This is a genomic window from Bradyrhizobium sp. BTAi1, assembly GCF_000015165.1.
Taxonomy (GTDB): Bacteria; Pseudomonadota; Alphaproteobacteria; order Rhizobiales; family Xanthobacteraceae; genus Bradyrhizobium; species Bradyrhizobium denitrificans.
This window is the reverse complement of record NC_009485.1, coordinates 3,480,396-3,709,994: the sequence shown is the minus strand read 5'-3', so window position 1 is coordinate 3,709,994 and position 229,599 is coordinate 3,480,396. Positions and strand designations below refer to the sequence as shown.

Here is a 229,599-nt window from a genome sequence, read left to right as displayed (position 1 = left end):
GTCGGCGACCGTCATGTGCGGATACAGCGCGTAGTTCTGGAACACCATCGCGATGTCGCGCTCTTTCGGCTGCACATTGTTGACGACGCGCTCGCCGATCGAGATCGTTCCGGAGGTGATGTTCTCGAGCCCTGCCAGCATGCGCAGCAGCGTCGACTTGCCGCAGCCGGACGGACCGACCAGCACGACGAACTCGCCATCCTCGATCGGAATCGTCACGCCGTGCAGGACTTCGAATCCGCCGAACGATTTGCGCACGTCGCGAATTTGCACCGACGACATCAATTTCCTCCTCATAGACCGACTGCATTGGCTGCAGATCGGCGGCATTCTGACCGTTGCTTGCGGCCGATTGATCTGACCGCTTATCGTTATGTAGTCTTTTGATCGTTCAAGCTGTGTGACGGGACGACAGCTCAGCACGCATTGTCCGCAGTTTAATTCTCTTTCGCAATGCTTCGCTTAGCAACCACGTGATAGCGCTGTCAATATCGCTTGTGTACCAGACCGCCTATGCTATGAGCGACGGATGGGACGGAAACATATCAAGCCGGGCAAAGTCCGGCTGACCGAGGTTGCGGCACTGGCGGGCGTCAGCCCGATCACGGTGTCGCGCTTCTTCCGTAATCCCGACACCGTCTCGCCCGGACGCCGATTGCGCATCGAGAGCGCCGCCAAGGATCTCGGCTACGTTCCCAACCTCGCCGCGCGCGCGCTCGCGTCGCAGCGCACCGAAGTGATCGGCGTGCTGATACCGTCGCTCACCAACAACGTGTTCTCCGACGTGCTGCGCGGCATCTACGACGCCTTCGAAGGCAGCCGCTACAGCATCCAGCTGGCCAACACCCGTTACAGCGTGCTGCAGGAGGAGCGCCTGCTGCGGCTGTTCCTGATGCAGAAGCCGGCGGGCATGATCGTCACTGGCGTCGACCAGACGGCCGAAGGCCGCGCCATCGTGCAGGCGGCCGACTGCCCGGTGGTGCAGATCATGGAGCTCGGCCCCGATCCGATCGACATGATGATCGGTTTCTCCCATGTGGACGCCTGTTTCGCCGCGATTTCCCACCTTCTCGCCCAGGGCTGCCGCCGCATCGGCTTTCTCGGCGCACGCATGGACCCAAGGGTGCAGCGCCGCCTGCAGGGCTATCAGAACGCGATGAAGATCGCTGGCCTGTTCGATCCGCGACTGATCGTCACAACGGCGGTGCCGACCTCGACGACCATGGGCGGCAGCCTGTTCTCGGATCTCATGCTGAGGGCACCGGACGTGGATGCCGTGTTCTGCGCTAATGACGATCTTGCGCTCGGCGTCCTTTTCGAATGCCAGCGCCGGCACATCGCGGTGCCCGAGCAGATCGCCATCGTCGGCTTCAACGACATGGAGTTCATGGCCTCGGCGGTTCCGTCGCTGACCAGCGTGAGGACCAATCGCTACGAGATGGGTCTGCGGGCCGCGACCATGATCATGGACGAGATCGAGGGCCGCCCGGTCACCGAGCGCGTCGTCGATCTCGGCTTCCAGGTCATGGAGCGGCAGAGCTCGCAGCAGCGCCACGCCGTCGCACCGGCGGCAGATCGCGTCTCAGGAACAAAATGGTAGCGCAACCAAAAAGGCTGAACTAGAACCACGACGAGCGACAACGACTTGAACGAAAGACGTAGGCGATCTCGACACCGGCCGATTGCACCCTGACCGGGGCGCGCGCTGAGCACCATCCATGCGACGGGGCGCACATGAGCCAAGCCGGCGTCGCCACGTTGCACTGCGGGAGGAAACGAATGACAAAATCCAACGGACATGCCGGCAACGGCGCTGACAAGGGCCGCAAGCTGCGCTCGCAGGCCTGGTTCAACGATCCGCACAATCCGGGCATGACGGCGCTGTATCTCGAGCGCTATCTCAATTTCGGCTTGACCCGTGCCGAGCTGCAATCGGGCAAGCCGATCATCGGCATTGCCCAGACGGGCAACGACCTGTCGCCCTGCAACCGCCACCACATCGAATTGGCGCATCGCGTGCGCGAAGGCATCCGCGAAGCCGGCGGCATCGCGATGGAGTTTCCGACACACCCGATCCAGGAGACCGGCAAGCGGCCGACCGCGGCACTCGACCGCAACCTCGCTTATCTCGGACTTGTGGAAATCCTGTTCGGCTATCCGCTCGATGGCGTGGTGCTGACCACCGGCTGCGACAAGACGACGCCCGCCTGCCTGATGGCGGCGGCGACCGTGAACATCCCCGCGATCGTGCTGTCGGGCGGGCCGATGCTGAATGGCTGGCACGAGGGCCAGCGCACCGGCTCCGGCACCGTGGTCTGGAAATCGCGCGAGCGGCTCGCCGCCGGCGAGATCGACTATGAGGAGTTCATGCAGATCGTGGCGTCGTCGGCGCCGTCGGTCGGCCACTGCAACACCATGGGCACCGCCTCGACCATGAACGCGCTCGCCGAGGCGCTCGGCATGTCCCTGCCCGGCTGCGCCGCGATCCCCGCGCCGTATCGCGAGCGCGGCCAGATCGCCTATGAGACGGGCAAGCGCATCGTCGACATGGTCTGGGAAGATCTGAAGCCGTCGGACATCCTCACCCGCAAGGCGTTCGAGAACTGCATCGTGGCGAACTCCGCGATCGGTGGCTCGACCAATGCGCCGATCCACATCAACGCGCTGGCGCGCCATGTCGGCGTCGAGCTCGATATCGACGACTGGCAGAAGGTCGGCCACGACGTGCCGCTGCTGGTCAACATGCAGCCGGCAGGCTTCTATCTCGGCGAGGAATTCCACCGCGCCGGCGGCGTGCCGGCCGTGATCGGCGAGTTGATGCGGCACAAGCGCATCCATGAGGACGTCATCACCGTCAACGGCCGCAGCATGGGCGACAATTGCCGCGCGGCGCCGAAGCCGGACAATGACGTGATCTGGTCCTACGACAAGCCGCTGGTGAAGGACGCCGGCTTCCTGGTGCTGCGCGGCAATCTGTTCGATTCCGCGATCATGAAGACCAGCGTGATCTCCAAGGAATTCCGCGACCGCTATCTCAGCAACCCGAAGGACCCGAATGCCTTCGAAGGCCGCGCCATCGTGTTCGAGGGGCCGGAGGACTACCACGACCGCATCGACGATCCCGCGCTCGCCATCGACGAGCACTGCGTTCTGTTCATCCGCGGCGCCGGCCCGATCGGCTATCCCGGCGGCGCCGAGGTGGTGAACATGCAGCCACCGGCCGCGCTGATCAAACGCGGGATCCTGTCCCTGCCCTGCATCGGCGACGGCCGGCAGTCCGGCACCTCGGGCTCGCCCTCGATCCTCAACGCCTCGCCGGAAGCAGCCGCCGATGGCGGGCTCGCCATCCTCAGGACCGGCGACAAGGTGCGCATCGACCTCAACAAGGGCTCGGCCAACATCCTGATCTCCGACGAGGAGGTTGCGAAGCGCCACGCCGAGTTGAAGGCCAAGGGCGGCTTCCCGTATCCCGCCAATCAGACGCCATGGCAGGAGCTCTATCGCAACACTGTGGGCCAGCAGGCCACCGGTGCCTGCATGGAGCTCGCCACGCGGTATCAGAATATCGCTGGCACTGTCGGCGTGGCACGGCATAATCATTGAACGAACCACACTCATTGCGAGCGGAGCGACGCAATCCAGGGCTTGCGTAAAAGACTCTGGATTGCTTCGTCGCTTCGCTCCTCGCAATGAAGCCGAGACACCAAGCCATCTCAGGGAGACCCCATGTCCGACCGCCTCAAGGGCAAACGCGCCTTCGTCACCGCCGCTGCTGCCGGCATCGGTCGCGCCTGCGCGATCGCCTTCGCGCGGCAAGGCGCGACCGTGTTCGCCACCGACATCGACGAGAAGGGTCTTGCGACGCTGAAGAGCGAGGGCATCGCCGAGGTGGCGACGCTCGACGTTCGCAGCACGGCGGCGGTCAATGCGATGGCCGATCGGGTCGGCAAGGTCGAGATCCTGCTCAATGCCGCCGGCTTCGTGCACAACGGCACCATTCTCGACTGCTCCGACGATGACTGGGACTTCTCCTTCGACCTGAACGTCAAGTCGATGCATCGCACCATCCGCGCCTTCCTGCCGAAGATGCTCGACCAGGGCGGCGGCGCCATCGTCAACATCGCCTCCGCCGCCGGTGTGTTCAAGGCGGCACCGAACCGCTACGTCTATGGCGCGACCAAGGCCGCCGTTGCGGCATTGACGCGCTCGGTCGCGGCGGATTTCGTGGCCAAGAAGATCCGCTGCAACTGCATCTGCCCGGGCACGATCGAAACGCCATCGATGCTCGGTCGCGCCGCGTCGGCCGGGCCGAACGGGCTCGATATGTTCATCTCGCGCCAGCCGATGGGCCGGCTCGGCACCGCCGAGGAGATCGCGCATCTCGCTGTCTATCTCGCCAGCGACGAGAGCGCGTTCACGACCGGCGTGGCGCATACGATCGACGGCGGCTGGACGTTGTAGCTTCTCCTCATCCTGAGGAGCCGCGCAGCGGCGTCTCGAAGGATGAGGCCCGGATGTCTCGGGGCCTTATGGTTCGAGACACGCTCACGCGCTCCTCACCATGAGGAGTAAAACGGGAGTCTAACGATGAACCACATCGACCTCGCCCATCGCTGCGCCGTGGTCACGGGTGGCGCGCAAGGATTCGGTCGCGCGATCACCGAGCGCTTCAAGGCGTCCGGCGCCAAGGTCGCGATCTGGGACCATGATATCGCGCTGGCCGAAAAGACGGCGAAGGAGATCGGCCCCGAGGTGCTGGCGCTGCAGGTCGACGTCACTGATCCAGCAGCGGTGGAGAAGGCCCGCGACGCCACGCTGGCCGCGTTCGGCACCATCGACATCCTGGTCAACAATGCCGGCATCGCCGGGGTCAACAAGACGGTATGGGAGACTGACCTCGAGGAATGGCGCAAGGTGCTGCGCATCAATCTCGACGGCCCCTTCATCTGCGCCAAGGCGATCGTGCCGGTCATGCTGAAGCAGGGCTATGGCCGCATCGTCAACATCGCCTCGATCGCCGGCAAGGAAGGCAACCCGAACGCCGCGCATTATTCGGCGTCGAAAGCGGGACTGATCGCGCTGACCAAGTCGCTCGGCAAGGAGCTGGCGCAGCAGAACATCACGGTGAACGCGGTGACGCCGGCCGCGGCGAAGACGGCGATCTTCGACCAGATGACCGAAGCGCACATCAATTTCATGCTGTCCAAGATTCCGAAGGGCCGGTTCGTCCTGGTCGAAGAGCTCGCGGCGCTGGTGGCGTGGCTCGCCTCGGACGAGTGCTCGTTCTCGACCGGCGCCGTGTTCGACATTTCCGGCGGGCGGGCGACGTATTAGAGCCACGGGCATGATCCGGATCCGTGGGAGGCGGCTTTCCGAAGATCGTGGTCCGAAGGCTCGTTCGCTGCGGCCGGCGCCCCGCCCTCGCGCGACGCGGTCGTCCAGGGACTGGTGTAAGAGGATGCTCTCACGATGATCCATTACGGCGGCTGCCTCTGCGGAGCGGTGCGCTTTGCCTGCGAGGGCGAGCCGATCAATGTGCGCGTCTGCCACTGCCGCAACTGCCAGAAGGCGATGGGATCGCCCTTCTTCGCCCGCGCACTGTTTGCCCACGATGCGCTGACGATCCAGGGTGAAGCCGCGCGCTTCCCCTCCTCCGACGCGCTCGACCGGATGTTCTGCCCGCGTTGCGGCACTCGGCTGTTCTCCTGGCGCAACACCCGCCCGGTGGTCGGGGTCGCGCTGGCCTGCTTCGACGATCCCAATGTCTTCGCGCCCACGGAGCACATCTGGGTATCGGCCAAGATCGGCTGGGTCTCGCTCAATGACGGCCTGCCGCAATTTCCGGAGAATCCTGCGTAGCATCGGGGAACCGCAATCCCTATTTAAGGGAAAAGTCCCTCCGGAACCCTCTCATTGAACATCTCCCTTTACGGCGTCTCCGTCTGGATCCTGCCGATCATCGTCGCCATCACCTTTCATGAGGCCGCCCACGCCTTCGTGGCCTGGCGCTTCGGCGACGAGACCGCATTGCGACTCGGTCGCGTCAGCTTCAACCCGCTGAAGCACATCGATCCGTTCGGGACGATCCTGCTGCCAGGGATGCTGTTGCTCTCCGGCTCCCCCTTCCTGTTCGGCTACGCCAAGCCGGTCCCGGTCAATTTCCGCAATCTTCAGCCGCTGCGCGCCGGCATGGTCATGGTCGCGCTGGCCGGCCCGGCGACCAATATCGCGCTGGCGCTGGCCGCGGCGCTGGCATTCCACGTGCTGCCACTGGTCCCGGCGGCTGGCGCGCAATGGGTTGCCCATAATCTGCTCAATGCCTTTTCGTTCAACATCCTGCTCGCGGTTTTCAATATGCTGCCGATACCGCCGCTCGACGGCGGCCGGGTGGCGGTCGGCCTGCTGCCAGCGGTGCTGGCGCGCCCGTTTGCCCGCCTGGAACCCTATGGCATGCTGATTCTGATCGGTTTTCTGATCCTGCTGCCGCTCGCGGGCTCCCAGTTCGGTCTTAATCTTGATCTTGTGTCAGGGCTGCTCCGCGCCACGACCGATTCTCTCAAGCAGCTGCTTCTGTTATTGACAGGCAATGCATAAGTCTCCGCATCAGGGATGGTAAACGAGCTCCGAGGCAGTCTTGGTCAAAGCCGCTGACATGATGATTGCGCGCCGTGCCGACACGCGCGCCCGCGCCGATTTCGCGACCTGGAAGATGATCGCCAAGCTGAACGGCGCCTCCGGCCTGCCGCCGGCCGCGCAGGAATTCCTGGCGAGCTACAAGACTCGCCTCAACGAGATGTCGGAGCACGAGGCGACCGAGGCCACCATCCGCGAGATGTACAAGGCCTATTATGCCGAGATGGGCGGCGGCGGCGCACCGCCGGAGGTGAAGCCGGTCAAGGCCGAGCCCGTCACCGACAATGTGACCGCCTTCCGCAGGCTCCCGCCCAAGCCAAAGACGGCGCAGACCGGTCGGTCCACGCCGCGAAAGATGCCGGTGGCGCTGATCTTCATCGCGCTCTGCGTGCTGTTTGTCGGGATCAAACTGTACTGGCCGTAGCAGCCGGCCGAGCCGGCCAGCTCATTTAGGCGGATTGAACTTCACCGGCAAGGTGAACGCAAATTCGTCGTCGGTCAGCCCGGCCGGCGGACGCGGCACGGGGTCGGACCGACGAACCATCGCGATGGCCGCCTGATCGAACTCGGCATCCCCGGACGATTCCTTCACATCGACGGTCACGACGCGACCCAGCCGATTGAGCAGGACCGAGAGCTTGAGCTGCGCCGCGCTCTTCCTTCCGGCAGGATACTTCTTGTGCAGCTCGAAATAGGCGCTGATCTTGCGGCCCCAATTCGCCGTCAGCTTGTCGCGGTCCTTGCCGATACCGACATTGGGCGCCTTGGTCTTCTCGGACTCCGGCGCCTTATCGTCGAGCGACTTGCGCGCACTTTCCTGCGAAGACTCCTGCGCTTCAGACGCTTGGGTCTGGACTGTCGCGACCTTCTGCTCCTCGGTCGGCTTCTTCACGTCGGAGGTTGTGACCTCGCGGTCCGCCTCCTCGGTCGTGGTCGGCACGTCCTTCGGCAGGTCGGTCTGCTCGACCTCGGCCTTCTGCTCCTGCATCTCCGGAGCGGCGTTCTGTAACGGAGCGTCCTGTCCGACCGGCACCTCGTCGTTGTCGACCTTCGGCGAGCCCATGTCGATGTCGATGACCTCCGCGCCCGCCGCGCCCAGGCCGCCCGCATCCTCGTCGTTCTTGAAACTGGTGAGCGCGAGCGCGGCTCCGCCGAGATGCAGCGCCACGGCGGCGACGGTCGCAAGCAGCCACAGGCGGCTCGAGCTGGCATGTCCGGTGTCGAGATCGCTCATGGCTGCCGTCTCGATCCTCACGGCTGGGCGGGCGGTGTCGCGGCCGGCAGTCCGGTCGCCGCGGCCGGCGGCGCTTCCAAGGCCACCAGCTTGATCTTGGTGTAGCCGCCGGCCCGCAGCAGCTCCAGCACCCCCATCAGCTCGCCATAGGGCACCTGCTTGTCGGCGCGCAGGAAGATCGGACGGTCCTTGCTCGCCTCCGGCATCGCATCGAGCTCACGCACGAGATCGACCCGCTTGACGAGATTTTCTCCGATCGCAAGGCCCAGATCCGGCTTGATCGACACATAAGTCGGCTTGTCCGGCTTCTTCTGCGGCTGCGCGCTCGACGACGGCAGGTCGATCGGCAGATCGACGGTCGACAGTGGCGCCGCCACCATGAAGATGATGAGCAGCACCAGGATGACGTCGATGAAGGGCGTCACGTTGATGTCGTGGGTCTCGTCGAAATCGTCGTCGAGATCGCCTTCGGAGAGCGAGACGGCCATCGCCTGCTACTCCGCCGCACGCGCGTGGACGCTGATGTGGCTGCGATCGAGATCGCGGGAGTCGCGATCGAGATCGCGCGACAGCAGCCGGCCGGCAGCGCCCGAGGCGCGGCTCACCAGCTCGAGATAGCCCTTCGTGACGCGCGAAAAGTGATTGTAGATGATGACGGCGGGGATCGCGGCGGCAAGGCCGATCGCGGTCGCCAGCAGCGCCTCGGCAATGCCCGGCGCGACCACCGCGAGATTGGTGGTCTGCGATTTGGAAATGCCGATGAAGCTGTTCATGATGCCCCAGACGGTGCCGAACAGACCGACGAAGGGCGAGATCGCACCGACCGTCGCGAGCAGACCCATGCCGGTGCGCACCCGCCGCCCCTCGGCGCGGACGATCTCGGCGAAGCTCGAGGCCGCCCGCTCCTTGATGCCCTCGTCGCTGCCGAGCCCGGCCGACAGACGCGCCTCGGTCAGTGCCGCCTGAAGCAGCACCGCGGCGACGTTCCTGCCATTGCCAAGCGCAAGCTGCGCCTCGGCCAGCGACTTCGCCGCCGTGAGCTTGCGCAGGGCGCCGCCGAGCTTGCGGCGCAAGATGGAGAACTCGATGCTTTTCGCGATCAGGATGGTCCAGCTCGCGACCGACGCCAGCGCCAGCGCGATCATGACCGCTTTGACGACAATGTCGGCCTTGAGGAACATGCCCCAGGGCGACAACTCGTCGAGACCGGTGGCAATCGCCTTACCACCCCGTGCGCCCTCGCCGGTCACCGCCGTGGCGGACGGCGCCGTGGCCGCCTGCATCGCGGCAGGCTGTGGCGTGGTCGGCGCCTGGACAGACACATCGGTCGATGCCGCCGGGGGCTGGGTGACCTGCTGGGCGCCCGCGGGCGCCACGGCTGACACAGTCAGAAATGACAGGACGATTGCAAACCTAACGAGGAACGATGTCATCATATCTCGGCCCGCTAAACCTCGGCCCATTGCCGGATCAGATTGTGGTAGATGCCGGTGAGCTTGACCGCATCGGGATCGTCCCTCCCGAGGCGTTCCGTCAAACTCTGGATCGCCGTGTCCAGATCGAAGATCATGCTCCGGACGTGGGCATCCCGTATCATGCTCTGCATCCAGAAAAAAGAGGCGACCCGGGCGCCGCGCGTCACCGGCGTGACCATGTGAAGGCTCGATGACGGATACAGCACCGCGTGCCCGGCCGGCAACTTGACTTCGTGCGAGCCGTAAGTGTCCTCGATCACGAGTTCGCCACCGTCATAGGTGTCGGGCTCGGCCAGGAACAAGGTCATTGACAGGTCGGTGCGGATGCGCAGCCCCGTCAACGGATCGCCGCGCACGGCATTGTCGACATGGATGCCGAAATGGTCGCCGCGCGAGGCGGTATAGCGATTGAACAAGGGCGGAAAGATCTGCAGCGGGACCGCCGCCGAGAGGAAGCGCGGATTCCTGGTCAGCGCCGTGATGATGCGCTGGCCCAGCATCCGCGCCGCCTCGCCGTCGGGTGGCAACTGCTCGTTGCGCTTGACCATGGCCGATTGCGCCCCGGCGGTCGACCGGCCGTCCTCCCACTCCGCCGCATCCATGATGCGGCGGAACTCGGCGACCTCGTCCTTGGACAGAACGTCGGGGATGCAGATCAGCATGATCAGAACTTCGCAGTCGTGATGATGTAGAAGGCGCGGCCCGGCGCGACGGCGACGAACGGCACCGCGCTCCGATACAGCGTGTCGTAATACAGCTTGTTGGTCAGGTTCTGCGCGTAGAGCTTCATCGTCCAGTTCTTGTCGATCTGCTTCTCGACGAAGGCGTCGAAGCGCCAGTAGCTCGGCAGCTCGTTGCCGGTGTTGGCCGCGAAGGTGCCGCCATAGACCTTGGAGCGGTAGACCGCCTGGCCGCCGATCTCCCAGCCGCTGTCGAGCTTGTATTTCGATAGCATGCTGAAGGACTGGTGCGCGATGTTGGCGAGTTGCAGGCCGATATTCGAGGCGACGCCGCTCTGCGTGACCTTCGACTGCATCAGCACCAGGCCGCCGAAGATGCTCCAGCGGTCGGTAAGCTTGCCTTCCGCCTCGATGTCGATGCCCTGGATGCGGTAGGCCGCGCCCGAGGTGAGCAGGCCGTTGACGGTCTCGCGGGCATTGTCCTTGGTGGTCTGGAACAGCGCCGCCGAGACCAGCAGATGACGATCGACGAGCTCCCATTTGGTGCCGAGCTCGGCCGCCTTGTTGCGCTCCGGCCCGAGCAGGATCGCGGTATTGGCCGGCACACCGCCATAATCGGTGCCGGTGGCGTCGAGCTCGGAGCCGAACGGATTGGCCGAGGTCGCATAGGCCGCATAGAGGCTGCCGATCGGCATCGGCTTGTAGACCAGGCCGACATTGTAGTTGACCAGATCGGCATTCATCTTGAGGTATTTCGGCGAATTGGTCGACGAGCTCATGTTGTAGCCGTCATAGCGTACGCCGCCGTTCAGGATGAGCGTGTCCCGCCAGTTCGCCGTGTCCATCACATAGACACTGTTGGTGTTGACCCCGTACCGGGTGGGATTGCCGACCAGCGACGGCGTGATGCTGAACGGGATGTTGGTGTACTGCGGCGAATAGACGTTGACGCCGGTGACCGCACCCGTGCTGGTCGAGCCGCCGCCGAACAATTCGGACGACAGGCCGGTGTAGCGATCAATCGAGATGTTCTCGTTGGAGAACTCGGTGCCGAGCACCGCGGTGTGCTTGATGCCGCCGGTATCGAGCTTGAACGTCGCGTCGTTCTGGTTGGCCCAGACGTCGACGGTCTGATAGCGGCTCTGCGCGCTCGCCGTCGTCGTCCAGAGCAGCGGGTTCGGGCTGGTCGTGTTCGGGTTCTGTGGCAGCGTACCGATATAGTTGAGCAGCGAGTGCTCGCCGCGGAACTTGCTCGTGAGAGTGATCGCCTCGTTGACCTTGTACTCAGCCGCGGCCGTGCCGAAATCCTGCCGGGCCGTCTGGAAGTCGCGGTTGAGGAAGCCGTACCATGTACCGCGCGGAATGCCGGCCGAGGTCACCGGCACATTGCCCTGCTTGTAATAGGGCACGCCGAAATCGGGATAACCGGAAAGATCGGTGTGGACGTAGTTCGTCGTGATCTTGAGATCGTCGATCGGGGTCCACTTGGTCGAGAGGAAGGCGCCCCAGCGATCATCGGTGACGTAGTTGCGGCCCGCGACGTTGGAGTCCTGGAACAGCCCGCCGGTGCGCACCGAGAAGGTCGGCGAGATCGTCTGGTTGACATCCAGCGTCACCCGCTTCTGCTGGTCGGTGCCGAACTCGGTATCCATCCGCTTGAAGTTGGTGTCGCCGGCCTGCTTGGTGACGATGTTGATGGCGCCGCCGGCGGTGCCGCGTCCGGCATAGGACGAGGCCGGGCCGCGCAGGATCTCGATCTGCTCGGTGAAGAAGTTCTCGCGGATCGACACTGCGGGATCGCGGATGCCGTCGATGAAGACGTCATTGCGGGCATCGAAACCACGGATGAAGAAGCGGTCGCCGAATGCGTTGCCGCCCTCGCCCGAGCCGAGCGTGACGCCGGCCGTCGAACGGCCGATCTCCTTCAGCGCGGTAACGTGCTTGTCCTGCAGAACTTCCTTGCTCATCACCGTGATGGTCTTCGGCGTGTTGAGGAGCGGTTCGGGAAACTTGCCCGACGCCTGGACGCGGTTGACCTTGTAGGGCTCGGCCGCGTCCGCATAGGGGTTGGCATCGGGCGCGGCGAGCCCGCCGGCGTTCGGGAACGCCACGGCCGCCTGCTGCGCGCCCTGCTGACGCGCCGCGCGGCGCAGGGCATTGCGCGCGCGGACCTGCTCGGCGGTCGGCTTGGAGGCGGTCGGCTTGGCGCGCGCGATCGGCGCATCGACATTGACCGGCGGCAGATCGGATGCGGGCTGCGCCTCGGCCGACGACACCGACGCCACCGCCATCAATCCAGCGACGGCCGATACTTTGGTGACGAACGGCCCCTCTCCCCGTCCGTCAATGAACTTCAACGCTGCGCCTGCCCGCAGCGAACGCGGTGCTCTCACCTGTCCCATGTTGTTTTCACGCGCCCCAAATTTCTTCATTCACATCGCGAACGCGGATCATTCGCGTTGCGACAATGTATCGTTGGTATCGGGCGCGTTTCAGAGGGTCAATTTGAGGAGCCCTAATCTGGCCTTGAATAGTTCCAGATCAAAACAATTCTAAAAAGCCAAACTAACAACAGGGCGTAACTTGAAATCGTTCTAAAACAGCGCGAGGGGACTCGCGCTGTCGGAGAATCTCTGATCGCGGATGTCCGCGCCTCAGATCGCAGGTCCCGCCGATTCGTCACTGCTCGGCGGCTTCATCAGCGAGAACAGCTCGTCGACGGTCTGCACCGCGATGTGGCGCACGCGCTCGGAATCATCGATGCCCGCGATCCGCACGCCCTTGACGACGGCCCTGATCTCGTCGCGGAAATCGGTGAGAAAGCGCAGGGGATCGCGCTGCTCGTTGGCAACCCGCGCGATCAGCCCGGTGACCAGGATCTGGCACGCGAGCATCTTCCCGTTCAACTCTTCCATCGTCAGCTCCACATCCGATTGTCGTTGCATGGTGCATCGTCGGATGTCCGGACGACGCAAGCCCTGCTCTGGTTGGTCCCCACGGCGCCGCGACGGCCGCCGGAGCGTTCCGCTTCTAATCAGCTCCCATCGGGCGGGACAAGACGGCGATAATAGGTCGGAGGCGCGCAAGGGCGACGGCAGACACAGCGCAAGACGGGCGGCCGGGTGCGGATCTCCGACGCCGGGCGTCCGCCGGGGATCAGCGATCGCATGGTGGCAGCTAGTCTGGCCCGAACGGAGGAGCGCGAGGCCGGTCGGATGCCGGCGCCTCATCAGGCCAAAGCGCGCTTCGCACACAGGATGTTTTTGCGGTACGCGGCAACTCAAGATCAGGAAGGCCGGCGCACCTCAGCTATTTGGCGGCGGCTCCCGCGCCGATGTCCGAGAGCAGTTTGATCCGCTCCTTGAGCTCTCGCAACGTGGCGAGGCTGGTCGCGACGGCCTCGTCGGGGATGCCGTGCAGCACGTCCGCCGCAATGGCATCGCGCAGACCGTCGAGATCGTCGACGAGCTTGCGGCCGGCCGCGGTCAGATAGACGCGATTCGCACGCCGATCCTTGGGATCGTGACGCCGTTCCAGGAGCCCCTGCTCGACCAGACGGTCCAAGAGGCGCACGAGCGAAATCGGCTGCAGCTCCAGCACATCCGCAAGATCGACCTGAGACAGCCCCTCTTGCGCGCGCAGCCGGAACAGCACCACCCATTGCGCGCGCGTCGTGCCGCGCTGCTTGGCACGATGATCAATATAGTTGCGCAGAATGCGCGAGCTTTCGACAAGCTGCGTAACGAGCTGACGTCTTTCGTCGAGCGGCATGGCCGTGCGGTCCTCGGGTCCCTCGAAAGCTTGCGAATTGTTTAGGTTTCTCCACGCCCTCGTGTGTTTACACATTAAGTGCGTGCATACTATATCTGGGCCGCTGGGATTGGTTTTAAAGACCGGTTATCATGTTCATCTCAGCATACGGGCCAGCATGAAGACATCACGAACCATCGTCTGGATCCTGCTGGTCGCGGCCGTCGGCGGCGCCGGCTATTATGGCTGGCAACGCTATCAGGATGCCGAGTCGGCGAAGAAGACATCGGCACAGAAATCGGCGCGACCGCCGGCCGTTCGGGTATCGACCGCGCCGGTCGAGAGGATCGATTTTCCAGTGTTCCTGACCGGCCTGGGCACCGTGCAGGGTTTCAATACCGTCCAGGTCCGCACCCGCGTCGACGGCCAGATCGACAAGATCGGGTTCACCGAGGGCCAGCTCGTCAAGGAAGGCGATCTGCTGGTCGAGATCGATCCGCGGCCGTTCCAGGCTGCATTGGACCAGGCCAAGGCCAAGCGAGCCCAGGACGAGGCCAATCTCAACAACGCCAATCTCGATCTGCAGCGCTACACCAAGCTCGGCGAGTTCGCGACGCGGCAGCAGACCGATACCCAGCGCGCCACCGTGGCGCAGCTCACCGCCCAGATCTCGGCTGACGAAGCTGCGATCGCCAATGCCCAGACCCAGCTCAGCTACACCCAGGTCAAGGCGCCGATCTCCGGCGTTGCCGGCCTGCGCCAGGTCGATATCGGCAACATCGTCAACGCCTCGAGCCAGACGGGGATCGTATCGATCGCGCAGATCGAGCCGATCGCGGTGATCTTCACGGCGCCCGAAGGGGAGCTGCCCTACATCAACGAGGCGCAGAAGGTCGCGCCCTTGAAGGTGATCGCGTTCACCACCGACGGCAAGAAGCAGCTCGCCGAGGGCAAGCTGATGGTCGTGAACAACCAGGTCGACACGTCAAGTGGAACGATCCGGCTCAAGGCGGTGTTCGACAACAAGGACCACGCGCTGTGGCCGGGTCAATCGGTCTCCACGCGACTGCTGGTGCGGACGCTCAAGGACGCGACGGTGGTCCCCGATGACGCGGTCCAGCATTCCACCAGCGGGCTGTATTCGTACACGGTGAGCCCGGACAACAAGGCCGAGCTGCGCAAGGTGAAGGTCGGCGCGTCGATCGATGGCCGCACGGTCATCGAGGAGGGGCTGACCCCCGGCCAGCAGGTGATCACCGGCGGTCAGTTCAAAGTGCAGCCAGGCTCGGTCGTGACCACTGCGGTGGCCAGCTCGGAGCAGGCACCAGCTAAGGTCCGGCAGGAATGAACGGCGGCGGCATTTCGGCACCCTTCATCAAATACCCCATCGGCACCTCGCTGCTGATGGCGGGCATCCTGTTCATTGGCCTCGTCGCCTATCCGCTGCTGCCGGTCGCGCCGCTGCCGCAGGTCGACTTCCCGACCATCCAGGTCACGGCCAATTTGCCCGGCGGCAGCCCCGAGACCATGGCGACCTCGGTCGCCCAGCCGCTGGAGCGGCAGTTCGCCCAGATCCCCGGCATCGCCCAGATGACCTCGACCAGCTACCTGGGCACCGCTGCGATCACGATCCAGTTCGACCTCAACCGCAACATCGACGGCGCCGCCAACGACGTCCAGGGCGCGATCAACGCCGCCTCAGGCCAGTTGCCGAAGAACCTGCCGTCGCCACCGACCTATCGCAAGGTCAATCCGGCTGATTCCCCGATCCTGCTCTTGTCGGCGACCTCGGAGACGCTGCCGCTGACCACCGTCAGCGACGCGGTCGACGCCGGCCTCGCCCAGCAGATCAGCCAGATTTCGGGCGTCGCCCAGGTCATCATCGGCGGTCAGCAGAAGCCCTCGATCCGCATCCAGATCGACCCGGCCAAGCTGGTCGCCAAGGGCCTGTCGCTCGAGGACGTGCGCAGCCAGATCGCGATCACCACGGTCGACGCCCCCAAGGGCAATATCGATGGAGAGCGGCGCGCCTACACCATCTACGCCAACGACCAGCTGACCGACTCGAAGGACTGGAACGACGTCATCATCGCCTACCGCAATGGCGGCCCGCTGCGGATCCGCGACATCGGACAGGCGGTGTCCGCGGCCGAGGATGCCAAGCAGGCGGCCTGGGCCAACGGCCAGCGCGGCGTGTTCCTGGTGATCTTCAAGCAACCCGGCGCGAACGTCATCGAGACCGTCGACCGCATCAAGGGGCTGCTGCCGCGGCTGGTCGCGGCAATCCCGCCGGCGATCAAGATCGATGTCATCTCCGACCGCACCACCACGATCCGCGCCGCGGTCGAGGACGTCCAGTTCACCTTGATCCTGACCATTTTCCTGGTCGTGATGGTGATCTTCATCTTCCTGCGCAGCTTCTGGGCCACCGTGATCCCGACCATCACGGTGCCGCTGGCGCTGCTCGGCGCCTGCGCCATGATGTGGGGCGTCGGCTATACGCTGGACAATCTCTCGCTGATGGCGCTGACCATTGCCGTCGGCTTCGTGGTCGACGACGCCATCGTGATGCTCGAGAACATCTCGCGCTATGTGGAGGAGGGCGAGACGCCGATGGCGGCCGCCTACAAGGGCGCCAAGGAGATCGGCTTCACCATTGTCTCGATCTCGATCTCGCTGGTAGCGGTGCTGATCCCGCTTTTGCTGATGGGCGGCATCATCGGCCGCCTGTTCCGTGAATTCGCGGTCGTGCTGGCCATGACCATCTTCGTCTCGATGTTCGTGTCGCTGACGCTCACGCCGATGATGGCCTCGCGCTTCCTGCGCAACGAGCACGCCGCGCAGCACGGCAAGTTCTATCAATGGAGCGAGGCCGCGTTCGACGCGATGCTGCGCGCCTATGAGAAGGGCCTCGACCTGGCACTGCGCTGGCGCTTTGCGACCTTGATGGTGTTCTTCGCCACGCTCGGGCTCTCGGTCTATCTGTTCATCCTGATCCCGAAGGGCTTCTTCCCGCAGCAGGACGTCGGCCTGATCACCGCGACCTCGGAAGCCTCGCAGGACATCTCGTTCAAGGCGATGCAGTCGCGCCAGGAGGCGCTCGCCAAGATCGTGATGGCCGATCATGACGTCGCCAGCCTCGCGATGAACATTGGCGGCTCCGGCCGCGCCGGCAACAACGGCAACATGTTCATCACCCTGAAGCCGCGTGAGGAGCGCGACGCGACGGCACAGCAGATCATCGCCCGCCTCCGGCCGCAGCTCGAGAAGGTCGAGGGCGCGCGGCTCTATATGCAGGCGGCACAGGACATCCGGCTCGGCGGCCGGCCGTCCCGGACCCAATTCGAGTTCACCTTGCAGGACCCGAACCTCGCTGAGCTCAACGAATGGGCGCCGAAGATCCTGGAGAAGATGCGCTCGCTGCCGCAACTGCGCGACGTCGCCACCGACCAGCAGGCCGACGGCACCACCGTGCAGCTCGCGATCAACCGCGACACCGCCTCACGCTACGGCATCACGCCGCAGCTGATCGACGATACGCTCTATGATGCGTTCGGGCAGCGTCAGGTGGCGCAGTACTTCACCCAGCTCAACTCCTACCGCGTGATCCTGGAGATCCTGCCGGAGCTGCAGGGCAGTCTCGACACTCTGAACAAGCTGTATGTGAAATCGCCGACCACCGGCGACCAGGTGCCGCTCTCGACCTTCGCCAGCTGGACCACCGCGCCGGTGAGGCCGCTGTCGATCAGCCATCAGGGCCAGTTCCCGTCGATCACGATCAGCTTCAATCTCGCCCAGGGCGTGGCGCTCGGCCAGGCAACGGACGCGGTGCAGCGCGCGATGGTCGAGCTCGGCGCGCCCTCGACACTGAACTCGAGCTTCCAGGGCACCGCGCAGGCCTTCCAGCAGTCGCTGTCGACCGTGCCGCTGCTGATCCTTGCAGCGCTCGTTGTCGTCTATCTGATCCTCGGCATCCTCTACGAGAGCTACATCCATCCGATCACGATCCTGTCGACCCTGCCCTCGGCCGGCGTCGGCGCGCTCGCGATCCTGATGGCGTTCGGCTACGATTTCAGCCTGATCGCCCTGATCGGCGTCATTCTGCTGATTGGCATCGTGAAGAAGAACGGCATCATGATGGTCGACTTCGCCATCGCCGCCGAGCGCGACCAGCATCTGCCACCGGAGCAGTCGATCCGCCAGGCCGCCCTGCTCCGCTTCCGCCCGATCATGATGACGACGATGGCCGCGCTGCTCGGCGGCGTGCCCTTGATGCTCGGCAACGGCACCGGCTCGGAGATCCGCCAACCGCTCGGCTATGCCATGGTCGGCGGCCTGATCGTCAGCCAGATGCTGACCCTGTTCACGACGCCGGTCGTCTATCTGTATCTCGACAAGGTCAACAACGCCTTCGCCCGCTGGGGCCGCACGCATATCGACCACGAGCCGGATGCTGCGGCGGCCGGCCCGGTCAAGGAAGCGGCGGAATAATCCGCCGCTCCGGTCCAGGGCTTATTGCCGCGCCATCTCGGCCCGCCCCACACTGTCGCCATCCAGGCTCTGCTCGTTCTGCATTGTAACGGTCACATGCGACAGCCGGCCGGTGAACGCGAACGGCGCCGTGTAGTCTGACACCGGGCTGCCGCGGTCATGGCCGATGTCGAGTCCCGACCATGAGATCAGCGTGTGAAAGGCGAGCTGCGTCGTCAGCGCGCCGACCTCTTCGCCGTCGATCAGCAAGGTGTATTGGCTGAAGCCGGTGCGCGCGCCCTTGGCAGGCTCGCTCTCGCGCCGGAGACGCTCGACCCGCAGGCCGAGGCGATGCGCTCCCGCCGGCACCGCGCGAGTCGAGCTGACGATCTCGTGCCGGCCACCGATGTTGAGATCGTGCACGAGATGGCCGTCCTTGACGTAGAGGCTGTAGCCCGATGTGGCATCGCCATGCGCGATCAGGACGCCCTCGGCGCCCTCCGGTCCGATCTCGACATGGGCCTCGATCAGGTAGTCGCGGCTGCGCACGTCGGGTGCGACGTCGGTCGGCACATGGCCCATGCCGGCGTGAAACACGAAGCGCGTGCGGGCGCCGTGGAAGCGTGCGGCGTTCTCGGCGAAACGCGGGCCGAAGCGGTCATCGAGCGGCAGCACCTGATGCGCCTCCGCCTGCTCCCACCACAGCTTGACCAGCGCCGCGAGCCGCTCCGGCTCGGCGGCGGCGAGATCATGCGTCTCGGAGAAATCCTCGGCGAGATGAAACAGCTCCCATTTGTCGTTGTCGAACGGCGTGCCCGGGGGATGAAAGGCGACCGCCTTCCAGCCGTCGTGCCAGAGGCCGCGATGCCCGAACATCTCGAAATATTGCGGCACCGGCTTCGATGGCGCCGTCGCATCCGCGATCGACGCCGCGAAGCTGACGCCCTCCAGCGGCATCTGCGGCACGCCTGCGATCGTGGCCGGCGCCGCGATGCCGATCAGGTCGAGCAGGGTCGGCACCAGGTCGCTGGCATGGACGAATTGGTGGCGCAATTCGCCCTGCGCGGCGATGCGTTGCGGCCATGACAGGATGAAGGGATCGCGGATGCCGCCGCCATGGGTGTTCTGCTTGTAGCGCCGGAGCGGCGTGTTGGACGCCATCGCCCAGCCATGCGGGAAATTCGAATGGGTGTCGGGGCCGCCGATGTCGTCGATGCGGGCGAGTTTCTCGGCGATCGGCTCCGGCTTGAAGTTGAACGGTCCCATGGCGTTGACGAAGCCGAGCGGTCCGCCCTCCTGGCTGGCGCCATTGTCGGACATCACGATCACCAGCGTGTTGTCACGTTGGCCGGTCCTGTCGAGGAACGCCAGCAACCGCGCCAGATGCTGGTCGGCATGATCGAGCATGCCGGCGAAGGCCGATTGCAGCCGGGTGAAGACGCGCCGCTCCTCGTCCGAATGCGTCTCCCAGGCCTTCACGCCGTCATTGCGCGGCGGCAGGTCCGTCGTCTCCGGCACCAGCCCCATCGCCTTCTGCCGCGCCAGGCGTTGCGCGCGCTCGACGTCCCAGCCATGCGCGAAGACCGCATCATAGCTCTCGATGATGTCGCGCGGCGCCTGGTGCGGCGCGTGGCAGGCGCCGAGGGCGAGCCAGGTCAGCCACGGCAGGTCAGGCCGATCGGCCGTGTGGTCGGCGATGAAGCGGATGGCCTGGTCGATGAGGTCGGCGGTCAGATGATAGCCGTCGGCGAAGCTGCCGGGCGGCGAGATATGCGTGTTGTCGAGCACGAGCTCCGGCGCATATTGATCGGTCTCGGCATCGAGGAAGCCGTAGAAGCGGTCGAAGCCACGGCCGAGCGGCCAGCCGTCGAACGGCCCGGTCGCGCCGCTCTCGGTCAACGGCGTCACATGCCACTTGCCGACCATGTAGTTGCGATAGGCATGCGCACGCAGCATCTCGGCGATGGTCCCCGCCTCGCGCGCGATCTTGCCGCGATAACCAGGATACCCAGAGTCGAAATTGGCGAGACAGCCGACGCCGACCGAATGATGATTGCGGCCTGTCAGGAGCGCCGCCCGCGTCGTTGAGCACATCGCCGTGGTGTGGAAGCCGGAATAACGCAGCCCCTGCGCGGCCAGCGCGTCGATCGCAGGGGTGCGGATCGGCGAGCCGTAGCAGCCGAAATCGGAGAATCCGACATCGTCGAACAGCACCACAAGGATGTTCGGCGCGCCCGCCGGCGGCCGCGGCGGCGCGGGCCACCAGGGTTTGGAGCTCGCGACGGTTCTGCCGATGGCGCCGGCGAATGCTGCCTCACTCATGCCACGTCCTCCCTCGCCCGCATCCGGCCGCAGCACGTCGCGGGCTGTGTTTCAGGTTTTCATCGGTCGGCAACGCCCGCACCGAGCGGCACGGACGCGCTTGCCTCAGATGATAACCATGATTATTATTTTTATTCCAGATGGAGAGAGGGGTATGCCCCGCCGCACCGCCCAGATCGAGCTGCCCGGCGTCACGCCGTCGCGGCAGCAGCGCAGCCGTGAGACAACGCAGGCCCTGCTCGCGGCCGGCGCGGAGCTGTTGTGCAGCCGCACCCTGGCGGAGTTGTCGATTAGCGAGCTTTGCGTGCAGATCGGCGCCACCGTCGGCGCCTTCTACAGCCGGTTCGACAGCAAGGAGGCCTATTTCAACGCGCTGCTCGCGCTCACCCTGCGCGACGGACGGGAGCAGTTGCTGAAGCTGCCGCCGGCCCCTCCCGGGCCCGGCGGGGCGGATGACCAATGCCTGCAGCTCGTCCGCGGCATCGTGGTGTGGATGCGCCGCCACAAGGGCGTGCTGCGCGCCGCCCTGATGCGCAGCGAGAGCGGCGCCAACAACTGGACCGGCTTCAAGGAGCTGGCGCAGGCGCTGTCGGAGCGGGCCGCCATGGTGCTGCTGCCCTTGCTGCATGGCGCGCGCGCCCCGGGCCGGCGCGCGGCGACCGCCCAGGAGCGGCGGACCGTCGCCTTCGGCATTCAGGTCGTGCTCGGCACCTTGGTGAATGCCATCCTCAACGACCCGGGCCCGCTGTCGATCGATGACGACGAGATCGCGGAGCGGCTCGGCGCCTGCCTGCTCCTTTTGCTGGGCGCCCCCGGGACCGCCGCGCCCCGGCGCCGCTGGCACAAGCCGCGCGGGACCGCAAGCGCTCGATAAGCGCGGTGTTTCACGCGGCGCGCCCAACGTCCCCACGGGCACAGGTGGCCGCCGCAGAAGCCATCCTGCCCCGCCCCCGCGGAGACACCGGCCCGCGCGCGGTCAAACGCGTTGGAAATCCGTCATCCAGCGGCTTGCCAAAGCCTGAGACATGCGGGTAGAAGGACGCGTCGCTGCCGCCGCGATGCTTCGCCGGTCGGCTCGCAGAACGGTGCCAGACAGTTCAGCAACTGCTTGAAACTCCTGGGCATTCCGTTGGGGAATGGTGTAACGGTAGCACAACAGACTCTGACTCTGTTTGTCTTGGTTCGAATCCAGGTTCCCCAGCCAGTTTGATGTCGGCCGCCCCGGGCTGAAGAGCGGCAGCTTTCTCGATACATGAAACGATCCGGGACGCGGGCGCGAGCACGTCCCTTCGCGCGCTTATTCGCTGGCGCATTCGCCGTTCAGCGCGCGTGTCCGCGCGTTAACGTCTGCTCATTGCGAATCGGCAAGAATGGAACAACCATTGCGAGCAATGGATCGCGTGTGTGGAGGACGGCACTTGCAAAGCAGCGTCGGGGCGCGGGCCTTTCAGAACGCACGGCTCCAAAAACGGGCCAAGAAGCAGGCGGACGCGCTGTTGCCGGCCGCCATCAAGGCCTATCGGGAAGGCCGACAGGCGGAAGCTCAGGCGCTGTGCCAGCAGATCCTGCAGGACCTGCCCTCTCATTTCGGCGCCCTGCATCTGCTCGGCGTGTCCGAACGCGACAGCGGCCGTTTCGACGAGGCGGTGCTCGTCCTGACGCGCGCAATCGAGAGCGATCCGCGGTCGGCCGAAGCCCAGTCGGATCTCGGCCTGGCGCTGTTCCGGCTCGGCCGCTACGAGGAGGCCCGCGCCCGATACGAGCGCGCCATCGCCCTCAGGCCGAACTTCCCGGCAGCGCTCACCCATCTCGGCAATACGCTGATGAACCTGTTCCGTTTCGAGGAGGCGATATCGGCGCATGACCGCGCCATTGCGCTAAAGCCCGATTATGGCGAGGCCCATGCCAATCGCGGCATGGCGCTGATGTTCACGAGCCGCAACGGTGAGGCCGCCGAGAGCTTCGATCGCGCGCTCTCGCTGCAGCCGCGGTTGCTGACGGCCCTGTTCGGCAAGGGCGTGGCCAGCATGTACCTGCGCGATTTCGACGCTGCGCTGGCAGCGCTGAATACGGCGCTGGCGATCAATCCGAACGCGGCCGCCGTGATCGCCCAGCGCGGGCGGGTGTATCAAGAGCTGGGCAGGTTCACCGAGGCGGAAGCCGAGTTCGACGCCGCACTCGCCCTCGAACCGCTGCTGGACGCCGCACTTTGCGGCAAGGCCACGGTGACCCTCGCCAATGGCAATCTCGCTTTGGCGATCTCCGTCATCAACAAGGTGCTGGCACAGAACCCGAATTCGGAAATCGCCTGGACTCTGCTCGGCGTCTGCTCTGCGATGCAGGGCGACATCGCCACGGCCATCGAACATTACGACCGCGCGCTCGCGATCCGACCGAACCATGAGGACGCGATCACCAAGAAGATCTTTGCGCTGGATTTCATGCCCGATATCGGGGTGGAACATCTCCAGGAAGTCCGGCGATACTGGTGGGAGGCGATCGGCTCGCGATTGGAACGCCGCTCGCTCGGCAAGCGAGATCTCGACCCGGACCGGCGGCTTGTCGTGGGGTACGTCTCGTCCGATTTCCGCGACCATTCGGCGGCGCTCGCCTTCCTGCCGATCCTGCAGCACCACGACCGCACGAAGTTCGAAATCCTGGCGTATTCCTGTTCGCCGATGAAGGACGCCAAGACCGAGCTATGCCGCTCGCTGGTCGATCGCTGGGTCGATGCCTCGCTGTGGAGCGACGACAGGCTCGCCGATCAGATCCAGGCCGACAAGGTCGACATCCTCGTCGACCTCTCGGGACATTCCGCCGGCCACCGGCTCACGATGTTTGCGCGCAAGCCCGCCCCCATCCAGGTCTCCGCCGTCGGCAGCGTCACCGGGACAGGCCTCCCCGTCATGGACTATCTGCTGGCCGATCCGGTGGTGATCCCGGCCACGGTCCGGCATCTGTTTGCCGAAAGGATCTACGACCTGCCGTCGCTCATCACGATCGAACCGCCGCCGCCAATTCCGCCGTCGCCGCTGCCCATGCTTCGGAACGGCCACGTCACCTTCGGCGCGTTCAATCGCATCGACAAGCTGTCTGAGCCTACGCTCAGACTCTGGTCGAAGCTGATGGCTGCAACGCCCGGCTCGATGATCGTCGTCAAGAACCATTCGATGGGCGATGCCCTGCTGCGCGACGGATTAATTGCTCGCTTCGTCGCTCACGGCATTGCCGCGGACCGGGTCATTTGTGCAGGAAAGACGACGCGCCTGGAGCACCTTGCGATGTTCGCCGAGATCGACATCTCGCTCGATCCGTTCCCGCAAAATGGCGGCATCTCGACCTGGGAGTCGCTGCAGATGGGCGTGCCCGTCGTCGCCAAGCTCGGCAGCGGCCCTGCCGCACGCGCCGGCGGCGCGATCCTCACGGCGATCGGCCTCGACGAATGGGTCGCCGACGATGATGAAGGCTATCTCGCAACCGCGCTGAACTTCTGCTCCCGTCCTGACGAGCTTGCGGCGCTCCGCGCCGCCCTGCCCGCAATCGTTTTGAATTCGGCCGCCGGCAACAGCGCGCTCTACACCGCGCATGTCGAGAAGGCCTATCGGACGTTCTGGCACGACCATTGTGCAAGGGCGCAGAGGCGCTAGCGTCTGCAGCCGCTGGCTGCGAAAGGCGACTGCGGAGCATCGCGACACGCAGACCCATACACGGCATAGCTGCAGACAACAAACACACGTGTAGCGTAAATATCCGACAGATTCGTCTTACACGCGTATTGCGTTCGCGGGCTGGACAGTCTGTGCGCGCAAGCCACGCCGGGTGAACGACCATCACCGTCGCAAATCCGCCCAGCCCGCGCCCGATTCAACCGATATGACTAAAGCCGAAGAACGATACTACTAAAAGTTATAAGAACGTGGCCAAGTCGCCACATAGTTCCCTTCAGTTAAGGACGCCAGCGGAAGTTGCTGGCAGCGATCAGCGCACCATGCCACCCACACAGGAGTGCTGAGGGAGTAAGGATTGCCGATCGTGCGTTGGGTGATTTTAGGTGGATTGCCCCTGCTCTGTTTGGGTGTCGCTGGACTGATCTGGACGGCGATCAACAAGGATGACGATCAGCGGGCTTGCCGGCAGGGATCGATCGTAACCTTGACGGCGGGCTGCCAGCCATCGCGGCCTGCTTTGTCAGCCGTCGACGTCATGACCTTTCAGAAACCTCCAACCGTTCAAAATCCTGGTCCAGCCGCGCCGGCCACGCGCACCGGCGGTGCCGTGGCCGAGATCGAGCAGAGGTGAGACTGGCAGCTCCGCGCCCGCGCCGCACCTGCAATTTACCTCCCATTCACCACGATCCTGCCCTCCCCGGAACGATGCAATTTGTATCAACTTGTTCATACGAGGAGACGGGACATGAGCAGGCAGCAGGATCTCGAGGACCAGATTGCGCGCGCCGAGCGGCTTGAGCGGAGCATCACCGACATGCTCACGATCGAGCGCCTGCGGCAGTTCGCGGCCGAGTGCCGGCGCGAGTTGGAGCGCCTGCAGCACCCGCGTTGTGCCGCCTGACAAGGGTCTTGGCCAACGCGGCAGCAACCGGCAAGCGCCGGTTCACGAGCATGTCGTGACCATGTTGGTGCAGAGCTGCCGGGTCCAGCCAATGCCTTTCTTGGCGCGGACCTTGGCGAACTCCCCAAAGCAGCCGAGCAGTTCGATCGTCTGATCACCATCGGCATGCGGATCGAGCTTCGCGCTCGATGCGGCATGATCGCGATAGATCGCCGTGCCGTTCTGCAGGCCGCCGGCGCCGACGACGCTCCGGTGCATGAAGCCCCTGCCGTGGAAGATCACTATCGGCTTGTCCTGGTCCGCCTCCACCAGGACCGCGCGGTCGATCTCGAACCAGTCACCCTGCTGGGCGGCGAGATGGACGAGGATCCAGCCGTCGCTGGTCGGGTTCTTCAGCGTCGCGACGATGCTGCCGCCAGGCTCCGCTCGCACGTTCGCGCCGCGGGGATCGGGATCGATGACCACGACCTCGACGTTACAGGCATTCCGGTCGGGAGCTTGGGCGGACGCAGCGCCTGAGGCCACAACGATCATGATCAGCAGCAGAACTCGCATCGTCGTCACCCGCGCCACCTCCTTGCCGTTTCAGCATGAGTCGTGGGCGCCGCCTTGAAGTTCAACCGGCGCGCCGCCAGGTTCCCGCACGGCCGGCATGGGCAGCCCACGGCAAGCGTATCGGGACACCTCCCCCAACAGTTGCAATCGAGCACAAACGCACTCAAGATCACCGCTGATACTTAGATCCTTTGCCAGGTTTGGAGAGCGTCATGGCGTTGGCTCCAGCTGCAATGGCCGCCGCGGCAAGGTCCGTCAACGATCTCGGTCCCTATCGCCCGGCCGGAGTCTTCATTTCCTATGCCTCGGAAGATCACGACGTCGCTCAGGCCGTGTATCAGAGCCTGCAGGCGCTGAGCGAGACGATCTTCGATCGGGTCAAGATCTTCCTCGACTCCAAATCGATCGAAGCCAGCGACGAAATCCGCCAGGACCTGCGCGCTGGCCTGCGCAAATCCGATTTCCTGGTGGTGCTCTATACCGGCCAGCTCAAGAAGAGCCATGGTTACACCGGCTGGGAGCTCGGCTTCTTTGAAGCCCTGATGGAAGAAGAAAAGAAGCAGGGCGATGGCGAGACCGCGCGCCGCATCATCTATCTGTATTGCGGCGAGACGCCGCCGACGGGCGAGGGCATTCTCGGCATCAACATGGAGGTCGATACCGACGACCTGTCGGGGCCGCGCGCCGACTATGTGCAGAAATCCACGCAATCGATCGACGATCCCGATCCGCTGGCGCGCGTGATGCTGGACATCGCCGCACGGGCCGAGGTTCGCCTGCCGCCGCCGCTGAACGAGGACCGCGACACCTTGGACCGGCTGCGCACCAAGCGCAAACGCCAGATCGCGACCGAGATCATCCCGACCTTGAAGGGCAAGCTGTTCGACAGCATGAGCATGCGCATCACGCGTCACTCGGTCGAACAGCGGCTCATCGAGTTCCTGCTGCCGAAGCCACCCAGCGATCAGCCGATCAGCACCATTCCGGACGACACCACCCTCACCCCGCATTCGCGCGCGCTGGAGATCTTCGGCATCGCCGAGCCGCGCGACACGCTCAAATGGGGCGAGTTTCGCAGAAAGATGCGGGTCCGCGACACGCTCGGCGCCTCCTCCATCCTCGTGGCGATCGAACAGGCCGTGATCAGCGCGATCTCGTCAGAGACGCCCACCGACAGCGACCAGATCCTGAAGTCCGTGGACGACCAGATCTACCGGGTCATCGTCACCCGGCAACTCGACTACTATAACGGCCAGAAGCTGGTGCACGTCTACTTCATCAAGCGGCTGTCGGCGCGGATGCTCGGCGACAACGCCACCTCCTGCATCCTCGGCTTCATCAACGTCGCGGCCAAATACCGCTTCATCTTCGTGGAGCCCGACAGCGCGCTCTCGGTGGACTCCTTCATCCTCGAACATGAGGCGGCCAAGACGCAGTACAAGGTGAGACAGCTGGTGCGCGAGCTGCTCCTGATCGAGGAGGAAGCGCGTGCGCTGAAGCTCGACCAGGTCGCGGCCATTCGCCAGTATTTCGGTGCCGACAGCGAACATTTGCAGCTTGCCAAGAAGCTTCAGGACCAATGGTTCGACGCCCGTTCGCAATTGATGGCTTCAGCCGAGAAGATCCTCGGCACCGATCTCGCGAGCCCGTCATTTCCGGCAGCCGCCGAGCAGTGGATCGCAACGCTGCGCGCGTTCCGCGAGACGTCGGGCCAGATCAACTCGACCGTCACTGTGAAAGCGCTGGAGAATCTCAAGGAGAGCTTCGCGATCTGACATCGGCCGGGAAGAACCGGTCCTGCGCCGGCCTCGCTCCACGATCGTCAGCGATGCGACGCGATTGACGACAAGGAGAGTTCATGACACCTGAAGGCAGCGGTCCAGGATCGACATGCAGCCGCTTGAGGGCGCAGGCGGGTGGATCTCTTGGCGCGGCTCGGGCCAGATGATCATGCGAGAGCGCATCAGCCGGCCGTAACGATGTCGACCGGAAAGCTTCGTCTGATGCGTGAACGCCCCTCCTCCCGCCTGCTGCTGCTCGACGCGCTCGACCGGCTCTTGCTGTTCAAATTCGTGCACCTCGCCGGCGCGCTGCAGGGAGAGATGTTCTGGGCGACGCCGGGCGGCGGGCTCGACCCCGGTGAGAGCTACGAGGCCGCCGCCTGCCGCGAGATGTTCGAGGAAACCGGGATCCGCATCGCCGATCCAGGCCGGCAGATCGCGCGGCGATCGGTCACGTTCACGATGGTGGACGGCGAACAGGTCTGCTCGGACGAGCGCTATTTCCTGATCAGGATCGGCAGCGCCGAGATTTCGTCGACACATTGGACCGCGCTGGAGCGCGCCGCCATCGCCGCCCAGCGCTGGTGGCGCCCGGCGGAGCTGGCAGCGACCACCGACCAGGTCTACCCCGAGGACATCGTGGCGATGCTGCACAAAGCGGGAGCCTGGTAGGCTCTCTCGCTCGCTCTACAGCCGTCCCCCCGCAAGCGCCGCGGCGCGCGGCCGGCCGATGTCCGCGAGCGCCTGCGGCATCGGCGACACCGGAAACACCGCGTTGATCTGACCGGTCCCCGACGAGGGAAAGAACGGCGTGACCACCTCGACGCCGCGGTCGTAATGGTTCCAGCCGAGCGCACCGAGCAGCATCGCGGTGTCGTGCATGAAGCCCTCGCCATGACCCTTGCTGGCATATTCCGGCAGCATGTCGCAGAAGTCGGGCCATTCACCCTGCTCCCACATCTGGATCACCTCGTGGTCGAGACGCTCGAGGAACGGGCTGAACATCTTGTCGCGATATTCGTCGGCGGTGCCGTTCTGCGCGAAGCGGTGGCTCAGGGAGCCCGACGCGAAGAAGGCCACCGTGCCATCGTAATGATCCTCGACCGCACGGCGGAATGCCCAGCCGAGCTTGGCGCTGTCGGCGAGGTAATGCGAGGTGCAGAGCGCCGATACCGACACCACCTTGAAATGGCGATCGGCATTCATGTAGCGCATCGGCACCAGGGTCCCGTATTCGAGCGCCAGCGACGTGGCCGCATGGGCCATGGTGGCGATGCCATGGGCATTGGCCCCCTCGGCCAGGATGCGGCCAAGCTCCGGGTTGCCGTCATACTCATAGGTCATGTTGGCAATGAAGTGCGGCAGCTCGTTGGAGGTGTAGAGTCCCTGGAAATGCGGCGCGCAGTTGATGTGGTAGCCCGCATTGACCAGCCAGTGGGTGTCGAACACGACGATCGTGTCGACGCCCGCCTCGCGGCAACGCCGGCCGATCTCGATATGGCCATCGATCGCCGACTGGCGCTTGCCCTTGGCCGGACCATCGAGCTCGCTGAGATACATCGACGGCACGTGTGTGATCTTCGCCGCCAGTGCGAGCTTGCCCATTGTCTCGTCTCCCTTCCCATCATTCACGATCCGGCATGGCGGACCGTCTGCTTGGCCGACAGACTAGCCGGGCCGCCTCTCGAAAAAAAGGGCCGCGACAGCGGCCCTTCCGGCATTCGAGCCATCTGCTGTCCCAAGATCATGGGACAAGATCATCGCGACAAGATCATGGGGACCGCGGCGTTCACGCCGCCTTGATGTCGATGGTCTTGGCGGCCTTCTGCACCTCCGGCTTCTTGGGCAGCGTGACCTTGAGCACGCCCTGCCTGAACACCGCCTCGATCTTGTCGGTATCCACGCCGTCCGGGATCTGGAAGGAGCGTTCAAATGAACCGAAGCTGCGCTCGCGGACGTAATAGTCCTTCTTCTTCTCTTCCTTGTCCTCCTGCTTCTCGCCCCTGATCGACAGCACGCCGTTCGTGACCTTCACCTCGACGTTCTTCTCGTCGAGCCCCGGCAGTTCCGCCGAGACCTCGTAGGCATTGTCGTGCTCGGCCACGTCGACGGCGGGCGCGACCGCAAAGGACCGCGTCCGGGGAAGACTCGGCAGTTGATCGAACAATGACGGCGTGCGCCAGATTCCGCTGTGGAAATCCTCGAACACGCGGTCGATCTCGCGGCGCAGGCTCTCGAACGGCCGCCATCCCTGCACGGACGGCGCAGTTGCTTTGTCAGTATTGACGGGCAGTTTGGTGGGTTCAGCCATGACTTCATCCTCCTGTTTCACGCGAGGATCATGTCGTTAGCGGCACGGGCGCGACCGTCGCGCTTGACGAGATCGGCCGGCATCCGCTCCCTCGCGCTTGACGGGAAACATATACCGAAGCTCTCAGCGGTTTAGATTGATCACGATCAAATGAGCCCACTCTCCGATGTCCCGAGATCCTTCAAACGGTGCGGGTGGAAGCGGCGCTGCACGGACCTCCTTGGCGTGACACGGGCCGCCATCGGCGCGCCGGTTCCAAGCGCTCCCCGCCTCTCAAGAGCGGGCAAGATGGTGAATGCATCGTAAACCGGCGCAGCTCGCATCCTGCTTTAGGGCAGGCAGAAGAAAGCTTTGCGCTCCAAGGCGTTAAGTGACGAAAATGGAGCAGTCTGGCAGCCCTGTGGCGGCCATTCCAGCGCCCCGATCATGGCGGAATGGCGCGCGAATTGTGGATCGCTTAACAGATTTTCCAGTTCCAGCGGTGAAGGTGTCGGCTCAACCATTCACCACAGGTTTCATGACCGTGACATCCTTCGGACGCGTAATCTCGGTGCGAGGCTCCCAGGCCCGCGTCGGCATTCTGTCGACCCAGCAGATGACCGTTTCCGAGATCCGCGCGACAGTCGGCCGCTTCATCAGCATCCGCTGCCCGAGCGCCACGATCATCGCGATCATCACCGAGGTCACCAGTGAGGACCTGTCGCAGGCCCACGACTATGTCGCGACCGCGTCGGTGGACCTGCTCGGCGAGATCCTCGGCCCCGCCGAGCGGCCGAAATTCCAGCGCGGCGTCACCCATTATCCGACCATCGGCGACGCCGTCGACATGATCACCAGCCAGGAGCTGCGCACGATCTACACGCCGACGGCAGGCGACCATATCGACATCGGCGCCCTGCAGCAGGACACCAGCGTGCGCGCCTGCGTCAATGTCGAGGAAATGCTGTCGAAGCATTTCGCGGTGCTCGGATCGACCGGCGTCGGCAAATCGACCGGCGTGTCGCTGCTGCTCAACGAGATCCTCAAAGCCCGGCCGAACCTGCGCATCTTCCTGCTCGACGTCCACAACGAATATGGCCGCTGCTTCGGCGAACGCGCGCTGGTGCTGAACCCGCGCAATCTGAAGCTGCCGTTCTGGCTGTTCAATTTCGAGGAGATTGTCGACGTCCTGTTCGGCGGCCGCCCCGGCGTGCCGGAGGAGCTCGATATTCTCGCCGAGGTGATCCCGCTGGCGAAGGGCATCTACACCCAGTACCAGAATACGGACCGCATCGGGCTGAAGCGGATCGATCCCAAGACCGTCGGCTACACCGTCGATACGCCGGTGCCGTATCGCCTCGTCGACCTGATCAGCCTGATCGACGAGCGCATGGGCAAGCTGGAGAACCGCTCCTCGCGCATCATCTATCACAAGCTGATCTCGCGCATCGAGACCGTGCGCAACGACCCGCGCTACGCCTTCATGTTCGACAACGCCAATGTCGGCGGCGACACCATGGCGGAGGTCATCAGCCATCTGTTCCGCCTGCCGGCGAACGGCCGGCCGATGACGGTGATGCAACTCGCCGGCTTCCCGGCCGAGGTGGTCGATTCCGTCGTCTCCGTGGTCTGCCGCATGGCGTTCGATTTCGGCCTGTGGAGCGACGGCGTCTCGCCGCTATTGTTCGTCTGCGAGGAGGCGCATCGCTATGCCTCCGCCGACCGCTCGATCGGGTTCGGCCCAACCCGCAAGGCGATCTCGCGCATCGCCAAGGAAGGCCGCAAATACGGTGTCTATCTCGGCCTGATCACCCAGCGCCCGGCCGAGCTCGACGCGACCATCATCTCCCAGTGCAATACGCTGTTCACGATGCGCCTCGCCAACGAGCGCGACCAGTCGCTGCTGCGCTCCGCGGTGTCCGATGCCGCCGCCAACCTGCTGTCCTTCGTGCCCTCGCTCGGCACCCGCGAGGTGCTGGCGTTCGGTGAGGGCGTGGCGCTGCCGACGCGGCTGCGCTTCAAGGAAGTGCCGCCGCATCAATTGCCGCGCAGCGAGGCAACGATCGCCACCGTGCGCTCCGTCAATGCCGGCCATGACATGCATTTCGTCGCGGCCGTTCTGGAACGCTGGCGCGGCGCCACGTCGAGCCGTGATGCGGCCGGCGACGGCGGCACGATCAGCAGCGGCGATCGCGGCGGTCTCGCGACCGCGCTCGATGCCCCCATGCTGCAGCCGTCCATGGGGCTCGACCCCGACCGCTTCTCCCTGCTGAAGAAGCCGCTGCGCTAAGCCCGCGGCCGCCTGCCCGGACCCCTGCCGTGCCTGTCGTGACAGCAACGGACGGAGGACCTTATCCAAAAGCATCGCCGCCGGCATCGAGGATCGCGAGCGCGCCGAGAGTGCGAGCCTGCTGGCCAACGTCAATCCGACCTTTCAACTGGGTGCGGCTGGCGCAGCGCGTCCCCGGTCCGCATCGCGCTCGATGCCGTGCCGGAGCGTCGGGACCTGGTCGCGGGACGCTCGGAGACGGTCGAGGTGATGAACTGAGCCGACGGCCATTGCGCCCGCGCCGTCATGGATTATGGTTCGCCGCCCGAACGCCAATCTGGACCCGTTGCCATGACGCAGCCTGCCATCAGCCGCTTCCCCGTCCCCGCGATCGATGCGCTGCCCGACGACATCCGCACCCGCCTCCTGGCGGTGCAGGAGAAGAGCGGCTTCGTGCCCAACGTCTTCCTGACGCTCGCGCACCGGCCGGACGAGTTCCGCGCCTTCTTCGCCTACCACGACGCTCTGATGGAGAAGGACGGCGGCCTGACCAAGGCCGAGCGCGAAATGATCGTGGTGGCAACCTCGAGCGCCAATCAGTGCCAATATTGCGTCATCGCCCACGGCGCGATCCTGCGCATCCGCGCCAAGAATCCCCTGATCGCCGATCAGATCGCGATCAACTACCGCAAGGCCGACATCACGCCGCGGCAGCGCGCAATGCTCGATTTCGCGATGAAGGTCGCGCTTGAGGCCCAGGCGGTGGACGACGCCGATTTCAAGACCCTGGCAAGCCACGGCTTCAGCGACGACGATATCTGGGACATCACGGCGATCGCCGCCTTCTTCGCGTTGTCAAACCGGATCGCCAATGTCACGGGCATGCGGCCCAATGACGAGTTCTATCTGATGGGCCGGTTGCCGAAGGCGAAGTAGGCCGAGACTTAAGCCGGTCAGTCGTCCGATGCCGGGCCGCACCAGCCGGGCAGATAGACGGCATCATGGCTCTTGGCGAGCGCCAGCGCATGCTCCATGGCCGCCGCGAAATGGCTCTCCACCGTCTTGCGCTTGACCCGGCGGCGCAGGAAGTCCGCCCACAGAAACTCGCTGAACGGTGTCGTGTCCTTGGCAAAGCCACCGGCGCGGCGCAGCTCGCCCGCGAGGCTGCGAAACGGATCGTCCTTCAGATCCGCCACCGTCTTCGGCAGATCCTTGAAATGCCGCCGCTCGCCCTTGGCGTCGTAAGGATACACCCAGCGCTTGTTGTCCATCACGTTCCAGAAGCCGTCGCGATCGACCATCGAGAGATCGCCGATCACGCTGACGAGGACATCCTTGACACCCTCATCGTGCAGCGCGCGGGCCAGATGATGATGGTCGACGACATAGTGCCGCTTGTCCGGACCGAGCACGACGGGGATCATGTGCTTGCCGAGCAGCTCGGCCTGCTTCTTCTGGGATTTGTGCTCGCGCCAGCGCTCCCGCTTGTCCTTCACCTCGCGCATGCCGACCGTCATCTGCGTCGGTCGCAACGACAGGATCGGCACGGGATGCAGCAGCGGCTCGCGGGTATTGGCCATGCGTGGGCTCCAACGGATTTCGCGGACGCCTCGGGCGCGATCAGCACCGCCGGCGCGTGGGTTCCACCGTTACACCAAACGGGGCGGACACGACACATCCGCAGGGCGACAGGCCCGTCTGATGCAGCTCAACCCCGGCAAAGTTTCTTTGTGAGAGGCTGCGCCTGCATGCTAAGAAAGCACATCGGAGTCGAGGCATGAAGACCCAGCGCCCCATCGCAGCGGAGGAAGAGCATCGCGTGGTGCCATTCCGGCCACGCAGCGGTCCGGCGCGGCGCGTGGTCGAGGGCGGCGGCCCGCCGGTTCCGCTGCATCGGCGCGAGATGCTCCAGCTCGATCTCTCCCGCTATGAGCAGCCGCGCGAGCAGCCCGATGATTTCCGTCACCGCATCCTGGCCAATATCGCTGCGATCGCCTTTACCATCGCGCTGACCGCGATCGGCATCTGGCTGGCCATGAGCATTGCGGATCTGCGCAAGACCCAGGACTGCCTGCTGACCGGACGGCGCGACTGCGCCCGCATCATCACGGAGACCTACACCCCGTGAGCTGCTGATCCCAGCGGCGGCGCCGCGGCCAGACAGGGCATCACAATCCCGCCACAACCGAGCGGCCCGGCTCCATTGAACTCACCGCGGCGCTCCGATATACGGGCACACGACTCCTGGGCGACGGGGGTAAAAGGGCTCGCATCAGACGCCCCGGGGGCGGTGTCCTCTCGTTGCCCTTCTCCGGATTAGCTCAAAAATATCAAAGGCTTAGTGATGTCCTCAACATTCGATCAGGTCGCCACGATCATCGCTGAAACCTGCGACATCCCGCGCGACACGATCACGCCGGATAGCCACGCCATCGACGATCTGGGCATCGACAGCCTCGATTTCCTCGACATCGCGTTCGCGATCGACAAGGCCTTCGGGATCAAGCTGCCGCTCGAGAAGTGGACGCAGGAAGTGAACGACGGCAAAGCCAGCACCGAACAGTATTTCGTGCTGAAGAACCTGTGCGCCCGCATCGACGAGCTGGTCGCCGCCAAGGGCGCGTGAGCGCCCGCCATGCAGATCGAGTACTTCCAGCTGATCGACCGCATTCTCGACCTCCGACTGGACGAGAAGACCATCACCGTCGAAGCCAAGGTTCCCACCGAAAGCACCATTTTCGAAGGACATTTTCCGGGCTACCCGATCATGCCCGGCGTTTTGTTGATCGAATCGATGGCGCAGACATCGGGATGGCTGTTGCTTGCGCTGATGAAGTTCGAGCGAATGCCGTTCCTGGCTGCCGTCAAGGAGGCCAAGATGCGCGGCTTCGTCTCGCCCGGCGAGGTGCTGAGCGTCGAGGCCAATGTGCTGCATGAGGGCTCCGGCTATGCCATCACCGAAGCCCGCGTGAAGGTCGACGGCAAGCTTCGCTCCAATGCGACAATCACGTTTAGCCATGTCCCCTTCCCCAACCCGGAATTGCGCGGACACATGGACGCCGTCGCCCAGCGCGTCGGCTTTCCGCAACAGGTCCTGCAGCGATGAATGAGACAGCCGTGACCGCCGAGCCCGTCGAAGTCTGGATCACCGGTATCGGGCTTGCGACCTCGCTTGGCGAGGGCCTCGATGCGAACTGGGACGCCCTCAACTCCGGCCGGATCAATGTCGACGAGCAGGGCTTCGCGCCCTACATCGTGCATCCCTGGGCCAAGGTGAATCTGGAAGCGCAGATCCCCAAGAAGGAACAGCGCCAGATGGAGGCGTGGCAGCGCATCGGCACCTATGCCGCCGGGCTGGCGCTGGATTCCGCCGGCCTCAAAGGCAATAAGGAGATCCTGTCCCGGATGGACATGATCGTCGCCGCCGGTGGCGGCGAGCGCGACATCTCGGTCGACACCAACATCCTCAACGCCGAGGCGCAGGGCAATTGTACGCCGGGCTTTCTCAACGACCGGCTGATGAGCGATTTGCGCCCCACCCTGTTCCTGGCGCAGCTCTCCAACCTGCTCGCCGGCAACATCGCAATCTCGCATGGCGTGTGCGGCACCTCGCGCACCTTCATGGGCGAAGAGGTCGCGGGCGTCGACGCGTTCAAGATCGCGCTGGCGCGCATTGCCGGCGGCCAGAGCGACATCGCGCTGGTCGGCGGCTCGCATAATGGCGAGCGCAAGGACCTGCTCGTTCTGTACGAGTTCGGCGACTACAATTTGAAGAACAAGTTCGCCCCGGTCTGGGACCGCAAGGAGCATCCCGGCTTTGCGCTCGGATCGGCCGGTGCATTCCTCGTGCTGGAATCCAGGCCCCATGCCGAGGCCCGCGGTGCCAGGCCGCTGGCGCGGCTCAGCAAGGTGGTCGCCGATCGCGCCCGCCGCAAGGAAGCCGGTGCCGTGACTGGCACGCTGGAGCGGCTGTGGTCCGCGCTGGACGTCCACGAAGCCCCCGGCGCCATCATCACCGGCGCAACAGGCGCCGAGCCCGTGACCTCGGAAGAGCGCGCCTTCCTCGGTCAACACAAGGCCTTCGCCGTGCGATCGAGCGGAACCCGCTTCGGCCATACGATGGAAGCCCATTTCGCCCTCGGCCTTGCGCTTGCGGCGCTGTCGATATCCCGTGGCGCGCTGTTTGCGCCGGGCGATTCCTCCGGCGTCGAGATCGAGATGAAGCAGGCTCCGGCCCAGATCGTCGTGGTCGGTGCCGGCCATTACCGCGGCGAAGGCATGGCCTTGGTCGAATCAGTCAAGTGAGCGCGGCGCGGCCGACGGATACGCGACGGGGGACAATATGAGTGTACGCGACAAGTTTGGACGCCCCATCGTGGTTGTGACCGGGATGGGCATCGTCACCTCGCTCGGCGCCGGCAAAGCAGAGAACTGGAGCAAGCTGGTCGCCGGCGAATCCGGCATCCGCACCATCACGCGCTTTCCGATCGACGGCCTGAAGACCACGATGGCCGGCACCGTCGATTTCGTCCCGGTCGCCCCTTTCACCTCGACAGGGCTCTCCGAACGACTCGGCCACATGGCGGTCGAAGAAGCGATCGCGCAATCCGGGATCGGCACCAAGGGTGACTTCCCGGGTCCGCTGTTTCTCGCGGTTGCGCCGGTCGAGATAGAATGGCCGCAGCGTCTGGAGCTCGCGCACGAGGTCGGCGGCACGCAATTCACCTATGACGACCTGCTGAGGGTCTGCGGCGGCGGCAAGTTCGTGAATTATCACCACCGCTTCCTGTTCGGCTCGGTCGCGGATTCGCTGTCGGATACGTTCGGCACCAAGGGGTCGCCGATCTCGCTGTCGACCGCCTGCGCCTCCGGCGCGACCGCGATCCAGCTCGGTGTCGAAGCCATCCGGCGCGGCGAGACCGATGTCGCGCTGTGCGCGGCCACCGAGGGCTCGGTGAATCCGGAGGGGCTGGTGCGCTTCTCGCTGCTGTCGGCGCTGTCGACGCAGAACGATCCGCCGCAGGCGGCCTCCAAGCCGTTCTCCAAGAACCGCGACGGTTTCGTGATGGCCGAGGGCGCCGGCGCGCTGGTACTGGAGAGCTACGATGCGGCAGTGGCGCGCGGCGCCAAGATCCTCGGCGTCGTCGCCGGCTGCGGCGAACTGACCGATTCCTTCCATCGCACCCGCTCCTCGCCGGACGGCAAGCCGATCATCGGCTGCATCCGCAAGGCGTTGGCCGATGCCGGCATGGCGCCGGAGCAGATCGACCACATCAACGCCCACGGCACCGCCACGCCCGAGAACGACAAGATGGAATATGTCGGCGTCTCCGCCGTGTTCGGCGATTACACCAGCAGGATTCCGGTCTCGTCCAACAAGTCGATGGTCGGGCACACCATCTCTGCGGCCGGCGCGGTGGAGGCGATCTTCTCGCTGCTCACGCTGGAGCATCAGCGGATTCCGCCGACCATCAATTTCGATGTTCCGGATCCCGCGATCCTGTTCGACGTGGTCGGCAACAAGGCGCGCGATGCGCGCGTCACCACCGTGATGTCGAACTCGTTCGGGTTTGGCGGCCAGAACGCCTCGCTGATCCTGACCCGCGAACCGGCCTGATCCGCCTGTCGCATCGATGAGTCTCATTCCCCTCCGGACCAAGCTCGTCATCCGCCAGGCCGTGAAGTCGCTCGGGGCCTCCGCCGTCGGCGGGCTGACGGTCGGCATGCTCAGAACGACGCGCTATTTCGACCCGCAGAAGACCGCCGACCGCTTCGCGCGCATCGCGCAGTGGATCGGCCCCAAGCTGCGCGAACAGCGCATTGGCCGCGACAATCTCACGAGAGCTTTCCCGGAGAAGTCGCCCGAGGAGATCGAGACGATCCTCGCCGGCGTATGGGACAATCTCGGCCGCGTCGGCGCCGAATTCGCCCATCTCGACAAGATCTGGGACTACGACGAGGCCCATCCCGAGCGCAGCCGGATCGAGCTGTCGCCGCGCACCCACGAGTTGTTTCATCAGCTCCGTCTCGACGGCAAGCCGGCGCTGATCTTCGCCAGTCATCTCGCCAATTGGGAGATGCCCGCGCTCGCCGCCGTCGCCCACAAGCTCGACACCGCGATCTTGTATCGCCGGCCCAACATCGCCGCGGCCGACCGCATCATCCAGGAGATGCGGCAGGTCAAGATGGGCACGCTCGTCCCCGCCGGCCGCGACGCCCCGCTGCGGCTCGGCGAGGCACTCAAGAACGGCCAGCATGTCGCGATGCTGGTCGACCAGTACCTGACCGGCGGCGTCGAGGTGACGTTCTTCGGCCGCAAGACCCGCGCCAACCCGATGCTCGCGCGCCTGCTGCGCCAGGTCGAATGCCCCGTGCATGGCGTCCGTATCATCCGCCTGCCCGGCAACCGCTTCCGCGCCGAACTGTCGGAGGAAGTGAAGCCGGTGCGGACGGCCGATGGCCAGATCGACATCCAGGGCACGACGCAGGCGGTCACCAACGTGGTCGAGAGCTGGATCCGCGAATATCCGGAGCAATGGCTCTGGCTGCACCGGCGCTGGCGCTGAGCGGCACACAGCCAAATTCCACCACGAGGAAGCAGACATCCAGTATCATTTGCTTCTCGTGGGCCTATTCAAAGAAAAACCTTACCTCCCCCGCCGTCGCTCGCTAGTTTGGCCTCCGATCCGACAGCTGTTCGGAAGCTTCAGGGAGGACAAGCACGCATGTTTTCGCACATCATGATCGGCACCAACGACCTCGACAAGGCCAAGGCCTTCTACGACAAGCTCTTGGGAACGTTGGGCGTGAGGCCGGCCAAGGTCGACGGCCACCGCATCTTCTATTTCACGCCGACCGGCGTCTTCTCGGTGTCCAAGCCGATCAATGGCCAGCCGGCGACCCCCGCCAATGGCGGCACGATCGGCTTTTCCTGCAGTTCGCCCGAGCAGGCCGACGCCTGGCATGCAGCAGGCCTCGAAGCCGGCGGCACGACCTGCGAAGAACCGCCCGGCATCCGCCAGGGCTCCGCCGGCAAGCTGTATCTCGCATACTTGCGCGATCTCGACGGCAACAAGCTCTGCGCGATGCACCGGATGGCGTGATTCTGCGCCGTCATTGCGAGGAGCAACGCGACGAAGCAATCCAGAATCTTCGTGCGAACCCTGGATTGCTTCGCTGGCGCTCGCAATGACGCCAGCCGAAGCTTCACCGCCCCGTCTTCACCTTCGTCCAGAGACGGTTGATGATCCGCTGCGTCGCCGGCTCGCGGGCAGTGATGACGAACAATTTTTTCAGCGTCGCGTCGTCCGGATAGATGTTCTTGTCGCCGAGGATCTTCGGGTCGATCAGCTTCTGGCTCGCCAGATTGCCATTGGCGTAGGACAGGAAGTCGGAGTTCTTGGCGGCGACCTCGGGCCGGTAGAGATAGTTGATCAGTGCATACGCCTCGGTGACGTGCTGCGCGTCGGCGGGGATTGCGAAATTGTCGAAGAACATCTGCGCGCCCTCTTTGGGGATCGCATAGCCGATCTCGATGCCGTTCTTGGCCTCCTCGGCGCGGCTCCTCGCCTGCATGATGTCGCCGGACCAGCCGACGACGAGGCAGATCTCGCCGGTGGCGAGCGCGCTCAAATATTCCGACGAATGAAACTTGCGCACTGATGGAGCGACCTTGCCGACCACCTCGGCGGCCTTCTCGAGGTCGGCCTGCTTGGTCGAGTTCGGATCGAGGCCGAGATAGTTCAGCGCTGCCGGGAAGATGTCGTCGGCGGAGTCCAGCATGTGGACGCCGCAATCCTTGAACTTGGCGAGGTTCTCCGGCTTGAACACCATGTCCCAGCTGTCGATCCGCGCACCAGCCCCTAAGATCTTCTCGATCGTCTTGACGTTATAGCCGATGCCGGTCGTGCCCCACATGTAGTTGGCGGCGAACTGATTGCCGGGATCGTAGGTGGCGAGACGCTCGGTCACGACCGGCCACGCATTGGCGAGATTGGGCAGCTTGGTCTTGTCGAGCGGCTGGAAGATCTTGGCCTTGATCTGGCGCTGCAGGAAATACGCCGTGGGCACCACCACGTCATAGCCGGACTTGCCGGCGAGCAGCCGCGTTTCCAACGTCTCGTTGGCGTCGAACGTGTCGTAGACGACCTTGATGCCGGTCTCCTTGGTGAAGTCGTCGAGGACCCCCGGCGCCATGTAGTTCGACCAGTTATAGAAGTTGACGACGCGCTCTTCGGCATGGCCGGCCGACGCCGAGAGCGTCAGCGTCACAACGGCCAGCGCCAGAGCCGAACGAATGCAGCCGCGCGTCATGAGCTTATCTCTTGTTTGAGCATGATCTTTGCGGAAAATCGGTGCCCACTTTTCCGGATCATGCTCGAGCTACCGTCGGTGAATGGCGTCGGACAGGCGCTCCAGCGCCGTATCGAGCGTCGCGTCCTTCTTGGCAAAGCAGAACCTGACGACCGAGGTCACGGCATCCTTCTCATAGAACGCCGACACCGGGATCGCCGCCACCTTGTAGTCGTGAACGATACGGCGGCAGAACTGCTCGTCGGTCTCGTTGAGGCCGAGCGGCGACAGGTCGACGGTGAGGAAATAGGTGCCCTGCGCCTTCAGCACGGGAAAACCGAGACGTTCGAGGCCTGCCGTGAGCCGGTCGCGGCTGCGCGCCAGCTCCGCGCGCATGTCGAGGAAGTAGTCGTCGGACTTCCCGAGCCCGTAGGCCACCGCCATCTGAAGGTTCGGCGCCGTCGTGAAGGTGAGGAACTGATGCACCTTGGCCGCGACACGCAGCAGCTGCGGCGCGGCGCAGACGAAGCCGATCTTCCAGCCAGTGAGCGAGAAGATCTTGCCGGCCGAGCCGACCTTGATGGTGCGGTCGCGCATGCCGGGGATGGTGATCAGCGGGATGTGCTCGCGGCCGTCGAAGACCACGTGCTCCCAGACCTCGTCGCAGATCGCGACCGCGTCGAACTCCTGGCAGAAGCGCGCCAAGAGCTCCAGGTCCTCGCGCGGATAGACCACGGCGGCCGGGTTCAGCGGATTGTTGAACAGCACGGCCTTGGTCTTCGGCGAGAATGCTTGCCGCAGCATCTCCTCGGACAGTCGCCAATGCGGCGGCTCGAGCCGCACCAGGCGCGGAATGCCGCCGGCCTGGCGGATGATCGGCAGGTAGGAATCGTAGACCGGCTGAAAGCAGATCACCTCGTCGCCCGGCTCGACCACCGACAGGATCGCCGAGGTCAGCGCCTCGGTGCCGCCGGAGGTCACCATGACCTCGCTCATCGGATCGAGGTCGAGCTTGTGCCAGTGCTTGTAGTGCGCCGCGATCGCCTGGCGCAGCTCGGGCAGCCCCATCATCGACGGGTACTGGTTGTAGCCGTTCAGGACGGCATCGGCCGCGGCGCGGCGGATGTCCTCCGGGCCGGGATCGTCGGGAAAGCCCTGGCCGAGATTGATGGCGTTGTTGTCGCGCGCGAGCTGCGACATCTGCTCGAAAATGGTGACGGGCAGATCAGCGAAGACCTTGTTCTGCGAGATCATGATGCGGTGTCAGCCGCCGGTCTTGATCGGCAGGCCGGCCGCCTTCCAGCCGAGCATCCCGCCCTGGAGGTGCTTGTCATAGGGCAGACCGGCCGCCTGCGCCGCCAGCGAGGCGGTCACCGAGCGCTTGCCGGAGCGGCAGGCAAACACGACGTCCTTGCCCTGGGGATCCGGGATCAGCTTCGGATCGAAACCCGACAGGGGAACAACAATGCCGTCCGGATAGGCTTCCGCAGCAACTTCGTTCGGCTCGCGCACGTCGACCAGAAGAATTCGCCCCTCGGCAATCCCCTGGGCCACGTCCTGCGGCGTCAAATCATGCACAACAGCCACGCCTATCCTCCAAGCCTGTAGCGGAGCCGCGTCAGGGCCCCCAACCGGGCGCCAAACTCACCCCAGACGCACCGAAAATCAAGCGGTTCGGCAACGGGCCGCGCGTCTCTCAGATCGTGACCTGGGTGCCGACCTCGACCACGCGCCCGCTCGGGATCTGAAAATAATCCGTGGCGTCGTTGGCCGACCGGCTCATGGTGATGAACAGGTGATCCTGCCAGCGCGGCATGCCGGAATGCGCCGCAGGCTTGAGGGCGCGCCGCGACAGGAAGAACGAGGTCGACATGATGTCGAACTGCCAGCCGAGCTTGCGCGCGATCGCCAGTGCCCGCGGCACGTTGGGCGATTCCATGAAGCCGAACCGCAAGGTGACCTTGGAGAAGGTCGGGCTGATCTGCTCCAGCCGCACCCGCTCCGACGGATCGATGCGCGGCGTCGGCGCGGTCTCGATGGTCAGGATCACGTTCTTCTCGTGCAGCACCTTGTAGTGCTTGAGGCTGTGCATCAGCGCCGTCGGCGCGCTCAAGGGATCTGACGTCAGGAACACGGCCGTGCCGGGAACGCGCTGCGGCGGGCGCTTCTCCAGCATCGCCACGAGGTCCGCGAGCGGGAATTCGAGCTTGCGCGATTTCTCGAACAGCAGCCGGCTGCCGCGCCGCCACGTATACATCAGCGTCATCACGAAGCCGCCCAGCGCCAGCGGCACCCAGCCGCCTTCGAGGACCTTCAGCAGGTTTGCCGACAGGAAGGTCAGATCCAGGAACAGGAACGGCGCGATCAGCGCTCCCGCCGCGAGCGGCGACCACCGCCAGACCTTCCAGATCACGACAAAGCCCATCATCGCCGTGACGACCATGGTGCCGGTGACCGAGATGCCATAGGCCGAGGCCAGCGCGCTGGACGATTTGAACAGCAGGACCAGCAGCACCACCGAAGCCAGCAGCAGCTTGTTGATCCGGGGAATATAGATCTGGCCCGAATGCGCCTCGGAGGTGTGACGGATCTCAAAGCGCGGCAGCAGGCCGAGCTGGATCGCCTGTCGGGTCAGCGAATAGGCGCCGGTGATGACGGCCTGGCTGGCGATGACCGTCGCCACGGTGGCGAGTGCGACCATCGGGATCAGCGCCCATTCCGGGAACATCAGAAAGAACGGGTTCTCGAGCGCCTTGGCGTCGGCGATGATCAGCGCCCCCTGCCCCAGATAGTTCAGCGCCAGCGACGGCAGCACGACAAACAGCCAGGCCGTCTGGATCGGCCGCTTGCCGAAATGGCCGAGATCCGCATACAGCGCCTCGGCACCGGTGACAGCGAGGAACACGGCGCCGAGCGTGATGAAGCCCACGATACCGTGGTGCAGCATGAAGGACACGGCGTTCACCGGGTTGATCGCCCACAGCACCTCCGGATGGCGAAGGATCGGCGGGAATGCCGCGATGCCGATGACCAGAAACCAGATTAGCATGATCGGGCCGAAAAAGGCCGCGACCTTGGCCGTGCCGCGCGCCTGGACGGCGAACAGCGCCGCGAGAATGATGACGGTCAGCGGGACGACGTAAGGATCGAACGCGGCTGTGACCAGCTTGGTGCCTTCGATCGCCGAGAGGACCGACAGGGCCGGCGTGATCACCGCATCGCCATAGAACAGCGCGCCCGAGATGATGCCGAGCAGGACGATGATGCTGGCGCCGCGGGTGACGCCGCGCTGCGCGAGCGCCATCAGCGCCAGAGTTCCGCCCTCGCCATGATTGTCGGCCCGCAGCAGGATGACGACGTATTTCAGCGTGACGACGACGATCAGGGCCCACAGGATGAGCGAGATCACCCCCATGACCGCATGGGGCGCCGCCTCGCCGCTGCTGCTGGCGGCCGTGACGGCCTCACGCAGCGCGTATAGCGGACTGGTGCCGATGTCGCCGTAGACGACGCCGATGCTCCCCAAGGTCAAGGCGGTAAAGCTGGCCGTCGAATGGGCGTCGCCATGCCCGTTTGTCGCCGGCGCTTCCGCGGGCGTGGCTGCGGCGTCAACTGTCATGGGGTAGCCCCCTCGAGGACTCGTTAATGCTTCACTGCACAATCGCAGGGCGCGCGGCTTATAGCTGCAGCGCTCCAAGGATGAGCCGGGGAGATTGCATACGTTCCATGCAAAATAACATGGATCAACCCTCCGGGCAATCGAGCCGATCAGATCGTCACCTGTGTCCCGACCTCGACGACCCGCCCGGTCGGAATTTGGAAGTAGTCGGTGGCGTCGTTGGCCGACCGGCTGAGCGCGATGAAGAGATGGTCTTGCCAGCTCGGCATGCCCGATTGGGATGACGGCTTCAAAGAGCGGCGAGAGACGAAGAACGACGTCGACATGATGTCGAACTGCCAGCCGAGCTTGCGGGCCACCGCGAGCGCCCGCGGCACGTTCGGCGATTCCATGAAGCCGAAGCGCAGCCGCACCTTGGAGAATTTTTCGCTGATCTTCTCCATGCGCACACGCTCCGACACATCGACCCGGGGCGTCTGCGCCGTCTCGATGGTCAGGATCACATTGTGCTCGTGCAGCACCTTGTTATGCTTGAGATTGTGCAGGAGCGCGGTCGGCACCGAGGTCGGATCGCTGGTGAGAAACACCGCCGTCCCTTTCACGATATGCGGTGGCCGCTTTTCCAGGCTCCCGATCAGGTCATCCAGCGGGACCTCGATCTTGCGCGTCTTCAGCACGAGAATCGCCGAGCCGCGCCGCCATGTCCAGATCGTGACTGCCATGGCCGCGCCGAACAGCAGCGGCACCCAGGCTCCTTCGAAAAGCTTGAGCAGGTTGGCACTGAAGAAGGACAGGTCGACAATGACGAAAGGAACGATGATGGCAGCGGCAACGGCGGCGCGCAGGTTCCAAAGCTTCCAGATCACCACGAAGCCCATGATGCCATCGGCGACCATGGTGGTGGACACGGCGATGCCATAGGCCGAGGCGAGATTGCTGGAGGTGCGGAACAGCAGCACCAGCAGCATCACGCCGATCAGGAGCAGGCGGTTGACCCGCGGCAGATAGATCTGCCCGGCGTGGCTCTCCGACGTATAGCGCACCTCGAAGCGCGGCAGCAGACCAAGCTGCACGGCCTGGCTGACCAGCGAATACGCCCCGGTGATCACGGCCTGGCTCGCGATCACGGTGGCGGCTGTCGCCAGCACCACGAGCGGCAGCAGCAACAGCTCCGGCACCATGCGATAGAACGAGTTCTCGATGGCCGCGGGATCGGACAGGACCAGCGCGCCCTGCCCGAAATAATTGATCAGCAGTGACGGAAGCACGAAGAACAGCCATGCCGACTGGATCGGCTTGCGGCCGAAATGGCCGAGATCGGCGTACAGTGCCTCGCCGCCGGTGACCGCGAGGAACACCGCTCCCAGCGTGACCAGTCCGATCGTCCCGTGCGAGAGCAGGAATTGGACAGCATAATAGGGATTGATCGCGGCAAGAACGGAGGGATCGTCAGTGATGTGCACGATCCCCATCACAGCCAGGCTGGCGAACCACAACACCATCACCGGACCGAAGGCGGTCGCCACCCGGGCCGTGCCCTTGCTCTGGACCGCGAACAACACCACCAGGATGAACACGGTGAGCGGCACGACATAATGCTCGAGCGCCGGCGCGGCGAGCTTAAGGCCTTCGACGGCCGATAGCACCGAGATCGCCGGCGTGATCATCGAATCGCCGATGAACATCGACGCACCGATGACGCCGAGCGACATCAGAAACATGCTGCGCCGGCCCAAAGCGCGCTGGCCGAGCGCCATCAGCGACAGCGTTCCCCCCTCACCGTTATTGTCGGCTCGCAGCAGCAGCAGCACATATTTGGCCGTCACCACGATGAACAGCGACCATAGGATCAGCGAGAGCACGCCGAGTACGATCATCCGCGACACCGGCTCGCCGTGAGCGGCGCCATGCGCCGCCTCGCGGAACGCGTAGAGTGGCGAGGTACCGATGTCTCCGAACACGACGCCGATGCTGCCGAGGGTCAGCCCCCAGAACCCCGATGTGCTCGCCGCTTCCTGTCCTTCGGTCGATGTTGCGCTGGCCGTCATGTCGCTCGGAACGCATCTTCCCTGTTTGGTTCGGGGCGTTTGGACGCAGACCCGCCGCCGATCAAGTCGCCACCGTAGCAGAGCTTGATTCCTCGGCTATGACCAAACAAGCACGGCGCTCACAGATCTCTCATCCCGCGTCGCGGCAAATTGCAGCGGCGGTCGCTCCGACGCCATGTCAGGTTGGCAAGCGCGCGAATCAAGGTGTGCTCGCACTCGGAGGCAGGAAATGACGGGCGACGCCCGCCCTTCTGGCCGACAATCCCGCTTTAGGGCTTCAGATCGGGGGGCAATGGCGGATCCTCGCGCATCAAGGTGATGGTCACGCGGCGATTGGCGGCGAGCGACGGATCGTCCGGGAACAGCGGCTGGGTATCCGCCTTGCCGGAAACCGCGAAGATGTGGCTCGGCGGCAGACCTTCCCGCTCCAGGATCTGACGCACGGCGTTGGCGCGGTCTGCCGACAGGTCGAACGCGCCGTAGTCGCTGCGCGCCGGAACGAAGCCGGCCGCGGTATGCCCGGTGATCTGCACCCGCAGCGGCGTCGCCTTGAGCGGCGCAGCCAGCTTCTCGATCAGGCGGCGGGTGCGATCATAGGGCACTTTCGAGCCATCGGCGAACATGGAACGGCCGTCCTGGTCGACGATCTCCAGGTTGAGCCCCTGCTTGGTCTCCTCGAACATGATGTGCTTGGAGATCTCGGTCATCTCCGGCATGTCCTGCAAGGCCTGACGCAGCGATGCGGAGGCCAGGGCGAACTGCCGGTCGGTCTTGAGCTTGGCGCCGTTGGTGTGCTGGCGCTCCTCCTGCTCGGGGCTCGGCTCGCGGGACGTCTCCTCCGGCGAGACATGGGCTGCGTTCTTGAGCTTCGGCCGGGTCGGCAGGCCGTCGGATTCGACGATGCCCGAATAACGCGACTCGGATTGCACGCCGAACGCATCGCGCATCGAGCCCGCGACGACCTTCAGCTTGTTGTTGTCCATGGTCGAGAAGGCGACCAGCATCACGAAGAAGCTGACCAGCAGCCCCATCAGGTCGGCGAAGGTCACGAACCAGCCGTGACCGCCGCCATGCGCATCGCCCCGCTTCTTCTTGGCCATCGCTCACCCCATCCCCGGATCGCCTGCCGCTGCCGATCAGGCAGGCACAGGCTCACCTTCGGCGTGGCGATGCTTCTCCGGCAGATAGGCCAGCAGCATCTCGCGCACGAGAGCCGGGCTCTTGGAGTCGCGGATCATCAGGATGCCGTCGATGATCAGCGTGCGATTGGTCTCCTCATCGAGCAGCTTGCCATGCAGCTTGTCGGCGATCGGCAGACAGATCAGGTTCGACACCAGCGCGCCGTAGAGCGTTGCCAGCAGCGCGGTGGCCATGAACGGACCGAGCTTCGACGGGTCGGTCATGTTGGCGAACATCTGCACCATGCCGATCAGCGTTCCGACCATGCCGAACGCTGGCGCGCAGTCGCCGATGGCGCGGTAGATCTTGCTGCCCTCGTCGAGGTGCATCAGGAAGTTGTCGCGGTCGCGCTCGAGATTGTCACGGATGAATTCGAGGTCGTAGCCGTCAGCCACATAGCGAATGCCCTTGGCCAGAAAGGGCTCATCGGTTTCGACCTTCTCCAGGCCGACCGGCCCCTGCTTGCGGGCGATCTCGGCGATGCGGGCGAGTTCGTCGACCAGCTCGCGGGCCGACAGGCGGCTCATGGTGAAGGCGAACTTCATGCCGAGCGGAATGCCGTGCAGCATGACTCCGAGCGGAAAGCGGATCATGGTCGCGGAGATCGAACCACCGAAAATGATGATCGCGGCGTGCTCGCTGACGAACATTTCGAGATCGCCGCCCAGCAGCATCATCGTCGCGATGACGATCACGCCAGCTACGAGCCCCGCAGTCGTCATAATATCCATGAGTCAACTCCACCGCCTACGCGCACCACCGACCCCGCCGGACCGACGCGGCTCTTCTGAGCCACGTGTTTCGAACCCTACGCGGCCGCCATTAAGGACGAGTTACTGAAATTGGTAGGCATAACACCGGGTAAAGAACGTCGCCGGCATCCTGTCGAAATGGACCACGGTCGCTTCTCAGGCGGCCGCTACGCCACGCTTGAGCAGGTTCGCCTCGGCGAACCGAACCGCCTGCTCGAACGACTGCTGCATCTTGTGGACCATCTCCAGCATTTGCGCCGGCTCCATCGTCGCCGAGCCGAGCTCGAGCTCGCGTGACAGCCTCGACAGCGCCGAGAAGCCGAACGTCGCCGACGAGCTCTTGATGGAATGCGCCTCGCGCTTCAGCTCCAGGCGATCCTCGAACTTGCTCGCAAGAGTGCCGAACTTCCCGGACGTATCGTCCAGGAACGTGCGCAGCACCTCCAGCGCGTCTTCCTCGCCGAGCTCGGACACCAGGATCTGGTAGACGGATTCATCGAATTGAACCAAGTCGGTCATGCCACAAGCCTTTCCTTGTGTTTGGCAGCTGTCGCCCGAAGCAGAGCAGCATTCAGTCGATCGCGTGTGACCGGCTTGGTCACGAAGTCGTTCATGCCGGCATCCGTGCACGCCAGATGATCCTGGCTGGTGGCGTTGGCCGTCAGAGCGATGATGTAGATGTCCCGCGCGGGCGGCGGCAGCGATCGGATCATCCGGGTCGCCGTCAGCCCGTCCATCTCGGGCATCATCATGTCCATGAGCACGAGATCGTAGGCATGCTTCTGCACGGCAGCGATGGCCTGGGTCCCGTTATCGACGATGTCATAGCCGTGACCAAGTTTGTCGAGGAGCTTCTTGATCACGAACTGATTGGTGAGATTGTCCTCGGCGACAAGAACCTTGAGCGGCTCGAAATTAGCCGGCCGCTCCTCGGAAACGCTCTCGCCGACCGGCACGATCGGCGCTTCGGGCACGCTGAGCTGCTCGACATCCGGCTGCGGTTGCGGCTGGACCTCGATGGAGAAAGTGAAGGTGCTGCCTTCGCCGATCTTGCTCTGCACCTTGATGTCGCCGCCCATGCAGGTGACGAGCCGTTTGCAGATCGCAAGGCCGAGACCGGTGCCGCCAAAGCGGCGAGAGATGGAGTTGTCGACCTGCGAGAACTGTCTGAACAGACGGCCGACAGCCTCGGCGGGAATGCCGACGCCGGTATCGGCGACCGAGAACACCAGGGTCAGGTTCGGTCCTGCCAGATTCTCGGCCCGCACATCGATATTGACGCTGCCCGCCTCGGTGAATTTGAGCGCATTGCCGACGAGATTGAACAGCACCTGGCGAAGCCGCGCGGGATCGCCCACCACGTAATTCGGCACGTCCGGCGCGATCGATGTCGTCAGTTGCAGGCCCTTCTCCTTGGCGCGCGAGACCAGCAGTTCGGCCGTCGCGGTCACCGACCGGTGCAGGTCGAACTCGATATGCTCGATTTCCAGGCGATCGGCATCGAGCTTCGAGAAATCGAGCACGTCGTTGAGCAGCTGCAGCAGATAGTCGGCAGATTCCCGCAATGTGGTCGCGATCTTGCGCTGCTCCGGCGCGAGATCGGCCGACAGCAGCAGGTCGGCAAGCCCGATGACGCCGTTCATGGGGGTCCGGATCTCGTGGCTCATCATGGCCAGAAATTCGGATCGCGCCCGCGTCCCGGCCTCGGCCGCGTCGCGTGAGGCGGCGAGGCCGGCCTGGTAGCGCGCGATCAGGATGGTGATGATGCCGATGATGACCGTCAGCAGCGTGCCGACCATCAGGCCGCGGTCGACCCTGATGGCGCTGAAGACCTCGTCGGTCGCCTGCCCGACAACGACCACCAGTGGCTGATCCTTGACACGCCGGAACGAATAGATCCGAGAGATGCCGTCGATCTGGCTCTTAGTGATGTAGGATCCACTGGTCTTTTGCTCGATGTTCGCCATGATGGGGCTGCCGGCCAACGAGGAGCCGACGGCACTCGGACCAGCCGAAGCACGCGCGCGAACAATGCCGTCGGTGCCGACCAGGGTCACATTGCCATTCTTGCCAATGTCCACCGAGTTGTAGAAGCTGGAGAGATATTCAGGATCGAGCGAGACCACCACGACACCGCCGAAGGAGCCGTCCTGCAGGATGATGCGGCGTGTCAGCTGGATCGACCATTTGTTCGAGACGCGGCCGAAGATCGGCTTGCTGATGAAGAGAAAATCGGCCGTGCCGTCGGCGTGGACACGGAAATGCTCGCGGTCGTGCAGGTCGAGGCCGCGCATTTTCGGATCGATATTGCTGGACAGCATGATGCCGTCCTTGCCGATCACGACGACCTGGAACGAGAAGTCGGACAGGAACTGGCTGTTCCTGGCCCACAGCGACATGTCGAAATTCTGCGGATCCTTGGCATAGGAGTCGCGGACATAGAGCAGCGTCTGATCCGCCGCGCGGATCGAGCGGATGATCTGCTCTTCGAAAGCCCGGGCGAGGTTGGCGCCGTTCTTCAACGCCGACTGCTCGGTGCGGGCGCGCTCCTCGGTGATCGTGTAGACAATTCCGACCCACACCAGCGCAATCGCCGACAGGCCGATCACGGCGCTGCCGAAATGCCCGATCAGCCGGACCAGTGCATCGACAGCCCGGTCGAGCCGGCCGAACAGCGGCATGGATTTGGATAACACCCTGAGCATGTCTTCTCGTCCTCGAAGACATGCAATAGCGATGCAGGCTCGCCATCAGGTAAAGCTTGATGGATAAAATCTTCCCAACGCGCGACGGCGCGTTAATTCTCGCCATGCCGCTCGTGGTTCGAGGTAATCCCTCACCTGAATTGGTGCGATTTCAGGGGCGCGGCACTCATCCCCGTAGTCATCCGGAGAGGCCCGCCGATGGCCCCGTCCGGCCTGGCGGATGCACGGACCGAGCGAGCCGCCCCTCGAACGAGGCGGCTCGCTCTGGAACGATGGCGCAAGCCGCGCTCAGTGGATCTCGGCGGATCGCTTCAGCGCCTCTTTGAGCTTGTCGAGCGAGAAATCAGCCGACCGTGCGATCTCCAGGATCGGGGTTTCGCGGCGGGCGCAGAGCTCGGCCGCATCGGGCAGGCTGGCGGCGATGTCGTGGGGGATCACGATGGCGCCATGGCGATCGGCATGGATCAGATCATCGGAGTGCACCGTCATGCCGGCGACGCGAACTTCGCCGCCGAAGCTCTCGGCATGCACCCAGGCGTGCGACGGCCCGATCGACCCCGCCAGCGCCTGAAAGCCGGGCGCCCATTGCGGGATGTCGCGAATGGAGCCATCGGTGATCACGCCGAGACAGCCAAGCGCCTTATGGACGTTGCTCTGCACCTCACCCCAGAAGGCGCCATAGCCGATATCCGGCCCGTCGATGTCCTGGATCACGGCAATCCGCGGACCGTGACCGGTGCCGACATACTCGTAATAGGCAATGCGCCGCCTCGCCTGCTCCTCGGCCGGGAGTGCGGACTTCACCACCGAGCGGATGGTCACCGTGCGCGCATATCCGACCATGGGAGGCAGATCGGGAAACGGACAGACCAGCGGTTTGGTGGTGTAGCCGATCAGGCGGCGCTCCGGCGCCACGATCTCCATCGCATTGCAGATGGTCGGCGTGTCGTAGCGCGCGAGCGCCTCGAGGATGGAGGGAGCGAGCGGCGCGGCGGCGGGACTTGTCACAGGCGTTGTCTCCGGATGATGCGGACGGCATTCACGAGCGTCCTTGGCCATCCGGTATAGACGAGGCGGCCCAGGCCGGCAAAGCTCCGGCCCGGACCTGGGGCCTTGCGCTCAGTGCAGACGTTCAGGCGGCCGCTGCTCCTGCTCGGGCGCAGGCACGCTCGGCTGGGAGAATGAAGCGGCGGACGGCGCCGACCCTTGCGACGCCGTGGCCGCGGCGCCGAGCGCGGCCGCATGGCGCGCCGCCTGCTGACGGTACAGCCGCCAGCCGAACGGCAGGCTCAGCATATAGAGGATCGAGCCGGCCGAGAGGATGTGCCAGGGATAGACCACGAGCAGCGCGACGAAGAACACCACCGCCGCAAATACTGGCAGCACGAGCTCAGGCGCGACGCGCATTCTTGCGGTCTTGCCCGAGAACACCGGAAGCCGCGACACCATGAGGAAAGCGATCAGCAGCGTGTAGGCCGCGGTCACCAGCGCCGGCGGCTTCGGCACATCGAGGAAGGCCAGATAGACAGGCAACAGCACGGTGATCGCTCCCAGGGGGGCCGGGACACCGGTGAAGAAATTCGCCGCGAACGGCGGCTTGTTGGGATCGTCGATGCTGGCATTGAAGCGCGCCAGCCGCAGTCCGCCGCTGATCGCGTACATCATGGCGGCAATCCAGCCGCCGTCGCGCAGCTCATGAAGCTGCCAGAAATAAAGGATCAGGCCGGGCGCCACGCCGAAATTGACGAAATCGGCGAGGCTGTCGAGCTCCGCGCCAAATTTCGACTGCCCCTTGATCATCCGGGCGATGCGGCCGTCGATGCCGTCCAGGAAGGCCGCAAAGACGATGGCGCCGACAGCGAGCTCCATCCGGCCTTCGGTCGACAGCCGGATCGCGGTCAGGCCGGCGCAGATCGCCAGCAGGGTGATCATGTTCGGCACGAGCAGCCGCACCGGAATCGGACGGAAACGGCGACGGCGCAGTTCGGGAGAGTTCGGATCGAAGCTCATGATCACACCGCAGAGTGGCTGGTCTGAACCTTGTGCCGGAGCGCGACCCAAGGTTCCCTTAATGAGTCATACTGGATTGGCCGCGGTTCACTGGCTCCGGAACGTCAGTCCAGGCGTGGCCACATCGAAATCGGCCAGGATGGTTTCGCCGGCAATGGCGGTCTGCCCCTCCGAAACCAGAACTTCCGTGCCATCAGGCAGATAGACGTCGAGCCGCGATCCGAACCGGATCAGGCCGAAGCGCTCGCCGGCACCGACCGTCTGGCCTTCGCGCACGAACGACACAATCCGGCGCGCCACGAGACCGGCGATCTGGACCACGCCGATCTTGCCGTGGGGCGTCGAGATTGCGAGCGAGTTGCGCTCATTGTCCTCGCTCGCTTTGTCGAGCTCTGCATTGATGAACGCGCCGGGGCGGTAGGAGATCTTCTCGATCCGACCGGCCACCGGGCTGCGGTTCACGTGAACATTGAAGACGCTCATGAAGATCGATACGCGCAGCAGTGGACGGTCCCCGAGGCCGAGCTCGGCCGGCGGCAGCGCCCGCGTAATCATCGAGATCCGCCCGTCGGCCGGTGCCACCACCAGCCCCTCCCGCTGCGGGGTGACGCGGATCGGATCGCGAAAGAACAGCGCGCACCAGACGGTGAGCAGCGTTCCGATCCAGCCAAGTGGGGTGAAGATCCAGAACAGGATCAGGCTGACGAGGGCAAATCCTCCGATGAAGGGATAGCCTTCGGGGTGAATCGGGGGAATCTGAGCACGAATGGAATTGCTGATCGACATGGCCTGCTTCGTTGAGATGGTGCCGCTCCGAGATCAGAGCTGAGCGCCGCCCTGACTAGGTCGCCGAGCGGCGAAGGTCAAAATGAATCCTTAACTGGGGATCGCGGCGGTTCGCGGGCTCATTCGGCAGCCGTCGCCACTGGACCGTCCAGATCGGGTCTGGTCACCTCCGGCTCGCTTCGACCGGGCGGATTGCGGTTCGGAGCCGAAACGTCGTCGCCGATCTGAGCCAGCTTCTCGCGCGCCGCCTCGGCCTCGCGCTGGCGGTTCCACATGCTGGCATAGAGACCGCCCTTTGCGAGCAACTCGGCATGGGTGCCCCGCTCCGCGATGCTACCCCGGTCCAGCACAATGATCTCGTCGGCAGCCACAATCGTCGAGAGCCGGTGCGCGATCACCACCGAGGTCCGGTTGCGCGACACCCGGTCGAGCGCCTCCTGAATCTCGTGCTCAGTATGGCTATCCAGTGCCGAGGTGGCCTCGTCCAGGACCAGGATCGGCGGACCCTTGAGGATCGTTCGGGCGATCGCGACGCGCTGCTTTTCACCGCCGGAGAGCTTCAGACCGCGCTCACCCACCTGCGTCTCGTAGCCCTTGGGGGCCATCCGGATCAGGCCGTCGATCTGGGCCAGCCGCGCGGCCTCCTCGACCGCGGCATCATCGGCATCCCATCGCCCATAGCGGATATTGTAGCGGATGGTGTCGTTGAACAGCACGGTATCCTGCGGCACCATGCCGATCTGGGCGCGCAGCGACACCTGGGTGACGTCGCGAATGTCCTGCCCATCGATCAGGATGCGGCCGCTGGACACGTCGTACAGCCGGAACAGCAGCCGCGAGATGGTCGACTTGCCAGCGCCCGACGGCCCCACGATCGCAACCGTCTTGCCGGCGGGCACCTCGAAGCTGAGCCCCTGCAGGATCGGCCGGTCCGGCTCATAGGCGAAGCGGACATCCTCGAAGCGGAGCTGGCCGCTCGTCACCACGAGCGGCTTCGCCCCCGGCGCATCCTTCACCTCTGCATCGCGCGTGAGCACGCCGAACATCTTCTCGATGTCGATGATCGCCTGCTTGATCTCGCGGTACACCATGCCCATAAAGTTCAGCGGCTGGTACAGCTGTATCATCATGCTGTTGATCATGACGAAGTCGCCGACCGTGTTATGGCCCTGACGCACGCCTTGGGCACACATCAGCATCGCCGCAGTCAGCCCGATGGTGAAGATCACCGCCTGCCCTGCGTTGAGCACCGCGAGCGAAGTATAGGTTTTGACGCTGGCGCGCTCATAGCGCTCCATCGAGCGGTCGTAGCGCTCGGCCTCGCGCGCCTCGGCGCCGAAATACTTCACCGTCTCATAGTTCAAAAGCGAGTCGATCGCTTTGGTATTGGCCTCGGTATCCGAGTCGTTCATGCGACGCCGGATCTCGATGCGCCATTCGGTCGCGATGTAGGTGTAGTAAAGATAGGCCGCCACCATGGCCAGAGTGACCAGCACGTAACGCCAGTCGAACTGCCACAGCAGCACCGCGGTCAGCAGTGAGACCTCGACGATCGTCGGGATCAGCTGCAGGATCACCATGCGCACGATCGTCTCGATAGCGTTGCGGCCGCGTTCGAGCACGCGGGTCAGACCGCCGGTCTTGCGCTCCAGATGAAAGCGCAGCGACAATTCGTGCATGTGGACGAAAGTGATGGTCGCGAGCTTGCGCACCGCATGCATGGCGACGCGGGCGAAGATGCCGTCGCGCCATTGCGTCAACACCGCCATCAGCACGCGTATCGCGCCGTAGCTCGCTGTCATCACGATGGGCGAGGCAACCAGCCAGAAGGCCCAGTTATCCGGTTGAATTGGCGCAGTGTTGGCGCCGGTCAGCGCGTCGGTGGTCCATTTGAAGGTGAAGGGCAGAACAAGCGTCGCGACCTTGGCCGCGAGCAGCAGCACGACCGACCACAACACGCGCATTTTGAGATCGGCCCGATCGCTCGGCCAGATGAAGGGCCAGAGACGCCGCAAGGTGCCGGCCAGCGTTCCCTGCTCGAGGGACGCTTGCGGCTGGTTGGCGGCAGGATCGGAGGCGGAATCAGGTGGCATCAAGCAATCTGGAACAGCAGGGGGCGCGGCATGTTGTGATGCCGAGGCGAGCCTGCGTCATATAGAGTGTCCCCGCGCCATATGCACGCGCGTGGCGACCAAAACCGTTGCCGCGGCGCAGTATTTGCATCCTCGATTGCGACAGATTTATCCGGATCGTGCGGGACTCTCCGTAAAAGCCCGCAGATCCAGCCCATCCGCCTTCGTCTTGACGCCTTTCAACTGCAGTGTCACATCCCTCCAATGACTGAAATCCGCACCGTCTGCGTCTATTGCGGCTCCGGCCCGGGGACGAATCCCAGCTTTATCGAATCAGCCAAGGCGCTCGGCAAGGCGTTTGCCGAGAGCGGCGTCAGGCTCGTCTATGGTGGCGGCTCCGTCGGCATGATGGGCGCCGTCGCCAAGGCCGTGCTGGATCATGGTGGCGAGGTGACCGGCATCATTCCGGACTTCCTAGTGAAGAAGGAAGTGATGATGCCGCTGAAGGATCTCATCATCACGCCCGACATGCACGAACGCAAGCGGCTGATGTTCGAGCACTCCGACGCGTTCGTCGCCCTGCCGGGCGGGATCGGCACGCTCGAGGAGCTGGTGGAGCAGCTGACCTGGAAGCAGCTGGGACGCCATGCGAAGCCGGTGCTGATGGCCAATATCGACGGCTTCTGGGAACCGCTGTTCGCGCTGCTCGCTCACATGCGCGAGACCGAGTTCATCCGCCCCGGCTTCCAGATCGAGCTGCTCAAGGCCGAACGCGTCGAGGACATCCTCCCCCGCTTGCGCGAAGCGGCCGCCCGCGTCGCCAAGGAAGAGACGGAAATGGCGCCGGAGATCGCCAAGCGGCTCTGACATCCCTACTCCGTCGGAAATGTCACCGCTTCGATCCGGTTGCCGTCGGGATCGAGCACGAAGGCCGCGTAATAGCGTACGCGGTCATGCGGCCGCAGCCCGGGCGGACCATCCGAGACCCCGCCGGCCTGCAGCGCCGCGGCGTGAAAGCCATCGACCTCCGCCGTGCTCTTGGCGCGGAAGCAGAGATGCGAGCCGGTGTCAGCCGGCACGCGGGCCATCCCAGGGCGCAGATTGATCCAGAACTCCGGATAGGCCTTGCCAAAGCCGATGGTCGTCGGCCGTTCGATCAGACGCGCCAAGCCAAGTGGCGCCAACGCCTGCTCATAGAAGCGCGTGCTGCGAGCGAGATCGCTGACACCGACGGAAATGTGGTCGATCATGCGTTTGCTCCTGGCCCCTCCGCGTCAATGCGAGGAGCACAGCGACGGAGCAGTCCAGAGTCGCGCGATCGCTCCTGCACTGCTTCGCTGTGCCGCTGCGCTCGCAATGACGGCCACCTATTTCACCCCGCCGCGCCAGACTTCACGAGCTTGTAGAATACCGAATCCATCAGCGCCTGGAACGAGGCGGCGATGATGTTGGGCGAAACACCGACCGTGGTCCAGCGCTCGCCTGTTTCGTCCTCGCTCTCGATCAGCACGCGCGTGACCGCCTCGGTGCCGCCGTTGAGGATACGCACGCGGTAGTCGATCAGCTTGAGGCCGTCGATATAGCCCTGATACTTGCCGAGGTCCTTGCGCAACGCGACGTCGAGCGCGTTGACGGGGCCGTTGCCTTCGGCCGCCGAGATCAGCCGCTCACCGGCAACGTCGACCTTGACGACCGCGAGCGCCACGGTGATGCGCTCGCCGACCGCGTTGTAGCGCTGCTCGACATTGACGTCGAACTGCTCGACACGGAAAAACTCCGGCACCGAGCCGAGGGTGCGCCGGGCCAAGAGCTCGAACGAGGCATTGGCGGATTCATAGGCGTAGCCGGCGGCCTCGCGCTCCTTCAGCTCCTCGACAAGGCGCGTCAGCTTCGGATCGTTCTTGCTGAACGGGATGCCGCCGCGCTCCAGCGCGGCGATGACGTTGGAGCGGCCAGCCTGATCGGAGACCAGCACCTTACGATGATTGCCGACGCTCTCGGGCGCGACGTGCTCATAGGTCTGAGGATCCTTGAGCACGGCCGATGCGTGGATGCCGGTCTTGGTGACGAAGGCGCTCTCGCCGACATAGGGCGCATGCCGGTTCGGCGCCCGGTTGAGCATGTCGTCGAGCGTGCGGGACACCTTCACCAGCGAGCCGAGCTGCTGATCCGAGACGCCGATCTCGAATCGGCTGGAAAATTCTCCCTTCAGCTTCAATGTGGGGATCAGCGAGCACAGATTGGCGTTGCCGCAGCGCTCGCCGAGACCGTTCAAGGTGCCCTGGATCTGGCGGACCCCGGCCCGCACCGCCGCAAGTGAATTCGCCACCGCCTGCTCAGTGTCATTATGGGCGTGGATACCGAGATGATCGCCGGGCACGTGCTTCGCGACCACACCGACGATCGTCTCGATCTCGTGCGGCATGGTGCCGCCATTGGTGTCGCACAGCACCACCCAGCGCGCCCCGGCCTCATAGGCGGTCCTGGCACAGGCGAGAGCGAACTCGGCATTCTCCTTGTAGCCGTCGAAGAAATGCTCGCAATCGAGCATGACCTCGCGCCCGGCGGCCCTGGCCGCCGTCACGCTGTCGCGGATCGACGCCAGATTCTCCTCGTTCGTCGTCTCGAGCGCGACCCGCACCTGATAGGCCGACGATTTGGCGACGAAGCAGATCGCATCCGCCTTGGCCTCAAGCAGGGCCGCCACGCCGGGATCGTTCGACACCGAGCGGCCGGCACGCCGCGTCATGCCAAACGCGGTGAAACGGGCCTGGCCGAGCCTCGGCTTCTCGGCGAAGAACTCGGTGTCGAGCGGATTGGCGCCGGGATAGCCGCCCTCGACATAATCGATGCCGAGCTCGTCGAGCATGCGCGCGATGACGCGCTTGTCGGCGAGCGTGAAATCGACGCCGTTGGTCTGCGCGCCGTCGCGCAGGGTCGTATCGAACAGATACAGCCGTTCCCGGCCTGTGCCCGTGCTGCTCATGCCTGGGCTCCTGCGCCGAGCGTCTTTTTCATCGTGGTGTTCGCGAGCCACTCGCCATTGATGGAGACGCTGTTGCGCTGCTGAGCGACGTAGCCACGCTTGCGAAAGAAATCCACCGCGCTGTCGCTGGCGTCGACCCGCAGGCCTGTGGTGCCACGCGCGCCCGCGAGCTTCTCCAGCGCGTCGCACAGCGTCGCTCCAACGCCCTGCCCGGCGGCGCTCGGATGCACATAGAGCATGTCGATCTGGTCGTTGCCCTTCAGGGAGGCAAAGCCGACGGGCGCCCCTTGCAGCGTCGCGATCAAGGTGAGCTCGGATGCCAGCCTCTTGCCGAAGCCGGCTTCATCATCGGCGGCGGACGCCCAAGCCTCCTGCTGCTCCTCGCTGTAATCGTCTGACGTCAGTTCGTGGATGCTGGCAACGAAGATCGCGGCCAGCAGCGGCGCATCTGCGGGGAGAAACGGCCGCAACGCGGCTTTCGGAAATGCCTGTCCCATGTCCTCACCACATGCCGTAGAGCTTCGTGACCAGCGCCACTGCGCCCGCGATCAGCACCAGTTTCAGTCCGATATAATACAGCCAGTGCCGCGGAAACGGCGTGTCGGGCTTCGTCATCGCGCCATCTCCCAGGTCGTGACCGGCTTGCCGTCGGCGCCCTTGCCGTCCTTCAGCACCACGCCCATGGCCGCGAGCTCGTCGCGCAGACGGTCGGATTCCTTGAAATCCTTGCGCGCCCGCGCCGCGGTGCGCTCGGCAATCAGGCCCTCGACCTTCGCCGCATCGACGCCGCTGGCCTGTTGCTTGCGCGCGCGCCATTGCGCGGCATCTTCGGCCAGGAAGCCCAACAATCGCAGCGACCCGACGAAGCGCGCCACATCGTCGACACCGCCAGAAGCTGCCTCATTGCGCAGACCATGAAGCACGGCGACCATCAACGGCGTGTTGATATCGTCACGCAGCGCTTCGATGACGGCGTCCGCAGGCCTGCCTTCGCGCAGATCGCCCGCCGTGCGGTACCAATCATCGACCGCCTTCGCGCTCTCCTCGAGCCCTCTCAAGGTCCAATCGATCGGCGAGCGATAATGCGTCTTGAGCATGTTCAGGCGTACGACCTCGCCCGGCCAATCCGCCAGGACCTCCCGAATGGTGACGAAGTTGCCGAGGCTCTTCGACATCTTCTCGCCCTCGACCTGCAGGAAGCCGTTGTGCATCCACACATTGGCCATGCGCGCGGTGTGGAAGGCGCAGCAGCTCTGCGCCACCTCGTTCTCGTGATGCGGAAATACGAGATCGATGCCGCCACCATGGATGTCGAAGGTCTCACCGAGGTGCTTCCAGGACATTGCAGAGCATTCGATGTGCCAGCCGGGACGGCCCTCGGCCGCGATGCCGGCCGGCGACGGCCAGGACGGCTCGCCGGGTTTCGACGGCTTCCACAGCACGAAATCGGTCGCATCCTTCTTGTAGGGCGCGACGTCCACGCGGGCCCCGGCGATCATCTCGTCGAGCGAGCGATTGGCGAGCGCGCCATAGCGCGGCAGCACCTTGTTGGCGGCATTCATGGCGGCTGGAGAGAACAGCACGTGGTCCTCTGCGACATAGGCGAAGCCGCCGGCCACCAGCCTTTCGATGATGTCGCGCATCTCGGCGATATGCTCGGTCGCGCGCGGCTCGATCGTCGGCCTGAGGCACCCGAGCGCGTCGACATCCTCATGGAACTGTCGCTCAGTCAGCTCCGTCACATTGCGGATGGCCTCGTTCAGCGGCAGTCCGGGAAAGTCGCGCGCCGCGCGCGCGTTGATCTTGTCGTCGACATCCGTGATGTTGCGGACATAGGTGACGTGCTCGGCGCCATAGAGATGGCGCAACAGCCGGAACAGGACGTCGAAGACAATGACCGGGCGCGCGTTGCCGATATGGGCGAAGTCATAGACGGTCGGTCCGCAGACATACATGCGGACATTGTTCCGATGGAGCGGCACGAAGGGGCGCTTCTCCCGCGTCGCGGTGTCGTACAAACGCAATTCCATGGTCCGTCCCCGAATGCCTGTGCGTTCCGCCTCGCCGGGCGAGACGTGACAGCTGTCCTCCGCCAGATGACGCCCGCAGGCGGGCGGCCACGGCAAAATCACGCTCCGACCTGCCGGCCGGGCGTCCTGATCATCTCGGGTGAGAAAAGACGGCCTCAGCCAGCGAATCGCTAGCGCGTAATCTCGCGGCAAATGCAGCAGATGGCGAGGAAACCGTTCATGGGTGTCACCATGATCCAGGCTGGTGTTGCCGTCAAGGGTCGCAAAACGGCCGTTTTCGCCGCCCAAATGCACCCGCCCTGCCGCGAGGTTAATCATTATTAACCTTTTTGGCCTAACCATGAGTTGTATCCCTCATCGTCCGGTGCACCATGCGATTCTCCTCGGCGCTGCTCGCCTGCTTCGTCCTTCTCGCCGCCGCAACGACCGCTTCGGCGGAGAGCCGCATCTTCATCATCGCCAACGAATCCGACGGCTATGGCGTCGACCAGTGCCTGGCCAGGGGTGACAAATGCGGTGCCTCGGCCGCGCGCTCCTACTGCCAATCACGGGATTTTGCTCAGGCCTCGTCCTACCGCCGGGTCGATCCCGATGAGATTACCGGATCGGTCTCGAAGGCCGGCGCAAGCTGCACGCACGGCAGCTGCAGCGATTTTGTCGCGATCACCTGCCAGCGCTGAGCCGTCCGGCACCGGCAGTTCCCGCCTTCCGGGCGCCCTGGAAACGACGTGACGCTGCCGAACAAAGCGGCTATTGGAAGCTCGCCGCTGCCGCGATTTTTCCGAATTCTGTGCTAGTCCCGCGGCTGCATCCATGGACCGGAATACCACATCTTGATCGCTTCCCTGTCTCCGCGCCTGTTGGCCCGTACCGCATTGCTCGGACTGATCCTGACCGGCTCGCACGCGCTCGCCCAATCCAGTTCCGACTCCTATGCGCAGATGCCGCCGGGCCCGCCGACGCCGCAGGCCGGGGTCAATCCGATCTGCCCGCGTCTCGAGGCGCAGCTTGCCTCGATCGACCGCGGCGGTGGCGGCGATCCCGCCCGTGAGGACCAGATCCGGCGCTATCAGGATGCGGCGGCCAAGCAGCAGAGCGAGCTCGATCGCGTCAGCATGCAGGCCAAGCGCATGGGCTGCGACAGTTCCGGCTTCTTCTCGCTGTTCAACGGCCGCTCGGCCGAATGCGCCCCCGTGAACAACCAGATCCAGCAGATGCGCGCCAATCTCGACCAGATCACCGGCAGCCTGGAGCGGCTGCGCGGCGGCGGCTTTGGCGGCGAGCGGGACAATCAGCGTCGTTCGGTGCTTGCGGCGCTCGGTCAGAACAATTGCGGCCCGCAATATCAGCAATATGCCAATGCCAACCGCGGCGGCGGCGGCGGCGGTGGCGGCGGCGGCAATTTCCTGACGAGCCTGTTCGGCGGCGGCCCCGACACCAACCCGGCCGCGTCGCTGCCACCGCCGAGCGCCGATCTCGCCGCGCCCCAGGGCACCTACCGCACCGTCTGCGTACGCAGCTGTGACGGCGCCTATTTCCCGATCTCGTTCGCCACCGTTCCCGGCCGCTTCGCCGATGACGAGCGGGCCTGCAAGGCGCAATGCCCGGCCGCCGACGCGACGCTGTTCACCTATCGCAATCCCGGCGAGGACATGAACCAGGCGGTGTCGGTCAACGGCCAGCCCTACAGCGCACTGCCGAATGCGTTCAAATATCGCACCGAGTTCAACCCATCCTGCTCTTGCAAGGCGCCGGGCCAGACCTGGGCCGATGCGCTGAAATCGATCGACGACCGGGCCAGCGCCGCCGAGCAAGGCGACATCATCGTCACGGAAGAGAGCGCCAAGCGGATGCAGCAGCGCCAGACCGGCAAGCCACCGGCGACGGCTGCCAAGAAGGGCGCAGCGCCCGCCGATGCGGCGCCGCCGGCCGCGACCGCCGACACCACCACCGGCGCCGGCGGCGACAAGCAGATCCGTACGGTCGGCCCGACCTTCATCCCGGCGCGCTGAGCAAGTCCGCCGGGTCATCCGCATCATCCCTCGCACGCGTCGGGCGCTGTCGCCTCGACCGCCCGGCCCCGCGCATCGCCAGGCGTCCAGCGCCCCCGCAAGGCGGCGAGGCGCATCACTTGCATCGTGCTGATGTCGGCGAGCGGAGCGAAGCCGCAGCTCACATCATCAGCGTGACGCGTGCCTCTCCCCGGCAGATCCGACGTGTTGCTGGCGGCAACGACCAGCAGGCCGGATGTGCGCGCCAGCGCCCGCAGCATGGTGCCGCGGATATGCGCCAGCAGGTCGTCCTGAACGCCGGTCGCAAGCGGCCGAGGCAGGATCTTTTCGAAGCCTTCGACGGCAGCCTCGATCGGCCATATGTCGAGGGTGATGCCGAGCCTCGCCGCGAGCGCCTTGGCGTCATCGTTTGCCCCCGGCGCGGTATCGCGCCCAGGCAGCAATACGCCGCGAACCTTGTCCGGCCCGAGCGCATCGACCGCGATCTCGGCTGATAAGACCGTCGAGATGCCGCCGGCCAAATCGAGCAGCACGCCAGAGAACCCGTTCTTGAGCGCGTGGTCGCGCAGGCCGAGCACGCACGCGGCGTAATCGGCCTCGTCACCGTCGATCGCGTTCGCCACCGGGCCGTGGCCGTGCCAGCCGTCGGCGCCCCTGCTCCAGGTCAAGGTCACGACCTCCGCCGCGAAGCCGCTCAACTGGGTGGCCACCGACAAATCGGCATTGAGCGCGAACGAGGCGCCGTCGAACACCACTCCATCCTGGCCGCCCACCTGGTTGAGCCAGACGAGCGGCAGGTCGCTCCCGGTGACAACCGCCACGGCGGCCGAGAGGCGCCGATCGCCGCCACCGCGGACATAGGCCGAACCGCTCGGGACCACGATGATCTCGGCTCCGGTTTCCGCCAAGGTCTCGACCACGCTCTCGTCGTCCGACGATGCTTCGACCCGGATGTCCTCGCCAATCGCAACGCCGATGCGAACCCCGCGCACGCTGACGGGCCCGGCGGCCGGACCACGGGCGAACAGGCGCCTCTGGTCGCCATCGGGCAGGTTGGCCTTGAAGCGCAGCGCGGCAATGCGGCCGCCGTCAAGCAGCGCGCAGGCATTGAAGAGCCTATCGTCCTCGGCCCAGGGCGTGCCGATCAGCACGGCCGGCCCGCCATCTGCGGTCTCACCCGCCAACGTCTCGATCGCGGCGCGGCAGGTGGACTGGAACGCGGGCTCGCGAACCAGATCGGTCGGCGGATAGCCGGCCATGAACAGCTCCGGCAGCGCCACCAGATCGGCACCATCGGCCGCCGCCTTGGCGCGCGCCTCGCGCGCCCTCGCGGCGTTGCCCGCGACATCGCCGACCGTGGGATTGAGTTGGGCCAGCGTGATCCGGAAGACGTCAGCGGCCATCGCTCAACCCGTTCACAACAGCCCGAGCCGCTCGGCGATCGCGAACAGCCAGAAGCTGCCGGACATCAGGAGCGCCACGCCAACCGCGGCCGAGCCGAGATCCTTGACCCGGCCAATCTGCAGATCGTGCTCGGTGGTCAGGCGATCGGCGAGCTTCTCGATCGCGGTGTTGAGCAGCTCGACCACCAGCACCAGCACGACGGCGCAGACCAGCTCGACGCTGCGCATCGGCGTCGCGCCGATCACATAAGCGAACGGCAGCGACAGCAGGAAGGCGACCACCTCCTCACGCACCGCCTGCTCGGAGCGAAGCGCGAAGGCCAGGCCATTGCGCGAGTTGACCGTCGCGCGCCACAGACGCAGCATCAGAAACCCGCGACGGCCGGCATCGGGGCGGACTTGCCGCCGCGCTGCTGCTTCAGCAGCTCGGCGATCAAAAACGCCATGTCGATCGACTGTTCGGCATTGAGCCGGGGATCACACACCGTGTGATAGCGGTCGTTGAGATCCTCATCGGTGATCGCCCGCGCGCCGCCGATGCATTCGGTGACGTCCTTGCCGGTCATCTCCAGATGGATGCCGCCGGCATGGGTGCCCTCGGCCGCATGCACGGCGAAGAAGGCACGCACTTCCGAAATGATGCGGTCGAACGGCCGGGTCTTGTAGCCCGAGGTCGAGGTGATGGTGTTGCCGTGCATCGGATCGCACGACCACACCACCTTGCGTCCTTCCCGCTGCACCGCGCGGATCAGGTGGGGCAAGTGATCGCCGACCTTGTCGGCGCCGAAGCGGCTGATCAGGGTCAGCCGGCCCGGCTCGTTGTCGGGGTTGAGGATGTCGATCAGCTTCAAGAGCTCATCCGGCTTCAGCGAGGGACCGCATTTCAGGCCGATCGGGTTCTTGATGCCGCGGAAATATTCGACATGGCCATGGTCGAGCTGCCTTGTGCGGTCGCCGATCCAGATGAAATGACCCGAGGTCGCGTACCAATCGCCCGTCGTCGAGTCGACGCGGGTGAAAGCCTGCTCATAGCCGAGCAGCAGCGCCTCGTGGCTGGTGTAGAAATCGGTGGCGCGCAGCTCGGGATGGCTTTCGAGATCGAGGCCGCAGGCGCGCATGAAATTGAGCGCCTCGGAGATGCGGTCGGCCAGTTCCTTGTAGCGCCGCGACTGCGGGCTATCCTTGACGAAGCCGAGCATCCATTGATGCACGCTGCCGAGATTGGCGAAGCCGCCGGTGGCAAACGCACGCAACAGGTTCAAGGTCGCCGCCGACTGCCGGTAGGCATCGAGCTGGCGCTGCGGATTGGGGATGCGCGCCTCGGGTGTGAAGGCGGTGTCGTTGACGATGTCACCGCGATAGCTCGGCAGCTCGACGCCATTGATCTTCTCGGTCGGCGACGAGCGCGGCTTGGCGAACTGGCCGGCGATGCGCCCGACCTTCACCACCGGCACCGCGCCGGCATAGGTCATGACGACCGCCATCTGCAGCAGCACGCGGAAGAAGTCGCGGATGTTGTTGGCGCCATGCTCGGCAAAGCTCTCGGCGCAGTCGCCGCCCTGCAGCAGGAAGGCCTCGCCGGCTGCCACCCGCGCCAGCGATTTCTTCAGGTTGCGGGCCTCGCCGGCGAACACCAGCGGCGGAAAGGTCGCGAGCTGCGCCTCGACCTCGGCCAGCGCCTTCGGGTCGGGATATTCAGGCACCTGCTGCACCGGCTTGGAACGCCAGCTCTCCGGGCTCCAGCGCTCGGTCATGGCTTCTACTCCCTTCGCGAAACACCGCGCGCTTGTTCCCCCGCCGCGGCGCGCGCGTTATACACAGCCTGTCTGCGAACCGCCATCCGGAATTTAAGTCGTCCCGCCAAGCCGTTGCAGCTGCGAAGGGATTCCGGCTCGTCCGAGATTCCGGAGATTGGCGGCGGGCCCACGCCCTGCGCCGTCCTTGCGAGCGCAAGCGAGGCTCGACAATGACCAGTGTCATCCCGGCCATCGCCGGAATCCATCATCACCGGCTGTCGTCGTGACGCCACGTGGATCAACTTGCGCAAACCAACCGCGCCTTGGGCGTATGGGTCCCGGGTCGGCGCCGCGCCGCCGCGGCTTGCCCGGGACGACAGCCGACGATGACCAGGGAGCACGGGATCAGTTGACACGTGGTCTCGTTCCCGCGGCACGGATGCCCGAGGTTGAAGCCGAATGGTTCACCCTCTCGACAGTTCGGAGGGCGCAGGGAATGCCGGGTGAAGGCCCCACCCATGGCCCGCCTGCGGAAAAAAAGTACAGGCGGCAGACACCACAGGCAAAGCCGATCAACCGGCATTCCCTGCGCGACAGTCTTAACGCTTATACGCAGTCTGCCTGGTGCGCCGGCGTGTTGGCCACCATGGCGACAATGCGCTTTCGCACATTGCGCTGGACACCAGCATCGGGGTGTCGGCACGCTGCGACTTCACGTCCGCAGCCTCGCCGTTCGTCCGCGCATCCCAAGGACACGCTGCGGCAAAACCACGGCCATCGCTCCCCGCCCCGCGTGTCGTGACGATCGCGCGCAACGCCCCTTCCGAATGAGGCGGGATGCGCGCAGTAGAGCATTATTTCTGGAAATCGTAAAGACAAATCTTGCAGCGATACCAACCGCGGTCCAGATCCGAGCGGTTCGAGGCCAATCCCCACCAACGGCGTTTCCAGCTTCCGCATTGTCCGCACCAAGGGCGGCATGCTAGCGTGAGGACCAAGCGCCGATTTGACCATCAGCTTGCGGGCGCGTTTCCAAATGCAGCTAAAGCGAACGGTTCATCGCATGGCCACGCCCTGCCCGCCGTTCCCCGAACGGAGGCTTTCATGCGTTTTGCGGCCATCGCCGACATTCATGGCAATTCAGACGCGCTCGCGGCCGTGTTGGCCGACATCGCTTCGCGCGGCATTGATGACGTGGTCAATCTCGGAGATCATCTGAGCGGCCCGCTCGAACCTGTCCGCACCGCCGAGATGCTGATGGCCTGCGGCTTCGCGTCGATCCGCGGCGACCAGGACCGGCACATGATCGACCTGCATCGCGCGGGAGACTCGTCGCGTCGCGATGTCCGAGCGCTCGAACAGGCGCATATCGACTGGCTCGCGGCCCAGCCAGCGACGCTGATCTATCGCGACGACGTCTTTCTTTGCCATGGGGCGCCGGACGATGATGCCGCATTCTGGCTCGAGGAGGTGATGGCAGACGGCACGGTGCGCCCGAACAGTCTTGCTCGCATCGCGGCGCGGGCTGACGGAATCGATGCCTCGCTGATCCTGTGCGGACACAGCCATGTTCCGCGCGTCGTTCGACTGCATGATGGTCGGCTGATCGTCAATCCCGGCAGCGTCGGACTGCCCGGCTATCGCGGCCGTCCGCCGAGCAGCTATCGGGTGGAGACCGGCACTCCCGATGCCTGCTACGCGGTTCTGGAGCGCGGGCTACGCCAGTGGTCGGTCACGCTGCACTACGTGCCCTATGATCCAGCGCCGATGGCGGCGTTGGCGCGCAGCGGGGGCATGCACGACTGGGCGAACGCCATCGCGACCGGCTGGGTGGCGTGAGCCGCTGACGCAGCTGTCCTGTTCGCCGCATGCGCAGGCATCACGCCCAGAAGGGCATGACCTTTCAGACGACCAGCAGCAGACCCGACAGCAGCAGGATGCCCAGGATGATCTTCCTGAACACCGCGTCCTTGATCCTGCGAAAAGCGAGGATGCCGAGGGCGGTGCCGGCAAGGAGAGCGGGAATGCTCATGGCGAGATCGACGAGCACCTTGGACGACAGTTCGTGGCGCGCCAGCATCATGGCCAGCGATGACACCTGCATCACCGCGATGAAGGGCTGCACCAGGCCGCGCTGATCGGCTTTCTGCAGGCCGTGCATCTCGCACCAGATCGTCGGCAGCGCACCGGGCATCGCCGTGAGGCCGCCGATCACACCGCCGCCGAATCCGACCATCGCCGTGCGGCTTCGGCTCATCTCCTGCAGGCGGCCGAGGCCGGGCTTGAACAGCATGTAGCCGGAATAGGCCGCAATCATCAGGCCGAACCCGCGCTGAAAGGCGCGGGCATCGGCATTATGCAGCAGCCAAAGCGCCAGGGGCACGCCGAGGATGCCGCCCAGGATCAGCACCGCGCTCTCCTTCCAGCGGATGCTGTTGCGCAGCGCCCACAAATTCGTCGCCTGCACGCCGATGCTGCAGGCCATCATCAAGGGGACAGCCTCCAACGGCTGCAGCACATGCAGCAGGATGGCGCCGGCCACGGCCGAAAAAGCGAATCCTGCCAGTCCGGAAACGAAAGCACCAAAGAAAACGGCGACGCTGAGCAGCAGGAATGAATCGAGCCCGGGCATGAAATATCTCCGGCTGAAGAATGAAAATGAACTGGGGTCAATCGTAGATCTGACGCATCGAAACAGAAGAAGGACCATCCACCGTGGCAGAGGCCCGCACGATGACGCCGGCAACAACGTGCAGCAGCAGGAACAGGATCGCGATGCCCACCGCCAGCGCCGCGCGTGGCGTGACCGAAAGTCTCTGCTGCGGCGGAACCCGATGGGCCTGCATATCCGTGATCTCCAGCAACTGATTTGATGGTTGCTAGCATCACAGCGTCCCCTGAGCGTCCCCCGATAGGAGTATGGCACGCGACGTTCGTTCCCCGGCGCGCGCAGCGTTGGCTGTCTCGCCTGGAGCCGGCTCATCCGCCATTGCACCGATGCATTGCTCATTCGGCGAGAGTTCCAGATTGACAAATCCATAACCATACGGTTATGCATATATCCATAACCAACGAGTTATATATTGAATGGCCCGCTCGCCCGACCTCCTGTTCCGAACGCTCGCCGATCCGACCCGGCGTGCGATCTTCGAAGGCCTGTGCCGCAACGGCGAGCAGACGGTCGGCGCGCTCACCGCCAAGGCCGGCGTGTCGCAGCCGGCGGTCTCGAAACATCTCGGACTGCTCAAGCAGGCCGGCCTGGTGCGCGAGCGCCACGAGGGTCGCCTGACGCATTATCGCGCGCAGCCCAAGGCGCTGGCGCCGCTGCTCGACTGGACCAGCCGCATGGCCGCGTTCTGGGAGAGCCGCTTCGACGATCTCGACAATCTGCTCAACAGGATGGATCAATGACCTCTGCTGCGCCTGAAACCCGCACCGTCGTCGTCGAACGCGAGTTCGCACATCCGCCGGAAAAGCTGTGGCGCGCGCTGACGCAGCCGCATCTGATCGCGGAATGGCTGATGGCGAATGATTTCATTCCGGAGCTCGAACATCGCTTCAAGCTGAAGGCCGACTGGGGCATCGTCGACTGCCAGGTCCTGGCCATCGAGCCGAACAGGACGCTGGCCTATAGCTGGGCCGCGCTCGGCCTCGACAGCGTGGTGACCTGGACGCTGACGCCGACGCGCCATGGCACGCATCTGCGCATGGAGCAGACCGGCTTCACCGCCGATCAGACCCGTGCCTATCAGGGCGCGCGCTACGGCTGGCCGAAATTCTTCGACGGCCTGGAGCAGACTCTGGCGCGGCTCGACTGAGCCGCACCGACCAAAAGCAACGTCGTCACCGGGAGGAACAGATGAACTGGAGCAACACGATCCGGCAGGTCCATCGCTGGGTGTCGATCGCCTTCACGGTCGCGGTCATCATCAACATCGCGGCGATGACGCAAACGCAACCGGCGTTCTGGGTCGGCCTGCTGGCGCTGGTCCCGCTCATCGCGCTGCTGGCGACGGGGCTCTATCTGTTCGCGCGGCCCTATCTGTCGGCGAGTTCGGCAAAGACTCAGCCCTGAGCGGGACGGGCGCGCGCCTGAGCCGAACGTCACAAACGCGCGCGATATTGTGCCTCGCTCACATGCTCGAACCAGTCGGCCGTCTTGCCGTTCAACGACTCCGTGATCGCGATGTGAGACATTGCGGTCGTGGCGGTCGCGCCATGCCAGTGCCGCTCGCCGGGCTCGAACCTCACGACGTCGCCGGGGCGGATCTCCTCGATCGCGCCGCCGTCGCGCTGCACCCAGCCGAGGCCGGAGGTCACGATCAGGACCTGCCCCAGCGGATGGCTGTGCCACGCCGTGCGCGCCCCCGGCTCGAAGGTGACCAGCCCGCCCCGCGCCCGCGCCGGCTCCACCACGTCGAACAGGGGATCGCTGCGCACCGCGCCGGTGAAATGATCGGGCGCTCCCACGCCGGAAGGCCGCGAACCGCTGCGCTTGATGTCCATGTCGTCTCTCGTCCTGCTGCTCATGCTCGCGATGACATGCCTCGTCATCGATCGTGCCCGCCAGTGTAGGACGCGCGCCGCCGCCCGATAAGATGGGACGCGGAGCATGGTTTTCTGAATGCAGCTCACACGGGAGAAGCAACGCCTCAGCCAGCACTGGGTGGCGCCAGTTCGGGTGCAATGTCAACGCATCCGGACATCGCCGCCTCGATCGCGCAAGGCGAGGCCGCTGCGGCCCCTACTCCGCGGCCTGCCGCACGTGGCGCTCGGTCACGGTGCGCATCGTCACCAGCTCCTCGGCCGCTGAAGGATGCAGCGCGACCGTAGCGTCGAAATCAGCCTTGGTCGCCTTCATCTTGATGGCGATGGCCACCGCCTGCGTGATCTCGGCGGCCATGTCGCCGACGATGTGGCAGCCGAGCACGCGGTCGGACGCGCCATCGACGACGAGCTTCATCAGCACGCGGGTGTCGCGGCCGGACATCGTCGCCTTGATCGGGCGGAAGCTCGTCTTGTAGATGTCGACGCGGTCGTAGAGTTCGCGCGCCTGGGTCTCGGTGAGGCCGACCGTGCCCACCTCAGGCTGGCTGAACACCGCGGTCGGGATATCGGCGTGGTCGACGCGCACGGTCTTGCCGCCGAACACTGTGTCGGCGAAGGCATGGCCCTCGCGGATCGCCACCGGCGTCAGATTGAAGCGATGGGTGACGTCGCCGATCGCATAGATGCTCGGCACCGAGCTCTGCGAGAACGCGTCCACCGCGATGCCGCCGTTGCGCGGATTGATCGCGACGCCGGCCTTCTCCAGGCCGAGATTGGCGACCGCAGGATGACGGCCGATCGCGAACATCACCTTGTCGGAGGCGATGCTGGAGCCGTTCGACAGATGCGTCGTGTAGTCCTTGCCGTGCTTGTCGACACTCGCCACCGTGCAGCCGGTCAGGATGGTGATGCCTTCCTTCTCCATCTCGGCGCGGACATGCTTTCGCACGTCCTCGTCGAAGCCGCGCAGGATATTGTCGCCGCGATAGACGACGGTGACGTCGGAGCCGAAATTGGCGAAGATGCAGGCGAATTCGAGCGCGATATAGCCACCGCCCTGGATCACGATCCGGCGCGGCAGCTCCTCCAGGTGAAACGCCTCGTTGGAGGAGATGACGTGCTCGATGCCCGGAATCGGCGTACCGTGATTGGGCGCGCCGCCGGTCGCGATCAGGATGTATTTGGCGCGGATCGTCTCGCCGGTGGCGAGCCGCACGGTGTGGGCGTCCTCCAGCACGGCGCGGGTCTTGACGATGCGCGCGCCCGACTTCTCGACATTGGCGGTGTAGGCCGCCTCAAGCCGCGCGATCTCCTTGTCCTTGTTGGCGATCAGCGTCTTCCAGTCGAAGGTCGCGGTCGGGATCGTCCAGCCGAAGCCGGCGGCATCGGCGATCTCCTGGCGGACATGCGAGCCGATCACGAACAGCTTCTTGGGCACGCAGCCGCGGATCACGCAGGTGCCGCCCATGCGGTATTCCTCGGCGACCATCACGCGGGCGCCATAGCCCGCGGCGATGCGGGCGGCGCGCACGCCACCCGAGCCGCCACCGATCACGAACAGGTCGACGTCGAATTCAGCCATTTCGTCCTCGACCTATCCTTTTGACAACCTGATCAGAGCTGCTTGCCGCGCTTGCGCATCTCGGCGCGGAACTGCGCGGCAACGGTGTCGGAGAACTCCGCCGCCCACTGATTCATTGCGCCCATGCTCATCTGGATCGCCTTCGGCTCGGCCGCAAGCAGCTTCTGGCCGATCGCCGACTTGTAGAATGTGACGAGGTTCGCGATCTCCTGGTCGGAGAACTCGTTGCAGTAGATCTGCGCCATCTTCTCGCCGATCTCCTTCTCCTTGCCGGCATAGGTCTGGGCGACCACCACGGCGACCTCGTCGAGATCCTTCTGGTAGTTGAGGTTGGACTGGAGCAGCGCCTGCTTGGTCTGCTGCACGATGCCGGGGACGGCATTGGCGTACATCGCAGCCGCATTCTTCATTCCCAGAATCTCGCGCGCACCGGCCATGCAGGCGGGCGAGGCCGGCTTCAAGGCCGGCGGCTGCGCTTGCGCCTGCGCGGCAGCGGGGCTCGCCGAGGCCAGGGCCAGCACAACGCCGGCGGCCGGCAAGATTCTGAACACGCTCTTCATTCCAAGTCTCCTGTGAGATTGCGGCGCTGGGCGCAGTTTCGGGCTGCGCTCAAGGCCGCTGGATAACGCGAATTCCCTGTGCGCCCGCCAGGATCGCCGTGCTGCCGAGGCCGATGAACAGCCCGTGCTCGACCACGCCCGGAATTGCGCTCAAAAGACCCGCCAGGCGCGGGGGATCCTCGATCTCCCCAAGGCGGACGTCGACAATCCAGTGGCCGCCATCGGTGACGAAAACGTGGCCATCTGCCGACTTGCGCAGGTCCATCTGTCCGGACACGCCCGCCTTCGCGAAGGCGGCAGCAATGGCATGCCGGGTCGCGGCCAGCCCGAACGGGATCACCTCGATCGGCAACGGGAAGCGGCCGAGCCGGGCCACCCATTTGCTCTCGTCGGCGATCACGATCATGCGATCTGAAGCGCTGGCGACGATCTTCTCGCGCAGCAGCGCCCCTCCCCCGCCCTTGATCAGATCGAGCGCCGGATTGATCTCGTCGGCGCCATCCACAGTCAGGTCAAGATGGTCGATCTCGTCGAGCGTGGTCAGCGGCACGCCGCAGGCCTCCGCCTGTGCCCGCGTCGCCTCCGACGTCGGCACGCCCACGACCTTGAGGCCGGCGCGGACCTTCTCGCCGAGCAGGTCGACGAAATGCTTGGCGGTCGAACCGGTGCCGAGCCCGAGCTTCATGCCGCTTTCGACCTCGCGCAGCGCGTGCGCCGCCGCCTGCCGCTTCAATGCATCCATGTCGACCAAGGAACCCGCCCCTCGCAACCCCTGAGGCTCCGCGCAAGCCGGAGCCGAAAACCGGCGCATATCTAGCGATGTTTTGCCGCGGGGCCTAGCTCTCCGCGGCCACGAAATCGGACAAAAAGCCGTCGCGAGCCCTTGCAAGGGCGCGAGCCTGCCGGTAGCGGATACCCATGCGCATCTCGAGCACCATCGTTTTCGATCTCGACGGCACCCTGGTCGACACGGCGCCGGACCTCATCAACGCGCTCAACCACATCCTGCAGCGCGAAGGTCTGCGGCCCGTGCCGCTGGCCTCGGCGCGCAAGATGATCGGGCATGGCGCGCGCAAGCTGCTCGAGCGCGGCCTCGAGGCTGAGGGCCGCTTCGCCAGCACCGAGGATATCGAGCGCCTGACCGTCGACTTCATCGACTTCTACGCCGAGAATATCGCGGTCGAATCGCGCCCCTTCGACGGGCTCGAGGCCGCGCTGGACGAACTCGCCGGCCGCGGCTGCCAATTCGCGGTGTGCACCAACAAGCTGGAATGGCTGTCGAAGCGGCTGCTCGACCAGCTTGGCCTCTCCGCGCGCTTTGCGGCGATCTGCGGCGCGGACACGTTCGGGGTGGCCAAGCCGGACCCGGCGATCCTGCGCCAGACCATTGCCCGCGCCGGCGGCGAGCTCGGCGCCGCGATCATGGTCGGCGATGCCGGAACCGATGTCGGCGCGGCGCGCCGTGCCGGCGTCCCCGTGATTGGCTGCACCTTCGGCTATACGGATGTGCCGATCGCGGAGCTGAATCCGGACCACCTGATCGACCATATGCGCGAGCTGCCGGCCGCCGTTGCCGCGCTCGGGCCGTCGCTCAAGGTCGGCTGACGGGCACTCAGCCGGGCGCCTCGCAGAGCGCGGTTGCATCTCTTCTCGTTCAAAAGTGCGCAGCCTCGCCCCCGGCCCGGCTGCTCTCCAAAATTGCGAATCTCCCGCAGCACCACACGTAAGACGCTGGCCAATCTCCGGAATTCGTGGCGGTTCCAGGTTTAACCTTCTGTTGAGAATAAGGTTGACCGCAGTTGCGCCGCTGTTCTGACGCTCCTATGGTCGCCCTGGGATTGCGGCGGATGGCCGCAGGGTTGTGGGGCGGACATCATGATGTGGCGTGTCATCGCAATTGCGATCGCGGGAGCTGGGTTGGCCGGCTGCTCGTCCTTCTCCATGGACAGTTTCAAGATGGCGGCGCCGGAGGTGCCGGTGCAACTCGATTCCGTGCCGCAAGGGGCCGAGGCCAAGACCTCGCTCGGACCGGGCTGCAAGACGCCCTGCACCGTCTCGGTGCCGGCACCGGATGCGGGCTTCAGCGTCACTTTCACCATGGACAAATATCAGCCGGCGACGATCCCCGTGCAGGTCATCCGCAACAGCGGCGATTTCAACAGTTCACCGCCTGTTGTGATGGATCCGAGCCCTGTCGTGGCCGAATTGCAGCCGGCCGCGCCCGCGCCCAAGGCCGTCAAGCATATGCGGCCGAAGAAGCCGAAGCCGCAGAAATCCGCCGCTGCGCCGGCCGCAGCAGCCCCTGCTCCGGCGGCCACCGGTTCCGCATTCCCGGCGCCGACCGCGGCACGCCAATAGCAGCTCGCCCGCGATATCGCTGCTTCGGCGGCGCTGCATCGCAGCATCGAAGGCGCGCATCTCGACGATTGTGAGCCGCGCTGATCATGATTAGATTGCTTGGTAATTGATGTTCGGCCGCGCCACGCGGCCGCCTCGTGGCATCGGCGCCACCTGCCAAGGCTTTCCATGACCGCTGAGACGACGTTGAGTGACACCGCCCTGACGCGCCCGATGACCGACCCCTTCGGACGCCGGATCAGCTATCTGCGCGTTTCGGTCACCGACCGCTGCGACCTCAGATGCTTCTATTGCATGGCGGAGGACATGACGTTCCTGCCGAAGGCCGACCTCCTGACTTTGGAGGAGCTCGACCGCCTCTGCTCCGCCTTCATCCACAAGGGCGTGAAGAAGCTGCGCCTCACGGGCGGCGAGCCGCTGGTCCGGCGCAACGTCATGAGCCTGGTGCGCTCGCTGTCGCGGCATCTGAAGAGCGGCGCGCTCAACGAGCTGACGATGACGACCAATGCGACCCAGCTCGCGAAATACGCCGCCGAGCTCGCCGATTGCGGCGTTCGCCGCATCAACGTCTCGCTCGACACGCTCGATCCTGAGAAGTTCCGCACCATCACCCGCTGGGGCGATCTCGACCGCGTGCTGGCCGGCATCGAGGCCGCGCGCGCCGCTGGCCTTGCGGTGAAGATCAATGCGGTCGCGCTGAAGAACATGAACGAGGACGAGATCCCCAGCCTGATCGACTGGGCGCATGGCAAGGGCATGGCGCTGACGCTCATCGAGGTGATGCCGATGGGCGAGATCGGCGAAGGCCGTATCGACCAATATCTGCCGCTCTCGCTGCTGCGCGGCCGTCTCGCGCAGAAATACACGATGACCGATCTCGACGAGACCACCGGTGGCCCTGCCCGCTATGTGCGCGTCGCCGAGACCGGCGGCACAATCGGCTTTATCACGCCGATGACGCATAATTTCTGCGAGAGCTGCAACCGCGTGCGCGTCACCTGCACCGGCACATTGCACACCTGCCTCGGCCACGAGGACGCCTCGGATCTGCGCAAGCCGCTGCGGGCCTCCGCCAGCGACGAGGAGCTCAGCGCCGCGATCGACCGCGCCATCGGCCTGAAGCCGAAAGGTCACGACTTCATCATCGACCGCCGCCACAACCGCCCGAGCGTCAGCCGGCATATGAGCGTGACGGGCGGGTGAACCACCCGTGATCCCCTGGAAGCTGATCGACACCGCAGACGTCCCGGGCGGCGGCGAGCCGCTGCGGCTGATGCAGCGCGGCAAGGAGTTCACCATCAAGCTCGGCCAGAACGAGCTGATGAGCAGCCGCCTCTACGGATCCGAGGAGGCGCTGGCGACCCTGAGCTGCGCCCGTCTCAAGGCCCGGCTCGATCCGCATCTTTTGATCGGCGGCCTCGGCATGGGCTTCACGCTGCGCGCGGCCTTGAAGGTGCTGGGGCCGCAGGCCCGGATCACCGTGGCAGAGCTGGTGCCCGCGGTGATCGCCTGGGCACGCGGCCCGATGGCCGAATTGTCGGGCGAAAGCCTGCTCGATCCGCGCGTCGACATCCGCGAAGCCGACGTGGTGCGACTGATCGCGGGCGGACGCGGCACGTATGATGCCATCCTGCTCGACGTCGACAACGGTCCGCAGGGCCTGACCCGGCAATCGAACGACGCGCTTTATGACTCGTCCGGCCTGCGGACGGCGTTCGCCGCGTTGCGCCCCGGCGGGGTGCTGGCGGTGTGGTCGTCGCACCCCGACGATCGCTTCGCCCCGCGCTTGCGCAAGGCCGGCTTCGACACCGAGGAGATCAAGATCCGCGCCACCGGTCGCGGCGGTGGCGGTGGCGCCCGCCATGTCATCTGGATCGCGACGCGACCGGCGCGATGACGCCTGGCGCAGCGACGGCCGACCACATCGATCCTGCTCAGGCGCTGGCGAAGGTGCGCTGCTGACGGAACGCCGAATAGATCGAAGCGGCGTGCGCCTCGGACAGGCGTTTTTCCGGAGCGGCAGCGATCTCCCGGAGGTTCTTCAGGTTCGTGGTTCCGAAAATGCAGGCCGACACCTGCGGAAGCCCGAGAATATAGGACATTGCGGCCTGGGCCGCCGAGAGACCCTCGACTGCCGCGAGCGCGGGCCGGACATCACGCGCGGCCAAGGCCAGGCGGCGGGCGTCCGGCTTCAGCAGCGCGCGGGCCAGATACCACAGATCGGCCGCGCTGCGGATGTGACCGATCTTGCCACGGATCAGGTGCCCCTGCGCCAGCACCGTGCCCGCCACGACGGCAATGCCCGCTTTGTGCAGTTGCTCGACCACCGGCAGCCGGTCCAGTTGCGCGACGTTCAGATCGATCAGGGCCACGTCGAACACGCCCTTCAGCTGCGCGACATATTGCATATGCGCCTCGGAATGCGTGTTGATGCCAAGCAACCGGAACATGCCATTGCGGCGCATCGCGGCGAGCTTCGTCAACAGCTCATCGGTGATCGAGGCCGGCGAGAAATTATGCAGATAGAAAATATCGATGAAGCCGGCGTTCAAATTCTTGATCGCCTGCGCGCAGGCGCGCTCAATATAATCGGGGCTGTGATCCTGCGTCTTGACCTCACGGAGCGACAGCAAAGGCCGCGGACGCAACGTGCCGGCCTTGGTCGAGACCACGATCTTCGAGCGATCTGAGCGCTTCAATATCTCTGCCAGCGCGCGGCCCAACCGCGGCTCGGCATTATAGTTGCAATAGTTGTGTCCAGTATCGAACAGATTGATTCCGAGATCGAACGCTTCATGCACGATCCGGATGGCCTGCCGGTCGTCGAATTGCCGATGCCCCCAGAATCCGGAGCAGCCGAGACCGATTTCGGAGACGGTCAGAGAACCAAGTTGTCGATACTTCATGGACAAACGCAAAGGTTGAACGCTACCGTCAGCCAATCATATCCGGCAATCATTGGCAATATTTGGATACCGACCGACACATTTTTGTCGGCCCACACAGGCGCGCGATGTCGAGTGGTTCGTTCCGGTCGTCCGGTCTCTTATGGCTCGGCCGCCCGTGCGCGACCCGGCCGCTCGGGCTGGGATCGACCCGACACGTCAGACCGTGGCGACACAGCGGCCGCTGCAGCCGCTTCGTCCACGCCGCCGATCAAGGGTGTCCGCCACATGTCGCCGGAACGGCTGCCTTGCGCGCGAGTTGCACAGGCGCGGAGAGGATCGAGCGACGACCAGCAAGGCTGTCGGGCGCATCCGTCCTGCATTGGCAGTAACTGGAAAGAGAGGCGACAATGAAAGCACCCCTTCTTCTTGCTGGCGCGGTGATCATCGGATCCATGGCCCCGTCATTCGCTGACGAATACTATGTCGTGCAGGGCCCGAGCCATCGCTGCACCATCACCACCACGCGTCCCGCCGACCGGGAGGTCGTGACCCAGATCGGACCGATGGCGTTCACGAGCCGCGTCGAAGCCGCGGACCGTATCAAGCAGACCAAGGTCTGCGAGGACGAAGGCACCGTCGGCAGTTCCACCAGCACCACCACGGTCATCAAAGAGAAGTAGTCGGCCGTCCCTCGACGGGCTATGGCGACGTCAGGAGGTCGTGCTCATCCCCGGGCGCGACCTTTCTGTTTGCTGGGGTCAGCAAGATCATGCGACATCGCTCCGCCAGCTGCAGGCAGCAACAAGCTCTCCCGAAACTCAGTCGCAGCAACGGACATTGCGTTCCCTCGCGCCCTTGAGTACCCAGCTTCGGTCGGGATCAGGACATCATGCATTCGCAGTCGCTCAAGCTCGCCGTCGGCAGCCTCGTGGTCGGGATGATCGTCCTCGCCCTGAAATATGCCGCCTATTGGATCACGGGATCGGTCGCGCTCTACTCCGACGCGGTTGAGAGCATCGTCAACGTGGTCACGGCGGGCGTGGCGCTGCTCGCGGTGCGCATCGCCGCCAAGCCGGCCGACGCCAACCATCCGTTCGGTCACCACAAGGTCGAGTATTTCAGCGCGGTGATCGAAGGCGTCATGATCGTGGTCGCCGCGCTGCTGATCGTCCACGAGGCCTATGGCAATCTGTTCGCGCCGCGGCCGTTCTCGGCTCCCATTGAGGGTCTCGCCGTGAATGGGCTCGCAAGCGTGATCAACGGCATCTGGTGCTGGCTATTGATCACGCGCGGTAAGCGGCTACGGTCGCCGGCCCTGGTGGCCGACGGGCGACATCTGCTGACGGACGTGGTCTCCTCGGGCGGCGTTGTGATCGGCCTTGGCCTCGCGGTGATGCTGCAGCTGCCGATCCTCGACCCGGCCCTGGCTCTGCTGGTCGCCGTCAACATCCTTTGGTCGGGATGGCAGGTGCTGAAGGAATCGACCGGCGGTCTGATGGATGAAGCGGTGCCGGACGCCACGCTCGCCCGTATCCGCCAGATCATCAGCGGCCATGCCGACGGCGCGCTCGAGGCGCACGACGTCCGCACACGGCACGCCGGCAAGATGACCTTCATCGAGTTCCACCTCGTCGTTCCCGGCGAGATGTCGGTCAACCAGGCCCACGCCATCTGCGACCGGATCGAAGAAGCCTTGCGTGAGGACGACGAGCATAGCTCGATTACCATTCACATCGAGCCCGAAAACAAGGCCAAGCACTCCGGCGTCGTCGTGCTCTGAGTGAAGCGCGGCACCCATGTCGGTTGCCGTTCGGCCGCAATGCCGCGAAGGCTTGCCGACCGCCAAGCGAACGTCCCTGATCCGACGCTCACATTCGGACCGCGTCCCGCGCGAAGCGCGTCACTCCTGAAGCGCGTACTGCTTCGACAAATGATCGCCGATCTGGACCAGCATGGCGACCCATTCGGGATAGCCGGGCTTGCTGATCGTTTCCTGATCTGCGCTGGCGCGAAACTCCCAGGAATGTCCGTCCCGCACGACGGAAATGCGAAGGCCCTCAGCATAATCCGTATGAACCTTCAGCTCGGTCACCGCCATCGCGATCAGTTCGGCCTCGGTCTTGCTCGGCTTGCTCATCCGGTTGATCCCTGGGTCAGACGTTCATGATGACGTTCTATCCAGCTTGTGGCCCCGCGCCAACATTCCCATGGGCGATCTCGAGACAGGTTGGGGATCGCTGTTTGGAACGCTCCGGCGTGGTCGAGCTGTAGGGTCTCTGCTGAACGACGATCCATCCATGGCCATGGACGCCCCGGCTCCGCGCCTGCGGCGGCGGCCGCGATCGCGTCGCGAACCGAATTGGCACCAGCCCGTTCTGATCCGCCGCTGTGGCGGCTGCGAACCGCCTCCAGCCGACTGCCTGATCCTTCGGCAACAAAGACTGCGCGTTCGCCGTGAGCTGTCGGATCCGAGTTTACCGAACAGCGCCAGACTGTTGCCGGGGCGTCAATGTGTCCATTTTCCGATTGACGGCAGGATGACACGCTGAAATGGTGCCCTCGCTTTCGGGCCCGCGCGGCCGACGGGCGTTCGCCCTCACACAAGCGCCGAACAAGAGCCGGAAGCATCGAGGGGGAGGACGTTTCGTTGCATTCGCTCCAAGCGCGTCGTCGACAAGACCCGCACGCTCAGCGTGATCGCGAAACCATGCCTCCCGTGAGCTCAGGCGCGCTGTTCTGACCAGCGCCCGCAGCGGAGACCATGATGCGCCCCTTGTTGGCAATCAGTAATGCCATCGATCAGCTCAACGAAAAGATCGGTTACATCTGCAATCTGCTGGTGCTGCTGGCCTGCCTGGTCAGCGCGATCAACGCCATGATCCGCTACGCCTTCAGCTATTCGTCGAATGGATGGCTGGAGCTGCAGTGGTACATGTTCGCATTGCTGGTGATGTTCGGCGCCTCCTATACATTCCGGCGCAACGAGCACGTCCGGGTCGAGCTGCTCTATCTGTATCTGTCCGAGCGCGGCCAGCTCTGGCTCGATCTGATCGGCACCCTGTTCTTCCTGATCCCCACCTGCCTGCTGCTGGCCTATCTGTCCTGGCCGTTCTTCATGCAGTCCTATTCGGTCAACGAGATGTCGGCCAATGCGGGCGGCCTGCTGCGCTGGCCGGTCAAGTTCGCCATCCCAGCGGGCTTCGTGATGTTGGCCCTGCAGGGCCTCTCCGAGGTGATCAAGCGTGCGGCGGCGCTGCAGGGCTACGTGACGATCGACGCGAAATACGAGAGGCCGACGCAATGATTACGCTGGAGATGATGCCGCCGCTGATGTTCGGCGGCCTGGTCCTGGCGATGCTGATCGGCTTCCCGGTGGCGTTCACGCTCGCCGCCGTCGGCCTGTCGTTCGGCTTTCTCGCCATCCATCTGGGCTTCTTCGACCTGAACTTCCTGCAGGCGATCCCGGGGCGCATCTTCGGCAGCGTGCTCGCCAACGACCTGCTGCTCGCGATCCCCTTCTTCACCTTCATGGGCGCAATCCTGGAAAGATGCGGGCTCGCCGAGGACATGCTGGATTCGATGGGCCAGCTGTTCGGGCCGATCCGCGGCGGCCTCGGCTATTCGGTCATCATCGTCGGCTTCATCCTCGGCGCCATCACCGGCACGGTGGCGGCGCAGGTGATCGCGATGGCGATGATCTCGATGCCGGTCATGATGCGCTATGGCTACAACATGCGCTACATCACCGGCGTGCTGGCGGCCTCCGGCACCATCACTCAGCTGGTGCCGCCGTCGCTGGTGCTGATCGTGCTCGCCGACCAACTCGGCAAGTCGGTCGGTGACATGTATCTCGGCGCCTGGGGCCCGTCGATCTTCCAGGTCATCCTGTTCGCCGGCTACACCTTCGTGCTCGGCCTGATCAAGCCGAGCCATGTACCGCCGGTGCCAAAGGAGGCGCGCACGCTGACCGGCTGGGCGCTGTGGAAGAAGTGCCTGATGGGCATCATTCCCTCGGCGGTGCTGATCTTCGTCGTGCTCGGCACCATGATGATGGGCCTGGCCACCCCGACGGAGGCCGGCGCCATGGGCGCGGTCGGCGCCATCGTTCTGGCGGTGATCCACCATAAGGAGTTCACCAAGAAGGATCGCAGCATCCTGATCGTCGGCGTGGTGGCGGCGGGCATCGGCACCATCGTGGCGATGCTGTTCACCGAGAACCTGGTGTTCAAGCTGTCGTTCGCGATCACCTATCTCGCAGTGGCCTGGCTCGGCATCCGTGCGGTGGCTATCCCGGACCTGCGCGACCTGATCAAGCAGGGCTACGAGACCACCATGCGCATCACCTGCATGGTCACGTTCATCCTGATCGGCTCGACCTGCTTTTCGGTGGTGTTCCAGGGCGTGTCCGGCGGCGAGTGGCTGGAGCACCTGCTGACGTCCCTGCCCGGCGGCGTCTGGGGCTTCCTGATCTTCATCAACGTCTTCATCTTCTTCCTGGCCTTCTTCCTCGACTTCTTCGAGATCGCCTTCATCATCCTGCCGATGATCGCGCCGATCGCGCAGAAGATCCTGGCCCCCGTGGTGGGCCCGGAGGCCGCGCTGATCTGGTTCGGCGTGATGCTGTGCGTGAACATGCAGACCTCGTTCCTGCATCCGCCGTTCGGCTTCGCGCTGTTCTACCTGCGCGGCGTCGCGCCGAAGGAAGTAAAGAGCTCGGACATCTATTGGGGCGCGATGCCCTGGATCGGCCTGCAGGCGATCATGGTGCTGCTGGTGATCGCTTTCCCGATCACCGTTACCGGCCTGCTGGACAAGCCGGTCCAGGTCGACCTCGACAAGGTCAAGATCGAGGTGCCGCAGATCGACCTGCCGCCGCTCGATTTCGGCCAGCCGAAGCAGTAGCCGCGGCCGCTAATTAGGCCGCGGCCGAGGGTGCCGGAGCGGGCCGGAAGCGCAGCGAGAACTCGGTGCCGCCGGCTGCAAGGTCTCCGACCATGATGATGGCGCCGTGATCCTCGATCACGGCGCGCACGATCGACAGACCAAGCCCGGCGCCCTCGGTGTCGCGGTTGTCGCCGCGCCAGAACCGCTGGAAGATGAACCCGCGCTCCGACGGCCGGATGCCGGGCCCGCGATCGCGGACCCAAACTGCGCCGCCTGAGCCGATCTCGACCTCGACCGACGTCCGCGGCGCGGTGTATTTGATCGCGTTCTCGGCCAGATTGAAGATCGCCCGCTCCAGCATGCCGGCATTGCCATAGATGTAGACCGGCGTATCGGGGCCCTTCAGTGCGATGTCCTTGCCGTGCGCCAGCGCGAACGGCGCGATGGCGGCGACGACCTCGGCACAGACCGCCTGGAGGTCGGCGATCTCCTCGGGATCGAGCGCCAGCGTGTCGAGCTCGGCGATCTCGAGCAGTTGGTGTACGATCCGGCTCATCCGCGCGATGTCGTCGAGCAGTTCGGCGCTCCCCGCGGACGGGCCGGTGGTCTCGATCCGGGTGCGCAGCACGGCGAGCGGCGTGCGCAGCTGATGGGCGGCATCCGCCGTGAACTGGCGCTGCATGCGAAAGCCGTCCTCCAGACGGTCCAACGCCTGGTTCACCGCGAGCACCAGGGGGCGGATCTCGGCCGGCATCCCGTCCCCCGGCAGACGGATGTCGGTCCGCGCCGGACCGATGCGGCTCGCCTCCTCCGACGCGCGCAAGAGCGGCGCGAGGGCACGGCGGAAGATCATGATATCGATGGCCAGCAGGACCAGCAGAATCGGGATCGTGATCCAGCCGACCCGGCGGAAGAAATTGGCGGCGATGTCGTCGGTGATGACGTCACGATGGGCGAGATCCTCGGCAACCTCGATGCGCAGCACCCGATCGCCCACCGTCCGGGTGACGCGCGCGCCCGAGATGCTTCCGGAGGATGATGCGCCGGCGGGCAGTATGGCCCGGCCGTCCGCGCGCGAGGAGAACAGCACCTGTCCCTCAGGATCGCGAACGTCGTAGGTGTAGCGGCCATAGGCTGCCGAGTAGAGATCACGCTGGCTCTGGGTGAGGTTGAGCTGCAGCGTGCCGTCGGCCGCCTGCACGAGGCGATCGCCTAGCGCATCGGCCTGCTCCTGCATCGACTCGCGATGCAGATGGTCGATCTCGGAGGTGAGCAGCCAGAACAGCACCAGCGGCAGGAAGACTGCGGCGATCGCCACCGCCACGATGTGCAGCAGCACGATCCGCGAGAGCAGCGATCTGAAGCGCACGCTATTTCTCCGCCGCCATCATGTAGCCGACCCCGCGGATGGTGTGGATCACGACGGTCGCCCCGTATTCCGAAAGCTGCTTGCGCAGCCGCGACACATAGACCTCGACGGCGTTCGAGCCGACCTCGCCGGTCAGGCCGAAGATGTGATCCTCGACGGCCTTCTTCGGCACCACCCGGCCCTGCCGCCGCAACAGAATCTCCAGCACCGAGAGCTCACGGGCCGAGAAGGTGCGAGGCGTGCCGGCGACGAAGGTCTGCCGGCTCTCGGTGTCGTAGACCAGATTGCCGAGTTCGAGCGACCGGCCGAGCAGCTGTCCCGGACGGCGCAGGATGGCCTCCAACCGCGCCACGAGTTCTTCGAGCGCGAACGGCTTGACGAGGTAATCGTCGGCACCGCTGCGCAGGCCGCCGACGCGGTCCTGCAATCCGCCCCGCGCCGTGAGCACGATGACCGGCAGCGGATCAGAGCCGCGGCGCAGCGCCGTCAGCACCGCCAAGCCATCCTCATCAGGCAATCCGAGATCGAGAATCATGGCAGCGTATCTGATGCCGCTGAGCGCATCGCGGGCATCGGCCGCGGAGCTCACCGCATCCACCTCATAGCCGGCCCTGCCGAGCCCTTGGGACAACAGCTTGGACAGTTCGACATTGTCTTCGACGATCAAAAGACGCATGCGGGCTCACGCAGGCAATGCTCGGCTGGAGCAAGCTCGATAGACCAGGGCTCGGATGAACCAGGGCGCGATGAGGCGCCATCGCGCGCGCACGATGCCCGACCGCCCCGGTGCATGGCAAGCCCGACGGAATGACCAAAACGGCGGGCCTGTAAGGCCAGTGTCAGCCTGCTCTGCTATTGCCCGCTCAGGCGCGGACCGCCTCCAGGACTTCACTCCGTCAGTTGCTAATCAGTTTCGGACATGGCCGTGACTTCGTCTCCCTTCAAATTCGCGGTGCTCATTGCGGCCGCGGGCGCTCTCCTCGGTGGCGCGTGGATGGCAATGCGCCCCGAAGTGGCGACCGCGACCAAAGCCGCTGAGTCCTCCGCCTCGCCCGCGATCAACGCCGCCGAGCAATGGATCGAACTGACCGAGCGGCAGGCCGAAGCCTTTGAGGTTCGTCCGGTCGAAACGCGCGCGTTTCGGGTGACCCGGAATGCCGTCGGATCGATCGACTTCAATCAGAACATGCTGGTGCAGGCCTTCACGTCGAATTCCGGCAGGATCGTCGATACGTTCTTCAACATCGGCGACGAGGTCAGGAAGGGCGAAGCGCTGTTCACCATCGACAGCCCCGATCTGCTGCAGGCGGAATCCAGCCTGCTCGCGGCCGCGGGCGTGCTGGAGCTGCAGACGCGCACACTGGCGCGCGTGCAACAGCTGTTGAAGGCAGGCGGCGGCGCGCAGAAGGACGTCGATCAGGCGACGTCCGATCAGCAGACGGCCGAGGGCAACTACAAGGCGGCCCATGACGCCGTACGGATTTTCGGCAAGACCGACGCGGAGATCGAGCGCATCCTGGCTCAGCGCAAGGTCGACTCGATCCTGATCGTGCGCTCGCCGATCTCGGGCCGCATCATCGCCCGCAACGCCGCGCCCGGCATCTACACCCAGCCCGGCGCGTCGCCCGCACCCTACACGCTCGCCGATCTCTCGACCATGTGGATGGTTGCCAATGTGATCGAGACCGACGCGCCAGCCTACCGGCTGGGCCAGCCGGTCGAGGTCTCGGTGCCGGCCTATCCGGGCGAGATCTTTCGCGGGCGGATCACGACGCTCGGCCTCAACATCGATCCGACGAGCCATCGCCAACTCGTCCGCTCGGTGATCGACGACCCCGAGCACAAGCTGCGCGCCGGCATGCTGGCAAGCTTCACCATCGAGACCGAGCCTCCGCGCGACTCGCCGGCCGTTCCGGCCGAGGCCATCGTCCGCGAGGGCGACGGCACGATGACGGTCTGGGTCACCACCGACCGCAAACGCTTCGTCCGCCGCACCGTGACGACCGGCCTGATGCAGGACGGCTGGCGGCAGATCGTCGGCGGGCTCGCCGCCGGCGAGCAGGTTGCGACAACCGGCGCGATCTTCCTCAGCAACAGCTTCGCCAATGCGGTCTCGGGTGGGTCGTGAACTCCTCTCCACAGCAGGGCCCTCCCGCGTCGCTGCGAGTTCGGTAGAATCGCCTTGGTCAAAAGCCTCATCCAGTTCGGCCTCACCCGCAGCGCCATCGTCGTGCTGGGCCTGCTCGTGTTCTGCGCAGCCGGCATCGCCGCGTTCCTCAGATTGAACATCGAAGCCTACCCCAATCCTGCACCGGTGATCCTGGAGATCACGGCGCAGGCGTCGGGCCTGTCGGCAGAGGAGATGGAGAAGTACTATACGATCCCGATGGAGGTCGGGCTCTATCCGACCCCGGGCGTCGTCAACATCCGCTCGACCTCGTTCTACGGCCTCGCTTTCGTTCGCGTCACGTTCAAATACGGTGTCGACTATTATTTCGCTCTGACGCAGGCCGCCAACAGCATCCAGCAGAATATCCAGCTGCCCGGCAATCTCGTCCCCACCATTCAGCAATCGAGCCTGGTCGGCGAGATCTACCGTTATCGGCTGGTCGGGCCGCCCAATTTCGGGCTGACCAATCTGCGCACGCTGCAGGACTATGTCGTGACGCGGCGGCTGATGACCATTCCCGGCGTGGTGCAGGTCAACGCCTGGGGCGGCACCACCAAGCAATTCAATGTCGACGCCGATCTGCAGAAGCTCGAATCCTACAACATCACAGTGCCGCAGCTGGTGGCTGCGCTCGGCAACGCCAACGTCAATGTCGGCGGCCGCGAGATCACCATCGGCCAGCAATCGGTCAATATTCGCGGCATCGGGCTGATCGATTCGGGCGGCACCGACGACATCACCAAGGGGAATCGCGTCGCGGATATCGAGAACATCGTGCTGACGCAGTCCGCGGGACTGCCGATCCAGATCAAGGACGTGGCCAGGGTCTCGGTCGGCTACGTTACCCGACTCGGCATCGCCGGCAAGGACAAGGATGACGATATCGCGGCCGCCATCGTCGTGATGGGGCGCACCCAGCACACCAACGACATCATCCCGAAAGTGCAGGCCGAGGTCGCCCGGATCAATTCCGACGGCACGCTGCCGGCCGGCGTGCACATCGTGCCGTATTACGACCGCAGCGCGCTGGTCGGCGTCACCACGCATACGGTGCTGCACAATCTCGTGTTCGGCTGCCTGCTGGTGTTTGCGATCCAATGGATCTTCCTCGGCGATCTCCGCAGCGCGCTGATCGTCAGCGCCAACATTCCGTTCGCGCTGTTCTTCGCCATCATCATCCTGGTGCTGCGCGACGAGGATGCCAACCTGCTCTCGCTCGGCGCGGTCGATTTCGGCATCATCGTCGACTCCGCGGTCATCATGATGGAGAACGTGTTCCGCAATCTGCAGTCGCCACCGGAGGCGCGGCAGCTGACGCTGCAGAGGCTGTCCGAGGGTTATTGGGGTGTCGATCCCACCGTCCCCACGCATGGTCATCCGGCGGCGGTCCGTTGGAGCGAGCGGCTGCGCATGATCTATGTCAGCGCGCTGCAGGTCGACAAGGCCGTGTTCTTCACCGCAGCGATCACGGTGACCGCGTTCGTGCCGCTGTTCACGATGCAGGGTGTCGAGGGCCAGATTTTCGGCCCGATGGCGCGGACCTATGGCTATGCGCTGGCCGGCGCGCTGCTCGCAACCTTTACCGTCACGCCTGTTCTCGCCGCGCTGCTGTTGCCGCGGCACGTCGAGGAGGTCGAGACGGTGATCGTGCGTGCCCTCCGCCGCGTCTACACGCCTGTGCTCGCCTGGTCGCAGGCGCATGTCAGGCTCGCGGTCGCGGCCGGCTTGGCCTTCCTCATGCTCAGCCTGCTGGCCGCAAGCCAGCTGGGCAGCGAATTCCTGCCAGCGCTCGAAGAGGGCAATTTCTGGATCCGCGCGTCCATGCCGCCGACCATCTCGCTCGATGCCGGCACCGCCGCCACCCGTAAAATGCGCGAGATTCTGCTGCGCCACCCCGAGATCATCACCGTGGTGTCGCAGCACGGCCGTCCCGACAATGGCAGCGACGCCTCGCCCTTCTCCAATGTCGAACTGTTCGCCCCGATCAAGCCGTTCGACGAATGGCCGGCCGGCCTGACCAAGGAGAAGCTGACCGAACAGTTGCAGCAGGAATTCGCAGCCGAGCTGCCCGGCATCAGCTTCAACTTCTCGCAATACATCCAGGACAATGTCGAAGAGGCGCTCTCCGGCGTGAAGGGCGCCAATTCGGTCAAGGTGATCGGTCCCAATCTCGAGGTGCTGGAGCAGATTGCGACCCACGTGATGGAGGAAATGGCGAAGGTGAACGGCGTCGCCGATCTCGGCGTCTTCCACCTGGTGGGGCAGCCCAACCTCGACATCAAGGTCAACCGCGAGAAGGCGGCGCGCTACGGGCTGAATACCGGAGATGTCACCACGGTGATCCAGGCCGCGCTCGGCGGCACCAACGCGACGACCGTGCTCGAAGGTGACCGAAGCTTCGCCGTCGCCGTCCGGCTCGATGCGCGCTTCCGCAGCAGCATCGATGCGGTGAAGGACATCAAGGTCGCCTATGTGACACCATCCGGCACCAACGCCTATATTCCGTTGTCGGAGCTTGCAGACATCTCGCTCGATACCGGCGCACTTTTCATCTATCGCGAACTCAGCCAGCGCTACATCCCGATCAAGTTCTCGGTGCGCGGCCGCGATCTCGGCGGCACGGTCAAGGAGGCGCAGGAGCGGATCGCGCGGGCCGTCCCGCTGCCGGCCGGCTACCGCATCGTCTGGTCGGGGGAGTTCGACAATCTCGAAGCTGCGAAGGCGCGCCTTCTGGTCGTGGTACCTATCACGCTGCTGCTGATCTTCGTGCTGCTCTACAGCCTGTTCAACTCGCTGCGCGACAGCCTGCTGGCGCTGGCCGGCATTCCCTTCGCGATCGGCGGCGGCCTGATCGCGCTGTGGATCGCCGGGCTCGCCTTCTCGATCTCGGCTGCGATCGGATTCATCTCGCTGTTCGGCGTGGCCGTCATGGACGGCATTCTGAACATCACCTATTTCCGCGAGCTCCGCGCCACCGGCCGCAGTGTCGCCGAGGCCGTGTTCCACAGCTCCGAGCAACGCATGCGGCCGATGCTGATGACCGCGCTGTCCGCGGGCGTCGGTCTGTTTCCGGCCGCCCTCTCCCATGGCATCGGCAGCCAGGTCCAGCGGCCGCTCGCCACCGTCGTCGTCGGCGGCATGTTCATCGGCCCGCTGCTGCTGCTGATCGTCGCGCCGGCGCTGCGCCGCATCTTCCTGGCGCACGATCCCACGACGGCCCCGATCGACGACGGCACCGCGGCCTCTCCAGAACCTGCTGAATAGGAGCCGGCCCGATGCGTCAGCTTCATCCACTCTCGCGGTCTGTCCGGCGTGCCTCAAGGGCTTGGCTTGCCCTGGCGCTCTTGATCGCGACAAGCGGCTGCGCCGTCGGTCCTGATTTCGATAGGCCCGAGCCGCCTGCGGTCGCAGGCTATACACGAAAGCCATTGGCCTCGCCTGCGGCGGACCGCACCGGTCCGCAGGTTGCGCCGCAACAATTCCAGATTGACGCTGACGTGCCGGCGCGCTGGTGGGCGGCGTTCCGCTCGTTCCCGCTGAACGAGTTGATCCGCAGATCAGTCGCGCGCAACCCGACTCTCGACGCCGCCGACGCCGCGATCCGCATCGCCAACGAGAATGCGCAGGCACAGCGCGGGCTGTTCTATCCGCAGCTCGGCGCGAACTATACGGCCGCGGACCAGCAGAGCTCGAACATGGCGAGGCAGCAGGGGCCGGGTGATCCGCCACAGTCGCGCTACTCTCTCCACACGGCGCAGCTGACCATCAGCTTCGTGCCGGACCTTTGGGGACAGAACGCGCGCAGCGTCGAAAGCCTGGAGGCGCAGACCGAGCAGGCGCGCTTCCAGCTCGAGGCGGCCTATCTGACGCTGACGACGAACGTCGTCACGGCCGCCATCCAGGAGGCCTCGCTGCGCGGCCAGATCGCAGCGACCGAGCGCATCATCAAGATCGAGCGTGACATTCTCGGCATTCTCAACAGCCAATTGCAGGCCGGTCAGGCCGCGCAGGTCGACGTGCTGACGCAACAGACCGCGCTGGCCCAAGTCGAGCAGACGCTGCCGCCACTGCAGAAGCAGATCGCGATCCAGCGCGACCTGCTGACCGCGCTCGCCGGTCAATTCTCGGCTGACGAGATCACTGAGACATTCGACCTGCAGCATCTCGCTTTGCCGCGCAACCTGCCGATCAGCCTGCCGGCTGCGCTGGTGGCGCAGCGGCCCGACATCCGCGCCGCCCAAGCTAATTTGCATGCGGCCAGCGCGCTGGTTGGCGTGGCCATCGCCGCCCGGCTGCCCAACATCACGCTCTCAGCCAATCCCGGCAGCAGCGCCTTCAGGCCCGCCGAGTTGCTCACGCCGGGCACGCTGTTCTACACCGTCGCCGGCAGCGCCACCGCGACCGTGTTCGACGGCCTCACGCTCTATCACCGGCAGAAATCCGCGGAGGCAGCCCTCGACCAGGCCGGCGCGCTGTACCGCCAGGCCGTGATCACCGCGCTGCAGAACGTCGCCGACAGCCTGCGCAGCCTGCAGGCCGACGCCCGCGCGGTGCAGGCGGCGATCAAGGCCGAAGACAGCGCCCGCGCGACCCTCGACATCATTCAGAAGCAGCTGACCCTGGGCCAGATCAGCCAGGTCACCGTCCTCAACGCCCAGCAGGCCTACCTCAACACGGCCATCGCACGCGTCCAGGCGGAGGCGACCCGGCTTGCTGATACCGCCGCCTTGTTCATGGCGCTCGGCGGCGGCTGGCCTGCCGCCTGCACCACGCATGTGTGGCGCGACTGCATCATGAGCGAGGGCCGGGTCGATGTCCTGCGAACGGCCGACGCCGCACCGAAGTGATTGGCCGGCCTGCTTCGCACGCCGGCCGTTGTGTCAGCTCTGGGAACGCCGGGCCATGAAGTTGTCGTAGCCGACCTCGGCGACCTGGAACCAGGAATAGCCGGCGCCCGAATAGGCCGTCAGCGACTCCAGCGCCTTCTTGAAGTTGGGATTGCTGGCTGCGACCTCGGCATGCAGCTCCTTGGCGGCCTTGAACGAGGCTTCCATGACCGGCGCCGGGAAAGGATGCAGCTTGGCGCCGCCGGCGATCAGCTTGCGCAGCGCCAGCGGATTGGCGGAATCGTATTTCGCCATCATCCAGTTGTTGGCGAAGTGGCCGGCCTGCTCCAGGAGCTTCTGATAATGCTTGGGCAGCGCATTCCACTTCTCGAGGTTGATCATCGCGAGCAGCATCGGCCCGCCCTCCCACCAGCCGGGGAAGTAGTAATGCGGCGCGACCTTGAACAGGCCGAGCTTCTCGTCGTCATAGGGACCGACCCATTCAGCGGCATCGATCGTGCCCTTCTCCAGCGCCGGATAGATGTCGCCGCCGGCGAGCTGCTGCGGCACGCAGCCGAGCTTCTGCATGACCCGGCCGGCAAAGCCGCCGATGCGGAATTTCAGGCCGTTGAGATCGTCGACCGAGTTGATCTCCTTGCGGAACCAGCCGCCCATCTGGCAGCCGGTGTTGCCGGCAAGCAGCGAGGTGACGTTGTAGCTCTTGTAGAACTCGTTGAGGATCTCCTTGCCCCCGCCCATCAGGTACCAGGCCTGGTTGATGCGCATGTTCGGGCCGAACGGCACCGAGGAGCCGAAGGTGAAGGTCGGGTCCTTGCCGAAGTAGTAGTACGACGCCGTGTGCCCCATCTCGACCGTGCCGTTCTGCACGGCGTCGAGCACCTGCAGGCCGGGCACGATTTCGCCGGCGGCGAAAGTCTGGATCTGGAATTTGTTGTCGGTGGCCTCGCTGACCATCTTGGCCATCATCTCGGCGCCACCATGCAGGGTGTCGAGCGATTTCGGCCAGCTCGTGGTCATGCGCCATTTGATCTCGGGCAATGATTGCGCGATCGCGGGCGATGCGATTGCGGCGGCGCCGGCCGCGCCGAGCCCCGTGACCTTGATGAAATCTCTCCGCTTCATAGTCTTTCCCTCCCTCATGATGATGATGTGCTTGGTGTTGGGCGGCCTTCTTACGAGGCCTTTGCAACCACTCTGGATCAAACCGCGACGGAGTGCCATTGCGAAACGTTGTCGCAACGCAGCGCAAAAAGCCCGGCCTCTTACGAGGCCGGGCTCAATTGTCCGCCGATCGAATATTTGAGATCAGCCGCGGGTGCGCGAGCGGATCATGAAGCTGTCATAGGTGTATTCAGCGACCTGCCACCACAGATACTCATCCGAGCGGTAGGCCTGCATGGCGTCGATCGACTTCTTGAAGTCGGGGTTCTTCGCCGAGATCTCGCCCCACAGCTCGTTGGTGGCCTTGAGGCAGGCTTCCAGCACCTCGTTGGTGAACGGGCGCAGCTGCGTGCCGCCGGCGACCAGGCGCTTCAGCGCCGAGGGGTTCTGCATGTCGTAGCGCGCCGCCATCCAGGTGTTCGCCGCCATCGTCGCGTTGGTCAGAATGGCCTGGTAGTTCTTCGGCAGCGAATTCCACTTCTCCAGGTTGGTGTAGGCGTGGACGGTCGGACCACCCTCCCAGAAGCCCGGATAATAGTAGTACTTGGCCACCTTCTGGAAGCCGAGCTTCTCGTCGTCATAGGGGCCGACCCACTCGGCGGCGTCGATGGTGCCCTTCTCCAGCGCCGGGTAGATGTCGCCGCCCGCGAGCTGCTGCGGCACGACGCCGAGCTTCTGCAGCACCTGGCCGGCGATGCCGCCGATGCGGAATTTGAGGCCCGAGAGGTCGGCGACCGTCTTGATCTCCTTGCGGAACCAGCCGCCCATCTGGGTGCCGGTGTTGCCGCAGGGGAAGCCGATCACGCCGAACTTCTTGTAGAATTCGTTGGCGAGCTCATTGCCGCCGCCCTGATACAGCCAGGAGTTCTGCTGCCGGGCATTGAGGCCGAACGGCACCGAGGCGAAGATCGCAAACGTCGGGTCCTTGCCGACATAATAATAAGACACCGTGTGGCACATCTCGACGGTGCCGTTGGCGGTCGCGTCCAGCGCCTGCAGGCCGGGGACGATTTCGCCGGCCGCGAACACCTGGATCTGGAACTTGTTGTCGGTCATCTCGGCGACGTATTTCGCCAGTTCGGTCGCGCCGCCATAGATCGTATCGAGCGACTTCGGGAAGCTGGAGGTCAACCGCCACTTGATCTCGGGCGAGGACTGCGCAATCGCCGGCGAGGCAATGGCGCCCGTCGCCGCGGCACCAGCGGCCGAAACCTTCAGAAAATCACGACGCTTCATATTAAGGCATCTCCTTGTTGGGGGCGTTTCCCGTGAAAACTATTTGTCCGCCGATGCGATTGGCCGCATCGAGTCGAGTACGATCCGGCCGGGGCTTTAGCACGGAACCGGGTCAGCGAAAACGCGACGTTGGAATGACAGGCCGTCCAATAGTCGCACGCAAATTGCTGCAGCGCGTCACGCCGCAGCGATGGCGCCCTTGAGCTGATCCCGAACCGACGCAGCGATGGTCCGGTAGATCGCCGCATGCGGCCCGCTGGGGTCGCTCTCCACCACCGGCGTGCCGGCGTCGGAGGTCGAGCGGATGTCCATGTGCAGCGGGATCTCGCCAAGGAAGGGCACGCCGAGCCGCTCGGCCTCGTGGCGGGCGCCGCCATGGCCGAAAATGTCCGAGCGCGTGCCGCATTGCGGGCACTGGAAGTAGCTCATGTTCTCGATGATCCCGAGCACGGGCACGTTGACCTTGCGGAACATCGCAAGACCCCGGCGGGCGTCGATCAGCGACAGATCCTGCGGCGTCGACACGATCACCGCGCCCTTCAACGGCACGTTCTGCGCCAGGGTCAGCTGAGCATCGCCGGTGCCCGGCGGCATGTCGACCACCAGAACGTCGAGCGTGCCCCAGGCGACCTCGCGCAGCATCTGGTTGATCGCCGACATCACCATCGGGCCGCGCCAGATCATCGGGCTGTCCTCCTCGACCAGGAAGCCGATCGACATGATCGCAAGGCCGAAGCGCGACAGCGGGATCATCTTCTTGTCCGGCGTGAGCTGCGGCTTCTCGTGCAGGCCGGTCAGCTTGGGCACCGACGGTCCGTAGATGTCGGCATCGAGCAGCCCGACCTTGAGCCCAAGGTCGCGCAGACCGAGCGCAAGGTTGATCGCGGTGGTCGACTTGCCGACGCCGCCCTTGCCCGAGGCAACCGCGATCACCGCGCCGATGCCGGGGATCGCAGCCTGCCGCGACATCGGCGAGTCCGCCGGATGCTGATGCTGGTGGGGACGATGCGCCGAGACCGGCTGCACGCCGGAGCTCCGTGGCGGCGGCGGCGCGGCGCCCGGCTTGCGCTCGGCGGTCAGGGCGATCATGGCCATGGTCACGCCGGGAATGGCGCGCACGGCCGCCTCCGCCTGGGCGCGGGTGTCCTCCCAGCCGCGTGCCTCGCTGGCCTCGACATTGATGGAGAAGAACACCTTGCCCTCATTGGCCGTGATCGGCGACAGCACCCCGGCGTCGGTCAGCGCCACGCCGCGTGGCGAGCGGACCCGCTTGAGTGCCTCGAGAACCTGCTGCTGCGTCACGCTCACGGCGCGTCTCCTGAAGAAGTTCAGAACGCGCCACATCGTCGCGCCCTATCGTCTTGGCCGGACATGATCTTCCGTCGTTGCCGACAGCATCCGCCCGGCCTCCTGTTGGGCTGCTTCATAATGCCGGTCAGCTCAAAACGCCACCATGGTTCCGATGTCGGATGCGGTCTCCACCGGCGCATCCCCGGCCTGTTCCTTGGCTGCCTCGTAATTGAGCTCGATCATCACGCCGTTCGGATCGCGCACGAAGATCTGCCACAGCTCACCCCCCGGAACCTGGCGGGCTTCGAACGGCATGCCCTTGGCCGCGAGCCGCGCCTTCATGGCGGCGAAGCCACGGCTGACGAAGGCGACGTGATGGACGACGCCGGAATCAGGCTTTTGTGCCTCTGACGTCGGCGAGATATCGACCAGATGCACCACCGCCCGGCCCTCGCTGTACATCCAGGCGCCGGGAAACGCGAAGTTTGGCCGGGCGCCGTTTTCCAGCCCGAGCACGTCCTCATAGAAGCGGACCGTCTCGGCAAGGTTGCGGGTCCGGATGTTGAAATGATCGAGCACGCCGACGCTGACGCCCATGCGGGACACTCCCTGGCTGGTTCGTTGGTTATTCGGATTTCGTAGCCGGATGACGACTTTGCAAGCCATCATGATCAGGCCTGTTTAGCACACAGTCCCGCTTTCGCATCCGTCACGAAGCCGTTGCCCCCGCCTCGCAAGCCGTTATGGTGCGGCGTCCAGCACGCCGCCGCGAGCCGCGCGGGGTGCTGATGTGTTCCTTCCAAGAACAGCCCGGCCCTCTCAAGGCTGTCGGCAGAACCCAAGGTCAAGGTAGCTCATATGGCTAAAGTCGCTTTCATCGGTCTCGGCGTCATGGGTTTCCCCATGGCAGGACATCTCGTGAAGAAGGGTGGTCACGAGGTCACGGTCTATAACCGCACCGCGGCCAAGGCGAAGGAATGGGCCGACAAGTTCGGCGGCAAGACCGCCGCAACGCCGAAGCAGGCCGCCGAGGGCCAGGACTTCGTGATGTGCTGCGTCGGCAACGACAACGACCTGCGCTCGGTGACGATCGGCGCCGACGGCGCCTTCGCCGGCATGAGCAAGGGCGCGACCTTCGTCGACCACACCACCGCCTCGGCTGAAGTGGCACGTGAGCTGGACGCGGCAGCAACCAAGGCCGGCTTCAAATTCATCGACGCGCCGGTGTCCGGCGGCCAGGCCGGCGCCGAGAACGGCGTTCTCACCGTGATGTGCGGCGGCACCGCGGAGGCCTATGCCGGCGCTGAGCCGGTCATCGCGGCCTATGCAAGGATGTGCAAGCTGCTCGGACCGGCCGGCAGCGGCCAACTGACCAAGATGGTCAACCAAATCTGCATCGCCGGCCTCGTTCAGGGCCTGTCCGAAGGCATCCATTTCGCGAAGAAGTCGGGCCTCGACGTCGCAGCCGTGATCGAGACCATCTCCAAGGGCGCTGCCCAGTCCTGGCAGATGGAGAACCGCTACAAGACCATGAACGACGGCAAATATGATTTTGGTTTTGCAGTGGAATGGATGCGCAAGGACCTGTCGATCTGCCTCAACGAAGCGCGCCGCAACGGCGCCCATCTGCCGGTGACCGCGCTGGTCGACCAGTTCTACTCCGAGGTCGAGAAGCTTGGCGGCAAGCGTTGGGATACGTCCAGTCTGCTGGCCCGGCTGGAGAAGTAACAAGACGAATATCGATCCGGCTCTGCCGCCGCCTTGCGTGCGCGGCAGAGCGCTCGCCTCGCTCAATGGCGAGCCCCCTCTCTCCCTCGCTCCCCCCAGTGCGCCGAGCCACGCGCGATGGCAGGTCGCATCGCCATTGTGCGCATCACGACTCGCTGTTACCGATTGCAATCGCTAGTCGTTCGCAACTGTTGCCGAAACGAGACAGCCCGTGGCGGAAAGAAGGAAATGTAATGTTATAACATTACATTCTTCCGATTTTCGGCTAACTCGTCTCCGTCATCATGAACGCATGGCTTGGGGACGCGGGACGCCGGCACAGCCGACCCGCGGTGAGGATTGGAATGAGCGCGCGGGACGTCTGGGGTTCGATATCGCTGGCGGGGCTGGTTGCGGCAGGCTGGGCGCCGGCGCCCATGGCACATGCGCAGCAGGCCGCCAATTCGTCGGGAAAGCCGGCGGCGGAAACCGTTCTGCCCGGCGTCACGGTCGATGCACCACGCCCGCGACCGGTCGACGGCCGCGCTCCCTCCGCGCGGCCGACCTCCGCGCAGACCGCGCGTTCTGCGCCGCGACGTCCGCCAGCGTCCTCCCCGGCAGCAGCCTTGTCGTCCGCCACCACCGGCCCCACGGCCACCACCCCGCTCAATGGCAATGCGACGCCGGCCAGCGGCAGCCGGCTCGGACTGACGGCGCGGGAGATCCCGGCAACAGTTGAAGTGATCGGCGCCGAGACGCTGCGCGAGCGGGGCTATCACACGACTGTCGATGCCGTGAAGGGTGCCACCGGCGTCAGCGCGGGCGATGCGCCGAACGATGTCGGCTTCGCGATGCGCGGCTTCCAGGGCAACCAGATCAATGTGCTCTACAACGGCATCAACATCGGGCCGACCGGATTCACCGCGCTGACGATGGAGACCTTCAACCTCGATCGCGTCGAGTTTCTGAAAGGCCCCTCCTCGCTGAGCTCGGGCCAGGGCGCGGTCGGCGGCACCATCAACTTCGTGACCAAGGCGCCGCACACCGGCCCGGTCGAGAGCGAGACCTTCATCGGCTTCGACCAGCGCGGCACCTTCCGCAGCGGCTTCGGCTCGGGCGGCAGCACGACCGTCCGGGGGCTCGACTACCGCTTCGACATCAGCCGCACCAGGGAAGTCGGCTTCATCGACGACACCGAGTTCAAGAACGTCCACGTCTCGGGCCAATTGAACTATCGCCTGTCCGACAGCTTCAGGACCTTCGTCGCGGCCGAGTTCAAAGACTACAAGGCCAAGCCCTATGAAGGCACACCGCTGGTGCCGGTGGCCTTCAGTGGCGCGAATGCGACCAGCGGCATCGTTTCGGGCACCAAGGTCTCCGACTACAACGGCACCAATCTCGGCGCCGTCACGATCGATGGCCGCACGCTGTCGACCAACTACAATGTGATCGACGGCCACAAAACCATCAAGGAGTCATGGGTGCGCAGCGGCTTCGAATGGGACCTCAACAACGCCGTCACGCTGCGGAGCCAGATCTACAACTACAATGCCAGCCGCGACTGGTACAACAACGAGGTGTCGGCGTTCAACGCCGGGACCAACCTGGTCGACCGCGAGCGCTTCTTCGTCCACCACAACCACAACATCGTCGGCAACGTTACCGACGTCACCTGGAACGGCAGTATCTTCGGCCTGTCCAATCGCATGGTCGCGTCGGTCGAGAGCTCGCACACCGACTTCACGCGGCCCGGCGCGGCGAACTTTCCCGGCGAGTCGGTCCCGCTGGTCGGCTTCGATCGTGGTACCTATGGCCTGCTGACGACACAATTACAGACTGCCACCATCGACAGCGTCGCGATCAATCTCGAGGACCGGCTGAAGCTGACGGACAGCTTCGCGCTGGTCGGCGGCCTGCGCTACAATCCGTTCACGCTCGACCGCAACTGGATCCGGAATGGCGCCGAGCGGCCGGGCTTCCCCTATTCCAAGAGCTGGCAGCCGGTCACCGGCCGCATCGGCTATACGTGGGAAGCGCTGCCGGGGACGACCTTCTACAGCCAATATGCGACCGCGAGCGACATCTCGGCCGACAGCATCTTCCTGCTCAGCCCGACGCAGAACCTTACGCTGTCGGACTCCCGCAGCTACGAGACCGGCGTCAAGCAGCTCGTGTGGAACGGCCGCGCAGAGTGGACCTTCTCGGCGTTCGACATCGAGCGCAACAATGTCTACAGCGCCCAGGCCGGCCAGCAGCTCAACCTCGCCGGCAAGGTGAAGTCCCAGGGCATCGAGCTGGCCGCCGCCGTGCGGCCGACGACGGAGACCAGGCTCTGGGGCAACGTCGCCTATGTGCGCGCACGCTACGCCGACTACGATCTTGCCAATGGCGGCTCGTTCTCCGGCAACACGCCGCCGAACATTCCGGCTGTCATCGTCAATGGCGGCGGCTCCTACCGCTTCCTCAATCCGGGCTGGTGGCCGGTCGAACTCGGTTTCTCCGTGCGCCATGTCGGCGACCGCTGGAGCACCGATGCCAACACGGTGAAGCTGCTCGCCTATACCACGGCCGACCTGTTCGCCTTCATCGACCTGCCGAAGGTGCCGCTGTTCGCCACCGCGACCAGCACGCGCCTCGCCTTCCGCGTCCGCAACGTCACCGACAAGCGCTATGCGGCCTGGAGCGATCCGTTCTATCCCGACCAGATCTTCCTCGGCGCGCCCCGCACCTACGAGGTCGAAGCCTCGTTCAAGTTCTAGGGCCGCATGATCCGGGCGCTGATCCTCACGCATCGCTGGCTCAGCATCCTGCTCGGTCCGCTGTTCATGCTGTGGTTCGCGACCGGCATCGTGATGCACTTCGTGCCGTTCCCCGCACAGACGGAGGGCGAGCGCTTCGCAGGACTGGCGCCGCTCGATCTCGCTGTGCCGCTGCACGCCCCGGCAGAGGCGCTCGCCAGCCTGGGCGGCCAACCTGCCCGCCGCATGCGGCTGATGCAGCGCGTCGATGGCGCGGTCTACGTCATTGCCACGCCGGGCCGCCATGTGGCGATCCATGCCGACAGCCTTGCCGCGGCCGACGTCACCGATCCCGGCCTCGCTTTGGCGATCGCCCGCGCCGCGGCACAGCGGCGCGGGCTCGACGCCGCGGGCGCCGCGATCGCGGCGCTCGGCGATTACGATCAATGGACGGTGCCGAACCGGTTCGATACGCACCGCCCGCTGCATCGCATCGCGCTGAACGATGCCGACGGCACCGAGCTCTACGTCTCCTCGCGCACCGGGGAGGTCGTGCTCGACACGACACGCTTCGAACGCGGCTGGAATTATGTCGGCAGCGTCGTGCACTGGATCTACCCGACTGTGCTGCGCAGAGATTGGGCGGCCTGGAACGTCACGGTCTGGTGGCTCTCGCTCGCGGCGGCGATTGCCGCCGTCACCGGCGCCCTGCTCGGTCCGCTCCGGCTGCGGTTGCGCAAAGCACGCCTGTCGTCGCGCTACCGCAGCTGGCACCTGTGGCATCACTGGGCCGGCCTGATCTGCATGCAGTTCGTCCTGACCTGGATCGTCAGCGGCTGGCTGTCGATGGACCATGACCGATTGTTCGCGACCGGCCAGCTCACGGCTTCGGAGGACGCCGTCCTCATCGGCGTCCCCGACTGGAGCGCCCTGACCACCATCCCTCCGACGGGCCTGTCTGGCGACGTCCGCGAGATCGAATGGTTTGCGTTCGGCGGCCGCCTGTATCAGCGCGCACGGCGGGCCCTCGGCCAGCAGCAGATCTCGGTGCGCGACCGCGCGACCTGGCGACCGGTCGGCCGCTTCCTGCAGCCCGCCGATATCAATGCCACGGCGGATCACCTGGGCGGCCATTGCGGGCGCGCGACCGAGGTCGAAGCGGGCGACGATTATCCTTTCGTCTCCGACGTCCCGGGAGCGCCGGTCTATCGCATCGTCTGCGGTGACGCCTGGTATCATGTCGACGCCGCCTCGGGCGCCCTGCTCGAGAAGCTCGACTCCTCCCGGCGCGCTTATCGCTGGCTTTATCAGGCGCTGCACACGCTGGACTTCCCCAGCCTGCTGGCCCACCCGACGCTGCGCACGCTTGTCATCGTCGGCCTCTGCGCCTGCGGCTTCGCCTTCAGCATCACCGGCGTCGTGATCGGCTGGCGGAGGCTGCGTTTTCTCGGCATCGCCGCGCGGCGGAAGCCGGCCTCTTAACGCGGCGTTAACGCAAATTTTTCGTTGTCTATAATCCGTCTTAAGGATTTAGAGCCAGTTATAGAAGATGCAGAAAGCAGCCCGTATGGCCACGGGCAGGATTCGTGTTGTTGATGAGTAGACCCGCTGAAAAGCCCGAAGTCGTCGAGCTTCCGGCCGATACGCCGGCGCTTGCACCGGCAAGCCAGCGTCGGGCCGCGCAGCAGCGGGTGCGCGAGGCGCGCGATCGATTGACATCGACATCGGGAACGCGGCCAGCCTTCGATCGCGAATTGCTGCGCCAATATGCGCAGACCCGCATCTCCGCATCCTACATCGTGATGCTGCTGGTCGTGGCGACCGGGCTGATGCTCAGCGTCTGGCTGCATGCGCTGGCGGCCGGCGCCTGGACCTGCGGCGTGCTCTGCATCCACGCCGCGATCGTGCGCAACTGCTCGAACTTCCTCGCCGACCAGCCGTCGATGGCGGCGACCCGGCGCTGGCGCACACGCTTCGTGCTGCTCGACCTGCTCTACGGCGTGTGCTGGATGGCGATCCTGATCCATCCCGCGCTCGCGGAGGTGTCGGGCACGCTGATGATGTTCCTGATGCTGCTGGTGATCGCCGTCTCCAGCATGCTCGCCGCCAACCTGCCCGTCGCCGCCGTCGCCGTCACCGCGCCGGTGACGGTCGCGATCACGCTGAGCCTGGCGCTGTCGGGCACGTTCGACAATTACCTGCTCGCCGCGTTCGCGGTCGCGGCCGAAGGCTATTTCGTTCTGCTCGCCCATCAGCTGCACTCGACCACGCTCGCGACCCTCGAGGCGCGCGCCGAGAAGGATGCGCTGATCGGCGAGCTCGAACAGGCCAAGGCGATCTCCGACGAGGCGCGCTATCGCGCCGAAGCCGCCAACGTGGCGAAGTCGCGCTTTCTCGCCCAGATGAGCCATGAGCTGCGCACGCCGCTGAACGCCATTCTCGGCTTCTCCGAGGTCATGAAGAGCGAGATCTTCGGCGCGCATGCGGTGCCGGTGTACAAGGAATATTCCGCCGACATCCACAATTCCGGCGTCCACCTGCTGAACCTGATCAACGAGATCCTCGACCTTTCGCGCATCGAGGCCGGCCGCTACGAGCTCAATGAGGAAGCCGTGGCTCTGGTGCATGTGGTGGCCGACTGCCATCATCTGTTGAAGCTGCGGGCGTCCAGCCGTGGCCTGACCATCCATGAAGTGTTCGAGCAGAACATGCCGCGCTTGTGGGCCGACGAGCGGGCAATCCGCCAGGTCGTGCTCAACCTGCTCTCCAACGCCATCAAGTTCACGCCGCAAGGTGGCGAGATCTGGCTGAAGGCCGGATGGACCGCATCGGGCGGCCAGTATCTCAGCGTCAAGGACACCGGCTCCGGCATTCCTGAGAACGAGATCCCGATCGTGCTCGCCTCATTCGGCCAGGGCTCGAACTCGATCAAATCGGCCGAACAGGGCGCGGGCCTCGGCCTCCCCATCGCCAAGAACCTCATCGAGATGCATGGCGGCACCTTCACGTTAAAGTCGAAGGTCCGCATCGGCACCGAGGTGATCGTCACATTCCCGCCCGAGCGGGTAATGTCGGCGCTCGCCCCGTTGTCGGACGAGGCGCCGCCGCTGCAGCCCGAGACGGTCGCCGCACCTGCCCAGGAGAAACGCCGGCTGCTCCGCAAACCGATCATGAATGCCGGAACGGGACTGTGAGATGATTGCACTTGCAAAACAGTGCCAGAAGCTTTCACACTCGCATGATGAGCCAAGATACACCATGCATCGCTGTCTGCATGATCGATCCCAAGACCAAGCTCTGCTTCGGCTGCGGCCGCACCTTGCCGGAGATCGCCCGCTGGGGGCGCATGTCAGCCGACGAGCGTCTGGCCCTGATGGACGGGCTGGCCGCGCGGATGCACGACGCCGGCCTCGCCGCGATGGGACGCCGGCGCGACTGAGCGCGGCGGCATCGACGGGAGGCCTGGCATGAACAAGGTCGTGCTCGTCCTGGTCACCATGGTGACCACCGCAAGTGCCGTGATCGTCTACAAGGATCCCGAACAGGCTGCGCTGGCGAGCGACACCGTTTCGGAGATGCTGCGCAGCCGCGCCTTCCGCGCCAAGGCAAGCCCACCGACCAACGCGGTCGAGATCGAGCGCACCCGCGGCGGCGAGTTTGCGCTGCGCGCCAAGATCAACGGCGTCACCGCGCCGATGGTCGTCGACACCGGCGCGACATCGGTGGTGCTGACCTATGAGACCGCCAAGGCGGCAGGCCTGCCGCTCGAGCTGCTCAACTACGATGTCGATGTCGAGACCGCCGGCGGCCACACCAAGGCGGCGCGGCTGACGCTCGATCGGCTCGCGATCGGCCGGCTGGTGGAGCGCTCCGTGCCGGCGCTGGTGGTGCCGCACGGCCAGATGAAAACGAATCTGCTCGGCATGAGCTTCCTCGACCGGCTCGAACGCTGGGAGGTGCGCTCCGACCGGCTGATGCTGCACGGCTATCCAGAGCGCAGCTGAGGCCGCCGCGGCGGCGGTTCGTTCGCTTGCGCGGGCGGCAGGTCCCGGCCTAGATTCCAGCCATGACCGATGCCCTGCCCCCACCATCGATCCGACTGGCCCTCAACGAGACTCCGCTCGGGCCATCGCCTGCGGCCATCGACGCCATCAAAGCGGATCTCGCCGGCCTCGCCCGCTACACCGGCCGGGAGCTCGACGATCTCACGGCGGCGATTGCCGCGCGCGAAAACATCGCGCCGGAGCAGATCGTGCTCGGCGAGAACCTCAACGTGCTCGGACTATATCTGTCCGCGCGCGGCGGACGCGGCGGCACCTTCGTCTACTCCGAGCCGGGCTACACGGCGCTGGTCGATGCGGTGACACCGGCCGGCGGCCGCGTGGTCGGCGTGCCGCTGAATGCCGCGCTGGAGAACGACCTGCCGGCCATCGCGGCGGCGGTCGACGGCACCACGCGCGCGGTGTATCTCGTCAATCCGCACAACCCCTCGGGCACGGTCAGCGACACCGCCGCCTTCATCGCGGCGGTGCGCGACTTGTCGGCACGCACGCTCGTGATCGTCGACGAGGCCTATCTCGAATTCATGCCGAACTTTGCCGCCCGCAGCGTTGCGCCGCTGGTGCGCGAGGGCGGCAATGTCGCCGTGTTCCGGACATTCTCCAAGATCTTCGGACTCGCAAGTCTCGCGATCGGCTACACGCTGGCTCCGAAGCCGCTGGCCGCTGCGCTGAAGCAGATGGGCATCGGCGCGTTTTTCGGACTGAGCCGGCTGAGCCTGGTCGCCGCCACCGCGAGCCTCGGTGATCACGACTACGTCGCTTCGGTTCGTACCAAGGTCGCGGCCGAGCGCGAGGCCTGGCATGCGCTGCTGCGCGCTCGCGGGCGCCGCTTCAGCGCCTCACAGGCCAACTTCGTGTTCTTCGATTGCGGCCGGCCGCATGCCGAGGCTGCGGCGGCGCTCGCCGCCCGCGGCATCATCATCGGCCGTGCACAGCCACAATTTGACAATTGGCTGCGCATCTCGATCGGACTGCCGGACGAAAACAGGATCGCGCGGCAGGCCGTGGCGGAGCTGCTGCCGGCCCGCGAATGAGTCAGGCGAACGCGGCCGCCGGCGCACGCTCCTCGACCATCGCCACCGCCTCGCGCAGCACCTCGATCCCGGCATCCGGCTTGACGCCGCGCTCGGCGAGATGACGGCGAAAGGCGCGCGCCCCCGGGACCGCGTGATAGGCGCCGACCAGATGCCGCGTGATCGCGTGCAGCCGCGAGCCCTCCCGGAGTTGGCGTTCAATATAGGGCTCGAGCGCCGCCAACGCGTCTTTCATGCTCCGATGCGGCGCGGCGTCGCCGAACAGCATGGGATCGACGTCGAGCAACTGCCACGGTTCCTGATAGGCGGCGCGCCCGAGCATCACGCCATCGACGTGAGCCAGATGCGCTTGCGCCGCCGCGATGCTGGTGATGCCGCCATTGATGATGACCGGCACGTTCGGCAGCCTCGCCTTCAGCCGATAGACCCGGTCGTAATCGAGCGGCGGGATCTCGCGGTTCTCCTTGGGCGACAGGCCGTTCAGCCAGGCCTTGCGCGCATGCACGATCAGCGCGTCGGCGCCCGCATCGACCACCGCATCCGCCAGCGTATCGAGCGCGAGCTCCGGATCCTGGTCATCGATCCCGATGCGGCATTTCACCGTGACGGGAATGCGCACCGCGCGCTTCATCGCCGCGACGCAGGCGGCGACGAGCTCAGGCTCCGCCATCAGGCAGGCGCCGAAGCGGCCATCCTTGACCCGGTCGGAAGGACAGCCGACATTGAGATTGATTTCGTCATAACCGAAGTCTTCGCCGATCCGCGCCGAGGTCGCGAGATCGGCCGGATCGGACCCGCCAAGCTGCAGCGCCACCGGATGCTCGCTCGCATCGAAGCCGAGCAGCCGCTTCCGATCGCCATGAATGACGGCGCCGGTGGTGACCATCTCGGTATAGAGCAGCGCCCGCCGCGACAGCAGGCGGTGAAACACCCGGCAGTGCCGGTCGGTCCAATCCATCATCGGCGCCACGGAAAAGCGCCAACGCATTGATATCTGTGATTTATTTGAGATTTCAGTCATTTACAAGTCGTACCGAAAGTATCCGATATTCGCCTATTGACGCCGATTTCCACCGATTTTCACCCATTTTTCGCCCCTCGGTACAACAATGTTGTACCGGAGAGATCGATGTTGTACCGGAATCCGGCAACCCTAGAGGCACCTAATGGGAACGATCACCGCTCGCAAGCGCAAAGACGGGACCACCGCCCATCTGGCCCAGGTCCTCATCAAGCGCGGCGGGGCCATTCTGCACCGGGAGGCTCGAACATTCGACCGGAAGCAGGCGGCCGCAGCCTGGCTGGAGAGACGGGAAAAGGAGTTGGCGGCACCAGGAGGGCTCGAACAGGAAAAAGGTCTCGACCCCGTCCTCTCCGACGTCATCGAGCGCTACGTTTCCGAGTCCAAGAAGGAGATCGGGCGCACCAAGGCGCAGGTCCTGAACGCAATCAAAGGCTATGAGATTGCCCAGCGAAGGTGCTCAACGATCGGTAGCACCGATCTCGTGGAATTCGCCAACCAGCTGGTAAGCAAAGTCCAACCCCAGACCGTCAGCAACTATCTCTCACACCTCGCGGCCATCTTCGCGATCGCACGCCCGGCTTGGGGATATCCGCTCGACCAGGCTGCCATGAAGGACGCCTTCGTCGTCGCCAAGAGACTGGGGATCACGAGCAAGAGCCGTACACGGGAGCGGCGCCCGAGCTTGGCGGAGCTCGATCTGCTGATGCAGCATTTCGGCGAACGGCAGCAAAGGCGGCCCTCGTCTGTGCCGATGCAGAAGGTCATTGCATTCGCAATCTTCTCAACGCGACGTCTTGAGGAAATCACGCGGCTGAGGCGAGCCGACCTCGATGAGGTCGGAAGCAAGATTTTGGTGCGTGACATGAAAAACCCTGGCGAGAAGCTCGGGAACGACGTCTGGTGCGATCTCCCTGCTGAGGCTCTCCACGTCGCGCAATCCATGCCTTCGGATACCGATGAGATCTTTCCCTATACGACCGACGCAATCGGCATGGGATTTACGCGCGCGTGCCAACTGCTCGGCATCGTGGATCTGCATTTCCACGATCTCCGCCACGACGGCGTTTCCAGGCTATTTGAAATGGGCCACAACGTTCCCCAAGTCGCAGCCGTCTCAGGCCATCGTTCCTGGTCGAGCCTGAAGCGATACACGCATCTCCGGCAGACAGGGAACAAGTATGAAGGCTGGAAGTGGCTGGAGGTCGTTACAGTGAAGACGGCTCCCGGATGAAGCAACCGCCCGAACGAACTGAGACCTGGATAAAACTCCGGGGCAAGGTCAGGAAGCTCGGATGTTGCAAATTGGAAAGCGAGGCGGACAATTTCGATAGCGTCGCTGTTAGCCGATGGCCGGTACAACGTGGAACTCATGAACACGGCAACCGTTACGCGTTCACCGAGGCGGTGCATTTCGCAGTCGCCGCTCCGTGGACGGCAGCCGCACCGGACCCGTTCGATCCATAAAACTACGCTCCGAGCCGTCGAAGGACTCAGGCAAGCCCCCGCCCGGTCAGATCTCCACCTGTCCGCCCAGCTCGATGACCCGGTTCGGAGGGATGCGGAAGAATTCGGTGGCCGCCATGGCGTTGCGATGCATGATCTCGAACAAATGGGCCTGGAAGGCAGCAAATCGCGACCGCCGCTCGGCGACGATCTTGACCCGTCCGACGAAGAACGACGTCTCCATCATGTTGAAGATCAGCCCGCGCTGGCGGCACTGATCGAGAGCTTCAGGGACATCCGGCTGCTCCATGAAGCCGTAGCGCACCGTCATCGTGTGAAAATTGCTCCCGACGTGCTCGACGTCGATGCGCAGATCTGGCGCGACGCGCGGCGTGCTCGCGGTGACCACGCGCAGGAGCACGATGCGATCGTGCAGCACCTTGTTGTGCTTGAGATTGTGGAGCAGCGGTACGGGGACGACATCGAGCCGGCTGGTCATGTAGACCGCGGTGCCGGGGACCCGCGTCTTGGCGCCGACCTGCGCGATGAAGGTCGCGAGCGGAAGGGTGTCGCGCTCCAGCTTCTTGACCAGGAGATCACGGCCCTGATGCCATGTCATCATCAGGAAGAAGATGACGGCGGCGACGACCAGGGGGAACCAGCCCCCTTCCAGCACCTTCATCAAATTGGCGCTGACGAAGCTCATGTCGACCACGACAAACAGGCCCGCGGTCAGAAGACTCGCCGCCAGATTCCACTTCCAGATCTCGCGCATGGTCAGAAACATCAGAATCGAAGTCAGCAGCATGGTCAGAGACACCGCGATGCCGAACGCTGCCGCCAGATTGTCGGACGAGCGGAAGCCGAGGGTCAGCCCCAGAGTCAGCGCCATCAACGTCCAATTGACGAAACCGATATAGATCTGGCCGTAGCCGGTGGCCGATGTCTGCGCGATGTTCAGGCGCGGACACAGGCCAAGCTGTATCGCCTGCCGGGTCATCGAGAACGCGCCACTGATGATCGCCTGGCTGGCGATGATGGTCGCGACCGTGGCCAGCGCAACGAGCGGCAGCTGGAGCGCGGCCGGGCACAGGGCGAAGAAGGGATTTGGCTCCTGGCCCAGCGCAGCATCGACCACGACAGCGGTCTGGCCGGCGTAGTTCAGGATCAGGCAGGGCAACACCAGCCCATACCAGGCGAAGCGGATCGGGCGGGCGCCGAAATGCCCCATGTCGGCATAGAGCGCCTCGGCTCCGGTGGCGCACAGGAACACGGCGCCGAGCACCAGGAAGCCGGTCATGCCATGACTGAACAGATAGGACAGCCCATGGCGCGGATCGAGCGCCGCCAGCACCGAGGGGTGACGCAGGATACCAAACAAACCGAGGATACCGATGACGATGAACCAGGCGATCATCACAGGGCCGAACAGTTTGCCAATCCGGTCGGTGCCCTGGGCCTGTAACGCAAACAGACCAACCAGGATGATCGCGGACAGCGTCACGATATAGGGGCTGATCTGCGGCAGCGGGCTTTTCAGTCCTTCCAACGCGCTCAGCACCGAGATCGCAGGCGTGATGGCGCCGTCGCCATAGAGCAAGGCTGCACCGATCAAGCCCATCGCGATCACCCCGAGCCGCTCGCCGTGCTTGATCCCCAGCAGCGACATCAACGCCAGAATGCCGCCTTCGCCGTCATTGTCGGCCCGCATCACGACGGCGACGTATTTGATCGAGGTGGTGATCAGGAGCGTCCAGACGATCAGCGACAGCATGCCGAGCGCGGTCTCGGCGTCGGCGCCTCCCGCCCATTCCAACGCCGTCTTCATCGTGTAGAGCGGGCTGGTGCCGATGTCGCCATAGACGACGCCCAGCGCGCCAACCATCAGCGGCCGGAGCCCCACTCCGGACGGGCCTAAGGCAGCGTGACCTGCTTCCGACTGTTCTGTATCAGCTGTGGACATCACGTTCGTCGGGTTCGATGGATCAGGGGCCGCAAGGAGCGGACCAGGCTCGTGGCAGATTACGGTTGATAGTGTTTCTTTTAGGTTTCGACCCTTCCCGCGAAGGGGATGCTGCTGGCGAGGCACCTACCTGCGTGCGTGCCCGTCCTCGGCCAGCGCGCAGCGCTATTGACCTGACGGCGTGCGCAGACCGTGCCAAGCATCACGAACCTGATGGTAGTGCAATTCGGGCAGATAGTCCGGCGTGTTCAGGCCGAGAGTGTGGACATCGAGGCGACCGACGGCACTGAGCAGGGTGTAGGATGCGATCACGCGGTCGCGCTGGGCCGCGATCTGCCGTGAGCGAGCATTGGTGAGCTCCTGCTGCGCGTTCAGCACATCGATTGTCGTGCGCTGCCCCCCGGCGGCTTCGCGCCGGACGCCCTGCAGGGCGATCTCCGCCGCCTTCACCTCCGATTCGGCCGCGCTCAGCGCGACCTTGGCGCCTTCGTTCGAGACCCAGGCACCGACCACCGCCGTACGCGATTGATTCCTGACCTGCTCGAGCACCAGCCGGCTTTGCGAGGCCATCTCCTTGGCCTGGCGGGTCTGGGACGCCGCAGTGCCGCCGTCGTAGATCGGCACATTGATTTGACCCACGATCGAAGCCTGGTCAGTGCCTGACGTGCCGAGCGTCGTGTCTGAATCCCTGGATCGGCTGACATTCGCCTGTACCGCCACAGTGGGCAGCAAGCTGCCCTCGGCGACCCTGATGGTCGTCTGAGCAGTATCGACGTCATAAGCCGCTCCGAGCACGGCGGGATGCTCATGCCTTGCGGTCTCGACCGAGGCCTGCATCGTCAGCGGAGAAAACCGGTCCACGGGTGTAGCCGGAGCGAGCGGGCCCGGCGCCTCCCCGGTCACCTGGGCATAAGTGGCCTTGCTGATCGCGAGGGTCACCTCGGCTGCGTTAAGGTCGGCAAGCCCGCGGCTCAGCCGCGCCTCGGCCTGCGCCGTATCGGTCGGCGTGACGTCGCCTGCGTCCAGGCGCCTGCGCGTCGTCTCCTGTATCTCCCGGAGAACGGTCACATTGGTCCGCTGCGCTTCGACGAGCGCCTGATTGGCCAGCACGTTCATGTAGACGGTGACGGCGTCGAGCAGCACACCCTGCCCCGTGTTGCGCAGGGCTTCGCGACCCGACAGAACCTGGAATTCGGCGACGCGGACGCTATTGGCGGTCTTGAAACCGTTGAACAGAACCTGGTTGACGGTCAATCCGATCGTCCAGGGGCGGAGCGTCGTGCCCTGCACCGTATTGTCAGGCAGCGTATTCCTGACCGCCTGCAGGCCCGCGCTGAGGCTAGCGATGATCTGAGGACGATAGCCGGCGAGCGCCTGTGGTACGTTTTCGTCCGTGCCGCGCTGGCGGGCACGGTCGGCGTTGAGCTGCGGACTCGACTGATAGGCTCTGACCAGGGCTTCCGGCAGCGTCTCCGCCGACAAGGCTCCGAGGCTCATGAGCGTCGCGGCGGTTGTGATCACTGCCGCGCGGAGCGGACGCGACATCGGGTTCCGGACGCGCTGCTGCACAGGCCACCTCATTCCGCTGGCGCCAGCCGTGGCTGCCCAACGAGATCCGACCGGGTCCGCCGCGAGAATAGCGAGATCAGTGCAGGCAGCGTAATCAGGATGACGATCGGCGCCAGCATCATGCCGGCCACCACGACGACCGCGAGCGGCTTCTGGACTTGCGAGCCGATGCCGGACGACAGCGCTGCCGGGAGCAGCCCGACGCCGGCGACCACGCACGTCATCAGCACCGGGCGAAGCTGAAGCTCGCCGGTCCGCAGGATCGCAGCGCGGCGCTCCATCCCCTCGTCGATCAGAGCGTTGTACTGCGACAGGATGATGATGCCGTCCATCACGGAGATGCCGAACAGGGCAATGAAGCCGATCGCCGCCGACACGCTGAAGGGAATGCCCGACACGAGCAGGCCGAGGATGCCGCCGAGCACCGCCATCGGAATCACGCTCATGGTGAGTACGGTGTCGACGATCGAGCCGAAATTGAACCAGATCAGCATCGCGATCAGCGCCAGGCTGATCGGCACCACGATCGACAGCCGCTTGATCGCATCTTGGAGATTGCCGAACTCACCGACCCATTCGAGGTGCGAGCCGGGTGGCAACTGAACGTTCTGGGCGACCTTGTCCTGCGCCTCCTGGATGGCGCTGCCAAGATCGCGCTCGCGCACCGAGAACTTGATCGGCAGATAGCGTTCCTGCTGCTCGCGATAGATATAGGCCGCGCCCGAGACGAGCTTCACCGTCGCAACCTCGCTCAGCGGCACCTGACTGATGCCGTTTGGCCCTTGCGCGCCGATCCGCAGATTCTGGATGGCTTCTGCGCTGCGCCGATACTGCGGGGCGAGCCTGATGATGATAGGGAAATGGCGATCGCTGCCGGGCTCGTAGAGATCGCCGGCGCTGTAGCCACCGATCGCGGTCTTGATCGTAGTGTTGATGTCGCCGGGCGACAGACCATAGCGCGCGGCCCGAGCACGATCGACGTCGATCTGGATTGTCGGCTGTCCGAGCGAGGTGAAGACGGCAAGGTCCGTGATCCCCTGCACGGTCGCCAGCTGTGCCTTGATCTTGTTGGCGGTGTCGGTCAGCGCTTGGAGATCGTTGCCATAGAGCTTGATCGAATTCTCGCCCTTCACGCCCGAGACCGCCTCGGAGACGTTGTCCTGAAGATATTGCGAGAAGTTGAACTCGACGCCCGGAAACTTCTCCTGCAATTGAGCGAGCAGTCTTGCAGTCAGCTCGTCCTTGTCCTCCCGGTCCGGCCACTGCTTGGCCGGCTTGAGCGGCGCGAAAAATTCGGCATTGAAGAACCCGGCAGCGTCGGTTCCTTCGTCGGGCCGGCCGTGCTGAGACACCACGGACTCGACCTCCGGCCGCTCTGCGATCAGCCTGCGCATCTCGTTGACGCAGGTATTTCCCTCCTGCAGCGAGATCGTGGGTGGCAACGTCGCCCTGATCCAGAGATTGCCCTCCTCCAGCTTGGGCAGGAACTCGAGCCCAAGCAGCCGAACACAGACGGCCGTGACCAGGATCAGACCTGCGCCAGCGATGAGCACTAGGGCGTGGACTCATAAACCCTGGTCCAGAGGCGGGTTGAGCCGAGTGCGACTGCCGCGAGAAAGTTGCGAGCGAGCTTGTCGAAGCGGGTCGCGATGCGCCTGAAATGCTTGAGCTTGCAGAAGAAGCGCTCAACAAGATTGCGCTTGCGGTAGATGCGGCGGCTGACGGAGCGTTGGACCACTCGCTGGCTGGTGGAAGGAATATGAGCCCTAGCTCCGCGGGCTCTGATCATGTGCAGGAGGGCATCGGCGTCGTAACCACGGTCGGCCACAACATCACGGCATTTGAGCCCTTGGAGCAGAAATGGCGCGGCACGCAGATCGTGGGCCTGCCCCGGGGTTAGCATCAGCCGGACCGGCAGTCCGTTCTCGTCGACGACCGCATTGATCTTGGTGCTCAGTCCTCCACGAGAACGGCCAATGGCGTGATCCTCGCCCCCTTTTTACCCCCAGCGGCGTGCTGATGGGCGCGGACGATAGAACTGTCGATCAGCGCCATCGACTGCGGCGAGCGTGCTGCCAACACCTCGAAAATTTGGACCCAAACACCTGCCTTGGCCCAGCGGTTAAAGCGATTATAGACCGTCGTGTAAGGGCCATAGCGTTCCGGAAGATCTCGCCAGGGCGAGCCTGTCCGCAGCACATAGAAGATGCCGTTGAGAACCCGCCGGTCGTCGACCCGACCGACACCGCGTGGCTTATTCGGCAGCAAGGGCTTGATCAAAGCCCATTCTCGATCGCTCAGGTCAAACCGCGCCATGTCTACCCCCAAATCACCTAAGGGGAGTGAATCACTGTTCGTCAGCTAACGGAATCCATTTATGAGTACAGAACCTAATCGACGGTGCGCGAGTGACCGTGCAAGCACGGGCATGTACAGCCGGTGCATCCAGCGCATCAGGAACGTTTCTGTCTCCTCGACATGGGCCGGCAGGATGATCGCACTCAGCGCTGGCGTGACGGTAAAGGTCGCCAGCAGACCGCCGGCCAACGCATAAGCATAGGTCCGGGCCATTGGACCGAAGATGTTGCCCTCGACGCCGGACAACGTGAACAGCGGCAGGAAAGCCGCAATGATGATCGCGGCCGCGAAGAAGATCGAGCGCGACACATCCGAGGCTGCCGTGAGGATTGCATGGTGCTTCATCCCCATGCTCGTCCGTGCCGAGATAGCCGCCTGCTCCGTGTGAGTCAGCCGCTCCGTATGCGACAGCCGACGGAAAATGGATTCCACCATGATCACGGTCGCATCGACGATCAGGCCGAAATCGATCGCGCCGACTGAAAGCAGGTTGGCCGACTCCCCGCGTAGCACGAGGATGCTGACGGCGAAGAACAGCGCGAATGGAATGGTTGCGCCAACGATCAGCGCGCTTCTGAGGTCGCCGAGAAAGATCCATTGCAGGAGCACGATCAATCCGATGCCCACAACCATGTTCTCGAGAACGGTATCTGTCGTCGTCTCGATCAGATCCTTGCGATCATAGATGCGCTCGATCCGGACGCCCGGCGGCAGGATGGTTGAATTGTTTATCGAGGCGACGAGCTCCTCGACGCGGGCGATGGTCGGCGAGCTCTGCTCGCCGCGCCGCATCAGCACGATGCCCAGGACAATGTCGTCGTCCTGATCCTCACCGGCGATGCCGAGGCGTGGCTGCTCGCCAACGGTCACGGTTGCGACGTCGCCGACCAGCACCGGCGTCCCGCCGTTTGATGCCACCATCGTGCTAGCAAGCGCATTGATCGAACGGATCAAGCCGACGCCGCGCACCACGGCCGACTGCGAACCGATGTTGACCGTGTTGCCGCCGACATTGACGTTGGCGTTGCTGATCGCCTGCATCAATTGAGGCAAGGTCAGGCCGTTGGCCACGAGCCTGTTGAAATCGACCTGGACCTCGAAGGTCTTGGTCTTGCCGCCCCAGCCGGTGACGTCGATGACGCCGGGCACGGTACGAAACCGCCGTTGCAGCACCCAGTCCTGCAACGTCTTGAGGTCCAGCACCGAATAGTTCGGCGGGCCGACGAGCCGGTACCGGTAGATCTCCCCGATCGGGCTGAGCGGCGAGATCTGCGGCTGGGCATTGTTGGGGAGCGGCGGCAGCTGCGACAGGCGGTTCAACACCTGCTGCAGCGCCTGGTCGTAGGTGTAATCGAACGAGAACTGCAGCTTGACGTCGGACAGCCCGTACAAGGAGATTGTCCGGATCACCTTCATGTTCTTGATGCCGGCGACCTGCGTCTCCAGGGGAATCGTAATGTAGCGCTCGATCTCCTCGGCCGACAATCCAGGGCTCTGGGTCACGATGTCGACCATCGGTGGCGTCGGGTCCGGATAGGCCTCGATGTTGAGCTGCTGAAACGCGACGAGGCCGCCGATGATCATGGCCGCGAACAGGCCGACCATCAGGAAGCGCCGGTTGACCGCAAAGGCGACAAGACGATCCATTTGATCTGCCTTTCCCGATCAGCTGCCGGACGTGGCCGCGCGATCGATGAACAGGCTTCCCCGGGTGACGATCTTCTCGCCCGCCCTGAGATTGCCCCGGAGCGCGCAGTGTTCAGCGCGCTCATGGCGGCAACGAAGTCGTTGAGACCCTGGACAGTATCGGTCGCTTCAACCACGAACAGGGGCTGGCCGCGCTCGACCATGTCGCTGGGCTTGGCCAGCAGCTTCACGACTCGACCGGCGTAGGGCGAAAACACTGGCGTGGAGCTGTCCTCGTTGACCGCAATCTTCCCCTCGGTGATGTGCTCGGCGCGGAAGATGCGATCCGTCACCTCATCGATCGAAAGGGTGGCGCGTTCAGCGGCTGTGGGGACATAGCGGGGCAGCTTCGCCTTGGACTGGCTCGAATGCTCGGTCGGCGCGATATACATGAGTCCGGCATGGCCGAGCTCACACCTGAAGTCGCCCTCAAACGGCTCGATACGACGCCGCGCCCTGTTTGCATGAAGACGTCAGTCTTTTGGCGTGTTCAATACTCGTGATTGCTGATGTCGCAACTGGCGAGGGGCGAGAAGAAGTCTCTTGGCGCCAATTGACGGCACCGTCATCACTCCGGAGTAACGCGGGAACGCGCTACCGGCTGCGTGGAGGCGACGGATTCACCCACATGCTTGGCGCTCCATTTAGGACCAGGACCGCGCATGTGGTCGTTCTCGGGCCGATGCGTGGCATTTGGCCCGTACCAGACAGGAAACAATAACGTCAGCAAAGCCTTAACGGAGCAACGACAGACGCTCCCGAACTTGACGACGGTATCTCATTTTGGCATCCAATGCCTGCCTAAGCGCCGCGGGTGCGGGGACGCTGTGAGCCCGTGTCCCACGCTTCGTTCTCCCGATCGTAGTGGATGCCGCGTAGCTCGAACTCACGGAGCATACGGCGCATCTTCGCGTCCGCGATGCGGCCGACCAGGCGTTTGAGATAGCTGTTGACGCGATTCCAAGCAGCACGATCGGTATCATACCTCGCTGCAGCGCGGCCAAATCTGTACCGAATATGCCGGCTCGCAACGGCTTGGCTCGAGTAGCATTCGACATCGAAGTAATCGGCCATCTCGACCTCCATGAAGATCATCATCTCTCGCCCAAGATGTGACCTATTTCCTAGGAAATCGAGAGGGATTTCGGCCGACTGGAATAAACGCGGCATAACCGCACTCGTCCGCGGGAGTACCTATACCTTTCCTATGCGACGCTAGGAGCGAGAGCTCTCGCATTCCTATGGGGTTTTCTTCATATGATTGCAATCGAGGCTTCTTGACTATCGAGGGCCGTGATGGCCGCAATCAAATTCGATGACGCCGATCGGCCGCCTCTGCCGGTGCAAGCAGATTCGACTGAGCCGGCACGTACTTGCGCGGGGACAGAGACCCAATCAAATGCGCCTTTCCAACCGCTCGATCCCGACGTCCTTAGCGAATCGATTCCGGCGTTCTTCATCGGTCGCAACGAGTTCGGGTTGTGGGTGGCGCGCGAGGCACATGGCCGCACCGGCGGACTCTTTCTGTTCAAGAGCTCGGCGGAGGAATTCGCCAGGATGGCGAGCAGGCCGTCACCCTGCGCTCTGATCTTCCGGTCCGAGACGTTCGAGCTCGATACTGAGAACCGCGGCAATCCCCTGATCCCGCAGCTTGCAAGCTGGATCGGCCGCGCTAAGTGTTACTTCGCGCGGTTGGCTCGATGACGACGCAACCTGGAGTATACGAGCATGATCGAAGCGAAACTCACCATCTTAATTTTGCTCGTCAGCGTCTTGCTTCTCGCGCTGCGCATCGCCGCTCCGTCGGCGCGCACAAGAGGTAGCTGAGGGCGGTCTCGAGCAGGTCGTCACCACGACCATGTTGCCCCTGACGCTGAGCCCGCTCTGGGGCGGCATTTTGACCCTCCTGATCACTTTGTTCGCTCACGGGCTCGGACCTTAGAGCCAACTCAGAAAAGCTCTGGCGCAAGGTCTAGAGGCAGCCTTTCCTCTGCGACCAATGGCTGCGGCTTCCCAACACTCCGCCCCGTCAACCAACGTGCTCTTTCCCGAAATGGCCGCCACAGTCACGAGTGCCTGCTCACCGAAGCCTCCTGGCTTCCGAGATGAGGGCAAAATCCGCCAAAGGCATGCGGCCAAAGAGGATCGGCAAACTGCAGCGGCAGCGTCCTATTCTCGTTTCATCGGTGATTATGGAACTCCTATATCATTGGGATCCCTACACTATCGATTCTATATGCCGACAGATCAAAATCTTACCGAAAGGCCAGAGCTTTTGACCGCCATCAACATCACGGCCGACGACGGGCAATAAATCCGTTTGCGCCGGCAAGATTAATACCACTGGTAGTGGGAGTCGAAACCATGGTTGATTTTGATTCCAAGCCGCAGTCGGACATTCATGAGGCAACCGATGCCGATCCAATGGAATCGGAGTGGGTGCGCTATCTTGCTTCAATTGTAATGACGGCGGTGGCGACCGCCGTGGCTGTCGGTGTCGACAGCCACGTGTCCATCCCGAACCTCTCCTTGGTATTTGTGATCCCGGTGATCATCGCGGGTCTTAGTCTAGGTTTGGGTCCTTCACTCTGCTCGGCAGTTCTCGGTCCTCTGGCCTACAATTTCTTCCTTACAGAACCTCGATACTCGCTAGCGGTCGACGACCCGGCAAACATCTGGGCAATTGGGCTACTGTTTGTTGTAGGCATAATAACAAGCGGTGTTGCCTTCACTTCCGCGCGAAGAGCGAGCGAAGCCGCGCTATTGAAGAGGCAGATGACTACCCTGCAAGGATTCTGTCGGGAAGCTATGGCGTCCGACAATCTGGACGCGATCCTATCGGTCACGTCGCAGACTCTCGCGACATTCTTCCGAGTTCCCGCGGTGGCAATGTTCGTCAATCAGGATAAAGTCGTTTCCATGAAGCGAGTTGGCGATATTGAGCCCCAACAGTCCGAGTTGGAAACAGCACTGTCGTCCTTAGCAACCGATTCCGTGGTGCGTAGCGGCGTCTATCCGGATTTGACCTCCCGATTTGATTTCTGGCCCGTAAAGACCGCCGAAGGTCAAGGCGCTATCATCGGACTCGCATTCGATCCTGATGAACGTCCTTCGACACCCGATGTGCCGGTCAAGATCCTAACGAGTGTCTTAAGCTTGATCATTGATCGTCAACATAGCAAAGCTAGAACCGCCTTAAATTAGTTTCGCCGCTTACCGAAAACTTGTGCGCAGTCGAGGTTTCGACGTTGAGCGTAACGGCTGCTTTCGTCTGCTCAGGCTTCACCGGCCCGAAGTCGCGCGACCTCAGACCGGGACTGGTCGATGTCGAGGCCTGCTCCAGAATTTCAAGTTACCGGTCGGCAACTTCAGTGAATTTGCCGAGCACTTCCGAGGGCAGCTAACCGCTAGGCGGAATTCCTGCACCAGCCCGCAACCGACTATTAAATGGGCCCCGATTCGGGACTTATGCTCCGCAGCCATGATTGAAAGGTCGCAGCCTCAAGCGACCATTCAACCAATCTTCTTCAGCATCTACGGTCGCGGTAAGCCCCCGGTGACGTCCGGTGACGGCTACCTTGCGTCGGCAGTGAGGCTTCGCAAAGCCATAAGACTAGTCCTGTAGCTAGTCCTATGGCCAAAGCGGAAGTGGAAGTGATCACGTCGGAGCGGCGACGGCGGCATTGGTCGCGGGCTGACAAGGAGAGCAGCGTCGCTGCAGCGATGCAGCCAGGTGCGACGATCCTCAGCGTGGCGCGCGCGTTACGTGCCGTGCAACGATTAAATGAGCTCGGCTTTCCGCTATCCGGGCCAATAGTCTCGGGCTCCCTCTACGAGGCCTTGGCATCAGTTTGGCTAAGCCGCAGCTTGAGCCGCGACAGACTCGTAGATGTCTTCTTCCTGAGCCGTGTGCATACGTACCAATGTTTCGATTGCCTCGATCACTCGCTGCGCATCTCGAACAAGATAGCGGTCGACGTTCTCCGACGGCAAATCGGCTACAATCCTGTCAAGTAGCCGAGACAGGTGCAAGATCTCCCTATGCGCGCGGCTCATGGCGGAGAGGCCGTGGCGTTCGCGCAGCACCTGCGCAAGCTTCGGATAAACGCTGTCCTCATCATCGCGCTCATGTTTCACCACGCTACCCTGAACAACGCGCTGGGCTTCCGCAATCGATGCGGCGGCCGACTCCGGCGTCGCATCGTCCAACGCATCGACGATCTTGCGCAGGCGGTCGAGGTCCTTGAAAAGGGTCTGATGATCGTGATGCAAGGCAAGCCCCTGCTCCGCGGTGATGAGCGCACCGCCCTTACCGAAGTCCGGGGTGAGCGCCCGTAGCGCATTCAGGATGACAGTAACATCGATCACCTCCTGCACAACTGCCGCAGGGACGGGATCGAGCCAACCAAGGGTGGCGGCTGCCATCGCCACCAAAGATAACCCCATGCCGATCATGATGCTCTGCAAGGCGATCCTTCGCGCTCGCTGAGCGATGATGATCGCCTCACCGACCCTATCGAGCCGGTCGGCCAAAATCACCACATCGGCCGCCTCGGACGATGCGCTCGCCCCCCGCGCGCCCAGCGCAATGCCGATATCAGCCACTGCGAGCGCCGGCGCATCATTAATTCCATCGCCGACCATGATGGTCGGGTGCAGCCGCTGTTCGCTACGCACCGCCTCGACCTTGTCCGACGGAACGCGATCGGCCAACACGGCGTCGAGGTCAAGCGCTGCACCGATAGCCTGCGCGGCGGCCGCGCGATCGCCCGTCACCATGACCATTCGCGCGATTCCAGCCTCGCGCAATAGCCGTATTGCGCGTGGCGTATCAGCTCGCAACTCATCGGCGAGCAGCAGCGCGCCGATTGGACGCCTGTTGACTGCGACAAAGACGACAAGCGCAGAACGCCACGACGCGCGGCGGATTGCCCGCAGTTCCCAAGGCGCAAGTTCAGCGCTTGAGAGAAGCATTTCTCGCGAGCCTGCAGTGATCCAGCGATCCTCGATCAGGCCGCTCAGCCCGGACCCCATCATCTCCTTGACCTGCTCGGGCACCCTCAGCTTCAGGCCGCGATCGAGAGCCGCAGCCACAACTGTCTTGGCAAGCACGTGCTGGGAGGCTTGCTCAAGAGATGCCCCCAGCCTCAGGACCTCGTCGGGGTCCTCTCCCGGAGCAACCTCAATCGAAAGCAAGCGCGCCCCTCCCACGGTCAGGGTGCCCGTCTTGTCGAACAGCACCGTATGCGCGCGAGCCAGGGCCTCGAGCGCCGCCCCGCCCTTTGCGAGGATGCCACGGCGGGCCGCACGCGCCACGCCGGCTATGAAGGCGACCGGTGCCGCTAAAATCAAAGGGCAAGGAGTCGCTGCCACCAGCACAGCAAGGCTGCGCGTCAGATCTCCGGAGATCCACCACGCAAGGAAGGACAGCGCGAGCGTCAACGGCAAAAGGATCAGTGCAAAGCGATCAGCCATCCGGACGAACGGAGCCTTTGCCGTTTGCGCGGCCGTCACCATGCGCACGATCCCGGCGTAGGTGCTCTCACCGGCCGGCGCGGTGACTGTCAACTCAAAGGTCTCGCCCGCATTCAGCGACCCGGAAAGTACCGCAAAACCGCGCGTTTTTTCGACTGGAATAGGTTCGCCGGTAACCGCCGACTCGTCAATGGTGGCCAATGCCGAGCTGACGATGCCGTCAACAGGCACAATCTCTCCAGCACGGACCAAGAGGCCTTCCCCGACAGTGACCGCTTCTACAGGAACTTCCTCGATCCGCTCGCCGACCTTGCGATGTGCCCGGCGAGGCGCCCGATCGACCAGTGAGCGGAGGTCGGCCTCTGCCCGCGCGATCGCAACATCCTCCAACACATTGCCGCCGGAGTACATCAGAGCGACTACGGCTCCAGCGAGCGGCTGGCCCAAGGCCAATGCCGCGCTCATCGATAGCAGCGCAATCGCGTCCACTCCGAAGCGCCCGCTCAGAAGATCCTTGACGATCGAGATCGCCAGTCCGCCGATCACCGGCACGGTGCCGAGTTCCCACGCAAGGTCCGCCAGATCGAGCCGGCCCAGCGCTCGCGCGACTATACCCGAGGTCAACCCGGTGACTGCGATCGTAATAAGGGCCCAGCGCAGCGCCCGCTCAAGCGACATGGCTTCATTCCGCAGTGGTAGAGACGTCACTCTGCTCCGACACCAGCCACGTCCGTTGAGCAAAATCAACCGCCGAGACGAGAAATGCTATCCACAGATCAACTTAAGCGGCAGCCATGACCTGGATCAACATCTGTCCAATAGCCAGGACGATACTTTCTAGGAGGAGGCCATCATGCGCAATCTTGCTCAAGCTCTGGCGGTCATCTCGCTACTGTCATCTAGCGTAGCGTGTCTCGCCGACGAGATCGGAAAGACTGGACGTTCCACCCCAGCGCAGACAAATGGCGAAGGCCCGCCTAAGGCGACGGACCAAAAGCAAACTGATACGTATCGACTGAAGCGAATGATGGACGAGAGAGATTGGGATCACCGCAAAGCCGGCCGAGAATGGAGGCAGCGCGACCAGAGCCCATCCCACTGACGGTCACCTTCCCACGACCCGTATCAGCCCGGTGCAGTGGTTGGCATCGTCACGCGGACTCGCTGTCGCCAAGCCGGGACGGCTTTCGCTCGACGATTGCGCCGGAAAGCTGATGGTAGAGATCACGCCGTCTCGCAAGAGGCCACCAGTCGTAAAGAAAGATCTCGAGCGGACGCCAGTTTGCCACCCAGCCAAGGATTAGGAAGCTCTCCTCGACGAGCCTTCGGAAAGGCGCTTCACTGAGATATCCGGCAGCAAGATGTGCCAATAGGAGGCACGCGATCAGAATTGTCACGCCGACTGATAAAGATCTCCGGCCGATCCGAAACAGCTCATTCAGATCCCCTTGAATGGCACCAGCCCGGCCTGCGAAATACCGACCAAAGGCTTCCGGAAGATCGCGAGCCAGTCGCGCCTGCGCTTGATTGTCCGGAAAATGGACGATGATCCTGAAAGAACGATTTCGTGGCAATTCCCTTGCCCATCCAACGATATATTCCTCTACTTCGCGATCGAGATCCTTGTCGCGAAAGGGATACGGATCAAGCGTATGAAAAAGCCGCTCGATCGAGCTGACGCGCAGTTCGATCACATTGGCTGTGCTTTGGTCTTCGCCGCGCATTTGCTCACCTAGGAGCAGGAATAAGACGGATACGAAGGCATCGAAGCATCGATCGCGTGGCTGTGCCTCTCAAGACTTAGAGGGCCAGACACGAGTCTCGCCCAGCATCCCCTCGATATAGAGGGTATTGACAGCCAGGAGCACAACCACCGCGAGGGGCGCCGCCAGCAGGACTCCGATTGGACCAAGCAGCAAGCCAAATATGAGCGTGGCAAACAGCGTCAGGACTGGCGGCAGTTCGACGGCTTCCGCTTGCACCAATGGGGTAACGAGATTGCCTTCGACAAAATGGATTGCCGCGTAAAGCGCAATGACATAGAGCGCGATCGTTGGCCCTTGCATTGCAGCCATCAGGATCCCCAGTAGCGATGCGAGAACCGGACCGACGTAGGGAACGAAAGCAAAGATCGCCGAAATTAGGCCGAGTGCGATCGGCGCAGCAACTCCAAGCAGCAACAATCCGATTGCTGTCAGTGTACCCACCACCGCCATCGTAATCGACTGACCAATGAGCCAGCGCCTCAGCGTTGACCCGAGAAGCTCAATCACCTCTTCCGCTCGCGGACGGCGGTCCGCAGGAACCATCCGCAGCAGGCCGTCGACATATCGTGCCGGCTGTACCGCGAAATACCCCGAGGCAAATAGCAAAACCGCAACATAGGCGGAGGTATGGAAAACAGAGCCAAAGAATGCGGCGATATAGCGTGCCAGCGGCCCGGTCGCGCTACCAATGTTCACGTCTTGCGCGCGACCGACTACCCATACCCCCCAGGGAGTTTCCACGAATTCCTGGACGACCTGGGTCAGGCTCTGAGGGAGATCCTTCGCCAGTATATTGAATTGGTTCGCAATCTGCGATCCGAACAACCAAGTAACGGATACGACCAGGCCTAGCAGCGCGAGTATCGTCAGCAGCACTGCCCAGGGCTCCGGCAATCGCGTGTTTCGGCTCACCTCGTGGACCACCCCGCGCAACAAAAGAGCCAGAAGCGCTGCGCCGAAGGCAAGCACCACCAGATCGGCAAGCTTCCAGACGGCAAGCATCATTGCGCCGACCAGACACACGATGAGCAGCCGGCGGGTAAACGAACGGGTGCTGACCTGCTCCAAGCTTCCCCGTGAGCCCTTCGCGTCTTCCATAGGATCCTGACAAGCCGACATTGCTAGAAAGACGTCAAGCATAGATCGGGAATATTCCGTTGATATGAATCACGCTTGGCGCCTTTTGTTGTCCGAAGAATGGAGAACGATCTCCATACCGATTACAGCCATTACACTACTCCGGTTGCCGTACCCACAATCCGCCAAGCGTGGGTCGCGAACACGCAGAGGAAGGAATGGTAAACTTCGAGAATTGCGTGCGCCGTCATCGCAGTCCTCAAGAATGATGGCTGGCCGCTTGCGATCCATGGCGGTCTGGAACCGGCAAAGGAGACGGGCGGTTTCTTCAGCGCGGTCGTGATGCGACGCGTATACCCGGTACAACTCGGTCGCTGGGATAGACAATCACCTCTTCCCCGGGACTAAGGCCGGATGCAACGGCCGCAAATCGACCGGAACGGCGCAGGAGCTCGATCTCGCACAATTCGGCGCGTCCATCCTTCGATACATAGACGTTCCAGCCTTCCCCGCGACGAAACAGCGCGCCAGCCGGAATGATCGTGGCTTCGTCCCGTGCAAAGACAGCGATCTGAACGTCCACCTGATAGGCATCACCCAGCCGCGCCCACTGCTCCGAAGGCGAGAGGATGTCGACGAGAACATTCACCCTTTGCTCCTCGACGCCCAGCGTCGAGATCTTGGTAAAAGCTGCCGGCTCGACCCGTCGAACCCGGCCCTTCAGCTTTCCTTCCCCGCCCCAATTATCGATGGTGACGTCGGCGCCGGCACGGATCTCCACCGCATTGGTGCTCAAGACATCGACGACAACTTCGATATCACTGGCGTCACCTATATCCAGCAACGGCGTCCCCGGCTGGACGATCGTTTCGCTTTCCTGCGCGACCTTCAGCACCACGCCGGCGACCGGCGATGCCACGTTCCAGGCTTCTGGCTGCCCGCCCCCGTCGTTACTATATCGTGCCAGTAGTGCGCGCAGTTGGCTGATTTCATGCTCAGCGGCATGATCCTGAAACTCCGCCGCGCGCAAATCTCGTTCGGCGAGGCGCGCCGCAAGTTCTGCACGTTCGAATGCCTGCGCCGTTGCCGCCCCTTGCTGCGCCAAGGTTCGCGTCCGCGCCAAGTCGGTGTTGGCCTGATCGCTCAGAGCCCGGGCCCGCTCGACCACCGCCTTGGCGCGCTCCAGATTGGCTTCGCCCGTTCCTAGCATTTCCTCGACTTCGCGGCGGGTTCGGGGGTCCATCAACGGTGCCGGAGATGGGGTAATCGTAGCTATGGCATCGTCGACCTGGACCGGGTCGCCAACCTTGAAACGAACGCGGCTGAGCCTCCCCGCCAGCGGCGCGGCGACCACGTATCGCTCACGCACGCGGGTCTTGCCGTCTTCATCTACGGTGGCGACGAATTTTCCCTTCATCACGGCGGCCGTCTCGACCGGCACCGGTGCCGGGATCAAGAGCCAAGCCGTGATTCCGACGGCGGCCAGAAGCCCGGCAGCAATGGCAATATGGCGACCCTTGATATGCATGCTTATTCCCTGGTCTTGAGAGCTGCGACCAGATCGAGCTTATCGACTCGGCCCTTGACGATGTAGGCGCTGACGGCCGCCGCAGTCAGCACGACAGCGGCTGCGATGAAGTAGGTCTGGGGCGCGATCACCGCGGGTATTTGAAAGCTTTCGTTCGAATGAAACCTGGCGATCAACCCGATGACGGCGTGAGAGAGCGGCAGGCCGATCAAAATCCCTAGCACGATCTCGATGGCGAACTCGCCAAAAAGGATGCCCGCCACTTCACCGCGGGTGAAGCCTAGCACCCGCAAGCTGGCCAATTCCCAGGCACGCTCCTGCAAGCTGATGCGCGCGCTGTTGTAAACCACACCTACGGTGATGATCGTAGCGAACGCTGCAAGGATGCCGGCCGTGACAAAGACGAGGCCGGCGATCTTCTCCATGAAGGACGAAAGCGTGTACGCCTTCATCGAGACCGACTCGATTGTCGGAAGGTTCTTGAACTTCCGAACTAATGCTGACGTCATGGTCTGGTCGACATACAGGCTCGCAGCCGAGACTACATCCCCCTCGTCGGTGAAGCGGTTCAGAGTCTCGATCTCCATGTAGGATGCCATTCCGATCGACTCGTCGACGATGGCGCTGACCGGGAGATCGCGCTTGCGTCGCCGGCCCTCCATCGCCTCGACCGCAATGACATCGCCGGCTTTCACATCGAGCCGTTCGGCAAGCCGCCGGGTGAGCGTAATCCCGTCGGGCGTGGCCGCGATTGGGCGCAGCATGGTGTCATGCGGTCGGCGCAGTTGGTCCCCTGCAGACAGGCCAATCACCGAAGTCAAATAGCTACGCTGCCCGGCGCGCAGACGCACCGGCACGATGCGCTGCCCTTCCACCACGAGAACGCCGGGCTCGCGTGCCAGATCGCGCATGATCGAACGATCCATCGGGTGCGGAAACGTCACCATCGTGTTGCCGCGTTCGACCAGGTTGAACTGGAGGGCGATCATCTCGTTGATGGCGTCGCGCCAAAAGATACCTAGCACCATCATCGGGATCGCAAAGGCCACTCCAGCCACGGTCAGCAGCGAACGGAATGGACGCCCCGCAGTGTTCCGCAGGATCATCAGACGGCGCGATCTGGCCACAGTGCGCGGCAGAAGCGCTTCGACCCAGGACCTCCGGAAGCCGAGCGGCGCCGCTGGGCGCATTGCGACGGCGGGCGCAAGGCCAACGACCTGCCGGAGTGCGGTCAAGACGCCAAGAGAAGCCGCCGTCAGGCTGATCGCAGTTCCCAGCATTGCCGACCAAGGCGTGAGCCCGAAGTGCAGCTCCGGCAGACGAAAGAACCCCTGATAACTCGCGATCATCGCTGTTCCAAAGCCCCAGCCTGCTGCAATTCCCAGCGCAGATCCGATCAGCACGATGACGAGGACGAGCTTAAGATAATGCAGGATCAGCGCGGAGGTCGGAAAGCCTAGCGCCTTCAACGCGGCGATCTGCTCACGCTGAGCTGACACCAGCCGACCCAGTGCGCTATTGAGCAAGAACGCCGCGACGCCGAAGAAGATGAACGGAATCGTGGTCGACATCACCTTCTGCTGATTCAGTTCGTCTTCGAGAAATCGGTTGGACGGCTGATCCCGCTGCGCGACAGCGCCGATCGATCCATACGGTTCGAGCAGCCGATCCAACTCGTCGATCACAGGCTTCGGGTCGGCCCCAGGCGCCAAGGAAACGACGGCATCATTGAAGGCTGCCTTCATATCGAATGCGGCTTCCGCAGCGCTGCGATCAACCCAGAGAATGGCGTAGAGCCGATCGTCCGGAATGGGCAGGCCAGGCTTGACCGCGTAGACATATTCCGGTGAGAGCGCGACTCCGGACACGTGGTAGGCTTCCACCTTGCCGTTGAGTAGCACGCGGATCTCGTGGCCGAGATTCACGCCATTGGCTTCGACAAATGCTTCATTCACAGCCGCGCTCCTTGCGGAGCCGGGCTCGGGCGCCGTGCCGCGGCGTAAATGCAATCGCGCAAGCCTTTCGTCGCCAGCATGGTTCAGCGACACCATGCGGGCCGATACCGGCTGCGAAGTAGCTGGCCAGTCCACGATGACTTCTCGGACGATGCGCGGCTCGATGGTGGCAACTCCAGGAATCGTGTTGAGCTGCGGAACGATCGACAGCGGCGCGCGCTTGAGCGTCACAAAAAGCTGCGGAAATCGCGCGGTCTCGTAGAAGCGGCTAACGGCCGAACTGAGCGACTCGTAAGTCGAGACCGAGCCGACGAAGACGGCAACGCCGGAAGCGACGAGCAAGGCGATGGAGAGCACCTGACCCCGCATGGCCCCGATGTCCCGCAGCAGTTTTCGATCTAGCATGCTCACCAGTGCACCTCGTTTGCCGACAATCGGTGCGAATTGCATTCTTCACTGACGATCCGCCCGCCGCCGAGCCGCAACACACGGTCTGCCATGCCCGCGATCGCGGCATTGTGCGTGATGATGATCGTCGTGGTGCCGAGACGCTCATTGGCTCGCGCGATCGCCGCCAGCACCACCTTGCCGGTCTCGTAATCCAACGCCCCCGTGGGCTCGTCGCACAGCAGCACGTCCGGCGACTTGACGATGGCGCGGGCGACCGCGACGCGCTGCTGCTCGCCGCCGGACAGTTGCGCCGGAAAGTGATCGATCCGATTCTCGAGCCCGACGAGTTCGAGCACCTCGAGCGGATCCAGCGGCTTGTCCGCAATCTCGTTCACCAATGCGACGTTTTCCAGCACCGTGAGGCTGGGGATGAGATTGTAGAATTGAAAGACAAAGCCGACATGCTCGCGCCGGTAGCGGGTCAATTCCGCATCAGTCGCGCCGACAAGGTTATGGTCGCGCCAGTGAGCTTCACCTGAGGTCGGGCTGTCCAGACCGCCCAGAATGTTCAGCAGGGTCGATTTGCCTGAGCCGGACGGCCCAAGAAGTACAACAAACTCGCCTTCGAAAATGTCGAGATCGACGTCGCGCAGAGCATGCACCTCGATCTCTCCCATTCGATAGGTCTTCGAAAGCCCCCGGGCGTGAAACACCGGCAGTCCTTCGCTATTCTGTTTGGGAGGATAGGCGTCCATGGGCGTACTGCGCTTGCGGCCGGCTTTCCCCTGTACCGGGGTCTCGCTGCTCAGTGGGAAAACAGAACGGGAATCGGCGGCTTTGTCAGAATGCTCCGGGTTGCGCCTCCCAAGATGAACTCGCGGAAACGCGAATGGCCATAGGCGCCCATGACCAGGATGTCCGGTCTACGTGACTCGATCTGCGCGGCGAGTACGTCGCCGATTCCCCGTCCGGCCGCATCCACCTCGTCGACGATCACATTGATCCCGTGCCGTGACAGGTTCTTGGCGAGTTCGGAAGGTGAGCGTCGGCTTGAAATCGCCTTTTCTTTGGTGATCGTGAGGATACACACTTCACGCGCCTTCTCCAGGATCGGAACGGCATCGGAGACCGCGCGTGCAGCGCCGCGGCTGAAATCCCATGCGACGAGCACCCTGTTCAGGTCGCCCTCTCTAGGCAACGGGGCTTCCGGGACCGCCAAAGTCGGTCGTCCCGACCCGCAGATGACGGCTTCAGCATACCATTGGTCGTAGGATTGTGGCACCGGCACAATGGTCAGGTCGCGCAGCCGCGCATATTCCACCAGCAGGCCCGGAACTTCGGACGTCAGGCAGCGCTCGAGTATGACCTCATGCAGCACGCCCGACTTCTGGGCGGCCGCCTCAAACGCAGCCAGCAGGTCCTGGGCATTCTTTCTGCTTCTGTGCGCCTCGCTGGCCACGATGGACCCTAGATTGCCGGCGCGCCCCAAGAAGGTGCCGGGGACCTGTACATGAGTTTCACATGAGATCGCCGCGATGTGAGCGCCGAGCGTTGAGGCCAGCGACACCGCGCGATCAATTACTGAAACCAGCGTCGGATCCGGATAGCTGATGAGGGTTAGCAAAATGTCCTTGATGGCCACGACTATCTCCGGGCGACCTAGTGCGACATCATCAGGCAGACCGGCGCCTCATTCAGTAGGCTGCGAGTCACGCCCCCGAACATCCACTCGCCAAGCCGGCTGTGGCCGTAGCCTCCGGTCACGATCAGATCGGCACTCTCATCCTTTGCCGCGCGAAGAAGCTGGTGCCCATCGGCTTCGGCCATGTGCACGCGCACATCGACCTGGGAATTGACGGCATGCGCCTGCAGATATTTCGCCACATCGCGGACGCGCCGCCGAGCCGCATCCTGTTCACTTGACGTGCAGATCTCGACAATCGTGACCTGCGAAGCGCTCGAGAAGAACGGCAGCGCATCTCGCATCGCGATTCGGGCCTCACGAGTGTCTTTCCAACCGACCAAGACGCGGTCGGCACTCAACGTCGGAACATGGTCAGGCACAAGTAGCGTCGGCCTTCCCATCCGCATCATCGCCTCGGCTGGATCAATGAAATGGAATTGATCCATTTTTTCCTGCGTGCGCCTGATCACTACCAGGTCGGCCGATCTCGCTTCATTGGTCAGAAATGCGGTAGGATATTCGACACTCCAGCGCCACTCGACCCGTTCTTTTGGCAGTCCGGCCACGCTGCGAAACCATTGCTCCTTGTCGGAGAGCGCCGATTTCATCCGCTTCAGGTCGTCCGGGGTGGTTTCCTTTATGATGACGCCCTCCGCCACAAACGGTGGCTCGACCGCGAACGCGGAAACGCCGATCAGCGATGCTCCAAATCTGTCTGCAACGTCCCGAGCGATGCGGACTTGACCTTCCGCCTGCTGATCGGGATCAACGTAGACCATCACAGTCGCGATCGTCATCGGCATAGCTCCGAGCGTTGATGCGCCTCAGCTTTTTTGGCACCTCTGGCACGCGTCCACTTGACTCAGATCAATAGGCTGCGCGTCGGGGCACGCCGACATAATTCTCCAGGTATTCGGCGCTCCCCCGAAATGATGAGAATGGAACAGTGCCGCTAGATGCGGATGGATCAGCGCTGCCGCTGCGTGCATCGCAGCCGCGAAAACGAGAGCATGCGCCAGAGCCTCATGCACCTCCGTTACGCTACGTGCGAAGGCACGGTCCTCAAGCCAGGGTGACGCAATTTCGACAATACCGAATATCGGTAAGGCATCGCCGCGCGAAAATTGCAGTAAGATTCCCACGGCAGGAGCCGCAAAGAGAAGAGCATAGAGAATGAACTGCGCAAAGCGCGCAGCTGGATCCTGCAACTTTCCCATCCATGTGGAGAATTCTGACGCTTCCGCCGGCGGAGAAGGATCGGCGTCTTCATCGAGGTCAGGAGATGCCCCAAGAAGCGTTGCTTGGCCGACTCGAAGGCCGAGCGCGCGGCTGACTTGGCCTGGGCATTCAGCGAGCCGGTTGCGCGCCGGTGATGTTGGCGGCGCGCATCGCGGCCTCGAGGTTGTTGTGAATGACCGCGAATGCCTCGGCATACATTACCCAACAGATAACTCTCGGGAAGCCGTCAACCATATATCCCAGCGACGCATCAGGTTTGCGTTGGTGCGAAAGACACAATTGTCCGATTACGTTTGGCCGTAGAAAGCCAATTTTGCTGACCGGTTTAGTGTCTGCTGCAATTCCGCTCTGGTTGATCCGGATCAATTCTGCTTCCTTAACATCGTCGATGATTGGCCCGCTCGCTGAGCTGGTAGGCAAAGTCATGCCCGACGCCAGACATTTCTTCGCGCACCTACGCCTCGGTCAGCCTCTCGCAGCGTGGCTAATCTCCCCGCTCGCCATATCTGCGGCGCATGCGAAGGCGCTGCGGGCCGATGCTCATGCGTCCGGAAGTCACTGATCGCCTGACGGTGGCGATCGAGTGCGGCAATGAACCGCTGCTGCAGGAATTCCGTGAAAATCCAGGCAGCGAAAGATTCGCAATCGTCAGAGCTCGCGTTGATCCAGTGTTCCGCGGGCCTCAAGACCTAGCCCGACGGCGAAGCGTCCTCTTTCGGGCCGGTCGCTACGATCCGCAGCGAGCCGTCTGGCAAGGGCCGCTGCAGCACCTTGGCCTCGTCCCAGGGGGCCCGTAGCCAGGCGTCGAATTCCTCAGGGGTGGTCAGGATCACCGGCATCGCCTTCGGGTGCACGGCGCCGACCTCGGCGTTCGGCTCACAGGTCAGGAAGCCGTATACGTCGGTCGTGACCTCGCCCTCTTTGGCTTTGCGGACCGACGTCCAGGTCGTCCAGAGGCCGGCGAACGCCAGGAGAGGCCGGCTCTCGTCGAGGGCGAACCAGACCGGCACCTTCTTGCCGTTAATGGTGTCGTATTCGGAGAACGAGGTGAACGGGACCAGGCAGCGGTGGTCGGGCCCGAGCCAGCGCTTCCAATGCGCACTGGTGACGTTCCTGATGTTGGTCGTCCCGCTGTCCGGCTCAAGACGCAGCAGTTCCTTGAAATCGACTGTCTTGCCCCTGGCTTCAAGCTTCTCGGCCCGCTTCTTGGTCGCATCCATCAGGGCCTTCGCTGATGACGGCATGCCCCACCTTGCCATCGCAAGCTCCAGGCCCGCGGCCGAGTTGCGGATGATCGGCGCTGGGTAGTCGGGGAAGATGCCCGGCATAGACGGCAGGTTGCCGGTGCGGTCGTTGCCGGGCTGCACTCCGAACAGACGTCGGATCGCGTCGGCGCTCTTGGTCATTGAGTAGAGATTGCACATCGTCAGGTCCCCGGAGCGGCCTGGCGAGGGCGCTGCGCCAGTTGTAGCAGCGTCGCTGGCGGCCGGCGATTTGTCCCCGCGCACCGGCTGCAGCGGAGCCGGCCAGCCAGGTCATGGACAAAGGTGGTCGGCGGATGGCGCAGCGTGCCCAAGTCGACATCCCGCCGAGCCTTGCAGCGGGAGCACTCGATCTCGAGCCAAGGATAGCCGCCGTTGATCGCCTGGTCGATCGCTGGCGATGGATCGACCGGGCCGCCGTTGGCCCACATGCGCTCGTTCCAGCTTTCGCAGAGAAGCTTATCGGCCTTGCGGATCAGCGCCTCGCCTTCGGCCCGTGCTTCGGCGGCCTGCTCGGCGAGGATGGTTGTCATCGCCCGAGCCCGGCCGAGCTCCTTCGCCAATGCCTTGCGGTCGCCTCCGCTGAGCGGCGTCGGGTGACGCTTGGGCGCCATCCAGCCGGCTCAGTCGAACGACGGCCAGCAGCCGTCCTCTTCGTAGCGTCCCGTCCTCTGCGTGCAGGTGTCGTCGAGCAGGCGCCGGCCCACATCCCGCCAGACGGACTCTGGACCGTAGAGCCGGGCGGCATCGGCCTTCTGGATCTCGACGGTTCGACCGCAGCGCCGACAGCCGACGCGCAGCACGTGATCGGGCACCTGACTGAGCCGAAGCAGCCGTCGGGACGCATCGAGTCCCACGTGGTCGCCGTCGGCGCCTGCGGCCTCGAGGAGCGCCTCCCAGTATTCCGGCGGCAGGTCGGCATTTGGGGCAAGCCCGCGCGCGTTAGGGTCCTTCCCGCCGACGCGGCGGGCCAGCTGGTCCATCTGTCTCCGTGTCGGCATGCGCCAGCTCGCGGGGCGGTCATTCATGACCGCAATGAGAACATATAGCGAACATAGAGTCGAGTCGGTTCTGGGCCTCCGACGAGAAAGATCAAGTCGACTCGACGGCGCCGCGTCGGGAAGAGTTCCTTAAGAGATCACGAGGCCCTCAACGGGGAACGTGCGATCTGTTCCGCCGCAGCGCGCGTGGCGCCGCAAGATCGCCATTGATCGATGGTGTCGTCAGAGGTATCAGGCGATGGTCACGCAGGGTTGAGTAGGATCAACGACTGCGTCCGTCTTCTGCTTATGATAACGACGTCCCCTAGTGCGGCTCGAAAGGGAACTCAGATCTCGATGCGGCTCGTCCGTACCATCCTGGCGTTTGCGATCGCCTTGTCGCTGGCGGTGCTGCCGATCGGCGCATCGGCGGCCGGGATTGCGATATCGTCGGACGACATGCAGACGAGCATGCACATGCAGATGGATGACGGCGCTGGCATGTCGATGGACGACTGCTGTCCGGACGACATGAAGGGACCGGGCTCCCCTTCGCACAACTATAAATGCGGCATGGGCTTCTGCTGCGCCGGCGGCACGGTTGCGCTCGGCGATGTCAGGCCGGTGACGTTCAGTCCTCTCGCCGTGACTGCGACCACGATCGCCATTCCCGCCGATCAGGTCGCCTCTCTCCACAGCGGCAGCCCCCCGTTCCGACCTCCTCGTATCTGAATCTCGTCCAAGCCTAAGCGTGCGCTTGCCCGCGCGCGCCGATGACTGACGTGCGCACCGCTGGCGCCACGGCTGAGATCCATTCACGAGGACAAACCATGCTTTCCAAGATCATCACCGCGGCGCTTGCCGCCACCCTCTCGCTTGCCGCATCGGCCGCCCTCGCCGGCGCCGCTGATTACAGCTTCGAGCCCGTCACGCCGGAGATGAAGAAAGGCGACGACGTGACCGTCGCCGTTCGTCTCACCAACAAGCAGACTGGCAAGCCCGTCGCCGACGCCGTGATCTTCAAGACGCGCGTCGACATGGGCCCCGACGGAATGGCCGACATGGTCTCGGAGGTGGCGCCGCTGCCGTCCAAGGAGCCGGGCGTCTACGCCTTCAAGACCGATCTGCCGATGGCCGGACGCTACCAGGTCACGCTCTCCGCCAAGGTGCAGGGCGAGCCGGACACAGTGACCGGCAAGGTCATCGTCAAGGCGACCAAGTGAGCTCGCGGGGCGCTCCCGGCGAGCGCCCCGACCTCCCCAACGGATAGCGCGTCCAGCGCGCCTCACGGTGATGCCATGAACATCTCGCGTCTGCTCGCGACCGTCACGGTCGGCGCCGGCCTCGTCTTGAGTGGACTCATGTCCATCCAGACCTCGCCTTCGTCGCTCCACGCCCAAGCCGCCGGCGCGGTGGCCGAGCGCGTGCCGCTGTATTATCGCGATCCAAGCGGCGCTCCTGCATGGTCGGCAAGCCCGAAGAGGGACGACCGCGGGCGGGACTATGTGCCGGTCTACGACGACGATCAGGCCGCGCCGGAGCCGGCCAAGCCGAAGCCGCAGGCGGACTCCTCGCGCAGGATCCTCTACTACCGCAATCCGATGGGCCTGCCGGATACGTCGCCGACGCCGAAGAAGGACCCGATGGGAATGGATTACGTTCCCGTCTACGAGGGCGACGATACCGACGATGGCACTGTGAAGCTGTCGCCCGGCAAGATCCAGCGCACCGGCGTGAAGTCGACGACGGTCGAGCGGCGCACGCTCCATGTCGCGGTCAAGGCGCCAGGCACCATCCAGCTCGACGAACGTCGCGTGTCCGTGATCGCCATGCGGGCGGAAAGCTTCGTCCAGAAGGTCGCTGACGTGACCACCGGCACGCGCGTCAAGGCGGGGCAGCCGCTGATGGAGATCTACAGCTCGGCCATCGCTGCGGCCGCGGCCGAATATCTCTCGACCATCAACTCCAACATCGTCGGCAGCAACGCCGCCTATGGGCGCGGCTCGCGGCAACGCCTGACCAATCTCGACGTGCCGGAGCCGGTCATCACCGCGATGGAGAAGTCGCGCATTGCTCCCGTCACAGTGCAATGGTCAGCACCACGCGACGGCATCGTGCTGGAGCGCAACGCAGTCGAAGGCATGCGCGCCAATCCCGGCGACGTGCTGTTCCGCATTGCAGACATCTCTCTGGTCTGGGCCTTGGTCGACGTCGCCGAGCGCGACCTCGGCAGCATCGCCGTCGGACAACCCGTGACGATCCGCGCGCGCAGCTTCCCGGGCCGCACGTTCACCGGCTCGATCGCGGTAATCTATCCCCAGGTGAACAAGGACACGCGTACGGCGCGGGTGCGGATCGAGCTCGCCAATTCCGACCTCGCACTGCTCCCGGATATGTATGTCGATGCTGAGATCGACACGGCCGCCCCGGCGCCGGTACTGGCCGTGCCGACTGACGCCGTACTCGATACTGGCAGCCGCCAGGCTGTGCTGATCGACAAAGGCGACGGCCGCTACGAGCCGCGCGCCGTCAAGCTCGGCCGGCGGGGCGCAGGCTATGTCGAGGTCCGAGACGGCGTAGCGGATGGCGATGCAGTCGTCACCTCGGCCAACTTCCTGATCGACGCGGAAAGCAACCTCAAGGCTGCGCTGAAGAGCTTCGCGGAAGCCGGCGAGCCGCAACCCGCCGGGAACGATCACGCCGGGATGGGAGAGCACAAATGATCGCCCGCATCATCGCGTGGTCGGCGCGCAACCTGCTGCTGGTGCTGTTCGGCACCGGCTTCGCCGCCGCGGCTGGATTCTACGCGCTCATCCATCTGCCGCTCGACGCCATCCCCGATCTGTCGGACACCCAGGTCATCGTCTACACCGAATATTCCGGCCAGGCGCCGCAGGTGATCGAGGACCAGGTCACCTATCCCCTGACCACGGCGATGCTGACCGTGCCGAAATCGAAGGTCGTGCGCGGCTTCTCGTTCTTCGGGGTGTCGTTCGTCTATGTGATCTTCGAGGACGGTACCGACATCTACTGGGCACGCTCGCGCGTGATGGAGTTCCTGAACAGTGCTGCCTCCCGCCTGCCCGCGGGCGTCACACCCACGATCGGGCCTGACGCAACGGGCGTGGGCTGGGTCTATCAATATGCCGTCATGTCGAAGGAACTGAACCTCGCCGACACCCGCACGCTGCAGGACTGGAACCTGAAATTCGCGCTCGCCAAGGCCGAGGGCGTCGCCGAGGTCGCGAGCATCGGCGGCTTCGTCAAGCAGTACAATGTGGTGCTCGATCCGCAGCGGATGCGCGATCGCGGCATCAGCATGCAGAAGATCCGCGACGCGATTCGCGCCAGCAACGCCGATGTCGGCGGGCGCACGGTCGAGCTCTCCGAGTTCGAATACGTCATCCGCGGCAAGGGCTACATCAAGAGCATCGACGACCTCGGCAACATCGTGCTCAAGAACTCCGGCGGCACGCCGGTGCTGCTGCGCGACGTCGCTCATGTGGAGCTCGGGCCCGACGAGCGGCGCGGCATCGCCGAGCTCAATGGCGAGGGCGAGGTTGCCAGCGGCATCGTGCTGCAGCGCTTCGGCGTCAACGCGCTCGACGTGATCGAGAACGTGAAGAAGCGCTTCAAGGATATCGCGAGCAGCCTGCCCAAATCGGTCGAGATCGTTCCGGTCTATGATCGCTCGAACCTGATCTATGCCGCCATCGACACGCTCAAGCACACGCTGCTCGAGGAGAGCCTCGTCGTCGCCTTCGTCTGCATCGTATTCCTGCTGCACGTCCGCAGCGCCCTGGTCGCGATCCTCATGCTTCCCGTTGGCGTGCTGATGGCGTTCGGCGCGATGAAGCTGCTCGGGCTCGGCTCGAACATCATGAGCCTGGGCGGCATCGCGATCGCGATCGGCGCCATGGTGGATGCTGCAATCGTCATGATCGAGAACGCCCACAAGCACCTCGAGCGGGCCAAGCCCGACCAGTCGCGCGTCCAAATCTTAATCGATGCCGCGGCGGAGGTCGGCCCTGCCCTGTTCTTTAGCCTGCTGATCATCACCGTGTCGTTCATGCCGATCTTCACGCTGGAGTCGCAGGAGGGACGGCTGTTCAGCCCGCTCGCCTTCACCAAGACGTTCTCGATGGCGGCGGCCGCGCTGCTGTCGGTGACACTGGTGCCGGCGCTGATGGTGATCTTCGTCCGCGGCAGGATCGTCCCCGAGCAACGCAATCCCATCAATCGCTTCCTGATCTGGATCTACCGGCCCGTCATCAAGAGCGTGCTGCGGGCCAAGATGCTCGTCATTCTCGCCGCCGTCGCGGTGCTCGCCATCAGCGTCTGGCCGGCGCGCCAGCTCGGCACCGAGTTCATGCCCAGCCTGAACGAGGGCACGCTGCTCTACATGCCAACCACCCTCCCCGGCATCTCCGTAACCAAGGCGGCCGAGCTGATGCAGATGCAGGACCGCATCATCAAGTCCTTCCCGGAGGTCGCCTCGGTCTACGGCAAGGCGGGCCGTGCGGCGACCGCAACCGATCCTGCGCCGACCGAGATGTTCGAAACGGTCGTCAATCTCAAGCCGAAGGAGCAATGGCGCGCCGGCGTCACCATCGACAGCCTGATCGCGGAGATGGACAAGGCGCTGCAATTCCCGGGCGTCTCCAACGCCTGGACCATGCCGATCAAGGCCCGCATCGACATGCTGTCGACCGGCATCCGGACGCCGATCGGCGTCAAGGTGATGGGTACGGACCTCACCGAGATCGATCGCTTGGCCAAGCAGATCGAGCGAGTGATCAAGACCGTGCCGGGGACCTCCTCCGCCTATGCCGAGCGCGGCATCGGCGGCTACTACCTCGAGATCACGCCCGACCGCGAGGCGCTGGCCCGTTACGGCCTCCTGATCCAGGACGTCCAGGACACGATCGCCGCCGCACTCGGCGGCCAGACCGTCACGACCACCGTGGAGGGCCGGCAGCGCTTCACGGTGAACATGCGCTATCCGCGTGATCTGCGCGACAATCCGAAGGCCATCGCCAGCGATGTTCTGGTGCCGATGCCATCAGGCGGCGCCGTGCCGCTCGGCGAAGTCGCCAAGATCGAGCCGGCGCGCGGCCCGACCTCGATCCGCACCGAGAATGGCCAGCTTGCGACCTACATTTATGTCGACATCCGCGACCGCGACATCGGCAGCTACGTCGGAGATGCGCAGCGCGCAGTCACAGAGAGCATCCAGTTCCCGGCCGGGTACTATGTGGTCTGGAGCGGCCAATATGAGTATCTGCAGCGCGCAGCCGCCAGGCTCAAGATCGTCATCCCGGTGACGCTTACGATCATCTTCCTGCTGCTCTATCTGAACTTCAGGGCCATGACCGAGACCCTGATCGTGATGCTGTCGCTGCCGTTCGCCTTGGTCGGCGGCATCTGGATGATGTGGTGGCTCGGATTCAACCTCTCGGTTGCGGTGGCCGTCGGCTTCATCGCGCTCGCCGGCGTCGCCGCCGAGACCGGCGTGGTGATGTTGATCTATCTGGATCACGCGCTGGCCGAGATGAGGGCCAGGCACGCGGCAGAAAACCGCACGCTGACCCGCCAGGATCTGCAGGACGCGATCATGGAGGGCGCGGTCGAGCGCGTCCGACCAAAGATGATGACCGTGGTCGCCATCATGGCCGGCCTGCTGCCGATCATATGGAGCACCGGCACGGGCTCCGAGATCATGCAGCGGATTGCGGTGCCGATGATCGGAGGCATGATCTCGTCGACGCTGCTCACCCTGATCGTGATCCCGGCCATCTTCGGCCTGGTCAAGGGACGGGGTCTGTCAGCCACAGGCGGGGTGACGGCAGGAGCCTCGGAAAGCGGCTCGCAAGATGTGCCGAAGGCGGCGTAGATGACATCGACAAAGAAGGAGAGACGATGAGCAACCTTACAAAACTTGCTCTGGCCCTGGCCCTGACCGCGGCCGCACCGGCCATGGCGCACGATCACGGGCAACACTCATCCTACTCGGCGGGAGAGCCGGGCGACCCGACAAAGCCGTCCCGGACGATCGAGATCGAGATGAGCGAAATGACCTATGAGCCGATCCGCATCGAGGTGAAACGGGGCGAGCAGATCCGCTTCATCATCCGCAATGCGGGTAGGGAGGATCACGAATTCCAGCTGGCGACCACCAAGGAAAACCTCAAGCACGGCGCGGTCATGAGGAAGCACCCGCACATGGAGCACGATGAGCCGAATGGCGTTCGCGTGGCACCGAAGAAGACTGCCGAGATCGTCTGGAAGTTCACCAAGCCCGGAACGTTCGAATATTCCTGCCTGATCCCGGACCACCGCGAATACGGCATGACCGGCCACGTGACCGTGAAATGAGAAGCTGACCATGAGCCAGCGTCTTGAACTGGCGTCCTTCCGGTCGTTCCTGATGCCTGCGGCAGCGACTGTGCTGATCGGGACCGCAAACGCGGCCATATCCGCCGGAACGAGGTCACCAACAAGATCGTGGTCCGATCCGAGGCCGAGCAGCGGTGGTTTCGACGATTTTGTCGCTGTCGATCAGCGACAACTGAGTCGATAGCTGGATCAACCGGCGGCGGGGACATCCTGACCAAGCTGGGTGCATTCTCAAGCTCATCTCACAATGCGCGGTTGACATGGATCAACTCGGGCGTGCAGTCGCGCGGCATTGTCGAGGGCTGATAGTCGGAGACCTGAGCCATGCAGAGATCAGCCGTCGCTTCGGTATTCTTGCTCGCCGCCCTCGTCCAGCCCGTCCTCGCGCAATCCGCCACGGATCATTCGGCTCATCATCCGGATCAGAACGAGGCGCCGGCAAGCGGGGCCGGCAAAGCAACAGGTGCCGCAACCCCGTCCGAGAGCATGATGGGTGAGCGCAGGATGAAGATGATGGGCAGCATGCCGATGTCCGACATGATGCAGATGATGTCGGGCATGGGCCGGCCATCGGACGACGGCATGGACGGCCTCGAAATGCTCGATCACGTGGAAGGGAGGATCGCGTTTCTCCGAGCGGAGCTGAAGATCACCGACGCGCAGACATCGGCCTGGAGCGGCTTCGCCGACGCATTGCGCGCGCGCGCCAAGATGCTGGGCGAGCTTCGCAGCACGATGATGGGCAACACCGGCTCCGAGACGCTGCTCGACCGTCTCACTGCGCAGGAAAAATGGCTGTCGGCCCGGCTCGACGCAACACGGTCGCTCAGGACCACCCTCGGCAACCTCGTCGCGACCTTTTCTGACGAGCAAAAGACAGCGGCCGACGAGCTGCTCGCGCCGAATCTCGGCATCATGCCGATGGCAAAGCAGGGCAGCCGAATGAGCTCCATGCGGATGCAGCGCGGGAACTAAACGAGCGGACTGACGCGGGCATCTCAACGACCGGCAACTCGTTGCGCGGATTGATCGCCTGCTGGTCATTCGGAGCCATCGAGATGGAAGCCATGTCCCGCCGTTGGCCGGTCTCGTCGCTGCTGCTTATAGCTTCGGGCATTCTCCTGATTGGCGTCGGCCTCTACTTTCTTGTTCTTCGACCGCCGCTGCTGCCGGAGGATATTCGTTACATGGGCCTCACGACCGCCGAGTTGCAGGTCATCGGACCGCGGCTCACCTCCTGGCTCAGCCATGTATTCCGGGTGCTGGGCGGTTACATCGCAGCAACCGGAGTGCTTGCCGTTGCTCTTGCAGTCACGTCGTTCCGCGACCATCGACCTGCCGCGGCGATCGGCGCCGCCATTGCCGGCACAACATCGATCGGGCTGATGGCCGCCGTCAACTTCATGATCCATTCCGACTTCAGATGGGTTCTGCTCGGCATGGCATTCGTCTGGGCAGCGAGCCTCGCGCTCCATGCGCGTGAACTCGCCCGCTCGTCCGCAGGGGAGGTTCAGGCTGGGTGCAGCCCGTGACATCCGCTGAAATCGCCGATTTCGACGAGTGCGGGCTCTTTCACCATGGCCGCCCAATACCGTAAGAAACGGGCTCTATTGACGCCTATAGGGTACCCCCCTATACTATTTTAATGTCGCATACGATCAAGCAGAAGTCGAAGCTCCTGGCCCGGGTCCGGCGCATCAAGGGCCAGATTGACGCCGTGGAGCGCGCACTCGAAGCAGAACTCGGTTGTGCCGACGTGCTGATGCTGGTCGCGTCGGTTCGCGGCGCCATCGGAGGACTGACGACCGAGTTGCTCGAGGATCATATTCGACACCACGTCGTCGATCCCGCGCGCGAATCCGACCCGGACAAGGCGAAGGGCGCCGCGGACCTCATCGAAGTGGTCCGCACCTATCTGAAGTGAGATCCGTATGACCGATCTGTCCCAACTGCTCCAGCAAGGCAGCGCGCATGCCTGGCTGTTCGTACCCAGCGCCATCCTGCTTGGCGCCCTGCACGGCCTGGAGCCCGGTCATTCCAAGACCATGATGGCCGCGTTCATCGTCGCGATCCGGGGCACCGTGTTGCAGGCGGTGCTGCTCGGCCTGTCGGCGACCATCTCGCATACGGCGATCGTATGGGTGATTGCGCTGGCCGGCCTTCACTTCGGCCAGGAGCTGTCGGGCGAGCGCAGCGAAGCCTACCTTCAGCTGATCTCGGCGATCGTCATCATCGGCATTGCCATCTGGATGATCTGGCGCACATGGCGAGAGCAGAATGGAGCGCATCACCATCATCATAACGATGAGCCGCAGTCGGTCGTGGTCGGCGGTCGGTCGCTCTCCGTCGAGATCTTCGAGGACGGCGTTCCGCCGCGCTGGCGCATCCGCGCCGAGACGGGAGCTCTGCCGGCCGCCGAAGCGCTTCATCTGACGACGGTGCGTCCGGACGGCGCCGAGCAGGGCTTCAGCTTCCGCCTCGGGAGCGGCCATCTGGAGAGCATCGAGGAGATCCCGGAACCACATGCATTCAAGGCGCGCATCGGCCTTGCCGGCGAGACCGCGGAGATCCTGTTCGAGGAACATGCTCACGATCACATGAACCTCGGCGATGAGGACGATGCCCACGCGCGCGCTCATGCCGCCGACATTCGCAAGCGTTTTGCCGGCCGCACCGTGACAACGGCCCAGATCGTTCTGTTCGGCCTGACCGGCGGCTTGATCCCCTGCCCGGCCGCCATCACTGTCCTGCTGTTGTGCATTCAGCTGAAGCAGTTCAGCCTGGGCTTCGTGCTGGTTCTCTGCTTCGGCATCGGCTTGGCCATCACCATGGTATCTGCCGGAGTGCTGGCTGCCCTCAGCCTGCGGCATGTCGAGCGCCACTGGTCCGGCTTCAGCCGCTTCGCCCACCGCGCGCCCTACGTCTCGGCCGCGCTGATCGTGCTGGTCGGGCTGTATACGGGTTGGCTGGGCCTGCACGAGGTCATGACGTGACGATCAGTCCCTCCGCGGCTTGCGACTGCTGGATTGTCCGAAGCGGATCCTGAGCGCCCTCAAAGGCGCGGCCGCAGACTAGACGTTGCCGCTCATTCCCCTGCACCAGGCGTGCTCGACGGCTTCCAGAAGTGCGGCAGCATTCGAAGCAAGGTACGATCGCGGAAGATCCAATGATGGATCAGGGCCGCGGCCGCATGCATCGCGGCAACGACAACGAGGGCATGAGCAAGGATCTCATGCACCTCCTTCACATTGTGGGCGAAGGCGCGATCCCTGGGCCAGGGCGATGCAATCTCCGTCATTCCAAAGACCGGCAGCGCGTCACCGCGCGCAAATTGCAGGACGATCCCAGCGACGGGCACGGCGAAGAGGAGGGCGTACAGGAGATAGTGCGCGAACCGGGCGGCCGGATCCTGCCATTTTCCCATCCATGTGGCGAATTCGGTCTCTTCGGTCGGTGGCGCCGGGTCGACCAACCGCCACGTCAACCGCACTGCGAGCATCGCCAGGATTGCGATGCCCGCCGCAATATGAATGAACAGGGCGGACGCGCGCGCTCCGCCACTCGGCAGATCCTCGCCGAGAACGCCGAGCGCCCAGGTGATTGCAACAAGGAGCGCCGTCAGCCAATGCAACGCCTGAGGAACCGCGCCGTAGCCTTTTGCCGAGTTGATCAGCTGCATCTCGAAAACCCTCTGGATGATGATGCGCGTCGCCCAATTTCACTCCGTTGATCTGGATCAAGATACGCTCGATCTGCGTCCATTCGTCGCCGGCGAATGTTCTGGAATTCGGGGGACGTCGCATGGCGGACAGCGGAAACGGCATCATCACTGACGGCTCGTCCAGCCGGTGGACGAACGGCGATTGCGCGTTCCGCATTCCCTGAACATACTGCGCGATAGGCCGGTCGCATCAGGCGCCGCTTTGATTCCACCGACAGCTGGATGCCGTGCGGGATGGAAGCACTCGCATCCAGGAGATTCGAATGACCGCTCAGTCCGTAGCAGCTCCAGCAGACGAGCCGCGCCTGGTTCGCAGCTTGACCCTCACCCATGCCGTTCTCTACGGGATGGGTGTGACGATCGGCGCCGGCATTTATGTTCTCGTCGGCATCGCTGCAGGCCGGAGCGGCATGCACGCGCCACTGGCGTTCATCGGCGCTGCGCTGGTCATGTCATTCAGCGCGGCTTCGTTCGCAGAACTCGGGACACGCATGCCGGTGAGCGCCAGCGAGGCTGCGTATGTCCAGGCCGCATTCCAGCGCAAGTGGCTCAGCCTTGGGACGGGGCTACTCGTCGTCCTCACTGCGACCGTATCGGCCGCGACCGTAAGCCGGGGAAGCGCTGGCTATGTTGCGGTGTTCGTTTCCGCACCGGCCCCTTTGATCGTTTGCGGTGTTGTGCTCGCGATGGGCGCGGTCGCGTGCCTTGCCACGGTGCAGTCGGTGACTCTCGCCGGCATCATGACGCTCGTCGAAGTGAGCGGCCTTGTGCTCATCATCGTTGCGGGCCTGCTGTACGGAAACGGCGTGATAACGCGCCTGCCAGAGGTCTGGCCCGCAACTTCAGACGTCGGCGCCTGGATCGGAATTGCAGGAACGACACTCATTGCTGTCTTTGCCTTCATCGGCTTTGAGCACCTCGTCAACGTTGCCGAGGAGCTCAAGAATCCATCTCGCACCCTGCCCTGGGCGCTGTTTCTCACGCTTGGTCTGACTGCGCTGATCTACGCCCTGGTCGTGTGGATCGCCGTGACCGCGGTGCCGCCACCGGAGCTCGCGAACTCCCCAGCCCCCCTGGCGCTCGTCTTCAAGAACCTGACAGGGCTGCCGCTCCCGACAATGAGCGCGATCGCAGTCACGGCGACGCTGAACGGCATCATCGTCCACATGATCATGATTGGCCGCGTCATTTATGGCTTGGCCGACCAAGGCGCCTTGCCCAAAGTTCTCGCGAGGGTGAACTCGAGGACGAAGACGCCCGTGTTGGCGACGGCAATCGGCATTGGAGCGATCTTGCTGCTGGCCTTGGCGGTTCCTCTCGCAGGACTTGCCGATCTCACGGCCAGATTGACCCTTGTCGTTTTCGCATTGGTGAATATTGCGCTCATCAGGATCAAGAGCGCCGGCGAACCTCCGCCTGCCGGAGCCTTCGTCTGTCCGAAGTGGGTGCCGTTTGCCGGTCTGTTGTCGAGCGCTCTCCTCATTGTGCTCGACTCGATCTCCTAGCTGATCGACCGGCATCTGTGTTCGAGACGCAGATGCAAATCAATAGCGAGACATCCTTCGGCAAACTGCCTGTTTTGCGGCTATTGATAAAACCATCGGCATCCTTGTTATCTTGTCGTCATCGATCTTGGCCCCTCTGGCGCAGACGGACTGCTGGAGGCAGTTCTGATTGAAGCCAACCCAGCCACCAGGAGCGACCCGTGCCTGCCACTCCTCACATCGAAAAGCATTTTACTGCCTCAGAGAGCGTCCGTGACGTCGTGATCGGGATGGCAGACGGCTTGACGGTCCCGTTCGCGCTGGCGGCAGGCCTTTCTGCAGCGGTTACCAATACGGACGTGATCGTCACTGCCGGATTGGCAGAAGTCGTCGCTGGGGCCATCGCGATGGGGCTCGGCGGGTATCTCGCCGCTCGCACCGACGCGGAGCATTACGCCGCGGAAGAGCAGAGGGAGCATCATGAAATCAAGGTGCTGCACGAGCGTGAGATCGAGGAAGTCGAGCACATCTTCCGCCAATACGGCCTGGACGCTGATACGCTTCAATCCGTAGTCGGCGCGATCGCCTCGCATCCGCAGCGTTGGGTCGACTTCATGATGCGCTTCGAATTGGGATTGGAGCGCCCGGACCCAAAGCGCGCTCCGATCAGCGCCGCCACAATTGGCGGCTCCTATGTGGTCGGCGGCTTGATTCCACTCGTGCCCTATATATTCACGCAGAATATCGGAACCGCACTGCAAATCTCGGTCGCGGCCACCGGCGTTGCCCTCCTATGCTTCGGAGCCGTCAAAGGACACTTCACCGGAGTGAACAAGAGCAAGTCTGCGATCCAGACGTTGCTCGTAGGAGGATTGGCCGCTGGAGCGGCATATTGGCTCGCGCACCTCTTCGGATAGACCCGCGGCTCTCCGCACTCGGATTGAGACGGAGCATGGATCAAGTCGATGGTGGTAGATCGTTCATCATTGACTTGCGCATCCTGTCTCCGATCCCATTTGCGATTTCTGCTTGACAGTCTCCTGGTACGGGAGCATTGGGCCGCTATGACCTCGGTCGTCCGAGCTCATTCCCAACTGATCGAACGGACAAATGGACAGCTACCCTAGTCGCTGTCCGGCGATGCCGCGCTGGTGCCGCCGGACACCCATCCAAACAACTGGGACTGTTCCCGGCGAAGCCCGCCGGGCGAGCATGCGCCGGGCCTAGCGTCCCGTTGCTCGCCTTCCGGGCCGTCGGGCGGTCTGGAGGTGAGTCATGAACACCAACACCATCATTGTGTTTCGCGGAATTGTCGCTGCCCCAGCTTCCCGCAGCAATCCAGGACACATCAACAAGCGGGATTGCCGAGCCGAACTCCGGCGGCAAACGGGGCGGACGTGTGCGATCGGCCGCGTCGTGCCGATCATGGTTTGGCACGTCGATCCGGTAAGCGGACGCCCGGAATGTCGGTGGGTGCTGCAGGGCAGCGAGGCGACGGACGAAGGCGGCAGTCGCGGCCGATGTCTGCGTCACGCCGCGTAGCATCAGTCGTTCTTCCCACACCCGAGATCCAGCCCGTGCCGCCAAGCCTGGTGCAAACGGCAGGGCCGGATGGGCTTCGACAAGTATGCTCTGGATTGTCGACGCATCTGAATTGATCCGACTCCTGCCGCGTCATAGAAGGCAATACTTGGCCTGATATTTCGGTGTTCACGCCCTATGTGATCTTGCTCGCGAAGTCCCGTCATGCAGCGCAATTCAAGCACCGCGAACGTCCCGGGTTCGAACCGCTCGGTGAGCGCTCGGTTCGAAATCGGATCGATCCTTGTGCTGCTTCTGACGCTGCTCACGAGTCCACTCACGCATGCGTCCGAGGTCGACAGCGAGCACCTCTTCGGCTTCACTGAGGGGGCGGATATCGGCAAGGCCGGTGAGCGGGAAGCGGAAAGTGAGAACATCGGCCACCTCGGCAAGGCGGCCGGTCGGTACACCGCGCTGATGCAGAACGACTCGGTCAAGACGCTGCTGACCGACAATCTGCGGTTCTCCGCCAATCTGATGCTGGCTCATTTCGGGATTTCGGGTGTGCCCGGTCTTCCCGATCGCCAGCTCACGGCCTTGCAGGGCGCCTCGTTCGAAGCCCGCTACATGGTGCTCAATCGGCGCAACGGGCCGTTCGGGTTGACCGCCATCGCAGAACCGCGCTGGAGCCAGATCGACGCCAACAGCGGCGAAAAGCTGACCGCCTATGGCGGCCTGTTCACGCTCGTCGCCGACAAGGAGCTGATCGACGACTGTCTGCTCGGAACGCTGAACCTGCTCTACGATGTGCAGACCACACGCCTTGCCGTCGTCGACACATGGTCCGGCGATTCGAAGCTCGGCGTTTCGGCCGCGCTGTCCACGCGGATCTCGGCTGCCGCCTTCGTCGGCGGCGAGTTGCGGTACTTGCGTGCCTATGATGGACTTGGCCTCGACGTGTATTCTGGCCAAGCGCTGTTCGCCGGCCCGACCTTCTACGTGCAGCTCGGGCACGGCGTGGCGATGTCCGGCGCGTGGAATATCCAGCTCACCGGCCGGAGCACGACAGGTGGTCCGCTCGATCTGACCCATTTTGAGCGGCAGCAGGTGAAACTACGCTTCAACTCCAATTTCTGACTGCCGCCGGTAATGGCGGTCGGCTGCCGGCCCCGCCACGCCGTGTTGCAAGTCTGTCATACGCGAGTGAGAGAAGCGGCAAGCCATCGCTCGCTCGCCATGCGAGCGAAGGTTTCGAACGGACGTTGGATGAAATGAAGCGGATTGGTCTCACGAGCGCGGTTCTGAGCCTTGCCCTCGCCATACCCGGCCCAACGGATGCGGCCCCGATCAGGTCTGCAGAGGCAGACATCCAGGCGTGGACCGGACCGTTCCTCGGGGGTCATTTCGGATATGTCGGCGGCGCCTCCAGCTGGAGCGCGAGCAACGCCGTGACCACCGTCAGCGGCTCGACCGGCGTGTTCAATTCCTACGACGTCTTCAAGGGTACCGGCAGCTACCTCTTCGGTCTTCAGGCCGGCTATAATTGGACCCTGCCGTCCCGCCTGGTACTCGGGGTCGAGGCCGATGTGTCGACTCCCAATACCGTTGCGGGCGAGCGGACGGTGACGTCGGCGTCCGCAGGCACGGCCAGCTATCGCGAGACCGTGCTTGCCATGGGAACCGCGCGCGCCAGGCTCGGCTACGCCTTCGATCATTGGCTGCTCTACGCGACCGGCGGCTTTGCCTGGTCCTACGACAGGTTGGAACGCACGCAACTCGCAGGCCTGCCGCTGGTCGGCAGCGCCGTCGCCGGCACAGTCGATACGGCGCTGACATGGCGCCTCGGCTGGGTTGCCGGCCTGGGCGCCGAGCTGCCGATCGCGCCGCACTGGACAGCCAAGGCTGAATTCCTCGCCTCCGAGTTCGGCAGCCATCGCAAGGCTCTCGCCGCGTCGGCGGAGTCCCTGAGCTCGAACCTCTCGGTCCAGCGGCTCCAGCTCGGGCTGAACTATCAGCTCGGCGCCGATGCCAGGGCGGCCGATCTCGCCCTCAAGGGCATTGCGCCCGCGGAAGCGGACAACATCGCGGTGCACGGGCAGACCACCATCGTCACCCAATATGCGCTGCCGTTTCGCGCGCCCTATGCCGGGCAGAACAGCCTCTCTCCCAACCAGGTGCGCGAGACCTTCGACGCGGATCTCTTCGTCGGCGTGCGCCCTTGGGAGGGCGGCGAGATCTGGATCAACCCGGAGATCGACCAGGGCTTCGGCCTCAACGGCACGTTCGGCGTCGCGGGCTTCCCGAGCGCCGAGGCCTACAAGGTCGGCGCCACCTATCCCTATGCCCGCGTCCCGCGCGCCTTCCTGCGCCAGACCATCGATCTCGGCGGCGAGGTCCAGAAGGTCGAGTCCGGGCCGATGCAGTTCGCTGGCTCGCAGACCTCCGATCGGCTGGTGCTCACGGTCGGCAAGTTCAGCGTCGTCGATATCTTCGACTCCAACAAATACGCGCACGACCCGCGCGGTGACTTCCTCAACTGGACCCTGGTCAACACCGGCGCGTTCGACTATGCGGCCGATGCCTGGGCCTTCACCTATGGGGCCGCGGCCGAGTGGTACACCGGACCGTGGACATTGCGCGCCGGCGTCTTCGATGGCCCCGTCGTTCCGAACAGCAGCAATCTCGATCCGACCTTCGGCCAGTTCCAGATGGTCGGCGAGGTCGAGCGCCGCTATCAGCTGTTCGGCCAGCCCGGCAAGATCGCCATGACCGGGTATCTCACACGCGCGCGCATGGGCAATTTCCAGACCGCCGTCGATCTCGCCAATCTCACGGGGGCTGCGCCGGATCTCTCGCTGGTCCGGTCCTACACGAGCAAGCTCGGACTGGCCGGCAATATCGAGCAGCAGATCGTCCCCGGCGTCGGCCTGTTCGCGCGCGCCGGCTATACGCCGGGGCGGCTCGAGGCGTACGCATTTACCGATGCCGACGCCACGCTTGCGGGCGGCGCATCGATCTCGGGAAAATTCTGGAACCGGCCGAACGACACGCTCGGAATAGCCGGCATCCGCAACATGATTTCTGCAACGCACCAGGCCTATTTCGCCGCGGGCGGATACAGCGCGTTGATCGGCGACGGGCAGCTCCCCCACCCCGGCGCGGAGAAGATCCTCGAGGTCTACTACACGCTTCCGATCGCGACCTGGGCACTCAGTGTCGACTACCAGTTCATTGCCAATCCCGCCTACAACCGCGATCGCGGTCCGATTTCTATCGTCGCGACTCGCTTGCACACGCAATTCTGATTATTTCGCGCGATCGCACCATTGTCTGGTAGGCTTCGTCGCGTTGAATCAGTCGCGCCGGGATGTTGCAATGCGCAAACAACGTTCTCACCTCGTGTTGTTGTTGGCCGTTTGCCTGGGGATCCCCCTCGCGCTCCCTGCAGGAGCCGCATTCGCGCGCGCAAGCTCAGGATCGCATGACGGTCCTTGGAACCCTGATCATATCGATCAGCTGCCCCCCGACGTGCAGGACGAGGTGCTGCATCGTTGTCGCGGACACATCCAGGCCGCGCACTACTTCGCCACCTATCTCGACCGTCCGCGAAGGATCAAGCTTCACTACGAGAATTTGCGTTGCGAGACGGAACAGAGCTTCAAACACGGAGATGGCTGCCTTCACGAGGAGTTTGTCTCACTCGGTGCGCGTCATCGGCTGATGAAGAGCTACTACGCGCCATGCAGCGACTAGCCTAGTCGCCATTACAACTTCTTGACCTATTGTTTCCAGCCACGATGAGTTATGACCCAGTCGGGCTAAGCTGCGGCTTGAGCCCCGACTGCTTCGCAGACATCCTCTTCCAGCGCGTAGCGCACCTGCAAGCATAAGACGAACGTTCTCCAAGCGATCAACTGCCCGGCCAACGGGCGCTACTCTGCCGCGCGGTCGTGAATGAGCGCGGGCCTCGCTTGGTCACTCCGTTGGCGATGGCGCGGGACGGCAAAGCGCGCATACAGCGCGGGCAGGACCACGAGCGTGAGAAGGGTCGCCGATAAGAGGCCACCGATCACGACTGTAGCGAGCGGCTTCTGCACCTCGGCGCCGGTGCCGGTGGCAAGCGCCATCGGAACAAACCCGAACGAAGCCACCAGCGCGGTCATTGCAACAGGACGGAAACGGGTCAATGCCCCCTCGATGATGCCGGCCCGTTCCTGCGCGCCGTCAGCGATCAGCTTGCGAATCTGCGTCAGCATCACGAGACCGTTCAGCACCGCGACACCTGACAAGGCAATGAAGCCGACCGCGGCCGAGATCGAGAACGGCATGCCCCGGAGCCAGAGCGCCGCGATACCGCCGGTCAATGCCAGTGGCACGGCACTGAACACGAGCAACGCATCCCGCGCAGAGCCGAGCGCGCCGAACAGCAGCAAATAGATTAGAACGAACACGGCCGGCACGACGAACGCCAGGCGCTGGCGGGCCACTGCGAAATTCTCGAACTGCCCACCCCATGCCAGATAGCTGCCGGGCGGAAGCCGCACCTGGTCGCCCACCTTGGCCTGCGCTTCCGCCACCAGCGATCCGATGTCACGGCCGCGGACTTCCGCTGTGGTCACGACCCGCCGTTTACCGTTCTCTCGGCTGATCTGATTGTAGCCAGTGGTCTGCTCGAACGTCGCGATCGTCCGCAGAGGGACCGAGGCGGTCGGTGCGTCAGAATTGACTCGCGGCAGCGGCACCGGCAGCTCTTCCAGCGTCGGAATGTCATTGCGTGCAGCATCCGAAAGCCGCACGACGATCCGGAAGCGGCGATCGCCCTCGAACACCAGGCCGGCATCCGTACCACCGATCGCGGTCTGCACGAGATCCTGAACGGCTCCGAGACTGAGCCCGCGCCGGGCGATCTCGGCCTTGTCGATCTTGATGTCGAGAAAGGGCAGACCTGAGGTCTCTTCGACCTTGACACTCTCCGCGCCGTCGATCTTCCGGATGACGTCGGAGATCTGAGCCGCGGTTCTCTGCATCTCGGAGAAGTCGTCGCCGAACACTTTGACCGCGAGATCCTCGCGGACACCGGCGATCAGCTCGTTGAAGCGCATCTCGATCGGCTGCGAGAAGCCGACCTTGTTGCCTGGAAGCTTGACGGCCTCGGCCTCGATCTTCTTGATCAGGTCCTCCTTGGTCGCCGACGGATCGGGCCACTCATCCTGCGCCTTGACGATGATGTATGTATCGGATGCGCTGGGCGGCATCGGATCGGCGGCGAGATCCGGTGTTCCCGTCCGCGAGAACACGAACGCGACCTCAGGCAATTTGCTGATCTGCCGTTCGATGAGAAGCTGCATCGCCTGCGATTGTGCCAGCGCCGTGCTAGGCACGCGCTTGACCTCCATCACGATGTTCTTTTCGTCCAGCGTGGGCGTGAACTCCTGTCCCAGCCGCATGAACAGCAGCGCGGCGCCGGCGAACAGCAGCGCAGCCGCTGCGATCACCGGCAGAGGTCTTGCGACCGCGCCAGAGAGCACGGGCGCGTAGAGACGCTTGAGCGAGCGGACGATGACGTTCTCACCTTCCTTGACCGCACCGCTGATCGTGATCGCCACAGCCGCCGGGACGAAGGTCAGCGAGACGATGAAAGCGAAAGCCAGAGCAATCATGACGGTGAGGGCCATCGGCTCGAACGTCTTGCCTTCGACGCCCGTGAACGCGAGCAAGGGCGTATAGACCAGGATGATGATGATCTGGCCGTAGACCGAAGGCCGGATCATCTCCGACGTCGAGGTCTTGACGGTCTCCAGGCGCTCTTGCAGCGACAACACACGGCCGACCTCGCGTTGGCGCTCCGCGAGATGCCGCAGGCTGTTCTCCGCGATGATCACCGCTCCATCGACAATGAGGCCGAAATCGAGGGCGCCCAGGCTCATCAGGTTCGCACTGAGGCGCCCCTGCAGCATCCCGGTGGCGGTCATCAACATCGTGATCGGGATGACGCACGCGGTCACGAGCGCCGCCCGGAAGTTGCCGAGCAGCAGGAAGAGCACGGCGATCACCAGCAGCGCGCCCTCGGCCAGATTCTTGCTGACCGTATAGATCGTCGCATCGACCAGCTCGGTGCGGTTGAGAACGGTCCGGGCAAAGATGCCGGGTGGCAGCGTCTTGCTGATCGGCTTGATCTTCGCATCGGCCGCCGCGGCAACGGTGCGGCTGTTGCCGCCGATCAGCATCAAGGCCGTTCCGAGCACGACCTCGCGTCCGTTGATGCTCGCACTGCCGGTCCGCAATTCCTTTCCGATCGAGACCTCCGCCAGATCCCTGACTCGCACGGGAACGCCGCCGCGCGTCGTGACCACAACTTGTTCGATGTCTTCGAGATTCTCGACCCGGCCGGCCGCGCGGACGACATAGCCTTCGCCGTTCTGCTCGATGTAATTGGCGCCGCGGCTGGCATTGTTCGCCTCGATCGCGTCGACGACCTGCTTGAACGACAGCCCGTAGCCGATCAGCTTCGCCGGATCCGGCTGCACCTGAAACTGTTTGACGAAGCCGCCGATGGCATCCGCTCCGGCGACGCCGGGAACGGTCTTCATCTGCGGGCGCACGATCCAGTCCTGCACGGTCCGCAGGTAGACCGTGCGCTGGAAATCGTCCGTCAGCCGCTCGCCTTCCGGCGTGATATAGCTGCCGTCGGTCTGCCAACCGGGCGCTCCGTCCCGGACCGGCGCAGACGCGCCGGGCTTCTCGTACTCGACCGACCACCAGTAGATCTCGCCGAGCCCGGTCGAGACCGGCCCCATTCGGACGTCGACTCCGGGCGGCAGACTCGCTTTCGCCTCGTTGATGCGCTCGGTCACCAGCTGTCGCGCGAAATAGATGTTAGTGCGATCAGCAAAGACGGCGGTGATCTGCGCGAAACCGTTTCGGGAGAACGATCGTGTCCCCTCGAGCCCGGGCATGCCTGCCAGGGCCGTCTCCAACGCGACCGTCACCTGCTTCTCGATCTCGACCGGCGTCAGCGCCGGCGCGACAGCGTTGATCTGGACCTGCACGTTGGTGACGTCAGGCACGGCGTCGATCGGCAGCCGTGTCAGCGACCAGAATCCGGTCGCTGCGGCGACGAGCGTCGCGAACAGCACCAGCCATCGGCGATCAACGGAGAACGCGACGATACGTTCGATCATGCTCAGTCATCGTCGCTGGGCTTGGCGAGCTCGGCCTTCAGCGAGAAGGTATTCGTCGCGGCGATCGTCTCGCTTGCCGCTAGCCCGGAGATGATCTCGACGATCGCGCCATCTCGTGTTCCGAGCACGACTTCGCGCTTTTCGAACCCCTGGGGCGTCCGGACGAAGACCGCTTTGCGGCCGTCGACCGTCTGTACGGCCGACACCGGAACGGTGACGGGCACATCGCGACGGTCGACAGCGATCGCAGCAGTGACGAACGACCCGGGGCGCCATCGGCCGTCCGGATTGGGGAGCGACGCCACCACCCTTGCGGCCCGCGTCTCTCTGTCGAGCAGCGGACTGACGAAAACGATCTTCGCCTCGCCGGCTTCCGGGATACCCCGCAGGGTGATCGCGACCGGCTGGCCTTCCCGCACCATGGGCAGATCTGTCGATGAGACGGACAGTTCGACCCAGACCTGGCTCAGATCGACGATGACGAACAGCTCGGTCTCGAGACTATCTCGCCCGACCGCGGCGCCGGCTTCGACCTTCCTCTCGGCGATCCGCCCGGAGATTGGCGCGCGGATGTTTTGGCTGCGCATCGTTCCGTCAGGGGCCTGTGGCAACGATGCGATCTCGGAATCATTGACGCCGAGTGCCATCAGCTTCTGGCGCGCGATGGCAAAACGCATTTCGCTCTGGGCGGCGGCATTGCGCGACTTGACATACTGCTGCTCGGGGAGCGCCCGTCCCTCCCAGAGCGATTTGTCACGCGCGGTCAGATCCTGCTGCAGTTCGTTCGAAAGCCGCGCCGCCAGATACTCGCTCTTGGCATCAGCGACTTCCCGGCTTTCCAGGACGGCATTCGATGTCATCTTTCGCAACGTCGTCACCGATGTTCTTGCGCAGTTCGGACACGGTGCCGGCCAGCTTGACCGAGACGTGGGCGACGCGTCCGGAGTCCGGAACGATCGTGCCGGGGACGATCAACCGCCTCGCCACAGCGGCTGGAACGGCCCGGGCGAGGTCAATCTCGGCAAGCTTGATGCGCTCGTCGTCCATGACGATCACTGCCGATTTCGGCTCCGGCTTGGCTGGCGTTGACTGCGCAAGGAGCGGCGAAGCCAGCGTGGCTGCAGCGAGCGAAGCGGCGAGACATGCGCCGGCGGACCGGGTGGCCAAACCCATGCGATTTCTCCGCATCAAAGGTATCGCGATATCGCCTTGAACTCGGCGAGCACGCTCTTGGTCGTCTTCCCGGGGGCGCCACCGTTGGCGGCCGCATCCAGGCAATGATCGACGTGGTCGTGAATCAAAGCCCTTTTGGCCTCGGCAATCGCCTTCTCAACCGCGTGAAGCTGCTGAGCAAGGTCAAGGCAGGAACGGCCGTCGTCGAACATCGCCATGACCCTGCGAAGATGTCCCTCGGCGCGCTTCAGCCGCTTGACGATATCCGGGTGACTGCCGTGAACATGCTGCTTCATTTTTGATCCTATCCCCCAGGAGGGGATAGTCCATGACGGCAACCTGGCCAAGCCCCCGTTTCGGCCAAATTGCCGCAGCGGCTTGCCGAAAAATGGCGTAGATCAGGGGCCTCAGCCGCACGGCTGCATGAAAGGACCCCCAATGACCCGTCTCCAGATCCCTGCCACCATCGCCGACGCTCCCGAAGCCTCGCGTTCCCAGCTTGAAGCTGTCGCCAAGCAACTCGGCCGGACGCCCAACATTTTCCGCGCGATCGCGCTCAGCCCGCAGGCGCTGGCATGCTATCTCGCTTTGTCCGGCGCACTCGGCAAGGGATCTCTGCCCGCCGCCACGCGCGAACGGATCGCGCTCGCGGTGGCCGAAGTCAACGGCTGCAGTGACTGCCTGTCGGCCCAGACCTATTTCGGCCGCAACCTCGCCAGGCTGGATGACGCGGAGATCACCGCCAACCGGAAGGGCGCGTCGAACGATCCGAAGGCCGACGCGGCCGTTCGCTTCGCCGCCGTGGTCGCCACCCATCGTGGTCATGTCACCGACCAGGACTTCGCCGCCGTGAAGCTCGCCGGCTACACCGATGCTGAGATCATCGAGATCGTGCAGCACGTCGCGCTGAACAGCTGGACCAACTTCTTCAACGAAGTGTTCCACCGAGATCGACTTCCCGGTTGTCGAAGCCAGCAAGGCCGCCTGACGCGCCGGGGCGTGACGACCTCACCTGCTCTCCCCACGCATCAGCCGTCACTTCATCATTTCATCGGAGCTTTCGCCTTGACCCTCTACAAGTTCGCCACCGTCCATGACCGCAAGGTGTTCTATCGCGAAGCCGGCGATCCAACCCGTCCGACCCTTGTCCTGCTGCACGGCTTTCCGACGAGCAGCTTCATGTTCAGAGACCTTATTCCACTGCTGGCCGATCGTTTCCATGTGATCGCGCCCGACTACATCGGCTTCGGTCATTCGGATGCGCCATCGGTCGCCGAGTTCGACTACAGCTTCGAAAACCTGACCGCGCATGTGGCAGGGCTGATCGAGCAGCTCGAACTGAGCTCCTACATTCTCTACATGCAGGACTACGGTGGCCCGGTCGGCTTCCGGCTGTTCACGCGCAATCCGAAGGCCGTCGCCGGCTTCGTCATCCAGAACACCAATGCCTATATGGCAGGTGTGGGCGAGATGCCGGCGCAGATCTCCTGCCGTTGTGGGAGAAGCGCGATGCCGCCAGCGAAGCCGCCGCCCGCGGGCTTCTTTCCGCAGACACGACCAAGTACCAGTATCAGGTCGGCGCCCGCAATGTCGAAGCCATCAGTCCCGACAATTGGACGCACGATCAGGCGCTGCTCGACCGTGGCGGCCACGGTAAAGCGCATCTGAATCTGCTTGAGGATTACAAAGACCAACGTCGCGCTCTACGACAGCTGGCACCAGGCCTTCCGCAACCACCGCCCGAAGACGTTGATCGTGTGGGGCAAGAACGATCCGTTCTTCGTCCCCGCCGGCGCCGAGGCCTACCTCGCCGATCTGCCCGACGCCCGCCTCGTCTGGCTCGATGCCGGCCATTTCGTTCTCGACGAGAACGCCGCCACAGTCGCGGCCGAAATCAAGGCGAGCTTCGCCAGCTGAGATCATTCCCAGCTGTGCTCGAGCTTCGGGGATCGGAGCTACCAGCCCCCGCTCCTTCCTAAACGACACAAGGATGTGAAGCGGGGGGTTTTCGCCGAAGCACGGCTTGCGACAGCAGGTTCAAGCTTCAGCCGGCCATCTTCGCATTCAGCGACAGCATCCCGAGCGCCTTCCTGAACGCGGCGTCGCGGACCTCGGCGGCAAGCGCCGCGTCGGGAATCGTCCGGGCGAGAACCATCCCGCCGACGCTCAGCGCCGCAAGTGCCAGGGCGGTCGTACGGCGGTCTTCACGGGTCTCGGGCATGGACCGCTCGTAAAGTCCGATCATGGCCTGCAGCAGGTGCTGATAGGCCGTCTGAACCTGCGGCTCCGCTCTTGCGACATCCGACGGCAGGGCGATCATCGGGCATTGGCCTTCGAGATCATCGAGATGCGCGGGCGAAAGATAGCTGCGGAGCATGTTTGCAGCATCCTCCAGCGCCGGGTCGGCAGGATTGACGCCGGCCTCGGCGCGCCAGCGCGCGCCGCGGCCCATCAGGAAGCTGGCCACCGCCGCTGCGAACAGCTCCTGCTTGTTTCGGAAATGACCGTAGAATCCGCCACGCGTGAGCGACGCAGCCTCCATCACCATGTCGATGGTCACGTTGTCATAACCATGCCGGTTGAAGAGCAGGCGCGCATTCTCGACGATACGTGCGCGTGTTTCCGCCTTGTGTTCCGGTCGATAGGGCAAGGTGAGACGCCTCCGGTCGCAGCACTAGCACCAGCGCAGAATATGTTCTTGAACATATTCTGCCGGAAGGCATCAGTGGAGGTCCATCAACAAATCTCGAATGGGAGCCCACGCCTTGACGACGACATTTTCCGGCGGCTGCCTCTGCGGCAGCGTCCGCTATACCTGCAGCGCTGAGCCCATGATGGCGGGCCACTGCCATTGCGAAGACTGCCGGCGCACCAGCGGCACCGGGCATTCATCCCACCTCGCGGTTTCAGCGGATGAGATCGCCATCACAGGGGAGACGAAGGCCTATGTCCGGCCGTCGGCCAGCGGCAATCTCGTGACGCGCGCGTTCTGCCCGGAATGCGGCGCACCGGTGTTCTCGAAGAACCCGGCGATGCCCGGCCTTCTGTTCCTCCGGGCATCGAGCCTGGATGACCTTGAAGTGTTCAAGCCGCAGATGCACGTCTGGGCGATGCGGGCGCCGAGTTGGGATGCCCCGTCCAGCGAGCTTCCGGTGTTCGACAAGATGCCGCCTGGGATGTGATGTACCAGTCGCTGGTCAAGCTATGTGAGCAAGCGGTCCGAGCACCAGCTCGGCGTCGGCGATGACATAGCGGACGTAGCGATAGTCGCGGATGTAACTGATCTTGCCGTCGCGCCAGTCGAGCCACATGACGTAGCCGGGCGTCTGATCATCGCTGCGTTCGAACACGGCGATCACCTCCCGGCCCTCGAGCCAGGCGGGCGCCAGCCACACGCCCCCGACCCCGGCATAGATGCCGAAGAACATGCCGACATCAGCCGAGCCGATCCGGATGGGATGACCGGACTGCTGCAGTTTGACGTCGTGGGCCAGCAGCGCGCGCAGGCCATCCCAGTCTCGCTGGTTGAACAGGGTCACATACTGGGCCACGAGCTCGGACGTCACTTGCGCCGCGGGCCGCGCCCCCGCCTTGGCGTTGATCTCCGAGAGCCGCGCGCGGGCGCGGGCGAGATGGGCCTTCACCGAGTCGACCGTGAGATCAAGCAGAGCCGCGATGTCGGCGAGCGGCTCGTCGAGGACATCCTTCAAGATCAGAATGCTCCGCTGAGGGATCGGAAGCTGCGCGAAACGCGAGACGGCCGTCCTGATCGCCTCGTCGCGCATCATGCGCTCCAAAGAGTCGGCTGCGGCGTCATCGGCGATGTCGTCGGCCGCTTCGATCGGTTCGGCAGCCCGGATCGCGCGGCTTCTCAGCAGGTCCAGTGCGCGATTATGCGCGATGCGGAACAGCCAGCTGCGCAGCATCGTGATCTCCTTTATATCGTCCACCGCCACCAGAGCCTTCGCCAGAGTGTCCTGCACCACGTCCTCGCCGTCGACCACCGAGCCCATCAGGCGCGCGCAATAGCGATGCAGCTCGGGCCGGAGTCCCTCTGCCAGGGCCATCAGCTCGGTCCTGGGCGCGCGGCGCAGCGTGCCATCACTCAAGCTGTTGCTCCTTCCATCACAGTCACGCCCGCGTCGCCATTCAGACCGAATACGACGCCGTCGGCAAAGCGCGGGTCCTCCAGCACCGAGACCACGTGATCGCCGAACGCTCGGGGCGGCATCGCCGCGCCGAAGCGGGCGACGAATGCTTCCGGCGTAATGCCCATGGACCCGGCATAGGCGCCCGCGGCCGTATCCCCCACCCCCGTGCCCAGGATCATCATCCGCGGCACGATCGCCTGGAAACGGATGCCGAGCTTCGCCTCCTGCGACACGCCATTGGCATATTTTGCCATGAACCAGAGCATGCGCTTGGCGCCCCCGTAGCCGCCCGACATCTGCGATCCCGTCACCGCGGCGCCGCTCGAACCGACCAGGACGCGGCTCCCCGGCCGAAGCGGCAGCCTGAGCGCCGCCTGGATCCAATACAAGCCCGCCTTGACGTCCGTCTCCCAGGCGGCGGAAAACTCCGTCCAGCTCAGACGGTCCAGCCGGCCCATCGGCGGCGTCGTGCCCGCATTCAGCACCAGAATGTCGGGACTGATATCGCCGACGATGCGCCGCGCGGCGGCCTCGTCAGTGACATCGGCCACGATCGGGGCGACGCCCAAACGCGCGGCGACCACGTCCAGCGCCTCGGTTCCGCGCGCCACCACGGTCACCCTGGCGCCGCGTTCGACCAGGGCCTCTACCAGTCCGAGGCCGAGACCGCGGCTTCCGCCGGTGACGATGACGCTCTTGTCTTTCATACTCATGATCATGCTCCACTCTCCAGATGAAGAGAAGACGATTGAGCCACCGGAAAAGAGTCAGGCCTTGAGTCCTGTCGGTCGACGGAGCCTGCGCAGGATTTCAGAGCGATCCATGATGCTCACATCCTGCGGATGGATAACCTGAAGACCAAAAATCGCCGAAACCAGCAGCGACAAGGCCGCCGACGGCTTGAGCGATATTCAAGCGGTGAGCTTCGGAATTCTGCCAATTCGCGAACGTGTGCGTACCGGCTCCGCTGATCACTCAGCCAGTACACGTCAACCAATGAATGCCGCGTATCGGAGAAGAGCGTATTTCGACTATGAGGCCGTAACGCGCTTCGGTGCACGAGGGGGAATCTACCGTATGCATGAAAGCACGAGAATCAAGGGAGCTCCCAACTGCGAAAATTGCGAGTACCCATCCTCGTTTCGAACCTCGCTGGCGGACCCACGCACAGGTCGTCATTTTCGAATTTATCAATGCTCGAGCTGTGAAAAGGTGTTCTGGGAAGAAAAACAGCCAGATGCCATGCTGGAAGTGACGAAGCCGCCTGTCTTTAAGCCGATCGCCGATCCGCGGTCTGCAGCTCAAAATCAGCTTGTAGCCCGCCCTGACCAAACACTGGTCGTCCATGTCACAATGCGTGCCCCGATGGTCCCGCCAAGTTCATTGCCGGACTAACAGCAGATCCACGAGTCATCTATAGTTGGGCGTCTACAGTTGGACGTCGCTTTCCCTGTTCGCGCAGAAGCAGTCCGGGTTCGGGCCGCCAATGCTCTTGAAGTAGCCCTCCTTCTGCGAGCGGTCAGCCCGCTCCACCGGCGCGCCGCAGAAGGCGCCGCCAGTTGAAGAGCAGCCTGCCGCACTGACTTGCGAGCAGCATCAGCAGGAGGACCGTCCCCATCTGCCAGATGAGCACCATGACGCTCGCATCCTGGGGATGGAAAAACCGCAGGCCAAAATCTCCGAGACCAGCCGCGGCAAGGCCGGCCAAGGCCGACGTGACATGGGGAGCTAGTGGCGCGCCGCGGCGTAGCATGATGACCAATGCGATGGCCGGCACCAACCCGACGATAACGATGGCCGGGAAACAAAGCCAGTCGGGATGCAGCGAGAGCCCGTCTGGCCCCATGACGATCCAAGATCGAAGGCAGCCGGCGCCAAGGCTGCCGACCCACACCAAAAATGGGACCAGCGGCAGCAGAACGGTCCTCCGATCATATCCAGGGATCGTGCTGGCAAAGGCCGCAAAGCCTGCTGTGACGGCTGTCGTCAAGGCGGCCAATTGCTCGATGATGTAGCTGACGTCCGAGAGTTTGCCCGAAAGATCGGGACGCAGGCGCATCACGAGCACGACCATGACCACATAGGGCAAAGCAATGAACAACCACGTCAGAGTCCGAACGAGTGGTGGCCGCAGCCGCGTCGCTCGCCCTGCACCACGTGCCAGCTGATGCACCAGATGATCGGTTTCCATTCACTCACCGAAGCGTGTCTCAGACCCGAAACTATACAGGAGGCCCTCATTCGCGAACAGCTCTGCCTGCCGCCAGACCAGTTCGTCGTTGAGCGCCAAAAGGTTACAGCTGCGCAACCTGACATCCGGCCGGCGCGGATACCACCGTTGGAACGGCCTTGCGGCAACGCCTTTTTGCGAATGCCGCCTCACGCTTTGTAACCTAACGGCGCGTTGGTTCGAAACAGCCCTCAGTGATCCGCTCAGCGATCCGGCCCGCGCCGAACCGCTGGCGACCAATCACGGTCCGCGCCGACCAATCCTCCGTTCCGTGGGGAGATGGACGTCGACGGGCGCAACCGGTTCAGCGTCAAAGCGCACCCTCAGGAGAGACGACCATGAGATTGAATTCCAAGTCGGGAGCCACCCTGGCAGCCGCTGCTGCCACCCTGTTCCTCGCTGGCGCCACGATGTCGGCGGCGCCAACGACCGCGCATGCGGCGGATGCGATGGGCAAGTGCATCGGTGCCAATGCCTGCAAAGGCCAGAGCGCCTGCAAGGGCGGCAACCACGAGTGCAAGGGCCTGAACTCCTGCAAGGGCCAGGGCTTTGCGGCGATGACGAAGGCCCAGTGCAAGGTCGCCAAGGGCAAATTCCAGGCGGCCTAGCGTTCGCCGACAAGCCGGGAGAATCCTGGATGCCAGGTTTCTCCCGAATGCGCATGCGCCGGTCGCACACCAATGGAAGCCGATCCGCGAGAACAGATCAGATGACCATCTCACCTCAACGGATTGATCCGGCCCTGGGCCGCGATCCGCGGACTTCGCGGCATGGGCAGAAGCCAGACTTTCTCGGCTTCGGCCTCGGCCTTCGCGCCCAGCATTACGCTGACATCCTCGATGGCGATCCGCCGGTCGACTGGTTCGAGATCATTAGCGAGAACTACATGATCCCGGGCGGTCAGCCGCTGCGTATCCTCGACCGCATCAGGGAGCGCTTCCCCGTCGTCATGCATGGCGTGTCGCTCTCGATCGCCTCCACCTCTCCGCCCGACTTCGGCTATCTCCAGATGCTGAAGGATCTCGCCCAGAGGGTCGAGCCGCGCTGGGTTTCGGATCACCTGTGCTGGACCGGTGTTCACGGGCAAAACCTGCACGACCTGCTGCCGATCCCCTACACCCATGAGGCGCTCGATTATGTCGTCAACCGGGTGCAACTGGTCCAGGACTATCTCGGACGGGCGCTGGTGCTGGAGAACGCCTCGACCTATGTCCAGTTCAGGCATCAGGACATGACCGAATGGGAATTCCTGACCGAGCTCACGCGGCGCTCAGGCTGCTTCCTGCTGCTCGACATCAACAACGTCTATGTCAGCGCCTTCAACCATGGCTTCGATCCCCATGAGTTTCTCGAAGGCATTCCCACCGATCGGGTGGTCCAGTTCCACATGGCCGGACACAGTCACATGGGAACGCATATCATCGATACCCATGACCATCTCGTCTGCGATGACGTCTTTGACCTCTATCGCGCTGCGCTGAAGCGCTTCGGGGCGGTCTCGACCATGGTCGAGCGCGACGACAACATTCCGCCGCTCGATGAACTGCTCGCCGAGGTGCAGCGGACACGCGAGATTGCGGCGGAGATCCTCTCGGCCGACGACCGGGACCGCGCATCATGAGCGAGCTCGAGCGATTGCAGGCCGAGTTTCAGCGCAGCATCCTGGGCCAGAACTCGGCGGTGCTCGAGCATGTCATGGATGGACCACGCGAGCAAAGGGACGTGCTCTTCGGCGTCTACAAGAACGGCTACGCGTCCCGGCTCACCGAGGTGCTGCGCAAGGACCACGAATATCTCCACGCCTATCTCGGCGACGAGATGTTCGATCAGATGAGCAAGCTCTATATCGCCGAGCACCCCTCGCAGCAGCCGAACCTGCGCTGGTTCTCGCGCGAGCTTCCCGATCTTCTCCGGACCGCCCCTCCTTTCGCCGAATATCCCGAGATCGCCGACCTGGCGGCCTTGGAAAGGGACTTGAACGATTGCTTCGATGCACCGGACGCCCCCGTTCTCGCAGCTGCTGACTTCGCCGGCATTGCCGCCGAACGCTGGACAGACCTGCGCTTCGTGCCGCATCCGAGCGCGCGGCGCCTCGATCTTTTGACGAACGCCGCGGACATCTGGCTCGCGCTCAAGTCGGATGAAGCGCCGCCCGACGCCGTCAGGCTCGGTTCCGCCTGTCGGCTTCTGATCTGGCGGCAGGACGTGACGCCTCGCTTTCGCGAATTGACGGACGAGGAAGCCATGATGTGGGACGAGGCGGCGCGCGGGCTCCCGTTCGGCGTCCTCTGCTCGATGCTGGCGATGCACGATGATCCCGATGGTGCGGCGGGACGAGCCGCAGGATATCTGCAGCAATGGGTCACCACAGACTTGCTGGCTGGCCTGAGCTGAACGGTACGGCCGCCCCGGCGAAAGGACGGTACATGCTTCGCCGCCGAGATCTAAGCGTACCGCTGCTGGCTTGGGCCGTGGTGCCCGCCGTGCTCCTTCCCCGCAAAGGGCGGACGCAGTCGGAGAGCTTCGACGGTGAACGGATGCCCTATGATGCCTTCGACCGGCTCACCACGACCAACATCAGGCTTGGGAATGCGACGATCCGACTCGGTTTCGCGCCTAGTGAATTGAAACTGCCGACGGCCGACATCGTGTCGTGGATCGAGGCCTCGGCAAGGGCCGTTACAACCTACTACGGGCGCTTCCCCGTCGCCACGCTGCGGCTGCTGCTGGTGCCGGTGGAGGCAGCCGGCGTCCGCGGGGGCACCACCTGGGGTTACCGGGGAGCTGCGATACGGCTACGCATCGGCCGCGACAGTGATCGCCCGGGTCTGAAACGCGACTGGGTGATGGTGCACGAAATGGTGCACCTGGCTCTGCCCGACCTGGGTAACCGCCAAGCCTGGTTGTCGGAAGGACTCGCGGTCTATGTCGAGCCGATTGCGCGGGTGCAGAGCGGCGATCTCTCCGAAGCCGAGATCTGGGCGGCGATGATGCGCGACATGCCGAAGGGCCTGCCGCAGCCGGGCGACCGCGGGCTCAACAACACGCCGACCTGGGGCCGTCGCTACTGGGGCGGCGCAATGTTCTGTCTGTTTGCGGATGTGGCGATCCGACAGGTCACGGCCAACCGTCTTGGATTGCAGCATGCGATGCGCGGCGTGTTGGCGGCCGGAGGCAATCACGAGGTCGACTGGCCGGTCGAACGAATCCTCACGGTCGCCGACAAGGCCGTTGGACTCGACGTGCTCACGCGCATGTATCGGGAGTGGAGCAACGCGCCGGTCACTCCTGATCTCGCGACGCTCTGGCGCGATCTGGGACTGAAGCAGGATAGCAAAGACGTCATCGCGATCAACGACGATGCGCCCCTGGCATCGATCCGGAAGGGCATCACCGCCAAGATCGTTCCCTGACGAGGTTGTCGCCATTGCAGTCGATGAGCGCACGCCCGAGCAACCGAACATCTGGTTGGGATGTAACCATTTTCGAGCCGCCGCGAATCGGAAACAGGCGGCCGCGCGCGATACGGCGAGGGCCGACCGCTGTCGCGCATTCAAAGCCGATCGACTCCACCAGAGTGAAGGACTTATCCGATGATACGACACCTTCGGGCAATGATCGTCAGTGCGAGCCTTGCCGTCGGCTGCGGGGCTCCGCTTGCGCACGCACAATCGACAGCAGCCCAGGCGGGCCTCGTCACCGTCCCGAGCGCCAACACGATGGCCGAGACGGAAAAGCGGCTCACCGATGCACTGGACGCCGCCGGGCTGAAGGTCGCGGCCCGCATCGATCATTCTGCCGGTGCCAAGGCAGCCGGTCTCGAGCTTGCCCCAACGGTCGTCTACATCTTTGGAAATCCCAAGGTCGGCACCGTTCTCATGCAGGCCAAACGCACATCGGGGATCGACCTGCCGTTGAAGATCCTGGTTTGGGAGGAGGCTGGAACAGTCAATCTGACCTACACCGATCCTGCCGAGATCGCGCGTCGGCACGGCATCGATGCCGATCTTCCGGTGCTATCCCAGATGAGCGCGGCCATGAAGCGCATCACGGCTTCCGCCTCCACCAAGCCGTAGGCGATCCCGGCCTAAGATCCGAACCTGCGGGCGACGAGTTCGTCCAGCGACAATCGTCCTGGCCCGTGGGTCAGGATGGCCAGCGCCATTGCGGCCCATGGCAGATGGAAATTGGCCCAGCCATCCGGAATGGTCAGCTGGATGATCGCCGTCATCAGCAACAGGCCAAGCGCCGCAAAGCGCGTTCCCAGTCCCATGACCAGCAAGACCGGAAACGCGATCTCACCGCAGGCCGACAGGAAGGCCATCAGGTGCGGCGCCGGCATGGCAAGCTCCGCTCCGAACAGGTGCAGGCGAAATTCCTCGGAGAACAGATAGACCGCCGAGTCGGACAGGTGCAGGAAGCCATCCCATTTAGTCAGACCCGACCGCCAGAACGGAGCGGCGAGAGCCACTCTCAGAGCAAGCTGGGTCAAAGACACGGGAAACCGCGCCAACAGACGACGCCCGCCGTCAATCAGCCGCGTGGGCAACGCCCTGCGCAATTCGATCGGTGTCACAGACAGAGTCATGCCCCAGCCTCGCATCGTGTGATGAGGTCTTCGCTAGGTTCGATGATCTTGACGATCGCTCCGGACGCCAGCAGCTGCATCAGCGTAGGTCCCAGATCAAACGTCGGGCTGGCCACGAGCGCCTGTGATCCGGCCGTGGCGACCGACCGACCGTCCTGCAATGCGGACAGGAACGCCATGGCGTCTGGCTCGATCCGGCTGACGACGACATCTCCCGCTGGACGCAGGATCATGATCTGCTCGGGGGCCCATGCGGCGATCTCGTCCGGAGCATGGCCGGGCTGATGCGCTTGCCAGATGCTCGCCACCGGATAGGAGGAGCCGAGCAGCCTGAGCGACGGATGCAGGACCAATTGCGCCGCCATCAGAGATTCGAGGGTCATGCCGTTGAGGACAGCCAGCTCGGTCGCGTCGTGCTCCGCAGAATGATAGGCTGAGATCCACGCGAACTCGAGTTGCGCGATATCGGCCAGATAGGGCAGCTCCTCAGCCGGTGCGAAGCGCGCGATGAACGCCGGCAGTTCCGCTCCATATGTGATCAACACTGGCGATAACGGCTTATGCTGCCCGATGAACTCCCGGGCAAGCCATTGGAAGAATTCATCGCCGACGATGCGGCGCGTTACGGGAAAATGCGCCTCGAGAACGCCGATCAGACTCATCATGTTGTTGTTGCGATGGACCGCGATCCGGTCCGGCCTCGACAGCAGGCCGCCGAGCATGTCCTTTGAGAGCGACTTTGCAAGTAGCCCTCGGGCGAACAGCGCCTGCGTGTGCAGCATGTCAGGCGGCATCTTCGTGTCTCCGCAAAGGCTCTCCAACGGCCGCGACATTGCAGAGCAGATGCTCGGCGGATTCGGCCTCGCGCATCAGCACGTGCCACGCCGGCACGTCGTTATCCCACTCGATCAGGGTCGGCTGCCGGCCGGTCCGACCGAGAACAGCGGCATAGAGCTGCCAGACCGTTGCGCAGACGGGCGTTCCGTGCGCATCGATCAGCATGGGCTGGCCGAGATCGTCCCGGGCCTCCGCATGACCTGCGAGGTGGATCTCGTTCACCACCGACAGAGGAAACGCATTCAGATATGCGACCGCGTCGAAGCCATGATTGGTCGCCGACACCACGACGTTGTTGACGTCGAGCAGGAGCCCGCAGCCGGTCCGTCTCGCAACCTCGGCGAGGAAATCGACCTCCGGGATTGTGCTCGCCGCGAAGGTGACGTAGGTGGCCGGATTTTCGAGCAGCATCCGGCACCGCAACGCGGATTGCGTCCGATCGATGTGCTCGCACACTCGCGCGAGCGTTTGCGGCGTGTAGGGCAAGGGCAGCAGGTCGTTGAAATAGCCAGTTTCGTGGCTCGACCAGGCCAGGTGCTCGGAGAATAGGCCAGGCTGGTATCGATCGATCAATTTCCTCAGACGCAGCAGGTGATCCTCGTCGAGCGGATTCCTGCCACCGATGGAAAGTCCGACGCCGTGCAGGGATAGCGGATAGTGCGACCTGATCGCCTCGAGGAAGCGGTGCGGAGGCCCGCCCGCTCCCATGTAGTTCTCGGCGTGAACCTCGAAAAACCCGACCGACGGTCGGGTCCCGAGAATCTCCTGGTAGTGAGACGGCTTCAATCCGACCCCTGCGCGCGCGGGGATGGCGTCAGGACAATTGCACGGCAACGCGTGGCCGATCATGTCTGCTCTCCGGTAGCTGTCGCGCTAAGCCAGCGAGGGTGAATGTCAGCCCTTCGGGACATCGCGGCTCTGGGCCTCAAGCGCACCCTTGCGGTTGCCCGGCAGCTTCATTGACAGGCAGGTGCCCTTGGGCACGAGCTTCCAGGAGTTGCCTTGATAGTCGATCTTCGACGTTCCGGCGCAGGTTGTGCCGGCACCAGCGGCACAGTCGTTCTGCCCCTTCAAAGCCACGCCGAAACACTTCTCCTTGCCTTCGTCGGCGGCCCGTCCGGGAACGGTGGACATGGCCAAGGCGGATGCAAGCGATCCGGCCAGGATTAGATAGGTGGAGCGAGAATGCATGGTGTCTCTCCGCTGTCGCGAGCGCAACGTTGCGCACGCAGACCGTTTCGTGCGCGGCAGCCGCCGGGTTACAGCGAATGGATATTCGTCGTTCACGAAGTCGACAGCCGGAGAATCGCCGGACTCAGAACCGCGTACTGAGTTCTGTAAGCCACGCGGGAGACGCTGCAACGAGAGCTGCTTCGAGCCGCTTGTCCGATCCGGATAGAATCAGAACACCGATCGCGAGCAGAACAACGCCCATGCCGATCTTTGCGCCATGACCGGCAGCGTGCAGACGGCCGCGCAGCCGGATCATGGTTTCGCGCGACAGCATGCCCAAAGCCAGAAGGGGAAGCGATGCGCCGATCCCGAACATAATCATGGTGAGCGCGACCTGGGACAGGTTTTCTCCGCGTGCAGCCATCAGCGAGGCGGCTCCAAGCGTCGGACCGACGCAAGGAGCCCAGACCACGCCAAGCAGAAGGCCGACCGCAAACTGCCCCGAATTACCGCTTCGTGAGAACCCGCCGAAACGCTGCTCGGCCCAGTTGCCGACCGGTCCGGCGGCGACCGCAAACCCTGCCTGCAGGCGCGGGACGATCATCACCAGACCAATGGCCAGCATGATGACCGCGGCGACGTTGCGGAAGACGCCACTGTCGAGGCCCAGTCCAAAGCCGATCGTTGCGACGAACAAACCGACCAGTGCGAACGACAATGCAAGCCCGGCCGATAGCGCAGCGGGACCGAAGCGATGTTCAGAGACGGCCGCCCCGAGCACCAGCGGGAGAAGCGGTAGCACGCAGGGCGACAGCGAGGAGAACACGCCCGCCAGAAAGGCGAAGCCGAGGATCGCCAGCATGGGACGGCCGCGGTCTAGATCGACTTCGCCACGAGGGCTTCGATCGATGCCGGGTTGGTATCACCCGTGGACCGTCCGACCTCGCTTGCGCCCTTGAACGAAATGAGCGTGCTCTGCATCCGGACATCGAACTTGCGCAGCAGATCCTTCTGCGAATCGAAGTCGATCTGGAACGCGACGACGTTCTTGAACTTCGGGTCCTTTGCCAGATTGGACAGGATCGGCGCCTGCGCCTTGCAGGTCGGACACCAGGGGGCCGTGACCTCGACCAGGATCGGCTTGCCCTCCTTCTGCGCAGCCTCGAATGCCTTTGCATCAAACGCCTTCGCATCGAAGGCTCGCACAGGGCCCGCTACCAGAGCCATGGCGGATACGAGACCCACTATCATCAAACGTCGATCGATCATCGGCGGTGTCCTTCAGAGTTGAAGCCGTCCCCGGTGGTACGGCGCTCTCAAGCCCATTCGCTCCATACCGCGCCGAGGTTACACGATCAGCGGGAAAATCGTCCGCCCGGCGCCAGCCCAGCTCACGCCAACGAGCTCACAAGGGAGGCTGGTCGAACAAGAGCCGCTTCCGGAGCCGCTCTGTCGGCCATTTCAGGATCAGGTGACCGGCCCGGGCAGCCAGCCAGGACAATAGCAACGCGCTGCCCAGCTGCCATACGAAGACGGCGAGGCTCTCGTCCTGGACATGAAACAATTGGAGCCCCACATCCCCCAGGGCAGCCGAGGCAAATGCTCCCATCGCGATGGTCCGAACCGGCGCCAAGGGCGCGCCGCGCTGCAGCATCAACGCCAGAAGGACCGCGGGCCAAGCCCCCAAGACCGCAATCATGGGCAGGCAGACCCAGTCCGCCTCGAAGCGAATTCCCGTCCAGCCATGCGCCATCACATCTCGGATGCACGGCCCGAGCAGGCTCGCCATCCAAGCAGATGCCAGACCGATTGGCCAGATCAGGTAGCGTCGATCATAACCTGGCACCGTCATGGCAAAGGCCGACCATGCTGCCACGATGGCGGTGACGAAGGCCGCACCGAGTTCGAGGACAAAGCCAATCTCCAGGGCCTTGACCGATAGATCGGGGCGGATGGAGAAGAAATGGACCATGGCCGCCACCGAAGGCAGCGCGCCGATCAACCAGAGCGCCGTCCGCCGCGATGGCGAGGACAATCGGGTCACAGGACCGAGGTGCCATACCAGACGGCCTATCGTGACATGAAGCTCAGTCGTCATGGTCGTTGGCAATCCTGCTGCGTAGGGTCTTCATCGCGCGATGCACCAGTACCTTCAGGTTCGCGATCGTAATCCCGCTTTCGGCTGCGGCTTCCTTCAAGGAAAGCTCCTTGATCTTCAGCAGCTCGATGGCGCGTCTCTGGGAGGCCGGCAGAGCAGCTATTTCCCGCTGCAGGAATTCTTCATCGCCATAACCTTCCGCAGACAGGTTCGTCGGCTGCTGCGGAAAGGTTTCAAGCATCTCGCCGACATTCGTTTCATTCACCCCGATACGACTCATCTTCCGGAAGCGATCGATGGCCCGGTTATGGGTGATCGTCAGCAGCCACGGCAGGAACGGACGCGCCGGATCGTAGGTGGCTCGAACGGCATGCACTGACACCAGCACATCCTGCACGACGTCCTCGAGGTCGGCAGGCTGAGACCTTGGTAATCTTCGCCGTACGGCTGCGCGAATGATCGGAGTGATGTCCTTCAGCAGGCGGAAATAGGCGATGTCGTCGCCGGCCTGGGCGAGCTGCATCAGGTGCCCCAGATCCGATCTGCCCCGGTCCGCGCCAGACATCAAATCAATCCAGTGCCCGATCTATCCCGCATCGCTCGGAGCGTTCACGCATGCCGACGCGCTGGGGCCCGCCGCAAGCTTGTATTTGCTCATGAACCTCGTATCCAGCCAATTCTTGAACCGCCAAACCCAATTGCCTTCGAACACGAGACCGTTTCTCGTTCCGACCGCGTGACGCGCTCCCGTCGCAAGCAGATACAGGGCTTCGGATTGCGGCCGGAAATCGATCAGGGACTCGCCGGCCAGCAGTCGACGCAAGTTGCGATCCAGCACGGGCCCCTGTCGGACCGCAAAGACACCCGACTTGGGCAAGGCGCGCGGCATGAACGCTGCGACATCCCCGGCGGCAAAGACCGCCTGCTGATCGCGCGCCCTCAACGTCGCCTCCACCTCGATGAATCCACGCCCGTCGAGTGCCAATCCGGTCTCTCTCAGCCAGCCCGGCGCGGTGGCTTCCGTCGTCCAGAAAACCTCGTCCGCGGGAATCGCCGGGGAGCCCTCGACTCCGATCCCGTTCGACGAGACGCTGGTCACGCGAGCCCCCTCGACGATACCGATTCCGCGGCCCGCCAGGATGGCTCTGAGCCGAGCCCGGAATCGCCGCGGAAAGGCCGGCAGAATTTTGGCCGATCCGGTGATGATCGAGAAATTCAGCGTCTCGAACCGGTCTCGCGAAAACATCGTCTGGAAGCGATGATGGATCGCGAGCATCAGTTCGACTCCCGCGGCGCCCCCGCCGACAACAACGATGCGGGATCCGTTCCGGCGTTCGCTGATGCGCCCGCATGCATCATCGAATCGCGCGAGAAAGCCATCGATCGGCTTGACCGGAATGGCATGCGCGCCGGCGCCGGGAACGCCCTGTGTATTTGGCGTCGAACCAATGTCGAACGAGACGACGTCGTAGCGAATTCTCAGTCCGTTGCGACACAGAACCTGTCCGACAGACGCATCGAGCCCGACCGCCTCGGTCAAGACGACGCGTGTTCCCGACAGCCGTGCAAGCGGGCCGATATCGATCTGCATGTCGTCTGGCTGGTAGTGACCGGCGATCAGCCCCGGCAGCATCCCGGAATAGGGCGTCTTATCCATGCGGGTGATCAGGGTGAGCTGGACATTGGCAGGCCGCTCGCGGGCGAAGCTGCGCAAAACGTCGACATGAGCATGACCAGCGCCCACCAGGACGACGTCTCGGACCAGCAACCCCCGACGCGCTAGATCGGCAGCCATCGCAGCGCCCTCACGAATGTCCGGACCTTCGCTCCGAACACGATCGGCTCGAAATGCTGGCCGGCCGCTGCCTTCGCGATCTCTCCCATCGTCGGATAAGGCAGCATCAGGTCGCTGATCGCCTTCATCGTCATCCGCCGCTGGACCGCCAGACACCACAGGCCAATCATCTCGCCGGCCGCCGGCGCCAGGATCGAGGCGCCGAGGATGCGGCCACCGCGTCCCGTGACCACCTTGATCGCGCCGTTCGTCCGATGCTCTGCCACCGCCCGGTCATTCTTCTCGAGACGCACGAACTGGACCGCGACGTCACCATCCATTTCCCTTCTTGCTCGCGCTTCGGTCAACCCGACATGAGCAAGCTCGGGGTCGCTGAACGTGACCCATGGCAAGGCATCATAGTTCACCTTGGCCGGGAGGCGGAACGCCAGGTTGCGAACCACGACGCCGGCCTGATGGCCGGCAACGTGGGTGAAGCGCGGTCCATCGATGACGTCGCCGAGCGCAAAGATATGGCGTTGGCTGGTTCTCAACCGGCGATCGACGGCGATGCCCTTTCGATCATATGACACGCCGGCAGCTTCGAGCCCGAGGCCATCGACCACGGGCGAGCGTCCCGCAGCAACAAATACATGCGAGCACGTGATCGTCTGCCGAGCTCCGCCGAGATCAAGGCTGACGGCGAGGCCGTCCTTGCGGTGATCCACCGCAATCAGATCGGCTCCCTCGACCAGGGTGATGCCGTCCTGCTGCATCCGATCACGCAGCATCGCAACCAGCTCCGGCTCGTCATTGACGAGCATGCTGGCGCGATCGATGACCGTGACCTGACAGCCGAGCCGCCGATGCGCGATCGCCATCTCGACGCCGATCGGACCCGCGCCGATGATCACGAGATGATCCGGCCTTTCGCGCAACTGAAAAATCGAGTCGTTGGTGAGAACCTTGCTTGCATCGAGCCCCGGAATGGCTGGAATGACGGCCATGGACCCCGTGGCAATCACGAACCATCTTGCAGTGATGCGCCGCTGTCCGGCCTTAAGGGTGCGCGCGTCCACAAACTGCGCCGTATCCGCGATGACGGCGACGCCCATGGCCTCGAAGCGCTCGGCGGAATCATGCGGTGCGATCGCATCGATCACGGCCTGAACACCGTCCTTCACGCCAGCGAAGTCAATTGGGCCGCTCGTGAGCTCCAAACTCCCTGGAGGTCGGAACGTCTCACGCTGGTGCGCAGCCTTGGCAGCCGAGAGCAGCGCCTTGGACGGCACACAGCCCGTGTTCAGACACTCCCCACCCATCCTGGCGCGTTCGATCAGCACTGTGCGCAGCCCAAACCGTGCCGTCCCCGCGGCGACCGACAATCCGGCCGCACCGGCGCCGATCACACAGACGTCGCAGTTGGTCTGTCCCACCATTTCACCCCTCCCCGTTCGGCCGAGGCTTGGACCGGGCTGCTATCCATTGCCGGTAGATCGATGGCGTCAGCACCAGAAGACCCGATGCGGTCAGGGCGGCGATCACACCCGGCGAAACCAAGTCCTTGGGATTGCTGATCTCGCCAATCTGTCTGCCGATATTGGCGTACACGACGGTCGCAGGAGCCATGCCGATCAATGTCGCCACGACGAACTGCCGTAACTTCACGTCAAACAGCGCCGCAACGAGATTGACCAGGACAAATGGAAAGAGTGGAACCAGGCGCATGAACATAAGATAGCCGAACGCGTTGTCGTTCATGTTCGCCGCGATCCTTGCATGGAGCGGACCGGCCTTGCGACGCAGGGGCCGACCAAGGGCGCTGCGCGCCAGCAGGAAGACGATGGTGGCTCCAACGGTCGCCGATATCAGGACGAGGGCGGCGCCGCCCCAGGTGCCAAACAGGAAGCCACCGAGCATGCTGAGGATGGCCGCGACCGGCAGTGCGAACGCGGCCACGGCGATATACACCAGCCCGAACACCAGTGGCGCGAGCAGCGGGTGCGAGCTCGCGACGTCCTTCAGCATCTCCCGCCTGCTCAGCAGGTTCTCCGTCGTCACTGCATTCGTGAAACCTCCAACGTGCAGCGCGACTGCAAGCACAGCGAAGGCGGCAAGAAGCAGGTAGGCTGTCCCCCGGCGCATCAGAAACGCATCCCGGATCGGCTGCGGCCATGCCGTCGGCGCCAGCGCTGCCAATCCGGCTCGCCATCAACATCTGCCAGCATCGGCGCGAGGCCCGCATGACTGCCGAGACCTGTCAGGCTATCGGCGAGCGCGTGCTCGGTCGACCATCGCACCTTCCTGAACAGACGTGGCGCCCCAAACTGTCCGCGGCTTCCGACCAGCCAGAACCCGCCATCTTCAGCGGGTCCGAACACCACCTTCTTGTGCTTCAGGATCGCGAAGGCCGCCGCCACATGGTGCGTCTGGATCTCTGGAATGTCGGACCCGATCAAGATGTTCGGACCGGGTCCAAGATCCAGCAACCGCTGCATGCGAGCACCGAGGTCGCCGCGCCCCTGGCCGACGCGCGGCAGGCTTGCTGGCCAGAAGCTCTCGTTCACGGCACAATCGGGACTGACCGCAAGAACGGTTGTCCATCTGCCGTCGGACGCAACGCGGCGCAACACCGAGGCCGTCACGTTCCGATAGAACCGGGCTGCCTCGATGCTACCGATGCCGGCGGCAAGACGAGTCTTGACGCCGCCGGCCACCGGCACCTTGACCATCACGTAGAGCGTCGGATTGGACCAGCGATCAGCCATACAGCCTCACGATCATACGGGGCGGCACGCCGGCCATGTAGAGCCCGAGACAGCAACCATTGCGCAGGACCCGGTGTGCGTAGCCGTTTCGGCGATAGCGATCCGCGCTCGTCACCGCTGCGGTTGCGAGCGTCTCGATGCGCGACCGGCCGATGCGGCGGACGATGTCGACGTCCTCCATCAGCGGCAGCTCACGATAGCCGCCAATCTCGTCGTAGAACGCACGCGACAGCAGGAGCCCCTGATCACCGTAGGGCAGCCCGAACATTCGGACCCGAACGGCCACGATCCTTTCCAGCAGGCGCGCAGACACGGATGGATCGTCGAGTTCAAACCGGAACGCAGCGGCCCGCTTCTGCCCCGAGGTCCGGTCGATGAAGGCTTGCACCGCCGCAGCCCAGCCTTCCGCCAGTCGCGTGTCCGCATGCAGGCACAGCAGCCACTCTCCCCTCGCCTGTGCTGCGCCCCGCCGCAGCTGGTGGCCGCGTCCTGCCGGGCCCGTCACCACGCGACATCCGGCGCTCGTCGCGAGGTCAATGGTCGCATCGCGCGACCCGCCATCAGAGACGATCACCTCCTGCACCAGCCGATGACTGGACGGTGCGATCCGCGCGAGGGTCGCTGCGAGCCCGTTCGCGGCATTCAGCGTCGGAATCACGACGCTGATCATGATTGTCGTCCAACCGGCCGCAGCAGATCGTCGATGGCGACCACCCGATCCGCATATTCGGCTGCGAGATCGTGCTGGTGCAAACTGCAGAGCACGGCCAGTCCATCGTCATGAGCGATGGAGCGCAAGATGCCGAGGACATCCCTTGCGGCGCGTGGGTCGAGGCTCGCCACCGGCTCGTCGGCGAGCAGCACCTTGCTCCCTTGAACCAGCGCTCGGGCGATGGCGACGCGCTGCTGTTGACCACCCGAGAGGCGGTCAGCGCGCATCTGCGCGCGATCGCGAAGACCCACACGCGCAAGCGCCTGCTCTGCTGCGCGCAGGTCACCGCGTGGGTAGTGCCCCGACAAAATCCTCCAGAGCGGCACGGAGGCGAGCCGTCCTGCCAGAGCGTTCTCGAGCGCCGACCGGCGTTGCACGAGATTGAATTGCTGGAAGACAAAGCCAACATCGCGCCGCGCCGCTGCCAACGCCGCGTTGCGGAGCTCATGCATGGCATGTCCTGCCAGCCAGATCTGACCTCGATCCGCATCCAGCGAGCGTGTCATGCAACGCAACAAGGTGGTCTTGCCGGCGCCGCTGGGGCCCAGCAGGGCGACGAACTCTCCCGGAACGACGTCGAGCGACAGGCCCCGGAACACGGGCCGCGCGTCGTACGACTTGGCAAGGTCATGCACCCGAATGCCGGCCGTCACGACAGACGTCTCCGGATCAAGGCACCGGCACGATCGATGGCGGTCACCATCGCCAGGATCACCAGAATGATGGCGAACACCCGCGGAAAGTCCAGCAGGTCGATATTGTTTTTCAGCTCCTGACCGATCCCCCCGGCGCCCACGATGCCGAGCACGGTCGAGGACCTGACATTGAACTCCCAGATATAGAGCAGGCCGGAGATCATGGCCGGCAGAACGTCCGGAAGCAGCGCGAAGACAATGATCTTCGCCTTCGAGGCACCGGTGAGAGATGCGGCCTCGACCGGCCCCGGAGCGGCATCCTCGATCGTCTCCGACCAGAGTTTGGCGATTGATCCAGCCGAATGGATGCCGATGCCCAGGACCCCCGCGAAAGGACCGAGGCCCACGGCTGCGACGAACAGCAGCGCAAACACGAAGCTGTCGATGCCGCGCAGGCCGTTGAGAACGGTCCGGGCAGCGAGATAGGTGAGATCATGCGAAGTGTTGCGCGCTGCAAAGACGCAGAGCGGCAGCGCGATCAGGGCGCCGAGCGAGGTCCCAAGCGTCGCCATGGCCAGCGTCTCAGCCGCGCGCGTCAGCAGAGTCTGCAGGTCGGAGAAGTCAGGCGGCCAGGATCGGGCCGCCCAGGAAGCCAGGCGCGGCAATCCCCGCACCAGCCGCTGCAGATCCACTTCCGCGAAGTGGAAGCAGAACCATCCACCGGCGACCAGCAAGAGCAGGACCAGGCCTGGCCGCAATCTTGGCCGCAACCACGTTCGGCCGCCCGAATACAGCTCGCCTGCGGCAGCCGAACGGTCGTCGACCCGGTCCGACACGTCAGTTCGTCACTTTCAGCTTGCCGACGGCAACGCCTGCGTCCCGGATCAACTGATAGGTGGCAGCCGTCGCGGGCACCCAGCCAGTATAGTGCGGTGGCATGATCGTCTTCGCCTGCCGCTCAGATATGGATCCGAGCACGGTCTTGAGCTTGGCAACAATGGATTGATCGAGGTCCTTGCGCACCACCATGGGATCGTTGGGAAGCGGCTCCGACGTCCAGACGATCTTGACGTCCTCACGTTTGATCAATCCGCGCTCGATCATGCTGTTGAGGTTGCGGTCGTAGTCCGTCGCCAGATCGACCTGCCCGCTGGACACGGCCATCTCATTGGCGGGATGCGAGGCGCCGTCCCGATATTTGAAGTAGGTTCTTGGATCGATGTGCTGCGACTTGAACCAGTAGGAGGGGATCAGCCAGCCGGAGGTGGATCCTACGTCGGCGAAGGATATCGACAGTCCCTTCGCATCTTCGGGAAACGTCTTGATCTCGAGCTGCGGCCGCGCGACGATGATGGCGTGATAGGTCGGCTGTCCGTCGTATTTGACGGTCGCGACGGCCTGCGCGCCGCCCTCATTGTTGGCGAGGACGTACCCCCACGGCCCCATCCATGCGATATCGGCTTGGCCGTTCGCGAGGGCCGTCGAGATGCCGGCCCAGTCGTTGGTCACGACCAGCTCGTAGTCGGATCCAAGCTGCTCGGCCAGGTATTTGAAGAAGGGGTCATAGGCCTTCCTGGTATCCCCCGGGGTCGGCTGAAAAGGACCGACGGCAAAGCGCAGCTTCTCCGCGGCGTGCCCCACGGTCGCCGGCAACGACATGACCAGGGCGAACAGCAGCCCGAAAATCGCAATTTTTTGGCGCTTGCCGGAATCGACCGTCATCAGAACCTCACGAGAATTGAGCTGCCTCTCGCGTGTGGTTCGCTTGCTTGATCCAAAGGGTTACAGCAACCATGAAATTTTTTCGGGCGACCGCCGGGTGACGGCTCTTGCCGCGGCCCGGATCACCGTCCCTCAAGGCTGCGGCCGGCGATCTGTAACCTTTTCGGCGGCTCCATCGAATTGCAGCGTGGGAACTGAGGGATAGTGACGAATGGATGCTCCACTCCTGCTGTTTGGCGGCCCGTACTCGAACCTGCAGGCGACCGAAGCCGTGCTGGCGGAAGCTCGGCGGAGACATATTCCACCTCACCGCATCGTCTGCACGGGAGACGTCGTCGCCTATGGCGGCGATCCGAAGGCCTGTGTCGACCTGATCCGCCGATCCGGCATCCAAATCGTCATGGGAAACTGCGAGGAGCAATTGGCGGCCGATGCCGAGGATTGCGGCTGCGGCTTTGCCCCGGGCAGCGAGTGCGACCGCCTGTCAGCTGCCTGGTTTACCTTCGCCCGGTCCGAGCTCGACGCCGACGACCGCGCATGGATGGCAACGCTGCCGCGCAGCCTGTCGGTCGAGATTGCCGGGCTTCGGTTGGTCGCGGTGCATGGCAGTCTCGGCGAAATCAGCCGGTTCGTATTCGCCTCCACGCCGACGCGGATCAAGGCCTTGGACGTCACCCTTGCGGGCGCCGACGGCATCATCGGTGGCCATTGCGGACTTCCGTTTACCCAGAGCATCGGCGACGGGCTTTGGCACAATCCTGGGGTGGTCGGCATGCCAGCCAATGATGGCACCCCCCGAGTCTGGTACAGCGTCATCGAGCCCGGTTCCGAGCCGCGCTCGATCGCAATCGAGCACAACGCCCTCGAGTACGATCACGAAGCCGCCGCTAGCGCGATGCGCCGGGCGGGCCTTCCGGAAGGCTACACGAACGCCCTGTCATCGGGGCTCTGGCCGAATTGCAACGTCCTGCCTGCGCGTGAGGCAAGGCTTCAAGGAAGCGCCCTTTCGCCGGGAACGCTCAGCTGGGCCAAGACTGCCCCCTGCGCTACTTGGCCAGAGGCTCTTCAGCCGCTCGGGATCGCCGCCGACAAATTCAAGAATCCGCACTTGACGGCAAAGGGCGAACGGCGCGCAACCGTGGGGCTCGCAGCGCTCGAGACGCTTTGGATCAACACCGGAACGTTGTGCAATCTGTCCTGCAGCAGCTGCTACATCGAATCGACGCCGCGCAACGACCGCCTCTCCTACATTACGGCAAGCGAGGTCCGGTCTTTTCTCGACGAGATCGAAAGCGATGGCCTGCCGACACGGCTGGTCGGCTTCACCGGCGGCGAGCCGTTCATGAATCCGGAATTACCGGAGATGCTCGCCGACGTGCTCGCAAGGGGCTTTGAAGCTCTGGTGCTGACCAATGCGATGAAGCCGATGAGGCGGTACGAGCGAGCTCTCCTCGATCTCAAGAAAAAGTTCGGCAAGCGCTTGACGTTGAGAGTCTCGCTGGATCACTACACGCGCAGCCTGCACGAGCTCGAACGCGGTCCCCATACCTGGCAACCAACCCTGGACGGCCTGGATTGGCTGTTCAAAAATGGCTTCAAGACGCACGTGGCTGGAAGACGTTATTCCGGCGAAGCCGAGGGCATCGTACGTGCTGGTTATGCTCGCCAGCTCGCGGCCTACGATATTGACCCTCAAGAGCCGGGTGAGCTCGTTATCTTTCCCGAGATGGACGCAACGGTCGACGTGCCCGAGATCACCGAGTCCTGTTGGGGCGTCCTCGGCAAATCACCTGCAGAGGTGATGTGCGCCTCCTCACGCATGATCGTAAAGCGACGCGAGGCGTCGCATCCAGCCGTCGTGGCCTGCACGCTGCTGCCCTATGATCCGAGCTTCGAGCTTGGCACCTCGCTCGCTGATGCCTCTGGCCCGGTAAGTCTCAATCATCCCCACTGTGCAAAGTTCTGCGTACTGGGCGGCGCAAGCTGCAGCGTAAAGTAGTTCTGGCGGGACCAGGGCTCGATTTGCATGGCCCAAAGGGCACTGCCGCCGTCGCGGCTCCGCGCAGCACGCGACGGCGCTTCAACCGACTTTGACATCTTTCCAAAATGCAATACGGCCCGCGATCGTCCGCGCCGCCGGCCGAGGGTTGGCATAGTACCATGCTGCTCCCGAATTCGTTTGGCCATCGACGACGAGGTCGTAATATTGCGCCATCCCCTTCCACGGGCAGGTCGACCGACGATCGCTTGGAGTCAGGAATTCGTGCCGTACATGCTCGGCAGGAAAGTAGTGATCTCCTTCGACCATTTCGGTCTGGTCTGATTCCGCAATGACCTACCCATCCCAAATAGTCTTGACCATACTTCGTCTCCGTGGCCGCCGGGCCTTACCACGCCAACGCTACCGTCGACACGCCACGAATGCCGCTGTATCGTCGGTCATGGCCCTATCGTCGATCGCATTCTCTGCTGACCCGCTCGAGCAGCCAAACGATGAGCCGATGACCAGATCTCGATGCCCCGCCCCTTGTCGCCGCGGTTGGTCACGCCGCCGCGTCCTTCTCAACGCAGTGACGACAATCTTACCGTCTCTCGTTACGCTCGATGCTGCGCCTGCCGCACCAGGAGATCCGCCGTCGTTCCAATCCGGCAGGTTCCAGTTCACGGTTCTGAGTCCGGCACAAGAGCTGCCCTCCGTCCGCCTCTTCGGCTTGCATGGGGGAACACTCGATCTTGCCGCTCTCCGCGGCAAGCCAATTGTGCTGAACTTCTGGGCGAGCTGGTGCGCCGCGTGCCGTATGGAATTGCCGGTCCTCGATCGATTGCACCAGAGGACGGACTTGGAGGTCGTCACCGTTGCACTCGACCGCCGCGGCCGAGACACTGTGAGCCGCTACGCCGAGCAACTCAAGCTAAACGGACTCCCGATCTATTTGGATCCCAACGGCTATGTCGCGAGCCTGGATCGCGACAATCTCAGGAATGCACCTTTTCTGCTCTACGGAATGCCCATCACCTACCTCATCACACGTTCAGGCCGCATCGTCGGTTACATGCCCGGAGCGGCGGATTGGCTTGCTGCCGACGCGCAGCCGCTTCTCGAATACCTCAGAAATGCTTGACGGAATTGCCTGCGAACCCTCATCAGCGCGAGTTTCCATTGAGATGATCATATTGATGACCATCTCCAATGGATCGCACGACGACCTGCGAGCCGAAACCCCGATGTCGGAGCATCCGTTATGTCACGACTCAAGATGGTCGCGCGGTATGCGCTCTCCGACGGAATTCCGGTGCGGTCCTTTTACGTAGCTCTTGTCGTCGGGACGATCCTCAACTTGATGAATCAAGGCGATGCAATCATCGGCGACACGCCTCTGAACTGGAGCAAATTTATCCTGACGTATGTGGTACCTTACGCCGTGAGCACTTATGCCGCCGTATCATATAGAATGGCGAGACAAGATTGTTAGAAGCCGAAGCTGTTCATCGGTCGGCCTCATAAAGAGCGACCGTTCGATATGCGACACTACGAACGATGTTTTGACTTTAAAAACGCTCGGTCGCTTGACATGAACTTTATCACCATTGCGACGACGAGCCTTGGCAGCTCGGTCTCTGGCTTCTTGGACTCCGGGACAAGCAATTGCGCATAGGCCAAGAGATCGCGCTGCACGGCAGCCGGCAAATCAATTGTCAGCTTGACGGGCTTATCGTCTGGAAGCGCAGCTATCTTGAGGTTTGCCATCAACTTCATCCTTGATACGGCTCAAGCACGAGATCCCGATTGACGATCACCCGTACCGGAAACCCTGGCCTGACTGTCAATGTCGGTTGGATGTCCATCTGCTGACGTACGAGCTGCTGACCGGTCTGACTCACGGCATTGCCGAAGCCCTGACGAAGGGCCTGGATGATCGCGGCGTTGTTGGTATTCGGATTGGCGCCGGCATTCACCCCGCTGCCCATGGAGAGGAGCGTCGAGAGCAGAGCTGCGCCCGCAATCTGCTTCCAATGATTGTCGACCTCGTCCGACAGCCCCGCATAGCCGCCGGCATCCGCGCCCGGCTGCCGCTCGAGCACGATCGAGCGGCCGTTGGGCATGACCAGACGGGTCCAGACCAAGAGCACGCGGGATTGTCCAGCCGCTACCTGGCTGTCGTAGACGCCGATCAGCCGTGCTCCCTGGGGCACCAACAGGAATCGTCCCGAAGGTGTATCGAAGACATTTTCGGTGACTTGCGCCTCGATTTGTCCCGGCAGGTCGGAGCGAATGCCAGTGATCAGGGCGCCCGGAATGACCGTGCCAGCCTGCACGACGTAAGGCGAAGCCGGCCGCGTGAGGCGATCAGGGCTCGTGGTGCGCCGATCCACCGGCCCGCTCACGAAGGCGAGTTTTCGGTCCTGGCCGTTCTGCGCGAAGGCGTCGTCCGTGGCCGCCGGCACCCCTCCAAGCCCGACGCCCTGAGCCACATTTGGCGAGGGTTGCGTTGCCGTCGTCGTGGTCGTCGCAAACAGCCGGCTGACGCGCGCGGCCTCCTGCTCCTGTTCGCGGCGCTGCTGCTCCTGGTCTTGACTTGAACCCGGCATTTGCCCCTGGGAGGCAAGGATTGGCCGTCCGAGATCGCCGGGCAACGGCGGCCCGAGCACCGGGACATCCGTGGCAATTTGCGTGTAGTCACGCGGCAGGCTGGAGACGCCATCTGCGACCTCGCGATGCCCCGAACTGGCGAGCTCGGATTGGGCCGCCGGCTTGCGCGTGCCAGGGCTTTGCAGCGCCCACAGAACGGCGCCTGCGATCAGCGCGAGCGCCACGGCGCTGCCGCTGGCCAGAATCTTGCGCGACAACCGAGTGATCCGTGGCGGCTCTCCGCCAAGGCGGAAGGACGCCGCAGGATCGGCAGCCGGCTCCGGATCGTTCGGCCGTGCGCTCGTGCCTTTGCCCTCCGCGCTCATGGCCGAACCTGTCCGTCGGTGCGAACGATCCGCACGGTCTGCTGCGGGTCGCCGCCCAGGCGCAGCTCGGCTGCCGCGAACAGCCGATCCACGATCAAGACGTTGCCATGAGCTCGATAGTTGACGATCTCCGGCTTGCCGTCGGATCCGGTCACGAACAATGGCGGCATCTCGCCTTGGACGATGCCGGGAGAGAATTCAACATAGACCTTGCGGCCGTCGTCATAGACGATCACCGGTCGCCATGGCGGATCATCGCCCTCGATGCGATAGCGGAAGCGGCGCTGCGCGGGATCTGGCAGGACGGGCGTCAGGGCTACGATTGCCCTGCCCGCAGCATTCGCTTCCGGATAGTACCAGGCCACGGCCGGCATGTATGGCTTCTCGCGGGCGCGCAGCTCAATCAGATAGGTGCGGCGGTCGGTGTTGACGACGAGATTGGTCTCGATGCCTGCGCGCGTCGGCTTGACCAGGATGTGGACGCGACGCGTATCGCCCGCGCCGCTCTCGGTATCGCCGACCACCCACCGCACGGTGTCGCCGGCCGCGACCGGGCCTGATCCCGTGAGCTGTTCACCTGGCTCGAGCGCGATATCGGTAATTTGCCCCGGTGCTGCGTAGACCTGATAGATCGCTCCTGGACTATAAGCATAGATCTGCGCCGCGTTGTAATAACCCTGCTTGCGCGGTTCGACGCGTGCCGCATCGTTGGCCATTTCGATCCGATCGACAGGATCGCCCTCCTCCTTCGTGCCAGCCTTACCACCGAAGGTCACCTTCCATGGCGGCGGCACATGGAGCGCCCGCGGCCTGTCATCAACCGTGACAGGCGCTGCCGGTAACGGTGGCACCTCGGCGTCATAACGGATCTCCGGCGGCTTCGACGTGGCGCAGCCGCTCAGCAGAAACGAAAGCGCCGTCGCGGTGAGGATGCGGCCGTTCATTGCGACAGCTCCTTCGACCAGCTGATGGCGTGGACATAAACCCCAAGAGGGTTCTTGCGCAGCCGGTCGGCATCGTCAGGCATCGCGAGCACGATGGTGAGAATGGCGGTCCAGCGCTCCGTCGCACTCAGCGCGCCATTGTCGTAGTGCCGCTCGATCCATGCCACGCGAAAGCTCTCGGACGAGGCCCGGATGACGCTGGAGACCTCCACCGAGACCTGGGCTTTGCCGAGCCTCGCGAACGGATCGTTCGTCCGGGCGTAGTCATTGAGCGCTGCTGCCCCGCGATCGCTCGTGAAGTCATAGGCGCGCAGCCAGCTCTGGCGCAGGACGATGGGATCGGCGGGGAGGCTTCTCACGTCCTCGATGAAGCGCGCGAGATGAAAGGCGATCTGCGGATCGGTCGGTTGATACTCGGCAATCGCGGGGGCCACCCGCTGTACGTCTCCGAGATGGCCGACCTCCACCACCCAGGGCGTCACACTGCCTCGTGCCGATTGCCAGACGAGGGCTGCGGCCAGGCCGCTAGCCAGCGTCAGGCACCCGAACGCCATCAGCCGCCAATTCCTGGCTTGCACACGCGCCGAGCCGATGCGCTCATCCCAGACCTGCGCAGCTTTCTGATACGGCGTGACCGGTTGCAGCGTGCGGCCGTAATGGACAGCGGGACGTTTGAACATCGTCATGGTTTGTCCTCCGAGAGATCGACGGAGCTGCCCTGCCCGCCCTGTCCAGCGCTGCGCACAGCCTGTGTCGCCGCTGAGGTGCCCTGACTGACGGCCCGGCCTGCCTTCAGCTGTTCGGCCCATCGCGGCGAGCCCGATGGGGAACCTCCGCCATCCGCCGAAGCTGCGGACGAAGGGCCGCCCGCGTTGGCCGCAGCGGCCTGTCGCAATGGGCTGGCGACGGAAGCCTCCGACGGGGATGGCTCTCGGCCACTGCGTAGCGCCCGGACCACTGCGCCGCCCAGCGCCGACGCGCCTCGACCGCTACCGGTCGCCGCCGCACTGGTAAGACCGGCACCGCCCGCAATGAGCCCAGCGCCGGCAACAGCGAGACCGCCTGCCGCGAGCGCCGCGCCTGCCGCGGATGAGGCTCCGAGCTGCGGTCCGCCGGAGACGAGGCCGTTGGCGATACCGGGACCGAAAATGCCGAGGCCGAGCAACGACAGTGCGCCGAGGACGAGCGTCATCGCGCTTTCGATGGTCGGCGGATCACCGTTGCCGGCCGAGATCAACTGCGAGAACTGGGTCGAGCCGATGCCGACGATCACGGCGAGCACCAGGACCTTGATGCCGGAGGAGATCACGTTGCCGAGCACGCGCTCCGCGGCAAAGGCCGTCTTGCCGAACAGACCGAACGGGATCAGCACGAAGCCAGCAAGCGTCGTCAATTTGAACTCGATCAGGGTGACGAAGAGCTGGATTGCCAGGATGAAGAAGGCGAGCAGCACCACGATCCAGGCAAACAGCAAAACCGCGATCTGGACGAAATTCTCGAAGAAGCTGACATACCCCATCAGATTGGCGGTGGCCTGCAGCATCGGTCGCCCGGCATCGAGGCCGACCTGCGCGATCTTGCCCGGACGCAGGAAGTCGGCAACCGAGAGCGCGGAGCCCGACGCCTTCAGACCGAGGCCAGCAAAGCTCTCGAAGACGATCCGGGCGAGGCTGTTCCAGTTGCCGATCAAATAGGCGAAAACGCCGACGAACAACGTTTTCTTCACGAGGCGTGCGATGACATCGTCCTCGCGGCCCCAGACCCAGAACAAGGCAGCGAGGGTGAGATCGATCGCAGCCAGCGTCGTCGCCAGCATACCGACATCGCCGCTGACGAGACCGAAGCCGGAGTCGATCGTGCGGGTGAACGTCTCCAGGAACTGATCGATGATTCCGGTCCCGGTCATCGCGGTCGGTCCACAGGTTCGAGCGCCGGCGAAGGCGAGCCAGTGCTTGGCGTGGCCGACAAGACACGGCCGAAGAAGCGACGGCGGCCCTCAGACCACGTCCGGCGGCAATCGGCGAACGCGTCAGCCTGCTCTGGTCGAACGGCGCGGCAGCGCGTGAGCTTCATCTCGAGCGCAGTGGACTTTGGCGCCGGCTGCCGCGTCTCCGCATCCTGCTCACCGCGCAGCGGGATCGTGCAGGCAGAGAGAACAGCGAGCGTGGCAACTGCCACGGCGACCAGCCTTGGCCGTTTGACAGGAGTTCTCTGCATCAATGGAACATCCGTACGTTGGAGGGCTGGTAGCCTTGACCTGGCGTCAGGAAGCGCTTGAGCTGCTCGCGACCCTGATCCTGAGCGGCGGCGCGCTGGGCAGCATCCAGCATCGCGGCCCGGCCCTGCGCGGCCACGCTCGCGGTGAGATCGGCCAATTGCTGAGCCTGCAGCGCAAGGATCTGGTTGCCGGCCTGGGTGACCTGCAAAGCCCCGCTCGCGCCTTGGCTCGCCGCAATGAGCGCGGAGGACTGGGTCTTGACCGTGTTGAGATTGCCGACGACGCCCGCTTGGACCTTGAGCGCATCCTGCAGCGCCGCCACCGAAGTCTGCCAGCGCGCCTGCGCACTCTCCACCAGCGCCTGACTCGATTGGCTGCTGCTCGCCGGCGCATAGGTGGTCGCGAACGCCTTGTCGATCTGCTGCACATCATAGGCGAGGCGCTGGGCCTCCTTGAGCAGCTGCTGAGTGCGCTGGATCGACTGCTGCAACTGCGCCAGCGACGAATACGGCAGACTCGCAAGATTCTTCGCCTGGTTGATCAGCATCTGCGCCTGGTTCTGCAGCGAGATGATTTGATTGTTGATCTGCTGCAGCTCGCGCACGGCGGTCAGGACGTTCTGGGCGTAATTGTTCGGATCGAACACGACCAGCTGCGCCGACGACATGCAGGTCGACGCCGCCCAGATGACGACGGCTGCCGCAGCGCCACGGGCGAGACCACGAGGATCCGTCATGCGAGGACTTCCCGGCCATTCAGATGGGGAATGAGGTCGATCGCCCAGGACACGCCGCGATGGGTGAGCCAGCCGGCTAGGAAGCCATCCTGTCCGTGTTCGGCAAGCACGCGCGTCATGTCGGCCTGGTCGGTCTTTGAGGACGCCGCAATCAGCGCCAGCGCGACCTCGCCGAGACCGAGCTCAAAGAGACGGTTGCCGCGGCGCGACTGGCAGTAATAGTCCCGCTTCGGTGTGGCCCGGGCCAGGATCTCGATCTGGCGGTCGTTCAGGCCGAACCGTCGATAGATGGCTGTGATCTGCGGCTCGAGCGCGCGCTCGTTCGGCAGCAACAACCGGGTGGGGCAGCTCTCGATGATGGCGGGGGCAATCTTTGATCCATCGATGTCGGACAGCGACTGCGTGGCGAAGACGACAGACGCGTTCTTCTTGCGCAGCGTCTTCAGCCACTCCCGGAGCTGGCCGGCAAAGCCGTCGTCGTCGAGCGCGAGCCATCCTTCGTCGACGATCAGAAGCGTCGGGCGGCCGTCGAGCTGGCCTTCGATGCGGTGAAAGAGATAGGCGAGCACGGCAGGCGCTGCCGCCGTGCCGATTAGACCTTCGGTCTCGAACGCCTGAACGGACGCACCACCGAGCCGCTCGGCGTCGGCATCGAGCAGCCGGCCGTAAGGGCCGCCACCGAGACAAAATGGCTGCAACGCCCGCTTCAGCACATTGGACTGCAGCAGGATGGAGAGGCCCGTCAGTGTCCGCTCAGACACCGGCGCCGACGCCAGCGATGTCAGCGCCGACCACAGATGGTCCCGCACCTCGGGCGTGATGCTGATCTGCTCGCGCGCAAGGATGGCCGCGATCCAGTCGGCCGCCCAGCCGCGCTCCGTCGCATCCTCAATCGCCGCAAGCGGCTGCAGCGCGACCGCTTCCGATGCCTCGTCCGACAAGGCCCCGCCGAGATCATGCCAGTCGCCGCCCATGGCGAGCGCGGCCGCGCGGATCGAGCCGCCGAAATCGAAGGCGAACACCTGGGAGCCGGGATAGCGGCGGAACTGCATCGCCATCAACGCCAGCAGCACCGACTTGCCGGCCCCGGTCGGACCCACCACGAGCGTGTGCCCGACGTCGCCGACGTGCAGCGAGAACCGGAACGGCGTCGCGCCCTCGGTGCGCGCCACGAACAGCGGCGGCGCACCGAGATGCTGATCGCGCTGCGGGCCGGCCCAGACCGCCGATAGCGGGATCATATGCGCAATGTTCAGGGTCGAGACCGGCGGCTGGCGCACATTGGCGTAGACGTGGCCAGGCAGCGACCCAAGCCAAGCCTCGACCGCATTGACCGTCTCGACCATGCAGGTAAAGTCGCGGCCCTGGATCACCTTCTCGGCGAGCCGCAATCGCTCATCGGCAATGCGCGGATCCTCATCCCAGACCGTGATGGTCGCGGTGACCAAGGCCTCCCCGATCAGATCGGAGCCGAGATCCTGCAGCGCCGCATCGGCGTCGAGCGCCTTATTGTGGGCATCGGTGTCGACCAGCGCGGCGGCCTCGTTGGTCACGACTTCCTTGAGGAGCGCGGCAATCGACTTGCGCTTGGCGAACCACTGCCGCCGGATCCTGGTCAGCAGCCTGGTCGCGTCGCTCTTGTCGAGCATGATCGCCCGGGTCGACCAGCGATAGGGAAACGCCAGCGCATTGAGCTCGTCGAGGATTCCTGGCGTGGTGGCGGTCGGGAAACCGACGATCGTCAGTACCCGCAGGTGAGCGTCGCCCAGCCGCGGCTCGAGGCCTCCTGTCAGCGGTCGATCGGCCAGCAGCGCATCGAGATGAACAGGGATTTCGGGGACGCGGACACGCTGCAGCTTGGTCGAGATGGTCGCGTGCAGATAGGTCAGCGTCTCCTCGTCGTCGAGCCAGCGACACTCCGGCATGAAGCCGTCGAGCAGCTGCAGGATGCGATCCGTGCGGTCGGCGAAACCACGCAGGATTTCCTGGGCATCACCGCCCTCGCCTTGCGCGCGTCCCTCATACAGCCAGCGCTCGGCGCGTGAGGCATCTTCTGACGGCGGCAGATAGACGAAGGTCAGGAAATAGTTCGACTCGAAATGCGCGCCCTGCGCCTGGAACTGCGCCCGGCGCTCGGCCTCTACCAGCGCCGAGGCCGGATCAGGGAATTGGCTCGCGGGATAGAGCTGCGACGGATACCTGAACGCCTCGACGAAGATGGCCCATCCAGAGCCAAGCCTCCGCAGGGCATTATTGAGCCGACCGGCCACAGCCACGAGCTCGGCCGGTACCGCCGAGTCAAGATCCGGCCCGCGAAAGCGCGCGCTCCGCTGCAGCGAGCCATCCTTGTTGAGGACGATTCCATGATCGACCAGAGCGGCCCATGGCAGATAATCGGACAGGCGCGCATTGCTGTTGCGATATTCGCGCAAGTTCATCATGGCTTGCTCCTCACACATTGAGATGACCGGGAATGCGCAGGTGCCGGCGCACGACCTCGACGAAGTCCGGATCGCGTTTGGCGGCCCACACTGCCGCGCCATGGCCGATCACCCAGAACAGAAGCCCCGCAATCCAGAGCCGCAGCCCCAAGCCAAGCGCCGCGGCGAGCGTACCGTTGAGGATCGCGATGGCGCGTGGCGCACCGCCGAGCAGGATGGGCTCGGTCAGAGAGCGGCGGACAGTGATCGCGAAGCCGGGAAGCGACTGATCGGCTTGGCCAAACGCATCCATCAGATCACTGCCCCGCCACCGAACGAGAAGAACGCCAGGAAGAAGCTCGAGGCCGCAAAGGCGATCGAGAGCCCGAAGACGATCTGGATCAGGCGGCGGAATCCTCCCGACGTGTCGCCGAAGGCGAGCGTCAGGCCAGTGCTGATGATGATGATGACTGCCAGGATTTTCGCCACAGGTCCCTGGACCGACAGCAGGATCTGATTGAGCGGCTGCTCCCACGGCATGTTGGAGCCCGCGGCGCGGGCCGGGCTCATCGCAAAGCTCGCCAAAGTCACAGCCGAAGACGCGACCGCCCCAAAAGCGGAAAGACCTGAGCGTTGCTTCATGGCTGTTCTCCTTGCGAGAGCGAGAGCTGGCTAAGCTGATAGTCGCCGCGGGCATTCAGCCCATCGACGTGGGCGAGCTCGACGAGGCGCCGGTCTGCGCCGCGGCCGGCGAGCACGGCGATCAGCTGGATGGTCTCGGCGATCAGAGCACGCGGCACGGTGACCACGGCTTCCTGGATCAATTGCTCCAGGCGCCTGAGCGCGCCGATCGCGGAGCCCGCATGGATGGTGCCGATGCCGCCGGGATGACCGGTGCCCCAAGCCTTCAGCAGATCCAGAGCCTCGGGCCCGCGAACTTCGCCGATCGGGATCCTATCGGGTCGCAACCGCAACGCGGACCGCACGAGGTCCGTCAGGGTGGCAACACCGTCCCTGGTCCGAAGCGACACCAGATTGGGCGCTGCGCATTGCAGCTCGCGCGTATCCTCGATCAGCACCACCCGATCGGCCGTTCTTGCAACTTCCGCCAACAGCGCATTCGTCAGCGTGGTCTTGCCGGTCGAGGTGCCCCCTGCGACGAGGATGTTGCTGCGCGCGGCCATAGCTATTCGCAACAGGTCGGCCTGCTCTCGCGTAACGATCCCGGACGCGACGTAATCCGCGAGCGTGAACACGGCGACCGCGGGCTTGCGGATGGCAAAGGCCGGCGCGATCACGACGGGCGGCAGCAGACCTTCGAAGCGCTCACCGGTCTCCGGCAGCTCGGCCGAGACGCGCGGCGCACCGGCATGAACCTCGCCGCCGACATGATGCGCGACCAGACGCACGATGCGCTCGCCATCGGCGGGCGAGAGCGTCTCACCCGTTGCAGTCAGACCCGAAGCGAGACGATCGACCCAGAGCCGGCCATCCGGGTTGAGCATCACCTCGATGACAGCGGGATCATCGAGCCAGCCCGCGATGGCAGGCCCCAGCGCCGTGCGCAACATCCGCGCGCCGCGCGAGCTCGCCTCGGTCCGCCATGAATGAACCGCCATGATCACCCCCGTGACCGGCGACGGCGCTTCGCGCGTCGCTCATGGGGACGATTAGAAGCGGCAGCACTTCGTACGGCGCAATGCGCTCATTGAAGCAGTCGCGTATTGGCGTAGAAAGAGAAACGAATGGCGGAGACGAATAGAGAGATTTCGACGCACATATCGAGCGCGCGCAAATTCCCAAGCGATTGCCAATCGAATGCTTGGGGGAATTCAGATACAGTCGCCATCCCGAGCTTCAAATCGCGTGTAGAGAGCGGCAAGCTCGACCGCCCCCGACCGTACGACGATGGCTCCCGCCTCGATCCGGCGCAGCTTAGAATTTGAACGAGGTCTCGATCTCGTAAGTACGAGGCGCTCCGAGGAAAATCTGATCGGGGTAATTCGGATCGCTCCAGACCGCGTACTTCTTGTCGGTCACGTTGCGGACGCGAAACGTCACGCGCGTGTTGTCGACTGTCGGCAAGAGCCGTGATTTCGGGATGTCTACGAAAGCAAACACATCGGCGGTCGTATAGGCCCGCATCATGACCACGTTGGCATCCGTCGTGAAGCGGTCGCCGACATGGCGGACCGAGAAACCGAGTTCGACCGGCAGCCAGCCTGGATTGAGGAAGCGATAGGACGCCCCGCCATTGACCACCAGCGACGGAATGTTCGGCGGTGTGTTGCCCGAGTAGGTGCCACCTGTGAAGTCATAGTCGGCATAACGGGCGTTGACATAGGCGACATTCGCCCAGACCTTGGTCTCCGGGGTCGGGCGCACCGCCCCCGACAGTTCAACGCCCTGCGATTTGACCTTACCTGCAAGATTGAGGCGCTGCCCCGCCTGCGCCGAGTAGACGTTGCTCCGTTCGATGTCGAACAGCGACAGCGTCCATTCGGCGCGTCCGTCCCACAGCAGGTTCTTGACGCCCGTCTCGTAGCTGCGCGCGGAAGTCAGGGTCAGCTTCTGTGTCGGGCTCAACAGGAACAGGCTGCCGACCGACAAATCGCTCGCCGTCGCATATTGGCTATAGAATGTCAGACCAGGAACGGCCTCCCAGGTGTAGCCGATCCGTCCCGTCACCGGATCCCAGGTCGCCGAATACGGAAAGCCGCTCTTCGTTGCACCGAACTTGTCAACCGACGTGCGATCCAACGTGAACGGATTGTAGCGCAGTCCGCCGATCAGCGCGAAATTATTGGTGATCTTCAGCCGGTCTTCCAGGTTGATCGCGAAGCTGTCGATGATCGCTGTCTGCCGCTGCGTTTGCAGCGTGCCGTAGTAGCCACGTACGGGATCGACGAGCGAGACCTGATCGGGAGGAGCGATCGACGCCGCCCCAGGCCTGGCGAAATCCAGGTGATAGACCTCAAAGCCCGTCACCATCCGATTGTCCATGCCGAGGATATTCGAATTCCAGGTCACGTCGGTATTGTTGCCGACCATGTTCTGGTTGTGATGGACATAGAAGCGTTCGCGATCGACCTGGTTCGTGTTGGCGTTGAACGCGATCACCTCGTTGTTGTACCAGTCGCGGCTGGCATTGTAGTTGTAGAACTGGCTCCTCACCGTGACGTCGTTCGTCGCGGCCCATTCGAAGCCGCCGCGGACCCAGGATTCCTTGATGGTCTTGTGACCATCCAAAACGTTGTAATTGGTCGACAATGTCCGGCTGTCGATCGTGACATTGTTGAGCGCGCTGAGGTTGTAGTCTGAAATCTTGTTGCCAGATACGATCCCCGACGTGGCGAACGCGCCGCTGTAGGCAGACGTCACAAGCGGTGTGCCCTCATAGAGCTTTGCCTGATAATCCTTGAATTCAGTGGCCGCAAACACCTTGAATGTGTCGGTGAGACGATAATTCAGCTGTCCGGACACGTGCAGATTCTTGGTGTCGGTATCGTCGATGAAGCCGACCTCCCTGGACTTGCTGATGTCGAAGCGATAGTCGAGGCCGTCGATCTTGGTGCTGCCGCCGGAGCCATAGCCGCTCCGAATGCTGCCTCGGTTGTCAAAGCCGAAGAACGCCTCCTGCGTGATCGGCCCGGTGTGCGGCGCCTTGGTCACGAAGTTGATGGCCCCGCCGACGGCGCCCTGGCCCGAGACCAGCGATGACGGCCCTTTGAGGAATTCAACCCGGTCGAGGTTGAAGGTCTCCATCGTCAACGCCGTGAATCCCGTCGGACCGATATTGATGCCGTTATAGGTGACGTTGATCTGATTGCCCTGGAAGCCGCGCATGGCGTAGGCGACATCGTTCGGCGCATCTCCCGCAGTCACGCCCGTGGCACCTTTCACGGTGTCGACCGTCGTATGATAGCCCTGCTCGCGAATGGTGTCGGCGCCGACGACCTCGACGCTTGCAGGCGTTTCGCGCGGCGTCAGCCCGAGCCGGCTGGCGCTCGCGGCGACGCCGCTGGAGTTCAGCGGCGTTGCAACTCCGCGCTGATCTCCCTGTCCTTGACGATCTGCGACTGCAGCCGCAGGAGCGGCAACGGGCCGGCGCGTATTCGAACGGGTGGATTGCCGCTTCTGGGTCTCGGACGAGCGAGCGGCGGCAGAGCTCCGCGGCTTTGGCGCCGTCACATCGACCTGTGGGAGCTCGGATGGCGTCCTTGTTGCTGAGGCCGGCGGGGAAGATGTTTGTGCAGCGGCATCAACCGTCAGAAGCAAGCATGAGCCGAGCGCGACCGACAAGCTCAACGCAGAAACCGAGCAACGAAGATCACGCACAACCACCCCCAGCAGCCGGCCGGTGAACGACTGCCCCATTGCGCTCGTTCACCGCGACACTCACGGCTTCTTGATTAATCAGACTCACCGAGTATGATGTCAAGACTGAAAGATCATACTGCGATCTGGAAAACCGAATAGGTCATTCGACGCTCCCGGGGTCGTACGCCGATCCTCGTTATCCCGAATGCCTTGATCTGCAATGGAAAGAGCATCGATGCTCGACGCGATCGACGTGACGAAGCAATTCGGTGACAAGACCGCCCTGGACGGCGTAACGCTCAGCGTTTCGCCCGGTGATATCTATTGCCTGCTCGGGGCCAATGGTGCGGGCAAGACCACGCTGATCAATCTTTTCCTGAACTTCATCCAACCGTCATCAGGACGTCTCACGATCGGCAGCCTCGATGTCGCGCAATCTCCGCTCGAGACCAAGCGCCTGCTGGCCTACATCCCCGAGCAGGTGACCCTCTATGCGACGCTGACGGGTGTCGAGAACCTCGCCTTCTTCTCGTCGCTCGCGACTGGCGATCGCTTGCCACGGTCGGAGTTGCTTGTTTTGCTTCAAGCCGCTGGACTGCCCCGCCAGTCCGTCGACGACCGTGTCTCGACCTATTCCAAGGGCATGCGCCAGAAGGTCGGCATCGCGATTGCGCTCGCCAAGCAGGCCAAGGCCCTGCTTCTCGACGAGCCGACCTCCGGCCTCGATCCGTCCGCGGCCAACGAATTCTCGGAGCTGCTGATCAATGCGAGCAGGTCGGGAGTCGCGGTGCTGACCACCACACACGATCTCTTCCATGCCAAGCAGACGGGCACACGCATCGGCATCATGAAGCGCGGACGCCTCGTCGAGGAGCTCAAGAGCGAGGACGTCAGTCACGCCGACCTCGAAGCACTCTATCTCAAGCACATGAAGAACTGACGTGTTTGCATTCATTGCCGCCAAGGACGCTCGCGAGATCCTGCGTGACGGACGACTGGTGTGGGCGGGCGGACTGATTTTTCTGTTGCTTGCAGTCGCTCTCGCAGCAGGGTGGCAGCGTCATGCGCAGATCAACAGTGAGCGGAGCGCCGGTCAGGCGCTCGATTATGACGCCTGGCTCCAGCAGGGCAGGCGCCATCCGCATGATGCCGCCGAGCAGGGCATGCATGTCTTCAAGCCAGAGCCCCCTTTGTCGGTCCTCGACCCTGGCATCGAGCCCTATGTCGGATCGACGGTATGGCTGCAGGCTCATCGCCAGAGCGAACTGAAATTCCGGCCTGCGCAGGATGCCACCGGACTGCAGCGGTTTGGCGAATTGTCGCCGGCCTGGGTGCTTCAGGTGCTGCTGCCGCTGTTGATCATCGTGATCGGGTTCAACGCGATCAGCGGCGAATATGAACGCGGCACGCTGCGGCAGCTTCTGAGCCTCGGTGTCTCCCCCCGCAGTCTGCTGTTGGGAAAGGCGGCCGCGCTCGGCGGATGCATCGCCCTCCTCATTCTCCCGGCCGCCGCGGTCCTGTCGCTCATCCTGCTCACGGGCGCCGCTGCCGCGGACCGCCTCGACGTGCTGTGCCGGACCGCCTGGCTGTTTGCCGCCTACGGTCTGTACCTCGGCTTCTATATTTTTCTCACGCTTGCCGTGTCCGCTCTGGTGCGTTCGTCACGCGCGGCTCTCGTGCTGCTGCTGGCATTCTGGGTCGCAACGACGTTGATCGCGCCCCGGGCCGCCTCTGAAGCCGCGAGCCTGCTCTATCCGACGCCATCACGCCTCGACTTCGACGAGCACCTGTCGCATGAGATTGGCGAGGCGGCAGATCAGGCGTGGGCCGCCAATTTTGGTGTCCGCGCCCAATGGGACGCCGCGCTTCCGCTGAGCAAATGGGGCGCTGCACTGAGAGTGGACGACCATGCCGGATACGGCGTCCTCGATCAGACCTTCGGCAAGCTATGGGACACGTTCGAGCGCCAGGAGTGGATGCAACGCTGGGTCGGCATCGTTGCCCCCGTGACCGCCCTTCGCAGCTTTTCGATGGGCCTGACCGGCACCGACTTCACACAGCACCGCGATTTCTCGTCGGCTGCGGAGGCGCACCGTCGCCTGATCCAGGACATCGTCAGCGACGACCTGATCAAGCATGCGGATCCGTTGGGGAATGCGCACTTTACTTATAAGGCCGGCCCGGAGCTGTGGGCCAGCGTGCCGCAGTTTCATTACTCGCTGCCGCGCGCGTCCTTTGCCTTGGCGCATCATTGGCAAAGCCTCATCCTTTTGGCCGTTCTGTTCGGCGTAGCTGTCGGACTGGCACACCGTGCCGTGTCCCGTCCCTTGATGCGATAGTGCGAGCCATCGACGATGATCTCTCCACAATCTCGGTCGGTTGCGAACTTCTGGCTCATCGTCCGTCACGAGGCGCGCACGCTTCTCAGAGACCGCACCCTGCCCCTGGTGTGCACGGTTCTGATACTGATGGTCGGCTGCGGTCTGCTTGTCGGTATCGCGCAAGCCTCGCTGCGCGAGCGGATGATCGGCGAGGTGACGGCACATGAGCGCGAGACGCAGCAGAAGAACCGCGATACGTTGCAATCTGTCCTGGCGGGCAAGAACGCGCTGGTTCCGTTCTCGAATCCCGCAAATCCCGCGGCTCTCGCCGGCACACTCGCCGGCCGGCATACGGTGCTGCCAAATGCACCGCTGGCGGCACTCGCAGTCGGCCAGTCCGACATGATGCCAAATTATTACCGCATCTCTTATCTGAGCAAGGTGCAGTTCATGTACGACTCGGAGATCGAGAACCCGTGGAATCTTCTCAGCGGGCATTTCGATCTGGCCTTCGTTGTGGTGTTCGTGCTGCCCCTTCTCGTCATCGGCCTCGGCTACAATCTGCTGTCTGCGGAGCGCGAGCAGGGCACGCTGCGCATGCTGTGCTCACAGCCACTGTCACTTACAACTTTGCTGGCGGCCAAGGTGACCGTACGGCTGATCGCGCTTCTGGCCGTGGCGATCCCCTTGCCGTTGATCGTCCTTCTCGCAATCTTTCCCGAGGCACGTACGATCGCATCGATGGCTCTGATGCTGTCGTGGGCCCTGCTCATCGCCGGCTATACGCTGTTCTGGTTTATGGTCGCAGCCTTCGTCAACGTTCTCGGCCGCCCGTCGTCGCAGAACGCCCTGATCATGGTCGCGCTCTGGACGGTCCTCGTGCTCATCCTGCCCGTTGCAATGAACCTTGCCGTGAACGCGGTCAGCCCGGCGCCGTCGCGCACCGAGCTTGCAAGCCGGACGCGGGTGGTCACCGCCGATGCTCTGCGCGAGTACGAAAATCTGTACAGCGCCGACTATCGTTACGCCTCGGACCCAGAAGCCCTGTCGGTGAAGAACGGGCAGATCGAGGTGCCGTCGCGCATGCGCGCGTTCTTCCTTGCCAAGCAGCGCGTCGATGAGCAGATCGAACCGCTGCTCAAGCGTTTCGACAGCCAACTCCTCGCGCAGCAACGTCTCGTCGACATTATCGGCTTTCTTTCACCCGCCATTCTCGTCAACGAGGCCCTAAATTCCGTTGCTGGCAATGACTCGCGCCGCTTCGTCGCCTTCAAGACCCAGACGGAAGCATTTCACGATGGCTGGCGCCGCTTCTTCGCCCCAAAGATTTCGGACAACCGTGCGATGACGCTGGATGATCTGGCTCTGTTGCCGCAATGGCGATGGGCTGAAGTTGCGGCAGCAGAGACACGCCAGCGGATCTGGTCGCGCATCGCCCTGATCCTGGCCCTCGTAATCGCGCTCGGATTGCTCGTGGTCACCAAAGCGGCCCGCCAGCCGATCGTCTAACCGCTCTCGTTTGCGGCTGCGTCTCCGACCACCCGTCGCGAGATGATCACGATCCAAAGCCCCGTCCGGAAACGGCGCGCGCCATGCGACAATTGACGAATTGCGCGCTCTGGCGTGGGACTCAGGGGCGACTGCTTCCCACGATGAGCCATCGCTGACGCGATGCGTTTCCGGACGGGGCTCGGCGGCGATCACCCGCCGCTGTCAGCCTCGGCACCTTCCAGCAAATCCTATCCCAGCAACGATAGTATGACAATCATTGACATTCTTCATACTGCGGGAACAGTATGACGGATCGATGAAATGACGCCGCTATTGTGGAGTCCGAGGGTGTGCCGCGCTGCTCCCTTGACCAAGCGCGGTGGAGCAGGACTGCACAATTGACGCTCGCGATCGGACACATCTTCGACGACCGCCCCCAAAATCTGACCCGCAAGATCGTCCTCATTTACGCGACGCTCATTGCTGCGAACGTCATGGCTTGGACCTGGGCCATCGTCCAGTTCGCCGGGCAGCCGGTCCTGCTTGGCATGGCCTCCCTAGCCTACAGCTTCGGAGTCAGGCATGCCGTCGATCCGGATCACATCGCAGCGATCGACAACGTCACGCGAAAGCTGATGCAAGAGGGCAAACGTCCAATCTCGACCGGCTTCTTCTTTGCCCTCGGTCACTCGACAGTCGTCATCGTCGCGTCGGTTCTGTTGGCGTGCTCGATTGCGGCGCTCGACGCGAAATTCAGCTGGTTTAAAGAGATTGGCGGACTGATCGGGACCGGCGTTTCGGCAGCGTTCCTGATCGTCATCGCGCTCGCAAATCTAGCAATACTATTCTCGATCTACCGCGCCTTCTCCGCGATCCGACGCGGCGAGCACGTGACCGACGATGCTCTCAACGATCTGCTTACGCGGCGAGGAGCAATCTCACGGATCTTGCGGTCGCTCTTCGCCGTCATCACGAAAAGCTGGCACATGTATCCTCTCGGATTGTTGTTCGGCCTGGGCTTCGATACGGCGACAGAAGTGAGCCTGCTGGGAATGTCTGCAACACAGGCCTCATCCGGACTGCCCGTCTGGTCGATACTCGTTCTTCCGGCGCTGTTTACCGCGGGCATGTCGCTCGTCGATACGACAGACGGGGTCGTCATGGTCCAAGCCTACGGGTGGGCATTCACGAAGCCAGTCCGTAAGCTCTACTACAATCTCACGATGACTTCGATTTCGGTCGTGGTTGCGCTGTTGATCGGCGGAATCGAGGCGCTTAGCCTCGTAGCCGACAAATGGGATCTTCATGGCGGGGTGTGGACCTTGGTCGATCAGATCAGTCAGCACTTCGGCGTCATGGGCTATTTCATCATCGGCATCTTCGTCATCGGCTGGCTGATTTCCGTCCTCATCTTCCGTCTCGGACATCTGGATCAAACGGCCTAACCTGAAAGCTCGTCTGATTTCGCATCCTTGGCCTCAACGTCCTGAGAGATTTCCGCGGCCAGTGTCTGTCCTTTGGCTAATCGCCGTCCAAGAGCCTCGACGAAACCCTCGTAGCGCTCGCGGCCCTTGGCCTGCGCGGCGGTTTGAGCCGTATCCGGCAGCGGCGAGGTGACGGTCAGCCAGAACCGCACGAACAGCGCCAGCGCTTCGTTGGCGATCGTCACGTGACGCTCGAGCCGCTCCACCTGCCGGGTCAGTCGGTCGAGACGCCGCCCCAGCGCTGCCTCCATCCGCTCGGCATTGTCAGGCGACAGATAGGATGTCAGCGCGGTCTCAACGACGAGCGCCTGCGGCACGCGCTTGCGGCCGGCGTAATCAGCGAGCTGACTTGCGAGGTCTGGAGGCAGCCGAAAGGTGTGCTTGGTCCGCATCACGAGCCTCCTCTACAGACCAAGGCCATCGTCCGGGTCCAGCGCCGCCTGGCGCGGCAAGCCGCGAAGCTGGTCACGGAGCACGCTGTTGCGCACCATCTCGTCATCCACTTCTCTGTCAAAGTTGAACTCCTGCGCGGGCCGCGACGGCTCCGGCACGATCTCCTCATGCTCGGGAAGCTCGGGCTCCCTCCGGATCCCGGCATTCGCGGCGTCACCGGCTGCATCCAGCGCAGCCGGCCTCCCCTGCTCTTTTGCTGCGATAGTCCGAGCGATCGGCGGCAGCCTGCTCCAATCATCCGCTGCTGCGTCGCCGTCCTGATCCGTCAAAACCGGATTGGGAGGTGGCAACACCCGATCGACCAGCCGCGGATCTGCGAAATACCGGGCCTTCTTGCCGCGGATCGGCGGAACACCGGAGACCAGCACCAACTCATCATCAGCCGGCAGCTGCATCACCTCTCCCGGCGTGAGCAAGGGACGCGCCGTCTCCTGGCGTGACACCATGAGATGTCCCAGCCAAGGGCTCAGTCGATGGCCGGCATAGTTCTTCATCGCCCGCATCTCGGTGGCGGTCCCCAGCGCGTCCGACACACGCTTGGCGGTACGCTCGTCATTGGTCGCAAACGACACCCGCACATGACAATTGTCGAGGATGGCGTTATTGGCCCCGTAGGCCTTCTCGATCTGATTGAGCGATTGCGCGATCAAGAAGCTCTTGAGGCCGTAACCAGCCATGAAGGCGAGCGCGGACTCGAAGAAGTCGAGCCGGCCGAGTGCCGGGAATTCGTCGAGCATCAGAAGCAGCCGGTGGCGCCGCCCGTGGGCCTGCAGATCCTCGGTCAGTCGGCGGCCGATCTGGTTGAGGATCAGCCGCACCAGCGGCTTGGTCCGGCTGATGTCGGAGGGCGGCACCACGAGATAGAGCGTGGTCGGATGCTCGCCAGCGACGAGATCACGGATCCGCCAGTCGCAACGGCGCGTCACCTGCGCTACCACCGGATCTCGATACAAACCGAGAAACGACATCGCGGTCGAGAGCACGCCCGAGCGTTCGTTTTCGCTCTTGTTCAGGAGCTCGCGGGCGGCGGATGCGATCACAGGGTGCGGCCCGGCGTCCCCCAGATGCGCCGTGGTCATCATCGCGCGCAGAGTGACATCGATCGGCCGCTTTGGATCGGAGAGGAAGTTGGCGACCCCCGCCAGCGTCTTGTCAGCTTCCGCGTAAAGCACATGGAGAATGGCCCCGACCAGTAGTGCGTGGCTCGTCTTCTCCCAATGATTGCGCCGCTCCAGCGACCCTTCAGGATCGACCAGGACGTCGGCGACATTCTGGACGTCGCGGACCTCCCACTCCCCTCGCCTCACCTCGAGCAGCGGATTGTAGGCCGCCGATCGCGCATTGGTCGGATCGAACAGCAGCACCCGGCCATGCGGCGCTCGAAAGCCCGCCGTCAGTTGCCAGTTCTCGCCCTTGATGTCGTGCACGATGCAACTACCCGACCACGTCAGCAGGGTCGGCACTACCAGGCCAACGCCCTTGCCCGAGCGGGTCGGCGCGAAACACAGCACATGCTCCGGACCGTCATGACGAAGGTACTGATCCGCGTACCGTCCCAGCACCACGCCGTCCGGCCCCTGCAGCCCGGCAGCGGAGATCTCCTTCAGCGTCGCCCATCGCGCGGACCCGTAGGTGACGACATCGGCGGGCTCACGCGCCCGCCACACCGACATGCCGAACGCAACCGCGATCGAGGCCACACCGCCGAACGCCGCAATCAGACCTCCCTCGGCGAACACCTCGGGCGCATAGGCGTCATACGCAAACCACCACCATAAAAACGAAGGCGGGAAATAAATCGGCATACCCCACGCCAGCTCGAACCAGGGCTGCCCAAGCTGCGGTTGATACCCCAGCCGCCACGCCGTCCACTGCGTCGCGGCCCACATCGTGACAAGCACGATCGTGACGACCGCTGTGATCTGCCCCCAGAGGATTCGCGTGCCAGGCATGAGGGCAGGTCAGACGCCCAGAACGCCGGACGAAGGCGGCCACGAACGGTCGGCGAACGGCCGCCTCGTTCGACGCATCACTCGATGCTCGACAGGCGATGACTGCAGCAGACCGGCCCTTGGCAATACCTCGTGCAGAAGGTCCCTCCCAATGCTGTCAAGCACGCCGCAGATCCCGCTCAACGAATTGTTGGTACTCCTCCCGGCTCTCAGCGCTCGCTCGGGACGGAAGCGTGAACCAGATCGCAGCCGAGATCTGGAGAGCGACGTTCACGCCGAAAGCTGCCTGGTACGCGATTGCTGGATAGTGACCGCCGACCGCCGGCCAGAGCTGCACCACGAGTCCCGTCAAGCATTGCAAGGCGAACGCGCCTCCGATGTGGAACACGTTGAGCGCCGCATTGGCCCGTCCAGCGACCTCCTTCGGGAAGTACTCTGCCAAGACGGCGTAGCTCAGCACGGTCGCCGCACCGACGGACGCAATGAAGACCCAGGAGATGCACGATGGTAGCGGCAGGCGCGCGATCAGCGCCGATTGCGCGGCGATGAATAGGATCGCAACGGACGACAGCAACTGACCAGGCCCGATGCCCCGACGACGCAACCGATCGGCGACGACGCCGAGCAGGAGCGCGCCAACGCTCAAGGCAATCGCCATCATCAAGAGGTTCTGCAGCAATGCCGGCCGGCCGAGGCTTTCGACATCATTGAACCATGATGCAGCCCAAAGCCCCTGGAGCGACCAGGCGGTTCCGATGCAGGTGGCCGAAAGCGGCGCTAGCCGCCAGAAGCGGGGGTCAGCGTAAATGGTCTTCAGGCCGATCTTGGCCGCACCTGAAGCAGATGGCGATGCCGGCACGACCTTCGGCACGATCAGAAAGATCAGCAGCGAGCAGCCAAGGGATCCGAACGCGAGAAGATTGAACAATCCGCGCCAGCCGATCGAGGCGACCAGCCAGTCCGCCGGCAGCGTCGCAGTGACCGCTCCCGAGGCTGCTATCATGATCATGATGCCATTGAGCAACGGCACCCGCTCGCCCGGAAACCAGAGCAACAGTGCCTTCAGGCCGGACGTCATTGCGGCGGCGACGCCGAGGCCGATCAGGGCGCGGCCGGCAAGGAGGAGCAGGAAGTGATCCGAGACCGCAAACAGCGCCGCGCCAGCGGCCGCGGCTAACAGCACCGCACTCTGAACGAGCCGCGGACCATATCGATCCAGGAGAATGCCAATCGGGATCTGGGCTACAGCGAAGGTCAGGAAGTAGACCGACGTCAACAGACCGAGATTGCCGGCGCTGAGGCCGAATTCGGTGGCGAGCGAGCCTGCGATCGTCGCATTGATGGTTCGGAACAGAAACGACAGATAGTAGGCGCCCACGAATGGCAGAAACACCCTGAGGGTCAGCTGCCACATGGACATTTGGCCTGTGCGCGCCTGGCGCGACATCGCATGGGCCTGCAAATCGCCTGCCGAACGCGTGACATCGCGATCAGCGGCAACGGATCCGGCGCTGAATTGCGAGCGCGCCGTCTCCTCGGAATCATCTTCCGGCCCGCTCTGGACTACCGCGCTGAGCCGTTCCAGCGTCTCCCCAATCAAAGAGCGACCCTGATGAACGCGGGTGGAGACCTGCGCCGCGAACTCGTCGAAGCGTTCGGCCCCCCGCTGGCAAGCTTCGTGCAAGGCAGCAGCCGGGAGGCGTGGAGCCATGGCAAACTGAAAGCGCGCCTGGAGCGCGACAGCCTCGCTGACGAGCCTGACATCAGCCGCCAGCTGCTCCAGCTGCCGGTTCATGAGGCCGATACAATCGCGCAAGGACTCTCCATCTTCTTGGTCGGGACCCAGATAGCGATCAAGAGCGGCTTCCACGAGCGCGGACCTCGACTGGCCCGGGCGCTGAACCGCGACGGCGACGGCCAAGCGTGCCGCGACGTCCTGGGAGAGATAAACGCCGATCCTGGATTTCATATTGCCACGCGGAGAGGACTGAGTGGGATCGAAGGATGAGCAGCAGCGCCCACAGATTGCGGTGAGCCGTCGACGGCTCACCGCATTCGGCGCTGGGCCAAGGAGATCGGTGGGCCTGCCTGCTCGGCGTCGAGATTTCGGGGACGCTGTTTGGATGTGGAATATCCACGACGCCAGCAGCCGCGTTCGACGGCATCGAAGAAGCCCTCAACTTGCGCGTTGAAGGCGGCAGGCTCTTCCAGATTGATGGTGTGGCCCGTGTTCGGACAGATCCAAAGGCCGGCATCGGGCAGGCATGCCTTCAGCATCAGGTTGGTGTCGAGACAACGCGTGTCCTCGTCACCGACAGCGAGCAACACCGGGATCGCCAATGCCGCCAAGCTGGCCCTGAAGTCGTGCAGCGACGGACGCAACATCTGATAGCGGACCATGGTCGTCGACAGTCCCCGTGCGGACAACCGCCCGAGCCGGTCCGCGAACTCCCGCCACGCCCGGGGATTCTTGTGCTTGAGCTGAATGCGCGTCGGACTGTGCGCGATCCTGTTCGCCGTCACATCCAGACCGCGATCGATGAACGACCGAGCCAGCGTTGATGTCTGCTTCAGCCATTGCTCGCGCTGCGACGGCGAACAGCCCGATCCCGCGGCTGCGGCAACGATGGCGCTGACCCGTCCTGGGTATCGCAGTCCGAACTGCAGAGCGGCATAGGCGCCCATGCTGGCCCCGACCAGATGAGCCCGGTCGATCCCAAGTCCGCGCATCACCGCATCGATGTCGCCGACCGCATGCTCCCAGCCGTACAGCGCGGCATCCTCGGGAACATCGCTGGGCGGGTAGCCCCGTGCGTTATAGACGATGCAGCGGTGGCTTTTCGCGAAGTGACGGACTTGACCATCCCAGCTCCGCAGATCGGAGCCGAACTCGTGAGCAAAGATGATCGGACGGCCCTGGCCGGTTTCCTCGACATAGAGCTTGACCCCGCCGGCATCGACATACGGCATCGCGATCGTCCCCCGTTGCATATCCGCGCTCGTGGGACGAAGGAACCGACGAGATACACGCGAGGCAATGCCTCAACGATGCTCGTCGTAGTCTTGCGCAGAATCTCGCGGAATAACCGGGGTGTCCAAGCCTGCCTGGTGGTCAGCCCCATGTCATTTCGATGTCTCAAGGGCGATCAGAGGCCGATGCCTAGCTTGCGTCCAAAACTCCAGTTCACGCCGCCGCCGCTGATGGCGATCCCGCGCACCTCGCGCCCGAGTTGCTGTTCAAGTGCCGGACGCCAAGGCACGAGCTGAAAGCCGAGCCCGTCGTCGATCATGGCGAAGCGACCGGACGCCAAGGTCACGCGCTGACGGTAGATGCCCGCGATCGGATCGCCTTCGCCGATCGGCCGGTAGGCCAGCGCCGTCTCGGCCGAAATCCTGGATGCGGCGGCATTCAGCTCGCGCTGGCGCAGGGTGGTGAGCAGATCGCGCGCGAACACGACCTGCTGCCCTTGCCGACGAGCGAGACCCTCAGCGGCCAGATGATCGATCCGGCGTTCCATGGCGGCCCGGACGTCCGCCCCGAAGCCGCCGGCAGCAGCAACAGGCTCGCGCGCCAGCAATTGCCGGTCGAGCCATGTCGCACCATCCGCGCTCACCTGAGCGTCGAGGGCGAGATCCGATCGTGTCGCCAGCGACAGCCGCTTGCGACCCTGCGCATCGTCATACACGCGCGCCTCGACGATTGCTCCCAGCTGAGCATCGCCGGTCAGCTCGAGATCAGCGAATTTGAGATGATGGGTTCGACCATCGATGCCTTCTACGATGGCATAGGCCGAGCCGTTGAGCTCGTCATGGAGGCCACGCGCCACGAGGCGCCCGAGCACCGGATCGGCCGGCTGGTCACCATGCAGCGCAAAGCCCGTGACATCAGGCTCCCGGCCGAAGCCGGCGATAGCCCGGTGCATGGTTTTGATGATATCGCCGCGGATCGCGAGATCACGCAAGCCGTCCTCCAGACCAGCTTTCAGTGTCCAACGCCCCGGCGCGATCTGCTCGGCCAGACCAAGACGTTCCAGCCGGGCCGCCCTGCCCGTCATCAGCCTTCGCAGCTCCGGATCTTCGCGGCCCGTCACCAGGCGAAGATCCGCGACGCCAGCTCCCTCATCGGCCACAGCGCGAAGCGCACGATCGAGCCCGGTCCAGTGCTCGGCATCGACCTCGCGTTCCAGAGCCGACTTGATCTCGTGCTCGCTGCGCGGGCCGAGCTCAAGACCGACACGCTCCGCTGCCCGCTCGCGAAATCCACGGCTGATATAGTCGCGGCTGATGACGAGATCCTGGCCGTCATCGCTGCGGCCGCGCACGAGAACATGGACGTGCGGATTGTCCGTGTTCCAATGGTCGACCGCGATCCACTCCAGCCGCGTCCCGAGATCGCGCTCGGCATCGCGCATCAGCTCGCGGGTGAAGGCACGCAGATCCTGCATCTCAGCGGCATCCTCCGGCGAGACAATGAAGCGGAAATGATGGCGGTCGCTCTCGACGCTGGCAGCGAACGCCCGCACATCGGCCTGGTCCGATCGCGCATCGAACATCGTGGCATCCGCGCCGTCGCGCGTGACGCCCTCACGCTTGAGATAACTCACATGCTTGGCAAGCGGCGCAGACCGGAACTTTGTCCCGCGATGCCGGACCACGCGCGCCTTGATCACGACCCGGCGCGTCGGCGAGCGCAGCGACAATGCCAGCGCAGCAGACCGCCCGCGCCCGAACCGCGCCCCGGCCCTTCGTCCCTCCCGGCCAAAGCCTTTGCCCGTGTGACCAGCCTTCCTCGCAGCCCGCATGACCTGGCCAACAAAGCTCTTCGGCTTGGCCGGGCCACGGCCACCGTTCCTGATCCGACCGGGACGAACGCGGAAGTCGCTCTCGTCCCGGCTCATGTCGACCTCGGCGACAGGCCGGCTTGGCCGACGGCGCTCGCTTGATTGATTTGCCGATGCTTTCGCGGGGAAGCGCCAGCCGGCCTTATCTGCATCAGGACTGAAACACGAATCCAACCAACCACATGCGCCCGACGGCCGTCGGCGCTTTTATCTCGCAATCCGTGGTCGAGCTTTCCGGGCTTCACCTGTTTCCTCTCCAACATGCGATGATCCGCGACAGGCCGCGAAGAAGGGTGAGTCCGCTCATCGCCAGAGATTTCCGCCGGCATGCCGAGCAAACAACGCATGCGGCCGCGGTAGAAGCGACGAAAGATTGCCGCGGCGAGCGACACGCAATGATCTGACCGAGCGCTTGCCAGTTACACTCGGATGATCGTCGGCCATGCGTTGCGAACCGCGCGGGGCGAACAAATCCGCAAGCGAGAACGCTGCCGCTCGGGAGACATCGACAGGCCGTTGGGCTTGCACACCGCCGACGGCGGACGAAAGCTTCGCGACGTAGGCTCGGGTTTCGTCCGGCAGCGGCCGGCCCGTTGCCAGATGACGTTCATACCGCCCGGGACCCGCATTGTAGGCTGCGAGGAACCCAGGCGATCCATAACGGTCGTGCAGCTCGCGAAGATAGGCTGCGCCCGCCAGAACGTTGTCGTGAGGATCGAAGGGATCAGCCCCAAGGCCGTAGCGGGCGCGCAAATCGCGCCAGGTCTCCGGCATGATCTGCATCAGGCCGACGGCGCCCTTTGACGAGCGAGCCCGCCGATCACCGCCGCTTTCAGCGCGCATGACGGCATAGATCCAGCGCTCGGGAATATCGAACCGATGCGCAGCTTCGCTCACAGAACCTGCAAATGTGTCAACAGAGGACGTGCTCACGACGTGCAGACGGGAGGACGACGGGGAGGCCTGTGCTGTCGCGCCGGCGACAATCGACCATGCGAGGACTGCAGCGATGATAACGCTCTGCCCGTGCCTCCGGACTTGCGTAGCGACGACGCGAGAAGCGGCCGCGACGAACGAGCCAGCGGAGGTCTGAGCGATCGAACGAGCACCGAAGGGCCGGCGACCGTCGTGCATCGTCACTCCTCCCCACCCACCCACAGCGGCTCGGCGTGACCGACGATGGCGGACACCGGCAGCACGCCGAAATATCGCCCATCGAGGGAGATCGCCGAGCGCGTGTTCATCAGAAAAGCTTCATCTTTGCTGAGCGTTCGGCAGCCCTGCCACACCGGCAGTGGCCGCCCCCGGCTATCACGCTCTTGCGCCTGCCCCACCTCGACCGCGTCGATGAGAATCGCGAGTCCGTGCCTGCAGACGACCTGCCCGGGCAGCGCCGCGACATGCTTCATCATCGGTACGCCGCGCGGCAGGTAGCCTCGGCTCGCCAGGAAATCGGCGATCGGCTGCGGCGGCTGCACCGCAACGATCTCGCCAATGGAGCGATCGCCGCTGGGGCGCAGCCGGTAGAGGCCCGTCGGGACGCTTGCAGAGAGGTTCCAGACAAAGCGGACGGTCGACGACTGCGGCACGGCCGACACGGCGATGGCAGCCACTCCGATGAGCGCAAGACGAAGCACAGCATCTGTCGTCATCGCGCAAACCTCCGCCGGTGCAGCCACGCCTGATGCCGTCCGCGCGTGTAGTCGCGCGGCACGTCGTAAGCGGACAGGCGGTTGTGAACGTGCTGCCAGTAGTCAGGCGCGGCCTCGGCTGGATCGATACCGAGCGCCTCCACCCTGTCGATCCGCTGCAACACGGCTTCGACTCTGGACCAACCGGCAAGCCGCAACAGGATCTCGCCGCCGGGGCGGACGAATGGCACGGTGGTGTATGCCTGTCCCGGCGCGACCGCCCTGACGATCTCGATGCGCGATACGACCGTTCCGAAGTCGTTGGATGCCCACCGCACGAAAGCGAAGATGGCGCCAGGAGCAAAGGACAGAACGCGCCGGCGCTTGTCGATGATGGTCTCTTCGACCGCATGGCCGAAGCGAATCCAGTTCTCGATCCGCTTCTCGAGCCAGAGCAACTCCACCTGTGTGAGGTCGCTCATGCCGCCCTCCGGCGAGAGCAGATGGACTGATCTGCCCAATCCCGGACGGCCGGCAGGACCGTGCAGCCGCGCCTAGGGTTCAGGTCCCGATCGAGCTTGAGGGCGCCGCGCAAAGGCTGCGCGCCTTGGTCATCACCAGGCGTGCGAAACGCGCTGTCCGTTAGAAGGAATCCGAAGGATTCCTTGTTAGTAAAGTTAAGGGCCACCCAAGCAATTGAGCTGCCATCGGTTTTGACCGATTTCGGTCCCCGATAGCACGAGGATCCGGTCCCCGATAGCACGAGGGTTCTGGTCCCCGATAGCACGAGCTGATTCACAGGTTTTCCCCAGAGGCCGTGCTGATGCCGCGCTTGCGCAGACGCGCAGCGAACGGGTCTTCGGGAACGGGAGCAAAGGAGAGCCGCTCCCGGTCTCGCAATCCGGGCTCGATGGCGAGCCGGTAGCCGGGCAGCGTCTGACGGCGGACGATGTCACGCAGGTCGTAGGCAAAATGCTTCAGCGGCGACAGACTGCCCGACTTGGCGTGCAGATGCGCGACGTCGAAGCTCCAGCCGCCCTGCTGGCGCCCGCCATGCTTGCGAACAAGCCGATAAAGCCACCGCTCGAGTCCACCCCTCAGATCGAAATACGCGCGGTCGATCGTGAGGACGAGCGCGTTGTCGAGAACGCCCGAATAGAACCAGTCCGGTAGGATCAGCTGCAGACCGGAGGGCTTGCCATGGGCATCCGCCGTCTCCCGCCATTCGTTGATCCAGGAGAAACGATGCCGCCGCCGTTCCGTGAGCTGGCGGATCGACGTCAGCACGGTCGTCGCCTGCAGGCGATCCAGTCCGGCCTTGAGACGATCGTAATCGCGCGCGCCGGTCCCGCGTCCGACGAAGGTCAGGATCTCGTGCGGCGTCGCCGCCATCAAACGCGAGGTTCTCAGGCCCGCATCGCGCGCTTCGACGATCTGCGACGCCGCCCAAATCAGCACGTCCGCGTCCCAGATCGTCGCCATCCCGTGCTCCGGGACCGCCTCGACGCGGATCGTGATTGTCCCTGCGCGAAAATCGATCGGAACGACGCGCCTGCTCTTGGCAAGCGAGAAGAACGGATAGGCCATCAGATCCTGCGCGTCGCGAGGCGCGAGATCGCCCGGCAGCGCACGAAACAGCTCGAGCTGCTCGCGCTCGGCGCGCCAGCTGCCGCGCATTGCTAGGCCCCCCTCGAGCGCTGCGCAGGGGGTTCATAGCCGGCGTATCGCACGAGGCCTGAATGCCTCTTGGCCGGCAGCACGGTGCCCTGCCCCGGATCGGCGGTCGAGGTCTTGGTGCCGCGGTCGGCCCAAGCCTTGAGGTCTTCGAGCGCGTAGACGACGCGACCACCGATCTTGCGATAGGTCGGACCGGTGCCGTAAGTCCTGTGCTTCTCTAGCGTGCGGCCGGACAGGCCGAGATAGCGCGCAGCTTCGGGCGTTCGGAGAAAGCGCGGCGGCAAGCCGGCGACGGGATCGGGCATTTTGCACCTCCAGGAGAGCCTCGCGCAACGATCGAGCGACGTTGCGTGTCGACGGCCATGATGGAGGCGTAGGAGCGCGAAGGAGGATGCCGAAGACGAGGGGGGTCATGTTCGGCCCCCCCCCCTGCGCGATCCTATTCGTCCTTGCGCCGCGGACGCAGCAGCTGGAGATAGCCGCCGCGAATCAGCGACAATCCGGATTGAACGAGGCGTCTGGTGCGGCTGCGCAGATCGTGCGTTTTCCAGCTACGCGCCGAAATGCGCCCAGCCCCGAACAGAGCGTCGGCGATGGCGCGATAGTTGTTACCCTGCTGCCAAGCGTCGACCGCGCGCAGGGTCAACACGAGGCGCGCGCGCCGCTGCTCCGTCCAGCCGTCCGACGTTGGACCAAGCGGGCGTCCTTTCAGCGCACGCCAGAGACGATCCGCCGCCTCGTGCCGTACCTTGAACTCACGGTCGTAAGGCAGCAGCACCGTGTACGACGCACGCGTCAGCGGCTTCGTCTGCAACCACAGACGATGCTGAACGCCGCCGAGGCTGACGACCACGTGCCAGCCATCCGCCGCCAGCCGGAGCTGGTGTGGCGCCAACGGCGGAAGCTTCAACGTCGGCGTGACGACGGGGAAGCGCTTGTCGAGCTCGGCCAGCGCGAGCACCGTCGACGAGCGTTCGGGCGCCCAGAAGACGATCTGGGCATCAAAGGAGAGCGCGGGGTCAGGTGCGAAATATCAACCCCCAGCGCCTCCGAAACGTCGCTGCATCATCACGATCAGCACGGGTCGTCGCGGAATATTGCGCCCGATAGTTCGGAGACCGGCGGACACACTCCCAAGCCAGGCCTGGACGGTCCGCGCGATGCATGTTCGCGTAGGCCTTGGGTGCGCGCCAATCGAATTCCGACATCGTGCTGTCCTCATCAGGTTAGGACTGCCACGGAATATCCGAATGATGGCGCCATTTCTGATTGCGGTGCTGATTCTTTTAGCGCGTCGGTACTTTGATGCAGGCTGCGCGCTCCACCAACTACACGATTGCTTGAAACGATCGGGTTCCGCATTGGTTGCACAACGTCAGGTCTCGTGAGGACCACGTAGCAAGTGGTTGTAACCCTCCTCCGACATCCACTTCGCACGCGCCAGATGGCTGTCGAATGCGCGCCGGGCCCGCTCGGGTTCCATGACCGGATCGATATGGAGAACGATATGGGCGACCTCTTTCCAATCAGCGCCATCCGCCTCCGCATCGAGCATGCGGAGATACGTCACGATGTGTTCCTCGTCATAGGGCGTCAGGACGGGATCGCTCGGAGCGTGGTCCGCGACATCGGGATCGAGCGGTGGAAAGGACATCGTTCACAAACCTGAAAAGGGCAAACGCGGCGTTCATTTCGGGGGAGCAGAGGCGTGGCGGGAGCCTTACGCTTTCCCGTCGCTGGGCACCATTAGCCAACGGACTCAATCGCTTGGGGGTTCATTGTAGAAAATACTCCGTGGTGAAATACTCGACAAGCCTGTGCTGTCTTGGAGATGAATATCCGAGACATCCTGGCGACCAATCTGAAGCACCTGCGCCGAACGAAAGGTGTGTCGCAGGAGGAGCTTGCGCATCGCGCGGAGATCGACCGGACCTATATCAGCATGATCGAACGAAGCCGCAATGCGGTTTCCATCGACGTGCTCGCTGCTCTTGCTGGTGGTCTCGGGGTCGAGCCGGCGGACCTGTTGAAGCCGCCGCCTCTCTCGGGCGATCAGAAGAAGAAAGCACGCCGTATCCCAAACCGGTAGTGCCAAAGCTTGCCCAAAGTTTGGCGCTGTCATCGATCGTCACGGTTTTTGGCAGTATCACGCCCCGGCTTTCCCGAGGCAGATGGAGTTCGACATCAGTTCTGGACAAGGACTTGGGGACCAAGGCGACGCTCACCCCAGCCATAGCGGCTTCCTTTTCAGCCCACAGGCTGGAATCTATACGGGATGACCGCCCTCACCCGCCGCCGCGATTCCAAGGCGCCAGAGGAGACCTGGCGCATCTACTTCGGCGACATTCAAGCCGGTACGATTGCCAAGAACAAGGGATCGATCGGATCACCGGCTTGGCAGTGGTTCTGCGGCTTTTATCCAGGCAGTCATCCCGGCGAGCAAAGTGTCGGGACGGCGGCATCGTTTGCAGAGGCGCGCTCGGCATTTGAGAGCGCGTGGAGCGCGTTCGTTGCACGTCGATCTCCGGGAGACTTCGACGAGTGGCGTCGACATGAAGCGTTCACGGCCTGGAAATACGCGATGTGGGATGCCGGCTGCCGCCTCCCAACCCAGAATACGTCCGGCAGATCCCGGTGCTTCTGCGGTGCGGAGATAGAACTCAGGACGACCGAGGACCACATCTACTCAACACATATGGACACCTCGCAATGACGAGCGCTGGACCGGACTGAGCCTTAGAATGTGCAACCTCTACAGCATCACCACCAACCAGGCCGCAATCGCGGCACTGTTTCGGGTCGTCCGCCGATATGAAGGTAATCTTCCTCCGATGCCCGGTGTCTTCCCGGACTACCCGGCACCCGTCATTCGCGGCAACGAAGAAGACCGCGAGATGCTGATGATGCGCTGGGGGATGCCGCCGCCTCCACGGACCGGCGGGCCACCCGTGACGAACATCCGCAACACCTCGTCTCCGCATTGGCGGGGCTGGCTGAAGCCCGAGAACCGATGCCTGGTGCCCTTCAACAGCTTTGCGGAATACGCGCCAGAACCGAACCCAGAGACCAAGAAGAAGGATGTGGTCTGGTTCGCCTCGTCTGACGATCGCCCGCTGACCTGCTTCGCCGGCATCTGGACTGAATTCCAGGGCGAACGCGGAACAAAGTCCAAGCCGATCCCGGGCCCGCACTTGGTCTACGGCTTCCTGACAACCGAGCCGAACGCCATTGTTGCTCCCATCCATCCGAAGGCGATGCCGGTCATCCTGACGACGGATGAAGAGCGAGAGGTTTGGCTGCGCGCACCATGGAATGAGGCCAAAGCGCTCCAGCGTGCACTTGAAGATGATGTCCTCAAGATCGTCGCGCGCGGTCCGGCAAAGGAAGACATAGCAGCAGCCTGATGCAATATCGCAGCCCAATTGAGCAATTTTGACCAGACGGCGCTGATGAGCTGCGTTCTTCTTCTCGGTCATGCTTAAGGAGCTTCGCAATGTCGACGGGTGCGCGTTGGACTGAGCTGCTGACATGCCCAAACTGTAGAAACTCCGGCCTTTTGCAGCTTTTCCAACCTAGTGGATCGACATACGAATACCGTGCGGAATCCGTTCCGGACGGCTTCAAGATTGTTCACACCGAATGTGGTGAACTCTACTGGTGTCGCGGTTGCCGCCGGGAAGCCATTCACAGCGACGCGGGCCGACTGCATGCGACAAGCGAGCAGATCAATTAGCATCTGCTCCACTTGCTAAAGATCTTGGATACCGTGCCGGTGCGCAGAACGTTATATGAGCCGCACATTGCCAAGCGCGGTCATTCACTCCGATCTGGTTCGTGGCATCAACTCCTTTACCAAGATGCTCCTTACAAACCCTGCGAACCGAACATTAGATCGAGATCATGCCAGTCGAGTCTCGCCGGCTAAGCTCCCACTTAAACAGCCTCCGCCAAGAATGATCCCTTCAACCATAGCCTATGTAATTGCACACTCGCCGGCGCTGCTGTTCGTTTTCGATATGACCGATCGACTGGGAGCCTCGCGCAAGATGATGCTGTTTCACCTCGAAGCAGCGTCTGCATACGCCGAAGAGCTCGGTGAAACGACGACTCTGCATCTCATTGATCGTACGAGGCGGGAAATCGAGCATCCACCTCCGGCGGAGCAGGCACACGAGCCGAAGCCGCCAACATTGGCGTAAGCCTGTCAAGCTTCACACTTGACGCTGCTCGGCGCGAGGCCCCCGGCTGGAAGGGCGTGGTCCGAGATCGCACCAGCAACAGCCAGAGTCCGACCTTGGCTCCGCCCGGGTCATCCGGGCGGAGCCCTCTGTGGACTCACTCCGCCGTCTTGCGCGGTCGCGACCACAGGAGCGTGTAGCCCTCGCCGCCCTCGTCCTCGAACAGGTTGGCGTAGATCGGGGCGTTGAACGAGGGATCGTCGAGCTTGAGCGAGAGATAGTCGCGTCCCTCCTCGGAGCGGCGCGCCCAGGCAGCTCCGATCTCGACCCGGCCTGCGTAGACGCGGTGGCTGGGCGCGTTCTCGCTGGAGCGGTTGGTCTCGGGGACGATGCGCACGCCCTTGGCCTTGAGGCTCAGGGTGATGATCTCGCCCTGGAAATCGTCGCCGACCTTCTTGAAGGAACCGATGGAAGCCATGTCGTCTCTCCTTGGCTGGTTCGGGCCGCGACCACCGCGGCCTCGATGGCGCATCTCGGGCGAACGGCGATCGACGGCGCACCCGCAGGGCTGGAGCGAAGCGGAGGACGACGCCGGACCACTTTCTTGTCCCGCGAGGAATGGGCGGCTCCGCCCAGGGGAAGAAAGTTGGCCGGCGGCGTTGCGCTCAGGCGATCGAGGCGTAGCCGGTCTTCGGCCAGATCAAGCCATCACGAGGCAAGGTGCGTCGCCGTCCCGATCAGCTTCCAGGAGAGACATGGTGAGCCGCGGCCGCACAAGACGTCCGACGAACTAGGCGTACGATCAGAAGCCGACGGCAAGAAAAGCGCATGTCGATCTTAGCCCCGTGTCCGCGAACCTGCCGTGAGCCGGTCAGCCGATGTCTTGCGCTGGTAAGATCGTTCTGGGGTGGGCCGCAAGCTCCAGTTCGGGGGCTCGCATTCGCTCAACTGAGCACATTCGTGACCCAGAACAATTCCGTCGACCGTTCGAGGCACAGGCGGCTAGACTGCCCAGGTCAGGTTCACAGCCGCAAAGAGTGGAGCGACCGATCGCCGCCCTGCTCGGTCCGCGACGGGCGGGGCAGATCGTGACTGAGCAACTCATGCAGAGCGCATCCACCCGCCAGGAGCGCACCCAACCAACCGATGATCTCGCACCAGAGCGGCGATGGCCCAGCAAGGAAGGCAACACCCAGCGCCGTGTGACGGCCGGCCATTGCTGCCGGGACGAGAAAAGCTGCTGCCACGCAGGCGCGCATCAGCGGGGATCGTGAGGTTACGAACAGAATTCGGCCGACGGTCAGGGTGAGAGCCGCCGCGGTGAGGCCGACCAAAAATGCCCCGGCGATCCCGACGCCTGCACTCAGGACCGCCATGCTGGTGCTGACCGCAACGAAGAACGGGAGAGCGTGAACAGCCAGCTTGAACAGCGCGCGGCACAACAGTCCGACGCTGACCAGTCCAAGGATGAGAGTAATCGCGGGCATGGCGGTGGCCTCCGTGCAAAGCTATGACGGGATGCGCCTTCCACCACCACCGCGGCGCGATCCGAACAATATGCATCCTGATTTGGACAAAGTTGCGGACGGTCGTGCCGATGCTCGAGCGGCGTCCGACGCGTTTTGGGCCCGGCGGAACGTTTAGGAGTCGACGGCGCTCACGCGCCGCCTTTGCCGAAGATCCAGACGGGAATGCCGAGGCGACGGGCCTTGTCGGCGAGGTTGCCTTGAATCCCCGAGCCGGGAAAGACCATCACGCCGATCGGGAGCGTCTCCAGCATGGCGTCGTTGCGCTTGAAGGGTGCGGCCTTGTTGTGCCTCGTCCAGTCGGGCTTGAAGGCGACCTGCGGCACCTTCCGGTTCGCGGCCCATTTGGAGGCAATCAGCTCGGCGCCCTTCGGCGAGCCGCCATGCAAGAGCACCATGTCGGGGTGCTTGGCGTGGACCTTGTCGAGCCGGTCCCAGATGAGCGCGACGTCGTTGAAGTCCGGTCCACCAGTGAGTGCGATCTTCGGACCCTGCGGCAGCATGACCTCGGTCTCGGCGCGTCGCTTGGCGGCGAGGAAGTCGCGGGAGTCGATCATGGCGGCCGTCAGCGTGCGGTGGTTGACCTGCGAGCCGGATCGCGGGCGCCAGGGCGATCGCGTATGCAGTTCGAAGGCCTCCGCGGCAAGGTCGCGAAACAGCTCCATGACGTTGCGGCGCTCGACCAGCGACAGCCCTTCCGACGTCAGCCGCTCGAGCTCGACGGAGCGGACCTCCGAGCCGTTCTGTTCGCGCTGGCTGGTCCGCTGCGCCTGCTCATTGCCGTCGAGCTCGCGCTCGATGCGCATCGTCGCACGGTGGAAAAGGTTGACCGCCGACCACAAGAGATCCTTGAGCTCAGGCTCGAGGCGGGTGTCGGAGAGTGTCGCCACCAGGGCGTCGAAGATGTCGGCGACCGCACCAGTGATGGCCCTGCCCTCCGGGAGCGGCCGTGGATCAGGCTCGTCGTCGAAGGGACGGTAGCCATACAGTTGGAGTTCGGCCAAGGCGTCGTCGGTCGTCGACCGGGTGTCGCGCGGCTCTCGCATCTCGTCGTGGTGGTCGGACATAGGGATCTCGTCTGTGATCTCTGACCGCGCCGATCGCGGCCTTCCATAGCGATCTCCAAGACGGCGGGCGGACCGGACCAGAACCCGCTGATCCCTTCGAGCAGCGGGCCGGAGCGACAGCGGAGGATGGCGGTGCGCGGCTATTTTGTTTCGCGGTGCAAAGGCCCGCGCGCGGGCCGGCGGAAAATAGCTGCGCACCGCCATTGCCGGACCGGACCGCCTGCTGTCCGATCGCCTCTGAAGAAGGCCCCGGCGCGGCTCTCGAGGCTCAGATGAGATCCTCTCGCCCGCCCACGGGTAGCGAGCGCAGAGCGGTACCCCCGACGTAGGACCGACGTTTAGCTAGGCCGAAATCACGTCCAGGGAGCGCGCGGCGTCCTCCGGCGACAGCTGATGGCGCAGCATGTCCCGGAGCTGGGCTTTCCCGAATGCGCGCAGATCTTCGTTGAAATCCCCAAGACGAGGACACAGGGCAATCGCCTCGATGCCGGCGTCCAGCGCTCGTGCCGTCAGGGACTTGGCCGCATTGATCCCGGCAGCGTCAGCATCGACAGCGACATAGAGCCGGCGCAGCGTTGCCGGCGACAGCAGCGTGGCGAGATGGTTGGCCGAGAGTGCTGCGGCAACCGGCAGGGATGGCAACACCGTCCGCAATGACAGCATGGTCTCGATGCCCTCACCAGCCGCCATGACGTCATCAGCGATCCCGAAGCGAACGGCGTGTCCAAGCAGGTCGCCCATTGCCCGTCGCGGCGTCTCGATCGGCGCCTTGCCGAGCCTGCGATCATCAAAGCCATCAGGATCGAGCCAGGTGCGATGGACGCCGGTGATGCAGTCATCGAGATCGGTCACGGCGGCAATCAGGGCCGGCCAAGTCTCGATCGTCGTGGTGTCATCCGGTCGATAGAAGCATTGCGGATGGAACCGGAGTGCCGCAGCCGTGGCAGCAGGTGGATCAATGCCTCGATTGGCCAGATAGGCCTCACCGAGCGTCCCCGTCAGCGGCTGAGACATTGCGAAGAGCCGGCGAGCCGCCTTGATCGGGTCGCGCGAACGCCCGGGAGCTTTGGGCTCGATCGCCGGATCGCGCTGCCAGCGAGGCAGCCGCAAGAACCGCCGCGCCTCCTCGGCAATCTCGCGGAAGCTCCGCAGAGCGCATGTGGTCCCGATGACGTCGAGCAGATCGCCATGCTCGCCGGTCGCGGCATCGGTCCATTTGCCGGCTGGCCCCTTCGAAGAAGCATGCAACCGCACGAACAGCGAGCGGCCGGGCGTATTGTTGATATCCCCTACCAGCCAATAGCACCCCTCCCGCCTGCCGTTGGAGAGATAGTGACGGCACACCGCCTCGGCCTCACGCGCGAGGCGGCGCGCCAGTTCTGACGCGTCGCTTGCCATCACGGTCGCTCCCGCCCACGGACTTGCGCAATCGGAAAGCGCTCCAGAACCTTGGTCAGGACCGCCGCGCCGCTTGCATCGGTGGGCACGAACATCCGCAGCTTCCAGGAGATGATCTCGCCGAACAGCCCATAGACCCTGAGACAATCTCTGAGCCCCTCGGTGAAGCCCGACAGCTCGATCCGATCGACACCCATGACGCGGGCTCGCCGCAGCTGCAGGCCTTCGGCGAGATCGAGCACATAGCCGTCGCGCAGCAGTGCAGCGAACGCCTCTTCAGCTGCGAGCGCCGGTCTCTCCGCCGACATTGCCGTGACCCAACTGAGCGGGACCTTCCGGCCGATGATGCGCTCGCCTGCATCGGTCTGGAGACGGTAGACCCGCGTCGACTCCTGAGGGAGGCGCTTCCAGATCGGCAGCAGGAGCCCGGTGACGAGGTAGATCGTGCTGGTCGTGAACTCTGGGATGGATGCAAGCTCCGCGCTCCAGCCGGCCTTGAACTGCTCGCGATCGGCCTCGACCCAATCATGCTCGGCGAGCTTGGCCAGCGGCAGAGTGCGGCGTCCCATCGGTCCGATCAGTTGGGCTCGTGGCTCGATCTCGCCATCGTCGAGCAGCCAGCTCGGCGCCGGCATTTGGATCGCCGCTCGCCCCGAGCGAACATTGCGTAGCGGAACAGCGCGGCGCTGCAGGAGCCGCTCCAACGCCTCGTTCAGCGGCATCGGCCGATTGCGATCGCGCTGGGTGATCGTGACGAGATGGGTCTCAGCGCCGTTTGCTGGATGGCTGTAGATCGTGCGCCGCTCGGTGACGACGAAGCTCTCGGCTCGCAGCGTCTCCAGGCCAGCATCGTAAGTCCCCGATGCGATGGCACCCTCGATCCGCGCGGCCAGCAGCTGCTCAAATACCGTGAAGAGAATGTTCTGCAGCTCGATCGTCAGCGCGAGCAGCCGGTTGAGGAACGTCGTAATCGGCGGCAGCTCGTCGCGCAGGCCATTCTCATCGGTCAGCTTCAATCCCGTGGCCTGCTCGAAGCGCTGCAGTGAGCAGCTGCCGACCTGGCCGCGCGCCAGAAGCCCATAGAGCTGACGCAGCGCATCGCGTGCGTGCGGGCCTTCGAGGTTGTCCTCAGGGCGGAACAATCCCTGCCCGCCGGTCTGGCGCTGCCCACGGGTGATTGCCCCCAGCGTGTCGAGCCTGCGCGCGATGGTCGACAGAAAGCGCTTCTCGGCCTTCACGTCGGTCGCGATCGGGCGAAACAGCGGCGGTTGTGCCTGGTTGGTGCGGTTGGTCCGCCCAAGCCCCTGGATCGCGGCATCCGCCTTCCAGCCCGGCTCAAGAAGATAATGCACCCGCAGCCGCCTGTTCTTGGCCGAGAGCTCGGCGTGGTAGCTGCGCCCGGTGCCGCCGGCATCCGAGAACACCAGGATGCGCTTCTGGTCATCCATGAACGCCGCGGCCTCGGCGAGGTTTGCAGAGGCCGCTCTCGTCTCGACCGCGAGCCGATCACGGATACGGACGATCCGTCGCGATCGCCCTGTGACCTCGGCCACCATATCGGTGCCGAACCGCTGGACGATCTGATCGAGCGCACCGGGCACCGGAGCAAGCGAGGCAAGATGCTCGATCATCTGGTCGCGGCGCGCGACCGCTTCGCGGCTCTCGACCGGCTGACCATCGCGGTAGACTGGCCGCGACAACAAATTGCCGTCGCCGTCCGTGAACGGCTCGTAGAGCTGGACCGGGAAGGAATGGGCGAGATAGTCCAAGACATATTCGCGGGGCGTGATGTCGACCTGGACGTCGCGCCAGTCCTCGGTCGGGATCTCGGCCAGCCGGCGCTCCATCAGGGCTTCGCCGGTCGAGACGATCTGGATGACTGCGGCATGGCCGGCTTCGAGATCACGCTTGATCGCGTTGATCAGCGTTGGCGTCTTCATCGAGGTCAAGAGGTGCCCGAAGAATCGCTGCTTGGCGGATTCGAAAGCCGAGCGCGCCGCCGACTTGGCCTGCGCGTTCAGCGTGCAGGTAGCGCCGGTGATGTTGGCCGCCCGCATCGCGGCCTCGAGATTGTTGTGAATGACCGCGAACGCCTCCGCATAAGCGTCGTAAATCCTGATCTGCTCGTCCGTGAGCCGGTGCTCGAGCAGCTCGTATTCGATGCCCTCGAAGGACAGCGACCGTGCAGCGTACAAGCCGAGGGCCTTGAGGTCCCTGGCCATCACCTCCATGGCCGCAACCCCGCCCTCCTCGATCGCCGCCACGAAATCCGCCCGCGTCGCAAACGGGAAATCCGCACCGCCCCACAATCCGAGCCGCTGGGCATAGGCCAGATTATGGACGGTGGTCGCGCCTGTTGCTGAGACATAGACGATGCGGGCATTGGGCAGCGCGTGCTGCAATCTCAAGCCGGCGCGGCCCTGCTGCGAAGCCGCCTGCTCGCCCCGATCGCCCTTGTTGCCCGCGGCGTTCTGCATCGCATGGCTCTCGTCGAAGATGATCACGCCATCGAAATCCCGCCCCACCCAGTCGACGATCTGGCGGACGCGGGAAAGCTTTTCGGCCTTCTCGTCGGTTCGTAGCGTGGCGTAGGTCGTAAAAAGGATGGCTTGATCGAGCCGGATCGGCGTGCCCTGGCGGAAGCGCGACAGCGGCGTGACCAGCAACCGCTCCATGCCGAGCGCCGCCCAGTCGCGCTGGGCGTCCTCGATCAGCTTGTCGGACTTGCTGACCCAGATCGCCCGGCGCCGGCCCTTCAGCCAATTGTCGAGCAGGATGCCCGCGACCTGGCGGCCTTTCCCGGCGCCCGTGCCATCGCCGAGGAACCAGCCGCGCCGGAGGCGTACCGCGCCCTCGGTGTCCTCGCTGGCCGCACAAACCTGGTCGAAGGTCTCGTCGACAGTCCAGACACCCGCCAGGAAGCCAGCATGCGCCTCGCCGGCATAGATGATGCTCTCGAGCTGCGCGTCCGACAGCACGCCATCGGTTACGAGCCGGGGCACCACATGCGACCGATAGGTGGGTATGGGCGGAGCGACCGACGCCATAGCGGCGGATTGCACGAGCTTCGTGGGATGCGGCTGCGCTCCCGGGATGCGGATAGACTGCAGCTGATACGCCTCGTATAGCGCGTCAGTCAGGCGGGATCCTTCCGCGGGCACATCATCCATCAGCTCGTAAGCGAGCTCACTGACCGCAGGCTCGGACGACATTGGCGATGGAAAGGAGCAGCTAGATACCAATGCGCGTTGGTCTCTCGGACGGAGACCGGCACGCTGCCCCATCTGCGCAACAAAACGGCCTGCCATGGGCAGCCGCGGCGGTACGAGCGCCGTGATCCAACCAAGCAAGGCCCTCGCGTCAGGCGCCATCCCAGCCGACTGCGGAAAGACACGAGGATCTCGCGGCGGCTGCTTGTCGATCACGAGCATCCGTGTGCTCGTCGTCGTCCCCTGCCGCGCGTAGACAGTGCCATCGATCGCAGCAGAGAAGACGAGGCGGCCCCGCTCCTGCAGACACACGAAAACATCCGTCCAGGTCGGATTGTCCGGCGCAAAGCTGGCGGCTGTGATTGCGACCAGTCGTCCCCCATCTCCGAGCCGAGCGAGCGCCGAAGAGAGATGGCGCAACGTCGTATCGCCCAGAGGGCGATCCACGTTCGCTGTCGCCGAGAACGGCGGGTTCATCAGGACGACGCTTGGGACGCAGGCGGCATCGAGATGATCATCGATCTGCGCGGCATCGAAGCGCGTCACACTCACGCCCGGAAACACCAGATCGAGCAAGGCGGCGCGGCTTGCAGCGAGCTCATTGAGCAGGAGCGCGCCGCCGGCGAGCTCCGCGAAGACAGCCAGGCTCCCCGTCCCTGCCGATGGCTCCAGCACACGATCGGCCGATGTCACTTGCGCCGCTGCGGCCACAGCAAGCGCCAACGGCAACGGCGTCGAGAACTGCTGAAAACTCTGGCTCTCTAGCGAGCGCCTGGTATGGCTCGGCAGAAGGGCTGCGATCTTGGCGACCATCGGCAACATGGCCGACGGCATGCCATGGCTCGCCTTGATCATCGCAGGACCGTACTTGGCCAGGAACAGAACAGAAGCGACCTCGCAGGCCTCGTAGGCCGTCTTCCAATCCCAGCTCCCGTCGGCATCACTGGCGCCAAACGCGGTCTGCATGACCAGGCGCAGGCACCTTGCATCGATGCGCTCGCCACGGGCGAGGATTGGCAGCAGCAGCTCAGCCGCACGAAGGACGGCCTTGGCGCGCGCCAGCAGAGCAAAGGATGCTGTATGGCAGCTCGTCTCGGTGATCATCTCGAGGAACCTCAGAGGAGAGCGGGATGCGGAACAGCACTGCCGAACGCTCTCTCTGGTCCGGCGGCCTTACCCGCACTGCTCCGCCTCTCTCACTCTCGACACGCTCAAACGGACGGTGACCTCAATGAAAAAGCCCGGCCGATCTGGCCGGGCTTCCGTCAACGGTTTCTCCGGGCCCGAGGCGATCCTCCCCCGGCGAGGGTCATTCCGCGGCAACGATCTCCTCGACTTCGTCTGCGCCTTCGCTCGCCTCCTCGTCCTCGCTGAGGAACGCCGGCAGGCTGTCGGCATCGGCGCCTTCGACCGCCGGCCTCATGTCCGCATCGGCGCCACGCAGCGGCTCCGGCAGCCAGCGGCTGCTGTCGAGCAGCCGTTCGGCTTCGCGCGCCATGTCCGGCTTCTTCAAATGCGCGATCAGCTGGACCGAAGCTTCGCCCTTCGCTTCGCGCACCGCCTGCAGGATGCGGTGCTTGGTGACGCGACCGAGGTAATTGTCCACGGTGGGCCTCCAGCCGGCGCTGACCAGATCGAGCCCAACGGCACGCGACAGACGGTCAGCCTGATCGAGGCGGCCGCGGACGCCATGGGCCGACAGGCGGCCTTGATGCACCCGGTTGGCCGGCTCAAAGAGCGCGTTCACGGCCTGCGAGGCGCAATGGGCGAAGAGCTCGGCCTGGGCTGTCGCGTCCATCGCCGTCAACGCTGCCCAGAGGTCCTTGTCGCTGGCCGGCAGTTTCGCCTTCCAGGATGTGTGCCGGGCGCCAATCGCCTTGGCCGGGGCGCTGTCCTGCAAGCCGGGCGGCTGCGCCGGGAAGCTCGGCGTACGCAGCGAGATATCCAGGCAATTGAGCGTCGAACCGAACGGATAGAATGTCGCCAGCACGAAGCTGTGCAACACCGCCTGGAACGCGATCGAGGGCTCTCGGCCGAGCGCATCGCGAAGGGCGAGCGTGCGATAGGCTGAGAGCTCGCTGATCAACCGGTCGGGCAATGGGCGCTCGACATCCTCCCCGTCCTCATTAGACCCATCCTGCTCGCCGTTGCCGATGACGATCGTCGGCGCCGGTCCCCTGCCCGCCACGTTAGGAACGCCGGTCCCGTGATCGCCGTCGGCACCAGCTTCGGCATTCGGCTCGTCGCTGGTCGCCGTGACCTCATCCTCTGGACGGACGAAGCCACGGGCGACGCGGAGGCCACCCTCGGAGTCGATGCTGACGAACGCGCCGGCCCGCGCCATCTCGGCTGCATCGTAGATCATCGGCCGATCATCGAACGACTGCAGCGCAGCCTCGATCTCACCGAGACGCCGATCGACGTTCTCAGGCAACTCGTCGGCCTGGCCATAGTCAGCCTCGAGTTTGGCCTGCTCGGTCCGCAGCGCTTCGATGGCCGCCTGCTCATCGGCGGTGAGTTCGGCCGGCTCTCCGTTACACTCGCGCAGGCTATGCGTATGTCCGAACGGGAAATCGACGGCGGCTGCGATCCACTTCCAGCCCTCGGCGCCGATCCGCTCCGCTTCGGTCTGCAGCTTTTCCGCCACGAGCCGGTCGAGCAGCGCGACATCCTGCAGCCATCCACCGTCATCGGCCTCGAACAGATCCCGCAGCACGACCCCGCCCGCTGCCTCGTAGGCGGAAAGTCCGACGAACTGCGCCCTGCGGTCGGACGCTCGCACCGTCTGCTCCGTAAGCTGACGGCGGATCTGGTAGGGCGCATCGCACCCGGAGCGGCTGACCTTGTCCAAAACCTCCTGTTGGCGCGCATGATCCGCCGTCACCGTAAACGCCATCAACTGCTCGAGCGTCATGCCGTCGGCGGCGTAGACATCGAGCAGCGCAGGCGAGACGGCAGCCAGCCGCAAGCGCTGCTTGACGATCGCAACCGTCACGAAATGCCTCGCCGCGATCTCCTCCTCGCCCATGCCGCTGTCACGCAACGCCTGGAACGCGCGGAATTGATCGAGGGGATGCAGCGCTTAGGTTATGCGTCAAGTGTCCTGTTAGCTGGATGACGTTGATTCTTTAGTCTTCTTGGCTGCGCCTTGCGTTTTGGGTGTCTCTTTGGCACTGAAGCGCAGCCGGTTGGTGTCAATCACGATGGCTTTCTCGACGGAAGCGATAGTCGTCCTTTGATGCGTGTAGTGCTTTGGCGATAGCCTTGTTGATGTCGTCGAGATTGCAGGACTCCGGGTGGAACTTGCGGCCAGCCCATCGTTGCATCGCTTTATGTTCTTCATGGTCGGGGTCGAGCCAGGCCTCGAGGAAGTCGGCATAGCCTGAAGGCCCACCAGCGTCTTCGGGGGGTCCTGAGCGTGCGGCGGCGATACAGCGAGGATATTGGGCACTCTCCTCGCGCGCGACGCGCTCCAAGCGCAGCAGATGACGCCAATTGTCGCCGAAGTCGTATTCGTAGAGGATCGCGAGAGGGTTTTCGCTGGGATCGTCGGGAAAGTGAAGGTCGATCATCCTGACCTCGGTCGCCTCGAAGATCCTGCTGTCGGACAGACCGTCGTCATCGAACTCTGGAGCTCCGTAGATGAGACCGCCAATATTGAACTGATGCAGATGGCTGTCGGTCCAGCCAAAGGCGGCCTGCAGCACCTCGTGGAGTTGGGCTAGGTTGAGAGTGATTGGCAGTTCGAGGATGCGGCTGATCTTGGGCTCGATGCCGAGGATATGAACCTCGGCGCGCACAATGAAGCTGTCTGGATCGAAGGGGTCAAGCATGCCGCAGATCATGCCGCGCATGATTGTCGCAGGCAATAGATGGGGCGACGATTGTCCTTCGGCGACCGCACCGACACAAACCGGCAGTCGTAGACGACGTCAGGATTTTGGCCCGCGAGTGAGCGGCACTGGTTTCACGGCGCGATCGCGTTCGGCGATCAGGCGGGCATTATGACGCTTCTGCCGCTCAACCTCCGTTTCGGCGTCGAGGATGCGCTTCAGCAGGACGGCATTTTCCGTCACCATACGCCGCTCCTCGATCTGCAAGACCTGGATCAGAGCGCGCTGCTGGGCGAGTTTGTCTTCCCAGGCTGCGAGCTTCTCGGGAACGACCTTGCGATCACTGGCGCGGCGTAATTCGTCGATGATCGATCGATGATTGGCGTAGATCGCATTGCGGCCGACGCGCGCTTCGCGTGCGAGCGTCGCGACGGTCAGGCGGTAGGATCGCTTTTGCAGGTCCGGGTGTGTGGGCAGCCCCTTCACCAGCCGCTCCAGAGCATCCCGCAGCTTGCAGTGGGTGTTGCGCAGGCGCTTTTCGGCAGGCGTGAGGGCCGGCATTTTGCTGGTCTTACGCGCCATGGCGAACATCCTTTGCATGGTCGAGTTCACCAAGGATGCGATCGCATTCGGCAATCCGGGTTTCGGCGAGTTGCCGGCTGACCGGGTCCAGGCCGGGATGGCCGAGAAGATCCGTATTGCGATCGCGGCGGGCCTGCCAGACAGGCCTGTGCCTGGCGGTGACGGCGAAGTTGGCGCAGGCGAGACACGTACTTTCGGTCCTCAGAACGGGGTTGGGGCCTTTCTCATCGCCGAAGCAGGCAGCCGTTTCGACGCGGTAGACGCAATAGCCCCAATCGCAGACGCCGAGCCGCAGATCAGTCTCCTCCATCAGGAAGGAGACATAGGCCTGGACATCGCCGTCGCGCGTGCGCCCGCGGAACTGGGAGCGGGCGGCGATCATCCGTCCGCCCTTGCCCGCGAGGGCGGTTGCCGTCAGCACTTCTTCGAGAGCGGCGCGGGTTTCTTCCCGGGCATGCCGGTCGATCAGGTCGTCGAGCGCGAAGTCGGTCCCGACGTAGCCGCGATCAGTCATGGCCCGGGTCACATGACCGAAGTGGGCCTGAAGCGCATACAGGCCGGTCCGGTCGCGTTTGCCGACGAAGCGGGCAAACGTCTTGCGGCCCTGATGCGTGTTCAGATGCCAGGGCTCGCCCTCGTGGTCCGGCAGGCCGATGAACAGCGCAAACAGATCATTCAGCCGCCTTATGATCGTGGAGCCGACGGGGAGGTTGATGCGGGCCGCAGGACCAATAAGGCCGTTGCTAGCCATCGCCAGAAAGAGATCGTCTCGTCCGCTTTGGGCCCGAAGACGGGCGGTCAGCCGCTCCATGACTACGACAGCCCGCTCGACGGGTGCCGGCGCAACCCAGCGATGGGCTTCGCCATCGATGCCACGCGCCGTCTTGTAAATCCGCCCGACGAGATAGGCGAAGCTCTCGCTGCCGTCGTCGGCAGGATGCTGCTCGATGCAGCCGACCTGAAGGCCGAGGATCTCCGAGATCCGGGCGCCGACCAGATAGCTGACCACCACAAAGCAGGCGTCGTAAATGCGATCGGCGAGATTGCGCACCTGCTTGGTGCTGGTGACGGGCGCTTCATGCCAGGCAGTTTCCTCACCAGGCAGTGTCGCGAAGGTGAACGGCGCGATCGCGTCAGTCACGATGAAGCCGGCCTTGGTCTGGCTGATCCCGTTAGCGAGCGCATGGTCATAGACGGACTGCGCCTGGGCCTGCAGAGCGATGACGTCGTCGGCCGGCGTCCCGATCAGCCGCAGCGCCGCCGAGACCAGGGGCACGGCGATCGCGTCCGGCGTATAAGGCAGCCACCCCCGGTCGCGGCGAACGAACGGCGGCGCGATCCCCGGGAATGGATCGGCGATTGCGATCTCCGGGAACTTTGCTCCCTGCAGATAAAGGCGCGTCAGCAGATTGGCATGGTTTCCCAGTGTCGTGCTCTTCAGCGTACTGCCAGGCTTGTGGCCCGGACGCTGCGCCATCACCGTCATGAACCGGTCGCAGGCGTCGCGGTCGAGATCGGCAAAGCACCGATATCCCTGCGCCGCCATCCAGCGGATCAGCATCCGCAACCTATTGAAGACGGAGACGATCGTCGATTCATGAGCGTTGCGGTACCCAGGAGGCGGATCGAGCTTCAGACTCCATAGGAACAGCTTCGCCGCCTCTCGCCAGTCAGCCCATCGCGGATCACTGAACCGGCTGTCGTCAGCAAGAACAAAACCCCAGTCGAGCGAGAAGTCGCTGCGGTTGCTGCCAGGACGATGACCGTCGAGATGCCAGACCTGATCGGACCATACGGACCGCGCCGATATCCGAAGCGCCGGCCTGACGGCGGCGACAAGATTGCGCGCCGTGGAAGCCGTCATCGCTCACTCCAGCGCCGGAAGCCGTGCGAGAGCCAGCATTCGTTGTTCGGCATCACCTCGCAGTGTTTGCGGGAAGTCCGGCAGGATGTCGTCGACCAAGATGCGCAGGCTCGGCGCATACAGGAGCTCGAAGCGGCGCGGATCAATGCGTTCACGCGCGCGCTCCAGTTCGCCGATCGCCTGAAGGATGCGCGCCATGTGCTCCGCATCGATCGGGATGACCAGTCCCGGGCAGCGCAGGCATCCGCCGAAGTGCCGGCAGACCCGACCTGCTATCGAGTCTGGTGCTGTGCCCGCGAGCGGGTTGAGGCAATCATGACTGAACGGAACCGTCGCATTGCTCGCCAGCGCAATCCGGTCGCGCTGCGCCCGATTCTCGCAGTTCGCCTTCGCGCCGACGATCCAGCCGAGCATCAGCTCCTGCAATCGGGCGATTGTCTCGCGCTGGATGCGGCGCGTCTGCGGCCCCTTGATGTAAAGCTCGGTCGTGTCGGCGCGGGCATGGTTGAGCACATCCTGTGTCGCGACGATGTCGCCGCCAGACGCCTTGTAATATTCGGTGGCGACGCTGCCGCGCAGCAGAACGGCGGCAAAGTCCGGCAAGAGCTGACGTGCCCGCTCCGGTGCAGCCTTGTTCCAGATGGCGATCCGGGCATTGGAGCGTTTGATGAACGGCTTCAGGGCGTGCGACAAGGTCGCCTCCGCAATGAGCGTGACCGCGTCCTTCTTCTCGCTCTTGACCAGGAACAGGCGATTGCGGTCCTGCCGGCTGGCCCGGGAGACGAGCGGCGCCGTCATCGCCAGCAACCGGTCGATCAGGTTCGGCGCAGCATGTCGCCGACGGCGATCGAAGGACCGCCGCTGCGCTCGCTTCACCTTGGCACCGGCCCGGGGCTTGGCCCATTCGACGATGATGCGATGCTCGTCGAGCGGATGCGCCACTTGGCAATCGCGCGTTATCAGCCGCAGCGCATCCGGATTGCCCGCCGTTTGGATCGCAATGGCGATGAAGAACGCGACGACCGTTTCGCCGGTCAAGTGAAGATAACCGCCAAGATGACGAAGCCCGCCATGGCGGCTGACCGCCGATATGTTGACCTGGCTGCGGATCGCAAGCGTCCGCGATGGAAGCACCCCGTCATTCACCCGAGCAAGCGCCCGGACCATGTCGCAAAGCTCGGGATCGACGCCATCAGCCGGGCCGCTCGTCGCGAGGATGGTCCGCCCCGTGTCGAAGCGATCCCACGCCTCGTCGAGTTCTTCATAGCACGCGCGTAGGATCGCCTTGAGATCCTCCCCGCCAAGACGCGGTCGGGTGTCGGCAGTCCGGTTCGGCCAGACCCGCCAGGGGAAGTCGATCCGGGACGGCAGCCGCGACGGATGCCGGCGCTTCGTCCAGTCGATCATCTGGCGAAGCTGCATCAGCACATTCGCCCGCGCCCCCTTTGACCAGGGCTTGTTCGTCTGTCCCGCGATCTGTCGATCCAGCCAGGCGATATAGCGCCCGACCATTGCGGTGGTCAGATCCCCGGCAGAAAGAACATGCCCGTCCTCGACCGCAAAACGGGCGAAGACACGCAGTGCCATCCAGCAATGACGGTGCGTTTCGGAGCTCGATGCGGCATGATGATTGCGGAAGGCGTCCGCCAGAAGCATCGTAACGTCTGTCGGCAACCCAAGCTTGCCGAGATCGTAGCGCTTTGCGACCTCGCCCCAACCGTCGCGGAAGACGGCAATGGCATCGGCCGGCTGCTCCAGCACCTTCGCTGACGCAGCCGATAGACGCCGGTCGATACGCTCACGCTTACCGGCCATCGGGGATCAACTCGCCATAGAGATAGTCGATGCTGTCGGCGAGTTCCCGGGCATTGAGCTCGACGCAGCGCAGGTAGATCGCCGTGCTCTGGATCGAACTGTGCCCCAGCAAGACCTGGACGATCTTCAGCGGATTGAGGTCAGGCGTGATCGATGCCTGTCGCTGTAATCGCACCAGCATCGTCATCGCAAAGGTATGGCGCAACCAATGCAATGAACCCGCCACACCGGCAGCCCGGAAGGCTTCCGCAAACACCGCAGTCAATCGCGTCTTGCTGACGGCATTCCCCTGAAGATTGAGGAAGAGCGCCGATGGCGACCGATAATTTGACCGTTGGCGACGCAACGCCCGTACCTGCGGCGTGCGCACTTCGTCGATATAGCGCTGCGTGCGGTCAACCAAGCGGATCGGCGGGTAGATCGTGCGAGGCTTGTCGCCCTTGGTGATCGTCAAGGGCACGCCGACTAGCGGATGATCCTCGTCATCAAGATGTGCTGTCTCCGGGACCTGGAAGACAGCCAAGCCGCAAAGCTCCTTGCGCCGCAATCCCGTCGCCAGCGCCCATTCCGCCATCAGGCGGTAGGGCATCTCCAACAGGGCGAAGACCCGACGCAACTGATCGACCCGCAACGGTCGCGGCAAGCGCTCATGCTCGGCAACAGTCAGGATGTTTGCCGCCACGACACCGGGACGCGCATCGACATGCGCAAGGAACGCTTGTCGCCGACCAGAGCCCACCCGCACGTCGACAAAGTGGAACGGCAAGGCCTCGATCCAGCCGCGTCCCTGCGCCCAGGCATAAAACCGGCAGACCGTGCGAACCCGATCATTCACCGTCGACCGCGCGTATGGCCGCTTCGTATGCGGGCTCGGCTGTGAGAGCATGCGGTTGCGCCAGGCCGCAATCTCCGCCTCGCCGACCCCGCGCCAATTGAGCCCGGATTGCTCCAGGCTGTCGAACCAGTCATGCAGGTGCTCGCCGTAGGTCCGAATCGTTTCAGCCGCATGGCTGCGGCCCGGTATGGTCGCCAACTCCATCAGCCAGGCAAACGCCGGCTCGATGATCGCCATCCGCTCCGACACCAGAATCGGAAAGCCTGCCGGGATTGCGGCATAGCCCATCGCCGCCTTGATGATCCGCGCCATACTGTCCTCTTTGGTCCTCGCCGTCCGAAACGGCAAAAGACGCCGAGCTCGGCGCAACTCCCTGTACAGCAACAAAGAAGACAGCTTCCCGAACCAGCTGTTATTAAGCGGAGCGCCTGCGGCGCACTCTTTTGTTTAGAATGCGAGGGGTTCCCCTCGCGCTCTCCCGTTCGCCACGTGGCAGGGTTGCAGGACTTCGCCTGCAACCATTTGACTAGTTTGTGGTGTCGCCGCCGCGTCAAGCATTGTCCTCGCTACGCTGCGGGAACGCTTGACTCGGACGTCTACGTGCCCTCCTCAAAATGCCCCACGCATATGAACCATAACGATGACAGCCACACGACTCTAACAGGACAGTTCGAGCACAGAACCTAACAGGCCGACGCGCTGGTCATTCTCGGCGAGCGAGTCGTCCAGAGCCGAGCCCTGATCCCGCACCACGCAGGGCACAGCTTGCGTCTTCGCCATCCGCTTCTGCTTTACCAGGAGCTCGAGCGCCCGGTAGCGCCGGCCTCCCGCTGGGACCTCGAACATGCCGGTCTCCCTGCCCTCACCATCGAGAAAAGCGCGAACGTTCAGGCTTTGCAACAGCGTCCGCTCGGCAATGCTCTCCGCCAGTTGCTCGATCGAAACGCCGCCCTTGATCCGGCGCACGTTGGACTGGCTCAGCACCAGCTTGTTGAAAGGAATGTCGCGCGACGGCGACAGCGTGATCTTCTGAGCGGCCTTGGTCATGGTCCGATATCTCCGCGACGGGCGGCCCGGAGCCTCTCTCTCAGGCCTGCAACCCGTCGCAGAGCACCTCTCGCCCTCTTTCTCTCCTCCGTTCGTCCAGCAATCGCGCTCAAGCGGCGGCGCAATCCGGTGCAGCCGGCCGAGTGAGGTCAACCCCATCCGGCGCAAAGCCGAGGAGATAGTCGGCCACGCGACTCGCCTGGCTCGCCGCCCGAACGATGGCGCGATTGTCCTCGCGCAGGACGTCGAGCCAAGCGCCGATATAGTCGGCGTGCCGCACAGTCGGCACGATACCAAGCGCGGCGCAGCTGAAGGCGGAAGCGATCTCCGCGATCAGCTCCTCGAACGCGTATTTTCTGCTGCCGAACCGCCCCGAGAGATCGCGATTCAGTCGCGACGCGTGGCCACTCGCATGGGCGAGCTCATGCAAGGCCGTGCGATGCCAATTGATCGGCTCGAAGAACGCTGCCGGCGGCGGCACCTGCACGAAATTTTCCGTCGGAGCATAAAACGCACGATCACCCCCAATCCGGAAGTCGACGCCAGTGTTGGTGATGAGCGACTCGACCACTGGCTCGATGGTTCCTGGCGGGGGAAGCGGCGCAGCTGTCGCGATATCCGCTGGTAGACCATCGCATTGATCGGCGTTGAAGACCGTAAACCGCTTCAGAAACGGAATCGCCTGCGCGTCTTCACCGGTCTCGCGGGCACGCTGCCGCTCGTCCGACGGCACGAAGCGATCGGCATAGACGACCGTAACACCACGCTCACCCTTACGCACACATCCGCCGACGGACAGCGCCTGCCGGAACGTCAACCAGCTCTGGCCGGTAAACCAGCGCTCGATCACAGCCCCCCAGAGGATCAGGACGTTGATTCCCGAGTACGGCCGGCCCGTAGTCGCATTCCTGGGCAACGCCAACTGAGCCTTCGTCGCCTTTGTCCCCCAGGGCTGGACCCAGGGCACACGGCTAGCCTTCAGCTCGCCGATGATCTTGCTCGTGATCTCCTCGTAGAGGCTAGCCCGGCCCTCACCGACGCGCCCTCCAACTCTCCGTCCCTGCATCGCAGATCTCCGCGACGGGCGCGGCAGACCTCTCTCGCCGCTTCCAACCCGTCACGGCCAATCCGGCCTGCACTCTTCCTC

At 64.0% G+C, this 229,599-nt stretch carries 211 protein-coding genes, 1 tRNA gene and 8 pseudogenes (1 of these 220 cut by a window edge); 88 read left to right on the top strand and 132 right to left on the bottom strand.

Annotated features, from left to right (window positions below; genetic code table 11):
* Positions 1–282, bottom strand: the 5' end (the start) of a protein-coding gene (locus BBTA_RS16625; protein WP_041750694.1) for an ABC transporter ATP-binding protein. 780 nt of this gene lie to the left of the window's left edge; the window shows 282 of its 1,062 coding nt (coding positions 1–282); its start codon is at positions 280–282; the stop codon falls past the left edge of the window.
* Between the two features lie 247 nt (positions 283–529).
* On the opposite strand from BBTA_RS16625, the gene BBTA_RS16620 reads away from it, so the two are divergent.
* The 7 genes from BBTA_RS16620 (at position 530) to BBTA_RS16590 (ending at position 7,057) form a co-directional block, all read left to right on the top strand.
* A complete protein-coding gene (locus BBTA_RS16620; RefSeq protein WP_012043654.1) occupies positions 530–1,600 on the top strand; it encodes a LacI family DNA-binding transcriptional regulator in 1,071 nt (356 codons plus the stop codon).
* 179 nt (positions 1,601–1,779) lie between these two features.
* Positions 1,780–3,603 carry an IlvD/Edd family dehydratase gene (locus BBTA_RS16615; protein ID WP_012043653.1) on the top strand — a complete coding sequence of 608 codons (1,824 nt, stop codon included), beginning with the start codon at positions 1,780–1,782 and terminating at the stop codon, positions 3,601–3,603.
* Between the two features lie 123 nt (positions 3,604–3,726).
* Positions 3,727–4,461: an SDR family oxidoreductase gene (locus tag BBTA_RS16610; RefSeq protein ID WP_012043652.1), complete on the top strand. Its 735-nt coding sequence runs from the start codon at positions 3,727–3,729 to the stop codon at positions 4,459–4,461.
* Positions 4,462–4,587: 126 nt separating this feature from the next.
* Positions 4,588–5,334 carry an SDR family NAD(P)-dependent oxidoreductase gene (locus BBTA_RS16605; RefSeq protein WP_012043651.1) on the top strand — a complete coding sequence of 249 codons (747 nt, stop codon included), beginning with the start codon at positions 4,588–4,590 and terminating at the stop codon, positions 5,332–5,334.
* A gap of 135 nt (positions 5,335–5,469) precedes the next feature.
* Positions 5,470–5,859, top strand: coding sequence for a GFA family protein (locus tag BBTA_RS16600; protein WP_012043650.1), 390 nt, complete (start codon positions 5,470–5,472; stop codon positions 5,857–5,859).
* Positions 5,860–5,913: 54 nt separating this feature from the next.
* Positions 5,914–6,594, top strand: a complete 681-nt coding sequence (locus BBTA_RS16595) for a site-2 protease family protein (protein ID WP_012043649.1) — start codon at positions 5,914–5,916, stop codon at positions 6,592–6,594.
* A gap of 58 nt (positions 6,595–6,652) precedes the next feature.
* Positions 6,653–7,057: a hypothetical protein gene (locus tag BBTA_RS16590; protein ID WP_012043648.1), complete on the top strand. Its 405-nt coding sequence runs from the start codon at positions 6,653–6,655 to the stop codon at positions 7,055–7,057.
* Between the two features lie 21 nt (positions 7,058–7,078).
* Here BBTA_RS16590 and BBTA_RS16585 read toward each other — a convergent pair whose 3' ends face one another.
* From BBTA_RS16585 to BBTA_RS16555, 7 genes are all read right to left on the bottom strand, one after another.
* Positions 7,079–7,867, bottom strand: coding sequence for a TonB family protein (locus tag BBTA_RS16585; protein ID WP_041750693.1), 789 nt, complete (start codon positions 7,865–7,867; stop codon positions 7,079–7,081).
* A gap of 17 nt (positions 7,868–7,884) precedes the next feature.
* Positions 7,885–8,355 (bottom strand): TonB system transport protein ExbD, encoded by a 471-nt coding sequence (exbD, locus tag BBTA_RS16580; RefSeq protein WP_012043646.1) that lies wholly within the window; start codon positions 8,353–8,355, stop codon positions 7,885–7,887.
* A 6-nt stretch (positions 8,356–8,361) separates the two neighbouring features.
* Positions 8,362–9,303 (bottom strand): tonB-system energizer ExbB, encoded by a 942-nt coding sequence (exbB, locus tag BBTA_RS16575; RefSeq protein ID WP_012043645.1) that lies wholly within the window; start codon positions 9,301–9,303, stop codon positions 8,362–8,364.
* An 11-nt stretch (positions 9,304–9,314) separates the two neighbouring features.
* Complete coding sequence (locus tag BBTA_RS16570; protein ID WP_012043644.1) at positions 9,315–10,004, bottom strand: Fe2+-dependent dioxygenase; 690 nt, start codon at positions 10,002–10,004, stop codon at positions 9,315–9,317.
* A 2-nt stretch (positions 10,005–10,006) separates the two neighbouring features.
* Complete coding sequence (locus tag BBTA_RS16565; RefSeq protein WP_012043643.1) at positions 10,007–12,424, bottom strand: TonB-dependent siderophore receptor; 2,418 nt, start codon at positions 12,422–12,424, stop codon at positions 10,007–10,009.
* 252 nt (positions 12,425–12,676) lie between these two features.
* Entirely contained in the window at positions 12,677–12,937 is a 261-nt protein-coding gene (locus BBTA_RS16560; protein ID WP_012043642.1) for a hypothetical protein, read from the bottom strand.
* Between the two features lie 394 nt (positions 12,938–13,331).
* The gene (locus tag BBTA_RS16555; protein WP_012043641.1) at positions 13,332–13,793 is read right to left on the bottom strand and encodes a MarR family winged helix-turn-helix transcriptional regulator; all 462 of its coding nucleotides are present in this window, start codon (positions 13,791–13,793) and stop codon (positions 13,332–13,334) included.
* Between the two features lie 157 nt (positions 13,794–13,950).
* On the opposite strand from BBTA_RS16555, the gene BBTA_RS16550 reads away from it, so the two are divergent.
* Positions 13,951–15,120 carry an efflux RND transporter periplasmic adaptor subunit gene (locus tag BBTA_RS16550; RefSeq protein ID WP_012043640.1) on the top strand — a complete coding sequence of 390 codons (1,170 nt, stop codon included), beginning with the start codon at positions 13,951–13,953 and terminating at the stop codon, positions 15,118–15,120.
* Entirely contained in the window at positions 15,117–18,263 is a 3,147-nt protein-coding gene (locus BBTA_RS16545; RefSeq protein ID WP_012043639.1) for an efflux RND transporter permease subunit, read from the top strand. The genes BBTA_RS16550 and BBTA_RS16545 overlap by 4 nt, the downstream gene beginning before the upstream one ends.
* Before the next feature lie 21 nt (positions 18,264–18,284).
* Here BBTA_RS16545 and BBTA_RS16540 read toward each other — a convergent pair whose 3' ends face one another.
* Positions 18,285–20,564: an arylsulfatase gene (locus BBTA_RS16540; protein WP_012043638.1), complete on the bottom strand. Its 2,280-nt coding sequence runs from the start codon at positions 20,562–20,564 to the stop codon at positions 18,285–18,287.
* Positions 20,565–20,718: 154 nt separating this feature from the next.
* Here BBTA_RS16540 and BBTA_RS16535 point away from each other — a divergent pair, with 154 nt between their 5' ends.
* The 5 genes from BBTA_RS16535 to BBTA_RS40750 all read left to right on the top strand — a co-directional run bounded on the left by BBTA_RS16535 (position 20,719) and on the right by BBTA_RS40750 (position 25,133).
* Positions 20,719–21,438 carry a TetR/AcrR family transcriptional regulator gene (locus BBTA_RS16535; protein ID WP_012043637.1) on the top strand — a complete coding sequence of 240 codons (720 nt, stop codon included), beginning with the start codon at positions 20,719–20,721 and terminating at the stop codon, positions 21,436–21,438.
* A gap of 256 nt (positions 21,439–21,694) precedes the next feature.
* Positions 21,695–21,768: transfer RNA gene (locus BBTA_RS16530), tRNA-Gln, on the top strand.
* Between the two features lie 214 nt (positions 21,769–21,982).
* A complete protein-coding gene (locus tag BBTA_RS16525) occupies positions 21,983–24,211 on the top strand; it encodes a tetratricopeptide repeat protein (protein ID WP_012043636.1) in 2,229 nt (742 codons plus the stop codon).
* 376 nt (positions 24,212–24,587) lie between these two features.
* Positions 24,588–24,863: a hypothetical protein gene (locus tag BBTA_RS16520; protein WP_148221455.1), complete on the top strand. Its 276-nt coding sequence runs from the start codon at positions 24,588–24,590 to the stop codon at positions 24,861–24,863.
* Positions 24,864–24,977: 114 nt separating this feature from the next.
* On the top strand, positions 24,978–25,133 hold the full coding sequence (locus tag BBTA_RS40750; RefSeq protein ID WP_168167898.1) for a hypothetical protein: 156 nt from the start codon (positions 24,978–24,980) through the stop codon (positions 25,131–25,133).
* A 42-nt stretch (positions 25,134–25,175) separates the two neighbouring features.
* Here the strand turns inward: BBTA_RS40750 and BBTA_RS16515 are convergent, their stop codons facing one another.
* Positions 25,176–25,688 (bottom strand): hypothetical protein, encoded by a 513-nt coding sequence (locus BBTA_RS16515; RefSeq protein ID WP_041751477.1) that lies wholly within the window; start codon positions 25,686–25,688, stop codon positions 25,176–25,178.
* 212 nt (positions 25,689–25,900) lie between these two features.
* Here BBTA_RS16515 and BBTA_RS16510 point away from each other — a divergent pair, with 212 nt between their 5' ends.
* Together BBTA_RS16510 and BBTA_RS16505 are read left to right on the top strand one after the other, a co-directional pair.
* Entirely contained in the window at positions 25,901–27,463 is a 1,563-nt protein-coding gene (locus BBTA_RS16510; protein WP_148221454.1) for a toll/interleukin-1 receptor domain-containing protein, read from the top strand.
* 228 nt (positions 27,464–27,691) lie between these two features.
* Positions 27,692–28,141 carry an NUDIX hydrolase gene (locus tag BBTA_RS16505; RefSeq protein WP_012043632.1) on the top strand — a complete coding sequence of 150 codons (450 nt, stop codon included), beginning with the start codon at positions 27,692–27,694 and terminating at the stop codon, positions 28,139–28,141.
* Between the two features lie 15 nt (positions 28,142–28,156).
* On the opposite strand, the gene hpaD is transcribed toward BBTA_RS16505, so the two are convergent.
* Positions 28,157–29,074: a 3,4-dihydroxyphenylacetate 2,3-dioxygenase gene (hpaD, locus tag BBTA_RS16500; RefSeq protein ID WP_012043631.1), complete on the bottom strand. Its 918-nt coding sequence runs from the start codon at positions 29,072–29,074 to the stop codon at positions 28,157–28,159.
* 184 nt (positions 29,075–29,258) lie between these two features.
* Positions 29,259–29,780 (bottom strand): Hsp20/alpha crystallin family protein, encoded by a 522-nt coding sequence (locus tag BBTA_RS16495; RefSeq protein WP_012043630.1) that lies wholly within the window; start codon positions 29,778–29,780, stop codon positions 29,259–29,261.
* A gap of 517 nt (positions 29,781–30,297) precedes the next feature.
* On the opposite strand from BBTA_RS16495, the gene BBTA_RS16490 reads away from it, so the two are divergent.
* From BBTA_RS16490 to BBTA_RS16485, 3 genes and pseudogenes are all read left to right on the top strand, one after another.
* Positions 30,298–32,049, top strand: a complete 1,752-nt coding sequence (locus BBTA_RS16490; protein ID WP_012043629.1) for an ATP-binding protein — start codon at positions 30,298–30,300, stop codon at positions 32,047–32,049.
* Positions 32,050–32,116: 67 nt separating this feature from the next.
* Positions 32,117–32,307 (top strand): annotated as a pseudogene (locus BBTA_RS41350) (efflux transporter periplasmic adaptor subunit); the annotation flags it as partial.
* Positions 32,308–32,379: 72 nt separating this feature from the next.
* Positions 32,380–32,964 (top strand): peroxidase-related enzyme, encoded by a 585-nt coding sequence (locus tag BBTA_RS16485; RefSeq protein WP_012043628.1) that lies wholly within the window; start codon positions 32,380–32,382, stop codon positions 32,962–32,964.
* A 17-nt stretch (positions 32,965–32,981) separates the two neighbouring features.
* Here the strand turns inward: BBTA_RS16485 and BBTA_RS16480 are convergent, their stop codons facing one another.
* Complete coding sequence (locus BBTA_RS16480) at positions 32,982–33,608, bottom strand: ParB-like protein (protein WP_012043627.1); 627 nt, start codon at positions 33,606–33,608, stop codon at positions 32,982–32,984.
* Positions 33,609–33,805: 197 nt separating this feature from the next.
* Between BBTA_RS16480 and BBTA_RS16475 the strand changes: the two genes are divergently transcribed.
* From BBTA_RS16475 to BBTA_RS16445, 7 genes are all read left to right on the top strand, one after another.
* Positions 33,806–34,156, top strand: coding sequence for a hypothetical protein (locus BBTA_RS16475; RefSeq protein ID WP_012043626.1), 351 nt, complete (start codon positions 33,806–33,808; stop codon positions 34,154–34,156).
* A gap of 216 nt (positions 34,157–34,372) precedes the next feature.
* Positions 34,373–34,654 carry an acyl carrier protein gene (locus BBTA_RS16470; RefSeq protein WP_006609130.1) on the top strand — a complete coding sequence of 94 codons (282 nt, stop codon included), beginning with the start codon at positions 34,373–34,375 and terminating at the stop codon, positions 34,652–34,654.
* Between the two features lie 9 nt (positions 34,655–34,663).
* The gene (locus BBTA_RS16465) at positions 34,664–35,134 is read left to right on the top strand and encodes a 3-hydroxyacyl-ACP dehydratase FabZ family protein (protein WP_012043625.1); all 471 of its coding nucleotides are present in this window, start codon (positions 34,664–34,666) and stop codon (positions 35,132–35,134) included.
* A complete protein-coding gene (locus BBTA_RS16460) occupies positions 35,131–36,333 on the top strand; it encodes a beta-ketoacyl-ACP synthase (RefSeq protein ID WP_012043624.1) in 1,203 nt (400 codons plus the stop codon). The genes BBTA_RS16465 and BBTA_RS16460 overlap by 4 nt, the downstream gene beginning before the upstream one ends.
* Positions 36,334–36,370: 37 nt before the next feature.
* Positions 36,371–37,645, top strand: a complete 1,275-nt coding sequence (locus BBTA_RS16455) for a beta-ketoacyl-ACP synthase (RefSeq protein ID WP_012043623.1) — start codon at positions 36,371–36,373, stop codon at positions 37,643–37,645.
* Between the two features lie 16 nt (positions 37,646–37,661).
* Positions 37,662–38,594 (top strand): lipid A biosynthesis lauroyl acyltransferase, encoded by a 933-nt coding sequence (locus tag BBTA_RS16450; RefSeq protein ID WP_012043622.1) that lies wholly within the window; start codon positions 37,662–37,664, stop codon positions 38,592–38,594.
* 159 nt (positions 38,595–38,753) lie between these two features.
* Positions 38,754–39,131: a VOC family protein gene (locus BBTA_RS16445; protein ID WP_012043621.1), complete on the top strand. Its 378-nt coding sequence runs from the start codon at positions 38,754–38,756 to the stop codon at positions 39,129–39,131.
* Positions 39,132–39,234: 103 nt separating this feature from the next.
* Here BBTA_RS16445 and BBTA_RS16440 read toward each other — a convergent pair whose 3' ends face one another.
* The 13 genes from BBTA_RS16440 to BBTA_RS16380 form a co-directional block, all read right to left on the bottom strand.
* Complete coding sequence (locus tag BBTA_RS16440) at positions 39,235–40,341, bottom strand: polyamine ABC transporter substrate-binding protein (protein ID WP_012043620.1); 1,107 nt, start codon at positions 40,339–40,341, stop codon at positions 39,235–39,237.
* A 69-nt stretch (positions 40,342–40,410) separates the two neighbouring features.
* A complete protein-coding gene (locus BBTA_RS16435) occupies positions 40,411–41,574 on the bottom strand; it encodes an aminotransferase (protein ID WP_012043619.1) in 1,164 nt (387 codons plus the stop codon).
* Between the two features lie 9 nt (positions 41,575–41,583).
* Positions 41,584–41,907 carry a rhodanese-like domain-containing protein gene (locus BBTA_RS16430; RefSeq protein ID WP_012043618.1) on the bottom strand — a complete coding sequence of 108 codons (324 nt, stop codon included), beginning with the start codon at positions 41,905–41,907 and terminating at the stop codon, positions 41,584–41,586.
* Between the two features lie 109 nt (positions 41,908–42,016).
* Positions 42,017–43,939, bottom strand: coding sequence for a potassium transporter Kup (locus BBTA_RS16425; RefSeq protein WP_012043617.1), 1,923 nt, complete (start codon positions 43,937–43,939; stop codon positions 42,017–42,019).
* A gap of 149 nt (positions 43,940–44,088) precedes the next feature.
* Entirely contained in the window at positions 44,089–45,987 is a 1,899-nt protein-coding gene (locus BBTA_RS16420; protein WP_012043616.1) for a potassium transporter Kup, read from the bottom strand.
* Between the two features lie 269 nt (positions 45,988–46,256).
* Positions 46,257–47,087 (bottom strand): flagellar motor protein MotB, encoded by an 831-nt coding sequence (locus tag BBTA_RS16415; protein WP_012043615.1) that lies wholly within the window; start codon positions 47,085–47,087, stop codon positions 46,257–46,259.
* A 36-nt stretch (positions 47,088–47,123) separates the two neighbouring features.
* The gene (locus BBTA_RS16410) at positions 47,124–47,897 is read right to left on the bottom strand and encodes a motility protein A (RefSeq protein ID WP_012043614.1); all 774 of its coding nucleotides are present in this window, start codon (positions 47,895–47,897) and stop codon (positions 47,124–47,126) included.
* A gap of 177 nt (positions 47,898–48,074) precedes the next feature.
* Complete coding sequence (locus tag BBTA_RS16405) at positions 48,075–48,437, bottom strand: Hpt domain-containing protein (RefSeq protein ID WP_012043613.1); 363 nt, start codon at positions 48,435–48,437, stop codon at positions 48,075–48,077.
* The gene (locus tag BBTA_RS16400) at positions 48,434–50,623 is read right to left on the bottom strand and encodes a hybrid sensor histidine kinase/response regulator (protein WP_012043612.1); all 2,190 of its coding nucleotides are present in this window, start codon (positions 50,621–50,623) and stop codon (positions 48,434–48,436) included. The genes BBTA_RS16405 and BBTA_RS16400 overlap by 4 nt, the downstream gene beginning before the upstream one ends.
* 288 nt (positions 50,624–50,911) lie before the next feature.
* On the bottom strand, positions 50,912–51,631 hold the full coding sequence (locus BBTA_RS16395; protein WP_012043611.1) for an RraA family protein: 720 nt from the start codon (positions 51,629–51,631) through the stop codon (positions 50,912–50,914).
* 111 nt (positions 51,632–51,742) lie between these two features.
* A complete protein-coding gene (locus BBTA_RS16390) occupies positions 51,743–52,633 on the bottom strand; it encodes a phosphatidylcholine/phosphatidylserine synthase (RefSeq protein ID WP_012043610.1) in 891 nt (296 codons plus the stop codon).
* A gap of 87 nt (positions 52,634–52,720) precedes the next feature.
* A complete protein-coding gene (locus BBTA_RS16385) occupies positions 52,721–53,437 on the bottom strand; it encodes a phosphatidylserine decarboxylase (protein ID WP_305727951.1) in 717 nt (238 codons plus the stop codon).
* A gap of 101 nt (positions 53,438–53,538) precedes the next feature.
* Complete coding sequence (locus tag BBTA_RS16380; protein WP_012043608.1) at positions 53,539–55,512, bottom strand: ABC transporter ATP-binding protein/permease; 1,974 nt, start codon at positions 55,510–55,512, stop codon at positions 53,539–53,541.
* A gap of 243 nt (positions 55,513–55,755) precedes the next feature.
* Here BBTA_RS16380 and BBTA_RS16375 point away from each other — a divergent pair, with 243 nt between their 5' ends.
* The gene (locus BBTA_RS16375) at positions 55,756–56,358 is read left to right on the top strand and encodes a TIGR00730 family Rossman fold protein (RefSeq protein ID WP_012043607.1); all 603 of its coding nucleotides are present in this window, start codon (positions 55,756–55,758) and stop codon (positions 56,356–56,358) included.
* 5 nt (positions 56,359–56,363) lie between these two features.
* Here BBTA_RS16375 and BBTA_RS16370 read toward each other — a convergent pair whose 3' ends face one another.
* The 4 genes from BBTA_RS16370 to cysS form a co-directional block, all read right to left on the bottom strand.
* On the bottom strand, positions 56,364–56,741 hold the full coding sequence (locus BBTA_RS16370; protein WP_012043606.1) for a VOC family protein: 378 nt from the start codon (positions 56,739–56,741) through the stop codon (positions 56,364–56,366).
* A gap of 122 nt (positions 56,742–56,863) precedes the next feature.
* Positions 56,864–58,477 (bottom strand): citramalate synthase, encoded by a 1,614-nt coding sequence (cimA, locus tag BBTA_RS16365; RefSeq protein WP_012043605.1) that lies wholly within the window; start codon positions 58,475–58,477, stop codon positions 56,864–56,866.
* Entirely contained in the window at positions 58,474–58,974 is a 501-nt protein-coding gene (locus BBTA_RS16360) for a GNAT family N-acetyltransferase (RefSeq protein ID WP_012043604.1), read from the bottom strand. Before BBTA_RS16360 ends, cimA begins: the two co-directional genes overlap by 4 nt.
* 114 nt (positions 58,975–59,088) lie before the next feature.
* Positions 59,089–60,507: a cysteine--tRNA ligase gene (gene cysS / locus BBTA_RS16355; RefSeq protein WP_012043602.1), complete on the bottom strand. Its 1,419-nt coding sequence runs from the start codon at positions 60,505–60,507 to the stop codon at positions 59,089–59,091.
* 371 nt (positions 60,508–60,878) lie between these two features.
* Between cysS and BBTA_RS16350 the strand changes: the two genes are divergently transcribed.
* Complete coding sequence (locus BBTA_RS16350; RefSeq protein WP_012043601.1) at positions 60,879–61,187, top strand: hypothetical protein; 309 nt, start codon at positions 60,879–60,881, stop codon at positions 61,185–61,187.
* A gap of 153 nt (positions 61,188–61,340) precedes the next feature.
* Positions 61,341–62,519: a DUF2865 domain-containing protein gene (locus BBTA_RS16345; RefSeq protein ID WP_012043600.1), complete on the top strand. Its 1,179-nt coding sequence runs from the start codon at positions 61,341–61,343 to the stop codon at positions 62,517–62,519.
* A gap of 23 nt (positions 62,520–62,542) precedes the next feature.
* On the opposite strand, the gene BBTA_RS16340 is transcribed toward BBTA_RS16345, so the two are convergent.
* From BBTA_RS16340 to BBTA_RS16330, 3 genes are read right to left on the bottom strand one after another with little or no spacing between them, the layout of a single operon-like run.
* Entirely contained in the window at positions 62,543–63,922 is a 1,380-nt protein-coding gene (locus tag BBTA_RS16340) for a nitrilase-related carbon-nitrogen hydrolase (RefSeq protein ID WP_012043599.1), read from the bottom strand.
* Positions 63,923–63,934: 12 nt separating this feature from the next.
* Entirely contained in the window at positions 63,935–64,288 is a 354-nt protein-coding gene (locus BBTA_RS16335; RefSeq protein ID WP_012043598.1) for a diacylglycerol kinase, read from the bottom strand.
* Complete coding sequence (locus tag BBTA_RS16330) at positions 64,288–65,676, bottom strand: class II 3-deoxy-7-phosphoheptulonate synthase (RefSeq protein WP_012043597.1); 1,389 nt, start codon at positions 65,674–65,676, stop codon at positions 64,288–64,290. The genes BBTA_RS16335 and BBTA_RS16330 overlap by 1 nt, the downstream gene beginning before the upstream one ends.
* Before the next feature lie 1,086 nt (positions 65,677–66,762).
* On the opposite strand from BBTA_RS16330, the gene BBTA_RS16325 reads away from it, so the two are divergent.
* The gene (locus BBTA_RS16325) at positions 66,763–67,497 is read left to right on the top strand and encodes a metallophosphoesterase (protein WP_012043596.1); all 735 of its coding nucleotides are present in this window, start codon (positions 66,763–66,765) and stop codon (positions 67,495–67,497) included.
* 64 nt (positions 67,498–67,561) lie between these two features.
* Here BBTA_RS16325 and BBTA_RS16320 read toward each other — a convergent pair whose 3' ends face one another.
* Positions 67,562–68,290 carry a sulfite exporter TauE/SafE family protein gene (locus tag BBTA_RS16320; protein ID WP_012043595.1) on the bottom strand — a complete coding sequence of 243 codons (729 nt, stop codon included), beginning with the start codon at positions 68,288–68,290 and terminating at the stop codon, positions 67,562–67,564.
* 37 nt (positions 68,291–68,327) lie between these two features.
* On the bottom strand, positions 68,328–68,522 hold the full coding sequence (locus tag BBTA_RS16315; protein ID WP_041750690.1) for a hypothetical protein: 195 nt from the start codon (positions 68,520–68,522) through the stop codon (positions 68,328–68,330).
* Between the two features lie 223 nt (positions 68,523–68,745).
* Here BBTA_RS16315 and BBTA_RS16310 point away from each other — a divergent pair, with 223 nt between their 5' ends.
* The 3 genes from BBTA_RS16310 to BBTA_RS16300 are packed head-to-tail and all read left to right on the top strand — an operon-like array spanning position 68,746 to position 69,733.
* Positions 68,746–69,069 (top strand): helix-turn-helix transcriptional regulator, encoded by a 324-nt coding sequence (locus tag BBTA_RS16310; RefSeq protein ID WP_012043593.1) that lies wholly within the window; start codon positions 68,746–68,748, stop codon positions 69,067–69,069.
* Entirely contained in the window at positions 69,066–69,476 is a 411-nt protein-coding gene (locus BBTA_RS16305) for an SRPBCC domain-containing protein (protein WP_012043592.1), read from the top strand. The genes BBTA_RS16310 and BBTA_RS16305 overlap by 4 nt, the downstream gene beginning before the upstream one ends.
* Before the next feature lie 41 nt (positions 69,477–69,517).
* Positions 69,518–69,733: a hypothetical protein gene (locus tag BBTA_RS16300; protein ID WP_012043591.1), complete on the top strand. Its 216-nt coding sequence runs from the start codon at positions 69,518–69,520 to the stop codon at positions 69,731–69,733.
* A 29-nt stretch (positions 69,734–69,762) separates the two neighbouring features.
* Here the strand turns inward: BBTA_RS16300 and BBTA_RS16295 are convergent, their stop codons facing one another.
* The 4 genes from BBTA_RS16295 to rpiA form a co-directional block, all read right to left on the bottom strand.
* The gene (locus tag BBTA_RS16295; RefSeq protein ID WP_012043590.1) at positions 69,763–70,164 is read right to left on the bottom strand and encodes a cupin domain-containing protein; all 402 of its coding nucleotides are present in this window, start codon (positions 70,162–70,164) and stop codon (positions 69,763–69,765) included.
* 238 nt (positions 70,165–70,402) lie between these two features.
* Positions 70,403–71,788 (bottom strand): glutathione-disulfide reductase, encoded by a 1,386-nt coding sequence (gene gor, locus BBTA_RS16290; RefSeq protein WP_012043589.1) that lies wholly within the window; start codon positions 71,786–71,788, stop codon positions 70,403–70,405.
* Positions 71,789–71,820: 32 nt separating this feature from the next.
* Positions 71,821–72,348, bottom strand: coding sequence for a DUF2059 domain-containing protein (locus BBTA_RS16285; RefSeq protein WP_012043588.1), 528 nt, complete (start codon positions 72,346–72,348; stop codon positions 71,821–71,823).
* Positions 72,349–72,397: 49 nt separating this feature from the next.
* Positions 72,398–73,090, bottom strand: coding sequence for a ribose-5-phosphate isomerase RpiA (gene rpiA / locus BBTA_RS16280; protein WP_012043587.1), 693 nt, complete (start codon positions 73,088–73,090; stop codon positions 72,398–72,400).
* A 176-nt stretch (positions 73,091–73,266) separates the two neighbouring features.
* Between rpiA and BBTA_RS16275 the strand changes: the two genes are divergently transcribed.
* From BBTA_RS16275 to BBTA_RS16260, 4 genes are all read left to right on the top strand, one after another.
* Positions 73,267–73,953 carry an HAD-IA family hydrolase gene (locus BBTA_RS16275; RefSeq protein WP_012043586.1) on the top strand — a complete coding sequence of 229 codons (687 nt, stop codon included), beginning with the start codon at positions 73,267–73,269 and terminating at the stop codon, positions 73,951–73,953.
* 273 nt (positions 73,954–74,226) lie between these two features.
* Positions 74,227–74,706 carry a hypothetical protein gene (locus tag BBTA_RS16270; protein ID WP_012043585.1) on the top strand — a complete coding sequence of 160 codons (480 nt, stop codon included), beginning with the start codon at positions 74,227–74,229 and terminating at the stop codon, positions 74,704–74,706.
* Between the two features lie 168 nt (positions 74,707–74,874).
* Positions 74,875–75,909, top strand: a complete 1,035-nt coding sequence (moaA, locus tag BBTA_RS16265; RefSeq protein ID WP_012043584.1) for a GTP 3',8-cyclase MoaA — start codon at positions 74,875–74,877, stop codon at positions 75,907–75,909.
* A gap of 7 nt (positions 75,910–75,916) precedes the next feature.
* Positions 75,917–76,603: a spermidine synthase gene (locus BBTA_RS16260; RefSeq protein ID WP_012043583.1), complete on the top strand. Its 687-nt coding sequence runs from the start codon at positions 75,917–75,919 to the stop codon at positions 76,601–76,603.
* A gap of 37 nt (positions 76,604–76,640) precedes the next feature.
* On the opposite strand, the gene BBTA_RS16255 is transcribed toward BBTA_RS16260, so the two are convergent.
* Positions 76,641–77,612 (bottom strand): aldo/keto reductase, encoded by a 972-nt coding sequence (locus BBTA_RS16255; RefSeq protein ID WP_012043582.1) that lies wholly within the window; start codon positions 77,610–77,612, stop codon positions 76,641–76,643.
* Positions 77,613–78,001: 389 nt separating this feature from the next.
* Here BBTA_RS16255 and BBTA_RS16250 point away from each other — a divergent pair, with 389 nt between their 5' ends.
* Together BBTA_RS16250 and BBTA_RS16245 are read left to right on the top strand one after the other, a co-directional pair.
* Positions 78,002–78,274 carry a hypothetical protein gene (locus BBTA_RS16250; RefSeq protein WP_012043581.1) on the top strand — a complete coding sequence of 91 codons (273 nt, stop codon included), beginning with the start codon at positions 78,002–78,004 and terminating at the stop codon, positions 78,272–78,274.
* A 209-nt stretch (positions 78,275–78,483) separates the two neighbouring features.
* Positions 78,484–79,374: a cation diffusion facilitator family transporter gene (locus tag BBTA_RS16245; RefSeq protein WP_012043580.1), complete on the top strand. Its 891-nt coding sequence runs from the start codon at positions 78,484–78,486 to the stop codon at positions 79,372–79,374.
* Positions 79,375–79,494: 120 nt separating this feature from the next.
* On the opposite strand, the gene BBTA_RS16240 is transcribed toward BBTA_RS16245, so the two are convergent.
* Positions 79,495–79,731, bottom strand: coding sequence for a hypothetical protein (locus tag BBTA_RS16240; RefSeq protein ID WP_012043579.1), 237 nt, complete (start codon positions 79,729–79,731; stop codon positions 79,495–79,497).
* A gap of 627 nt (positions 79,732–80,358) precedes the next feature.
* On the opposite strand from BBTA_RS16240, the gene BBTA_RS16235 reads away from it, so the two are divergent.
* Positions 80,359–80,898, top strand: coding sequence for a TRAP transporter small permease subunit (locus BBTA_RS16235; RefSeq protein ID WP_012043578.1), 540 nt, complete (start codon positions 80,359–80,361; stop codon positions 80,896–80,898).
* Entirely contained in the window at positions 80,895–82,496 is a 1,602-nt protein-coding gene (locus tag BBTA_RS16230) for a TRAP transporter large permease subunit (protein WP_012043577.1), read from the top strand. The genes BBTA_RS16235 and BBTA_RS16230 overlap by 4 nt, the downstream gene beginning before the upstream one ends.
* A gap of 13 nt (positions 82,497–82,509) precedes the next feature.
* Here the strand turns inward: BBTA_RS16230 and BBTA_RS16225 are convergent, their stop codons facing one another.
* Both BBTA_RS16225 and BBTA_RS16220 read right to left on the bottom strand, forming a co-directional pair.
* Positions 82,510–83,847, bottom strand: coding sequence for a cell wall metabolism sensor histidine kinase WalK (locus BBTA_RS16225; RefSeq protein WP_012043576.1), 1,338 nt, complete (start codon positions 83,845–83,847; stop codon positions 82,510–82,512).
* A 1-nt stretch (position 83,848) separates the two neighbouring features.
* Positions 83,849–84,523, bottom strand: coding sequence for a response regulator transcription factor (locus BBTA_RS16220; protein WP_012043575.1), 675 nt, complete (start codon positions 84,521–84,523; stop codon positions 83,849–83,851).
* Positions 84,524–84,766: 243 nt separating this feature from the next.
* On the opposite strand from BBTA_RS16220, the gene BBTA_RS16215 reads away from it, so the two are divergent.
* From BBTA_RS16215 to BBTA_RS16205, 3 genes are read left to right on the top strand one after another with little or no spacing between them, the layout of a single operon-like run.
* Positions 84,767–85,975: an efflux RND transporter periplasmic adaptor subunit gene (locus BBTA_RS16215; protein ID WP_371260199.1), complete on the top strand. Its 1,209-nt coding sequence runs from the start codon at positions 84,767–84,769 to the stop codon at positions 85,973–85,975.
* A gap of 54 nt (positions 85,976–86,029) precedes the next feature.
* Complete coding sequence (locus tag BBTA_RS16210) at positions 86,030–89,281, top strand: efflux RND transporter permease subunit (RefSeq protein WP_012043573.1); 3,252 nt, start codon at positions 86,030–86,032, stop codon at positions 89,279–89,281.
* 11 nt (positions 89,282–89,292) lie between these two features.
* On the top strand, positions 89,293–90,864 hold the full coding sequence (locus tag BBTA_RS16205; RefSeq protein ID WP_012043572.1) for an efflux transporter outer membrane subunit: 1,572 nt from the start codon (positions 89,293–89,295) through the stop codon (positions 90,862–90,864).
* Between the two features lie 33 nt (positions 90,865–90,897).
* Here BBTA_RS16205 and BBTA_RS16200 read toward each other — a convergent pair whose 3' ends face one another.
* From BBTA_RS16200 to BBTA_RS16185, 4 genes and pseudogenes are all read right to left on the bottom strand, one after another.
* The gene (locus BBTA_RS16200) at positions 90,898–91,986 is read right to left on the bottom strand and encodes a TRAP transporter substrate-binding protein (RefSeq protein ID WP_012043571.1); all 1,089 of its coding nucleotides are present in this window, start codon (positions 91,984–91,986) and stop codon (positions 90,898–90,900) included.
* Between the two features lie 183 nt (positions 91,987–92,169).
* Positions 92,170–93,264: pseudogene (locus tag BBTA_RS16195) on the bottom strand (TRAP transporter substrate-binding protein); the annotation flags it as partial.
* A gap of 174 nt (positions 93,265–93,438) precedes the next feature.
* Positions 93,439–94,569, bottom strand: coding sequence for an Mrp/NBP35 family ATP-binding protein (locus tag BBTA_RS16190; RefSeq protein ID WP_012043569.1), 1,131 nt, complete (start codon positions 94,567–94,569; stop codon positions 93,439–93,441).
* A gap of 132 nt (positions 94,570–94,701) precedes the next feature.
* On the bottom strand, positions 94,702–95,148 hold the full coding sequence (locus BBTA_RS16185) for a VOC family protein (protein WP_012043568.1): 447 nt from the start codon (positions 95,146–95,148) through the stop codon (positions 94,702–94,704).
* A 228-nt stretch (positions 95,149–95,376) separates the two neighbouring features.
* On the opposite strand from BBTA_RS16185, the gene BBTA_RS16180 reads away from it, so the two are divergent.
* The 7 genes from BBTA_RS16180 to BBTA_RS16155 all read left to right on the top strand — a co-directional run bounded on the left by BBTA_RS16180 (position 95,377) and on the right by BBTA_RS16155 (position 104,091).
* Complete coding sequence (locus tag BBTA_RS16180; protein ID WP_256374719.1) at positions 95,377–96,279, top strand: NAD(P)-dependent oxidoreductase; 903 nt, start codon at positions 95,377–95,379, stop codon at positions 96,277–96,279.
* Positions 96,280–96,623: 344 nt separating this feature from the next.
* On the top strand, positions 96,624–99,017 hold the full coding sequence (locus tag BBTA_RS16175; protein WP_012043566.1) for a TonB-dependent siderophore receptor: 2,394 nt from the start codon (positions 96,624–96,626) through the stop codon (positions 99,015–99,017).
* A 6-nt stretch (positions 99,018–99,023) separates the two neighbouring features.
* Positions 99,024–100,478, top strand: a complete 1,455-nt coding sequence (locus tag BBTA_RS16170; protein ID WP_012043565.1) for a PepSY domain-containing protein — start codon at positions 99,024–99,026, stop codon at positions 100,476–100,478.
* Between the two features lie 113 nt (positions 100,479–100,591).
* On the top strand, positions 100,592–102,190 hold the full coding sequence (locus BBTA_RS16165; protein ID WP_012043564.1) for a HAMP domain-containing sensor histidine kinase: 1,599 nt from the start codon (positions 100,592–100,594) through the stop codon (positions 102,188–102,190).
* A 47-nt stretch (positions 102,191–102,237) separates the two neighbouring features.
* Positions 102,238–102,435 (top strand): DUF1289 domain-containing protein, encoded by a 198-nt coding sequence (locus tag BBTA_RS38930; protein WP_012043563.1) that lies wholly within the window; start codon positions 102,238–102,240, stop codon positions 102,433–102,435.
* A gap of 28 nt (positions 102,436–102,463) precedes the next feature.
* Positions 102,464–103,000, top strand: a complete 537-nt coding sequence (locus BBTA_RS16160) for a TIGR02281 family clan AA aspartic protease (RefSeq protein WP_012043562.1) — start codon at positions 102,464–102,466, stop codon at positions 102,998–103,000.
* Between the two features lie 62 nt (positions 103,001–103,062).
* The gene (locus tag BBTA_RS16155) at positions 103,063–104,091 is read left to right on the top strand and encodes a histidinol-phosphate transaminase (protein ID WP_012043561.1); all 1,029 of its coding nucleotides are present in this window, start codon (positions 103,063–103,065) and stop codon (positions 104,089–104,091) included.
* A gap of 1 nt (position 104,092) precedes the next feature.
* Here BBTA_RS16155 and dusA read toward each other — a convergent pair whose 3' ends face one another.
* Positions 104,093–105,112 (bottom strand): tRNA dihydrouridine(20/20a) synthase DusA, encoded by a 1,020-nt coding sequence (gene dusA, locus BBTA_RS16150; RefSeq protein WP_083780666.1) that lies wholly within the window; start codon positions 105,110–105,112, stop codon positions 104,093–104,095.
* A 145-nt stretch (positions 105,113–105,257) separates the two neighbouring features.
* Between dusA and BBTA_RS16145 the strand changes: the two genes are divergently transcribed.
* Entirely contained in the window at positions 105,258–106,346 is a 1,089-nt protein-coding gene (locus tag BBTA_RS16145) for a tyrosine-type recombinase/integrase (protein ID WP_012043559.1), read from the top strand.
* Positions 106,347–106,625: 279 nt separating this feature from the next.
* Here the strand turns inward: BBTA_RS16145 and BBTA_RS16140 are convergent, their stop codons facing one another.
* The 7 genes and pseudogenes from BBTA_RS16140 to BBTA_RS16105 form a co-directional block, all read right to left on the bottom strand.
* A complete protein-coding gene (locus tag BBTA_RS16140; protein ID WP_244424441.1) occupies positions 106,626–108,443 on the bottom strand; it encodes a potassium transporter Kup in 1,818 nt (605 codons plus the stop codon).
* Between the two features lie 243 nt (positions 108,444–108,686).
* Positions 108,687–110,018 carry a TolC family outer membrane protein gene (locus BBTA_RS16135; RefSeq protein ID WP_244424440.1) on the bottom strand — a complete coding sequence of 444 codons (1,332 nt, stop codon included), beginning with the start codon at positions 110,016–110,018 and terminating at the stop codon, positions 108,687–108,689.
* Between the two features lie 80 nt (positions 110,019–110,098).
* A pseudogene (locus tag BBTA_RS16130) lies at positions 110,099–111,604 on the bottom strand (efflux RND transporter permease subunit); the annotation flags it as partial.
* 38 nt (positions 111,605–111,642) lie between these two features.
* A protein-coding gene (locus tag BBTA_RS38925; protein WP_244424310.1) for an IS5 family transposase occupies positions 111,643–112,406 on the bottom strand; the annotation gives its coding sequence in 2 pieces (ribosomal slippage) (positions 111,643–112,068 and positions 112,071–112,406; 762 coding nt in all).
* Between the two features lie 75 nt (positions 112,407–112,481).
* Positions 112,482–114,095: pseudogene (locus BBTA_RS16115) on the bottom strand (efflux RND transporter permease subunit); the annotation flags it as partial.
* 98 nt (positions 114,096–114,193) lie between these two features.
* Positions 114,194–114,508: pseudogene (locus BBTA_RS16110) on the bottom strand (efflux RND transporter periplasmic adaptor subunit); the annotation flags it as partial.
* A 427-nt stretch (positions 114,509–114,935) separates the two neighbouring features.
* Entirely contained in the window at positions 114,936–115,232 is a 297-nt protein-coding gene (locus BBTA_RS16105) for a hypothetical protein (RefSeq protein WP_041750687.1), read from the bottom strand.
* Between the two features lie 198 nt (positions 115,233–115,430).
* On the opposite strand from BBTA_RS16105, the gene BBTA_RS16100 reads away from it, so the two are divergent.
* Positions 115,431–115,838 carry a hypothetical protein gene (locus BBTA_RS16100; protein ID WP_041750686.1) on the top strand — a complete coding sequence of 136 codons (408 nt, stop codon included), beginning with the start codon at positions 115,431–115,433 and terminating at the stop codon, positions 115,836–115,838.
* A gap of 660 nt (positions 115,839–116,498) precedes the next feature.
* Positions 116,499–117,338, top strand: coding sequence for a DUF4118 domain-containing protein (locus BBTA_RS16095; RefSeq protein ID WP_041750685.1), 840 nt, complete (start codon positions 116,499–116,501; stop codon positions 117,336–117,338).
* A 651-nt stretch (positions 117,339–117,989) separates the two neighbouring features.
* Here the strand turns inward: BBTA_RS16095 and BBTA_RS16090 are convergent.
* The 13 genes and pseudogenes from BBTA_RS16090 to BBTA_RS16035 all read right to left on the bottom strand — a co-directional run bounded on the left by BBTA_RS16090 (position 117,990) and on the right by BBTA_RS16035 (position 131,493).
* The gene (locus BBTA_RS16090) at positions 117,990–120,287 is read right to left on the bottom strand and encodes a heavy metal translocating P-type ATPase (protein ID WP_012043548.1); all 2,298 of its coding nucleotides are present in this window, start codon (positions 120,285–120,287) and stop codon (positions 117,990–117,992) included.
* Positions 120,288–120,760: 473 nt separating this feature from the next.
* A complete protein-coding gene (locus tag BBTA_RS16085) occupies positions 120,761–121,333 on the bottom strand; it encodes a hypothetical protein (RefSeq protein WP_012043547.1) in 573 nt (190 codons plus the stop codon).
* A gap of 69 nt (positions 121,334–121,402) precedes the next feature.
* Complete coding sequence (locus BBTA_RS16080) at positions 121,403–122,473, bottom strand: AI-2E family transporter (RefSeq protein WP_041750684.1); 1,071 nt, start codon at positions 122,471–122,473, stop codon at positions 121,403–121,405.
* Between the two features lie 307 nt (positions 122,474–122,780).
* Entirely contained in the window at positions 122,781–123,980 is a 1,200-nt protein-coding gene (locus BBTA_RS16075) for an efflux RND transporter periplasmic adaptor subunit (RefSeq protein ID WP_012043545.1), read from the bottom strand.
* Positions 123,981–123,982: 2 nt separating this feature from the next.
* Positions 123,983–126,385, bottom strand: coding sequence for an ABC transporter permease (locus tag BBTA_RS16070; RefSeq protein ID WP_012043544.1), 2,403 nt, complete (start codon positions 126,383–126,385; stop codon positions 123,983–123,985).
* The gene (locus tag BBTA_RS16065; RefSeq protein WP_012043543.1) at positions 126,343–127,080 is read right to left on the bottom strand and encodes an ABC transporter ATP-binding protein; all 738 of its coding nucleotides are present in this window, start codon (positions 127,078–127,080) and stop codon (positions 126,343–126,345) included. Before BBTA_RS16065 ends, BBTA_RS16070 begins: the two co-directional genes overlap by 43 nt.
* A gap of 50 nt (positions 127,081–127,130) precedes the next feature.
* A complete protein-coding gene (locus BBTA_RS16060; RefSeq protein WP_012043542.1) occupies positions 127,131–127,967 on the bottom strand; it encodes a universal stress protein in 837 nt (278 codons plus the stop codon).
* Positions 127,968–127,984: 17 nt separating this feature from the next.
* Positions 127,985–128,806, bottom strand: coding sequence for a universal stress protein (locus BBTA_RS16055; protein ID WP_041751471.1), 822 nt, complete (start codon positions 128,804–128,806; stop codon positions 127,985–127,987).
* A gap of 27 nt (positions 128,807–128,833) precedes the next feature.
* Positions 128,834–129,226, bottom strand: a complete 393-nt coding sequence (locus BBTA_RS41345; protein WP_244424439.1) for a cytochrome b/b6 domain-containing protein — start codon at positions 129,224–129,226, stop codon at positions 128,834–128,836.
* Positions 129,227–129,254: 28 nt separating this feature from the next.
* Positions 129,255–129,443 (bottom strand): annotated as a pseudogene (locus tag BBTA_RS41805) (hypothetical protein); the annotation flags it as partial.
* A gap of 494 nt (positions 129,444–129,937) precedes the next feature.
* Entirely contained in the window at positions 129,938–130,672 is a 735-nt protein-coding gene (locus BBTA_RS16045) for an SOS response-associated peptidase (RefSeq protein WP_012043539.1), read from the bottom strand.
* A gap of 2 nt (positions 130,673–130,674) precedes the next feature.
* Positions 130,675–131,124: a hypothetical protein gene (locus BBTA_RS16040; RefSeq protein ID WP_012043538.1), complete on the bottom strand. Its 450-nt coding sequence runs from the start codon at positions 131,122–131,124 to the stop codon at positions 130,675–130,677.
* A 9-nt stretch (positions 131,125–131,133) separates the two neighbouring features.
* Positions 131,134–131,493, bottom strand: a complete 360-nt coding sequence (locus BBTA_RS16035) for a hypothetical protein (RefSeq protein WP_148221452.1) — start codon at positions 131,491–131,493, stop codon at positions 131,134–131,136.
* 354 nt (positions 131,494–131,847) lie between these two features.
* Here BBTA_RS16035 and BBTA_RS16030 point away from each other — a divergent pair, with 354 nt between their 5' ends.
* From BBTA_RS16030 to BBTA_RS15990, 9 genes are all read left to right on the top strand, one after another.
* Complete coding sequence (locus tag BBTA_RS16030; RefSeq protein WP_012043536.1) at positions 131,848–132,222, top strand: hypothetical protein; 375 nt, start codon at positions 131,848–131,850, stop codon at positions 132,220–132,222.
* A gap of 98 nt (positions 132,223–132,320) precedes the next feature.
* Positions 132,321–132,713, top strand: a complete 393-nt coding sequence (locus BBTA_RS16025; RefSeq protein ID WP_012043535.1) for a FixH family protein — start codon at positions 132,321–132,323, stop codon at positions 132,711–132,713.
* A 75-nt stretch (positions 132,714–132,788) separates the two neighbouring features.
* The gene (locus tag BBTA_RS16020) at positions 132,789–134,213 is read left to right on the top strand and encodes an efflux RND transporter periplasmic adaptor subunit (RefSeq protein ID WP_012043534.1); all 1,425 of its coding nucleotides are present in this window, start codon (positions 132,789–132,791) and stop codon (positions 134,211–134,213) included.
* Entirely contained in the window at positions 134,210–137,383 is a 3,174-nt protein-coding gene (locus BBTA_RS16015; protein ID WP_012043533.1) for an efflux RND transporter permease subunit, read from the top strand. Before BBTA_RS16020 ends, BBTA_RS16015 begins: the two co-directional genes overlap by 4 nt.
* 26 nt (positions 137,384–137,409) lie before the next feature.
* Entirely contained in the window at positions 137,410–137,865 is a 456-nt protein-coding gene (locus BBTA_RS16010; RefSeq protein ID WP_012043532.1) for a cupredoxin domain-containing protein, read from the top strand.
* Positions 137,866–138,210: 345 nt separating this feature from the next.
* The gene (locus BBTA_RS16005; protein WP_041750683.1) at positions 138,211–138,861 is read left to right on the top strand and encodes a Spy/CpxP family protein refolding chaperone; all 651 of its coding nucleotides are present in this window, start codon (positions 138,211–138,213) and stop codon (positions 138,859–138,861) included.
* A gap of 83 nt (positions 138,862–138,944) precedes the next feature.
* Positions 138,945–139,418, top strand: coding sequence for a hypothetical protein (locus BBTA_RS16000; protein ID WP_012043530.1), 474 nt, complete (start codon positions 138,945–138,947; stop codon positions 139,416–139,418).
* Positions 139,419–139,531: 113 nt separating this feature from the next.
* Entirely contained in the window at positions 139,532–139,810 is a 279-nt protein-coding gene (locus tag BBTA_RS15995; RefSeq protein ID WP_012043529.1) for a metal/formaldehyde-sensitive transcriptional repressor, read from the top strand.
* A 7-nt stretch (positions 139,811–139,817) separates the two neighbouring features.
* Positions 139,818–140,879 carry a nickel/cobalt efflux transporter gene (locus BBTA_RS15990; RefSeq protein WP_012043528.1) on the top strand — a complete coding sequence of 354 codons (1,062 nt, stop codon included), beginning with the start codon at positions 139,818–139,820 and terminating at the stop codon, positions 140,877–140,879.
* A gap of 92 nt (positions 140,880–140,971) precedes the next feature.
* Here the strand turns inward: BBTA_RS15990 and BBTA_RS15985 are convergent, their stop codons facing one another.
* On the bottom strand, positions 140,972–141,565 hold the full coding sequence (locus tag BBTA_RS15985) for a cytochrome b (protein WP_012043527.1): 594 nt from the start codon (positions 141,563–141,565) through the stop codon (positions 140,972–140,974).
* A gap of 305 nt (positions 141,566–141,870) precedes the next feature.
* Here BBTA_RS15985 and BBTA_RS15980 point away from each other — a divergent pair, with 305 nt between their 5' ends.
* From BBTA_RS15980 to BBTA_RS38915, 6 genes are all read left to right on the top strand, one after another.
* Positions 141,871–143,112 carry an APC family permease gene (locus tag BBTA_RS15980; RefSeq protein ID WP_041750682.1) on the top strand — a complete coding sequence of 414 codons (1,242 nt, stop codon included), beginning with the start codon at positions 141,871–141,873 and terminating at the stop codon, positions 143,110–143,112.
* A gap of 200 nt (positions 143,113–143,312) precedes the next feature.
* Positions 143,313–144,008, top strand: coding sequence for a VIT1/CCC1 transporter family protein (locus BBTA_RS15975; RefSeq protein WP_012043525.1), 696 nt, complete (start codon positions 143,313–143,315; stop codon positions 144,006–144,008).
* Between the two features lie 358 nt (positions 144,009–144,366).
* Positions 144,367–144,633 carry a hypothetical protein gene (locus tag BBTA_RS40075; protein WP_148221451.1) on the top strand — a complete coding sequence of 89 codons (267 nt, stop codon included), beginning with the start codon at positions 144,367–144,369 and terminating at the stop codon, positions 144,631–144,633.
* A 252-nt stretch (positions 144,634–144,885) separates the two neighbouring features.
* Complete coding sequence (locus tag BBTA_RS15970; RefSeq protein ID WP_244424438.1) at positions 144,886–145,749, top strand: hypothetical protein; 864 nt, start codon at positions 144,886–144,888, stop codon at positions 145,747–145,749.
* A gap of 134 nt (positions 145,750–145,883) precedes the next feature.
* Entirely contained in the window at positions 145,884–147,917 is a 2,034-nt protein-coding gene (locus tag BBTA_RS15965) for a carbohydrate porin (protein WP_041750681.1), read from the top strand.
* 70 nt (positions 147,918–147,987) lie between these two features.
* A complete protein-coding gene (locus BBTA_RS38915; protein ID WP_012043522.1) occupies positions 147,988–148,365 on the top strand; it encodes a hypothetical protein in 378 nt (125 codons plus the stop codon).
* 179 nt (positions 148,366–148,544) lie between these two features.
* Here the strand turns inward: BBTA_RS38915 and BBTA_RS15955 are convergent, their stop codons facing one another.
* From BBTA_RS15955 to BBTA_RS38910, 4 genes are all read right to left on the bottom strand, one after another.
* Positions 148,545–151,793, bottom strand: coding sequence for an efflux RND transporter permease subunit (locus BBTA_RS15955; protein ID WP_012043521.1), 3,249 nt, complete (start codon positions 151,791–151,793; stop codon positions 148,545–148,547).
* Positions 151,794–151,795: 2 nt separating this feature from the next.
* Entirely contained in the window at positions 151,796–152,653 is an 858-nt protein-coding gene (locus BBTA_RS15950) for an efflux RND transporter periplasmic adaptor subunit (protein ID WP_049795371.1), read from the bottom strand.
* Positions 152,613–152,840, bottom strand: coding sequence for an efflux RND transporter periplasmic adaptor subunit (locus tag BBTA_RS41340; protein WP_244424436.1), 228 nt, complete (start codon positions 152,838–152,840; stop codon positions 152,613–152,615). Before BBTA_RS41340 ends, BBTA_RS15950 begins: the two co-directional genes overlap by 41 nt.
* A gap of 140 nt (positions 152,841–152,980) precedes the next feature.
* A complete protein-coding gene (locus BBTA_RS38910; protein ID WP_012043520.1) occupies positions 152,981–153,262 on the bottom strand; it encodes a metal-sensing transcriptional repressor in 282 nt (93 codons plus the stop codon).
* Positions 153,263–153,404: 142 nt separating this feature from the next.
* On the opposite strand from BBTA_RS38910, the pseudogene BBTA_RS15940 reads away from it, so the two are divergent.
* From BBTA_RS15940 to BBTA_RS41635, 3 genes and pseudogenes are all read left to right on the top strand, one after another.
* Positions 153,405–153,954, top strand: a pseudogene (locus tag BBTA_RS15940) (carboxymuconolactone decarboxylase family protein).
* Between the two features lie 77 nt (positions 153,955–154,031).
* Positions 154,032–154,634, top strand: a complete 603-nt coding sequence (locus tag BBTA_RS15935) for an alpha/beta fold hydrolase (RefSeq protein WP_371260198.1) — start codon at positions 154,032–154,034, stop codon at positions 154,632–154,634.
* A gap of 6 nt (positions 154,635–154,640) precedes the next feature.
* Positions 154,641–154,883: an alpha/beta fold hydrolase gene (locus BBTA_RS41635; protein ID WP_012043518.1), complete on the top strand. Its 243-nt coding sequence runs from the start codon at positions 154,641–154,643 to the stop codon at positions 154,881–154,883.
* A 127-nt stretch (positions 154,884–155,010) separates the two neighbouring features.
* Here the strand turns inward: BBTA_RS41635 and BBTA_RS15930 are convergent, their stop codons facing one another.
* Entirely contained in the window at positions 155,011–155,616 is a 606-nt protein-coding gene (locus tag BBTA_RS15930) for a TetR/AcrR family transcriptional regulator (RefSeq protein ID WP_012043517.1), read from the bottom strand.
* 115 nt (positions 155,617–155,731) lie between these two features.
* On the opposite strand from BBTA_RS15930, the gene BBTA_RS15925 reads away from it, so the two are divergent.
* On the top strand, positions 155,732–156,148 hold the full coding sequence (locus BBTA_RS15925) for a GFA family protein (RefSeq protein WP_041751468.1): 417 nt from the start codon (positions 155,732–155,734) through the stop codon (positions 156,146–156,148).
* A gap of 15 nt (positions 156,149–156,163) precedes the next feature.
* On the opposite strand, the gene BBTA_RS15920 is transcribed toward BBTA_RS15925, so the two are convergent.
* The 3 genes from BBTA_RS15920 to BBTA_RS15910 form a co-directional block, all read right to left on the bottom strand.
* Positions 156,164–157,075, bottom strand: a complete 912-nt coding sequence (locus BBTA_RS15920; RefSeq protein WP_012043515.1) for a sigma-70 family RNA polymerase sigma factor — start codon at positions 157,073–157,075, stop codon at positions 156,164–156,166.
* Positions 157,072–157,830: an SDR family oxidoreductase gene (locus BBTA_RS15915; protein ID WP_012043514.1), complete on the bottom strand. Its 759-nt coding sequence runs from the start codon at positions 157,828–157,830 to the stop codon at positions 157,072–157,074. Before BBTA_RS15915 ends, BBTA_RS15920 begins: the two co-directional genes overlap by 4 nt.
* A gap of 806 nt (positions 157,831–158,636) precedes the next feature.
* On the bottom strand, positions 158,637–159,308 hold the full coding sequence (locus BBTA_RS15910) for an NrsF family protein (RefSeq protein WP_083780663.1): 672 nt from the start codon (positions 159,306–159,308) through the stop codon (positions 158,637–158,639).
* Positions 159,309–159,685: 377 nt separating this feature from the next.
* Between BBTA_RS15910 and BBTA_RS15905 the strand changes: the two genes are divergently transcribed.
* The 5 genes from BBTA_RS15905 to BBTA_RS15885 all read left to right on the top strand — a co-directional run bounded on the left by BBTA_RS15905 (position 159,686) and on the right by BBTA_RS15885 (position 163,423).
* Entirely contained in the window at positions 159,686–159,955 is a 270-nt protein-coding gene (locus tag BBTA_RS15905; protein ID WP_041750678.1) for a hypothetical protein, read from the top strand.
* Between the two features lie 101 nt (positions 159,956–160,056).
* The gene (locus tag BBTA_RS15900; RefSeq protein WP_012043510.1) at positions 160,057–160,968 is read left to right on the top strand and encodes a DUF692 domain-containing protein; all 912 of its coding nucleotides are present in this window, start codon (positions 160,057–160,059) and stop codon (positions 160,966–160,968) included.
* Positions 160,965–161,741, top strand: a complete 777-nt coding sequence (locus BBTA_RS15895; RefSeq protein ID WP_012043509.1) for a DNA-binding domain-containing protein — start codon at positions 160,965–160,967, stop codon at positions 161,739–161,741. Before BBTA_RS15900 ends, BBTA_RS15895 begins: the two co-directional genes overlap by 4 nt.
* A 32-nt stretch (positions 161,742–161,773) precedes the next feature.
* Positions 161,774–162,760 (top strand): hypothetical protein, encoded by a 987-nt coding sequence (locus BBTA_RS15890; RefSeq protein WP_063719756.1) that lies wholly within the window; start codon positions 161,774–161,776, stop codon positions 162,758–162,760.
* 180 nt (positions 162,761–162,940) lie between these two features.
* Complete coding sequence (locus tag BBTA_RS15885) at positions 162,941–163,423, top strand: DUF302 domain-containing protein (RefSeq protein WP_012043507.1); 483 nt, start codon at positions 162,941–162,943, stop codon at positions 163,421–163,423.
* Between the two features lie 11 nt (positions 163,424–163,434).
* Here BBTA_RS15885 and BBTA_RS15880 read toward each other — a convergent pair whose 3' ends face one another.
* The 16 genes from BBTA_RS15880 to BBTA_RS15805 form a co-directional block, all read right to left on the bottom strand.
* Entirely contained in the window at positions 163,435–163,935 is a 501-nt protein-coding gene (locus BBTA_RS15880) for a DoxX family protein (protein ID WP_063719786.1), read from the bottom strand.
* Positions 163,932–164,729: a DUF2063 domain-containing protein gene (locus BBTA_RS15875; RefSeq protein WP_168167896.1), complete on the bottom strand. Its 798-nt coding sequence runs from the start codon at positions 164,727–164,729 to the stop codon at positions 163,932–163,934. Before BBTA_RS15875 ends, BBTA_RS15880 begins: the two co-directional genes overlap by 4 nt.
* On the bottom strand, positions 164,719–165,621 hold the full coding sequence (locus tag BBTA_RS15870) for a DUF692 domain-containing protein (RefSeq protein ID WP_012043504.1): 903 nt from the start codon (positions 165,619–165,621) through the stop codon (positions 164,719–164,721). The genes BBTA_RS15875 and BBTA_RS15870 overlap by 11 nt, the downstream gene beginning before the upstream one ends.
* 45 nt (positions 165,622–165,666) lie before the next feature.
* The gene (locus tag BBTA_RS15865; protein WP_012043503.1) at positions 165,667–165,963 is read right to left on the bottom strand and encodes a DUF2282 domain-containing protein; all 297 of its coding nucleotides are present in this window, start codon (positions 165,961–165,963) and stop codon (positions 165,667–165,669) included.
* Positions 165,964–166,087: 124 nt separating this feature from the next.
* On the bottom strand, positions 166,088–166,807 hold the full coding sequence (locus BBTA_RS15860) for a cytochrome c biogenesis CcdA family protein (protein ID WP_012043502.1): 720 nt from the start codon (positions 166,805–166,807) through the stop codon (positions 166,088–166,090).
* 14 nt (positions 166,808–166,821) lie between these two features.
* Complete coding sequence (locus BBTA_RS15855; protein WP_012043501.1) at positions 166,822–167,214, bottom strand: thioredoxin family protein; 393 nt, start codon at positions 167,212–167,214, stop codon at positions 166,822–166,824.
* Between the two features lie 136 nt (positions 167,215–167,350).
* Entirely contained in the window at positions 167,351–168,043 is a 693-nt protein-coding gene (locus BBTA_RS15850) for an NrsF family protein (protein ID WP_041750677.1), read from the bottom strand.
* Positions 168,033–168,566, bottom strand: a complete 534-nt coding sequence (locus tag BBTA_RS15845; protein WP_148221449.1) for a sigma-70 family RNA polymerase sigma factor — start codon at positions 168,564–168,566, stop codon at positions 168,033–168,035. Before BBTA_RS15845 ends, BBTA_RS15850 begins: the two co-directional genes overlap by 11 nt.
* 63 nt (positions 168,567–168,629) lie before the next feature.
* Positions 168,630–169,838, bottom strand: coding sequence for an FAD-dependent oxidoreductase (locus BBTA_RS15840; RefSeq protein ID WP_012043498.1), 1,209 nt, complete (start codon positions 169,836–169,838; stop codon positions 168,630–168,632).
* Positions 169,823–171,256, bottom strand: coding sequence for an NAD(P)/FAD-dependent oxidoreductase (locus BBTA_RS15835; RefSeq protein WP_012043497.1), 1,434 nt, complete (start codon positions 171,254–171,256; stop codon positions 169,823–169,825). The genes BBTA_RS15840 and BBTA_RS15835 overlap by 16 nt, the downstream gene beginning before the upstream one ends.
* A gap of 1 nt (position 171,257) precedes the next feature.
* Positions 171,258–172,016 carry a TVP38/TMEM64 family protein gene (locus BBTA_RS15830; protein ID WP_012043496.1) on the bottom strand — a complete coding sequence of 253 codons (759 nt, stop codon included), beginning with the start codon at positions 172,014–172,016 and terminating at the stop codon, positions 171,258–171,260.
* A complete protein-coding gene (locus BBTA_RS15825; RefSeq protein ID WP_012043495.1) occupies positions 171,962–172,585 on the bottom strand; it encodes a TIGR04282 family arsenosugar biosynthesis glycosyltransferase in 624 nt (207 codons plus the stop codon). The genes BBTA_RS15830 and BBTA_RS15825 overlap by 55 nt, the downstream gene beginning before the upstream one ends.
* Positions 172,578–173,255 (bottom strand): TIGR04283 family arsenosugar biosynthesis glycosyltransferase, encoded by a 678-nt coding sequence (locus BBTA_RS15820; protein ID WP_012043494.1) that lies wholly within the window; start codon positions 173,253–173,255, stop codon positions 172,578–172,580. Before BBTA_RS15820 ends, BBTA_RS15825 begins: the two co-directional genes overlap by 8 nt.
* Positions 173,252–173,950: a phosphonate ABC transporter ATP-binding protein gene (locus BBTA_RS15815; protein ID WP_012043493.1), complete on the bottom strand. Its 699-nt coding sequence runs from the start codon at positions 173,948–173,950 to the stop codon at positions 173,252–173,254. Before BBTA_RS15815 ends, BBTA_RS15820 begins: the two co-directional genes overlap by 4 nt.
* The gene (gene phnE / locus BBTA_RS15810; RefSeq protein ID WP_012043492.1) at positions 173,947–174,768 is read right to left on the bottom strand and encodes a phosphonate ABC transporter, permease protein PhnE; all 822 of its coding nucleotides are present in this window, start codon (positions 174,766–174,768) and stop codon (positions 173,947–173,949) included. The genes BBTA_RS15815 and phnE overlap by 4 nt, the downstream gene beginning before the upstream one ends.
* A 1-nt stretch (position 174,769) precedes the next feature.
* The gene (locus BBTA_RS15805; protein ID WP_012043491.1) at positions 174,770–175,654 is read right to left on the bottom strand and encodes a phosphate/phosphite/phosphonate ABC transporter substrate-binding protein; all 885 of its coding nucleotides are present in this window, start codon (positions 175,652–175,654) and stop codon (positions 174,770–174,772) included.
* 211 nt (positions 175,655–175,865) lie between these two features.
* On the opposite strand from BBTA_RS15805, the gene BBTA_RS15800 reads away from it, so the two are divergent.
* The gene (locus tag BBTA_RS15800) at positions 175,866–177,653 is read left to right on the top strand and encodes a radical SAM protein (RefSeq protein ID WP_012043490.1); all 1,788 of its coding nucleotides are present in this window, start codon (positions 175,866–175,868) and stop codon (positions 177,651–177,653) included.
* An 81-nt stretch (positions 177,654–177,734) separates the two neighbouring features.
* Here the strand turns inward: BBTA_RS15800 and BBTA_RS38905 are convergent, their stop codons facing one another.
* On the bottom strand, positions 177,735–177,986 hold the full coding sequence (locus tag BBTA_RS38905) for a DUF427 domain-containing protein (protein WP_256374718.1): 252 nt from the start codon (positions 177,984–177,986) through the stop codon (positions 177,735–177,737).
* Here BBTA_RS38905 and BBTA_RS38485 point away from each other — a divergent pair.
* Positions 177,985–178,776 carry a TlpA disulfide reductase family protein gene (locus tag BBTA_RS38485; protein WP_083780661.1) on the top strand — a complete coding sequence of 264 codons (792 nt, stop codon included), beginning with the start codon at positions 177,985–177,987 and terminating at the stop codon, positions 178,774–178,776. The genes BBTA_RS38905 and BBTA_RS38485 overlap by 2 nt on opposite strands.
* A gap of 120 nt (positions 178,777–178,896) precedes the next feature.
* Complete coding sequence (nrtS, locus tag BBTA_RS41630) at positions 178,897–179,127, top strand: nitrate/nitrite transporter NrtS (protein ID WP_012043487.1); 231 nt, start codon at positions 178,897–178,899, stop codon at positions 179,125–179,127.
* A 56-nt stretch (positions 179,128–179,183) separates the two neighbouring features.
* On the opposite strand, the gene BBTA_RS15785 is transcribed toward nrtS, so the two are convergent.
* The 12 genes from BBTA_RS15785 to BBTA_RS15735 all read right to left on the bottom strand — a co-directional run bounded on the left by BBTA_RS15785 (position 179,184) and on the right by BBTA_RS15735 (position 191,305).
* The gene (locus BBTA_RS15785) at positions 179,184–179,402 is read right to left on the bottom strand and encodes a DUF2274 domain-containing protein (RefSeq protein WP_041751458.1); all 219 of its coding nucleotides are present in this window, start codon (positions 179,400–179,402) and stop codon (positions 179,184–179,186) included.
* 5 nt (positions 179,403–179,407) lie between these two features.
* Positions 179,408–180,610, bottom strand: coding sequence for a TrbI/VirB10 family protein (locus BBTA_RS15780; protein WP_012043485.1), 1,203 nt, complete (start codon positions 180,608–180,610; stop codon positions 179,408–179,410).
* Positions 180,607–181,554, bottom strand: coding sequence for a P-type conjugative transfer protein TrbG (trbG, locus tag BBTA_RS15775; RefSeq protein WP_012043484.1), 948 nt, complete (start codon positions 181,552–181,554; stop codon positions 180,607–180,609). The genes BBTA_RS15780 and trbG overlap by 4 nt, the downstream gene beginning before the upstream one ends.
* Positions 181,551–182,234 carry a conjugal transfer protein TrbF gene (gene trbF, locus BBTA_RS15770; RefSeq protein WP_012043483.1) on the bottom strand — a complete coding sequence of 228 codons (684 nt, stop codon included), beginning with the start codon at positions 182,232–182,234 and terminating at the stop codon, positions 181,551–181,553. The genes trbG and trbF overlap by 4 nt, the downstream gene beginning before the upstream one ends.
* 2 nt (positions 182,235–182,236) lie before the next feature.
* Positions 182,237–183,460 (bottom strand): P-type conjugative transfer protein TrbL, encoded by a 1,224-nt coding sequence (gene trbL, locus BBTA_RS15765; RefSeq protein ID WP_012043482.1) that lies wholly within the window; start codon positions 183,458–183,460, stop codon positions 182,237–182,239.
* The gene (gene trbK-alt, locus BBTA_RS41800; protein ID WP_083780660.1) at positions 183,457–183,771 is read right to left on the bottom strand and encodes a putative entry exclusion protein TrbK-alt; all 315 of its coding nucleotides are present in this window, start codon (positions 183,769–183,771) and stop codon (positions 183,457–183,459) included. The genes trbL and trbK-alt overlap by 4 nt, the downstream gene beginning before the upstream one ends.
* The gene (gene trbJ, locus BBTA_RS15760) at positions 183,771–184,508 is read right to left on the bottom strand and encodes a P-type conjugative transfer protein TrbJ (protein WP_012043480.1); all 738 of its coding nucleotides are present in this window, start codon (positions 184,506–184,508) and stop codon (positions 183,771–183,773) included. Before trbJ ends, trbK-alt begins: the two co-directional genes overlap by 1 nt.
* Positions 184,505–186,949 (bottom strand): conjugal transfer protein TrbE, encoded by a 2,445-nt coding sequence (gene trbE, locus BBTA_RS15755; RefSeq protein ID WP_012043479.1) that lies wholly within the window; start codon positions 186,947–186,949, stop codon positions 184,505–184,507. Before trbE ends, trbJ begins: the two co-directional genes overlap by 4 nt.
* 10 nt (positions 186,950–186,959) lie before the next feature.
* Entirely contained in the window at positions 186,960–187,241 is a 282-nt protein-coding gene (locus tag BBTA_RS15750) for a VirB3 family type IV secretion system protein (protein WP_012043478.1), read from the bottom strand.
* Positions 187,241–187,570 carry a TrbC/VirB2 family protein gene (locus tag BBTA_RS15745; RefSeq protein WP_012043477.1) on the bottom strand — a complete coding sequence of 110 codons (330 nt, stop codon included), beginning with the start codon at positions 187,568–187,570 and terminating at the stop codon, positions 187,241–187,243. The genes BBTA_RS15750 and BBTA_RS15745 overlap by 1 nt, the downstream gene beginning before the upstream one ends.
* Entirely contained in the window at positions 187,567–188,547 is a 981-nt protein-coding gene (trbB, locus tag BBTA_RS15740; RefSeq protein ID WP_012043476.1) for a P-type conjugative transfer ATPase TrbB, read from the bottom strand. Before trbB ends, BBTA_RS15745 begins: the two co-directional genes overlap by 4 nt.
* A 316-nt stretch (positions 188,548–188,863) precedes the next feature.
* The gene (locus tag BBTA_RS15735) at positions 188,864–191,305 is read right to left on the bottom strand and encodes a TonB-dependent siderophore receptor (RefSeq protein WP_012043475.1); all 2,442 of its coding nucleotides are present in this window, start codon (positions 191,303–191,305) and stop codon (positions 188,864–188,866) included.
* A gap of 178 nt (positions 191,306–191,483) precedes the next feature.
* On the opposite strand from BBTA_RS15735, the gene BBTA_RS15730 reads away from it, so the two are divergent.
* The 4 genes from BBTA_RS15730 (at position 191,484) to BBTA_RS15715 (ending at position 196,505) form a co-directional block, all read left to right on the top strand.
* The gene (locus BBTA_RS15730) at positions 191,484–192,188 is read left to right on the top strand and encodes an ABC transporter ATP-binding protein (RefSeq protein WP_041750675.1); all 705 of its coding nucleotides are present in this window, start codon (positions 191,484–191,486) and stop codon (positions 192,186–192,188) included.
* 1 nt (position 192,189) lies between these two features.
* On the top strand, positions 192,190–193,587 hold the full coding sequence (locus tag BBTA_RS15725; protein WP_012043473.1) for an ABC transporter permease subunit: 1,398 nt from the start codon (positions 192,190–192,192) through the stop codon (positions 193,585–193,587).
* Positions 193,588–193,602: 15 nt separating this feature from the next.
* Positions 193,603–195,078 carry a DUF3526 domain-containing protein gene (locus BBTA_RS15720; RefSeq protein ID WP_012043472.1) on the top strand — a complete coding sequence of 492 codons (1,476 nt, stop codon included), beginning with the start codon at positions 193,603–193,605 and terminating at the stop codon, positions 195,076–195,078.
* 380 nt (positions 195,079–195,458) lie between these two features.
* Positions 195,459–196,505: a HoxN/HupN/NixA family nickel/cobalt transporter gene (locus BBTA_RS15715; protein ID WP_049795366.1), complete on the top strand. Its 1,047-nt coding sequence runs from the start codon at positions 195,459–195,461 to the stop codon at positions 196,503–196,505.
* On the opposite strand, the gene BBTA_RS15710 is transcribed toward BBTA_RS15715, so the two are convergent.
* The 13 genes from BBTA_RS15710 to BBTA_RS15645 form a co-directional block, all read right to left on the bottom strand.
* Positions 196,502–196,936 carry a hypothetical protein gene (locus BBTA_RS15710; RefSeq protein ID WP_041750674.1) on the bottom strand — a complete coding sequence of 145 codons (435 nt, stop codon included), beginning with the start codon at positions 196,934–196,936 and terminating at the stop codon, positions 196,502–196,504. The genes BBTA_RS15715 and BBTA_RS15710 overlap by 4 nt on opposite strands.
* 12 nt (positions 196,937–196,948) lie before the next feature.
* Positions 196,949–198,949: a conjugal transfer protein TraG gene (locus BBTA_RS15705; RefSeq protein ID WP_012043469.1), complete on the bottom strand. Its 2,001-nt coding sequence runs from the start codon at positions 198,947–198,949 to the stop codon at positions 196,949–196,951.
* 157 nt (positions 198,950–199,106) lie between these two features.
* Positions 199,107–200,918, bottom strand: a complete 1,812-nt coding sequence (locus tag BBTA_RS15700) for an MFS transporter (RefSeq protein WP_148221447.1) — start codon at positions 200,916–200,918, stop codon at positions 199,107–199,109.
* Positions 200,919–200,995: 77 nt separating this feature from the next.
* Positions 200,996–201,940: an alpha/beta fold hydrolase gene (locus BBTA_RS15690; RefSeq protein ID WP_012043466.1), complete on the bottom strand. Its 945-nt coding sequence runs from the start codon at positions 201,938–201,940 to the stop codon at positions 200,996–200,998.
* Positions 201,941–202,095: 155 nt separating this feature from the next.
* Positions 202,096–203,847 carry a DUF3363 domain-containing protein gene (locus tag BBTA_RS15685; RefSeq protein ID WP_012043465.1) on the bottom strand — a complete coding sequence of 584 codons (1,752 nt, stop codon included), beginning with the start codon at positions 203,845–203,847 and terminating at the stop codon, positions 202,096–202,098.
* A 246-nt stretch (positions 203,848–204,093) separates the two neighbouring features.
* Entirely contained in the window at positions 204,094–204,687 is a 594-nt protein-coding gene (locus BBTA_RS41795) for a lytic transglycosylase domain-containing protein (RefSeq protein WP_371260197.1), read from the bottom strand.
* A gap of 239 nt (positions 204,688–204,926) precedes the next feature.
* Positions 204,927–205,442 carry a S26 family signal peptidase gene (locus BBTA_RS15675; protein WP_012043463.1) on the bottom strand — a complete coding sequence of 172 codons (516 nt, stop codon included), beginning with the start codon at positions 205,440–205,442 and terminating at the stop codon, positions 204,927–204,929.
* Positions 205,439–205,903, bottom strand: a complete 465-nt coding sequence (locus BBTA_RS15670; RefSeq protein WP_041750672.1) for a DUF2840 domain-containing protein — start codon at positions 205,901–205,903, stop codon at positions 205,439–205,441. The genes BBTA_RS15675 and BBTA_RS15670 overlap by 4 nt, the downstream gene beginning before the upstream one ends.
* A gap of 313 nt (positions 205,904–206,216) precedes the next feature.
* Complete coding sequence (locus BBTA_RS15665; RefSeq protein WP_012043461.1) at positions 206,217–207,098, bottom strand: replication initiator protein A; 882 nt, start codon at positions 207,096–207,098, stop codon at positions 206,217–206,219.
* Between the two features lie 2 nt (positions 207,099–207,100).
* Positions 207,101–207,403, bottom strand: a complete 303-nt coding sequence (locus tag BBTA_RS15660) for an AlpA family transcriptional regulator (protein WP_012043460.1) — start codon at positions 207,401–207,403, stop codon at positions 207,101–207,103.
* Between the two features lie 134 nt (positions 207,404–207,537).
* Positions 207,538–208,059 carry a DUF2285 domain-containing protein gene (locus BBTA_RS15650; protein ID WP_012043459.1) on the bottom strand — a complete coding sequence of 174 codons (522 nt, stop codon included), beginning with the start codon at positions 208,057–208,059 and terminating at the stop codon, positions 207,538–207,540.
* 58 nt (positions 208,060–208,117) lie between these two features.
* Positions 208,118–208,306, bottom strand: coding sequence for a transcriptional regulator domain-containing protein (locus BBTA_RS41325; protein WP_012043458.1), 189 nt, complete (start codon positions 208,304–208,306; stop codon positions 208,118–208,120).
* A gap of 167 nt (positions 208,307–208,473) precedes the next feature.
* Positions 208,474–208,752 (bottom strand): DNA -binding domain-containing protein, encoded by a 279-nt coding sequence (locus BBTA_RS15645; protein ID WP_012043457.1) that lies wholly within the window; start codon positions 208,750–208,752, stop codon positions 208,474–208,476.
* Between the two features lie 177 nt (positions 208,753–208,929).
* Between BBTA_RS15645 and BBTA_RS15640 the strand changes: the two genes are divergently transcribed.
* The 3 genes from BBTA_RS15640 (at position 208,930) to BBTA_RS15630 (ending at position 210,502) form a co-directional block, all read left to right on the top strand.
* Positions 208,930–209,187, top strand: a complete 258-nt coding sequence (locus BBTA_RS15640) for a helix-turn-helix domain-containing protein (RefSeq protein WP_041750670.1) — start codon at positions 208,930–208,932, stop codon at positions 209,185–209,187.
* Between the two features lie 186 nt (positions 209,188–209,373).
* Positions 209,374–209,811, top strand: a complete 438-nt coding sequence (locus tag BBTA_RS15635; RefSeq protein WP_012043455.1) for a hypothetical protein — start codon at positions 209,374–209,376, stop codon at positions 209,809–209,811.
* Between the two features lie 28 nt (positions 209,812–209,839).
* Entirely contained in the window at positions 209,840–210,502 is a 663-nt protein-coding gene (locus BBTA_RS15630) for an SOS response-associated peptidase (protein WP_012043454.1), read from the top strand.
* Positions 210,503–211,433: 931 nt separating this feature from the next.
* On the opposite strand, the gene BBTA_RS15620 is transcribed toward BBTA_RS15630, so the two are convergent.
* From BBTA_RS15620 to BBTA_RS15560, 13 genes and pseudogenes are all read right to left on the bottom strand, one after another.
* The gene (locus tag BBTA_RS15620) at positions 211,434–211,754 is read right to left on the bottom strand and encodes a DUF736 domain-containing protein (RefSeq protein ID WP_012043452.1); all 321 of its coding nucleotides are present in this window, start codon (positions 211,752–211,754) and stop codon (positions 211,434–211,436) included.
* 544 nt (positions 211,755–212,298) lie between these two features.
* Entirely contained in the window at positions 212,299–212,763 is a 465-nt protein-coding gene (locus tag BBTA_RS15615; protein WP_012043451.1) for a hypothetical protein, read from the bottom strand.
* Between the two features lie 170 nt (positions 212,764–212,933).
* Positions 212,934–213,869 (bottom strand): DUF2493 domain-containing protein, encoded by a 936-nt coding sequence (locus tag BBTA_RS15610; protein ID WP_041750669.1) that lies wholly within the window; start codon positions 213,867–213,869, stop codon positions 212,934–212,936.
* Positions 213,870–214,211: 342 nt separating this feature from the next.
* The gene (locus BBTA_RS15605) at positions 214,212–215,267 is read right to left on the bottom strand and encodes a toprim domain-containing protein (RefSeq protein ID WP_012043449.1); all 1,056 of its coding nucleotides are present in this window, start codon (positions 215,265–215,267) and stop codon (positions 214,212–214,214) included.
* Positions 215,267–219,580, bottom strand: a complete 4,314-nt coding sequence (locus BBTA_RS15600) for a strawberry notch family protein (protein WP_012043448.1) — start codon at positions 219,578–219,580, stop codon at positions 215,267–215,269. The genes BBTA_RS15605 and BBTA_RS15600 overlap by 1 nt, the downstream gene beginning before the upstream one ends.
* 205 nt (positions 219,581–219,785) lie before the next feature.
* Positions 219,786–221,504: a chromosome partitioning protein ParB gene (locus tag BBTA_RS15595; protein ID WP_244424431.1), complete on the bottom strand. Its 1,719-nt coding sequence runs from the start codon at positions 221,502–221,504 to the stop codon at positions 219,786–219,788.
* A gap of 166 nt (positions 221,505–221,670) precedes the next feature.
* Positions 221,671–222,321, bottom strand: a complete 651-nt coding sequence (locus BBTA_RS15590; RefSeq protein ID WP_041751295.1) for a plasmid pRiA4b ORF-3 family protein — start codon at positions 222,319–222,321, stop codon at positions 221,671–221,673.
* A gap of 87 nt (positions 222,322–222,408) precedes the next feature.
* Positions 222,409–222,921 (bottom strand): hypothetical protein, encoded by a 513-nt coding sequence (locus BBTA_RS15585; RefSeq protein ID WP_244424522.1) that lies wholly within the window; start codon positions 222,919–222,921, stop codon positions 222,409–222,411.
* The gene (locus tag BBTA_RS15580; RefSeq protein WP_011931089.1) at positions 222,881–224,755 is read right to left on the bottom strand and encodes an integrase; all 1,875 of its coding nucleotides are present in this window, start codon (positions 224,753–224,755) and stop codon (positions 222,881–222,883) included. The genes BBTA_RS15585 and BBTA_RS15580 overlap by 41 nt, the downstream gene beginning before the upstream one ends.
* A gap of 3 nt (positions 224,756–224,758) precedes the next feature.
* Entirely contained in the window at positions 224,759–226,570 is a 1,812-nt protein-coding gene (locus BBTA_RS15575) for a hypothetical protein (RefSeq protein WP_011931088.1), read from the bottom strand.
* Positions 226,560–227,717, bottom strand: coding sequence for a tyrosine-type recombinase/integrase (locus BBTA_RS15570; protein WP_011931087.1), 1,158 nt, complete (start codon positions 227,715–227,717; stop codon positions 226,560–226,562). Before BBTA_RS15570 ends, BBTA_RS15575 begins: the two co-directional genes overlap by 11 nt.
* Positions 227,718–228,092: 375 nt before the next feature.
* Positions 228,093–228,452: pseudogene (locus BBTA_RS15565) on the bottom strand (ParB/Srx family N-terminal domain-containing protein); the annotation flags it as partial.
* Positions 228,453–228,561: 109 nt separating this feature from the next.
* Positions 228,562–229,518: an ArdC family protein gene (locus tag BBTA_RS15560; protein WP_012043445.1), complete on the bottom strand. Its 957-nt coding sequence runs from the start codon at positions 229,516–229,518 to the stop codon at positions 228,562–228,564.
* Positions 229,519–229,599: the final 81 nt, after the last annotated feature.

Excerpts from the sequence above, each read along its gene's own strand:
- BBTA_RS16620 (WP_012043654.1), top strand. The coding sequence starts at position 530 with ATGGGACGGAAACATATCAAGCCGGGCAAAGTCCGGCTGACCGAGGTT.
- BBTA_RS16615 (WP_012043653.1), top strand. The coding sequence starts at position 1,780 with ATGACAAAATCCAACGGACATGCCGGCAACGGCGCTGACAAGGGCCGC.
- BBTA_RS16610 (WP_012043652.1), top strand. The coding sequence starts at position 3,727 with ATGTCCGACCGCCTCAAGGGCAAACGCGCCTTCGTCACCGCCGCTGCT.
- BBTA_RS16605 (WP_012043651.1), top strand. The coding sequence starts at position 4,588 with ATGAACCACATCGACCTCGCCCATCGCTGCGCCGTGGTCACGGGTGGC.
- BBTA_RS16600 (WP_012043650.1), top strand. The coding sequence starts at position 5,470 with ATGATCCATTACGGCGGCTGCCTCTGCGGAGCGGTGCGCTTTGCCTGC.
- BBTA_RS16590 (WP_012043648.1), top strand. The coding sequence starts at position 6,653 with ATGATGATTGCGCGCCGTGCCGACACGCGCGCCCGCGCCGATTTCGCG.
- BBTA_RS16585 (WP_041750693.1), bottom strand. The coding sequence starts at position 7,867 with ATGAGCGATCTCGACACCGGACATGCCAGCTCGAGCCGCCTGTGGCTG.
- exbD (WP_012043646.1), bottom strand. The coding sequence starts at position 8,355 with ATGGCCGTCTCGCTCTCCGAAGGCGATCTCGACGACGATTTCGACGAG.
- exbB (WP_012043645.1), bottom strand. The coding sequence starts at position 9,303 with ATGATGACATCGTTCCTCGTTAGGTTTGCAATCGTCCTGTCATTTCTG.
- BBTA_RS16570 (WP_012043644.1), bottom strand. The coding sequence starts at position 10,004 with ATGCTGATCTGCATCCCCGACGTTCTGTCCAAGGACGAGGTCGCCGAG.
- BBTA_RS16565 (WP_012043643.1), bottom strand. The coding sequence starts at position 12,424 with ATGGGACAGGTGAGAGCACCGCGTTCGCTGCGGGCAGGCGCAGCGTTG.
- BBTA_RS16560 (WP_012043642.1), bottom strand. The coding sequence starts at position 12,937 with ATGGAAGAGTTGAACGGGAAGATGCTCGCGTGCCAGATCCTGGTCACC.
- BBTA_RS16555 (WP_012043641.1), bottom strand. The coding sequence starts at position 13,793 with ATGCCGCTCGACGAAAGACGTCAGCTCGTTACGCAGCTTGTCGAAAGC.
- BBTA_RS16550 (WP_012043640.1), top strand. The coding sequence starts at position 13,951 with ATGAAGACATCACGAACCATCGTCTGGATCCTGCTGGTCGCGGCCGTC.
- BBTA_RS16545 (WP_012043639.1), top strand. The coding sequence starts at position 15,117 with ATGAACGGCGGCGGCATTTCGGCACCCTTCATCAAATACCCCATCGGC.
- BBTA_RS16540 (WP_012043638.1), bottom strand. The coding sequence starts at position 20,564 with ATGAGTGAGGCAGCATTCGCCGGCGCCATCGGCAGAACCGTCGCGAGC.
- BBTA_RS16535 (WP_012043637.1), top strand. The coding sequence starts at position 20,719 with ATGCCCCGCCGCACCGCCCAGATCGAGCTGCCCGGCGTCACGCCGTCG.
- BBTA_RS40750 (WP_168167898.1), top strand. The coding sequence starts at position 24,978 with ATGAGCAGGCAGCAGGATCTCGAGGACCAGATTGCGCGCGCCGAGCGG.
- BBTA_RS16515 (WP_041751477.1), bottom strand. The coding sequence starts at position 25,688 with ATGCGAGTTCTGCTGCTGATCATGATCGTTGTGGCCTCAGGCGCTGCG.
- BBTA_RS16510 (WP_148221454.1), top strand. The coding sequence starts at position 25,901 with ATGGCGTTGGCTCCAGCTGCAATGGCCGCCGCGGCAAGGTCCGTCAAC.
- BBTA_RS16505 (WP_012043632.1), top strand. The coding sequence starts at position 27,692 with ATGCGTGAACGCCCCTCCTCCCGCCTGCTGCTGCTCGACGCGCTCGAC.
- hpaD (WP_012043631.1), bottom strand. The coding sequence starts at position 29,074 with ATGGGCAAGCTCGCACTGGCGGCGAAGATCACACACGTGCCGTCGATG.
- BBTA_RS16495 (WP_012043630.1), bottom strand. The coding sequence starts at position 29,780 with ATGGCTGAACCCACCAAACTGCCCGTCAATACTGACAAAGCAACTGCG.
- BBTA_RS16490 (WP_012043629.1), top strand. The coding sequence starts at position 30,298 with ATGACCGTGACATCCTTCGGACGCGTAATCTCGGTGCGAGGCTCCCAG.
- BBTA_RS16485 (WP_012043628.1), top strand. The coding sequence starts at position 32,380 with ATGACGCAGCCTGCCATCAGCCGCTTCCCCGTCCCCGCGATCGATGCG.
- BBTA_RS16480 (WP_012043627.1), bottom strand. The coding sequence starts at position 33,608 with ATGGCCAATACCCGCGAGCCGCTGCTGCATCCCGTGCCGATCCTGTCG.
- BBTA_RS16475 (WP_012043626.1), top strand. The coding sequence starts at position 33,806 with ATGAAGACCCAGCGCCCCATCGCAGCGGAGGAAGAGCATCGCGTGGTG.
- BBTA_RS16470 (WP_006609130.1), top strand. The coding sequence starts at position 34,373 with ATGTCCTCAACATTCGATCAGGTCGCCACGATCATCGCTGAAACCTGC.
- BBTA_RS16465 (WP_012043625.1), top strand. The coding sequence starts at position 34,664 with ATGCAGATCGAGTACTTCCAGCTGATCGACCGCATTCTCGACCTCCGA.
- BBTA_RS16460 (WP_012043624.1), top strand. The coding sequence starts at position 35,131 with ATGAATGAGACAGCCGTGACCGCCGAGCCCGTCGAAGTCTGGATCACC.
- BBTA_RS16455 (WP_012043623.1), top strand. The coding sequence starts at position 36,371 with ATGAGTGTACGCGACAAGTTTGGACGCCCCATCGTGGTTGTGACCGGG.
- BBTA_RS16450 (WP_012043622.1), top strand. The coding sequence starts at position 37,662 with ATGAGTCTCATTCCCCTCCGGACCAAGCTCGTCATCCGCCAGGCCGTG.
- BBTA_RS16445 (WP_012043621.1), top strand. The coding sequence starts at position 38,754 with ATGTTTTCGCACATCATGATCGGCACCAACGACCTCGACAAGGCCAAG.
- BBTA_RS16440 (WP_012043620.1), bottom strand. The coding sequence starts at position 40,341 with ATGACGCGCGGCTGCATTCGTTCGGCTCTGGCGCTGGCCGTTGTGACG.
- BBTA_RS16435 (WP_012043619.1), bottom strand. The coding sequence starts at position 41,574 with ATGATCTCGCAGAACAAGGTCTTCGCTGATCTGCCCGTCACCATTTTC.
- BBTA_RS16425 (WP_012043617.1), bottom strand. The coding sequence starts at position 43,939 with ATGACAGTTGACGCCGCAGCCACGCCCGCGGAAGCGCCGGCGACAAAC.
- BBTA_RS16420 (WP_012043616.1), bottom strand. The coding sequence starts at position 45,987 with ATGACGGCCAGCGCAACATCGACCGAAGGACAGGAAGCGGCGAGCACA.
- BBTA_RS16415 (WP_012043615.1), bottom strand. The coding sequence starts at position 47,087 with ATGGCCAAGAAGAAGCGGGGCGATGCGCATGGCGGCGGTCACGGCTGG.
- BBTA_RS16410 (WP_012043614.1), bottom strand. The coding sequence starts at position 47,897 with ATGGATATTATGACGACTGCGGGGCTCGTAGCTGGCGTGATCGTCATC.
- BBTA_RS16405 (WP_012043613.1), bottom strand. The coding sequence starts at position 48,437 with ATGACCGACTTGGTTCAATTCGATGAATCCGTCTACCAGATCCTGGTG.
- BBTA_RS16400 (WP_012043612.1), bottom strand. The coding sequence starts at position 50,623 with ATGCTCAGGGTGTTATCCAAATCCATGCCGCTGTTCGGCCGGCTCGAC.
- BBTA_RS16390 (WP_012043610.1), bottom strand. The coding sequence starts at position 52,633 with ATGAGCTTCGATCCGAACTCTCCCGAACTGCGCCGTCGCCGTTTCCGT.
- BBTA_RS16380 (WP_012043608.1), bottom strand. The coding sequence starts at position 55,512 with ATGCCACCTGATTCCGCCTCCGATCCTGCCGCCAACCAGCCGCAAGCG.
- BBTA_RS16375 (WP_012043607.1), top strand. The coding sequence starts at position 55,756 with ATGACTGAAATCCGCACCGTCTGCGTCTATTGCGGCTCCGGCCCGGGG.
- BBTA_RS16370 (WP_012043606.1), bottom strand. The coding sequence starts at position 56,741 with ATGATCGACCACATTTCCGTCGGTGTCAGCGATCTCGCTCGCAGCACG.
- cimA (WP_012043605.1), bottom strand. The coding sequence starts at position 58,477 with ATGAGCAGCACGGGCACAGGCCGGGAACGGCTGTATCTGTTCGATACG.
- BBTA_RS16360 (WP_012043604.1), bottom strand. The coding sequence starts at position 58,974 with ATGGGACAGGCATTTCCGAAAGCCGCGTTGCGGCCGTTTCTCCCCGCA.
- cysS (WP_012043602.1), bottom strand. The coding sequence starts at position 60,507 with ATGGAATTGCGTTTGTACGACACCGCGACGCGGGAGAAGCGCCCCTTC.
- BBTA_RS16350 (WP_012043601.1), top strand. The coding sequence starts at position 60,879 with ATGCGATTCTCCTCGGCGCTGCTCGCCTGCTTCGTCCTTCTCGCCGCC.
- BBTA_RS16340 (WP_012043599.1), bottom strand. The coding sequence starts at position 63,922 with ATGGCCGCTGACGTCTTCCGGATCACGCTGGCCCAACTCAATCCCACG.
- BBTA_RS16335 (WP_012043598.1), bottom strand. The coding sequence starts at position 64,288 with ATGCTGCGTCTGTGGCGCGCGACGGTCAACTCGCGCAATGGCCTGGCC.
- BBTA_RS16330 (WP_012043597.1), bottom strand. The coding sequence starts at position 65,676 with ATGACCGAGCGCTGGAGCCCGGAGAGCTGGCGTTCCAAGCCGGTGCAG.
- BBTA_RS16325 (WP_012043596.1), top strand. The coding sequence starts at position 66,763 with ATGCGTTTTGCGGCCATCGCCGACATTCATGGCAATTCAGACGCGCTC.
- BBTA_RS16320 (WP_012043595.1), bottom strand. The coding sequence starts at position 68,290 with ATGCCCGGGCTCGATTCATTCCTGCTGCTCAGCGTCGCCGTTTTCTTT.
- BBTA_RS16310 (WP_012043593.1), top strand. The coding sequence starts at position 68,746 with ATGGCCCGCTCGCCCGACCTCCTGTTCCGAACGCTCGCCGATCCGACC.
- BBTA_RS16305 (WP_012043592.1), top strand. The coding sequence starts at position 69,066 with ATGACCTCTGCTGCGCCTGAAACCCGCACCGTCGTCGTCGAACGCGAG.
- BBTA_RS16300 (WP_012043591.1), top strand. The coding sequence starts at position 69,518 with ATGAACTGGAGCAACACGATCCGGCAGGTCCATCGCTGGGTGTCGATC.
- BBTA_RS16295 (WP_012043590.1), bottom strand. The coding sequence starts at position 70,164 with ATGGACATCAAGCGCAGCGGTTCGCGGCCTTCCGGCGTGGGAGCGCCC.
- gor (WP_012043589.1), bottom strand. The coding sequence starts at position 71,788 with ATGGCTGAATTCGACGTCGACCTGTTCGTGATCGGTGGCGGCTCGGGT.
- BBTA_RS16285 (WP_012043588.1), bottom strand. The coding sequence starts at position 72,348 with ATGAAGAGCGTGTTCAGAATCTTGCCGGCCGCCGGCGTTGTGCTGGCC.
- rpiA (WP_012043587.1), bottom strand. The coding sequence starts at position 73,090 with ATGGATGCATTGAAGCGGCAGGCGGCGGCGCACGCGCTGCGCGAGGTC.
- BBTA_RS16275 (WP_012043586.1), top strand. The coding sequence starts at position 73,267 with ATGCGCATCTCGAGCACCATCGTTTTCGATCTCGACGGCACCCTGGTC.
- BBTA_RS16270 (WP_012043585.1), top strand. The coding sequence starts at position 74,227 with ATGTGGCGTGTCATCGCAATTGCGATCGCGGGAGCTGGGTTGGCCGGC.
- moaA (WP_012043584.1), top strand. The coding sequence starts at position 74,875 with ATGACCGCTGAGACGACGTTGAGTGACACCGCCCTGACGCGCCCGATG.
- BBTA_RS16255 (WP_012043582.1), bottom strand. The coding sequence starts at position 77,612 with ATGAAGTATCGACAACTTGGTTCTCTGACCGTCTCCGAAATCGGTCTC.
- BBTA_RS16250 (WP_012043581.1), top strand. The coding sequence starts at position 78,002 with ATGAAAGCACCCCTTCTTCTTGCTGGCGCGGTGATCATCGGATCCATG.
- BBTA_RS16245 (WP_012043580.1), top strand. The coding sequence starts at position 78,484 with ATGCATTCGCAGTCGCTCAAGCTCGCCGTCGGCAGCCTCGTGGTCGGG.
- BBTA_RS16240 (WP_012043579.1), bottom strand. The coding sequence starts at position 79,731 with ATGAGCAAGCCGAGCAAGACCGAGGCCGAACTGATCGCGATGGCGGTG.
- BBTA_RS16235 (WP_012043578.1), top strand. The coding sequence starts at position 80,359 with ATGCGCCCCTTGTTGGCAATCAGTAATGCCATCGATCAGCTCAACGAA.
- BBTA_RS16230 (WP_012043577.1), top strand. The coding sequence starts at position 80,895 with ATGATTACGCTGGAGATGATGCCGCCGCTGATGTTCGGCGGCCTGGTC.
- BBTA_RS16220 (WP_012043575.1), bottom strand. The coding sequence starts at position 84,523 with ATGCGTCTTTTGATCGTCGAAGACAATGTCGAACTGTCCAAGCTGTTG.
- BBTA_RS16215 (WP_371260199.1), top strand. The coding sequence starts at position 84,767 with ATGGCCGTGACTTCGTCTCCCTTCAAATTCGCGGTGCTCATTGCGGCC.
- BBTA_RS16205 (WP_012043572.1), top strand. The coding sequence starts at position 89,293 with ATGCGTCAGCTTCATCCACTCTCGCGGTCTGTCCGGCGTGCCTCAAGG.
- BBTA_RS16200 (WP_012043571.1), bottom strand. The coding sequence starts at position 91,986 with ATGAAGCGGAGAGATTTCATCAAGGTCACGGGGCTCGGCGCGGCCGGC.
- BBTA_RS16185 (WP_012043568.1), bottom strand. The coding sequence starts at position 95,148 with ATGGGCGTCAGCGTCGGCGTGCTCGATCATTTCAACATCCGGACCCGC.
- BBTA_RS16175 (WP_012043566.1), top strand. The coding sequence starts at position 96,624 with ATGAGCGCGCGGGACGTCTGGGGTTCGATATCGCTGGCGGGGCTGGTT.
- BBTA_RS16170 (WP_012043565.1), top strand. The coding sequence starts at position 99,024 with ATGATCCGGGCGCTGATCCTCACGCATCGCTGGCTCAGCATCCTGCTC.
- BBTA_RS16165 (WP_012043564.1), top strand. The coding sequence starts at position 100,592 with ATGAGTAGACCCGCTGAAAAGCCCGAAGTCGTCGAGCTTCCGGCCGAT.
- BBTA_RS38930 (WP_012043563.1), top strand. The coding sequence starts at position 102,238 with ATGAGCCAAGATACACCATGCATCGCTGTCTGCATGATCGATCCCAAG.
- BBTA_RS16160 (WP_012043562.1), top strand. The coding sequence starts at position 102,464 with ATGAACAAGGTCGTGCTCGTCCTGGTCACCATGGTGACCACCGCAAGT.
- BBTA_RS16155 (WP_012043561.1), top strand. The coding sequence starts at position 103,063 with ATGACCGATGCCCTGCCCCCACCATCGATCCGACTGGCCCTCAACGAG.
- dusA (WP_083780666.1), bottom strand. The coding sequence starts at position 105,112 with ATGACTGAAATCTCAAATAAATCACAGATATCAATGCGTTGGCGCTTT.
- BBTA_RS16145 (WP_012043559.1), top strand. The coding sequence starts at position 105,258 with ATGGGAACGATCACCGCTCGCAAGCGCAAAGACGGGACCACCGCCCAT.
- BBTA_RS16140 (WP_244424441.1), bottom strand. The coding sequence starts at position 108,443 with ATGGTTGGCGCGCTGGGCGTCGTCTATGGCGACATCGGCACCAGCCCG.
- BBTA_RS16135 (WP_244424440.1), bottom strand. The coding sequence starts at position 110,018 with ATGAGCCTCGGAGCCTTGTCGGCGGAGACGCTGCCGGAAGCCCTGGTC.
- BBTA_RS16105 (WP_041750687.1), bottom strand. The coding sequence starts at position 115,232 with ATGATGATCTTCATGGAGGTCGAGATGGCCGATTACTTCGATGTCGAA.
- BBTA_RS16100 (WP_041750686.1), top strand. The coding sequence starts at position 115,431 with ATGGCCGCAATCAAATTCGATGACGCCGATCGGCCGCCTCTGCCGGTG.
- BBTA_RS16095 (WP_041750685.1), top strand. The coding sequence starts at position 116,499 with ATGGTTGATTTTGATTCCAAGCCGCAGTCGGACATTCATGAGGCAACC.
- BBTA_RS16090 (WP_012043548.1), bottom strand. The coding sequence starts at position 120,287 with ATGTCGCTTGAGCGGGCGCTGCGCTGGGCCCTTATTACGATCGCAGTC.
- BBTA_RS16085 (WP_012043547.1), bottom strand. The coding sequence starts at position 121,333 with ATGCGCGGCGAAGACCAAAGCACAGCCAATGTGATCGAACTGCGCGTC.
- BBTA_RS16080 (WP_041750684.1), bottom strand. The coding sequence starts at position 122,473 with ATGGAAGACGCGAAGGGCTCACGGGGAAGCTTGGAGCAGGTCAGCACC.
- BBTA_RS16075 (WP_012043545.1), bottom strand. The coding sequence starts at position 123,980 with ATGCATATCAAGGGTCGCCATATTGCCATTGCTGCCGGGCTTCTGGCC.
- BBTA_RS16070 (WP_012043544.1), bottom strand. The coding sequence starts at position 126,385 with ATGCAATTCGCACCGATTGTCGGCAAACGAGGTGCACTGGTGAGCATG.
- BBTA_RS16065 (WP_012043543.1), bottom strand. The coding sequence starts at position 127,080 with ATGGACGCCTATCCTCCCAAACAGAATAGCGAAGGACTGCCGGTGTTT.
- BBTA_RS16055 (WP_041751471.1), bottom strand. The coding sequence starts at position 128,806 with ATGACGATCGCGACTGTGATGGTCTACGTTGATCCCGATCAGCAGGCG.
- BBTA_RS41345 (WP_244424439.1), bottom strand. The coding sequence starts at position 129,226 with ATGGGAAAGTTGCAGGATCCAGCTGCGCGCTTTGCGCAGTTCATTCTC.
- BBTA_RS16045 (WP_012043539.1), bottom strand. The coding sequence starts at position 130,672 with ATGTGCAATCTCTACTCAATGACCAAGAGCGCCGACGCGATCCGACGT.
- BBTA_RS16040 (WP_012043538.1), bottom strand. The coding sequence starts at position 131,124 with ATGGCGCCCAAGCGTCACCCGACGCCGCTCAGCGGAGGCGACCGCAAG.
- BBTA_RS16035 (WP_148221452.1), bottom strand. The coding sequence starts at position 131,493 with ATGGACCAGCTGGCCCGCCGCGTCGGCGGGAAGGACCCTAACGCGCGC.
- BBTA_RS16030 (WP_012043536.1), top strand. The coding sequence starts at position 131,848 with ATGCGGCTCGTCCGTACCATCCTGGCGTTTGCGATCGCCTTGTCGCTG.
- BBTA_RS16025 (WP_012043535.1), top strand. The coding sequence starts at position 132,321 with ATGCTTTCCAAGATCATCACCGCGGCGCTTGCCGCCACCCTCTCGCTT.
- BBTA_RS16020 (WP_012043534.1), top strand. The coding sequence starts at position 132,789 with ATGAACATCTCGCGTCTGCTCGCGACCGTCACGGTCGGCGCCGGCCTC.
- BBTA_RS16015 (WP_012043533.1), top strand. The coding sequence starts at position 134,210 with ATGATCGCCCGCATCATCGCGTGGTCGGCGCGCAACCTGCTGCTGGTG.
- BBTA_RS16010 (WP_012043532.1), top strand. The coding sequence starts at position 137,410 with ATGAGCAACCTTACAAAACTTGCTCTGGCCCTGGCCCTGACCGCGGCC.
- BBTA_RS16005 (WP_041750683.1), top strand. The coding sequence starts at position 138,211 with ATGCAGAGATCAGCCGTCGCTTCGGTATTCTTGCTCGCCGCCCTCGTC.
- BBTA_RS16000 (WP_012043530.1), top strand. The coding sequence starts at position 138,945 with ATGGAAGCCATGTCCCGCCGTTGGCCGGTCTCGTCGCTGCTGCTTATA.
- BBTA_RS15995 (WP_012043529.1), top strand. The coding sequence starts at position 139,532 with ATGTCGCATACGATCAAGCAGAAGTCGAAGCTCCTGGCCCGGGTCCGG.
- BBTA_RS15990 (WP_012043528.1), top strand. The coding sequence starts at position 139,818 with ATGACCGATCTGTCCCAACTGCTCCAGCAAGGCAGCGCGCATGCCTGG.
- BBTA_RS15985 (WP_012043527.1), bottom strand. The coding sequence starts at position 141,565 with ATGCAGCTGATCAACTCGGCAAAAGGCTACGGCGCGGTTCCTCAGGCG.
- BBTA_RS15980 (WP_041750682.1), top strand. The coding sequence starts at position 141,871 with ATGACCGCTCAGTCCGTAGCAGCTCCAGCAGACGAGCCGCGCCTGGTT.
- BBTA_RS40075 (WP_148221451.1), top strand. The coding sequence starts at position 144,367 with ATGAACACCAACACCATCATTGTGTTTCGCGGAATTGTCGCTGCCCCA.
- BBTA_RS15965 (WP_041750681.1), top strand. The coding sequence starts at position 145,884 with ATGAAGCGGATTGGTCTCACGAGCGCGGTTCTGAGCCTTGCCCTCGCC.
- BBTA_RS38915 (WP_012043522.1), top strand. The coding sequence starts at position 147,988 with ATGCGCAAACAACGTTCTCACCTCGTGTTGTTGTTGGCCGTTTGCCTG.
- BBTA_RS15955 (WP_012043521.1), bottom strand. The coding sequence starts at position 151,793 with ATGATCGAACGTATCGTCGCGTTCTCCGTTGATCGCCGATGGCTGGTG.
- BBTA_RS15950 (WP_049795371.1), bottom strand. The coding sequence starts at position 152,653 with ATGACATCGAATGCCGTCCTGGAAAGCCGGGAAGTCGCTGATGCCAAG.
- BBTA_RS41340 (WP_244424436.1), bottom strand. The coding sequence starts at position 152,840 with ATGGACGACGAGCGCATCAAGCTTGCCGAGATTGACCTCGCCCGGGCC.
- BBTA_RS38910 (WP_012043520.1), bottom strand. The coding sequence starts at position 153,262 with ATGAAGCAGCATGTTCACGGCAGTCACCCGGATATCGTCAAGCGGCTG.
- BBTA_RS15915 (WP_012043514.1), bottom strand. The coding sequence starts at position 157,830 with ATGAGTATGAAAGACAAGAGCGTCATCGTCACCGGCGGAAGCCGCGGT.
- BBTA_RS15910 (WP_083780663.1), bottom strand. The coding sequence starts at position 159,308 with ATGGAAACCGATCATCTGGTGCATCAGCTGGCACGTGGTGCAGGGCGA.
- BBTA_RS15905 (WP_041750678.1), top strand. The coding sequence starts at position 159,686 with ATGAGATTGAATTCCAAGTCGGGAGCCACCCTGGCAGCCGCTGCTGCC.
- BBTA_RS15900 (WP_012043510.1), top strand. The coding sequence starts at position 160,057 with ATGACCATCTCACCTCAACGGATTGATCCGGCCCTGGGCCGCGATCCG.
- BBTA_RS15895 (WP_012043509.1), top strand. The coding sequence starts at position 160,965 with ATGAGCGAGCTCGAGCGATTGCAGGCCGAGTTTCAGCGCAGCATCCTG.
- BBTA_RS15890 (WP_063719756.1), top strand. The coding sequence starts at position 161,774 with ATGCTTCGCCGCCGAGATCTAAGCGTACCGCTGCTGGCTTGGGCCGTG.
- BBTA_RS15885 (WP_012043507.1), top strand. The coding sequence starts at position 162,941 with ATGATACGACACCTTCGGGCAATGATCGTCAGTGCGAGCCTTGCCGTC.
- BBTA_RS15880 (WP_063719786.1), bottom strand. The coding sequence starts at position 163,935 with ATGACTCTGTCTGTGACACCGATCGAATTGCGCAGGGCGTTGCCCACG.
- BBTA_RS15875 (WP_168167896.1), bottom strand. The coding sequence starts at position 164,729 with ATGCCGCCTGACATGCTGCACACGCAGGCGCTGTTCGCCCGAGGGCTA.
- BBTA_RS15870 (WP_012043504.1), bottom strand. The coding sequence starts at position 165,621 with ATGATCGGCCACGCGTTGCCGTGCAATTGTCCTGACGCCATCCCCGCG.
- BBTA_RS15865 (WP_012043503.1), bottom strand. The coding sequence starts at position 165,963 with ATGCATTCTCGCTCCACCTATCTAATCCTGGCCGGATCGCTTGCATCC.
- BBTA_RS15860 (WP_012043502.1), bottom strand. The coding sequence starts at position 166,807 with ATGCTGGCGATCCTCGGCTTCGCCTTTCTGGCGGGCGTGTTCTCCTCG.
- BBTA_RS15855 (WP_012043501.1), bottom strand. The coding sequence starts at position 167,214 with ATGATCGATCGACGTTTGATGATAGTGGGTCTCGTATCCGCCATGGCT.
- BBTA_RS15850 (WP_041750677.1), bottom strand. The coding sequence starts at position 168,043 with ATGACGACTGAGCTTCATGTCACGATAGGCCGTCTGGTATGGCACCTC.
- BBTA_RS15845 (WP_148221449.1), bottom strand. The coding sequence starts at position 168,566 with ATGCAGCTCGCCCAGGCCGGCGACGACATCGCCTATTTCCGCCTGCTG.
- BBTA_RS15840 (WP_012043498.1), bottom strand. The coding sequence starts at position 169,838 with ATGGCTGCCGATCTAGCGCGTCGGGGGTTGCTGGTCCGAGACGTCGTC.
- BBTA_RS15835 (WP_012043497.1), bottom strand. The coding sequence starts at position 171,256 with ATGGTGGGACAGACCAACTGCGACGTCTGTGTGATCGGCGCCGGTGCG.
- BBTA_RS15825 (WP_012043495.1), bottom strand. The coding sequence starts at position 172,585 with ATGGCTGATCGCTGGTCCAATCCGACGCTCTACGTGATGGTCAAGGTG.
- BBTA_RS15820 (WP_012043494.1), bottom strand. The coding sequence starts at position 173,255 with ATGATCAGCGTCGTGATTCCGACGCTGAATGCCGCGAACGGGCTCGCA.
- BBTA_RS15805 (WP_012043491.1), bottom strand. The coding sequence starts at position 175,654 with ATGACGGTCGATTCCGGCAAGCGCCAAAAAATTGCGATTTTCGGGCTG.
- BBTA_RS15800 (WP_012043490.1), top strand. The coding sequence starts at position 175,866 with ATGGATGCTCCACTCCTGCTGTTTGGCGGCCCGTACTCGAACCTGCAG.
- BBTA_RS38485 (WP_083780661.1), top strand. The coding sequence starts at position 177,985 with ATGACCTACCCATCCCAAATAGTCTTGACCATACTTCGTCTCCGTGGC.
- nrtS (WP_012043487.1), top strand. The coding sequence starts at position 178,897 with ATGTCACGACTCAAGATGGTCGCGCGGTATGCGCTCTCCGACGGAATT.
- BBTA_RS15785 (WP_041751458.1), bottom strand. The coding sequence starts at position 179,402 with ATGGCAAACCTCAAGATAGCTGCGCTTCCAGACGATAAGCCCGTCAAG.
- BBTA_RS15780 (WP_012043485.1), bottom strand. The coding sequence starts at position 180,610 with ATGAGCGCGGAGGGCAAAGGCACGAGCGCACGGCCGAACGATCCGGAG.
- trbG (WP_012043484.1), bottom strand. The coding sequence starts at position 181,554 with ATGAACGGCCGCATCCTCACCGCGACGGCGCTTTCGTTTCTGCTGAGC.
- trbF (WP_012043483.1), bottom strand. The coding sequence starts at position 182,234 with ATGTTCAAACGTCCCGCTGTCCATTACGGCCGCACGCTGCAACCGGTC.
- trbL (WP_012043482.1), bottom strand. The coding sequence starts at position 183,460 with ATGACCGGGACCGGAATCATCGATCAGTTCCTGGAGACGTTCACCCGC.
- trbK-alt (WP_083780660.1), bottom strand. The coding sequence starts at position 183,771 with ATGCAGAGAACTCCTGTCAAACGGCCAAGGCTGGTCGCCGTGGCAGTT.
- trbJ (WP_012043480.1), bottom strand. The coding sequence starts at position 184,508 with ATGACGGATCCTCGTGGTCTCGCCCGTGGCGCTGCGGCAGCCGTCGTC.
- trbE (WP_012043479.1), bottom strand. The coding sequence starts at position 186,949 with ATGATGAACTTGCGCGAATATCGCAACAGCAATGCGCGCCTGTCCGAT.
- BBTA_RS15750 (WP_012043478.1), bottom strand. The coding sequence starts at position 187,241 with ATGGATGCGTTTGGCCAAGCCGATCAGTCGCTTCCCGGCTTCGCGATC.
- BBTA_RS15745 (WP_012043477.1), bottom strand. The coding sequence starts at position 187,570 with ATGAAGCAACGCTCAGGTCTTTCCGCTTTTGGGGCGGTCGCGTCTTCG.
- trbB (WP_012043476.1), bottom strand. The coding sequence starts at position 188,547 with ATGGCGGTTCATTCATGGCGGACCGAGGCGAGCTCGCGCGGCGCGCGG.
- BBTA_RS15735 (WP_012043475.1), bottom strand. The coding sequence starts at position 191,305 with ATGGGGCAGTCGTTCACCGGCCGGCTGCTGGGGGTGGTTGTGCGTGAT.
- BBTA_RS15730 (WP_041750675.1), top strand. The coding sequence starts at position 191,484 with ATGCTCGACGCGATCGACGTGACGAAGCAATTCGGTGACAAGACCGCC.
- BBTA_RS15720 (WP_012043472.1), top strand. The coding sequence starts at position 193,603 with ATGATCTCTCCACAATCTCGGTCGGTTGCGAACTTCTGGCTCATCGTC.
- BBTA_RS15710 (WP_041750674.1), bottom strand. The coding sequence starts at position 196,936 with ATGCGGACCAAGCACACCTTTCGGCTGCCTCCAGACCTCGCAAGTCAG.
- BBTA_RS15705 (WP_012043469.1), bottom strand. The coding sequence starts at position 198,949 with ATGCCTGGCACGCGAATCCTCTGGGGGCAGATCACAGCGGTCGTCACG.
- BBTA_RS15700 (WP_148221447.1), bottom strand. The coding sequence starts at position 200,918 with ATGAAATCCAGGATCGGCGTTTATCTCTCCCAGGACGTCGCGGCACGC.
- BBTA_RS15690 (WP_012043466.1), bottom strand. The coding sequence starts at position 201,940 with ATGCAACGGGGGACGATCGCGATGCCGTATGTCGATGCCGGCGGGGTC.
- BBTA_RS15685 (WP_012043465.1), bottom strand. The coding sequence starts at position 203,847 with ATGAGCCGGGACGAGAGCGACTTCCGCGTTCGTCCCGGTCGGATCAGG.
- BBTA_RS15675 (WP_012043463.1), bottom strand. The coding sequence starts at position 205,442 with ATGACGACAGATGCTGTGCTTCGTCTTGCGCTCATCGGAGTGGCTGCC.
- BBTA_RS15670 (WP_041750672.1), bottom strand. The coding sequence starts at position 205,903 with ATGAGCGACCTCACACAGGTGGAGTTGCTCTGGCTCGAGAAGCGGATC.
- BBTA_RS15665 (WP_012043461.1), bottom strand. The coding sequence starts at position 207,098 with ATGCGCGGCAGCTGGCGCGCCGAGCGCGAGCAGCTCGAGCTGTTTCGT.
- BBTA_RS15660 (WP_012043460.1), bottom strand. The coding sequence starts at position 207,403 with ATGCCCGATCCCGTCGCCGGCTTGCCGCCGCGCTTTCTCCGAACGCCC.
- BBTA_RS41325 (WP_012043458.1), bottom strand. The coding sequence starts at position 208,306 with ATGTCGGAATTCGATTGGCGCGCACCCAAGGCCTACGCGAACATGCAT.
- BBTA_RS15645 (WP_012043457.1), bottom strand. The coding sequence starts at position 208,752 with ATGTCCTTTCCACCGCTCGATCCCGATGTCGCGGACCACGCTCCGAGC.
- BBTA_RS15640 (WP_041750670.1), top strand. The coding sequence starts at position 208,930 with ATGAATATCCGAGACATCCTGGCGACCAATCTGAAGCACCTGCGCCGA.
- BBTA_RS15635 (WP_012043455.1), top strand. The coding sequence starts at position 209,374 with ATGACCGCCCTCACCCGCCGCCGCGATTCCAAGGCGCCAGAGGAGACC.
- BBTA_RS15630 (WP_012043454.1), top strand. The coding sequence starts at position 209,840 with ATGTGCAACCTCTACAGCATCACCACCAACCAGGCCGCAATCGCGGCA.
- BBTA_RS15620 (WP_012043452.1), bottom strand. The coding sequence starts at position 211,754 with ATGGCTTCCATCGGTTCCTTCAAGAAGGTCGGCGACGATTTCCAGGGC.
- BBTA_RS15615 (WP_012043451.1), bottom strand. The coding sequence starts at position 212,763 with ATGCCCGCGATTACTCTCATCCTTGGACTGGTCAGCGTCGGACTGTTG.
- BBTA_RS15610 (WP_041750669.1), bottom strand. The coding sequence starts at position 213,869 with ATGTCCGACCACCACGACGAGATGCGAGAGCCGCGCGACACCCGGTCG.
- BBTA_RS15605 (WP_012043449.1), bottom strand. The coding sequence starts at position 215,267 with ATGGCAAGCGACGCGTCAGAACTGGCGCGCCGCCTCGCGCGTGAGGCC.
- BBTA_RS15600 (WP_012043448.1), bottom strand. The coding sequence starts at position 219,580 with ATGATCACCGAGACGAGCTGCCATACAGCATCCTTTGCTCTGCTGGCG.
- BBTA_RS15595 (WP_244424431.1), bottom strand. The coding sequence starts at position 221,504 with ATGGGCGAGGAGGAGATCGCGGCGAGGCATTTCGTGACGGTTGCGATC.
- BBTA_RS15590 (WP_041751295.1), bottom strand. The coding sequence starts at position 222,321 with ATGATCTGCGGCATGCTTGACCCCTTCGATCCAGACAGCTTCATTGTG.
- BBTA_RS15580 (WP_011931089.1), bottom strand. The coding sequence starts at position 224,755 with ATGACGGCTTCCACGGCGCGCAATCTTGTCGCCGCCGTCAGGCCGGCG.
- BBTA_RS15575 (WP_011931088.1), bottom strand. The coding sequence starts at position 226,570 with ATGGCCGGTAAGCGTGAGCGTATCGACCGGCGTCTATCGGCTGCGTCA.
- BBTA_RS15570 (WP_011931087.1), bottom strand. The coding sequence starts at position 227,717 with ATGGCGCGGATCATCAAGGCGGCGATGGGCTATGCCGCAATCCCGGCA.
- BBTA_RS15560 (WP_012043445.1), bottom strand. The coding sequence starts at position 229,518 with ATGCAGGGACGGAGAGTTGGAGGGCGCGTCGGTGAGGGCCGGGCTAGC.